This window comes from Microvirga sp. 3-52 (assembly GCF_018383585.1).
GTDB lineage: Bacteria > Pseudomonadota > Alphaproteobacteria > Rhizobiales > Beijerinckiaceae > Microvirga.
Window position 1 is genome coordinate 57,672 of sequence record NZ_JAHAMK010000006.1, and the last position, 210,398, is coordinate 268,069.

Sequence of the window (210,398 nt, forward strand, 5' to 3'; positions counted from 1 at the left end):
TGTCGAAACTGACGCCTCTCGGGCATCCGGTGCCGAATATACGGAGGCCCGGGCTCCGCCGCAAGTTTGCGGCCGGCGCCGGGCCTCTCCATAGAAGGAAGGCGGCGCATCGTGCGGACGCGAAGGGCCGCGTCCGCACGATGCGCCGGTTGGACATGAGCATCAGATGAAACCCAAAAGTGGAATCCCCTTTTGGGTCCGATGCTCTAAGCCGCCTTCTTCTGATAATCCTTCACGTCCGAGAACTGGATCGCCTTGTAGCGGTCGACCTCGTACTGAAGGTTGAACATGTTCGGCGCCATGAACACGGGCGCATCGTCGAGGTCGCGCGCCNTCCTTCACGTCCGAGAACTGGATCGCCTTGTAGCGGTCGACCTCGTACTGAAGGTTGAACATGTTCGGCGCCATGAACACGGGCGCATCGTCGAGGTCGCGCGCCATGGACGACAGGTGGCCCTCGATGAACTTGTCGAGCTCTCGCGGATCGTCCGCCGTGATCCAGCGGCAGATGGAGAAGCGCGTCGGCTCATAATCGATCGGCAGGCCGTATTCGGCCCCCAGACGTTCCTTGAGCACGTCGAGCTGCAGCGCGCCGACCACGCCCACGATGGCGCCGGAGCCGTCCTGCGGAACGAAGAGCTGCACGACGCCCTCCTCGGCCATCTGCTGCAGGGCCTCGCGCAGCTTCTTGGCCTTCATGGCGTCCTGCAGCTTGATGCGGCGCAGGATTTCCGGCGCGAAGCTCGGCACGCCGCGGAAGATGATGTCTTCGCCCTCCGTGAGCGTATCGCCGATGCGCAGAGTGCCGTGGTTCGGGATGCCGACCACGTCGCCCGCCCAGGCCTCGTCGGCGATCGCCCGGTCCTGGGCGAAGAAGAACTGCGGCGAGTTCAGGCTCATGGGCTTGCCCGTGCGCACGAGCTTCACCTTCATGCCGCGCTGGAGTTTTCCCGAGCAGATTCGCATGAAGGCGATGCGGTCGCGGTGGTTCGGATCCATGTTGGCCTGGATCTTGAACACGAAGCCGGTCATGCGGCCCTCGCCCGCCTCGACGAGGCGCTTGTCGGCCTCCTGGCCGCGCGGGGGCGGCGCATAGGAGGCGAGAGCGTCGATGAGGTCGCGCACGCCGAAATTGCGCAACGCGGAGCCGAAGAACACGGGTGTGAGGTGACCCTCGCGAAAGGCCTGAAGGTCGAAGGGCTTGCAGGCTTCCTGGGCGAGGGAGACCTCCTCCTGCCAGGCATCGGCCTCTTCCGGCGGCAGCAGGCTCAGGAGCTTCGGATCGTCCGACCCCGAGACCTCCGTCGGCTCCTCGTCCGTGTCGATGCGCCGGACCATGTTGCGGCGCAGATCGAAGGTGCCGGCGAAGCTCCTGCCCTGGCTGATCGGCCAGGTGACCGGAGACGTATCGAGAGCCAGCGTCTTCTCGATCTCGTCGAGCAGGTCGAAGGGATTGCGCGCCTCGCGGTCCATCTTGTTGATGAAGGTCACGATCGGGATGTCGCGCATGCGGCAGACTTCGAAGAGCTTGCGGGTGCGCGCCTCGATGCCCTTGGCCGCGTCGATCACCATGATGGCCGAGTCGACGGCGGTCAGCGTCCGGTAGGTGTCCTCCGAGAAGTCCTCGTGGCCCGGCGTGTCGAGCAGGTTGAAGACGCAGCCGCCGTACTCGAAGGTCATGACCGAGGTCACGACCGAGATGCCGCGCTCCTTCTCGATGCCCATCCAGTCGGACCGGGTGGAGACGCGGTTCTTCTTGGCCTTCACCTCGCCGGCGAGCTGGATCGCGCCCCCGAAGAGCAGGAGCTTTTCGGTGAGCGTGGTCTTGCCCGCGTCCGGGTGGGAGATGATCGCAAAGGTTCGGCGGCGACCCACGGGGGCCGGAAGATCGGTCATGGCGGTTTAAAATTTCTCTGGGAACGAAGGTTAAGGGACAGAACGCCGCAGCGCCCCGCCCTTCCGTTGTGCTCTTCTCAACCCATATGGGGGTTTCCCGTCAACAACGAAAGGAGGTGATCCAGTGTCTCATTGTCATACCCTACGGTCCCCGGTTGCCGTGACCTGGATCTTGGCCTCTGCCGAGATTGGTGCGTAAGCACAAAATGGCCGGCTCTCAACGGGCCGTGGAACCGACAATGGAAAGGCCGCCTCTCGGGGCGGCCTTTCTTTTTGTTTTCGGAGGGCTGGTCCTACCAAAAAGTCCGGACAGTCATTCCTCTCTCACGTCATGGCCGGGACAAGCCCGGTGATGACGAAGAGGTGAGCATACGTCAGGCGCTGACAGCTTCTACGCCCCGAGCAGCTTGCCCGTCCGCTTGGCGGTCGTGCCGGCAACCTTGGCGATCCGCATTCCTTTCGTGACGAAGCGCACGGCCACCCGGGCGAACATCACGCCGTCGGAGGGAGCCTTGGCGAGGACTACGGTGCCAGTCAGCGGATCGATCACCTCGGCGATCGCCTCGCCCTCCTTCACCTTTTCCCCCACCTCGACCTTGAACACCAGGATGCCGTAGGCCGGAGCCTGGACCGGCTCGGAGGCAGCCAGCGGGGTTGCCCGGCAGAGAGCCTCGGGCACCCGAGGGGCTTCACCGCCAACGGCACCGCGCAGGATCATGTAATCGATCAACGCGGCGGCATCGGCTCGCGCCGTCTCATGGTCCACGTCGCGCTCGCCGCGAAACTCCAAGGTCGTCGAATGGCAGCCGAACGGGATCGGATGATCGGGGAACCGGTCGGCGAGTTCGGCCCAGGGGCGGCTGCAGGCTTCGTCGAAGGGCTCGTCGCCCGAGACATCGGCGATGAGATAGGCGTGGGAGCCGATGAGCGCCGAGAGCGGGGCGAATTCCTCGGCCGAACGGGTGTGGGTGTAGAGATGCACCACGGCCTCGGAGTCGCAGTGCATGTCGAGCACGGTGTCGGCCTCCTGGGCCAGACCCAGCAGCGCTTTCTTCATGACATCCGCCGGATTGGACGGCTCCCAGGCATCGAGCTCGGCCCGCAGAGCCTCGCGGATCAGGCGGACATTCGCCTCACCATCCTTCGTGAGCTTGCCCTCGATCCGCTCCGCGACCTTCGGGACGAGGTAGGGATAGCCGCGGTTGAAATTGACCCCGTCGGCCAGATGGAAGCGGCCGATGGGGTCCCCCAGGACTCTCTGGGCAAGGCCGATGGGATTGGCGGACGGCACGAGGATGATCTCACCCTTGATCCTCCCCTCGGCCTCGAGCGCCGTCAGGCGCTCGCGCAGGTGATGGGCCGCGATCATGCCGGGGATCTCGTCGGCATGGAGCGAGGCCTGGATATAGACGCGGGGGCGAGCCCCTTCCGGACCGAAGCGCTGGACCGTCAACGACAGGTCCGCCCCGGGGGCGAGGGGCGAAAGGGCGATCTGTTCTGTTCTCATGACTCAACAATCGATGGCAGACATGGGAATGACACGGCTCCCATGTTTCAGGCGGGACCTGTCAGGTAGCCTGCCACCCTTGGGATTGGAAGACGAAGCGCTGCGGATTCGACACGATGGCGGCAAGTCCCTCCAGGGCCGGCTCCGGATTGACGATGGCGTAAACCGGCACCTTGCTCGCCCAGGCATCGTGCGGCGCCTTCCGGTCGAACGCCTCGCGGAAATCCCCGGCCTGGAGAATGTCGACCATGCGGGGCGCGATGCCGCCGGCGATGAAGACACCGCCGGAGGATTCGAAGGTCAGCGCCAGATCGCCGGCAAAACGGCCGAGGAAGCGCGAGAAGAGGGACAACGCATCCTTGGCCAGCGGATCACCCTCGCGGGCGGATGCCAGCACGTCGTTGGGGATCGTGAAGGGACAATCGACGCAGCGGTGCACAGCGAGCGCCTTGGCGATGCGGAACAGGCCGGGGCCGGACAGAACGACTTCCGCGGTGACCCGTCCGCCGACCCGTTCCAGATGGGGCCACAGGGCCGTCTCCTCGTCGGTCGTGGGGCCGAACTCCACGTGCCCGGCCTCCGTTGCCAGGATGGCGAAGCGGTCTTCCACGGGCATCAGCGCTCCTGCGCCCAGGCCCGTACCGGGACCCAGCACCACGCGCGGGCCGGGCTTGGGAGGAGCGAAGGTTCCGAGGGGCGCGAGATCGCCGCGCGCCTCGTCGAGCACATCCACCGATGAGGCCACGGGGGTGTAGTCGTTGACGAGACTCACGCGCTCGAGATCGAGTGCCCGACCGATGGCCTGCGCATCGATCACCCAATGGGCGTTGGTGAGACGGATCGCGGGGGCATCCACCCGCGTCGCCACCGCGATGATGGCCGAGCGGGGCGCAGGTCCCTCATAGGCTTCGAGCGCAATCCTGATCGCTCCGACCGGATCGGGCGTCTGCGCCGTCAGCGTGCGCGGCAACAGCTGAACGGACGCCCCGGGCGCAGGCAGAACGGCGAAGCGGGCATTGGTGCCGCCGATATCGCCGAGAAGAACAGGGAATGCGAACATCGAAGCCTATCGTCCTTTCCGCCTCTCGCCACAAGCCTCATGACACAAGGGTCAGAAGGCCTCTTCCCAGCTCCGGCTCAGCCGCACGGCGGAGTTGATGAGACCCACCATGGAATAGGTCTGGGGGAAGTTCCCCCACAGCTCTCCGGTCGTGAAGTCCGCATCCTCGGAGAAGAGTCCGAAGGAATTGCGCAAACTCAGGATGTGCTCGAAGAGTTCCTTGGCCTCGTCCTTGCGCCCGATGACATTCAGCGCATCGACGTACCAGAAGCCGCAGATCATGAAAGCCGTATGCATGAGGCCGAAATCGTCTTCCACATCATAACGCAGCAGAAGATCGCCGCGCCTCAGCTTCGCGCCCACCGCGTCCACGGTGGCGATGAAGCGCGGATCGTCGGGTTTCACGAAATCGAGTTCGGCCAGGAGGAGGAGCGTTGCGTCGAGATGCTCACCGTCGAAGGAGGACACGAAGGTGCCCGTGTCGGGGTTGTAAGCGCGCTCGTCGATAACCCGGTGCATATGCTCGGCGTTCTCGCGCCAGAAGGCGGCCCGGTCCTCGCGGCCCATGGCTTCGGCGACCTTCACAAGACGGTCGCAGGCCGCCCAGCACATCACGCTCGGAAAGGTGTGCACGGCCGCCTTGGTGCGCAGCTCCCACGGGCCGGCATCCGGCTGGTCGAAGACCTCGATGGCCCGGTGTCCCAGCTTCTCCAGATGGGCGAACAACGCGCGGTTGCCGGTGCGGATCAGGCGCTTGTCGAGGAAGGCGTGAACGGAGGCCAGGACGATGCTGCCATAGGCGTCGTTCTGGATCTGCGTATAGGCGGCGTTGCCGACGCGCACGGGACCCATGCCGCGGTAGCCGGCAAGAGCCGTCGCCTCCCGCTCGTCCAGGTCCGGCGAGCGCGTGATGCTGAAGAGCGGCGGCATGTCCTTCTGGTCGGGAACGGCCTCCATGTCGTCGACGATGTTGGTGATGTAGGTGAGGTATTCCTCCATCGTCTTGGTGGTGCCGAGCCGGTTGAGCGCCTGGATGACGAAATACGCATCCCGCAGCCAGCAATAGCGGTAATCCCAATTGCGCTTGGTGTGCGGCGCTTCCGGCACCGAGGTGGTCAGCGCCGCCACGATGGCGCCCGTTTCCTCGTAATTGCACAGCTTGAGCGTGATGGCGGCGCGGATGACCGCCTCCTGCCAGTCGAAGGGTATGGAGAGCGAGCGCACCCAGTCGCGCCAGAAGTCGACGGTGCTGTCGAGAAAGGCCCGGGCGGTGGAATCCGTTTCGGACCGGAGCGGTTCGTCCTCCCCGAAGAAGAAGGACAGGGGCCGGTCCACCACGAAAGGACGCTCGTCATGGATGTAGGACACGGAAGCGTCGGTGGTGAGCCGCAGCGAATAGGCCGGCCCCACGAAGCGCAGATGATTGCTGCCGCGGGTCAGGTTCGGCGGGCAGCCGCCCCAATCGTAATGGGGCCGCAGCCTGACCCGGATGCGCGGACGTCCCTTCACCGGATGAACCCGGCGGATCAGCATCGGCGGGCGGAAGGTGCGGTCGTAATGCTTGAAGCGGGGCGCGAAATCGGTGACTTCGAGAATGTTGCCGAAGGAATCCGTCATGCGCGAGACGAGAACTGCCGTGTTCTGGAGATAGGTCTGCTCGCAGCTGACCATGCCGACCATGTCGATGGCGAAGACGCCCTTCTGCTCCGCATCGGTCTGGCCCTCGGGGCTGTCGAGCAGAGCGGAAAAGACGGGATCGCCGTCGAAGCGGGGAAAGCAGCTCCAGACGATCTGCGCGCGGCGATCCACCAGGGCCGAAATCGTGCAATTGCCGATAACGGCAAGATCTAGCGAACTCATATCAGCAATCATCCCCTTTAAAAGGCAGAATCCCTTCGAAAGCCCACGTGGACAGGCAATGTCGCAAATCCGCAGGCGTTCCAAGGCGGACCTTGGCAATGGTGTCCCCCGCTCCGATGCGCACGGACAAGCCGCCATGTGCATTCACGGTCTTAAAGCCGTTCTCGTCGGTCAGGTCGTCGCCGACGAAGATCGGGCGCCGTCCCTTATAGGGAGATTCGTGGAGGAATCTCTCGATCACTTTGCCCTTTCCCGCCGCCGAGGGAAGGATTTCTGCCACAGCTTTTCCGTGTTGAACACGATAATCCGGGCCCAGCGCTTCGACGGCCGCGTGGGCGGTCGCCAAGGCGAAATCCTTCTCATGGGGGGCGAGGCGCCAGTGAATGGCGACCGAGCAGCCCTTGTCCTCGATCAGGATGCCCTCCTTGTCGGCAACAATCTTGCCCAGGCGCCCGACCAACTCACGCAAGGCCGGGTGCTCGTCGGGATCGCACATGGAGAGCCGCCCGGCAATGCGATGCTCGAGCCCATGAAGCCCCGCCATATCGAACACATGAGGCACGAGGCGTCCGTCGAGGAAATCGACGGGGCGGCCGCTGATGATCGCAAGCGCACCGCCGAGCCGCCTCTGCAGCCTGGTGAGGACATCGGGCAAGGCCGCGTCCACGGCAACCGCATCGGGGCGCTCGACGATATCGACGAGGGTCCCGTCGAAATCGAGAAACAGAGCATAATCCTCATTCACGTCAGGCATCGGACCTTGTCCTGCAGGAGCTTCACGCATTGACCGGCGCAAGCCTCCGCCCCCTGGCAATCAATCGTCTGATCCGCTGCTGCTTGCGCAGGCGGGAGGAGGCCAGCAGCATCTGGCCGGCCCAGCGATAGACGTTGCGTTCCTTGACCTGATCGCGCATCAGCCGCATCCGCTCGCGCTGCTCGTTCTGCGGCATGGTCAGCGCGCGGTTGATGGCCTCGCCCATGGCATGGGCATTGTAGGGATTGACGATCAGCGCCTCGGACAGCTCGCGGGACGCGCCCGCGAAGGCCGAGAGGATGAGCACGCCCTGCTCGTCGTCCCGTGCCGCCACGAACTCCTTGGCGACGAGATTCATGCCGTCGTGCAAGCTCGACACGATGCACAGGTCCGCGGCACGGAAGAGCTCGAAAACTTCGTCGGGCTCGTGATGACGGATGAGGAGCCTGATGGGCTCGTAGCCGTCACCGCCGTATTTTTCGTTTATGTCACGGGCCAGAGCCTCGGCCTCCTCCTGAAGCAGGCGGTAATTGGCGAGCTTGCTGCGCGTCGGAGCAGCCACCTGAACGAAGGTGAAATTCCCTCTCCATTCAGGATGCTCGCCGATCAGCGCGTCGATGGCCTGCATGCGGTCGAGAATGCCCTTCGTGTAATCGAAGCGCTCGATGCCGACGCCGATGCGCATGTCCGGCGACAGCCCCAAACGCTCGCGCACGATCCTGCGGCACTCCTCGACGGGCTTCTGGCCCTCCATGGCGGTGGGCGGCCATTCGATGGAGATCGGATATGGACGAATCAGGGTTTCCTCGCCGCCGAAGAACACCGAATCCTTCTCCCGGTCGATGCGGCTTTCCACGTAGGAATCGACCGAGTCCAGGAAATTGTTGCAATGGGCCTGGGTGTGGAAGCCGAGGATCGAGGAGCCCAGCAGCCCGTCGATGATCTCTTCCCGCCAGGGGCAGATCCCGAAGGTCTCGGCATTGGGCCAGGGGATGTGCCAGAAGGTGACGATGGTCGCCCGGGGGAGCCGGTCGCGGATCATGCGCGGCAGCAGCGCGAAATGGTAATCCTGCACGAGGATGATCGGGTCCTCGCGCTTGGCCTCCGCCACGATCGCGTCGGCGAACTTCTCGTTGACGGACCGGTAGAGCTGCCAGTCCGCCTCCCGGAAGATCGGCCGCACGAAGGCGATGTGGCACAGGGGCCAAAGGCCCTCGTTCGCGGCGCCGTAATAATATCCGTCCTGCTCCTCGTCCGTGAGCCAGACGCGGCGCAGGGTATAGGAGGGGTGATTCGGAGGCACGGGCACCCGGTCATTGGCATCGACCGTGTCCCGGTCCGCCGTGCCGCTACCATGGGCGACCCAGGTGCCGCCGCAGGCGCGCACCACCGGCTCCAGCGCCGAGACGAGGCCGCTGGCCGGGATCTGCAGGGAAATCTCGCCGCTGTCGGTGCGGTTGTGGATGTAGGGCTCGCGGTTCGAGACCACGATCACCTCCGAGCCCGACAGTTCGTTGGACAAGGCGGCCCTCAGGGTCTCCGGGCTCCAATCCGTATGCGCCGCATCGATGGTCCGGCGCGAGGCTTCGAGTTCCTGGAGGACGTCGCGGATTTCCTGACCCAACGGAATGATGTTCTCCTCCGCCGGCGGATTGGCATTGCCCTTGCGGGCGCTCTCGAGAGCCTGCCGGATGGACGCGAGCCACCGGCGCATGATGATGGCCGCGATCATGGCGGCAAGCGCCGCAGCCCCGAAGGCAACGCCCGCCAAGGCGAGGAAGAGATAGTTTCTCGCCTCCCCGCCGCGCTGGTCGGCATAGCTCAGGTCGTGCAGGACCACGAGATGCCCCACCCGCCCGCCGGCACTCAGGGGAAAGGAGCTGACCAGGACGTTGTGATCCTGGTTCCTGACGACCGAGAAGCTTTCCGCGTCGGACCGGGATGCCTCGGCACAGGAGAAGGACGGCGGCATATTGCTGGTGGGGAAGCGCAGTTCCTGCCCTTCGCAATAGCCGATGGCGAGCACCCGCTCGTCTGAGGCGATGCGCTCGAACAGGATCCCGGCCTGCTGGGCGTCGTTGCGGGCCAGGAGGCCGCTGACCTGATCCCGGACGGAGTTGAACACGAGGCGCGATCGCAACTCGACGTCACGGCGCGTCCATTGCTCCACGAAGGACGTAGCAAAGGGCAGCACGGCCAGGATGACGATGGCCGCCACGAGCATTGCGATACCGCCAAAGCGGAAGATGATCCTCAAAACGCTAAGTTCCTCAAGAAAACCAACACTGCGATCGAAGCGGGCCGGTCCAGCCTTGCAGCAGCACCTTGGGCTTTGTCTTCGATCGAGGGCTGCAGGAGAGCACAGCCTCCGCCCTGTTATGGGCTTGCGTGCGGAACTTTCCAGGCTTGACCGGACCTTGACCGCAGCCTTCGGGAGGATTCAAACAAAAACCGCGGCCGAGGCTCATTGCCCCGACCGCAGCTCATTGCAACCCAGAGAGGAAAGCCTAGTGCTCGCGGAACGCGCGGGCGATCTGCTCCTGCATGGGCTTGAAGAAATATTCGAACGGGGTGCGCTGGTTCACCTCGACGAACACCTCGGCCTGCATGCCGGCGATCAGGTGCAGGTTTTCCAGCTTCTTGATCTCGTCCTGGGGCAGCTCGACCCGGATCGTGTAGAAGGTCGCGCCGGTCTGCTGATCCCGCGACACGTCCGCCGAGATCCGGCTCACGGTGCCGTGCAGGTCCGGGACCATGCGTGCGTTGGCGGCATGGACTTTCACGGTCGCCTTCTGGCCGAACTTCACCTGATCGATCTCGTTGGGCAGAACCTTGGCCTCGAGCTCGAGCTTGTCGTTCACCGGAACGATGTTCATCACCGGCTCGGCCGGAGAGATCACGCCGCCGATCGTGTGGACGTTCAGCTGGTGGACATAGCCGTCGCTGGGAGCGCGGATGTCGATGCGCTTCAGCTGATCCTCGGCCGCCACGCGCCGCTCGGTATATTCCGCGATCTTGCCCTGGATCTCGCGCAGCTCCTGCATCGCTTCGGCGCGCATCTGCTCGTCGATCTGGATGATCTGGAACTGGGTCTCGGCAATGCGGCTCTCGGCCTGGGCGACGGATGCGATGAGCTGGCCGCGCTGGCCCTCGATGCTCGCGGCGTCGCGCTCGAGGGCGTTCAACCGCGTGATCGGCACCAGGTTGCGATCATAGAGGTCGCGGACGCCCTTCAGCTCCGCCACGATCAGCTCGGCCTCGCGGGCCTTCGCATTCTGCTGAGCCTTCAGTCCCACGATTTCGTCCTGGGACTGGGCGATGCGCTTCCGGAGCTGGTCCTTCTGCGCGTCGCGGGAGGCGTTGCGCGCCGTGAACAGCGTGCGCTCGGAGGACATGATCTTCGCCACGGCCGGTTCATTGAGCCGGCTGGCGAATTCCTCGGGCGTCTTGACCTCCGACGAACCGTCGCGCTCCGCCTCCAGGCGAGCCTGGCGGCCGATATACTCGTCGAGCTGCTTGGAGACGACCTGCATGTTGGCGCGCGTCATCGTCTCGTCCAGGCGGACCAGGAGATCGCCCTGGGAAACGCGATCGCCTTCCTTGACCTTCAGCTCGCCGACGATGCCGCCGGTCGAGTGCTGGATCTTCTTGACGCTGGTATCGACCACGAACTGACCGCCGGCCACGACGGCGCCGGACAGGGTCGAGGTCGCCGCCCAGAGGCCGATCGTTCCGCCGAAGAGGGCGATCATGGCCACGCCACCGATGGTCGACTGACGCAGGATCCGCTGGTGAACGGAAGGCTTTTGGGGAGCTTGAATGACCAACATTTAACCAACCTCTCGCAGGTTCGCAGCCTGAGCTGCCGGCGCCTGCTGCGGCCGCACCGGTGCCGGTGCCGGCGTCGCATTGCGTTTCATGACGGACTGCAGAACCTCGTCGCGCGGTCCCATGGCCTTGATCCGGCCCTCTTCCATGATGGCGACCTGATCGACCTGGCCGAGAGCGGCCGGACGGTGCGTGATGACGATGACGACGCCGCCGCGCTTGCGCACCGCCAGAATGGCCTGGTTCAGGGCCTCGTCGCCGGCGCCGTCGAGGCTGGCATTCGGCTCGTCGAGGACGACCAGGAACGGGTTGCCGTAGAGAGCGCGGGCGAGGGCCACGCGCTGGCGCTGACCACCCGACAGGGAAGCCCCGCCCTCGCCGATCCGGGTATCGTAGCCGTCGGGCAGGTTGAGGACGAGCTCATGCGCTCCGGCCGTCTGCGCCGCGCCGATCACGTCCTCGGGCTTGGCGTTCGGCTGGAAGCGGGAGATGTTCTCGGCGATCGTGCCTTCAAACAGCTCCACGTCCTGCGGCAGGTAACCCACGTGGCGGCCGAGCGAATCCGGCTCCCACTGGTCGAGAGCCGCGCCGTCGAGGCGGATTTCGCCGCGCAGGGTCGGCCACACGCCGACAAGGGCGCGGGCAAGGGTCGACTTGCCCGAGGCGCTGGGACCGATGAGCCCGAGGCCCTGGCCGGCCTGGAGCTGGAGCGAGGCGGCCTGGACGATCGGTAGGGAGGCGCCGGGAGCGCCGACATAGACCTCTTCCACCGACAGGGCGGATTTCGGCGCGGGCAGCGGCATGCGCTGGCCCTGAGCCGGCACGAGGTTCATGATGTGCTGGAGGCGGCGATAGGCCTGACGGGAGGCCGTGAAGCCCTTCCAGTGCGCGACGGCGATTTCGATCGGGGCGAGCGCACGGGACATCAGGATCGAGCCGGCGATCATCAGGCCGCCCGACATCTGGCCCTGGATCACATAATAGGCGCCGAGGCCCAGAATGGCCGACTGGAGCACCATGCGGAAGACCTTGGCGAAGGCGCTGATGCCGGCCGAGGACTCGCTGGCGACCAAGCCGTCGTTGACGTGACGGACATGCACCTCGTCGTAGCGCTTGGCCAGGAAGCCCAGCATGCCGTTCGCACGGATGGTCTCCGCATTGCGGCGGCTGGTCTCGGCCATGGCATGACGCTCGGCGCCGCTCTTGGTCACCTCATAGGAGGGGGCCTTGCTCTTGGCGTCCGTGTAGAGGGTCAGGATGATGATCACCACGCCGCCCACCACCGACATCACCCCGATGCCGGGATGGATCATGAAGCAGCCGATGAGGAAGATCGGCATGAAGGGCATGTCGAACAGGGCCGTGGGGCCCAGGCTCGAGAGGAAGCCGCGGATCGTATCCAGATCGCGGATCGGCTGCATGCTCTCTGCCTGCTTGGCGCCCTTGAGCGGCATCGTGGCCACGAGATCGAAGACCCGGTGCGAGAGCAGCTCGTCGAAGCGGGCGCCGATGCGCGCCAGCATGCGTCCCCGCAGCATGTCGAGGCCGCCGGAGAGCGCGAACGCCGCAAGCGTGATCAGGGAGAGGCCGATCAGGGTCGGGATGCTCCGGCTGGACAGCACCCGGTCATAGACCTGGAGCATGTAGATGGAGCCCGTGAGAGCCAGAAGGTTGACCACCGCGGAGAATACGGCGACCCCGGTAAAAGAGGGAAGGCAGGACTTCAGAGCGTCTTGGACCTCTGTGCTTTCTTCCCGATTTCTCGATGCCTGCTTCATGTCTTCTTTCCATAGACCGGCCAGTCACCCGGCGCCGTCGTGGTTGTGGAGCCACTGTGCAAGGTTATACCTTATCACAATGATTGCCATCTGGCGATGGCTGTGATGACGGGGTCGTGGCCCCACAAGAGTATCTCGTTATAGTTAGGCCCGGAAGGCCATGTTTCTCAGCACTCTTATGGGTATCGAGATGCCCCTAAGATGGTCGCTTTCCGTTACGCCACCTTTTGTAACCCTATTATATGTAACTATGTCAACAAAAAGTTCTAAATATCTGTGCGATTTTACGTTCCTCCCCATTCGGAGAGGGCATGTAACGTAAGCGCTCAACTCTAAAGATAACGCTTTGGTAAATTTTTACGGTTAATGGTCTCTGACCTGGAAATGAGGTCGGAATATGGACATCAACATACCTTCTCGGGATCGCGCCGAAGCGGCGAAACAGATCGCTGAATCGTCCAAAACCGCCGTCCAGATCGACCCGACGGCCAGCGCCGCTCTCGAGGAGGCCATCAAGAGCGCGAGGCCTGGCCTGAAGCCGGCGCCCTCTTCCGAAGTGGCCGCAGATGAGCGCATTGCAACCGGCCGCCGGGCTTTCCCCACCAAGTTCCTGAGCCAAGCCGCCGCGGCCCTGCTCCTCGTCGGGGCCGGCTGGTCCGCCTCCTACATGGGAACACTGGCCAACAAGGATGCCATCCATCGTCTGGAGGCCGAGACGGTCCGCAGCCGGGAGATCCTCGCCCGGCTGAGCACCGACCTTGATGCGCTCCGGGACACGGTGGCGGCGTCCAAGGACATCGAGCACACCGCGTCCACTTCTTCGGCCTCCGAACAGACGAGGCTGACGGAGAAGGTCGAACGCCTTGCGATCTCGCTGCAGGAGCCGGGCAAGAAGTTCTCCGCACTCGAGGGTCGACTCGACCGGATGGAGAGCCAGATCATGACCACCCTGGCCGGGCTGAGCACGAAGCCTGTATCTTCATCCGCCCCTGCAGCGCCTCCCGCGACCGAGGCTGCGACCCGCGCGGAGGCCCCTGTTCCCAAGCCGGTGAAGGGCGAACCTGTGGACGGGTGGGTACTGCGCGAGGTCTATGACGGCGCGGCTCTCGTCGAGAACCGCAACCGCCGCCTCTACGAGGTCATGCCCGGAGGCATTCTTCCCGGAGTGGGCCGCATCGAAGGCATCGAGCGCCGCGGCGCCCGCTGGGTCGTGGTGACCGACAAGGGCTTCATCGGCACCTACCGTTAATGGGGAATGATGCTCCGCAAGCCATAGACGAGCCCCGCGAAGGCCGCGAGGCTCGCAATATACAGGAACACGAACCAGAGCAGGCGTTTCGAGCGCCGTTCCGGCGGGCGACGCGTTTCAGCCTGCATCAGTGATACCCGTAGCCGCCGCCGGAGATCTCGTCGGCCACCTTGCCGCGGAAGACGTAATAGGAATAGGCCGTGTAGGCGAAGGTGATCGGCAGCACGATCGCGAAGCCCACCAGCGCGAAGAGCTGGGAACTGACGGTGTTCGCCGTGTCCCAGATCGTGAGGTTGGGAGGAACGATGTAGGGGAAGAGGCTGACCCCCAGGCCGAGATAGCCGAGCAGGAACAGGGCAATGGTCAGGAAGAACGGGCGGTAATGGCGCCCCTCCTCCAGGTCGCGGAAGAGCCTGTAGGCCACATAGGCCGTGACCAGAGGGATCGGCGCGAGGAAGACGATGTTGGGCCAGGAGAACCAGCGCGTTTCGATCTGCCTTTCCAGGAACGGCACCCACACCGATACGATGGCCATGGCCAGGATGGTGGCCAGGAGAAACCGCACCGCCATGCGGCGCGCCCAGATCTCCAGTTCACCTGTGGTCTTCATCACGCACCAGGTCGCACCGAGCAGCCCATAGCCGAAGATCAGGCTGATGCCGGTGAACACGCTGAACGGGGTCAGGAAATCGAAGGTGCCGCCGGTGAACTGGCGACCATCGGTGGCGAAGCCCTGTACGAAGGTGCCGAGCACCATGCCCTGGAAGAAGGTCGCCAGCAGAGAGCCGAAGAAGAAGGCGTTGTCCCACAAGAACTTCGAGCGCTCCGCCTTGAAGCGGAACTCGAAGGCGACGCCGCGAAAGATGAGGGCCACGAGCATGAAGATGATCGGCAGGTACAGGGCCGGCATCAGCACCGCATAGGCAATGTGGAAGACGGCGAAGAGGCCGCCGCCGCCGAGGATGAGCCATGTCTCGTTGCCGTCCCAGATCGGCGCGACCGAAAACATCATCCGGTCACGCCAGTTGTCGCTGCGGGCCGCCTTGAAAAGAATGCCGACGCCGAGATCGAAACCATCGGCGATCACGTACATGGCAACCGCCACGGCGATCAGCCCGGCCCAGATCAGCGGCAGCCAGAAGGCCAGTCCCTCGTATTCCATTCCGAAGCCGAACATGCTTGGCCCTCCTATTCCGCAGGCTGCGCGCGATGGCCCGGCCGCCCTTCGATCCCCTCATCCGGCACCGAGAACGGACGCTTCGGCTTTTTGCCGAGATCGTCCCCTCGGATATCCTCGATCGGATCGGGCCCGCGCCGCAGGAGCTTGGCGAGATAGTAGGAGCCGAACCCGAACACGAAGGCATAGACGACGATGAAGGTCAGGAGCGATGCGGTCACCGCTCCGGCTGCAACGGGAGACACGGCATCGGCTGTGCGCAGGTGCCCGTAGACCACCCAAGGCTGACGGCCGATCTCGGCGGTGAACCACCCGAAGAGCACGGCGCCGAATCCGGATGGCGTCATGATCATGGCGGCCGTCAGGAACAGCCTGTTGGTGAAGAGCGTGCCCTTCCAGCGCAGATAAAGGCTCCACAACCCGATGCCGAGCATCGCGAAGCCGATGCCGACCATGATGCGGAAGGAGAAGAAGACCGGCCAGACCGGAGGACGCTCGTCCGGAGGAACCTCCTTGAGACCGGGAACGACGCCGTCGAAGGCGTGTGTCAGAACCCAGCTCCCGATCTTCGGAATGGCGATTTCGTAATGGTTCGTCTCCGCCACCTCGTCGGGAATGGCGAAGAGGCGAAGCGGCATGTTCGCCATCCGGTCCCAGTTGCCTTCGATGGCCGCCAGTTTCGTCGGCTGATATTTGAGCACGCCGAGGCCATGCAGGTCGCCGATCACGATCTGAACCGGCACGAAGATGGTCGCGAACCACAGCGCCATGGACATGGAGCGTCGCGAGCCGGCGAGCTTCGCCGCCGGCGCATCATGAGGATGGCGAAGCAGCATCCAGGCGGACATGCCCGCCACCGCGAAGGCCGTCGTCAGGTAGCAGCCCATCACCATATGCGCATAGCGCAAGGGGAAGGACGGATTGAAGACGACCTTGAACCAGTCGACCGGCACCGCCTTGCCGTTCTCGATGGCGAATCCGTCCGGCGTCTGCATCCAGGAATTGGCGGAGAGAATCCAGAAGGCGGAAATCAGCGTGCCCAAGGCCACCATGCAGGTGGCGAAGAAATGCAGGCGGTCGCCGACCCTTTCCCAGCCGAAGAGCATGATGCCGAGGAAGGCCGCCTCCAGAAAGAAGGCGGTGATGACCTCGTAGGCGATGACGGGGCCGAGCACGTTGCCGGTGAATTCGGAGAAGCGCGACCAGTTCGTTCCGAACTGATAGCTCATGACGATGCCGGACACGACGCCCAGTCCGAAGGAGACCGCAAACACCTTCACCCAGAAGCGGAAGAGAGTGCGGTAGAGCGGGTTGCCCGTGCGCAGCCAGTTGAACTCCAGAGCCGCAAGCCAGCTGGCAAGACCGATGGTGAAAGCCGGAAAGATGATGTGGAAGGCGATCGTGAACGCGAACTGGATGCGCGAGAGCATCAGGGCATCGAGGTCCATTTCCGCTTCCCCTCATCGATCTACCTGCCTGCTTTTAGGGCGGCGGCAGGCAGGGACCAGAGGCTGGCGGCTCAATGAGCCCGCAGACTTGGACTATATTCCGCGAAAATCGGCCGCCACCCCGTACTGAGGCGCTGCAGGGCTTCGAGCTCGATCGGGTCATGACTGCAGAAGATCTTGACGTTGCTGCGATCGTCGTTGGCGAGATCCCGCAGCCGCTCCTGATTGTGGAGGCGCAGCGGCCGGTCCTCCTCCATCAACCGCTGATAGGCTCGAAGGCCAGGCGTGGAGGACGGATCTTCATCCATCTCATGCCGATGGAAATAGGCGTCGCCCGCATTGAGAAGCCATCCGTCAGGCGTGTCGATGGCAATGCCGGCATGTCCCATGGTGTGGCCGGGCAGCGGGATCATCAGGATTTCGGGCGGCAAGCCGTCGAGGTCGCGCACCGAGCCGAAGCCGAACCATCGCTCCCCGGTCGGATCGTAGAAGCGCCAGTCCCGCACCTCTTCCCATTGCCGAGGGCTGTAGCGCCGGCGATGGATGAACCCGTGTCTCACCTCGGCCTCCTCGACCTCCGCACGCAGGACATGAACGGTTGCGTCCGGAAAGTCCTCGAGTCCGCCGGCATGATCGAAATCGAGATGGGTCAGCACGATGTGGCGCACGTCGCGAGGCGAGAAGCCGAGGCTCTTCACCTGCTCCAACGCCGTATAGCGATGCTCCAGCCGGATCCGGTTGGTGTGGATGAAGAGCGGACTTATCCGCCCATAGGGATCCTCCACATCCCTGGAGCCGAAGCCAGTATCGACGAGAACGAGGCCGCTGCTGTCCGTCTCGACAAGCAGGCAGTGGCAGATCAATTGCCCGGTCAGGCCACTGCTGACACCATCCCAAAGTTTGCCCCCGACAGGGCACATGCAGCCGCAATTGAGATGATGAATGCGCATGGAAGAGCCTCGCTGAAATGAAGGTGGCGAAGCCCTAACGGGTGAGACAGGGAAAATGTTCGAGCGGCTAAGACGACGTCCCCGTCCCCGGCAGAATGCAGATTTCCCGCCACTTTCCCGTCACTTGCGGCAGGAGAAGGGAGGGAAGGTGCTCGCCGTTCCCGCATTCATGGCGGCGACCACCATCATGTTGGCAAGGTCGAGTTCCTCTGCCGAGCGCGGGCAGACATCGCCTCTGGCCGTGCAGTCCGAGGCCAGGAAAGCCTCATGACGCTCGATGAACTCCTGGCTCAGACCTCCCGTTCCCCGATGAGCGAGTGCATCCGACCATGCTTGCTTATAGCGAGCGCACTTCACCTCGGGCCAGCTTCGAGGCTCGGCGCTCTGCGCGACGCCAGGGGAAGCTGCGCTCGCCATGAGGCAAGGCAGGACGACTGCGATGGCGGCAATACGTTTCAATGGACGGTTCCTCTCACCCGGTCCCGGTTGATGCGGATGCGATGGACCATGGGAGGCGTGACGGGTCAAGCACCTGGATAGACGCTCCTTGTGCGCTCGTCATCATCCCGGACGGCGTAGCCGATCCAGGATCGGCACCCAGGATGACATGCCGCTTGCCGTCATCACCGGCCTCGTGCCGGTGATCCCGAATAGAAAAGCGCGATGCCCCCTATCAACGGGATAGCCTAGACTGATCCCGGATCGCCGGCAGTGTCCCGGAGAACGGCATGGCGGGAGTCAGGCCCGCAGCTCGGGCTGCGCCTTGTCCTGCTTTCTGCCCGATGAGGCACGACGCTTCCTCGGAGGCGTCTTCTCCGCCGGCTTTTCGATTTCTCTGGAGAGGCGCTGCTCCAACAGCGCCAGAACGGCTGCCTCTTCGGGCTTCAGACTGGAGAGATCCTCGCGCAGCTCCGTCTCGATCTCTTCCTTGATTTCCAGAAGCAGGCCTCCGTCGAGATAGGAGGCGAACACTTCCGGATGCACGTAGCATTTGCGGCAGATGGTCGGCGTGTTGCCGAGCCGCCCCGAGACCTTCTCGATCGCAGCCCGGATGTTCTTCTTGGCCTTGGCGTCGCTGTCGAATTCCTCGAACTCGGCAAGCGCCAGGGCCGCCAGCACGGTGCCGGCCCAGGTCCGAAAGTCCTTGGCCGTGATCTCGCTTCCCGTAATCTCCTTCAGGTAGGCGTTCACATCGGCCGAGGTGATCGATTGCTGCTCGCCATTCTCGTCGAGATATTGAAACAGATCCTGCCCCGGCAGGTCCTGGCAGGCCTTCACGATCTTGGCGACGCGCCGATCCTTGACCTGCAGGCGCCAGGTCTTGCCGCTCTTGCCCTTGAACTGGAAGCGCAGCTCGCCGCCTTCCACCTTCACATGCGGATCGCGCAGGGTGGTGAGGCCATAGCTCTTGTTCTGCTTGACGTAATCGGAATTGCCGACGCGGATGAGCGTATTTTCGAGCAGATGCACCACCGTCGCCAGCACCTTTTCACGCGGCAGCCCGCGAAGACTCATGTGCTCGTCGATGGTCTTGCGGATCGCCGGCAGGCCCTTGGCGAATTCGAGCATGTGCTCGTATTTCGTACTCTCGCGAACCTCTCGGAAGGCCGGATGATAGCGATACTGCTTGCGGCCCTTGGCATCGCGGCCCGTCGCCTGGATGTGGCCGTTGGCCTTGGCGCAGATCCACACATCCGTATAGGCGGGCGGGATCGCGAGGGACTTGATGCGCTCGAGGGTCGACCCGTCCTCGACCGTCTTGCCGTCCGGTCTCGTGTAGGTGAAGCCCTTACCGGATTTCCTGCGCCGGATGCCGGGCTCCTCGTCGGAGACGTAGAGCAGTCCCGCCGTCTCGGCGGCGTCGCGAGGGTCGACGACATTCTCAGAGGTGACGTTCGATTCCGCCATGGGAAGCCTTGTTTGAAGAGCAAGACGTCAACCGGACCGCGCCAGTCCGGGTTCCCTGTGCGACATCACCGCCGAAGATTTGCGCCGGTCGTTGCGGATCTTGAGGACCAGGATGGTGGCGCTCAGGATCAGGCTCAGAACGTTGAAGACCATCATGGGCCAGCTGCCGATCAGGAATCCGTAGGCGGACCAGAGGACGAAAGCCGTCACCGTGACCATGTACATGTGCTTCGAGATGGCTCTCGTGTCCCGCTCCCGCCAAGCCTTGACCACCTGGGGAACGAAGCTCGAAGTCGAGAGGATGCCCGCAATCGTCGCCAGGACGCTTGGCAGCCAATCCGGCATGTCTGTTGTCTCCTGTGTTTCAAGATGACGGCAACGGGCGTTGATCGAGGGAGTTCCCATTTGCCCTCTGCGGAGGTTAGAAGGGCACAACCGTTTCACCCGGATCATCCCTTGTCTTCCTTGTCCCTGCCTGACGTCCAAGGCCGCAAGCTCGTTTTCGTCATCACCGAAGACTGGTTCTTCGCCTCCCATTTCCTGCCCATGGCCAGGGCCGCGCGCGAGCTCGGTCTCGCGGTCACGGTCGTGACCCGGGTGCGCTCGCATCGGGAAGCGATCGAGGCCACGGGCGCCAAGGTGATCCCGCTCGAGGCCGAGCGGCGCAGCCTGAACCCCATGGCGGCGGGCTATGCCGCCGGGCAGCTGGCCGCGATCCTCAAGTCCGAGAAGGCCGATCTCGTCCATTGCATCGCTCTCAAGGGGATCCTGGTCGGGGGCTTCGCGGCCGCCATGGCGGGCGTCGGGCGCCGGGTCTATGCGCTGACCGGCTCCGGCTTCCTGGGGGCTCGTACGGACATGGTCGCGCGCCTCTCGCAGCGCGCCGTGCGCCTGCTCGTGCGAGGCCTGGAGACCCGCCAGACCCGCTATGTCTTCGAGAACACGGACGATCCCAAGCTCCTCGGCCTCGATCCCACGAGCGCCCGGGTCACCATACTCGGCGGAGCCGGCATCGATCCGGACCTCCTCAAACCCGCCCCCCTGCCGCACCAGCCGCCGCTGAAGGTGGCCGTTGTCGCGCGCATGCTCTGGTCCAAGGGCATCGACGTGGCGGTGGAGGCGGTCCGGATCGCCGGAGCCCGAGGCGCTGCCATCGAGCTGTCTCTCTATGGCGCCCCCGATCCCTCGAACCCGAAGGCGATTCCGGAAGAGACCCTGAAGGTCTGGAGCACCGAATCCGGGATCTCCTGGCATGGACCGACCCGGGACGTTGCCGCCGTGTGGCGCGCGCATCACGTCGCCTGCCTGCCTTCGCGCGGTGGCGAAGGCCTGCCGCGGACGCTTTTGGAAGCCGCTGCCTGCGGCCGCGCCATGGTCACGACGGACGTTCCCGGCTGCCGCACCCTGGTGCGGGATGGCATCGAGGGGCGTCTCGTTCCTGCCAGCGACGCGGCAAGCCTGGCCGAAGCGCTCGTCGCCTTGTCCCACCGGCCGGATGAAGTGGCCCGCATGGGCGAAGCCGCCCGCGCCCGCGTTCTCGACGGGTTTACGGAACGGGATGTGATCGAGAGCGTCAAAGAGCTTTATCGCTCTATGCTGGCCCCATGATCCCCTTGGCCCATGATCCCCTTGGCCCATGATCCCCTTGGCCCCATGATCCCAGATCCCGTCGCCTTCATCCGATCCGAGACCCGGCTTCGCCCCGTACCCCATGCGCCGGAGATTTCCCTGCATGTGGCCGACGAAGCGACGGAGCTCTGGCAGAAGACCGAGGAGGAACTGGGCGAGATCGGTCTGCCGCCTCCCTTCTGGGCCTTCGCCTGGGCGGGCGGTCAGGCGCTCGCCCGCTACATTCTCGATCATCCGGAAACCGTGCGCGGGCGGCGCGTGCTGGACTTCGCCTCGGGCTCCGGCCTCGTAGCCATCGCGGCCATGAAGGCCGGCGCCGCCGAGGCGACCGCCTGTGACATCGATTCTTTCGCCGTCGCGGCCATGGACCTCAACGCCAAGGCCAATGGCGTTTCGATCAGTCCGCTTCAGGCCGACATCGTCGGGCAGGATCAGGGCTGGGATACGGTGCTGGCGGGCGATATCTGCTACGAGCGCGATCTGGCGGACCGGGTCGTCGCCTGGTTGTTCGGCCTGAGCCGGAGAGGTGCCACGGTCCTGATCGGCGACCCGGGCCGCAGCTATCTTCCCAAGGACCGGCTGGAGAACCTTGCCGCCTACGAGGTGCCGGTGACCCGGACGCTCGAGGATTCGGACATCAAGAGGTCCAGCGTCTGGCGCTTCCTTTAGCCGCGAGCCCGGATTCTGCGCAAATCTGCATCGACCTCTTGCAAATTTCCCACTTCAAAATCGAAGCGTTATAACCTATACAGATGAAGTGGATTCGCGCCGAGTATGCCGGTGGCGGAGACGATGGGGGCTGAAAACTCTAGCGATTGAACAAGGGTGATCCGATGGCTCATACATCGTCTCTTCAACATAGGCTTCCCCATGACGGCGCTTCGACCCGCACTCTCCGGGCTTCCGAGAAGACGGAACAGACCGTTGCCCGATCGGAGGCTCTCTGCCGGGACAGAGGGGTGCGGCTGACCCCCATCCGCCGCCGCGTGCTCGAAGTGCTCCACGGATTCGACAAGCCGCTCGGCGCCTACGATCTGGTGGATCTGCTCAGTTCGCAAGGACGGCGCATGGCGCCGATCACCATTTATCGCGCCTTGGAGTTCCTCATCGACCAGGGTCTGGTGCATCGGCTCGCGAGCCGGAACGCCTATATCACCAGTTCCGGCACCCCCCATGACCGCAGGGCGACAACCTTTCTGATCTGCGAAGGATGCGGGGATGTGAATGAAATCACGTCCCCGGACGTGGCCGATACCGTGCTCAAGGTCCTGCAGGAGCAGGGTTACCAGCCCCGCACGAAGATTCTGGAGATCACGGGACGCTGCGCCCGTTGCCAGGACGTTCACTGAGGCCGGCCGGCCGGTTCCATTAAGCCGCGCTTGACGAAGAGGGCTTTTGGCATCAGCTAAACGACGGCAGCTTTGATCTGCCGTCGTGGATTGCAGCATGTCGTTCCTTTCGTCCCCTGAGACCGCTCTCGCCCCAGAGAGCCTCGCCGGCCCCGCTCCGCGCCATCGCACCGTGGGCGTGCGCGTCGGGTCCGTCATGGTCGGCGGCGGCGCGCCGATCGTGGTCCAATCGATGACCAACACGGACACGGCGGATGTGGACGCGACGGTGAAGCAGGTCGCGGCGCTCGCCCGCGCGGGCTCCGAGATCGTGCGCATCACCGTCGACCGCGACGAGGCCGCCGCCGCCGTACCCAAGATCCGCGAGCGGCTCGACAGGCTCGGCGTGACCGTACCCCTCGTCGGCGACTTCCACTATATCGGCCATCAGCTTCTCGCCGATCACCCGGCCTGCGCCGAGGCGCTCGCCAAGTACCGCATCAATCCCGGCAATGTGGGCTTCAAGGAAAAGAAGGACCGGCAGTTCGGGGCCATCGTCGAGCAGGCGATCCGCCACGGCAAGGCCGTCCGGATCGGGGCCAACTGGGGCTCGCTCGACCAGGAGCTTCTGACCCACCTGATGAACGAGAACGCCACCTCGGCGAATCCCCGCGACATGCGCTGGGTCACGCGCGAGGCCATGATCCAATCGGCCCTGCTCTCCGCCGCCCGCGCCGAGGAGATCGGATTGGGTCGCGACCGGATCATCCTCTCGGCAAAGGTCTCTGCAGTGCAGGACCTGATCGCCGTCTACCAGGATCTCGCCCGCCGTTCTGACTATGCCATCCATCTCGGCCTCACCGAGGCGGGCATGGGCACGAAGGGCATCGTGGCCTCGTCCGCCGCCATGGGTATCCTGCTCCAGCAGGGCATCGGTGATACGATCCGCTATTCCCTGACCCCGGAGCCCGGCGGTGACCGGACCGTTGAGGTCAAGACGGCCCAGGAACTGCTCCAGACCATGGGCTTTCGCACTTTCGTGCCGCTTGTCGCCGCCTGCCCCGGCTGCGGACGCACCACCTCCTCCGTCTTCCAGGAATTGGCGCGGGACATCCAGAACTGGATCTCCACCTCCATGCCGGAGTGGCGCCGGACCTACCCGGGCGTCGAGAACCTGAACGTGGCCGTGATGGGCTGCATCGTGAACGGGCCCGGTGAATCGAAGCATGCGAATATCGGCATCTCACTGCCTGGAACCGGTGAGCAGCCGGCGGCTCCGGTGTTCATCGACGGCCGCAAGGCCATGACCTTGCGCGGTCCGACGCTTGCTCAGGATTTTCAGAAGATCGTCCTTGAATATATCGAGAAGAACTACGGCCAGCTCGGACGCGATGCCGCCGAATGAGGCAACAAGCGTGGCCATGGAACCTCCTGCGAAATTCCGTTTTAAGCCAAGGCGCGATGTGTTAGAGAGCCGCCGCGCCGGCAATGACGGCCGCTGCGCTCTTTGGAGAAGGGGCCGCCCTTCGTCGACTGCAGGGTAATTCAACAAAGGCCGTCCGCGGGCACGTCCGCAAAGAAAAGCACACATGGCAGAACAGCACGCCGTTGCCTCGGGACATGCAGATTCCGCAGCCCCTGAGGCCACCTTACCGGACAGCCATTTCAAGGCGAAATTCTGGACCCTGACCCTTGGCGCCATCGGCGTCGTCTATGGCGATATCGGCACCAGCCCACTCTATGCCATGCGGGAAACGGTGATGGCCGCCACAGGCGGTCACCATGGGACTCCCGTTCCCCTGACCCGTGAACTGGTGATCAGCATCCTGTCGCTCCTGCTCTGGGCGCTGATCCTCACCGTGTCCGTCAAATACGTGTTTCTGCTGCTGCGGGCCGACAACAAGGGCGAAGGCGGCTCGCTGACTCTGGTCGCACTGGCGCAGCGCGCCCTCGGGCGGCGTAGCCTCCCGGTGCTCATGATGGGCATGGCGGGCGCGGCCCTCTTCTATGGCGATGCCGCCATCACGCCGGCCATCTCCGTGCTCTCGGCCCTGGAAGGTCTGAAGCTCGTCGCGCCTTCCTTCGAGGCCTATGTGCTGCCGGGCGCCCTGGCGATCCTGATCGGCCTTTTCGCTGTGCAGAGCCGCGGCACCGGCAAGGTCGCGGCCTTCTTCGGCCCGCTCACGCTCCTGTGGTTCATCACCATGGCGGGCCTCGGCCTCCTCCATATCGCCGATGATTGGGAGGTTCTGCTCGCGTTCAACCCCTATTACGGCGTTTCCTTCCTGGTCACGCATCCGGGAACGGCCTTCGCGATCCTCGGCAGCGTCTGCCTGGCCGTGACGGGCGCCGAGGCCCTCTATGCGGACCTCGGCCATTTCGGCCGCAACCCGATTCGCGTAGCCTGGGGCACCGTGGTCTTTCCGGCTCTCGCCCTGAACTATCTCGGGCAGGGTGCCCTCGTTCTGTCGAATCCCGAGTCCATCACCAACCCCTTCTTCCTTTTGGCTCCGCCCTGGCTGCTCCTGCCCCTCGTGATCCTCGCCACCTTGGCGACCATCGTGGCCAGTCAGGCGGTGATCACCGGCGCCTATTCCCTGACCCGGCAGGCGGTGCAGCTCGGGATCCTGCCGCGCCTTGAAGTCCGCTTCACCTCGGAAACGCATCAAGGGCAGATCTATCTGCCCCGCGTGAACTGGCTGCTGCTGGCGGCTGTGGTCAGCCTGGTGCTGCTCTTCGGCTCATCCAGCAGCCTGGCCAGCGCCTACGGCATCGCGGTCTTCGGCACCATGGTCGTCACGACCCTGCTCGCCTGCCTGGTCATGAGCCGGAGCTGGGGTTGGGGGCCGCTGAAAACCGGACTCATCATGATTCCGCTGCTGCTGATCGACCTCACCTTCCTGTCCTCGAACCTGGTGAAGCTTCTCGACGGTGGCTATGTCCCGCTGGTGATCGCCGGCGTTTTCTTCGTGCTCATGTGGACCTGGGTGAAGGGAACCAGGATCCTGTTCGAGAAGACCCGCAAGATCGACGTGCCCTTCCTCGAGCTGGTGCAGATGCTGGAGAAGAGCCCTCCGCACCGGGTGAAGGGCACCGCCGTCTTCCTGACGAGCGATCCGGACACGGCACCGGCGGCCCTCCTGCACAACCTCAAGCACAACAAGGTGCTGCACGAGAAGAACGTGATCCTGACCGTCAACAGCGAGGACGTCCCCCGCGTGGAGGACGAGGACCGCGTCGCCATCGAGCACGTGGGCGATTCGTTCTGGCGCATCCGCCTGAGCTACGGCTACATGGAAACGCCCAACATTCCGCGTGGCCTCGCGATCCTGCGCAAGCAGGGCTTCAAGTTCGACATCATGGCGACGTCGTTCTTCCTGTCGCGCCGCTCGATCCGTCCCGCCAGCCAATCGGGCATGCCGCTCTGGCAGGACAAGCTGTTCATCGGCCTGGCGAAATCCGCGAGCGACGCCACGGACTTCTTCCAGATCCCGACCGGACGCGTGGTGGAGGTCGGCACCCAGGTGACCGTGTAAGCCTGTTGCTCTTCGCCTGACTCGATGTCAGTTTTGGAGATCCATGACTGACATCACCCTCATCCGCCCGAGCCTGGATTGGCTTCCCTTCTACGCCCGCGCCCTCGAACAGGGCTGGTCGCCCAACACGGACCAGGATGTCAGCCGCGAGCAGCTCCTGCAGCTCCGGCGCGACCCTAAGCGCTTTCTCCACGACCTCTACAACAGCCCCATGGTCCGGCTGCCGGACGGCCGCGAGGTGCCGCGTCTGCCCGCGCACGATTTCTGGATCAGCGACGGCGAGTTCTGCGGGCGCATCGGCTTTCGCTTCCAAAGGGGGACGGAAGATCTGCCGGTCCTCATCTACGGGCATATCGGTTACACCATCGTGCCCTGGAAGCAGCGTCGCGGCTACGCCACGCAGGCGCTCCGCATGATCCTGCCGGTCTGTCGCTCGGAGGGCTTCTCACGGGTGCTGATCACCTGCGACGACGACAACGAGGCTTCGCGCAAGGTGATCCTCGCCAATGGCGGCGAGCCCGCGGGCTCTCTTCCGCACAACCGACGCCCCGGTCATGTCAAGCTGACGTTCTGGGTCCCGACGGCTTGAGCCAAAACCGCATGGGGCGGTGGCGCCGACGAGGCTGAACGCGCGGGATTCAAACCTGCCGCTCCACAACGAAGCGCACGGCCTCGCGCAGGGTTTGCGCCCGCGGCCCGAAGCCGTCGAGAGCGGCTTGCGCCTGTTCGACGAGCTGCCGGCACTCGCGGCGGGCGCCGTCCATTCCGAGCAGGTCGACCAGGGTGGCCTTGCCCTTCTCCTGGTCCTTGCCCGTGCGCTTGCCGAGCGCCTCTGCGGACGCCTCCCGGTCGAGGATGTCGTCCGCCACCTGGAAGGCTGCGCCGAGCGAACGTCCGTATTCGACCAGCGTCCGGCGTGCCGCGGCATCGGCCTCTCCCAAAATGGCCCCCGCCTCGACCGAGAAGGTGAGGATCGCGCCGGTCTTCATCATCTGGAGCAGCCGCACATCGGCTTCGCCTATGTGGGCGGCCCCGTAACGCCCCTCCGCCGTCAGGTCGAGCAGTTGCCCCCCGACCATGCCGCCGAGGCCCGAGGCGCGGGCAAGGCCGAGAACGAGATCGGACCGGATGGCAGGATCGGACGCGGTCGCCGGATCGGCGAGAACCTCGAAGGCGAGCGTCTGGAGCGCGTCTCCTGCGAGGATGGCCGTGGCCTCGTCATAGGCCTTGTGCACGGTGGGGCGCCCCCGGCGCAGGTCGTCGTCATCCATGGACGGCAGATCGTCATGGACCAGGGAATAGCAATGCAGGAGTTCGACGGCGCAGCCTGTCCGCAGGGGCCCCTGCCCCTCCACGCCGAAGAGGCGCGCTGCCTCGATGGCCAGGAATGGACGCAGGCGCTTGCCTCCCCCTAGGGCGGCATGACGCATGGCGGCCATGAGGCGCGGCGGCCGGGCAATCTCGCCGGGAGCGGCTTTGTCTGATAGCAAGGCTTCGAGACTTGTTTCGATAACCTTCGCGGCGTCAGAGAGCCGCGTCGTGAAAGTGCTGGTGGATGGCGTCATGACGAGCCTGAATACGGATGGGGCCGCCGCTCCGCCCGAGGGGAGCGCTGATGAGCGATTGAAGTCGAGATGGACGCTGCGGACGGGACGGCCGCGGGCGCCGATGACGGCGGCCCGCTTTCTCCGCCGCCTCGTTCAGATCGGCTTCGGTCTCATCCTCTTATGGGTCGGCGCGGTCTTTTGGCTAGGCCTTTTGTATTGGGCTGTGCCGCCGGTCTCCACCCTGATGCTCGGCCGCTGGCTCACCCTGCAGCCCGTGGAGAGGGACTTCGTCAGGCTCGACGAGATTTCGTCCAACCTGCCGCTCGCCGTGATGACCGCCGAGGACAGCCGCTTCTGCGAGCACAACGGCGTCGACTGGGATGCCCTCTGGGATGTGGTGGAGGCCGCCGACGACGACGGGCCGTCCCGCGGAGCCTCGACCATCCCCATGCAGGTGGCAAAGAACCTCTTCCTGTGGCCGAGCCGCTCCTATGTCCGCAAGGGCCTCGAGATCCCGGTGGCGCTCTATCTCGACCTGATCTGGTCGAAGCGCCAGATGATGGAGGTCTATCTCAACGTCGCCGAATGGGGCGAAGGGATCTTCGGGGCCGAGGCGGCCGCCCGGAAGTATTTCCGCAAGTCGGCCAGGAATTTGACGCGACAGGAGGCAGCCCTTCTGGCGCGGGCCCTGCCCAACCCCCTGGTCCGCAATCCGGCTCGCCCGCGCCCCGGCCACCGGGCGCTTGCGGGACAGCTGCAGGTCCGCATGGAAAGAGCGGCCCCCTTCAGCGACTGCCTGAGGTCCTAAGCCCCTCCCTGCGGCAATGAAAATCCCTCAGATTGCGTCAAAGGGCTAGATATTTGCCCGAAGACCTTGTATGAGGCGCAACCTCATCAAGATTGAGATGTGAGCGTTCCCCGGTTAAGCGGGCGCTCCGCTATTTTAACCGGAGACGAGATATGGCCGTTCCAAAAAGAAAAACGTCGCCTTCGCGGCGCGGAATGCGTCGCTCCGCCGATGCCTTGAAGGCCCCGACCTACATCGAGGACAAGGATTCCGGCGAGCTGCGCCGTCCTCACCATGTTGACCTGAAGACCGGCATGTACCGTGGCCGTCAGGTTCTGAAGGTGAAGACCGACGCGTGATCCTACGCGGCATGCGATGATCCGAACCGGCGCCTCGAGCGCCGGTTTTTTTATGCCCCAGAGCACCGGACCCACTTTTCCGCACGATGCGCCCCAAACGCTCTGATTTACCAGGACTTTTTACCCTTCATTAAGCCTGAAGGCCGATCCTGCATCCCTTGGTTTTCAGGGGTTTCGGTCAGGCTTGCGAAGAGTGCCTCCAGCCGCCCCAATCCGTGCGTATTCGATGGTGAGTGTGATGGCGACGAAGCGGCAGGGCCGGACGGGACTTTTCACGGGCATATCCCGGTCGCCGCGCCAACGCGAAGCCTCGTCGGCGTCCCGCTCCCCCGTTGCAGGGGTCATCTATTCCTGGGACATGGTGTCCGACACCCTGGCCTGGGGCCCCGGTGCAGCCGATGCACTCGGTCTTCCGTCGAAAGATCTGCCCAAGACCGGCCAAGCCTTCTCGTACCTCGTCGAGCCCGGCTGCGGTCTGTCCCGCCAGGATGCCATCGGGACAGCGGAGGGTTCGGGCCGCTCCTACGAGACCCGGTACGCCCTGCGGTTCGAACCGGACCGGGTCGTGATGGTCGAGGATGCGGGCCGCTGGCAGCCGAATGTTCAGGGACGCCCGGCCTTTGCCCGCGGTCAGCTGCGTCTCGACCCGGTCTCGGGCGCAAGGGATCTGCTGCCCGCGATGCTGAAACAGCGCTCGGAGCTTCTGTGCAGCATCCAGAACGGCATCAATGAGGCTCTGAGGGTACCTCAAACCTGCACGCTGATCGTCGGCGCGCTCGACGACGGAGAGGCCGACGCCATGGCGGCGATCGCCCGTAGGCTGCGCCCGATGATGCGCCGCCACGATCTCTTCACCGCTCTCGGGCCTCACCGCTTTGCCCTGACCCTGACCTGCTGCCCGGCCACGGATGCTCCAAGCGCCATGAAGCGGCTCATCGGGCTCATGAAGGATCACCCGGCTGCAGCCTCTCTTCACCTGGGAGCGGCCTGCGCGCCGGATCACACCTTCAAGGCCACCAAGCTCCTTCGCTTCGCCGAGCAGGCCCTGGCCTCGGGTCTTGAGCGTGGGGAGGCCTGCAAGCTTTACGACGCACGCCCCAAGGCCCCATCGCCGTCTGCCGAGCAGGCACCGTTCGATTGGGTCGCCGCCCTCAACAGCCGCAGCCTGACCCTCGCCTGCAAGCCGATACTGGAAGCTCACAGCCGCACCCCTGCCCTGGTGCAGGCCTGTGCCTCGCTCTCGCGCTCCGACGGCAGCCCGATCCCTCTCGGCCCGGTGCCGAGGCTGAAGGAGGCGAACCTCGCTCTTCTCGTGGACGGACGCATGCTGGAACTAGCGGCCGATCATCTGAAAGATCATCCCGGCGCACGCCTGGCGCTGCCGGTCTCAACCAGAACCCTGCAGGATGCCGAATGGCTGCCCATGCTGGCGGCCCATCTCGGCGCGCGTCCCGGCATCGAGTCGCGGCTCGTCATCGAGGTCCCCGAGGCTGCCCTGGCCGAGTGCCGGAAGATCCTGGGCCGTCTCCATGCCATGAAGGCCTTAGGCGTCGGGCTTTCCCTCACGGGCTTCGGAGCAGGCCATGTTTCGCCGGGCCAGTTGCGGATGCTGCCCGTCGACCTTCTCAAGATCGACGGCGTCTTCATCCAGCCGCTCAAGCGCTCGACCGACGACCGGCTCACCGTCAGAACCCTGATCGACAGGGCCCAGCACCTTGGCATCGCCACAGTCGCGGAATGGGTGGACGACGAGGCCACCGCCCGCCTGCTGACAGCCTGGGGCGTGGATTATCTTCAGGGCGGATTGTTCGGCGAGCCTGAAGCCGTGCTGCAGTCGTCGACCCTGCATCGGTTGGTGAAGAAGGCGCGCGGCTAGCACATCGTGCGGAAAGTGGATCCGGTATTCCGAGAAGGACGATACGCTGACGATCCGGACTCCCTGCGGAGCTACTTGCTCGCCAGCTTGTCGAGCTTGGCCTGCATGGCGGCCATCTGCTGTTTCAGGCTGTCGAGATCGTTCGTCTCGTCCCCCTTCACAGCTGGCTTCGCGTCGGGCGCGCCCGGGCCCGATTGCGGGAAGGGCGAGAACATTCGCATGGCCTCGGTAAAAAAGCCCATGTTCTTGCGCACCTGCTCCTCCATGGCCTGGAAGGCTCCTGGACCGAAGGCCTGCGCCATCTGGTCCCGGAGCTTCTGCTGCTCCTGGGACAGGTTGTTCATGGAGAATTCCAGATAGCTCGGCACCAGGGCCTGCATGCTGTCGCCGTAGAAGCGGATCAATTGACGGAGCACGGTGACGGGGAGGAGATTCGGCCCCTCCTTGTTTTCCTGCTCGAAGATGATCTGTGCCAGGACCGAGCGGGTGATCTCCTCGCCCGACTTCGCGTCATAGACCACGAAATCCTCACCCTTGCGCACCATGCCGGCCAGATCTTCCAGCGTCACGTAGGTGGAAGTGCCGGTGTGATAGAGGCGGCGGTTGGCATATTTCTTGATGACCGTCGGTTGCTTGTCCGTCGCCATAATGCCCGATACGCTCCCAGGAAATCCACCATGCCGGCATCCCTCATCCCGGTCCGTCGGGATGCCAGCCGTTAATGATTATAAGTCTTATGCCGAACGATCAAAGCGCCAAAAGTCTAAGGCGTCTCGGGGCAGGGTTGCACGATGCGATCCTTGACATCCCGGCCTCTGGGGATTTGATCGGGTCAGCCCTACATTCATTCCAACGTCAAATCATCAGCACAGGAGAGAGGCATGGCCCGAGACAGCATCGTCATCGTCGGCGCGGCACGTACCCCCGTCGGCTCGTTCAACGGGGCCTTCGCCAACACGCCAGCCCATGAGCTGGGCGCGATCGCCATCAAGGCGGCTCTCGAGCGCGCCAAGGTCGACGGCTCGGAAGTGGACGAGGTGATCCTGGGCCAGATCCTCACCGCGGCCCAAGGCCAGAACCCGGCCCGCCAGGCCGCCATGGCCGCGGGCGTGCCGCAGGAAAAGACCGCCTGGGGCCTCAATCAGCTCTGCGGCTCGGGCCTGCGCACGGTCGCCATCGGCATGCAGCAGATCGCCAACGGCGATGCCAGCATCATCGTGGCGGGCGGCCAGGAATCCATGTCGCTCGCCCCGCACGCGGCGTATATGCGCTCCGGCACCAAGATGGGCGACTTCAAGCTCATGGACACCATGCTCAAGGACGGCCTGATGGATGCTTTCAACGGCTACCACATGGGCAATACCGCCGAGAACGTGGCCCAGCGCTGGCAGCTCACCCGCGAGGAGCAGGACCAGTTCGCGACCGCCTCGCAGAACAAGGCCGAGGCCGCCCAGAAGGAAGGCCGCTTCAAGGACGAGATCACGCCTGTGACGATCGCGTCCCGCAAGGGCGACATCGTGGTGGATCAGGACGAGTACATCCGCCCCGGCACCACCGTCGAGGCGCTCGCCAAGCTGCGCCCCGCCTTCTCGAAGGAGGGCACGGTCACCGCCGGCAACGCCTCGGGCATCAATGACGGCGCTGCCGCCATCGTGCTGATGACGGAAGCCGAGGCCGAGAAGCGCGGTCTGACCCCGCTCGCCCGCATCGCCTCCTGGGCGACCGCCGGTGTCGACCCGGCCATCATGGGCACGGGTCCGATCCCGTCCTCGCGCAAAGCGCTGGAAAAGGCCGGCTGGAAAGTGTCCGATCTCGACCTCGTCGAGGCCAACGAGGCCTTCGCGGCCCAGGCGCTCGCGGTCAACAAGGACATGGGCTGGGATCCGTCCATCGTGAACGTGAACGGCGGCGCCATCGCCATCGGCCATCCCATCGGCGCATCGGGCGGACGGGTGCTCGTGACCCTGTTGCACGAGATGGGCCGTCGGAACGCCAAGAAGGGTCTTGCCACTCTCTGCATCGGCGGCGGCATGGGCGTCGCCATGTGCCTCGAGCGCTGAAAGCCGCCGGGAGCCCTAAAAACTTGAAGAGGCGCCAGGAAATTCCGGCGCCTCGCCCTTCCCCGCTCTGCCAAATATCCTAAGCTATGTTGTGAGGCGGTCCGAATCCGAACGTCTCACAATGAATGGATCCTTTAGAGATCCACACGGAAACGGTGTTGGGAAGGAAACAGCATGGCACGCGTCGCATTGGTTACGGGCGGCACCCGCGGCATCGGTGCCGCGATCTCAAAAGGCTTGAAGGACGCAGGCTACAAGGTTGCCGCGAATTACGGCGGCAATGACGAAGCCGCCAATCAGTTCAAGGCAGAGACCGGCATCCCGGTCTTCAAGTTCGATGTTTCCGATGCGGCATCCAGCGAGAGCGGCATTCGAGCGGTCGAAGCCGAGCTGGGCCCGGTCGACATCCTGGTCAACAACGCGGGCATCACCCGTGACGGCATGTTCCACAAGATGACCTACGATCAATGGTCGGCCGTCATCCGCACCAATCTCGATTCCATGTTCACCTGCACGCGCCCCGTGATCGAGGGCATGCGCGAGCGCGGCTTCGGGCGCATCGTCATCATCTCCTCCANGACGGCATGTTCCACAAGATGACCTACGATCAATGGTCGGCCGTCATCCGCACCAATCTCGATTCCATGTTCACCTGCACGCGCCCCGTGATCGAGGGCATGCGCGAGCGCGGCTTCGGGCGCATCGTCATCATCTCCTCCATCAACGGCCAGAAGGGCCAGATGGGACAGGCGAACTATTCCGCTGCGAAAGCGGGCGTGGTCGGCTTTGCCAAGGCCCTGGCGCAGGAGAACGCCAACAAGGGCGTCACCGTCAACGTGATCGCGCCGGGCTACATTGCCACCGAAATGGTGAAGGCGGTTCCCGAGGAGGTTCTGAAATCCAAGATCCTGCCGCTGATCCCCGTCGGCCGTCTCGGAGAAGCCGAGGAGATCGCCCGCAGCGTGCTCTTCCTGACCGCCGATGAGGCCGGCTTCGTCACCGGCTCGACCCTGTCCGTCAACGGCGGCCAGTACATGGCATAGAATAAAGCACCGAGCTTGCTGTCATCAGGCCCAAAATGAGGTCTGGGATCAGCTTATTCCTCAGGCCAGTCGCAGGCGCCGTGCATTGGCTTGCACGCGCTTTCGGTAATCCTCTACGATCGTATGGGCCGACCCTCNTCTGAAATCCAAGATCCTGCCGCTGATCCCCGTCGGCCGTCTCGGAGAAGCCGAGGAGATCGCCCGCAGCGTGCTCTTCCTGACCGCCGATGAGGCCGGCTTCGTCACCGGCTCGACCCTGTCCGTCAACGGCGGCCAGTACATGGCCTGACGCGGAGTCATCGTCCCGGACGCGGGTCTACGCTGCGCTCCGGGACCGAAGCCCTGCATCCTGCCTGCGACACGGAGAACCTAGGCATGAACCGCATCGACATGGCGGGCAAAACCGTCGTGATTACCGGTGGAGCCCGTGGAATCGGCTATGCGATCGGCGAGCGCCTCGTGCAATCGGGCGCGAGGGTTGCCATCTGGGACCTTCGCCTCGAAGAATCCGAAGCGAGCGCCGCTGCGCTCTCGAAGGATTGCATCGGGCTGAGCGTCGACGTATCGGACGACCTGTCGGTCGAACATGCCACCCAGCAGACCCGCGGCGCCTTCGGGCGCATCGACGGATTGGTGAACGGAGCCGGAATCACCGGCCCGGTCAAGCCACTGGCCGAGTACTCCGTCGACGAGTGGCGCAGTGTCGTCGAGGTCAACCTGACGGGCACCTTCAACTGCTGCCGGTCCATCGTGCCGATCATGCAGGAGAACGACTACGGCCGCATCGTCAACATCTCGTCGGTCGCCGGCAAGGAGGGCAATCCGAATCTCGCCGCCTACAGCGCCGCGAAGGCCGGCATCATCGGGCTCACCAAGTCCTTAGGAAAAGAGCTGGCCAAGACCGGGATCGCGGTGAACTGCATCACGCCGACCACCGCCAAGACGAAGATCCTCGATTCCCTCACGCCGGACTTCATCGAGTACATGCGGGTGCGCATCCCGAGAGACCGGTTCGCGGAACTGCACGAGATTGCCGCCATGGTGGTCTGGATGCTCTCCGAAGAGAACTCCTTCACAACGGCTGCCACGTTCGATCTCAGCGGCGGGCGTACGACGTATTGAGGCGTTTCACACCCTCATTCTGACACTGGCTGGAGATTTACTCTCCGTCGTCACCGGCCTTGTGCCGGTGATCTCGACCCGAAAGGCTTGACGCTTCACAGCATCGGGATGGCCGGGACAGGCCCGGCCATGACGAGGGGAGTGTCGATTGCTGCCGGCTTTTCAGGATGAGCTCGGCGTGTTTTGCAGATGGCCCCGATTCATTAAGCTCCCGCTTCGCTTTCGCGGGCGGCTCGTGCTAGGTGGCGGCCACCATGACGACTCGCACCGCCACCGCCATCGGCCTCATCGCCATCCTGCTCTGGTCCATGCTCGCCCTGTTGACGGCGGCCACGGGCACGATTCCTCCTTTCCAGCTCAATGCCATGACCTTCCTCGTCGGCGGGCTGGTCGGCGTGGCAAGCTGGATCGTCCGGCCGCAGGGCCTCAAAGCCCTGCGCCAGAAGCCAGTCGTCTGGGCTTTGGGGATCGGCGGCCTGTTCGGCTATCACGCCCTGTATTTCGCCGCCCTGCGCTGGGCGCCGCCGGCGGAATCCGGCCTGATCAACTATCTCTGGCCGCTCCTGATCGTGCTGTTCTCCTCGCTTCTCCCGGGCGAGCGTCTGCGGCGGGCGCATATCGTGGGAGCACTGCTCGGTTTTGCCGGCGTGGTGGTGCTGATCGCCGGGCGCGGCGCCTTCGATGCACGCGCCGAATACATGCCAGGCTACCTCTGCGCCTTCGTGGCGGCCTTCGTCTGGGCCGGATACTCGGTTCTCTCCCGCCGCTTCGGCCAGGTACCGACCGACGCAGTGGCGGGCTTCTGCCTGGCGACGTCGTTCCTGAGCCTCATCTGCCACCTGGCCTTCGAGACCACTGTCTGGCCCGAGACGACGACGCAATGGCTCGCCCTTCTGGGGCTCGGCCTCGGCCCCGTGGGCGCGGCCTTCTATGTGTGGGACATCGGCATGAAGCGCGGCGACATCCGCTTTCTCGGCGTCGCATCCTACGCGACGCCGGTCCTGTCGACCCTGCTTCTGGTGGTTGCCGGCTATGCGGAGCCGACCTTGACCCTCGCCCTTGCCTGCGGCCTCATCGTAGCCGGCGCGCTGGTCGCCACCCTCATGGCGAAGAAGACCGTCCCGGCATGACCCGGTGGGTATAGCGGTAGGCGGTCTCGAATCCGAGCGCACCATAGAGCGAGCGGGCGATCTCGTTCTCCTCGCGCACCTGCAGGTAGGCGGTGTGCGCCCCATGTCCGCAGCCCCAGGCCATGAGGCTCGCGACCACGCGCCGGCCCAGGCCGATGCCGCGCAGGTCTGGTGCGACCACGATGTCATAAAGACCGACATAGCCGCGCTCCACCACGCCAAGCCCCCAGGCCACCGGCCGGTCGTCAAGGCTGAGCGTCGCGAATGCCGCTTTCTGGCGGATGCGGGAGACGATCTTCATCAGCGTCTCGTCATCCGCCTTGTCGCCGCCATAGGATTCCGCCGCTGCCCGCACCCAACGCTTTGAGACCTGCGGATCAAGATTGACTTCAGGGTCGATCTCGCAATCGCCGTTCGTGATGGGAGCGGTGAGGACGTGCGTCGGCTCGATCTCCTTGAAGCCGCGCTGCTTCAGCAGTTCATCGGCCTCGCGTGCCTCCACGCCGTTGAGACGGAAGGTGGGGCGCACATTGGCCTCCACGAAGCGCACGACCATGTAATCGAGCAGTTCGTCGTCGAGCCCGATCTCAGGCCGGAACGGCGTCGCGGAATTTGCGCGCTTCGAGTAGCCGTTCGCGAGGCGGAGCACCCAGCCGTCATAGAGCTGATAATCGAACGAGGGCCAGGCGTTCAGGAGGCGGCTCTCGAGCCCGATGATGAGGCTGTGGTCGTTCATGAGGCAGTCAGCTCCCGCAAGGTCACGCCATCATCAGAACCTGTTCTTCCATTCGCGCAAGGCCTGAAACACCTCCACGGACGCCGCTCCCTCCTTATGAACGGATTTCGCAAGCGCAGGCTCCCCGGCCCGCAGGAAGGGATTGGTCGCCTTCTCCTGACCGATGGTGGTCGGCACGAGGAAGCGGCCCTCCGTCTTGGCCCTTTCGGCTTCGGCCGCCCGCGCCTTCAGCACCTCGTTGTCGGGATCGGCAGCGAGCGCGAAGCGCGCATTCGCGAGCGTGTAATCGTGCCCACAATAGACCCGGGCCTCGTCCGGCAGGGCAGCGAGACGCTGGAGGGAGGACCAGAACTCGGCGTAGGTTCCTTCGAGCATCCGCCCGCAGCCGAGGGTGAAGAGGGTGTCGCCGGCAAACAGCGCCCGGTCTGCCGCGAACCAGTAGGACACATGATCCAGGCAATGCCCCGGCGTTTCCCACACATGGGCCTGGAGACCGCCGACGTGCACCGTATCGCCCTCGCGCACATAGGCATCCGCATGCGGCACGGCCTCCCGCGCCTTGACGGGCGCCACCACCCGGCAGCCGGTGCGGCGCTTGAGGGGTTCGATCGCCTGCACATGATCGGAATGGCGGTGGGTGACGAGGATGTCGGTGAGCTGCCAGCCGGTCGTGGCGAGGGCTGCCATGATCGGTCCCTCCTCCGGCGCATCGATGGCCGCGCAGGCTCCCGTATTGGGATCGTGGACCAGAACACCGATATTGTCCTGAAGGCAGAGAAAGGCGTGGATCTGGGCGGACATCGGGGCACCTTGTCTTGATGTGCTCTGAGCTATCATGGAACAGTCTGCGCGTGAAACCAGACCCGGATCCCTGCAATGCGCTTGCGGGACCGGATCGAGAGGCATCCTGTTGAGGCCATGAGCATCGACATCACCGATCTGCGCGGCTTCTACGCCAGCCCGTTGGGGGCTGTGACGCGCCGCTTCGTCGGACGCGCCATCAGCCGGTTCTGGGGGCCGCTCACGGGCCTGCGCGTGCTTGGTCTCGGCTATGCGCCGCCCTATCTCTCGGCGGTCAAGGATGAAAGCGAGCGGACCCTAGCCTTCATGCCGGCGAACCAGGGCGTGGTGAACTGGCCCCGCTCCGGCGCCTCGGCCTCGGCGCTCGTCGACCCGCTGATGATGCCCCTGCCCGATGCCTCCATCGACCGGGTCCTCGTGGTCCATGCCCTGGAAACCGTGGAGAGCCCGAGCGAGCTCCTGCACGAGATCTGGCGCATTCTCACCCCCGGCGGGCGGATCATCCTGGTGGCCCCGAACCGGCGCGGCCTGTGGGCGCGCATGGATACGACGCCCTTCGGCTATGGGCAGCCCTACAGCCGCTCCCAGCTCAAAAGCCTCATGCGCCAGACCTGGTTCTCACCGGAAGGCTGGGCGGAAACCCTTTACGTGCCTCCCCTGCGCAACCGCCTCCTGCTTCAGAGCGCCCAGGCCTGGGAGCAGGTCGGCGCCGGGTTTTCGCTGCCGTTCGCGGGCCTCCACATCGTGGAGGCGACGAAGCAACTCTACCGGCCGGGAGCCGTGCATGCGGTGCGGCGCTCAAGGCGCCTGTCCCCGGTTTTCGTTCCGGCTCCGGCGGCTCCCGCTTCGCGGATGACTTCATCCTCCTTGATTCCGCCGGGTTTTACGGGAGTAAGGCAGGGCTCAACTTGACTTGAGTCCTCCAAAACGCCAGTGTCCGCCCCGCTTCGGCAGGGCTATCCGGTCACGCCGGCCTTCATATTTCACAGAGTCTGATGCGCAGTTATCTCGATTTCGAAAAGCCCGTCGCCGAACTGGAAGCCAAGGTCGAGGAGCTTCGGGCGCTCGGTGAGAACCGGGACGCCGTCTCCATCACCGACGACATCTCCCGCCTGGAGGTCAAGGCCGCGGACGCCCTCAAGGAACTCTATGCCAAGCTCACGCCCTGGCAGAAGACCCTGGTCGCGCGCCATCCCCAGCGGCCGCATTTCGTCGATTACTGCGCCGGGCTCATCACCGAGTTCACTCCGCTGGCCGGCGACCGCAAGTTCGCCGAGGACGAGGCCATCGTTGGCGGCTTCGGACGCTTCCGCGGCCAGCCCGTCTGCGTGATGGGCCAGGAGAAGGGCCACAACACCGAGACCCGCATCCGACACAATTTCGGCATGGCCCGCCCCGAGGGCTACCGCAAGGCCGTGCGCCTCATGGAGATGGCAGACCGTTTCGGCTTGCCGGTGATCTCCTTCGTGGATACCGCTGGCGCCTATCCGGGCATCGAGGCGGAGGAGCGCGGACAGGCCGAGGCCATCGCCCGCTCAACCGAGATGCAATTGTCCCTGGGCGTGCCCAATGTCTCCGTCGTGATCGGCGAAGGCGGCTCGGGTGGTGCCATCGCCATCGCCACCGCCAACAAGGTGCTGATGCTGGAGCATGCCATCTACAGCGTGATCTCCCCGGAAGGCGCGGCATCGATCCTCTGGCGCGATGCCGCCCGCGCACAGGATGCGGCCACCAACATGAAGATCACGGCCCAGGACCTCCTGCGGCTCGGGATCATCGATGGAATCGTCACGGAGCCCGTGGGCGGCGCCCACCGGGAGCCTCAGTCGGCCATTGAGGCCACCGGCAATGCCATCGAGGAAGCCTTGCACGATCTCGGCAACATGGGCCCGGCCGAGATCCGCGATCACCGTGCCGACAAGTTCCTCAATATCGGCCGCAAGCTCTAGGATTCGCCCTGCCGATTTCGCGGCTCGCCCGGCTCGGGCGGGTTCCTCCTGTCGCACGGGACCCGCTTTTACCTCGGAAGAGATACGTTTTCCTCCGATGAGCGCCGCCAAAGCCCTTCGCAGGCGGATTTTTTACCTTCCCTTAATCATAACTTCATCACGGCTGCGCTTGCAGTAATGACCAGTTAAGGCTAACGATTTAGGGGTTAAAGGGGAACTGCTCGGCACAAAGTTGGGCAGATCAAGAATTGCGGGGTCCCCCATGATGAAGCGTTTCGCATTGGCCGCGAGCCTGGTGCTCGCGCTCGCAGCCTGCCAGGACGACAACCTCTCGAGAGGCTCCACACGCCACCTGACGCCGATCCCGTCGGCCACCATGGCGTTGATGTCGACCAAGGGCATGTCTAAGGATGACCCGATCCTGGTCCGAGCCTACAAGAAGGAATCGGAGCTGGAGGTCTGGAAGCGCGGCTCCAATGGCAAGTACGCGCTCCTCAAGACCTATCCGATCTGCCGCTGGTCGGGCCAGCTCGGCCCCAAGACCCGGGAAGGCGACCGCCAGGTGCCGGAAGGCTTCTACACGGTCACCCCGGCGCAGATGAACCCGAACTCGGCCTATTACCTGTCGTTCGATACCGGCTATCCGAACGCCCTGGATCGGTCCTTCGGCCGCAACGGCGGCGACATCATGGTTCATGGTGCGTGCTCCTCGCGCGGCTGCTTCGCCATGACGGACCAGAACATCGCCGAGATCTACGCCATCGCTCGCGAGGCCCTGAGCGCCGGTCAGCGCGGCTTCCAGTTCCAGTCCTATCCGTTCCGGATGACGGCCGAGAACCTGGCCAAGCACCGTCTTGACCAGAACATCGGCTTCTGGAAGAACCTGAAGGAAGGCTCCGACACCTTCGAGGTCACGAAGGACGAGTTGCGCGTGGCGGTTGCCGACAGGCGCTACGTCTTCAATGCCGACGAGAGCGTCGCCTCCGCCGTGGCGCAGAAGCAGCGGCAGGACGAGCAGGAGGTGGCCGATCTGGTCGCCAAGGGCGAAAAGCCGATCAAGCTCGTCTACAACGATGGCGACACGCACGAGTCCTTCCGCACGGCATTGGCCAACGTGACGGGCGTGACTGATAGCAAGCTCGGTTTCGTGAGCCGCACCGAGGGCATCTCCTCGGGCCCGCAGCAGATCGCGCTCGACGACAGCGGCCGCGAGAAGATCGAGACGCCGTCGACCGCGCTCGCCTTCGCTTCGATGAAGGAGGCTCCCGCCTCGCAGCCTGAGGCCCGACAGGCCGAGAGCCGTGCGGCGGTTACGCAGCAGACCGCCCCGGTGGCCGCTGCCGCGACAGGGTCCTCATCGCAGGAGACGCCGTTCTACAAGAAGATGTTCACCGGCGTGACGGATCTGTTCAGCACCTCAGCTTCACAGCCTGTGGCCGAGACGGTCCAGATCGCCCCGGCTCCCGCCAAAGCGGCGCCGACCGCGAAGGCCGTACCCCAGAAGCGTGCTCAGGCTCCTGCGAAGGTGAGTGTGGCGGCTGCCAACTGAACGACCGCTCATGCAGATTGAAACAGAAGCCCGCCTCACCGGCGGGCTTTTCGTTCATGCTGTCGCGTTTTCATGGCGCGATGCGGATGGTTCGAACCGACGGTCGGCAACTTGTCAGCACACTGACCCATCTTGAGGAACCGGAGATCCGCGTCAGTGAAAGGTATCCGGTTTTCCGCTCCGAACCATATACGAGCCAAGACAGGCAGCATCGGATGGTGCAGAAGCGCGGCATATCGGTTTAAAATAACGGGCCTTATCCTCGGTTGATGCCTCAGATGCGACAGTTGCAGGCCCGATCCGGCCGACACGACACCCCAGGGAGGCATCCGTGAACCGCCTTTCGCACTGGCTGACCTACGGGGTCATTCTCCTGCTCTATGGCGTGACTGGGAGCGCAGGCGCTGCGCCGGCTGTCTTCGACCTCTACGCCGGCTCCTTCTCCGGATCCGGAACCATCGTGGAGGGGCCGGATGCCGATTCCCACCAAGTTCGCTGTCGCTTCACCATCCTGCAGCAGGGAGCTGCCGGCCTGTCTCTCCAGGGCACATGCTGGGCTTATCTGATCGTCGCGAGATCGGTCAGCGCTCGTTTGTCCTGGGACCCCCGTTCGGGCCAGGTCACCGGCACGTATACGGGCTCGCGGGTCGGGATGGCTCAACTCACCGGCCGTCAAGTCGGGACCGACTTCGACCTGGCGATCGAATGGCCGAAGCCCCTTTATGGCGATACGACGGCCCGGATGAGAGTCACGAGCCTCGATCCGAATCGCTTTCGAATCGTCGTCACGGATCGCATCGGCCTGAATGGTCCTGTTCGAGCGACAACCGATCTGACCCTGCTGCGGCAGTGACGGACAGCGAAAAGCCCGGCTCAGCGGCCGGGCTTTCGTTTCGTTTGTAGCGCAGGTCTCGCGCCGGTCCGATCAGTCGAACAAGGCGTCGATGGCATCCTGGGAGGTGCGTGTCGGATCGCCGTCCAGAGCCGGCCCGTTCAGCAGGGCCTCATCCCCTTCTCTCTCCGGCACCTTGAAGGATTCCACGTCGTTGAAGCTCTCCAGGCCACCCCAGATATGCGCCATTTGGGTCACGCGCTCCTCGATGAACTTCATCGAGCTGACGACCTTGCTGATGCGCTGGCCAGTAATGTCCTGGAAGTTGCATGCCTCGAAGATCGTGATCACCCGGTCGGAGATCCGCTGAGTCATCGCGGCGTCTTCTCCGGACAGGCGTGCGGAAAGCGCTCCGGTGATCTCGTCGATCTCCTCGGCCGCCGCCAGGATGCTGTTGGTGGCCGCTTCCGTGCCGGACACCACGGCTCCAAGCTCATCGGTGACGCTGGTCACCTGCCCCCCCGGGGTGTGGGAGTGCAGGGTTGCGATCTCCCGCTTCGTGCGCTGGATCGATTCCGTGATGGCGTCGAGTTCGTCCTTGAGCCTGAGCGCTTCGCGCAGATCGGTCCGGATCTGGTCCAGGAGAGCCTTCGAAGCCCCGCTGTTCGGCTCCAGCGCCGCATGAATAGCCGCCATGCCCCGCATGAGCTCGGCATGCCTTCGGGCAGCGATGCTCTCGCGGGACTGAGCCAGGAGGTCCAGGCTCAATGGGTCAAAAGAGACAGGTGGCGGAAGACGCATTGCGACTACTCACCCAGCACGGCGGCGATCTTCGAGCGCAGGGTTTCCGCGTTGAAGGGCTTGACGATGTAGTTGTTCACGCCGGCCTGCTTGGCGGCGACCACGTTCTCGGTCTTGGCCTCGGCGGTGATCATGATGAAGGGAAGCGCACTCAGCTCCGCATCGGCGCGGACCTTCTGGAGAAGCTCGAAACCGGTCATCGGCGCCATGTTCCAGTCGGAGATCACGAGGCCGTACTTCTTCTCCTTGAGCTTGCCCAGGGCTTCCGAGCCGTCCTTGGCTTCGTCGACATCGTTGAAGCCGATCTGCTTCAGAAGGTTGCGGATGATGCGCAGCATCGTTTGGTAATCGTCGACGATGAGCACCGGAAGGGACGTATTCAATGCCATGATGTTTCGGCCTGGAAATTGAAAGGTTGCGAAGCAGGCCCTTTGACAGGACCTCCCTCAAAAATGGTTGTGGTGGTCCCTGGCTTATCGACGATGATGCTTGCCTAAAGCTGACGTCGCGATGAGTGCAGCAAAAAGCCCGGCGCGGTGCCGGGCCTTCGGTCGGACCTCGGGCTGATCTGCTCAGTGCCGCAGGCCCGGAGCCTCCTGGCCGGTGCGGGCCACATACTCGGTGTAGCCGCCGCCGTACTGATGGATGCCGTCGGGCGTGAGTTCGAGAACCCGGTTGGACAGGGCGGCCAGGAAGTGGCGGTCGTGCGAGACGAAGAGCATGGTGCCCTCGTATTTCGACAACGCCTCGATCAGCATCTCCTTCGTGGCCATGTCCAGATGGTTGGTGGGCTCGTCGAGCACCAGGAAGTTCGGCGGGTCGTAAAGCATCTTGGCCATCACGAGACGCGCCTTCTCGCCGCCCGAGAGCACGCGGCACTTCTTCTCCGCATCGTCGCCGGAAAAGCCGAAGCAGCCGGCGAGCGTGCGCAGGGAGCCCTGCCCGGCCTGAGGAAAGGAATCCTCCAGAAACTCGAACACCGTGCGGTCACCCTCCAGCACTTCCATGGCGTGCTGGGCGAAATAGCCCATCTTCACGCTGCTGCCGATCGTGATCGTCCCGTCGTCGGGCGTTGCGGAACCCGTCACCAGCTTCAGCAGGGTCGACTTGCCGGCACCGTTGACGCCCATGACGCACCAGCGCTCCTTCCGGCGCACTCCGAAGTCCAGCCCCTCGTAGATGCTGCGGCTGCCATAGCGCTTGTGAACGTTCTTCAGGACGGCCACGTCGTCGCCCGAGCGCGGCGCGGGCAGGAAATCGAAGGTTACCGACTGACGGCGCTTCGGCGGCTCCACCCGGTCGATCTTCTCCAGCTTCTTGACCCGGCTCTGCACCTGGGCGGCATGGGAGGCCCGCGCCTTGAAGCGTTCGATGAACTTGATCTCCTTGGCGAGCATGGCCTGCTGGCGCTCGAACTGGGCCTGCTGCTGCTTCTCGTTGAGCGCGCGCTGCTGTTCGTAAAATTCGTAATCGCCGGAATAGGTGGTGAGTGAACCGCCGTCGATCTCCATGATCTTGTTGACGATGCGGTTCATGAAGGCGCGGTCGTGCGAGGTCATGAGCAGCGCCCCCTCGTAGCCCTTCAGAAACTCCTCCAGCCAGATGATGCTCTCGAGATCCAGGTGGTTGCTCGGCTCGTCGAGGAGCATGACGTCCGGTCGCATCAGGAGGATGCGGCCGAGCGCGACGCGCATCTTCCAGCCGCCGGACAGGGCGCCCACATCGCCGTCCATCATTTCCTGGCTGAAGCCCAGGCCCGCTAGAACCTCACGCGCGCGGCCCTCGAGGGAATAACCGTCCAGCTCTTCGTAGCGCGCCTGCACCTCGCCGTAGCGCTCGATGATACGGTCGAGGTCGTCGGCCTTGTCCGGATCGACCATCGCGGCTTCCAGTTCCCGCAGCTCGGCCGCGACCGCGCTCACGGGACCGGCGCCTTCCATCACTTCGGCCACGGCGCTGCGGCCTGCCATTTCGCCGACATCCTGGCTGAAATAGCCGATGGTCACACCGCGATCGATGGCGACCTGGCCCTCGTCGGGCTGCTCCTCCTTGTTGATCATCCGGAAGAGCGTCGTCTTGCCCGCGCCGTTCGGCCCCACCAATCCGACCTTCTCCCCCTTCTGGAGGCTCCCGGAGGCCTCGATGAAGAGGATGCGGTGACTGTTCTGCTTACTGACATTCTCGACGCGAATCATGGGTCCCAAGGCCTGAAGGAGTTGCGGCGGCCTTATGGCATGGCTTGCGCCCGCCTGCGAGCGTCCGAGGTCGGGCAAAATGTCAGAGGCCCAGGACAAAACACCTCGGCCGAGTAGCCGGCCCTAATCCTCATTTCCTATGGTCCGATCAGGAGCGAAGGGACATTCTGTGACGGGGGAGAAAGGATGGCCGTCATGAGAAAGACCGTCATTGCTGCACTCGCCGTGTCGATCGCAAGCGGGCTCGGAGTGCTGGCTCAATCGAGCGATCCGATTACCCAACGTCAGAACCTTATGAAGAACAATCAGGAGCAGGTACGCTCGCTCACCGGCATGTCCCGGGGACAGGTTCCGTTCAACGCTGCGACCGCTCAGGCGGCCCTCCAGCGGATCGCGCAGAACGCTCAGCAGATCCCTGCCCTCTTCCCGGCAGGCTCTCATCAGGGCAAGACCGCCGCACTCCCGGCCATCTGGGAGCGCAAAGCAGACTTCGACGCTCGTGCAGCCAAACTCGAACAGGATGCCACGGCGGCCCAGGCCGCGATCACCGATCAGGCCAGCCTGCAGGCAGCGATCCAGCGAGTCGGCCAGAACTGCGGCGGCTGTCACGAGCCCTATCGCCGCAAGGAAAGCTGACGTAACATCCGGGGATCCGAGAAGACCAATGGTCTTCGACCGGCGCATCGTGCGGACCCGAAGCGCCACGCCAGTGAAAAGTGGACCCAGTTTTGGCTGACGCGGACCTCCGGTTCCGCCCCGGGCAATGCACCGTCTAAGAGATCGAGCGTCGGATCGATCGCTTACGCGGTCTCCGCTTTTGGGTCTGATGCTCTAAGGGAGATCGCGATGCGGTATCCCAAGGCTCCATGGCTGCTCTCCGCTCTCGTGGCGGGGCTCCTGACCGTCGCGCCGGCTTGGCAACGGGCGCCTGACGAGGTCGATCTCGCCCTCGTGCTCGCCGTCGACGTCTCAACGTCCATGGATCCGGACGAGCAGGATCTGCAACGGCGGGGTTATGTGGAAGCCTTCCGGTCGCCATCGGTGCATCAGGCCATTCACAGCGGCATACTGGGACGCATCGCGGTCACTTACGTGGAATGGGCCGGGGCGCACCCGCATGTCCAGAATGTCGTCGTGCCCTGGACTGTTCTGGAAAGTGCAAAGGACAGCCTCTCCTTTGCCGAGCGGCTGGCCCGCGCTCCCATCCGCCGCGGGGCTGGCACCTCGATCTCTGAAGCCATCGACTTCAGCCTAGCGCTCTTCTCCTCCGGCCCCCTCCTGCCCACGCGACGCGTGATCGACATCTCGGGCGATGGCGCGAACAATCAGGGGGATCTGGTCACGGAGGCGCGCGACAAGGCGGTTGTCCGCGGCGTCACGATCAACGGCCTTCCCATCATGCTCAGGCGGCCGGACAGGCGCGAGGACACGACGCTGGATGCCTATTACCGCGACTGCGTCATAGGAGGCTCGAATGCGTTCATGATCCCTGTGCGGGAGCCCAGGCAGTTCCTGACCGAGACGAGGACCAAGATCGTCAACGAGATCGCAGAGATGCCGGGAGTCGCCGGACTGATTCGGCCTGCAGGAAATTCGCCGGGAACGGATTGCGACACCAGCGAGAGCTTGTGGGACAATGTCACCCCCGCACCGCACGCCCCGAAAATGCATGCCGGACAGGAACTTTAGACGATCGGGCTGAATGCGCGGCTTCGCCGTACCGGATAGGGCCGCATTGCGGTGAAATTCATGCCTCACGTCCAGGCGCGCGGCAGGAAACCTCGCACCAGCCCGACGACCTCAGCAAGGTTTGTTTCCAACAGCCAATGACCGCCATCGAGCAGGTGCAGTTCGGCATCGGGAAGATCGCGCAGATAAGCGCGGGCCGAGCCCTCGGGCATGTACCCGTCCTGCGGTCCCCAGACGATCAAGGTCGGCGGCTGGTGCTCGCGCAGATAAGCCTGATATCGCGGGAACCAGGCGATATTGTCCTTCAGCCCGGCCATCACCTCGATGGAGATTTCCCGGCGCCGTTCCGTCATCAGCGACCAATGCAGCTTCCAAAGGTCGGGAGGGATCCGCTCGGTGAGTTCCGGACGAACGTCGTTCAAGAACTCATCGCGAAATCCCTCTTCGGTCACTGCCTCACCCAGCTTGGCGCGCATCCCCGGCGTCGGATTGCGGAAATACTCCTGAAGCGGCGCGTATTTCGGACCCAGTTGGTCCTCGTAGATATCGCCATTCTGGATGATCAGGGCTGCAATGCTGTCCGGGCGCATGATCGCCAGCCGCAGCCCGATCTGCGATCCGAAATCATGCAGATACAGCGCGAAGCGGTCGATCCCGAGCCTGTCCAGAAATCGATCGAGAAATGCGGCATAGCCGTCGAAATCATAGGCGAAGCCTTCGGGAGTGTCGCTGTATCCACACCCCGGAAAATCCGGTGCAAGGAGCCGCCAGTTATCCGCAAGAAGAGGCATGAAGTTGCGGAACTCATAGGAAGAACAGGGATAGCCGTGAGGCAGGAGGATGGCGGGCGCATCGGCCAAACCTGCCTCACGATAAAAGATGCCGACGCCATCCACATCGATCCATCGATGCTTCACGATGTTCGTATCGTCCATGTCGGTGCTCCCTCGCGCACGACCGATCAGGAGCGTGAACGCTGCCGTACGGCAATCGGTTCATGAATCCCGCGGTTCATGAATCCCGCGGTTCATGAATCCCGCGACCAGTCCGGAGCAGCCTCGGCCCGCTGCGGCACGGGCTTCGACGGTGCATGCGCCAGTCCCTCTTCTGCCCCAGGTTTAGCGTGCAAGCCGGTGAGAACCGATCCCCGTGCTGAACGACACTCCAAGCCGTCACTCGGCCATCATCTCACCGGTTCCCCCGGCCTCGACGGGAAAGTCCTTCAGTTTTGGCAGACCGTCCCGCATGGGCAGCACCGTCTCCGTATAGTTGAAGTGGACCGCGGGAATGAAGTTGAGGGTGGGAATGGTCGCGGCGAACACATCGACGAGGCCTAGCGTCGGATGGTTGTTCATCAGGTGTCCACCGCATTTCGAGCAATATTGCCGCTGGCTGAACTTCGTCTTCTGGAACGTCGCGAGATGTTCGGCGCCCGATGTGACCCGCACCGCCTCGGGCTTCCACAGGCTGAAGGCGTTCACCGGCCCGCCGGACCACGAGCGGCAGGACTGGCAATGACAGTAGCCCATGACCTCCGGCGATCCACTGACCTCGATCTGGACGGCACCGCAAAAGCAGCTTCCGATGTGGGACATGGCTCTCTCCTTCGCCTCACTCTTCAGCGATCGCGCCAGCCAAGCGCGACCGGGGCATCGCCGAACGCGGAAAACCGGATCCATGTTTTCGCTACCGCGGCCCTTCGGGTCCGTACGATGCGCTACGCACCGCCCGGAGCGGCGGGAGCCGTGGTGGAACGTATCTTACCCCCTGCAGCCCCGGAGATCTGCAGGTGCAACGGAGGTAGAGAGCGAGATCGACGCCGAGCGGGGCATCACAGCAAAAAGCCCGGCGGGATGGCCGGGCCTTTCATTGTTCGGGTGTCTTCGGCTTTTTAGGCCACGAACTGTCCGTGGCAGTGCTTGAACTTCTTGCCTGAGCCGCAGGGGCAAGGCTCGTTGCGGCTGACCCGACCCCAGGTGGAGGGGTCGTTCGGGTCGCGGGACGAGGACGGATCCATTTCGGCGGCAGCGGCGGCAAAGCCGAGGGCCGAAGTGGCTCCGAGGGAGTTGCCCTGGGCCAGATCGAACTCGTTCTCGCCGGTGGCAGGATCGAGATGCTGGGCGAACATGGGCGGCAGACTCTGCGGCTCCGGCTGCTGGAATACCACCTGGATGCGCATGAGCTGGCCCGTCACCTGCTCGCGCAGGTGGCCGATCAGGGCATTGAACAGCTCGAACGCCTCGGACTTGTACTCGTTCAGCGGATCGCGCTGGGCAAGGCCGCGCCAGCCGATGACCTGCCGCAGGTGGTCGAGGGTCACGAGGTGCTCGCGCCAGAGGTGATCCAGGCTTTGAAGCAGAACCTGCTTCTCCACGTAGTTCATGACCTCGGACGTGTTGGCCTCGACGCGCTGGGCGTAAGCCTCGTCGGCCGCCTTGGTGATGCGCTCGCGGATCTCATCGTCGGCGATGCCCTCCTCCTTCGCCCATTCCTCGACCGGCAGATCGAGGTTGAGGAAGTTGACGACGTTCTCCTTCAGGCCGGCCACGTCCCATTGCTCGGCATAGGCGTTTTCCGGAATGGCGCGGGAGACGATATCCTCGATGACGCCGTGGCGCATGTCGTCGATGGTCTCGCGCACGCTCTCTTCCGCCATGAACTCCTTGCGCTGCTCGAAGACGACCTTGCGCTGGTCGTTCATGACGTTGTCGTATTTCAGGATGTTCTTGCGGATGTCGAAATTGCGCGCCTCGACCTTCGCCTGCGCCCGCTCGATGGCCTTGTTGATCCACGGGTGGATGATGGCCTCGCCTTCCTTCAGGCCGAGCTTCTGCAGCATGCCGTCCATGCGGTCGGAGCCGAAGATGCGCATCAAGTCGTCCTGGAGCGACAGGTAGAACTTGGAGCGGCCCGGATCGCCCTGGCGGCCCGAGCGGCCGCGCAGCTGGTTGTCGATGCGGCGGGATTCGTGCCGTTCGGTCCCGAGCACGTAGAGGCCGCCGGCAGCCAGAGCCTTCTCCTTGAAGGAGGCGACCTCGTCGAGGATCTCCTTTTCGCGGCGCGCGCGCTCCTCGCCCTCGACGCCGGCAAGCTCGCGCTCGATGCGCATCTTGGCGTTACCGCCGAGCTGGATGTCAGTGCCGCGGCCGGCCATGTTGGTGGCGATGGTGATCGCGCCCGGCACGCCGGCCTGGGCGACGATGAAGGCTTCCTGCTCGTGGAAGCGGGCGTTCAGCACGGCGAAATGCCTGGTGCCCCGGCCTGCCCGGGCGTCCCGGTAGAGCGGCTCGAGCGCCTGCGGGTTCTCGAAGTCGATGAGGGTGTAGCCATCCTTGATCAAGAGGTCGGCCAGATGCTCCGACTTCTCGATGGAGGTGGTGCCGACCAGGATCGGCTGACCCTTGGCGGAGGCTTCCTCGATATCGCGAATGACCGCCTGGTAGCGCTCCTCCATGGTCCGGTAGACCTCGTCGTCGTCGTCGATGCGGGCGACGGGGCGGTTGGTCGGAATCTCGACCACCTCGAGGTTGTAGATCTCCATGAACTCGTCGGCTTCCGTCGCCGCCGTGCCGGTCATGCCGCCGAGCTTGGCGTAGAGGCGGAAGTAATTCTGGAAGGTGATCGACGCGAGGGTCTGGTTCTCGGGCTGGACCTGAACCTTCTCCTTGGCCTCGAGCGCTTGGTGCAGACCTTCCGAGTAGCGCCGGCCCTGCATCATGCGGCCGGTGAACTCGTCGATGATGACCACCTCGCCGTTGCGGACGATGTAGTCCTTGTCGCGCTGGAAGAGGGTGTGGGCGCGCAGCGCCTGGTTCATATGGTGGACGAGAGTGGCGTTCTGGGCGTCGTAGAGGTCACCCTCCTTGAGCAGGCCGATCTCCCGCAGCAGCGTCTCGATCTTCTCGGTACCCTCTTCGGTAAGCGCCACGGAACGCTGCTTCTCATCGAGCTCGTAATCGCTCTTGTTGAGGCGTGGGATCACCACGTCGATAGCATTGTAGAGCTCGGACCGGTCGTCGAGGGGACCGGAGATGATGAGCGGGGTGCGCGCCTCGTCGACCAGGATCGAGTCCACCTCGTCCACGATGGCGAAGTTGTGCCCCCGCTGGACCATCTGCGCCATCTCGTACTTCATGTTGTCGCGCAGATAGTCGAAGCCGTATTCGTTGTTGGTACCGTAGGTGATGTCGGCGGCATAGGCCTCGGCGCGCTCGGCATCGTCGAGGCCATGGACGATCACGCCGACGGAGAGACCCAGGAAGCGGTAGATCTGGCCCATCCACTCGCTGTCGCGGCGGGCGAGGTAGTCATTGACCGTCACCACGTGGACGCCCTTGCCGGCCAGGGCGTTGAGGTAGACCGGCAGCGTCGCCACCAGGGTCTTGCCTTCACCGGTACGCATTTCGGCGATCGAGCCCTCGTGGAGCACCATGCCGCCGATGAGCTGCACGTCGAAGTGGCGCTGGCCCAATGTGCGCTTGGCCGCCTCACGGACGGTAGCGAAAGCGGGGACCAGGATATCGTCCAGGGTCTTGCCGGCGGCGAGCTGGGCCCTGAAGTCCTCGGTGCGGGCACGGAGCTGCTCGTCGGACAGGGCCTCCAGCTCGGCCTCCATCGCGTTGATGGCCGCAACCTTCGGCCGGTAGGACTTCAGACGGCGATCATTGACCGAGCCGAAGATTTTCTTCGCGAGAGAACCGAACATCGAGAGCCTTCAGAATTCCAGAATGCACGAGAAAGGGGCGTTTGCGCCGCCTTATAGACCTAATTACGCCAGAACGCATCTTAAAGACTGTGCCCGAGTGGCGCAGCCTTAAGCCGGCCCGGAGGACCGTTCAAGACCCCGCGAGCGGCGATGCTGTGACATAAATATGCCATCACTTGCAAACGTAAACACATTCGGCCATCTGATCGTCGCTGTCCGTGGGCGATCACGCTCACCAGAGGAAACCACATGTCCCGCTCACTCACGTTCCGGAAGAGCCTTCTGACCCTCAGCGTCGCCCTGCCGTTCATGGCCGGGGCTGCCCTCGCCCAGACCCCTCCCGCGCCAGCGACATCCCCTGCGGTCGTTCCCGCCGTCGATCCGGCCAAGGTGATCGCCCGTGTCAACGGCGTCGACATCACGGAAGGGGATCTTGCCTTGGCCGCCGAGGACCCGGCCCTGCAGATGCCGAACGTTCCGGAAGCCCAGAAGCGCGATCTGCTGACCGGCTACATGATCGATCTGAAGCTCGGCGCCAAGGCGGCCGAGGCGGCCAAGGTCGGCAGCGGCGCCGAATTCGCCCGCAAGCTCGCCTACAACCGGGACAAGACCCTGCTCGACGAGTACCTCGACCAGGAGGCCAAGAAGGCCGTGACTCCGGAGGCCGCCCGCAAGCTCTATGATGAGACCGTCAAGAGCGTGCCCGCCGAACAGGAGGTCCGCGCCCGCCACATCCTGGTCGAGAACGAGGATGAGGCCAAGACGATCGCCACCCGCGTCAAGGGCGGCGAGGACTTCGCCAAGGTGGCCGGCGAGGCCTCGAAGGATCCCGGCTCCAAGACCGACGGCGGCGACCTGGGCTTCTTCACCAAAGACCGCATGGTCGAGCCCTTTGCCGAGGCCGCTTTCAAGCTCGAACCTGGCCAGATTTCCGATCCGGTGAAGAGTCAGTTCGGCTGGCACGTGATCAAGGTCGAGGAGAAGCGCGCCAAACCTGCTCCGACCTTTGACGAGACCAAGGACCAGGTCGAGACCTACCTTGCCCGCAAGGCGCAGCAGGATCTGATCATGGGTCTGCGCAAGAACGCCAAGATCGAGCGCTTGGACGACAAGGGCGACCTCGTCGAGCAGAAGCAGCAGTAAGGTCTTGGAGTTATGACATGGACGGGGCGGCCCTTGAGGCCGCCCTTTTCGTTTCCAGTGTCATTCCCCCTTGCGGGAAGGGATTGAGGGCAGGGGTCGTAAAGTCAAAGCGCTGCGCTGAAACAAGTCTGGCGAAACAATACCGACCACGTCATCACCGGCCCTGTGCCGGTGATCCCGATGGATTGAAGCGCTGAGCCCCACCATATCGGGATCGCCGGGACAGGCCCGGCCATGACGGGAAGGGCTCACCCAGCCGGACCACCCCACCCCTCCTCGCAAGGGGGAGGGAAAAACCCGTCACTTGTTCTTCCGCCCCATCCGGTTCGGATCGACGCCGCCCTGGCGATTGGTCTGGTTTTCCACATCGCCTTGGAAAGTGGAGCCGCCATCGAGGTCGCGCGGGTCTTCGCCGGCCATGGTGGTGCCCTTCGAACGTCCGATGCCGGGATCGACCTCGAGGTCGCTGCGAGGACGTTCTTGCGGTTGCGTCTTAGGATGCTTGCCGGTCACAGGATGTCTCCATTGTTCTCGGATCGGGTCAACGACGGTATAGAACGGTCGTTCCGATGTTTTCGGCTCCTTCGCGGTGAAGCTTTGACTTGACAAAAAGCCTTAAAAAACCGCAGGTCGCGGCTCGCAACGTCGTATCCCAGCAGCTCTTTTCGAGTTCGTCCATGTCCAAGACCGTGTCTCCGCTCGCGCCCAAGTCTTTTCCGACGCTTCCCGCTATCGAGGGCGTCCGGATCGCAACGGCGGAGGCGGGCATCCGATACAAGAATCGAACCGACGTTCTCTACGTGACCCTTCCCAAGGACACGACCGTGGCGGGCGTGTTCACCCGTTCCAAATGTCCCTCGGCCCCGGTCGACTGGTGCCGCAAGAACCTCGCCAAGGGCGCGGCCCGGGCTCTGGTGGTCAATTCCGGCAATGCCAACGCCTTCACGGGTAAAAGGGGCGCGGAAGCCGTCAAGCTCACGGCCGACATTGCCGCCGAGGCGGCAGGCTGCCGGGCATCGCAGGTCTTCATCGCCTCCACCGGCGTGATCGGCGAGCCTCTCGATGCGACGAAGTTCGAGAACGTGCTCGCAGCCTGCGAGAAGAAGGCGAAGCCCACCGCCTGGCTCGATGCCGCCAAGGCGATCATGACCACCGACACCTTTCCGAAGGTGGCGACCCGCACCGTCAACCTCGGCGGCGTCGAGGTGACGATCAACGGCATCGCCAAGGGCGCGGGCATGATCGCCCCCGACATGGCGACCATGCTCTCCTTCATCTTCACCGATGCGCCCATCGCCGCGCCGGTGCTTCAGACCCTCCTGAAGAAGGGCGCCGACAAGAGCTTCAACTGCGTGACAGTGGACAGCGACACCTCCACGTCCGACACGCTGCTCTTCTTCGCGACCGGCGCGGCCGCCGCCAAGGGCGCGCCAGCGATCTCCCTGCCGAGCGACCGGCGCCTGAAGGAGTTCCGCGGCGCCTTGGAAGCGCTGTTGTGCGATCTTGCCCAGCAGGTCGCCCGCGACGGTGAGGGCGCACGCAAGTTCGTGACCGTGAAGGTGACCGGCGCTACCGGCGCGACCTCGGCCAAACGGATCGCCATGGCGATTGCCAATTCGCCGCTGGTGAAGACGGCGGTGGCCGGCGAGGATGCCAATTGGGGCCGCGTGGTCATGGCCGTCGGCAAGGCCGGCGAGCCGGCCGAGCGCGACAAGCTCGCAATCTGGTTCGGCGACATTCGCGTCGCCGTCAAAGGCGCCCGCGATCCGGAATACGATGAGGCCAAGACCTCCGCCTACATGAAGGGCGACGAGATCACGATCCGCGTCGATCTAGGATTGGGACGAGGCGAAGCCACCGCGTGGACCTGCGACCTGACCAAAGCCTATGTGGAGATCAACGGCGACTACCGGAGCTGATCGAGCTACGGTCAGGGAACGACGGTGATCTTGCGCTTGATCTTTATCCGCATCGGGCCGCCATACTGGTTCATGCCGACGAACGTGTACGCAAACTCATCCGGTCCCTGATAGCCGGGCTTGGCCATATAATAGGGCTTGAGGCCATCGACTCCTGCCCTGCCGATCTTGGGCTTCTGTGAGATGACCGTTTCGTTGAGCGCACCGGGAATCCCGTTGATGCTGAAAGCACAACCTTTGCCGGCCTTAACCGTCAGCTCGCCTTCAACCTCGACGATCTCGCCGTTGAAGTAAACCGGAGGACCTGAGCAGTCCTGCGCTGAAGCCAATCCTGTCCAAAGACTACAAGCGAGTGCGGCAGAAGTCGCGACAGGTATTCTTCGGATCATGAAAGCCCCTGATGATGTTGTAAGAGCAGGCTGCCCTTACGCCCCCAGGTTGCGTTTCAATGTTACAATTGTCAAGCTGCGCGAAATTGGTTCGCATTGGGGGTGAAGCAGGATATGAGAGCGGCCTCGCTCCATCCTAACAAGCGGCTCGATTACCCGTGTCTGCCATAAAGCTCACTCTCGTCGTAGCCGTCGCACTGATCGACACGGACAACCGCATACTTCTGGCCCAGCGGCCGGAGGGCAAGCAGCTCGCCGGCCTGTGGGAGTTTCCCGGCGGCAAGGTGGAGCCGGGCGAGCGGCCGGAGGAGACCCTGATCCGCGAGCTCCATGAGGAACTCGGCATCACCGTGAAGGAGCCGTGCCTCGCACCGCTGACCTTCGCGAGCCACCCTTACGAGACCTTCCACCTGCTCATGCCGCTCTATGTCTGCCGCCGCTGGGACGGCTTCGTGCAGCCGCTCGAGGGGCAGGCCCTGAAATGGGTCAAGGCGCAGGAACTGCGTTCCTATCCCATGCCGCCCGCTGACGAACCCCTGATCCCGTTCCTCGTCGATCTCCTGGTTTGAGGTCGCTCATGTCTGCCGCACCTGGAGAAGCCGTCGCGCTTCCCGCAGCTCCGACCCCGGGCTTCATGGCGGCGAACCTCCTCGCCTGCTCGATGCTGTGGTCCACCTCCTTCCTGTTCATCAAGCTGAGCGGAGACGTGAACCCCTTCGTACTGGCCGCCATGCGCGGCCTTGTAGGCGCGTCCGCTCTCATCTTGTGGTTCGCCACGCAGGCCAAGAGCATCCGCCCTGACAATGGCCAGTGGCACCATTGGGTGGTTCTCGGCGCCCTCAATGGCTGGATCCCGAACGTCCTCGTGGCTCATGCACTGACCCAGATCGGAACCGCTCCGGCGGCCATGATCCAGGCCTCGGGGCCGCTCATTGTCGCGGTTCTGTCGCATCTGCTCTTCACCGATGAGCGGCTGACCCCGCGGCGCTTCGCAGGCGTCCTCGTCGGCTTCGCGGGCATGGGTATTCTCATCGGGCCTGCGGCCCTGCCGGACAGCGGCGTCGGTGCCTGGGGGGCGCTGACCATGGTGGCGACCGCCCTCAGCTATGCCACCGCGAACCTGTACGTCCGCTCGATCAGGCATGCGGACCCGGCCCGCCTCGCTCTCGGTCAGCAGATCTGCTCCGGCATTCCGGCGACCGCACTGGCACTCGTGGTTGCAGGCCCTTCCGCCTTCGCAGCAGTGCCGGACAGCGCAGCTTCGCTGCTGGCGCTCGGCATCGTCTCGACCGCCTTGCCGATCCTGCTGTTCATGCGGCTCATCCGCCGCGCCGGTCCGACCAGGGCGTCGATGGTCGGGTATCTCCAGCCGGTCTGGACGGCGGTCCTTGCCGTCCTCTTCCTCAACGAGAGCATCGGCCTGCGCGAACTCGCCGGCGGCGCCGTGGTGCTGACGGGTGTGGCGCTGGTCTCTTTGAGCGGAAGACTCAAAGCAACTCGCTGAGCATGGCCCGCGTCTTAGGCGGGATCTCCACCGGCCGCTGGGTGCCCCGGTCCACATAGACATGAACGAAATGGCCCTGGGCCGAGGCCTGCTCGGCACCGCTTTTGAAGATCCCGATCCGGTAACGCACCGAGGAGCGCCCGAGATGGGCGATGGCGATCCCGGCTTCCAGCGCATCCGGAAAGGCGACGCTCTCGAAATAGGTGCAGGCCGATTCCACCACGAGGCCGATGACGGGGCTCTCGGCGATGGCGAGCAGGCCTTTTTCGATGAGCCATCCGTTCACGACGCTGTCGAAATACGAGTAATAATGGACGTTGTTCACATGCCCATAGGCATCGTTGTCCATCCAGCGGGTCGCGATGGGACGAAAGAGCCTGAAGGCGGAGCGGTCGGGACGCATGGGGCGATCTGACATGAGAGTTGTCACCAGGCCGCTTCGTAGATGGCGCGTGCATCCTCCAGGGTGAGCGGGCGCGGGTTGTTCACGAGAAGACGCGTCTGCTTCATGGCGTCTTCGGCCATCATCGGCATGGCATCCTGCGGAATGCCCACGTCACGCAGGCGCGGCTGAAGGCCGACCTTGGTGCACAGGATGGCGAGCGCCTCGACGAAGGCCGATCCCGTTGCGCGGCCTTCGAGCTCGGGAAAGGCATGAGGTGCAAGCTCCGCATAGGCCGCCTCGCAGGCGCTGGCGTTGAAGCGCAGCACGTGCGGCAGCACGAGCGCATTGGAGAGCCCGTGCGGAATGCCGAAATGGCCGCCGATGGGATAGGCCAGGGCGTGAACGGCGGCGACCGGCGAATTGGCGAAGGCCTGGCCCGCGAGCATGGAGCCGAGCAGCATGGCCGAGCGGGCCTCGATGTCGTGGCCGTGATGCACGGCGCGCTCGATGTTGCGGCCGAGCAGCCGCAGGGCTTCCTTCGCCAGCGCCTGCGAGACCGGATTGTTGTTGGGGCTCGTCGAGGTATAGGCCTCGATGGCATGAACCATCGCATCGATGCCGGTCGCAGCCGTCACATGCGGCGGCAGATTCACGGTGAGGTCCGGATCGAGCAACGCGATGTCGGGAATAATGATGGCCGAGACGACGCCCTTCTTCTCATGGGAGCCGGTGGTGACGATGGAGATCGGCGTGACCTCAGATCCGGTGCCGGCGGTTGTGGGAATGGCCAGCAGAGGCAGCCGCGGCCCCTTGGCGATGCCGACGCCGTAGATCTCGGGAAGTCTCTCATTGCTCGCAGCGAGAAGCGCCACGAGCTTCGCCACATCGATGGACGAGCCGCCGCCGAAGCCGATGACGGCCCGCGCCTCGAAGTCCCTCGCCTTCGCGACGCCCGCCAGAACCACGTCCTCGGGCGGATCGGCCACGACCGCATCGAACACGTCGACCGCGATGCCCGCCTCCTCCAGCACATGGAGAGCAGGCGCAATCAGCCCGGCCTTCACAAGTCCCGCATCGGTGACCAGGAGCACGCGAGGGCCGAGGCGCTGGGCCGCGATCTCACCCAGGCGCGCCATGCTGCCGGAACCGAAGATGAGCGAGGGGGCCGTGTTGAACGTGAAGGGCGACATGGGCTGTCCCAGGATGGGGGGGTTCCTCTGCGCCGGAGATTGCCTCGGGCTTGGCGGGCGAGCAACCCGCCTCCGCTTCAGCCATTAGGACAAGAGGCTAGTCCTCGAATTCCTCGATCGCATCCATCTTCTCCGGATAGAAGGCCAGATGCTGCTTGATGGCGGCAACGGAGGGAGCAGGCTGCTCGTAGCTCCAGGCCGCATTCTCCCGCACGAGCCCGCCGCCGTTGACGGTGAAATACGACGCGTCGCCTTTATAGGGGCAATGGGTGCTGTGATCGGTGGAATCCAGCAGATCCATGTGCACGTCCTCACGGGGGATGTAGTACACGGGCGGGAGGGTCGCCTCCTGCAGGGTCAGGGACTGAGTCGTCTCGGCGACAATGAAGCCACCGAGCATGACCCGGATGCGATGCGGGTTCTTCGTGATGGTGATCGGATGATCCGGGCCGGGCTCTTTCATGGGTCTACAGCTTTCCAGAGAGATCTCTGGAGAATGAAGATAGGGCGATCCGGGTGCAGCCCAAGGCAGGATGAGAATCACTTCTTGTCGAGCCGGGGCGCAGGCGCCCCTTCCTTGACACCCAGTGCATCGGCCAGGCGTGTCTTGGCGGAGCCGGGACGCAGGGGCTTCTGCTGGCTCTCGTGCGGCGACCAGCCGGACAGCCAGACGATCTCGAAGGTCGCCGGAATGCGGCCATCCGCATCGCCGAACCGCTCCGCATAAATCTCCGCCGTCCGCATCAGAATCGCGCGCCGCAGCGGGGTTTTGCGCCGGTCATGCAGGGCGTTGGTCAGTCCCATCCGGCGCAGGTCCTGCATGAGCGCGAAGGCATTGGCATAGCGGACTCTGACGACGTCCGAATCGGTGACCGGCAGGGCAAAACCCGCGCGCTGCAGGAGGCCGCCGATGTCGCGAAGGTCGGCAAAAGGCGCCACGCGGGGGCTCACGCCGCCCTCGATCTCGGCTTCCGCCTGCGTCAGGGACTGGCGCAGCTCGGTCAGGGTCGAGCTGCCCAGAAGTGCCCCGATGAACAGGCCGTCGGGCTTGAGCGCGTGCCGAATCTGGATGAGCGACCCCGGCAGATCGTTGACACTGTGCAGGGCCAAAAGCGACACCGCGAGATCGAAGCGCCCGCCGGAAAACGGCAAGAGTTCCTCGTCTCCGACAATGCTCCCTGCCTCCGGCACCGGCGACAGGCGGATGACCGTCTCGACGCGTGCGCTCCGGTGCAGCACCTCGGCGGCAATCGACGTGGGAGTGCCCACATCGAGCGCAAGCGAAAAGGTCCGCAGGACCGTAGAGAGCCGCTCCTCCAGATCCTCGACGGCGCGGACCAGGAGAAAATCGGCATAGCCTTGGCTCAGCGCACGGGCCAGCCGGCGGCGGACGAGGGGGCGGTCGAAGACGAGAGGCGTGTTCATGAGGCGCTGGATATGGCGTGAGCCAGGCCGAGAACCAAGAGTTTTTTGACCGGGACGCTTCTTCCCCACCCCCGCTCGTGAGGGGTTAAGGGCGGGAGACGCAAGGTCGGAGCACCGTGCTTCATCGATGACCCAAGCCACCCTTCCACGTCGCCACCGACCTTGTGCCGGTGATCTCGACCCGAAAGGCTTGACGCTTCATAGAATCGGGATGGTCGGGATAAGCCCGGCCATGACGGGAAGGTTTCACCCAATCGCATCCCTCTTCCAGCAATGGGAAGAATAAGCGCTTCGTCCTTCGAGCCTCCTTCGGCTAAGCTTCGCCCATGAGCGAGCCCGTCGAAGTTGAGTCAGCCTCCTTGAGCCCTCGCTTCCGCTCGGGCACACGGGAGGCATGGCGCTTGGCCCTCGGCCTGCTCTATCCGCCGACCTGCATCGCGTGCCAGGCCGCCACTGGGGAGCCCCATGCCCTGTGCGCCGCCTGCTGGTCGAGCATCCGTCTGATCGAGCGGCCCTTCTGCGAGCGGTTGGGATTACCCTTTGCCGTTGATCTCGGCCAGCCGCTCCTCTCGCCCGCCGCCATCGCAGATCCGCCGGTCTTCGGGCGTGCCCGGGCCGTGGCGGAATATGACGGGACCGCGAGCCTGCTCGTGCATCGCCTCAAATATAACGATCGTCTGGAGCTCGCCCGTGCCATGGGCAGCATGATGGCCCGAGCCGGCGCGGAGCTGCTGGCCGATGCCGACGTGATCGTGCCGGTGCCCCTGCATCGCTGGCGGTTGTGGTGGCGGCGTTTCAATCAGGCGATGGCCCTCGCCAAGGTGGTCTCGTGCGAAAGCTGCGTGCCCTGCGATCCCTTCCTGCTCGCCCGTATCAAGCGCACTCGCCGTCAGGTCGGGCTCACCAAGGCGCAGCGGCAGGACAACCTCCAGGGTGCCTTCCGCGTCCCCATCGAGGCGAAGGCAAGGCTCGAGGGCAAGCGGGTGCTTCTCATCGACGACGTGCTGACGACAGGCTCAACGGCCAATGCGGCTTCGCGGGCCCTCCTGCGCGGAGGCGCCGCCTCGGTGGATATTCTGGCCTTTGCCAGAGTTGTCCAGGAGTTGTGATGGGAGCCTGAGGCTTCCTATATCCTGGCCATCAAAGGAGAACTCTCTGTCATGCCGTCCGTCACGATCTATACCAAGGGCTGGTGCCCCTATTGCTCGGCCGCCAAGAAGCTTCTCGGCGACAAAGGTGTCGCCTTCACCGAGATCGATATCGAAAAGAAGCCGGAAGCCCGGGCGGAGATGATCCAGAAGGCCAAGGGCCGCTCCACCGTTCCGCAGATTTTCATCGGCGAAAAGCATGTCGGTGGCTGCGACGACCTGTATGCTCTTGATGACAGGGGCCAGCTTGAGCCTTTATTGCAGGCCTGACGGAGACCAGAATTCATGACCTCGACCCGCTTCACCGCCGCGTGCGTCCAGATGCGCTCCGGGCGCGACGTCCTCAAGAACCGCGATGATGCGGTCGCCCTCGTGCGAGAGGCCGCGTCGCAGGGTGCGCATTTCGCCCAGACGCCGGAGATGACCTCCCTCGTGTGCCGGGACCGGGCGGAGCTGTTCGAGAAGGTCGGGCCTCAGGCGCAGGACCCTGTTCTCGCGGCCCTGCGCGAGGTGGCGCGGGAGCGGGGCATCATGGTCCAGATCGGCTCCATCGCCGTCAAAGAGGGCGACAAGGTCGCCAACCGCGCCTTTCTCATCGGCCAGGATGGCGAGGTCATCGCCTCCTACGACAAGGTCCACCTCTATGACGTGGACCTGCCGAACGGCGAGAGCTGGCGCGAATCGGCCACCTATACCGGCGGTGCCTCAGCCGTGGCCGCCGAGACGCCCTGGGGCTATCTCGGCATGACGATCTGCTATGACGTGCGCTTTGCCGCCCTCTACAAGGCGCTGGCCGAGAACGGCGCCTCGTTCCTCTCCGCGCCGGCCGCCTTCACCAAGCAGACCGGCGAGGCGCATTGGCACGTGCTGCATCGGGCGCGGGCCATCGAGACCGGCTCCTTCATGATCTCCGCCGCCCAAGGCGGGCTGCATGAGGACGGTCGCGAGACCTTCGGCCACTCCGTGATCATCGATCCCTGGGGCCGGGTGCTGGCGGAAGGCAGCACGGAGCCCGGCGTGTTCCTGGCCGAGATCGACACCGGCCTCGTCGCAGAGGTGCGAGGCCGCATCCCCACCCTCAAGAACGCCCGCCCCTTCAAGGTCGAGGTCGTTCCCACCATCGAGACGGATCGGGCGGCCAGCGCCTGATCCCCTTCCCTTTCCGAACCTGAATCCTTAAGTCTCACCGGGACATGATCAAGTATGCCCTGGCCTGCGAGCAGGCCCATGAGTTCGAGAGCTGGTTTCCGTCGAGTGAGGCGTTCGAGACGCAGCGCAAGCGCGGTTTCGTGACCTGCCCGTTCTGCAACTCGGCCAAGATCGAGAAGCAGATCATGGCCCCCTCCGTGGCACGTACGGACAAGGTCCCGATGACACCCGCGCCGGAGGCCCAGCCCGTCGCGGTTCTTTCCGAGCGGGAACAGGAGTTGCGCGCCGCGCTGCGGGCCCTGCGTGAGCACGTGTTGAAGAATGCCGAGGATGTCGGCAAAGGCTTCGTCGAGGAAGCGCGCAAGATGCATTACGGTGAGACGGAAGAGCGCTCGATTTATGGCAAGGCGGATCTCGCCGAAGCGCAAGCGTTGCTCGAAGAAGGCATCGACGTGCTTCCCCTGCCTATCGTCCCGGACGACCGGAACTAGAGCAGTTCAGCCCTCCAGATCCGTCTTCAGCCGGTCGAGCACCTCCACCGCCCGGCCGGCATAAGCGCCGATCCAGCGGTCGTAGATATGCTTGATCGGGAGCGGATTGAGATGGTTCCATCGCTCACGCCCCTCTCGCTTGACGATCACGAGATCCGCACCTTCCAGAACCCTCAGATGCTGCATCACGGTGCAGCGGTCGAGCGCCGGGAATCGGGCGCACAATTCGCCCGTGGTCTGCGGCCTGTCTTTCAATGCATCGAGAATGTCGCGGCGGATCGCGGCCGACAAGGCCTTGAAGACTCGATCACTTTCGTCGCCGCTTGACATGTTATGTTTTTATAACATGATGGCGTGACATGCAAGGAGACCGGCCATGGAGCTGACGTTCAAAGTGTCTGCCCGGATTGCGAAACCGGTGGCCGAAGTGTTCGAGGCCATCGCCAACCCCTCCGAGCTGTCGCGTTACTTCACGACGGGGGGCGCCAAGGGCCGTCTGGAGACCGGAGCAACCGTCATCTGGGATTTCCATGATTTTCCAGGAGCGTTCCCGGTCTGGGTCGTCGAGGTGGTGCCCGAGAAGCGGATCGTCCTGCAATGGGAGGCCGGCGACGAGCCTTCGAATGAAGCAAACGCCTCGGGCCGGTACAAGACGACCGTGACGATCACCTTCGAACCGCTCGACGGTGGACAGCGGACCCTGGTCTCGATTGCGGAGGAAGGCTGGCGCGAGACGGAGGCCGGTCTGAAATCATCCTATGGCAATTGCCAGGGCTGGATGCAGATGCTCTGCGCGCTCAAGGCCTACAAGGAACACGGCATCAACCTGCGGGACGGCATGTTCAAATAGGCGCCATCGGAACGAGACCTCGCCGTTCCGGCTTATGCCTGCTCTGACACGGCAAAACAGGGCAGGCCTCTTGGCGGTTTTCTTCACCAGCGACACCCATTTCGGGGATCCCCGGGTGCTGCGGATCGACAAGCGTCCGTTCAAGACGGTTCCCGAGCACGATGCCGCCCTCATCTCGAGATGGAACGAGGTCGTCTCGACCGAGGACGAAATCTGGCATCTGGGCGACTTCGCCCTGCATGTGCGGCCCGAGCGTGTCGATGAATTGCTCGGCCTTCTCAACGGCCGGAAGCACCTGATCACCGGCAACAACGATGGTCCGGGAACGCTTGCGGCGAAAGGCTGGGAGAGCGTTCAGGCCTATGCCGAACTCATGCTCGACGGCCATGCCCTGGTGATGTGCCATTACGCCTTCCGAACCTGGAAGAACATGGGCCGTGGCTGGATCGACCTGCACGGCCATTCCCACGCCAAGCTGAAGCCGCAGACGCGCCAGTTCGATGTGGGCGTGGATGCCTTCGACTACCGTCCTGTCACCCTTGAAACGATCTTGGCCTCCCGGACGCGACGCCGGAAGGCCAGTGCTGACATGGCATCTGACTGAAAGAAGCTGTCAGATAGACGCTTTCACAGGCTTCCATTCCATCGCTGCCTCGGCACGATCGAGCCTGCGGCTCCACAGCGCCAGGAGAAGGCCGGAGGCGGGCAGCACGGCCGCGATCCAGGTGACGGATCCCAGACCGGGGCCGTGATCGATCACGAAGCCGCCGAGCCAGGCCCCGAGAGCGTTGCCGAGATTGAACGCCGCGATGTTGAGGCTGGATGCGAGGCTCTGGCCGGCACCATCGGCCTTTTCCAGAACCCACATCTGCAGCGGCGGCACGGTCGCGAAGGCGGCGGCGCCGAGCACGCCCACGAAGGCGACGGCAGCGACCTTGTTGTGGATGCCGAGGGTCATCGCGGCGAGGACCACGGCCAGCAGGCCGAGGGATCCCAGCAGGGTTACCATCAGCTGGCGGTCGGCGAGCTTGCCGCCCAGAAGATTGCCCAGCACCAATCCGCCGCCGAAGACCAGCAGGATCGGCGAGACGGCGTTCTCCGAGAAGCCGGTGATCTGCGTCAGGATCGGCGCGATATAGGTGAAGACCGCGAAGACGCCGGCATAGCCGAGCACCGTGGTGAGAAGCCCGAGCAGCACGGGCCGGCGCGTCAGCACCTTCAACTCATCGGCGAGGCTGCCGCCTTCGACGGTCTCCTGGCGGTCTTTCGGGACGAAGAGCGCGATCACGGCGAGCGCCGCCACGCCGACCAGAGTCACGGCCCAGAAGGTGGCGCGCCAGCCATAGGCTTGGCCGAGCCAGGTTCCGAAAGGAACGCCGAGGATGTTAGCGACCGTCAGGCCCGTGAACATGATGGCGATGGCCGAGGCCTTCTTGTCGGCGGGCACGAGGTTCGTGGCCACGACGGAGCCGACACCAAAGAACGTGCCGTGGGCGAAGGCCGTCAGCACGCGGGCCGCCATCAGCGTCGCGTAATCCGGCGCAACGGCACAGGCGAGATTGCCGAGGGTGAAGACGACCATGAGCGCGAGAAGCACGGTCTTGCGCGACCAGCGGCCCGTAAGCGTGGTAAGCAGCGGCGCACCGACCACGACCCCGAGCGCATAGCCGGAAATGAGCAGGCCCGCCGCCGAGATCGAGACGCCGAGATCGGCGCTGACCTGCAGCAGCAGGCCCATGATGACGAATTCCGTAACGCCGATACCGAAGGCACCGGCCGTCAGCGCATAGAGAGCAAGAGGCATGAGAGACGTCCTTGAAAGAGCGGCATCGGCCGCGCTGGTGGCCGCAAGATGGACGCCAACTCGCTTATGAACTAGCCTGCCGGCAGGAACAGAATTTATGAATTGAACTCACAATGGCCCGGATGGACATCAACCGGTCCGGCGAGATGGAGGTCTTCGTCCGGGCCGTCGATCTCGGCGGCTTTTCCGCGGCCGCGCGCGCCTTGCGCATGACGCCCTCGGCGGTCAGCAAGCTGATCGCACGGCTGGAGGCTCGTCTCGGCGCCCGCCTCGTCAACCGCTCGACCCGCAAGCTCCAGCTCACTCCCGAGGGCGCAGCCTTCTACGACCGGGCGGTGAGCATCCTGGCCGATCTCGACGAGACCGAGCGCAGCGCCGCATCAGGCGCCGCACCGCGCGGGCGCCTCCGGGTGAACACGAACGTTCCGTTCGGCACCCATTACCTCATCCCACTCCTGCCGGATTTTCTCGAGAGGCATCCCGAGGTGAGCGTGGACGTCACGCTGACGGACACCGTGGTCGATCTGCTCGAGGATCGTGCCGACGTAGCCATCCGCGTCGGTCCGTTGAAGTCTTCGCAGCTTGTGGCGCGCAAGCTCGGCGAGAGCCAGATGATGCTGGTGGCCGCGCCCTCCTATCTGGACAGGCACGGCACGCCGCAAAGCCCCGAGGACCTGGCCCGCCACAACCTTCTCGGCTTCAGCTTCGCCCGCCAGAGCAACGGCTGGCCGTTCAAGGATCGCAGGGACAATGTCAGCGCCGTCGTGCCGACCGGCAATGCGCAGGTCAGCGACGGCGAATCGATGAGGCTCCTCGTGCTCACCGGCCTCGGCATCAGCCGCCTGTCCCGGTTTCACGTCGGGCCCGACGTGGACGCCGGACGGCTGGTTCCGGTGCTGGAGGCCTATAATCCCGGTGACACGGAAAGCATCCATGCGGTCTATGTCGGCGGCGGCCACCTGCCCGCCCGGGTTCGCGCCTTTCTCGATTATCTGGTCGAGACCGTCCGCCTCGATTGAGCAGAGTTGCTCCTGGTTTTGTCATTGGACGAACGCAGCGGCGGCCGCTTTACCCGAACCATTCGCCTCACACCCGGTTGAGGTCGCAGGGAGCCCTTCATGGATCAGCCGACAACCGACCTGAAGCCTCGACGGCGCATCTCGTTGATGCGCCGGTTCTTCGACAGCGAGGCCTCCGCCGGCATGATCCTCATGGGCGTGACGGTGATCGCCCTTGCGGTTGCAAATTCGCCTCTCGCCGACACCTATTTCGCCGTCCTGAAAACCTATGTCCTGGGCCTGAGCGTCCTGCACTGGATCAACGACGCGCTCATGGCGGTGTTCTTCCTGCTCGTGGGGCTCGAAATCAAGCGCGAGATGCTGGACGGCCAGCTCTCCACCTGGCCGCGCCGCATCCTCCCGGGCATCGCCGCTCTCGGCGGCATGATCGCGCCGGCCTTGATCTATCTCGCCATCACCCGGAACGAGCCGCAGCTCCATCACGGTTGGGCGATCCCGACCGCGACCGACATCGCCTTTGCCCTGGGCATGCTGGCGATCCTCGGCTCGAGGGTCCCGAAATCCCTCACCATTTTCCTGACCGCGCTCGCCATTCTCGACGATCTCGGGGCGATCATCATCATCGCGTTCTTCTACACCAGCGACCTCTCGCTTGCGATGCTGGGCGCGGCGGCCTTGTGCCTTCTGGTGCTGGTGGCCTTCAACCGGCTCGGGATCGTGTCACTGCTGCCCTATCTCGCTGTCGGCGCAATCCTGTGGTTCTTCGTGCTGAAATCCGGCATCCACGCCACCCTCGCGGGTGTCGCCCTCGCCCTCACGATCCCGCTTCATGCGAACCCGAAAAAGACCCGGGCGGAGGATGCGCCCCTCCACCGCCTGGAGCACGCTCTTCATGGCTGGGTCGCCTATGCGGTCATTCCGATCTTCGGCTTCGCCAATGCGGGCGTGTCCCTCTCCGGCCTCTCTCTGGATGCTGTCCTGAGCCCCCTGCCGCTGGGCATCGCCATGGGCCTCTTCATCGGCAAGCAGCTCGGCGTCTACGCCCTTTCCTATGGCGCGATCCACCTCGGCTTTGCCGACGTCCCCGCAGGAGCGACGCGCGCCCAATGCTATGGCGTCGCCCTGTTGTGCGGCATCGGCTTCACCATGAGCCTGTTCATCGGGGCGCTCGCCTTTCCGGATCAGCCGGAACTGAGCGACGCGACCAAGATCGGCGTGCTCATGGGCTCCGCCCTCTCGGCGCTCGCAGGCTATATCGTGCTCAGCCTCGCGCCGCGGGAAAAGCCTCACACCCGTGCGGCGAGAAGCATGTAGTTGACGCCCGTGTCGGACGAGAGCGACCACGTATCCCGCAGCGGGTTGTAGGTCACGCCCTTGAGATCATGGACGGCAAACCCCGCAGCCCGGATGGCATCCGTCAGCTCGTCGGGAGTGACGAACCGGTCCCATTCGTGTGTGCCCTTGGGCAGCCAGCCGAGGATGTACTCGGCTCCCACGATGGCGGACGCGAAGGAGCGCAGGGTCCGGTTGATCGTCGCCATGGCGAGGCACCCGCCTGGGTTCACCGCCTGAACGCAGGCGTTCACGAAGGCCTGCCGGTCCGCCACGTGCTCGACCACCTCCATGGCGAGCACCATGTCGAAAGTCTCGCCCCTGGCGACCACGGCCTCCACCGTCTCGTTGCGGTAATCGACCACGACCCCTGCCCGCTCCGCATGGAGCCGGGCGACGGAGATGTTGGTGGGGGCCGGATCGAGCCCGGTGACCTTGGCGCCCAGCCGCGCGAGCGGCTCCGACAGCACGCCGCCGCCGCAGCCCACGTCGAGGATCGTGATGCCTTCCAGGGAGCGGGCCGAACGCGGATCGCGCCCGAAGCGTCGGCAGGCCTCGTCCCGGATATAGGCCAGCCGCACCGGGTTGAACTTGTGCAGGACCTTCATGGCTCCCTTCGGGTCCCACCAGGTCTCGGCGATCTTCTCGAAGCGGGCGACCTCGGTCGGGTCGATGGTGGTCATGGGATCCTCCGCAAGAATGCCCTCCGCCTTGCGGGAGGGGTAGGGGTAGGGCCGGTCGGGTGAGACCTGCCCGTCATGGCCGGTCTTAGACCGGCCAACCCGATCCTATGAGGCTCAGCGCTTTAGGCAATCGGGATCACCGGCACAAGGCCGGCGATGACGTGGAGGGAGCATTGCCAAGTGCGGCGCTCCGACTTTTTGTCCCTATCCATCTGGGCAAGCCCAAGGCAGGCGGCGGAGAGAAATCGCGCGTTGACAGGGCGCAGCCCTACCGTCATGTAGGGGCGCCTTTCGGCCTGCGAAGGGCAAAATCTCATCTTCCTCACCGAGTACGGCCTTCCTCGCCCATGCCCCGTCTTGTCATGAAGTTCGGCGGAACATCCGTCGCCACCGTAGAGCGCATCCGCAACGTGGCGCGGCATGTCAAACGCGAAGTCGAGGCCGGCTATGACGTCGCCGTCGTCGTCTCCGCCATGGCGGGCAAGACCAACGAGCTCGTCGGCTGGGTGAAGGACGCCTCGGGCCTCTACGATTCAAAAGAATACGACGTGGTCGTCGCCTCCGGCGAACAGGTAACGTCCGGCCTCCTCGCCATCGCCCTGCAGGAGATGGGCCTGAAGGCGCGTTCCTGGCAGGGCTGGCAGATCCCGATCATGACCTCGGACGCCCATGGCTCGGCGCGAATCGCCGCCATCGACGGCACCGGGATTCTCAAAGGCTTCACGGACAACAGGGAAGTCGCCGTGGTCTCCGGCTTCCAGGGCGTGCACCAGCCCACCGGCCGCGTGACGACGCTGGGCCGCGGCGGCTCGGATACCAGCGCCGTGGCGCTCGCCGCCGCCGTTCAGGCCGAGCGCTGCGACATCTACACGGACGTGGACGGCGTCTACACCACCGATCCGCGCATCGTGCCCAAGGCCCGGCGCCTGGATAAGGTTTCCTACGAGGAAATGCTGGAAATGGCCTCGCTGGGGGCCAAGGTGCTTCAGGTGCGCTCGGTCGAGCTCGCCATGATGCATCGCGTGCCGACCTATGTGCGCTCCAGCTTCGACGATCCCGCCGATCCCAAGCTCGGCACCCTCATCTGCGACGAGGAAGACATCATGGAACAGCAGGTTGTCACGGGCATCGCCTATTCGCGCGACGAAGCCCAGATCACGCTGCGGGACATTGCGGACAAGCCGGGCATCGCCGCTTCGATCTTCGTGCCCCTGGCGGACGCCAACATCAACGTCGACATGATCATCCAGGTCGTGTCCGACAACGCCGCCACCACGGACCTGACCTTCACGGTGCCCACCGCCGATTACGAGCGGGCCTGCGCGATCCTCAACACCCATCGGGACGAGATCGCCTTCAAGGAGCTCCAAGGCGCGACCGACGTGGTGAAGGTCTCGGCCATCGGCGTGGGCATGCGCAGTCATGCGGGCGTTGCGGCACGCGCGTTCAAGGCCCTGGCCGACAAGGGCATCAACATCCGGGCGATCACCACCTCTGAGATTAAATTCTCGGTGCTGATCGAATCGGCCTACACGGAGCTTGCGGTGCGCACGCTCCACTCGCTATACGGCCTTGATCAAGCCTGATTGACGAGGGAACTGTCGGGCTGCGACACTCGTAGGTAGGTAGCCGCCGGTTCGCCTTGCCGGCTCTTGAAGGACGGGAACTGATAAGCTCATGCCAAGCGCTCCCGGCGGTCCGCGCCTTCTGCTGCGCCGCCTCCGCGAGATCATGGCGGAGCCGGTCGGGGCGCAGGACCGTCTCGACAAGATCGTCACCCAGATCGCCGCCAACATGGTGGCGGAGGTGTGCTCCGTCTATGTGATGCGCGGCGACGGCGTCCTCGAGCTCTTCGCCACCGAAGGCCTGAACCGGGAAGCCGTCCACCTCACCATCATGCGCTCGGGCGAAGGCCTCGTCGGCCTCATCGCCTCGACGGCCGAGCCCCTGGCGCTGTCCGACGCGCAGAGCCACCCGGCCTTCTCCTACAAGCCGGAGACGGGCGAAGAGATCTACCACGCGTTTCTCGGCGTGCCGCTGCTGCGCGCCGGCAACACGCTCGGCGTTCTGGTCGTCCAGAACCGCACCTACCGGGTCTATACCGAGGAAGAGGTCGAGGCGCTCCAGACCACCGCCATGGTGGTGGCCGAGATGCTCGCGACCGGCGAGCTGCAGGCCCTGGCGCCGGTGGATACGGGCATCGCGCTCCGCCGACCCGTCTACCAGAAGGGCGTCGCCCTCGCCGATGGGGTGGGCTTGGGTCACGTGGTGCTCCATGAACCCCGCGTCGTCGTCAAGAACCTCATCGCCGAGAACATCGAGGCCGACCTCCAGCGCCTGGATTCGGCCATCGCCGAGGTGCGCCTGTCCATCGACGAGCTGATCGAGCGCGGCGACGTGGCCCATCACGGCGAGCACCGGGAAGTCCTGGAGACCTTCCGCATGTTCGCCCACGACCAGGGCTGGCTCCGGCGCATGCGCGAGGCCGTAACCTCGGGCCTGACCGCGGAGGCGGCCGTCGAGCGCGTGCAGTCGGACAACCGCGCCCGCATGCTGCGCCAGACCGATCCCTACCTGCGCGAACGCCTGCACGATCTCGACGATCTCGCCAACCGCCTGCTGCACCGCCTCGTCGGACGCAATCTTGTGGCGGAGCGGGCGCATCTGCCGGAAAACGCCATCCTGGTGGCCCGCTCCATGGGCCCGGCGGCGCTTCTCGACTACGACCGGTCGCGCCTTCGCGGCCTCGTGCTCGAGGAGGGCGGGCCGACGAGCCACATCGCCATCGTGGCCCGCGCCCTGGGCATTCCTGCCGTGGGCGAGGTGTCGAACGCGACCTCCCTGACGGAGCCGGGCGATGCCATCATCGTCGACGGCGCGGCCGGCGAGGTGCAGATCAGGCCCAATCCCGACGTGGAGGCAGCCTATGCCGAGAAGGCGCGCCTTCGCGCCCGCCGACAGGAGCAGTACCTCAAGCTCCGCGACGTGCCCTCCATCACCAGGGACGGCGTGGAAGTCACCCTGCAGATCAATGCCGGCCTCGTGGTGGACCTGCCGCATCTGGCCGAGACCGGGGCCGCGGGCGTCGGCCTGTTCCGCACCGAGCTTCAGTTCATGATCGCCGAGCGGATGCCCTCGGCCTCCGAGCAGCAGGCGCTCTACAGCACCGTCTTCGCCGAGGCCGGCGACAGGCCCGTCACCTTCCGCACCCTCGATATCGGGGGCGACAAGATCCTGCCCTACATGCAGTCGGTCGAGGAGGAGAACCCGGCCCTGGGCTGGCGTGCCATCCGCATCGGGCTCGACCGGCCGGGCCTGCTGCGCGCCCAGGTCCGGGCCCTTCTCAAGGCCGCGGCCGGGCGCCCTCTCAAGATCATGTTCCCGATGGTGGCGACCTGCGACGAGTTCGAGCGCGCCAAGCAGATCGTCGAGCGGGAGAAGGCGCATCTGGCCAATCACGGCCATCCGCTGCCGTCGGACCTGAAGCTCGGCGTCATGCTGGAGGTGCCGTCGCTGCTGTTCCAGCTCAAGGAAATCTGCGAAAGCGCCGATTTCATCTCGCTCGGCACGAACGACCTGATGCAGTTCTTCTTCGCCATCGACCGCGAGAACCGGCGCGTGTCAGACCGCTTCGACCCTTTGAGCGCGCCCATGCTGCGCGCCTTGAACATGGTCGCTGAGCATGCGCAGGCCGCCGGCTGCCTGGCGACCATCTGTGGCGAAATCGGCGGGCGCCCCCTCGAGGCCATGGCCCTGATCGGCCTCGGCTTCCGTTCGCTCTCCATGTCCCCGGCGGCCATCGGCCCGGTCAAGGCCATGCTGCTGGAGATGAACGTCGCGGAGCTCAGCGTCCTGATCCGCGAGGAGCTGAAGAACGCCGGGGGCGGCGAAACGCTGCGTCCGAAACTCGCCCATTTTGCGGAAACCCATGGTATTCCGGTCTGATGTCGATTGCCCCTCCCTCCGATCGCCTGAACGCCATTCTGGCCCGCCATGACATCATCACGGCGACGCTCAATGCCGGCCCCGATCCCGAGACCTTCGTGGCCCTGTCCCGCGAGCTGTCCGAGCTCGACGGCGTGGTGGACGCCATCCGCGCCTATCGCGCGATGGAGGACAACCTGCACGGCCTTCAGGCCCTGATCGACGACGCCTCGACCGATGCCGAGATGCGTTCGCTGGCCGAGGACGAGCTTCCCCAGGCCAGGGAGGATCTGGAAAAGGCCGCGCAGGACCTGCGCATCATGCTCCTGCCCCGCGACGAGGCGGACGAGAAGAGCGCCATCCTCGAGATCCGCGCCGGCACGGGCGGCGACGAGGCCGCCCTCTTCGCCGGCGACCTGCTGCGCATGTACACCCGCTATGCCGACCTGAAGGGCTGGAAGGTCGAGATCGTATCCGAGAGCGAGGGCACCGCCGGCGGCTACAAGGAAGTGGTGGCCGAGATCAAGGGACGCGGGGTGTTCGCCCGGCTCAAGTTCGAGAGCGGCGTGCACCGGGTCCAGCGCGTGCCGGACACGGAAACGCAGGGCCGCATCCACACCTCCGCCGCCACCGTGGCCGTGCTGCCCGAGGCCGAGGACGTGGACATCGTGATCAACGATGCGGACTTGAAGATCGACACCATGCGGGCGCAGGGCGCCGGCGGCCAGCACGTGAACAAGACCGAATCGGCGATCCGCATCACCCATCTGCCGACCGGCATGGTGGTGTTCGTCCAGGACGAGCGCTCCCAGCACAAGAACCGCGCCCGCGCCATGGCCCTGCTGCGCGCCCGCCTCTACGATGCCGAGCGTACCGCCAAGGACGCGGCCCGCGCGGCCGACCGCAAGGCGCAGGTGGGCTCCGGCGACCGCTCCGAGCGCATCCGTACCTACAACTTCCCGCAGGGGCGCGTGACCGACCACCGGATCAACCTGACGCTCTACAAGCTGGAAGAGGTCATCGGCGGCAATGCCCTGGACGAGCTGATCGACGCCATCGTGACCGAGCATCAGGCGGCCCAGCTCGCCGCCCAGGACCAGGCGGCATGATCGAGGGCAGGGTTGAAGGACTGAGCCACATCACGCTCATCACCCACGATCTCGCCCGCATGACCTCCATCGTCGAAGGGGCGCTCGGCGGCCGTGAGATCTACTCCTCCGGCGAGGACACCTTCTCCCTGTCGCGGGAAAAGTTCTTCGATGTGGGCGGGCTCTGGATCGCCGTGATGGAGGGCGAGAGCCTTCCCACCCGCACCTACAATCACATCGCCTTCAAGATCCCGACATCGGCCATGGATGACTACCGGGCCAGGATCGAGGCCCTGGGGCTGGAGATCCGTGAATCCCGCCCGCGGGTCGAAGGCGAGGGCCACTCCCTCTATTTCTACGACGACGACAACCACCTGTTCGAGCTGCATACCGGCACCCTGGAGGAGCGGCTCGAACGCTATCGGCAGGGCCGAAGCCGTGAAGACTCGCGCTGAAGCGCTGACGGACCTGCGCCGGACCCTCGGCGAGGCCGGGTTCGAGACTGCGGCCCTGGACGCGCGGCTCCTCTTGCTGACGGCCCTTGGTATTTCGGCGACAGATCTTATCACCCGGCCCGATACTCTCCTGTCACCGGACGAGGCCGAGACCCTTGCCTCCTTTACCCGAAGACGTCTCGGCCACGAGCCAGTCGCCCGGATCGTCGGGGTCCGGGAGTTCTGGGGCCTGCCGTTTCGCCTCTCTCCCGAGACCCTGGTGCCCCGCCCCGACACGGAGACGGTCGTCGAGACCGCCCTCGACCTCCTTCCGGACCGGCAAGCGCCCCTCAGGGTCGTCGATTTCGGCACCGGATCGGGCTGCATCCTGGTCGCGCTCCTCCACGAGCTGCCCCAGGCGACGGGCCTCGGGGTCGACCTGTCCTTCGGCGCCCTTGTGACAGCCCGTACCAATGCCATCGGCAACCGGGTTGGCGGGCGCTGCCACTTCGCTCTCTCGCGCTGGGCCGATGCGGTTTCGGGCACCTTCGACCTGATGGTCTCGAACCCACCCTACATCGCCTCCGGGGTGATCCCGACCCTCGACGAGGAGGTGCGGGAGCACGACCCCAGGCTTGCCCTCGACGGCGGCCCGGACGGTCTGGAGCCCTACCGGATCCTTTTGAGCGAAGCCGGGCGGCTCCTCGCCCCCCAGGGCCTGCTCGTGGTCGAGATCGGCTACGATCAGGCCGAGGATTTAATAAGCTTGGCAAGGGTTTACGGCCTTGAAATCGTGCGGATCGCCCACGATCTATCGGACACCCCCCGCAGCATCGCCATGAAGCGATCGTGATGAACGGGGTGCGGCATTCTTGTCCCAGGGCGGGATAAAGTCTGAAATAGCCCTTGTTGGACCGAGCGGAACCCGCTAGATTCGTATCTAGAGATCGTCCTCGGTCTAAACAAATCGGCAGCCCCTCGGGGGAATGCCGGAAGACCAAACGATATCAATCGCGCAGGCAGGGGCTTTTGAAACGGAACAGCCTGGCGCGATTACCTGAACCCGACACTGAAGGATGGCCAAGCCTGTAAGAGGCTATGGCCGAATGTCAGACGGTTGCCACGCGAACGGTGGGCGCTGAGCCCGTTCGGTGAATATTGGCTTGCATATCGCGTGGGCATGAAGAACCAGCGAGGCTCATAGAGCGAACAATGAGACCAGGACAGAACAGGCGTATGCGCGGTCGTAACAACAACAACCGCAACAACAACAAGGGGCCCAATCCCCTGACGAAGAGCTATGAGTCGAACGGCCCGGACGTGAAGATCCGCGGCACGGCTCAGCATATCGCCGAGAAATACAGCCAGCTCGCCCGCGACGCGCAGTCGAGCGGCGACCCGGTGGCGGCCGAGAACTATTTTCAGCACGCCGAGCATTATTTCCGCATCATCGCGGCCGCCCAGGAGCAGCTGCGCGAGCAGTACGGCTACCAGCAGCGTCCCTTCGACGAGGAAGGCGGCGACGAGGAGGGCTTCGGCCCGGGCGAGCGCTCGAACTTCGAGCGCGCCGGAGGCCAGGATTTCGGCAATGGCGACGAGCAGGATTTCGGCTCCCAGCCGCAGCCTTACGAGAACCGGGCCGAGCGTCAGCCGCGCTTCGACCGCAACGATCGTCAGGATCGTGGCGACCGGAACGACCGCCAGGATCGGAATGATCGCCAGGATCGGCCGGATCGGAACGATCGCGGCGACCGTCGTGAGCGCTTCCAGCGCGACCGTGGCCCGCGCCAGGATTTCCCGCGTCAGGATTCCCAGCGCCAGGATTCCCAGCGCCAGGACTTCCAGCGCGACGAGCAGCCCTATGAGGCCCGCTCCGAGGGGAGCGAGCGCAACGAGCGCAGTGAACGCCCTGCCCGCTTCGACCGCCCCGAGCGCAACGATCGTCAGGACCGGGGTGACCGTCCCGAGCGCGCCGACCGGCCGGAACGCAGCGACCGCTTCGAGCGGAATGACCGTCCGGAGCGTGGCGAGCGTCGTGAGCGCTTCCAGCGCGACCGCCGCCGCGACGACGCCGATGCACCCGAGCAGGGTACCCTGCCGGCCTTCCTGACGAACCCGGTCCGCACGCCGGCTCCGGTTGCCGTCGACGAGGCTCCTCCGGCCGCCCCGGTGGTGCAGGAAGCGGCCAACGACGCGGAAGCCCCGCGTCCGCGCCGCCGCCGCCGTACCCGTCAGGAGATGATCGATGCGGCCAATGCCGAGAACGCCGGCTTCACGCCGGATCCGGCCGAGACCCCGGCGGCTGAATAAGATTCCATTGCGGAACAAGATGAAAAGGGAGAGCCTTGCTCTCCCTTTTTTGTTGTCCGGCGGCCTGCTGGGAAAGACGAGGAATGGGAAAGACACGGAAGTGTCATTCCCGGCCGAAGCGAAGCGGAGGGGAAGGAAAACCACTTGCGGCGCGGCTCTATGGATCCCCTTCCCGGTCCTGCGGACCGCCGGGGATGACACAGAGCCTTCATCACCGCTCCCACACGGGAGGGAGAGAATTAAAGCGCCAGCGTCGCCTGCTCGGCCTCGAGATCCTCGCCGGCTTCGAGGGTGCCTCCCTGCAGCACCTCGGCATAGATGCCGCAATCGAAGTGGCCGTAGGCCTTCATGAGGCTCTTGGGGATTTCCAGGTCACGGATGCCCGTATCCGGATCCACGTTGGTGGCGGCGCAGCGCTCGATGCGCTTGGTCACCTTGAGACGTATCCCCGAGGGGGTGGTCAGCACCTGGCCGACGAGGTCGAACTCGGCGAAGGGAGCAAGACCCTCGAGGTGAATGTTGCCGCGAAAGCGCAACGGATCGACGGCGGATCCGATCATGGTCTCCAGCTGGCGCACGCTCGCCAAGTTGATGAGCGAGACGAAACCGCGCCGGGAATCGGTGAACCGGAAGCCCTCGGGGGCGGTCAGCACCTTCGGCGGACCGCGCAGCTCCTTGGGCATGAACTTGCGAAAGAAGGCCTCGATGGCAAGCCGCCCTTCCCGCGTGGAGAGATCGCCGCGCGCCACCTCGCGCCCGCCCTCCTCGATGAACAGGGTCGTGATCGAATCGAGATAGCGGGTCTTGAGCCGCGCCAGGCTCTCGTTGCGCATCAGCATCAGGAACTTGATCTTGGGCTGATGCTGCGGATGGTCCGGATCGAACCCGGCCGGGCCGTTCTCGATGGCGAAGAGGCGGTCGCCGGGGAAGTAATCGCCCTTCGTGAGAACGGCCTGGGTCAGCGGCTCGGGCGACAGGCCCTTGACCGGATAGCGCTGGAGGGAGGCGATGCGGATGCTCATGGCCTATCGATAGAAGGCGGCTGCCGCGGGGGCAAGAGCTCCCGATCCATGCGCCAGCCCTCCCACGTCATGGCCGGGCTTGTCCCGGCCAGCCCGATGATGAAAAGCGCCGCGCCCTTCCGATCGGGATCACCGGCACAGGGCCGGTGATGACCCGAGGACGAGGTCAAAAGAAAAAGCCCCGCCGATGGGCGGGGCTGTCTCTCAGGCGCAAGCGCAGCTCTTACGAAGCGTCGCCCGAGCGGGCCACCTTCGTGCGCTTGAGTTCGGGCTCGAAATAGCCCTCGCGTGCCGGGATGTGATCCTCGTTCGTGGTCTTGGGGTTCATGCCCTCATTGGCCGTCTGGTGCGGCGGGATGTGGGCGGAGGGGCCGGCCTCCTGCTTCATGCGCAGGGCCTTCTCGGCATTGGCCTTGAGCTCATCGCGCGCCTTCTCGGCTTTTTCCGCGCGGCGCCGGCTTGGGCTTAGACGGGAGAAAAGATCGGACAGGGCCATCATTGATCACTCCTTGGCGCGCGAAAGGACGCCGTCGCTCTCGTCGCTGCGATGGGTTGGAGGGGTTTGAACGGTCTTCGGGGAGACGGGGATGTCGCGGGAGGTGGCCATGGTGCCGGTGGAATCGCCGATATCCCGATCCGCCTCGGCCCGCTCGCGCGTCTGACCGGGCCGGGGTGGCACCTGCCCGTTCTCGGTCGTGTCGCCGAAGGTTTCCGGCGTGACCGAAGGCCCCTCCTCGAGCGGGCTTTCCGGAACGGCCAGGCCGAGCTCCGCATTGCGGGCAAGGTCGGCGCGGGCCTTCTCGGCGTCTGAGCGCGGATCGCGCGTCATGGGAACCTCCTCGAATTGTTGCAGGGTCAATGCCAGCGCCGCGAGCGGGTTCCCCCTCTTGTTGTGACGAATTGGACACACCACCTTAAACTCGCGGATGCTCCAGGAGGAGGTCCGACATCGCAGGATTGGCCCGTGCCTCCAGAAGGGCGGGCGGATCTGAGGAGGGATGAGAATGAATTTTGAAAAGTACACCGAGCGTGCCCGGGGCTTCGTTCAGGCGGCGCAGAACCTCGCCGTGCGCGAAGGCCACCCGCAGCTCGCTCCCGGTCACGTCCTAAAGGTTCTGCTCGACGATCCGGAAGGCCTGTGCGCCGGTCTCATCGACCGTGCCGGCGGGCGCTCCCGCGACGCCCATGCGGCCGTCGAGCAATGGCTCGCCAAACAGCCAAAGGTCTCCGGCTCGGCCTCGCAGCCGCAGGCCACGCGCGAGCTGATGCGCTTCTTCGACACCGCCGAGAAGGCGGCCGAGAAGGCGGGCGATTCCTTCGTCACCGTCGAGCGCATGTTGCTGGCGCTCGCGGTCGAGAAGGACACGGAAGCCGGAAAGATCCTGGCCCAGGCCGGCGTGACCGCGCAGGGCCTGAACACCGCCATCAATGCCCTGCGCAAGGGCCGCACCGCCGACAACGCGACGGCGGAGAACGCCTACGACGCGCTGAAAAAATATGCGCGCGATCTCACCGAGGCCGCGCGTGACGGCAAGCTCGATCCGGTGATCGGCCGCGACGAGGAAATCCGCCGCACGATCCAGGTTCTCTCGCGCCGCACCAAGAACAACCCGGTGCTCATCGGCGAGCCCGGCGTCGGCAAGACCGCCATCGTCGAAGGCCTCGCATTGCGCATCGTCAACGGCGACGTGCCGGAGAGCTTGAAGGACAAGCAGCTGCTCGCGCTGGACATGGGCGCGCTGATTGCGGGTGCGAAATATCGCGGCGAGTTCGAGGAGCGGCTGAAGGCCGTGCTCAGCGAAGTGACCTCGGCCGAAGGCGGCATCATCCTGTTCATCGACGAGATGCACACGCTGGTCGGCGCCGGCAAGGCCGACGGCGCCATGGACGCCTCGAACCTCCTGAAGCCCGCGCTCGCCCGCGGCGAGCTGCACTGCGTCGGCGCAACGACCCTCGACGAGTACCGCAAGCACGTGGAGAAGGACGCGGCGCTGGCCCGCCGATTCCAGCCGGTCTTCGTGAGCGAGCCCACGGTGGAGGACACCGTGTCGATCCTGCGCGGCCTGAAGGAAAAGTACGAGCAGCATCACGGCGTGCGCATCACCGATAGCGCGCTGGTCGCAGCCGCAACGCTCTCGAACCGCTACATCACCGACCGTTTCCTGCCCGACAAGGCCATCGACCTCGTCGACGAGGCGTCGTCGCGCCTGCGCATGCAGGTCGATTCGAAGCCCGAGGAGCTCGACAACATCGACCGCGAAATCGTGCGTCTCAAGATCGAGCAGGAGGCTCTTAAGAAAGAGACGGACACGGCCTCCAAGGACCGCCTCGAGCGCCTCACCAAGGAGCTTGCGGACCTGGAAGAGCAGTCGGCTTCCATTACGGCCCGCTGGAAGGCCGAGAAGGACAAGCTCGGCACCGCGGCCGATCTCAAGAAGAAGCTCGAGGAAACGCGCAACCAGCTCGCTTCCGCGCAGCGCAACGGCGATTGGGCGAAAGCGGGCGAGCTCTCCTACGGGGTCATCCCGGGGCTCGAGAAGCAGCTCTCCGACGTCGAGGCGAAAGCCGATGGCGGCGGCCTGATGGAAGAGGCGGTGACGCCCGATCACGTGGCGGGAGTCGTCTCACGCTGGACCGGCGTGCCCGTCGACAAGATGCTCGAAGGCGAGCGCGAGAAGCTGCTGCACATGGAGCAGGATCTGGCCAAGCGCGTCGTCGGACAGGCCGAGGCCGTGACGGCGGTCTCGACCGCCGTGCGCCGCGCCCGCGCGGGCCTGCAGGATCCGAACCGGCCCATCGGCTCGTTCATGTTCCTCGGCCCCACAGGTGTGGGCAAGACGGAGCTGACGAAGGCGCTGGCAAGCTTCCTGTTCGACGACGAGACGGCGCTCGTGCGCATCGACATGTCGGAATACATGGAGAAGCACTCGGTCGCCCGCCTCATCGGCGCGCCTCCCGGCTATGTCGGCTACGAGGAGGGCGGCGCGCTCACCGAGGCGGTCCGCCGCAGGCCCTATCAGGTGGTGCTGTTCGACGAGATCGAGAAGGCGCATCCGGACGTGTTCAACGTCCTGCTGCAGGTGCTCGACGACGGGCGCCTCACGGACGGGCAAGGCCGCACCGTGGACTTCCGCAACACGCTGATCATCATGACGTCGAATCTCGGCGCCGAATATCTGGTGAACCAGCCAGAGGGCCAGGACACGGATGCGGTGCGCGACGAGGTCATGGGCGTGGTACGCTCGCACTTCCGGCCCGAGTTCCTCAACCGCGTGGACGAGATCATCCTGTTCCACCGGCTGAAGCGCAGCGAGATGGGCGCGATCGTCGACATCCAGATGCGCCGCCTGCAGAAGCTGCTGGAGGATCGCAAGATCGTGCTGCAGCTCGACGAGGAGGCGCGCAACTGGCTCGCCGACAAGGGCTACGATCCGGCCTACGGGGCACGTCCCCTGAAGCGCGTGATCCAGAAGCACGTGCAGGATCCGATGGCGGAGCTCATTCTCTCCGGCGAGATCAGGGACGGCGAGACCGTGCCGGTGCATGCGGGCCCCATGGGCCTGATGATCGGTGACGTCACGGTGAGCGGCACGGAGCGTCCGCCGGAAGGCGTGCGGTTGAACTGAGCCGCACTCCTGTTGATGTTCATGACAATGGCCGGGCGCCTGCCCGGCCATTTTTTGTTGCTCTCGCTCACATCCTTTAGTCATGGCCGGGCTCGTCCCGGCCATCCCGATCGGACGAGCGCCGCGCTCGAAACCATCGGGATCACCGGCACGAGGCCGGTGATGACTTGAGAGGTGTCATTCCCGACAGGACGCGAAGCGGACGGAAAGCGACACGCCGTCAGCGCTACGGATCGCCTTCCCGGTTCTTCGAACCGCCGGGAACGACGGAAAACGACAATGTCGGATTATTCGGCGGCGACGCGGTAGTCGCCCTCGTCATTGGCTGCCGGGACGGCATCCTCACGGAGCCGTTGCGCGCGGCGCGGCGACGTCCCTTCACGCAGGAGCATGTCCTTGTCGATGCGCTCGGCCTTGTCCTCGCGCAGCTCGCGCTTCGAACGGCGAAGCTGCTTGGCGGTCTTCTGCAGCGCGGCGCGGAAGGCGGCGTAGAGGTCCTTGTTCTTGGCCTCGCCGCTCATCATCTTGAGCGCGCCCATCTGCATGTTCACCGTGCAGCGATAGGTGATGCCTTCTCGCGTAACGTGAACGGACGCCGAGCTCAGGTGGCCGAAATACTTTCCGGCGACCTGACGGATGTTCGTTTTCGCATATTCGGGAAACATATCGCCCAGATCGACTGCCGAGCTTTGCACCAGGATGTTGGTATCGGTGCTATCAGGTGTCATTCGCTCCTCCGTTGGTGAAGGTTCGATGGCTAACGGCGAGACCGCATGAAAGTTTCGCCCCCGAGGAAACGAATCGGACCCTGCCGAGGTTGTGTTCTCTTTATGGCCTGCGCGCCCGCGGCCCCTGTTCGCCCACATCGACGACCGCCACATCGACCCTCTCGCGCCGGTTGTCCCGGAGGATGGTGAGCGAGACCGTCTCGCCGACGCCGGTGCGCTCCAGTCTGTCCGTGAGGTCGGAAAGCCGCCGCACTGGCGTGTCCTCCACGGCAACGATGATGTCGCCGATCACGCCGGCGCGCGCATCGACGCCACGCAGCCCGGCCCGGTCCGCCGGCGAGCCGGGCACGATGCCGGCCACGATCACTCCGTTCACGCCGAGCTGCGCCGCGAGCGTCTCGTCGCCGGCCAGGATGCCGATCCCCGGCGTCGGCACGCGGCCGCTGCGGATCAGCTCCGGCACCACCCGGTTGACCACGTCGACCGGAATGGCGAAGCCGATGCCCGCATTGGTACCGGAGGGCGAGAAGATCGCCGTGTTGACGCCGATGAGCCTGCCGGCGGAATCGAGCAGCGGGCCGCCGGAATTGCCCGGGTTGATCGCCGCGTCGGTCTGGATCACGTCGGCGACTTCGCGCCCGCCGCTGGTGGGCAGGCGGCGCTTGAGGGCGCTGATGATGCCGGTGGTGAGCGACTGGTCGAGACCGAACGGATTGCCGATGGCATAGGCCGTCTGGCCCACCTTGAGATCGGCCGAGCTTCCCACTGCGACCGGCGCCGGCAATCCGCCCTGGCGCTGGACCCGCAGCACGGCGAGATCGTAGTTGGGCGCCCGGCCCACGACCTCGGCCGGAAGAACCTCCCCGGAGGCCAGCCGCACCACGAAGGAGGCGCCGTTTTCGACCACGTGGTTGTTCGTCACCACATGGCCCACCGCGTCCCAGAGGAAGCCCGTGCCCGAACCGGAGGGCTCGCCGCCCGCGGGCCCGCGGCCCGACAGCCCGACCACCTGGACGACGGAAGGCGCCACGGTCTCGAAGATGCGGATCGTCGAACGCTCGAAGTCCGAAAGGTCTCCGCGCGCCGCGACCGGTCGCGGCTCCCTGGCCGAAAAGAGATAGCCGGTCACATAGGGCTGGAGCACGAAGAACGCGAGCAGCACCGCGACCACCACCATGAGGATTCTTGCCGCCCGATCCCGCATCTCGCCTCCTTCGTTCAAGCGCTCTGTCTCACAACGGACGCCCCTGGACGAAGTTCGATCGCCGACGCTGAAGGTGGAGACGCCCGAACAAAACGGTCCCGCAAGCGTTCGCTCTCACAACCCGTTCGCAGGAGACACTTGATGTCACGCCGTCTCGTGATTGCCGGCCTCGTGGCCGCCATCAGCCTTCCCGCCCTCGCTCAGCAGGTCCAGCAGAATCAGGCCATCCCCCAATCGACCACACCGCAGCCGGCGGAAACGCAGACCGATCCGGCCCTCGGCCGGAATGCGCAGGAGCGCCAGCAGCGGACGCAGCAGGGTGGTGCGCCGCAGGATACGCAGACTCCCGCGCGCCAGGGCCAGGCCAGCGCGCCGGCCGCCATGGGCCAGCAGCAGTCGCAGGCCGACCGGCAGTACATTCAGCAGATGCTGGCGCTCAGCACCGTGTCGCTGCAGCAATCGAACTTCGCGCACAGCAAGGCTCAGAATCCGCGCGTGAAGCAGTTCGCGGATTTCGAGATCGCCGAGCAGAACCTGCTCACCGACATCATGCACTCCTTCGCCGATCCGAACGCGACGGCCTCCACCACGCAGGGCGCGCAGCAATCCGCCGCGACGGCGCCCGAGCTGCCGCAGAAGGACGCCCAGGCCATGGAGCGCCTGTCGAAGGCGCAGCCGGGCGCGGCCTTCGACAAGGACTATGTCGCCCTGCAGATCGAAGGGCACCAGCAGTTGCTGAAGCTTCAGGAGAGCCATCTCCAGCAGGCCTCGGGCAACCGCGAGATGGCGAACCTCGCCAAGCTCGCGCGCGGACAGATCAAGGAGCATCTCGCGCTGCTGCAGGACATGCAGAAAGAGCTTGGCCAGTAAGGAAAGCCGGCCCCGCCTTTTCACGGCCGCGGGGCCGGAACACCCGTCCTCGAAAGGACGTTGCCTTTGCGCATCATGCGGACCCAGAGGGCCGCGTCAGCGAAAACCGGATCCCCCTTCCCGCACGATGCGCAAGTTGAACGATGAGCATCGGGTTGATCCCAAAAGTCTACTTTGGGTCCGCTGCTCGGAGGCGCAGGCCGAAGGGCCTGTTTGAAACCCAAGAAGAGGAATAACCCATGGCGCAAGACAAACGTGGCCGCCCCCCGGAGCCACCTGTCGACGAGGTGCTGAACGAAGTCACCCAGGAAGAGACCGGCGACGATTTCGTTGCGGGCCCGACCCAGCGCAACGATGTCGGCAACACCAAGCGCGCGGCCGCGAAAGCCACCGGCATCATGGGTGCTTCGAAGAAGCTCGATCCCGATCTCGACATCGACCATGTGGACGACAATCGGCCGACGAGCGGCTCAAAGGCCGGCATCCACTCCTTCAAGGAAGTGCCGGAAGAGGAAGACGACGATGCCGGCTTCCAGATGTCGAACGAGGAGATCGCCGAGGGCGTGAACACGACCGCCGCCAAGAGCCCGGCGCCCCGCGCCGCGCAGACCGAAGGCACGACGGGTCCCACCGGCATGAGCGGCGGCGCTGCCTCCCGCGCCCGGGTGCCGGCGCCCGGCAATGCGGTGGACGTGCCCAAGGGCACCCTGGTGCGCGGCCATCCCACGGCGAGCCAGTCCGGCGGACGCTCGACCTCCTCCACGGGCGACGAGAAGCCGCCCAAGCGCTCCGCCCGCGCCCATAGCGGCCAGCAGCAGCGCCCGTTGTCCAAGGGCGGCTCGGAGGAGCGATAATCTACATTCGTCATTCCGGGTGGTTCTCGCCACCCGGAATGACGCTACTGCATGGCTTCGTCGACCCTGCCGCATATCTGCCGCTACGGAAGGCGGAGTGACAGCGGCCCTCCTCCCGCTTTATGGAATGTTCAGCCAAACCGGCAGTGACGACATAAATCGGTCGAGGAAATGCTCATGGACAGAAGAAAAGTTCTCAAAGGCGCGGGCTTGGCCGCTGCGGCAGGCGCCGTCGCCTCTCCGGCCATCGCGCAGGCGCAGCCGGAAATCCGCTGGCGCATGGCCTCGGCCTATCCGAAGAGCCTCGATACGCTCTTCGGCGCGGGCGAGATGATTGCCAAGCGCGTGGCTCAAGCCACCGACAACAAATTCCAGCTGCAGACCTTCGCGGCGGGCGAAATCGTCGGCGCTCTCCAGACCCTGGATGCCACGCAGAACGGCGCGGTCGAATGCTCCTACACCCTGTCGAGCTTCTTCATCGGCAAGGACCCGACCTTCATGTTCGACACCTCGGTGCCGTGGGGCATGAACGTGCGCCAGCACAATGCCTGGATGCATTACGGCGGCGGCCTCGAGCTGATGCGCGAGTTCATGAAGGACTACAACATCTTCCCGATCCCGGCCGGACAGACGGGCGCACAGATGGGCGGCTGGTTCCGCAAGGAAATCAAGTCCATCGCCGACCTGCAGGGCCTGAAGATGCGCATCGCCGGCATGGGCGGCCAGATCATGCAGAAGCTCGGCGTGGTGCCCCAGGTGCTGGGCGCCGGCGACATCTATCCGGCGCTGGAGCGCGGCACGCTCGATGCGGTGGAGTTCTCCGGTCCCCACGACGACGAGAAGCTCGGCTTCGTGAAGGTGGCCCAGTACTACTACTATCCGGGCTTCTGGGAGGGCGGCGCGCAGCCCTCGCTCTACGTGAACATGAACAAGTGGAACGAGTTGCCCTCCAACTACAAGGCCATCCTGGAAGCGGCCTGCGCGGAAGCCAACGCCATGTGCGTGGCCAAATACGATGCGCAGAACGCCGATGCGATCCGCCGCCTCGTGGGCCAGGGCGTGCAGTTGCGCCCGTTCCCGCGCGACGTCATGGAGCAGAGCTACAAGGAAGCCTACAAGCTCTACGGCGAGATCGCAGCCTCGAACGCCAAGTTCAAGAAGGTGTACGATTCCTGGAACGCCTTCCGCGAGAAGGAGCTGACCTGGTTCCGCATCGCCGAGCTGCCCTTCGACTATTTCGTCAACCAGCAGCAGGGCCAGCCCCGCTGATAGGATCGAAACCGACACAAGCGGCGCCGAAAGGCGCCGTTTTCGTTTGGGAATTGGGAAAGCGGATCGAAGCTTGGCCCGATGCGTTGTCCTCTCAACAGGCGTTTGCAATCCAACGGTGGAGACAGGACATGACGGACAAGAACCGCGATCAGGACACCACGCAGGGCAAGGACGATCCTAAGGACACGCGCGACCGCAAGGACGAGAAGCGACCGGAGAACAACCGCAAGCACCAGGAGGACCTGCTCGACGAAGGCGTCGAGGAAACCTTCCCTGCGAGCGATCCGGTTTCTGTAAAAATATCGAAGTAGGTCCGGCGTCAGGCGAAAAGCCCCGGAGCGCGAGTTCCGGGGCTTTTCGCGTTTCAGTTCCGGCTCGCCACGGCAACGCCCAGGGCGGCGAGCGCCATGCCGGCGAGCTGGATCGGGCTCAAGGTCTCGCCGAAGAGCGCGAAGGCCATCAGCGCCGCGACCGGCGGCACGAGATAAAGCAGCGTCGCCACGCCCACGACCGCGCCCCGGCGGATGAGGAAGAGCAGCAGGCCGATGGCCCCGATGGACAATCCCAGCACGGCCCAGGCCAGCGCGCCCAGAAGCGGCAGGGTCAGGTCCATATGGCCTTCCTCCGTCAGGAGCACGAGAGGCAGGGTGACGGCGGCCGCGCCGATATACTGGATGGCCGCATTGACGCGCAGATCGAGGGTGCTGCCGGTACGCTTCTGCCAGATCGTCCCGAAGGTGATGGAGAGCATCCCGAGCAGGCAAATGCCAAGCGCCAGAGGCGGCACGCCCCCTGCCCCGAGCTTCGGCGCCACCACGAGCGCTGCGCCCAGGAACCCGATGCCGATCCCGAGCCAGCGCCGTCGCGAGACACGCTCCCCGAGGAGAGACCCGGCCAAGAGTCCGGTCGCAAGCGGCTGAAGCCCGGCCACCAGGGCGGAGATCCCGGCGGGCAATCCATGTTTCACCGACCAGAACACACCGCCGAGATAGAGCCCATGCAGGAGGATTCCGGCGATGAGGCTGTTGCGCCAATCGTGCCAGTTGCGCGGCCAGGACATCCGCGCGACGGTGACGATCCCGACGAGGACGAGGGTCGCCAGCACATAGCGGACGAACAGAAAGGTCAGCGGCTCGGCATAGGGCGCCACGAACCGCGCCACGATGAACCCGGTCGCCCAGATGAGCACGAAGAGCGGCGGCGCGAGGCGAGCGAAGAGGGTCGGGTTCATGGCGATGATGCTGGGAAGAGATGGCGAGATGGGTCACGGGCCTTGTAGGCCCGTTCCCTCGCCTTTGTCGATTACGAAGCCTTAGTCCAAACGTCGATAGGATGAAGCGGGAGGCAAGGGAGCTTCCTTGCCCTTGGCTCCTGGCGCACCATCTCCTGCAGCCTGGAGACCCATCTTTTGAATCGCCTTCGCCTTTCGCTCGAACTCCTGGCCATCGCGTCTACCCGCTTCGTGCTGCACGACGCCTGGGCGATTGCGAGCCATATCGCCCTCTCGGTCCTGACCTCGCTGTTTCCGTTCCTGATCCTGGTCACGGCCCTGGCGAGCCTGTTCGGGACCGGCACCCTGGCGGATGAGGTGGCGGACATCGTCCTCGAGGCCTGGCCGCAGGAAGTCGCAGGGCCGATTGCAGGCGAGGTGCACAACATCCTCTCGACCCGGCGCAGCGACGTGCTCACCCTGGGCCTCGTGCTGGCGCTCTATTTCGCATCGAGCGGGGTGGAGAGCCTCCGGGTCGGCCTCAACCGCGCCTATGGCGTGCGCGAGACCCGCGCATGGTGGCTGACGCGGCTCGAATCCATCGCGTTCGTCATCGCCGGCGCCTTCATGCTGATCGCCCTGGCGTTTCTCGTCGTGCTCGGCCCCTTCGTGTGGCGCATCGTTCTCTCCTGGGTGCCGGCGCTGAAGCCCTTCGACGGCCTGATCGCCTTCCTGCGAATCGGCGTGGCGACGATCGTGATCGTGGCGGGGCTGCTCCTCGCCCACAAGCTCGTGCCTGCGGGGCGCCGCCGCTTCCGCGCGGTGCTGCCGGGAGTGGGCGTGACGCTGGCCCTGTGGCTTTTCGGCGGCTTCGCCTTCAGCTGGTATCTTGAATTCTATCCCGGCGCCTATGCCTCGACCTATGGGGGCCTCGCCACCGCCATGGTGGCCCTGATCTTCCTCTACACGCTCGGCGCCATCTTCCTCTTCGGCGGGGAACTCAACGGCACCATCATCCTGGCCAAGCGCCGGCGCCTCGGCGCGGAGCCGAAGCCGGAAAGCATGAGCGATCTGATCCCGCTGCCTTAGAGCATCGGAGCGATGCCGAGAGTGCAAATCCGCTTATGGGCCCGATGCTTCAGGTCAGGGGCACGAGACCAAGCTTGTAAACCCACAGGAGCAAGCCGATCACGACCGCGACCGCGAGCCAGTTCAAGGACCGGTCCAGCATCAGGTTGAACGTCGTCTCGGCGGACAGGGCAGGCTTTTTGTTCGGGGGCAGATCGACTGGCATGAGTCATTCTCCAAAGCCCGGGAAGCTTCGAGACGCCCATGCGCCCAAAAGGGCAGCGGCCGACTAGGGAGCCGCTGATCGATCGAGCATACAGCCACAACGAGACATTTGTAAGAGCCACGGGACCAAAGGGCGAAAGCCTTAGCCGGCCTGCTTTGTCATCCGGTTCGACAGGGGCGGGAATGATCCGACGAGCTGGGCATTGTGCCACAGTTCCACCCGGCACGATTGGGCGAGGCAACGGGCCCATTCGTTGGCGAGCTCGTGATCTTCGCTGTTCAGATGATGGGTTACGAGGACCCCTGTCAATCGGTTGACGACAAGAGCCTGATAACCGGCTGCCGAATGCATTTGTCTCGTCATGGGTCACCTCGAAATTGACAATGCTTCGAGGGCAGAATCGCGCCTGAAAGGGCAGCAGCCGATCTGTCGGCTGCCGACATCCTGGACCTAGAACGACAATACGGCTTTTGAGAGGAGACCTGTGGCGTCGATGACCGTCGCCCCGAAGCGCTTGGGAAGGAAGCCGAGACAGACGGTGAACATCGGGACCTAGATGATCGTCGACCCGTCCGATCGCATGCGGGCGTCTCCGATCTGGCGGACGAGTTTCGCCGCCTCCGCGTCGCTCACATGAATTCGGACCAGGGTCCAGGCATTCTCCGACTTCCAGAGGCGGAATGAGATCATGAATCCATCGCCATCCTTTTGCGCGTCGGCATGGGTCGCATCGGGCAGATCATACGGCCCGAGGCCATCGAAGGTCAGCTGTCCCACTTTTCTCTCCGGTCACGAACACCATCGTCAACGGACAAGGGCCAGACAGGTTCGGAAGCCCATGGGGAGCGATGGATCGCAGTGCCGCTGCATCGGCTCCTGTTCAGAGGTTCGGCGCGATCCTCAGCTCGAGCCGCGCGGAAGCGACGGGCCGGGTGTTGGGAGCAAGCCCATAGCCCAATCTGACATTGAGTTCGGACCGGAATCGATCCGCGGGAGTGGTCAGCCGGGTCTGGCCGATGATTTCCGATAGCAGGCCGGTGCTGATGTCCCCGTTCAGGCCATCCAGATTCATGCTGGGAGACAGCCGCAGCTCCGTGCTCCACGTGTGAAGAGACAAGTCGAGTGGAATATCCATGGTGCCGCTGACGGATTGCGAATAGCCGCTCTGGATGCTGTCGACGAAGCCTGCCGTCGACAGGCCGAACCTGACGCCGCCGAGACGCTCCCAATCCCGCGTCAGGAAGGCCTCCCAGGTGGCTTTCGACGACAGGAGGCTCACCTCGCCGCTGCCGCGGATCAGTTCGGTACCGACCAGAAAATTGTAGTCGTGAAAGGGCTGCATCTTGGCGCCGACCGCCCGGTCGAAATCCGTCGGCACGAAAGCCTGCATGTCGGAGCGTGCGATGTTGTTCGCCCAGATCTGTGTGCGGTTCAGGCGCGGCGATGAGCGCGGACGGCCCGCACGCCGTGCGGCCACGTGGTTGTCCAGCCATGCGGAAGTGATGTTTTCGCTCCAGATCTTCATCTCGTCGGCGACGGACGCAACGGGCATCGCCATCAATGCGAGCAGAGGAAAGATCAATCTGCGAATGAGAAGAATCATTGAGGAAACCAGAATAAAATCGTGATCGAAGAGGCAGCAATGCCGTCATTCGAACTGCCGGTGGTTAACGCGACGTTAAATTCACTTCAATTGCCAGAAGTGGCGATTCTTTAGTCAGATCGAGAGCAAAATTTGCTGGCGATTCCGGCCGCGACATCAGTCGCATGGCGGAAATCGATGCCTGCTTTATCATCAATAACAAAGTGTCGCAGGCGTCGTCGTGCGGCCTCAGAATCATCTTTTCATTGCGGCACGATCGAAAACGGCCGGGGGATGCCCGGCCGTTTAGCATCTCAACAAGGGAAAGAATCAGCCCACGATGCGGTACTTCACGAAACCCTCCGGGGCATCGCCCATCTTCTCGATCTTGATGCCGGCCGGCTGGTAGTTGGCGGCGTTCGGGCCGGTGGTGAAGGTCATGGTGACGCCGGCGGGCGCAATGAGCGACCAGGAGCCGTCCGCCTTGGGCGCCACCTCCTTTTTCTCGACGATGTAGCGCATGATCGCATCGCGGGTCAGGTCCGGCGCTTCGAACACGATGGTGGTGCCGTCGGCGCCGGGGAAGTTGCCGCCGCCGCCCGCGCGGTAGTTGTTGGTCACGACGATGAACTGCTGATCGTCCGTCACGGGCTTGCCGTTATAGGTCAGGTCCTTGATGCGATGGGCATCGGCGTTCACGACCTTGCCGTTGTCGTCGTAGCGGGAGGCCTGGCTGGGATCGATCTTGTACTGCACGCCGGCGATGACGTCGAAGTTGTAGGCCGGGAACTTTTGGTTGATGAGATCCTGCTCGCCGCCCTTGGCCACATCGATCTGGTTGTAGATGCCGGCCGAACGCTCGAGCCATTCGCGCACCTGCGCGCCGGTGATCTTCACCACGCGGATCGTGTTCGGGTAGATGTAGATGTCGGCCATGTCCTTGATGGCGAGCGGACCCGGCTTGATCTCGGTGAAGTAGTTCGGGCCGCCGCGGCCGCCGGCCTTGAAGGGAGCCGCCGCCGAGAGGATCGGCAGGTCCTTGAAGGGCGAGGCCTTGAGCTGATCGGCCACGTACCAGGCCTGCGCTTCTGCCACCAGTTTCACGGAGGCATCGTCCGCCACGAGCGAGTAATAGGAATGGATCGGCACCGCCGTCGTGCCGACGGGCTCGCGCACGTATTTCAGCGTCGCGTCATGGCCGGCCTGCGCGGCCGCCATCACGGCCGTGTCGGAATCGACCTTCGCCACGACCTTGCGGTCGACGCGGTCGTAGATCGGGCGCGCCTCGGTGCGGAAATTCGCCACCTTCCAGGCATTGCCGTCCTTGGCCAGTTCGAGATCGATGAGGCCGAGATGGCTGCCCCAGAAGCCGGCCATGACGGCAGGCTTGCCGTGCAGTGTGCCGGCCTTCACGTCGACGCCCGGAATGTTGGCGAATTCCTTGCCGCCCGGGAACGTGAAATGCTGGTGGCCGGTGAGGATCACGTCGATGCCCTCGACCTTCGCGAGATGCAGCGCCGCGTTCTCCTCGCCGCCCTTGCGCTCCCCGCCGGCGATGCCGGAATGGCAGAGCGCCACGACGATGTCGGCGCCGGCCTTCTTCAGGTCCGGCACATGCTTGTTCGCCGCATCGACGATGTCGATCGTGGTGGCCTTGCCGTCGAGATGCGACTTGTCCCACTGGACGATCTGCGGCGGCACGAATCCGATCACGCCGACCTTGATCGTCTGCTTCGCGCCGCTCTCATCGGTGAACTGCCGGTCGAGCACGAGCCAGGGCTTGAGCAGGGTCTCGCCGTTCGCCTTGATGACATTGGCGCAGACCAGCGGGAATTTCGCCGCGCCGAGCGAGTTCTGCAGGAACTCGAGTCCGTAGTTGAACTCGTGATTGCCGAGCGTGCCGCAATCGTAGTTGAGCTCGTTCATGGCGGCGACCATGGGATGCACGTCGCCCGCCTTCATACCTTTGCGATAGGCGACGAAATCGCCGAGCGGCGAGCCCTGAATCAGGTCGCCGTTGTCGAAGAGCAGGCTGTTCCTGGCCTCGGCCCGCGCCCCCTTCACGAGGGTCGCGGTGCGCGCCAGGCCCACCGTGTCGTCGGCCGCGTCGCGGTAATAGTCATAAGGGAAGATGTTCACGTGAAGGTCGGTGGTCTCCAGGATGCGGAGCTTCACGACCGGACCGGCCGCCCAGGCGAACCGTTGCGTTCCGGCGACCGCGGCAGCGGCCACGCCGGTCTGCAGGACGCGGCGGCGGGTGATGGAGTGTGTCATGGTCTTCCCTCGGCTTGTCTTTTTGCGAAACAGCGCTCGCCTGTAGCCGAGAGAAGCACAGGTTTTGTGACAAGATCAATATAGCTGGCTAAGGGGCGCCCGTAATTCACTCCCTCGTTCATCCGTCATCACCGGCCTTGTGCCGGCGATCCCGCTCTCAACACCCTCTCACCTCATCCTGAGGAGCAAACAAAGTTTGCGTCTCGAAGGAGCGTCCGGAGAGCACTGGATCCTCCTTCGAGACGGTCGCTTCGCGACCTCCTCAGGATGAGGGCGTAGGATTGGAGAAGGACGGCCATGACGTGAGCGGGCGTCAGCCCTGCAGCGCCGTATCGAGATCCCGATAAAGGTCCTCCACGTCCTCGATCCCGGTGGAGAGGCGCAGGAGGTCCGGCGGGCACGGGGTGCCCGGGCCCTCGATGGAGGCGCGGTGCTCGATCAGGCTCTCGACGCCGCCGAGCGAGGTCGCCCGCTTCCACAGGCCGACCCGCGCGGCGGTGCGGATCGCCGCGGCCTCGCCGTCCGAGACCTGGATCGAGAGCATGTAGCCGAAGCCGTTCTCCATCTGCCGGGCGGCGATGTCATGGCCCGGATGCTGCGGCAGGCCGGGATAGAGCACGCGGGCCACTTTCGGGTGAGCGGAGAACCGCTGCGCCAGATCGAGCGCGCTTTTCGCCTGCGCGGCAGTCCTGACGTGGAGCGTGCGCATGCCGCGCATGAGGAGATAGGCCTCAAAGGGGCCGAGGATGGCGCCCTGCATCTTGCGGATGGAGGCGATCCGCGTCCAGAACGCGTCGGCCTTCGCGCCCGCGAGCGCGCCCGCCACCACGTCGGAGTGGCCGTTCAACACCTTGGTGGCCGCATGCATGACGATGTCAGCGCCGAGGTTAAGCGGCCGCGTGTGGATCGGCGACGCGGTGGTGGAATCGACCGCGAGGCGCGCACCGGCCGCGTGGGCGATGTCGGCGGCCGCCGCGATATCGGTGATGGTCCAGAGCGGGTTCGAGGGCGTCTCGACCCAGACCAGCTTGGTCTCGCCGGGCTTCACGGCGGCCCTTAAGGAATCGAGGTTGTCGGTCTCGACGAAATCGACCTTGAGGCCCCAGCGCACGGCCTCCGTCATCAGCCAGCTGCGCAGGGCCCAGTACATCACCTTGGAGGCCACGATATGATCGCCGGGATCGAGCGCCTGGAACACGGCGGTCGCCGCCGCCATGCCGGACGAGAACAGCAGCGCGCCGGCCTCGGCCTCCTCCAGCATGGCCAGGACCTCTTCCGCCTCGCGGATGGTGGCGTTGTCGGGCCGGCCATAAACGAAGCCGGACGAATAGGCATTGTCCTCGTCGCGGATATAGGTGGTCGCCACATGGATCGGCGGCACGACCGCTTTCGTGATCGGATCCACATGGCCCATGGCCTGAGCGGTCAGGCTGCGCTTCGACCATGGGGAACGCGATGACGACATGAGGGAACCTCCGAAGAGCGTGACAGGTTTCGTCACGGGATAAATCGACGCGCATCTCATAAAGGGATTTCGAGCATGCATACAGATCAAACTTCGCCGGACAGCCATGCAATGCCGCGGCTGCCGCGCTTCCTCACGGCCGTGCTGCCGGTGGTCGCGGTGGCCGTGTCGGCGAGCCTGATCACGCAGCCGAACATCCCGACCTGGTATGCGAACCTGCAGAAGCCGGGCTTCACGCCCCCGAACTGGGCCTTCCCGGTCGCCTGGACGCTGCTCTATACCATGATGGCCTATGCGCTCTGGCGCATTCTCGCCCTGCCGGAGAACCGGCCCGGCCGCGCGGCGGCCATCGTGGCCTTTTTCGTGCAGCTCGTCCTGAACGGGACGTGGTCCTTCGCCTTCTTCGGCGGCCGGAGCCCGCTTGCGGGCCTCGTCGTCATCGCGGCCCTGATCGTGGCGATCCTCGTCACGATCCGCGCCTTCTGGAGGCTCGACCGCCCGGCAGGCCTTCTGCTCGTGCCCTATCTCGCGTGGGTCTGCTACGCGACCCTGCTCAACGGGACGATCTGGCAGCTGAACGGTTAGTCTGGGATTTCCCCGAACAGCCTCCTCAGAGACATACTAAGATCGCCTTGGGGCTTGCTCATCACGCGCTTTTTTCACCGTCATGGCCGGCTCGTCCCGGCCGTCCCGTTCCTGTGGAGCGCCGCGCTTCAATCAATCGGGATCACCGGCACAAGGCCGGTGATGACCTGGGAGGGTAAGATGCCCCTCGACGAGCCAGCCTCTCAGATTGACGGCGGCGTCTTTGGGAAATGCGCCTTATTCCGGCTTGTCGAACAGATCCGGGCTGTTGTCGAGGTGATCGACCACGCCGACGAAGGGAAGCTGGCGATAGGAATGGGCCACGTCCATGCCGTAGCCGACGACGAAGACGTCGGGGCAGGTGAAGCCCACGTAATCCGGGTGAATCGATACAGCGCGCTTGCCGGGCTTTTCCAGCAGCACGGCAGTCCTCACGCTCTTGGCGCCGCGTGCCATGAGGAGGTCCTTGGCGAAGGTGACCGTGCGGCCGGACTCAAGGATGTCGTCCACGAGCAGCACGTCGCGTCCGCGCACGTCGCTTTCCACGTCGCGCAGAATCGTCACGTTGCCGGTGGAAACCGTGCCGTCGAGATAGCTCGACAGGTGCACGAACTCGACCTGTGGCGCCAGCCCGCTGCGATGCAAGGCGCGGATCAGGTCCGCGGCGAACATGAAGCTGCCCTTGAGCACGGCGACGACGAGGAGGTTCTCGGGCTTGGCGGCCGCGATCTCCTGAGCCAGCGCCTCGTTGCGCCTGGCGATCGTGTCTTCGTCGAAGAGAACCCGGATACGGGGAGCAGCGGCCATCGTCATTCATCCAGCAAAGAAGTCAAAAGCCCTTGGGCTTACCTCTTCACGACCATGCCTGAACGAGGATGTCAAACGGACTTGATGACTTTTGCGGCTGATCGAGGCTCCAGTGTCATCCCCGGCCGCTGCGCTGCGGCCGGGAAGGGAATCCATCAGCCCGGCGCTTGTCGTTGAATCTCTTTTCCGCGCTTCGCTCGCCGGGATGCCAGCCACGGTCGTCATGGCCGGCCCTGTGCCGGCCATCCCGATCGGACGAGCGCCGTGCTTTTCCGCATCGGGATCACCGGGACGAGCCCGGTGATGACGGGGAGAGTGTCAGAGGAACGCCCTCGCCCTTCCCTCCTGCGGCAATGTCCCGCGAAACGCTCGCTTCCCGTCGCGGTCCGGCAAGTTTATGGCTTGCTAACCATGCAGGGGCGATAAGGAAGCGAATCGCGGTCTTCATCCGCCACAAGAACCGACAACCTCCAAGGATGGCTTGAGCACGCGTGAGGGCGCTTTACGACGAGGACTACGATGAGGGCGCGGCTCCGTCCGTGCACTTCGAGAACGTGGGCGTACGCTACGGCATGGGGCCCGAGGTCCTGCGCGACCTGACCTTCTCCATCGAGCCCAATTCCTTCCAGTTCCTCACCGGCCCCTCCGGCGCCGGCAAGACGACGCTTCTGCGGCTGATCCTCATGTCGGTGAAGCCGACCCGCGGCCTGATCTCCCTGTTCGGCGAGGACGTGTCGCGGATTTCCAAGGACGACCTGACCGGTGTCCGCCGCCGCATGGGCGTGGTCTTCCAGGATTTCCGCCTCCTCGACCACCTCACCACCTACGAGAACGTGGCGCTGCCGCTCCGGGCGCAGGGCAAGGACGAGTCGAGCTACCGGGCCGAGGTGGTGGAGCTTCTGCGCTGGGTGGGTCTTGGCGATCGCATGCACATGCTGCCGCCCGTGCTCTCCGGCGGCGAGAAGCAGCGCGCCGCCATCGCCCGCGCGCTGATCGTGCGCCCCGACCTACTGCTTGCGGACGAGCCCACCGGCAACGTGGACCCGTCGCTCGCCCGCCGCCTGCTGCGTCTCTTCATCGAGCTCAACCGGCTCGGAACCTCGGTGGTCATCGCGACCCACGACTTCAGCCTCATGGATCAGCTCGACGTGCGCCGCCTCGTGCTCGGCGACGGCCGGCTGCATATCGACGAGTGAGCTAAGATGAGCGGCGCGCCCCAACCCCGCCTGAGGAAGGCTGCAGCTTCCGACGGGCAGAAGCGCTCCCTGCCGGCCTCCCTGAGCCGGAACGCCCCGCTCGTCCCGGTGGATTCGGCGGGCGGACAGGCGCTCGCCGCGGTCATCGCCATCCTGACCTTCCTGGCCGCCCTCTGCGCCGGCGGCGCCGAACTGGTCTCGGCCTCCTCCGCCCAGTGGCGCTCCGAGATCGCCCGGGAAGTCACCATCCAGATCCGCCCCAACGCCCAGCGCTCCATCGACCAGGACGTGGAGCGCGCCGTGGCCCTGGCCCGGCAGGCGCCGGGCGTGGAGCAGGCCCAGGCCTTCTCTAGGGAAGAATCCGAGCGCCTGCTCGAGCCCTGGCTCGGCACCGGCCTGGATTTCAAGGACCTGCCGGTGCCGCGCCTGATCGTGATCAAGATCAGGCAGGACGCGAAGCCCGATTTCGGCCCGTTGCGGCAATCCCTGCAGCGCGACGTGCCCGGCGCGACCCTCGACGATCATGCCCTCTGGGTCTCGCGGCTCTCGACCATGGCCAACACCATCATCGGCGTCGGGGTGTTTCTGGTGGCCCTGGTGCTCGTGGCCGCCGGCCTTGCCGTGATCTTTGCCACGAGAGGCGCCATGGCCGGCAACCGGGAGGTGGTGGAGGTGCTTCATTTCGTCGGCGCGAACGACGATTTCATCGCCAAGGAATTCCAACGCCGCTTCTTCCGCCTTGGCCTGCGCGGCAGCGCCATCGGGGCTGCCGCCGCCCTGATCCTCACCCTGATCCTGGGATTCGTGACCCGCTCCTGGCGGGCGAGCCCCACGGGCGACCAGCTCGAGGCGCTCTTCGGCGCCTTCACCATCAGCTGGACCGGCTATGCGGTGGTCGTCCTCATAGCGCTGCTCGTCGCGCTCATCACCGGCATCGTCTCGCGCCTGACCGTGAGACGCTTTCTTAACGAAAATGGTTGATGGTGACAGTTGACCGGGAAAAAGCGGGTTGCCTCTCCGTTGCCGCATTCTCCATTATTGTCGTCCAAGATGACCTCGCGAACGCAGAGTTGGGGTGCGACGGGCGCCATGGATTCCACAGAGGCCGTAGGCTGGGGCTGGACGATGTCGGAATCGGCTAGGCACCCCGTGCGACGGTCTCTGCTGAGCCGCCTGCTCACCCTCGGATTCTGGAGCTGCGTCGCGGCTCTGGTCGTCGGGTTCCTCGGCTTCCTGGGCTTCGTCTATCATCTCGACCGGTTCGAGCAGACTCCCGAGACCCGGGCGGACGGCATCGTCGCCATGACCGGCGGCGCGCAGCGGATCGGCGACGCCATCGACCTTCTCGCCAAGGGATACGCCAAGAGGCTCCTGATCTCCGGAGTCAACGAGAAGACCAGCCGGGATCAGATCGCCAATCTCAATCCGGGGCAGCGGCGGCTGTTCGATTGCTGCGTGGACCTGGATTACCGGGCCCGCAACACCATCGGCAACGCGATCGAGACGAGGCGCTGGGCCGAAGCGAATGGGTTCGACGCCATCATCGTGGTGACCTCGAACTACCACATGCCGCGCACCCTGGTGGAGCTCGACCACGCCCTGCCGAACCTCCAGAAGATCCCCTATCCGGTCGCGGCGACCATCGATCCGCACGATTGGTGGCACAATCCGGCCGTTGCCCGGGTGATCTTCACCGAATACCTGAAGTTCCTGGCCGTCTGGGTTCGGACCCGCTTCGAGGGCGACCCGGAGCGCTCCTCGGTGGCGAACATCATCAGCGGCGGGGCTCCCATCAGGGCGCAGGTCATCGCCGAGCCGCTCTGGCGCTAGAGCGCCAGGAAAAAACCCTCTATGGTGTCTCACCCGCGGAGCCTCATGCTCCGCTTTTCGTTTTCATGAAGCCATGCTGATCGTCCGCTCCCTGCTGTTCAACGTCGCCTTCTACGCCAACCTGATCCTGTGGCTGATCATCCTGATCCCGGGCTTCCTGATGCCGCGCCGGGTGTTCATGGAACTGGTCAAGATGTGGGGCCGCACCTCCCTCTGGCTTCTGCGCGTGATCGCCGGAACCCGGGTCGTGATCACCGGCCGCGAGAAGATTCCGCCGGGCGGAGCCCTGGTGGCGGCCAAGCACCAGTCGTTCCTGGAAACCTTCGCCCTGGTGACGATCCTCGAGGACCCGACCTACATCCTGAAGCGCGAGCTGATGTGGATCCCTTTCTTCGGCTGGTATCTGGCCAAGGCGCGCTGCGTGCCTGTCGACCGCAAGGCGGGATCCCTGGCGCTGGTGCAGATGACGGCACGGGCGAAGGACGAGGCGCAGCACGGCCGCCAGATCATCATCTTTCCCGAGGGCACCCGCCGCGCGCCGGGCGCTCCCCCGGCGTACAAGTACGGCGTGGCGCATCTCTACCAGAATCTCGGCTTTCCGTGCATTCCGGTCGGCATGAATTCGGGCCTCTACTGGCCGCGCCGCCGGTTCATCCGCCGCCCGGGCACGGTGCGGATCGAGGTGCTCGACCCCATCGCCCCGGGCCTGCCGCGCGAGGCGTTCTTCGAGCGACTGCAGGAGCAAGTGGAGGGGTCCTCCAACCGGCTGCTGGAAGAGGGCCGAAAGGAACTCGGCCTCGGGCCCACGTCATCGTCGGAGGCCTCGCTGTCGAAGGCGTGACGGGATTCCCCACTCCACGACATGGCCGTCCCCGGACGTGATCCGGGGATCAGTCCCGATCTCGATCCTGTGGAGCGCTGCACTTTTCTTCATCGGGATCACCGGCACAGGGCCGGTGATGACGGGATTGGCACGAATACGGCTAAAAACCTCTCAAACCCAAGTCCAGCCAAGCTTTCAACTGCCTTGACGACTCACCCGGCGATTCCTACATATAAGAACATATGGCGAACAAACGAACCATATCCTGGAATGCGGCCATGCGGGATCTCCGCAACGACCGAATGCGGAGGGCTGGCGTGCGTGAGGAAAGGCTACGGGCGACCGCTGGGCTTCGCTCCTCTTCGACCTTGAGTTCCTGGCGCGGCCGTTCGGGACGCCGCTACATCGTCGGCGTGCATCCGCTGAACGAGACCGAGCTTCTCGAGGTCACCGACGCGGTCATTCTTGCCGTGAAGCGGGACCGGACCGGCAACGGCATCGTTGTCGATGCCGCCATGGCGGCATCCGATCCGAGCGAGCAGACCCGGATGCGCTGGCTCGCCAAGGTTCAGGGCCTGGGCGCCACCGAACTCCACATCCATCGCCTTGCCGCAACAGAAGACGACCGCCGGGCGATCTTCGAGGACCTACGCGAGAACGAAACTCAGGATTCCTGATCGAGCGCGTCGACGACCCGATGCAGCAGGGGATCGACCACGTGCATGCCGATGAGATGCTCGTAGGTCGAACGCACGTAATCGGGATTGCGCCCGGAGATGCCCTGCCCCTGGCGCACCAGCCTCAGGACCTCTTTATAGGACAGCCTGCCCGCATATTGCCCATGGTTGCGATCGACCACATAGGCGAGCGCGCGGATCCGGCGCGCATCGGCCAGTCGCACGGGCAGATGCCTTTCCAGATAGACCGATGTGATCTGCTCGCGCTCGCGCAGATACTGGATTGTGGCCTCGGCTTCCTCGGGCGCAACCCGGAAGGCCACCCCGTGGCAGCGCCCGCCCCGGTCGAGCCCCAGGACCAGGCCCGGATGCTCCGGCGTTCCGCGATGAACGTGGGAGAAGACGCACAAGGACCGGTGATAGCCGTAGAGATGGGCGTGGACCCGTTCGACAAAGGGAAAGCCCGGTCGCCACATGAGCGAGCCGTAGCCGAAAACCCATAAATCCTCCGTCAGGTCCCTCATGCCGCCCCCGCCCGAACCTTGCCCGCATCGGGCCTATAGCATCGAACCCAAAACTGGGAACCACTTTTGGGACTGAATTCGATACTTGTCTTTCGATGAGCCCATCGTCTCGCGGAAAAGTGGGGTCCCCCTTTTCCGCACGAGGCGCTAAGCAGTTAGAAAGCACCAGCACAACAGGAGATCGCGCATGGATCAGGCCGCCCCGACGGGGAATGTTCGCCGCAGTCGTTTCTGGCTCTACACGCCCTTCGTTCTGCTGCTCCTCCTCGCCATCGCCTGGAGCATCGCCTGGTTCGTGATCCGCAGCCGCACGACGGAGGCGCTCGACGGCTGGATCGCCGCGGAGGCGAGAAGCGGACGGCAATGGACATGCGGCGACCGCACCATCGTCGGCTATCCGTTCCGCATCGAGGTGATCTGCAACACCCTCGACCTGAAGCGAGGAGCGGTGTCCGCCTCCTTCGGGCGCACCGAGGCGGTCGCTCAGGTCTATCAGCCCCGCCGCATCATCACGGAGGTGGCCGGCCCCTTGCGCGTCACGGACGGGACCGTGACCGTCGATGGCGGCTGGGATCTCCTGCAGGCCAGCATCCATGTCTCGCAGAGCGGGCTGCAGCGCCTGTCGCTGGCCGCCGATGCGCCCAAGGTCACGATCACCGGCCTTGGCGGCGGCGAGATTTTCGGATCGGGCAAGCACCTGGAGCTTCATGTGCGGCCGAACCCTTCGAGGCGGGCCGAACTCGCGGGCGACGTGGCGGCCTCGGTGACGGAGGCGCGGATTCCCATCCTCGATGCCCTGGTCGGCGGCGCGGAGCCCACCAACCTGAACATGGATGTCACCGTGACCCAGGCCGACGGCTTCAAGGGCGGCACCATCGCCGAGGAGCTGGAGCTGTGGCGCAAGGCGAACGGCAAGCTCGAGATCCTCATGCTCTCGGCCGCCAAGGGCCCCCGCCAGATCGAGACCAAGGGCGAGCTGCGCATCGACGATCAGCACCGGCCCGCAGGGCAGCTCACGATCGCGGCCGCAGGCCTCGACGGCCTTCTGGGCAACCTGACCGGCGGGCGTGTCGGCGGCAACCTTTTAGGGATGCTGCTGGGACAGGGACCACGCTCCAATGCGGCTCAGCCCAATGCGAAGCCTCAGCTCGCGTTCCTGCCGCCGCTGCGCCTCGAGAACGGCTTTCTCGCCATGGGCCCCTTCGTGATCCCGAACGTGAGGCTGCAGCCGCTCTATTGATGCCCTCCCGCCTCGTCATGACCGGCCTTGTGCCGGTGATCTCGCGTCGGTAAAGCGCGGCGATTCAAGCAATCGGGATGGCCGGGACAGGCCCGGCCATGACGAGGGCGGATGTCATTCCCGTCCGGAGCGTCAGCGGAGGGGAAGGGAACTCATCAATTTAGCGCCTGATCGTGGATCCCCTTCCCGGTCCTGCGGACCGCCGGGGATGACAAGGGTTCCAACTAAGCCTTGTCGTCCCTCCGGCGGCCGAAATCCGGCTCGGGGGTTTCCTGGCCCGACGAGATGATGCCGCGCCGGATGGCCCGGGTGCGGGTGAAGAGATCGAAGAGCTTGTCACCCTCGCCCCAGCGGATGGCACGGGCCAGAAGCGCGATGTCCTCGTTGAGGCGACCCAGCATCTCCAGCACGGCTTCCCGGTTGTGCAGGAAGACGTCGCGCCACATGGTCGGGTCGGACGCCGCGATGCGGGTGAAATCGCGGAAGCCGCCGGCGGAGAACTTGATCACTTCGCCCTGCGTGACGGTCTCCAGATCCGCCGCCGTTCCGACGATGTTGTAGGCGATCAGGTGCGGCACATGGCTGGTGATGGCAAGCACCAGGTCATGATGGTGCGCGCTCATCACCTCCACGTTGGAGCCCATGGCCTCCCAGAAGGCGCGCACGCGCTCGACGGCCGTCTCGTCCGTGCCCTCCGGCGGCGTGAGAATGCACCAGCGATTGTGGAAGAGGATCGCAAAGCCGGCATCCGGCCCCGAATGCTCCGTGCCCGCCACCGGATGGGCCGGGACGAAGGCCACGCCTTCGGGCAGATGCGGCTGCACCTGACCCACGACGGAGGCCTTCACCGAGCCCACGTCCGACACGATGCAGCCGGGCTTCAGACCCGGCCTCATGGCCTCGGCCACGGCTCCGCAGACCCCGACCGGCACGCATAGGATCACGAGATCCGCATCCCGCACGCCCGCAGCCGCGTCGGTGGTGGCCTCGTCGACAATCCCGAGTTCCCGCACCCGTTGGACCACCGCCTCGCTCGCATCGACGGCCACGACGGTGCACGCGAGATTGAGATGCCGGCTAGCGCGGGCGATCGACGAGCCGATCAGGCCGAGACCGATGAGGGCGACGCGCTCGAAGAGCGGCGTCTCACGGGGAGGACCGAGACGCTCAGGCATTTTTCTCACCCATGAAATCACGCAACGCCGCCACCACGAGACCGTTCGCCTCCTCGTCGCCCACGGTCAGGCGCAGGGCGTCGGGCAGGCCGTAAGCATCGATCCGGCGCAGGATCAGGCCGCGGCCGGAAAGGAAGGCATCCGCGTCCTTGGCCGTTTTGCCGGGCACTTGCGGGAAATGGATCAGCAGGAAGTTGCCGACGCTCGGCGTGACCTTCAGGCCCAGGGCCCCGATCTCGCGGGTGAGCCAGGCGAGCCATGTCTCGTTGTGCTCGACCGCCTTGGCGATATGGGCCTCGTCCTGGATTGCCGCGATGCCGGCCGCCATGGCCGGGCCGCTGACATTGAACGGGCCCCGAATGCGATTGACCGCGTCGGTGATATGGGGGGGCGCTACCATCCAGCCGAGACGCAGATTGGCGAGGCCGTAGATCTTCGAGAAGGTGCGGGTCATCACCACGTTCTCGGAGGTGGCGACGAGTTCGAGGCCCGACTCGTAGTCGTTGCGGCGGACATATTCCGCGTAGGCCGCGTCCAGCACCAGCACCACATGGGGCGGCAGCCCCGCGTGCAGGCGCTTCACCTCGTCGAACGGGATATAGGTGCCGGTCGGGTTGTTGGGGTTGGCGAGGAAGACGATCCTGGTCTTGTCCGTCACGCGGCTGAGGATCGCGTCCACATCGGTGCGGAGATCCTTCTCGGGTGCCACGACGGGCGTACCGCCGGCGGCCAGGATGGCGATGCGGTAGACCAGGAAGCCATGCTCGGTGAAGATGCCCTCGTCGCCCGGACCCACATAGGCATGGGTGATCAGAGCCAGCAACTCGTCCGAGCCCGCGCCGCAGATGATCCGGTTGGGATCGAGCCCGTACCGGGCCGCGATCGCCTCGCGCAGCCGGGTGGCCGCTCCGTCCGGGTAGAGCTCGAGATGATCGAAGGTCCGGATCGCCTCGGCGGCCTTCGGCGAGGGGCCGAGCGGGGTCTCGTTCGAGGAGAGCTTGTAGACCTTGGCAACCCCTGCGGCCTTGCTCTTGCCGGGCACATAGGCGTCGATCTGCATCACGCCGGGACGGGGTTGGGGACGAGCGGACATCTTGACTTCCTAGCAATCAACCAATGAGAGAGGCTCTAGCGCAGGTCGGATTTCATTTCACGCGGAAACGTTCGGCATGGCTGCCGATCTCGACCAGCTGGGCGAGGCTGGCGCCCGCCTTGGTCAGGGCCTGGCGCAGCTGAGTGGGCTCGACCGTGCCGGGCACGGCGATGAGCTCGGAGAGGCCGTTGGTGTCGGCCGCGCTCGCCACCACCTCTCCGCCGAGCTGCGTCAACGCCTCGTTGGCACCCCTGTGCCAGCGCTCGAACTGGGCGGCATAGAGCACCACGTCGCGCACGGCCGCATCGGTCAGGGGCTTCGACATGACGAAGACCGGGGTGCCGGCCGGATGGTCGGGCCGCTCGATGAACGGCAGGCGTGCGATGATCTTCGGGCGGCGCTTGTCGGCCAGCGTGCGCCACCAGGCCCCGCTCGTCGCCCCCTGGTCGAGCCGGAAGATGCCGAGATCGCCGCGGGAGGAAGCGACCGCCTCGATCACCGCCGCCGCGCTCGGATGGGTGATGTAGGGCACCGTGAAGCCGAAATGGAACCGGGCCGAGTCGCGCATGGGCGCATCACCCGCCGAGACATCGGCATGAACGGAATAATTGGACTGGACATAGGTGAAGGTGCCGATGATCACCCTCCAGATGCTCTCCACCGTGTCGAGCGGGAGCAGCCCCTCGTGGCGCTCGGCCAGGGCCTTCATCATCGAGGCCTCGCGTCCGGGGCGGAACGCGGAGCTCAGGCCCGCCTGGGAGGCCTTCTTCGAAGCGATCAGCCGGTCGATGATGGTGCCGCGCTCCATGAGCAGCCGGTGCATGGCCTCGTCGATACGGTCGATCTCCTGGCGCAGATCGGCAAGGGACGGAGCGGGCTTCTCGGCGGACATGGGCTAAAATCCTCGGGTCGGGCTCATCATTGGCACACACCTAGCCCTCATCCTGAGGAGGACCGCAAGGTCCGTCTCGAAGGATCGGGGCGTCTCGCGAGAGCCCTGGATCCTCCTTCGAGACGGCGCTCCGCGCCTCCTCAGGATGAGGGAGAGATTGATGAGCCAGCCTCTCAAGTCGGGGGCCCTTCTTTGACGGTTTTGGCTCGGCTTGTCATCACCGATTGCGCAACGGGTTCGCGGGCAGGTCCGCGCATGCGGGAGCGTTCACGCCCGTTCGGAGCGAGTGGCTTCCGGCCGGTCCTGGCTTGGTCTCGGAAGTCGAGGGAAGCGCGGGACGTGGATGTGCCTCGCCGCTCCAGCGGAGCGCGCGAAGGGAGTCGGGACGGGAGATCCGCCCGGACGGGAAGCCAACCCGCCTCCCGCGCACGGCTTTTCGGCCCTGAGCCTCGCGCTCCAGCCCGTCAGGGACGAACCCTCAGAGGGCGCTACGGCGCGGCTTGTCGCGCAGCCCCAGGTGCGCCGGTGCCGGCGAGGCTTGGAAGGCCAGAGACAGGCGCCTGCCCGAACAGGTCGTCTGCCCTGCATCCTCCACTCAGGCCCCTGACTGCCAGAGGGTGCGACTCCCCTGACCTGTCAGAACCGTATCCGGTCTCCTTCGACCGACGCCTCGGGCGCGTCCCTCGTGAGACCAGACCTCCAACCCATAGCCAAGCTTAGGACGATTGTCAAGAACAAAGCGAGAACATAACATCTCACCTGATCACACACTCCCCGTCATCGCCGGCCTCGTGCGGGTGATCCCGATCGGACGAGCGCTGCGCCTCACCGCATCGGGATGGCCGGGTCAAGCCCGGCCATGACGGCAGGAGCGGGGGTGCGAGTGGATGATGGGCAACGCCGGATGAGCCGCGGCCTTCCGCTTCTCCCTCCGACGTCATCACCGGGCTTGTCTCGGTGATCCCGATTAGGAAAAGCGCCGCGCTCCACAGCGTCGGGATGGCCGGGTCAAGCCCCGCCATGACGGGGAGCGTGTGGCCAAGGTAGTTGACCGAGGAGCGTGTAACCAGGGCCAGCGTCATGGCTGGAAGGATGCTCAGCGGACGGGATGGGAAATCCATCGTCCTGGGACATGAAAGCGAGTCCCCTTTTCCGCCCTTCGTGCACCGGCGACGACTCGCTCCGCCTTCCCGAGGTGACACTTGGGCTCCTTCCCCCTCCCGTCTCGGACAAGGAGCAGGGGACCTGGGGAGGCGTTATGCTCGTTGACGCGACCGCCACCGCGCAGTACCGATTGTTCGAAAGAACGAACATTTCCGCTAAAACCATGTCCTTTGCCCCCCTGTCCTCCGAACCGCGAAGCCAGGTCGACGACCCGTCGAGCCTGGTCATGCGCTTTGGCGCGGACGAGCCCCTGATGATGGATGCGGGCGTTGCGCTCGCTCCCTGGCAGATCGCCTACCAGACCTACGGCACGCTCAATGCGGACAGGTCCAACGCGGTCCTGATCTGCCATGCGCTCACCGGCGACCAGCACGTGGCGAACGACAATCCCGTCACGGGCAAGCCCGGATGGTGGCTGACCATGGTCGGGCCCGGCCGGCCGGTGGACACGAACCGGTTCTTCGTGATCTGCGCCAACGTGATCGGCGGCTGCATGGGCACCACCGGTCCCGCCTCGATCAATCCGGCGACGGGCCAGCCCTACGCGCTGGATTTCCCGGTCGTGACCGTTCGCGACATGGTGCGGGCGCAGGCCGCTCTCATCGACCGGCTCGGCATCGAAAGCCTGTTCTGCGTCGTCGGCGGCTCCATGGGCGGCATGCAGGTGCTGCAATGGGCCGTGAGCTACCCCGACCGGGTCTTCTCCGCCCTTCCCATCGCCGCCGCCGCCCGGCACTCCGCCCAGAACATCGCCTTCCACGAAGTCGGCCGCCAGGCCGTGATGGCCGATCCGGAGTGGCGCGGCGGGCGCTACCTGACCGAGGGCACGCGTCCCTCCAAGGGCCTCGCGGTGGCACGGATGGGCGCCCACATCACCTATCTCTCCGAGATGGCCCTGCACCGGAAGTTCGGGCGCAATTTCCAGGACCGGGTCGCGCCGACCTTCTCCTTCGATGCCGATTTCCAGATCGAGAGCTACCTGCGCTACCAGGGCATCTCCTTCGTCGAGCGGTTCGACGCGAATTCCTACCTCTATGTCACGCGGGCGATGGATTACTTCGACATCGCGGCGGAGCTTGGCGGCTCGCTCGCCAAGGCCTTCAAGGGATCGGCCACGCGCTTCTGCGTGATCTCGTTCACCTCCGACTGGCTGTTCCCCACCTCCGATTCGCGGGCCATCGTCCACGCCCTGAATGCGGCCGCGGCCTCGGTCGCCTTCGTCGAGGTGGAGAGCGACAAGGGCCACGACGCCTTCCTGCTCGAAGAGCCTGAGATGTTTGCGGCGGCAGCCGGCTTCATCGACGCGGCCGCGCGGGTGCGGGGAATCGCATGACGTTCGCCACCCTTCCCGCCACCGACCTCGAGACCGGCCACCGCCTCGATTTCCTTCTCGTGGCCGACATGGTCGAGCCGGGCTCCCGCGTTCTCGATGTCGGCTGCGGCGACGGCTCCCTGCTGGCGATCCTGCGCGATGGCAAGGGCGTCGACGGGCGCGGCATCGAGATTTCCCGCGAGGGCGTGAATGCCTGCCTGGCCAAGGGCCTGCCGGTGATCCAGGGCGATGCGGACACGGACCTCGCCGATTACCCGGACGATGCCTTCGACTACGTGATCCTCTCGCAGACGATCCAGGCGACGCGACAGCCCAGAGTGGTGCTGGAGCATCTCCTGCGCATCGGCCGCCGGGCCATCGTGTCCTTCCCCAATTTCGGCCATTGGCGCGTGCGCATCGACCTCGGCCTTCGGGGCCGGATGCCGGTGACCGAGAACATGCCCTATTCCTGGTACGACACGCCCAACATCCATTTCTGCACCATCCGCGATTTCGTGGAACTGTGCCGCGAGGTCGGTGCGCAGATGGAGAAGGCCGTGGCCCTCAATGCCGGCGGCCATCCCATGCGCGTGACCCTGCCCTGGTGGGTGTGGAACCTGCTCGGCGACCAGGGGGTGTTTCTGCTGAAGCGGCGGTAATTCACTTTCTGTCATTCCCGGCCGGAGATGGCGAAGCCATCGCAGGGGAAGGGAACCCATCGGCTCAGAAGGGGATGACACTCTCCACGTCATGACCGTCCCCGGACTTGATCCGGGGATCAGTCCAGGCCATCCACGTCTTAAGAACCGCGACGCATCAGAGACGTGGATCACCGGCACGAGGCCGGTGATGACGTGACCGCGCGATTACCCCTCCGTCTCCGCCAGCGGGTGCAGGTCGCGCACCATGCTCTTCAAACGCTCGTCGAGAACATGGGTGTAGATCTGCGTGGTCGAGATATCGGAATGGCCCAATAGCTCCTGAACGATGCGCAGATCCGCGCCGTTCTGGAGGAGGTGGCTGGCAAAGGCGTGGCGGAGCACGTGGGGGCTGATCCTGTCGGCGCGCAGGCCCGCCGCGCCGGCCACCGCCTTCAGGTCGCGGGCAAACGCCTGGCGGGTCAGATGGCCGCTCTCACTGTCGGCCGGGAACAGCCAGGGGCCGACGGCTTTCTTCTGCTCTTCCAGCAGCGACAGGTAGGCGCGCGCCGCATCCCGCGCCGCATCGGTGAGCGGAACGAGCCGCTCCTTCGCGCCCTTGCCGCGCACCACGAGAAAGCGGTCGCGGGTCTTGGCGGCGCTGCGCGGCAGGGCGATCAGCTCCGAGACGCGCAGGCCCGTGGCGTAGAGGAGCTCCAGCAGGCAGGCCATGCGCGCGGCGCGCAGGCGCTCGGCCGGGGCGGCTTCCGGGTGCTGGATCCCCTCATACGCCACCTGCAGCAGGCGGTCGACCTCGCCGACGGAGAGAACCTTCGGCAGCACCCTGCCCCGTTTCGGCGCCGAGACCGCCGCCGTCGGGTCGGCGGAGGCATAGCCTTCCACGTAGAGGAACTTGTGGAACTGGCGCACCGCCGAGAGCCTGCGGGCGGCCGAGGAAGCCTTCAGGCCCCTCTCCTCCAGGCTCGCCATGAAGCCCCGGACGGTGGCGGAGGTCGCATTGTCGGGCTGACCGCCGGCCTCTTTCAGGTAGGCGAGGTAATCATCGAGGTCGCGTCGGTAGGCATCGAGCGTATTCTTGGAGGCGCCGCGCTCGGCGGCCAGCATGTCGAGAAAGAGGCTTGCGTGGCGCGCGCCGCTCATGAGGACGAGGGCGTCCGGCTGGTGGGAACTGGGACCGTGATCTCGCGCGGATCGGGCTTGACGAAGGTCGCCAGGGCGAACATGGCGGCAAAGCCAAGGCCTGCGAGAACGGCGACGACGAGGAGAAACCGGAACAGGGTGGGCACGGGAGCCTCTTGGAACGTTGAATCGCTAGAACCATGCCACGGCCTCGAAGGCAAGCCCCTCACATCGGTTAAGTTTGGCCGGGACAGGGGAATAACGCCCTTGTGACAGGCCGCCGCGCCCGTGCCGACGCATGGTGCGGACCGAGGGCACACGCCATGAAAAGTCGCCCCGGTTTTCGCCGACGCGGCCCTCCGGTTCCGCCCCGAACGCCGCGTCGGCCTGGACAATTGAGCATCGGATACATCCCAAAAGTGCATTCCACTTTTGGGCCCGATGCTCTACGACATGGAACCATGAACAATATCAGCCGCTTCAATTCGCTCGATGAAGTCGGCGGGCAAGACCAGGCAAGCCAGCGCGGCCATCCCGTCAGCCGCCAGCTCGGCACGCGATCGCTCGTGCTCGTCGGGCTCATGGGCGCCGGAAAGAGCACCGTGGGCCGCAGGCTCGCGCAGACGCTCAAGCTGCCGTTCCGGGATGCCGATCACGAGATCGAGGCCGCGGCCGGCATGACGATCCCCGAGATCTTCGCCATCCACGGCGAGGACCATTTCCGCGACGGCGAGCGCCGCGTGATCGCCCGCCTCCTGCAGGAGGGACCGATCGTGCTCGCCACCGGCGGCGGCGCCTTCATGAACGAGGAGACCCGCCGGCGCATCGCCGAGCACGGCATCTCGCTCTGGCTCAAGGCCGATCTCGACATTCTCATGCGCCGTGTCCGCAAGCGGTCGACCCGCCCTCTTCTGCAGAATCCCGATCCGGAAGGAACCATGCGCCGCCTGATGGAGCTGCGCCATCCGGTCTATGCCACGGCGGACATCACCATCGATTCCCACGAGGCGCCGCATGACCGGGTGGTTGCCGACGCCATCAAGGCTCTCACGGAGTGGTTCGCCCGCGAAAAGCAAGGGAGCGCCGAGCCATGACGCGCTTGGCTGCCCCGATGGAGAGCCGGTCCTTCATCACGGTTCCGGTTCCGCTCGGCGACCGGGCCTATGACATCCTGGTCGGGCGCGGCCTGATCGAGACGGCCGGATTGCGGATCGCGGCGCTTGGCGCCCGCGCGGCCGCCATCGTCACGGACGCCCATGTGGGCCCTCTATACGCCGAGGCTCTTGCGAATTCCCTGGAAGCGCAGGGGTTGCGCACCTCTCTGGTCACGCTTCCTCCGGGCGAGGCCACCAAATCCTATGCGAGCCTGGAACAGGTCTGCGATGCGGTGCTGGCCGCCCGGATCGAGCGCGGGGATCTCGTCGTGGCGCTCGGCGGCGGCGTGATCGGGGATCTCGCGGGCTTTGCGGCCGCCGTGGTGCGCCGGGGCGTGCGCTTCGTCCAGGTGCCGACGACCCTGCTCTCCCAGGTCGATTCCTCGGTCGGCGGCAAGACCGGCATCAATTCGCGCCATGGCAAGAATCTCGTCGGCGCCTTCCATCAGCCGAGCCTGGTCCTCGCCGACACGGCCCTTCTCGACACGCTGCCCATCCGCGAGATGCGCGCAGGATACGCGGAGGTGGCGAAGTACGGCCTCATCGACGATGCGCGTTTCTTTGCCTGGTGCGAGGCGAACTGGCAGGGCGTCTTCGTCGGGGGCCCCGAGCGCGACGAGGCCGTGGCGCAGAGCTGCCGGGCCAAGGCCGACGTGGTGGTGCGCGACGAGCACGAGAACGGCGACCGCGCGCTCCTCAATCTCGGCCACACCTTCGGCCATGCGCTCGAGCGGATCACCCGTTACGATTCCACGCGCCTCGTCCACGGGGAAGGTGTCGCCATCGGCCTGGCCCTCGCCTTCCGCTTCTCCGCCTCGCTCGGATTGTGCCCGGCGGCGGATGCGCAGCGCGTCGAAGCCCATCTGTCGGCCGCTGGACTTCCCACGCGCCTCTCCCATGTTCCCGGTGGCTGCGGCACGGTCGATGAGCTTCTCGACGCCATGGCCCAGGACAAGAAGGTGAAAGGCGGCGCCCTGACCTTCATCCTGGCCCGGGGCATCGGGCAGAGCTTCATCGCTCCCGGCATCGAGGCCGACAAGGTCCGCATCTTCCTGGACAGCGAACTCAACCCGTCACGGTCATGATCGAAGAATCCTCCGGCGATCTCTGGTTTGCGGCCCTGGTCGTCATCTTCTGCCTTCTGCTCTCGGCCTTCTTCTCGGCCGGCGAGACGGCCTTCACCGGCGCATCGCGTTCCCGCATGCTTGTTCTGGAGAGGAGCGGCGACAGGCGCGCCAAGCTGGTGAACCGCCTGCTCGAGATCCGCGAACGCTTCATCGGCACGGTGCTGATCGGCAACAACATCGTCAATATCGGCGTCTCGGCCTTCGCCACCAGCGTGCTCGTCGCGATCTTCGGCGACGGGGGCGCCATCTACGCCACCGTCATCATGTCAATCCTGGTGATCGTCTTCGCCGAGGTTCTGCCGAAGACCCTTGCGATCTCGTCTCCCGAGACCGTGTCGCTCGCCCTCTCCCGGCCCATGTCCTGGGCCGTGGCGCTGCTGGGACCGCTTGCCATCGCCATCGAGCGGATCGTGCGGCTCATGCTGCTGCCCTTCGGCATTCGCATTGGAGAGAACACGCCCATCCTCTCGGCCAGCGAGGAGATCCGCGGCCAGGTGGCCTTGCTGCACAAGGAGGGCGGCGTCGCGAAGGTGGAGCGCGACATGCTCGGCGGCCTCCTCGATCTCGAGGACCTGACCGTTTCGGAAGTCATGGTTCACCGCACCAAGATGCGCACCATCAACGCGGATCTCTCATCCGAAGAGATCGTGCGCGAGGTGCTCTCCTCCCCCTATACCCGCATGCCGCTGTGGCGCGACAGCCAGGAGAACATCGTCGGCGTTCTTCACGCCAAGGACCTGCTGCGGGCACTCGATGCGGTCGGCGGCGATGCGAGCAGGCTCAAGGTCGAGGCGATCGCGCTTGAGACCTGGTTCGTGCCGGACACCACATCCCTGCGCGATCAGCTGAAAGCCTTCCTCGCCAAGAAGACGCACTTCGCGCTCGTGGTGGACGAATACGGCGAGGTGATGGGTCTGGTGACGCTTGAGGACATCCTCGAGGAGATCGTCGGCGACATCAAGGACGAGCACGATCTCTCGGTCCAGGGCGTGCGGCCACAACCGAACGGTTCGGTCAATGTCGACGGCTCCGTGCCGATCCGCGACCTCAACCGCGCCATGGACTGGCGCCTGCCGGACGAGGAGGCGACAACCATCGCGGGTCTCGTCATCCACGAGGCGCAGACCATCCCCGATACGGGTCAGATCTTCACCTTCCACGGCTTCCGCTTCCAGGTGCTGCGCAAATCGCGCAACCGGATCATGGCGGTGAGGATTACGCCGCTCACGTCGGTCCGGGCCAGAGCCGAGTGATTCTCACTGCTTTAAAGTGCGACCGACATTCATTTCTGACGTCATCACCGGCCTTGTGCCGGTGATCCCGATTGAGAAAAGCGCATCGCTTCAGACAATCGAGATGGCCGGGACAAGCCCGGCCATGACGTGATGAATTGTGTCCACGGACGACTGGCAAGTGCCTGTGCCTATTACCGGCCGGACTCTCAGGATGAGGACAGAGTTTGATCGGTCAGGACTTCAAAAACCCCACCATCGCCGCGTTGACGGCTTCCGGCTCCTCATGCTGGACCCAGTGGGTGGCGCTCTCGATCCAGCGAATGTCCCCGGTCGCACAAAGGGCTAGACTCGCCTCCGCCAGTCCCTTCTCGAGGAAACGATCGCGACTTCCCCAGATCACGAGGGCTGGAGACCGCACCGTGGGGTCCTCCATGTCCGGCCTGAACGGCAGCGCCCGATACCAGTTCAGCATGGCGGTGAGCGCGCCGGGCTGCGACCAGGCCTGTTCGTATCGGGCGATATCCTCGTCCGAAAACGTGCCGGAGCGACTTGATCGCACGAGAGCGTCCTTGAGGCTGCGATAACCCTTGGCCGAGAGCATGGCCTCGGGCAGGCGTGGGACCTGGAAAAAGCCCACATAGAGGCTTCTCAGCATCTGGCTCGGGTGCGAGCGCATATACGGCCCGGCCACGCTCGGATGGGGCGCATTGAGAACGACAAGCTTCGCGACGCGATCCGGATAGCGGGAGGCCGTCCACCAGGCGACGAGCCCGCCCCAATCGTGGCCGACCACGGCAAACGTCCTGCGCCCGAGCGCATCCGCCAGTCCGACCACATCCTTCGCCAGCGTGTCGAGGTCGTAGGCGCGCCGGCCCTCGGGCTTGTCGCTGAGATGGTAGCCGCGCTGATCCGGCACGAGCACGCGAAAGCCGGCCTCCGCCAGCGGTCCGATCTGATAACGCCAGCCCCACCAGAATTCGGGAAAGCCGTGGAGCAGGATCACGAGCGGCCCGTCTTCCGGCCCGGCCTCGATGGCATGCAGCGTCACGCCGTTGACCCGATGGCGGACGCCTGGTGTTCGAGGATCGAAGGTCTGGATCATGCGTGCGCCGACACCTTCACGCGCTTCGGAGGCTCCTCGGCAGCCATGAACTGGGCCTTCGCAAGCTCCGCGAAGCGGCCTCCCTTCGCCACGAGCTCCTCGAAGGTCCCGGTCTCGATCACGCGTCCCTGATCGAAGACGAGAATGCGGTTGGCGTTGCGGATGGTGGCGAGACGATGGGCGATGACGAAGGTCGTGCGCCCCTTCATCACTTCGTCCAAGGCCCTCTGCAGCTTCTGCTCCGTGGCGGCATCGAGCGCGCTTGTCGCCTCGTCGAGGATCAGGATCGGCGGGTTCTTCAACAACGCGCGGGCGATCGACAGGCGCTGGCGCTCGCCGCCGGACAGGGAGCGCCCGCGTTCGCCGATGACGGTGTCGAGCCCTTCCGCCTGGCGCGTGATGAACTCGATGGCCTGCGCCCGCTCCAAGGCCTCGATCATCTCCGCGTCGGTCGCGTCGGGCCGCCCGACCTGCAGGTTCTCGCGGATGGTGCGGGCAAACAGCATCGGCTCCTGGAACACCACGCCGATGTTGCGCCGCAGGGACGAGAGCGTGACATCCCGGATGTCGAGACCATCGATGCGGATGCTGCCCGATTGCGGATCGAAGGCCCGGTGCAGAAGCCCCAGGGTGGTGGACTTTCCGGAGCCGGTAGCACCCACCAGCGCCACGTTCTCCCCCGCCTGAACGGCAAAGGAGACATCCCGCACGGCCGAGCGCTTCCCGTCATACGAGAAGCTCACATTGTCGAAGACGACCTCGCCCTGGTAGCGTTCCACATTCCTGGCATTGGCGCGGTCGCGAACGACGGGCGCGGTGTCCAGGATCTCGAAGAATTCCTGCAGCTTCGGCGCCTGCATGAAGAGCTGGTTGATGAAGCTCACCGCCTGCTCCAGCCGTCCGATCAGCATGGTGGCCATGCTCATGAACATGACGATCTCGCCGATGGTGGCCAACCCGTTCAGATGCAGCCAGGTGCCGAGGAGGAAGACCGCCGTGACCGTGATCGTGGCCGAGGCCCGGGAGGCGACGGAGGCCAGCGCCCACCAGGACAAAACCGGATTCTGCGCCTGAAGCAGCTGCTGGATGATGGTCCGCAGCGACCGGCTCTCGGCCTCGACCCGGGTGAAAGACTGGATCACCGGCACGTTGCCGAGCGCGTCGGAGGCGTGCTCGGCAAGGCTCGAATGGTAGCGCTCGACTGTCCCCTGCAGGGTTTCGGTCTTGCGCAGCACGATGGCGGTGAGAAACGCAAACACCGCCACGAGCCCGACGAGGAGCAGGCCCAGGCGCCAGTTCAGGAAAACGGTCAGGGGCAGGAGGACGACGAGCGCGATGATCGCCGAGAGATGCTCACGGAAGAAGCCGAGCCAGAGCCAGGACATGGCGCCCGAGCCCTCCAGCATCACCTTCAGCACGCGGCCCGAATGGGTCGAGGTGTGGAACGCGAGCGGCAGCTCGAGCACATGCTCGAAGTAGTTCGCCACCACGGCCAGCCGGCGGCGATGCGCGAGTCGGTCCGCATGCAGCGCCACGAGCGCGCCGGCACCGATGGAGAACAATCCGAAAGCCACCCAGGCGAGAATGAGCGGCGTGAGAACGCCGAACGTCACGGGAGTAGATCCCGGCATCTGGGCGCGGGTGAGCACGTCGATGATACGCCCGAACAGGATGGGCTCCGCGAAGGCCGAGATCGCGAGGGCGATGTTGGCCAGGGCCAGCAATGCCCCGACCCTCATATCGGACCCGAGCTGGCCCAGAACACGGATATATAGCCTGATCAGCCGCATGGGGATCTACCTGCGAGGACGTTGGACTTCCCAGCGGGAACTCCGCCTTCGATCAAGAGTTGCGCACTTCACTCCGCTTGAGAAGCCAGGGCGTTGCGGAACGTGTCTCATCCTGCCCTGCCCCGGGCCGGCTTCAGGCTCCGGCGAAAGCGCCCGATCCATTTTGGTCCGAGCTTCGATTGCGCGCGCCCGTTCCGCAGCGACCGGGACCGGGCCAGGAGAATGGCTCCTTCCCTGGTCTTGCGGATATGAAGCGTGCGGGTGTGGAATTCCTCGAGGCCGGGCCGGTGCCCGATCGACAGGACGCTGGCGCCCTTCAGCTCATTCTCGAACAGCGCCAGCATGGAGGCCTGATTCTCCTCATCGAGCGCGGAGGTCGCCTCGTCCATGAATACCCATTTTGGCCGGTGCAGCAGCACACGGGCGAAGGCCACCCGCTGCTGCTGGCCGAGAGACAGGCTCTTGTCCCAGCGCTCGTGCCTGTCGAGCATCTCGACGAATTCGCCCAGGCCGCAACGTTCGAGAGCCTCCCGCACCCGGGCATCGTCGAAGGTCTCGGGCGCGGCCGGATAGCTGATGGCGGCCCGCAGCGTTCCCAAAGGAAGATAGGGCCGCTGCGGCAGGAACATCATCTCTTCCGGCTTGGGGATGCGGATCCTGCCCGATCCCCAGGGCCAGAGGCCGGAAATGGCCCGAAACAGCGTGCTCTTGCCGGCGCCGGATTCGCCCATGATCAGCACCCGCTCGCCGGGCCGGATCTCCGCCGTCGCGTCCTCGATGAGGATGCTGCCGTCGTTGAGCGCGATCGAGACGCCCTCGAAGCTGAGCCACCCCTTGGGATGGGGGCCGGTCTCGATCTTGCGGCTCTCGGCCGTGACCTCTTCGAGATCGATGGCGGCCTGCCGGAACGTGGCGACGCGCAGGACGGCGGAGCGCCAATCGGCGATCTTCGGGAAGTTGTCAACGAAATACCGCAGGGCCGCCTGCACCTGGTTGAAGGCGCCGACCACCATCATCATCTCGCCGAACGACAGGCGGCCGCTGAAATAATCCGGTGCGGCCGCGAGAATCGGCACCACGATGGCAAGCCAGCCATAGCCCGAGGTGATCCAGGTCAGCCGGGCGAGGCCGCCGGACAGACGCCGCGAGGCCTTGAGAACCGCGTCGACGAATTCATCGAGGTTGCGGCGCTCGTCCGGCTCTCCGTTGTAGAGGGCGACGCTCTCGGCGCTCTCGTTCACGCGCACGAGCGCGAAGCGCAGCTCGGCCTCGCGGGCGTAGCGGAGCGTGTTGAGGCGGATCATGGGGCGGCCGACGAGCCAAGTGAGCCCTGAACCGATCCCGGCATAGCCGACCGCGACCCAGACCATGTAGCCGGAAATCGTGATCTCACGGCCGCCCAGGGACAGGCTCACGGGGCCCGACAGCGCCCAAAGGACGCCGATGAAGCTCACGAGGAGGAGGAAGGCCTGGAGCATGCCGACCCCGAGCTCCGTGGAAAGCTCGGAAAAGAGGCGACAATCCTCCTGCATGCGCTGATCCGGCTGGGCGCTGTTCTCGCCCATGAAGCCCATCTGGTAGGCCCGGTTCGGCTTGAGCCAGATGTCGAGCAGCACCTGCGTCAGGCGCTGCCGCAAGCGGATCTTGAGACGCTCCTGCAGCCATGTTTGCGCCACCACGAGAGCCAGGAGCACGGTGACGATGACCAGGAAAACCAGGAGCTGGTCGAAGAAGGCGGAGGTGTCGCGCTTCTCGACCGCATCGAAGAAAGCGCCGTTCCATTGATTGAGCCGCACCTGGCCGAACATGTTGCCGACGAGAATGACGAGAATGGCCGCCGACAGCCGCAGCATGGGCCAGCCCCTGCGGTTCCTGAGCATGTCGCGGAAGAGGAGGAACAGCTCCCGCAGGATGCTTGGGGGCATTTCGTGAGGATGCGGCGGTTCCGGATGATGGGCGGCCGCGGTGGCCGCCTCCTTGGCCAATGTCTGGCCCTGACCGGGACCGACTTCCTGTTCGCTTCCCGCCGCAGGGGGTGAGGGCAGCTGTCTGCCCAGTTTGGGATCGAAATCCGGCATAGGTTCGTAACGCGCACTCGTTCGGCTTGGGAGCTCCTCAAGCTAAAGCGCGTTTACATAGGTTAAGTTCCGGAATGGTTCCCTTCCGGGTCGCCGCCTGCGATCAGCGCTTGTCGGCTGCGACGGCCAGGACCCAATAGACCTTGTATTTGGAGTTCGGCGCATAGGCCGTGGCAATGCCGATGCGGGTCGCCTTGGTGTCGAGCAGGACCCGGTTGTGCTGCGCACTCTCCCGCCAGCCGGAGAAAGCCTCGGCCAGGGTATGGTAGCCGGCGGACAGATTTGCCGCCGGTGCGGCAAAGCCGGTCGAGGCCAGGCGGGCTTTGAAGGCCTCGGCGGAGCTCGGCTTGTCGGCCCTTGCCATGGCATCGGCTTCCGCCTGAGCGGCAGCCTGCAGATCCGGATCGAGCGTCAGGGGCCGCAGGCCGTTGTTGCCGCGATAGGCGCCGATCATGTCGCGTGCCATGGCGGCATCGACCTCGGCACCGGCCCTGGCCATGGAGACGTAGAAGCTCGGGGTCTGGCTGCGCTGGACGGGCTTCTCGGCCTGGCAGGCGGCAAGAGCGACGGCGGGAAGGATCAAGGGGATGAGACGCTTCATGCGGGCGTCTTATCCTTGAGAAGGGTTAAGGTTTCGTCCTCCTTCTCCTCGACCTTTGGAGCCTTGCCCTGCGGCTCTTCGTCCGGTTCGGGAGCCGGTGCCGGCGCGGGAACGCCTATGCCCGCCTTCCGCAGGCCGCGGAAGATCTCGAAATAGATGTCGCTCGAAACACGACCGGCCGCATCGATATCGTCGACGAAGCTGATGAGATCGAAATCGATGGTGTTTTCCGTCACCTTCTTGAACAGCACCCGGGGCGCGGGCTCGCTCATCACCTCCCGGTGGGCGAGCGCTGCCTTGCGCATGATCTCTGCGACCTGATCCGGATCGGAGGCCCGGGGAACCGGGATCGAGACGAGCACGCGGCCCACGCGATCGTTGCGCACGCGGTTGCGCACGATGCCGGAGATCAGGTTCGAGTTCGGCACGATAATCATCGAGCGGTCGAAGGCCTGGATCTCCGTCGAGCGCACATTGATCCGGCGCACATAGCCTTCCCCGTCGCCGACGACCACCAGATCGCCGACGCGGATCGGGCGCTCCCAGAGCAGGATCAGGCCGGAGATGAAATTGTTGACGATGGATTGCAGGCCGAAACCGATACCGACCGAGAGCGCACCGGCCACGATGGTCACCCGCTCCAGGCTGAGGCCCAGATAGGTGAAGGCGATCACGCCCGCCGTAATGATCCCGACGTAGCCCGCCGCCGTGCTGATCGAATTGCGCAGGCCCGCATCGAGATCGGTCGCCGGCAGGAAGGTGTTGTTGAGCCAGCGCTGAATCATGCGCGTGACGGCGAAGCCCGCGCCGAACAGCAGGGCGGCAAGAAGGATCGACGACAGGGAGATCGTAACGTCGCCGACGTTGAACCCGAAGAACGCGGCCCGCAGGGAGCCCGTCACATCGGTGGACTCGATGCCCCAGGGAGCCAGCACCAGCAGGATGCCGACGATGATGAGAGCCAGCCGCGCAACGCCGCTGCCCAGAACGCCGATCTGCTCCAGGGAGCGGCGGCGCAGGCCCGTATTGGCCTGCAGGGTCGTGGCAAGCCTGGTCTGACCGCGCAGGGAGCCGCCGATGAACTCGTCGGCGAGCGCGACGCACAGGACCAGCAGCGCGACCACGATGGAGATCCAGACCGCCTGATCGATCACGAAGGAGGCCAGCGCCACGTAGCCGCCGAGCACGCTGCCGACCACGAGGGCAACGAGGAACCAGCCAAAGCTGCGCAGGGGGCCGCCGATGTCGACATCTGGTGCCACGTAGGGCCCGAGGCAGGCTTCATCCTGATTTTCGCGGGCTGCGAAACGCCGCAGGAGTTCGGCGAAGACGAGAGCGGCCGCCAGGGCGAAGATCGCCCGGGTGATGACGGTGACAGGCAGGGCAGCGGCAATGGCGGTGTTGAAGGCCTCGATCACCTTGCCCACGACCATGACGGTCGCCAAGGTCACGGAGAAGCTCATGATCCGGGTGGCGGAGGCGTCGCGAACCGGGATCAGCCGCCAGGAGGTATGATCCGGCGCCAGGATCGCATCGATCAGGGCGCGCACGAAGGCAATGAAGGCCAGACCGCTCAGAATGGCCCTGCCGACCTGCTCGAGTCGCGGCGGCACGATATCGGAGGAGTCGAACGCGACCCAGACGATCCAGCTGCCGGCAATGGCCGGGGCCGCTCCCAGAATGAGGACGCCCAACGCCGCCAGGAGGCGGCTGCGGCGCGAAGGATCCGTGATGGCCGGGTTGCGCCTGACGAGTCGCGGGGCGATCGAGCGCCGTCCCACATAAAGGGCGATCGCCGCACCGACGGCCAATCCGAGAAGGAGCAGGATGCCGAGCGAGGTGCTGCGCCGGAGCTGTTCCAGGGCATCGTCCAGGACGATCCCCAATGCCCGCAGCTCCCGCGGGACAGCCTGCACCACGTTCATCCACAGGCTGGGGCTGAAAAGGCCGTCGCTCTGCTCGAACAGGGCGCGGGCGAAGCCGGCCCGGCGCAGGTCGCCGATCTGGGTATTCAGCTGCTCGGCCTGAACGAGCAGGGCACGTCCGAGCCGCTGGGTCTCGTCGAGCTCCGCCACGGCGGCCTCGCGCTCGGCGCGATCCCGGGCGACATCGGCGCTCTCCTCGGGCTGGCCTTTGTCCGGCTTGGGCCCGAGCTGGGTCAGGCGCTGCTTGCTGGCCTCGAGCTTCGGAGCCTGCTCCTCGACGACCGTGCGGATCTCGGCGATGATCGGCTCGATCTGCAGGCGGATGTTCTGCAGATCCGCGTCGGACATGGTCCGGCCCTGGATGGCGGCTTCCTTCTGGTCGAGATCGGCTTTGAAGCCGTCGAGCTTGGCGCGAGCCGCCTTCGTCTCGGCCGAAATCGAGGTGGCCGGCGCTGCCGCAGCCGGCGCGGCCTGAGCCGAGGCCGGGGGTTGAGCCTGAGGCTGGGTGGTATTGGGAGAGGTCTGAGCCTGTTGCGCATAGGACGCGCCGCCCGCTGCAAGGCTCAACGCCATCGCGGCAGCCCGAAGGAGCCGCTTCATGCCAATACTCGTCATTCAGTCTACCCTATCGCATTCCCTGGAGCGCCGGATCGACCCGATGCCCCTCGTCTCGAACAGCGCATCGTTCGCTGCAAACCGGAGGTCCGCGCCAGCGAAATCCGTCTCCATAGGTGCAGCACGATGCGCCAGCGGGCCGGTTCTTTGCGAATCATTACGGCGAAAAGTCGCCGCCCGACGGACGAAGCGCAACAAAAAAGCCGGGAGGGGTGCTCGCCCTCTCCCGGCTTCCGTAAGGGAAATCGACTATTGCTTCGGCGCTTCGTTGGCCGAGGGTTGAGCGCCAGGCGCAGGATAGGCCGGATTTGCCGGGGTGATCCGGTTGGTGGGGTTGGCATCGGAAGAGCCGGCCGTGGACCCCGTCACGTTGGCGCGGGCCGCATCGGTGGCCGGATCGTCGGGGGATGTCGAGCCCGCCCAGATCATGTAACCTGAAACAGCAACGGCAAGGAGCAGAAGCGAGCCGATCAAAACGCCCAGAACGGGGCGTCCGGATGCTCCCTGTCTGGCACGATCGTCGGGAATCTGTTGAGCCATCTGTAGCCTCTTTGAAGAATGCGGTTTGTCGGGCGAGCAGCAAGGCTCGGTATCATCAGGGCAACGCGAGATGAAAGAGCCGGTTCCTGGCTGCCTTGCCTCCCGGCCGGACAGGGCCCGCGGCCCGTCCCGCCGCCGGGATCAAATGAAGCGTTTCTCCGTTGTTCGAGACGGGTCACCAATCATAGTCAGAGACGAGGGGCCAATGGTTCGGGCGCAGTTCGGGGGCACGCGATGTCGCAGGTGGGACGCCTTCCCGCACCGCGCGCTTTCAGCCATGTTTTCGCCGCTTTCGAAACCCTTGGGTAATCTCTGATTCAAGGAGATGTCATGCAGGACAATCGCATCAGTCTGGACGGGACTTGGGAATTTTTGCACGTGGCCGACGACCGTCTGTCGGGCCCGGCGGAGGTTCGCCAGATCACGGTGCCAAGTCCGTGGCAGGCCCAGTTTTCAGATTTGCGCATGCGGGCCGGCATCGGCATCTATCGCAGGACCGTCGAGATCGACGAATCTTGGCTGCACGACAGCATCTGGATCCGCTTCGGCGCGGTCTTCCACAACACGAAGGTCTTCATCAACGGAGAAGCGGTGGGCCACAACGAGGGCGGGTTCCTGCCCTTCTCGTTCGATGTGACCTCTCACCTCAAGCCGGGTGCGAACGAGATCAAGGTCCGCGTCGACAGCCCCACCGACAACCCGGCCGAGTTCCCGGATTCGCCCTTCGCCGAAATCCCGTTCGGCAAGCAGAGCTGGTATGGCCCTCTCTCGGGCATCTGGCAGCCGGTCTATCTCGAGCGCCGGATCTCCGATCACATGAACCGGGTTCGCCTCGTGCCCAATCTGACGACGGGGCGCGTGACCTCGGGCGTGTTCTTCGCACGCCCGCTCACGGACGCGACCCAGATCCGCATCGCGGTCACGGATCCTTCCGGCGACGTCGTGCTCGACGAGATGCACGAGACCCAGGTGGGCGTCACCTCCATGCCGTTCGAGTTCACCCTCGATGACGTACGCGCCTGGTCGCCGGACCATCCCAACCTCTATGGCATCCGCCTCGAACTCATCCGCAACGGTGAGGTGAAGGATGAGATCACGGATCATTTCGGCTTCCGCTCCATCGAGACGCGCAACGGCAAGTTCTATCTCAACGGCGAGCCGCTCTATCTGCGCTCCGCTCTCGATCAGGATTACTACCCGGATACGATCTGCACCGTTCCGTCGGTGGAATTTCTGGAGGATCAGTTCCGCAAGGCCAAGGAGCTGGGTCTCAACTGCCTGCGCTGCCACATCAAGGCGGCCGATCCGCGCTATTACGAAGTGGCCGACCGGATGGGGATCCTCATATGGACCGAGCTGCCCAACGGTGGCATGGCCACCGACCGCTCCCGCGGGCGCAAGGAAAAACTGCTGAAGGGCATCGTCGACCGCGACGGGAACCATCCCTCGATCGTCATCTGGACGATCATCAACGAGAACTGGGGTGTCGATCTCGTCAACGACGCCGATCACCGCGATTGGCTCAAGCGCACTTTCGCCTGGCTGAAGGCCTACGATCCAACGCGCCTCGTGGTCGACAATTCGCCGCTCGCACCGAGCTTCCACGTGGAATCCGACATCGCGGATTATCATTTCTACGCGGCCTATCCCGACCATCGGACCCAGTGGGACCAGTTCGTCGACGAGTTGTCGAGCCGCGCTTCCTGGCTCTACTCGCCTCATGGCGACGCGGTGATCACCGGGCGCGAGCCGCTGATGTGCTCCGAGTTCGGCAACTGGGGCCTGCCCTATCCGAAGGACCTGCGCGACGCCAAGGGCGAGGAGCCCTGGTGGTTCGAGACCGGGCACGACTGGGGCGAGGGCGTGATGTATGCCCACGGCGTCGAGAACCGCTTCTCGGACTGGAGCCTTGACCGGGTCTTCGGCGATCTGCGCCGCTTCGTCATTGCAGCCCAGTGGCAGCAGTTCCGCGCCTTGAAATATGAGATCGAGTCCATGCGCCGGAAGCCGAATCTCGCCGGCTACGTGATCACCGAGCTGCACGATTGCCACTGGGAATCCAACGGCCTTCTCGACATGCGCCGAAATCCGCGTGTGTTCCACGAACTGTTCCCCATCATCAATTCGGACACGGTGATCGTGCCCAAGTGGGAGCGGGCGTCCTATTGGTCTGGCGAGACCGCCACCCTCGACCTGGCGATTGCCCATGGAGCCGGGCCGGTCCTGGACGACTGCACGCTGGAGATCTCCATCTCCGGCGAAAGCCAGGCCCTGTCCCTGCCGCGTCTTGAGGCGCCGAACCTGCTCGATCTCGGCCGCGTCGAGGTCCGCCTGCCCGAGATGGACGAGCCCTCGCTACGGCGCATCAGCTTCGATCTGCGTACTGCGGACGGCCGTGTCGTCGCGCACAATCACCACGATATCGCCATTCATCCCAAGCGCACACGGCCCGTTCATGCGCGCGAATTGATGTGGTCACCGGATGAGGACATCCGCGAGCGCTTCCGGGCCCTGGGCTACAACCTCGCCCGCGCTTTCGAGGAATCGACCCTGATCGTCTCCCGCACGCACAACAAGGCCATTGCGGATCATGTGCGCGCTGGCGCCAAGCTTCTGCTCCTGCCGGAAGAGGATATGACGCTTTATCCGTTCTTCCCGCACTGGCAGGCGGTGAAGGTGCAGGCCCGTGCCGGCACGCTCTGGTCCGGCGACTGGGCGTCGTCGTTCGGCTGGTTGCGGCGTTCAGGCCATTTCGCCCGCTTCCCCTCGGGTCCCCTGCTCGACGAGACCATGGACCGGGTGCTGCCGGATTACGTGATCGCGAACTGCAACCTGCTCGACTTCCAGGCGCGCGTCTTCGCCGGTCTCGTGGTCGGCTGGATCCACAAGCCGGTGGCCCTCGGCGTCGAGCGCTCCTATGGGCGCGGTCGCTTGGTCGCCTCGACCCTGCGCCTGTTCCGGGACGAGCCCCTGGCCGATCCGACAGCCACGATCCTGACGGATGCTCTGGTGGAGCTGGCCATAGAATCTCGGGCCGCACGCCTGGAGGAAGCCGTTCGGGCCGCGGAGGCAGCCGCGTAAGGGCTTTCCACCGCGAACGCCAAAAGGCGGCCAGAACAATTCTGGCCGCCTTTTCTTTTGATCTCAGGAAACATGGCTGACGCCGTGCCAGACTGCCGGGTACGGCTTCACCAGGAAGGTCTTACTCCGCAGCCACCTTCATCGCTCCGTCCGACCACTCCACTTCACTATCGGAGAAGAACCGGTCGAGGGCACTCTCGAGACGTGGCATGAGAATGCCTCGTTCCGTGGACAGGGCCGTATTGAGAACGGGGAGATCGCCGGCATCCGTCACGAGTTCCGGATCGAAACCTGCACGCTCCGCCGCCATGGCAGCCAGAACGCGCCAGGAGGCCTCGCCAATATTGGCCATGTGCCAGATGCCTGTGCCGCCGTCGATCAGGAGATCGAGCGAAGTGTTCACGAGATCGGGCACATATGTGGGAGACACCACATCGATGCTGGCTTTCACGCCCTCGCCCTTGCTGAGCGTATTCAGGATCGACCAGACGAAGTTGTAGCGGTCCCATGGGCCGAAGAAGGCGCTGGTGCGCAAGACCAGAGCCTTGTCGTACGCCTCGAGAACCCGGCGCTCGGCCTCGGCCTTGCTCTCGCCGTAGACCGTCGTGGGATTGACCTCGTCGCTTTCCACATAAGGCCGTCCGAGCGTTCCGTCGAAGACGAGATCGGACGAGAAGGTGACGAGAGGAATATCAAGATCGGCGCAGGCCTTGGCCAGCGCCTCTGCTCCCGCGACGTTCTCTCGGAAGCACGCCTGCCTGTCGCTCTCGGCCTCCGCCACGCGGACATAACCTGCCGTATTGATCACGGCCCAGGGCCTGTAGCACTCGAGGGCTTTGGCGACGCTCCTGGGGTTGGCGATGTCCATATCCTGGCGCGCGAGCAGCACGTGGTTGAGTCCGCGGAAGTCGCATAGCCGGGAATAGGCGCGGCCAAGGGTTCCCGTCGCCCCCGTGATCAGAAGCTGTCGCGGCTCGTCGGCCAGCCAGCAGGATTTCGACCGCTTCGCCGGCGGCTTGTAGAAGCGGATGTCCCGCTTCCACCAGCCTGCGCGATCAAGCACCGGATGATCGAAGGTGCCGGTCTTGGCGAGCGCTTCCGCCGCATGGGCAAGCGCCGTGCGCCGCGGCTCGGAAGCCCGCACGTCGAAGGGTCCCGGCTCGTAGAAGCCGTTGCGGCGGGTCAGCAGGCTGTTCCAGTCCACGGCGCCATAAAGAGACCATACAGTGACGGCCCGGATGTCGGCTCCTTCGTCACGCAGCCTGTTGACGTCCTTCCATACTTCCATCAGCCAGCGCAGCTGGTCGTCACGGGTGCTGCCGTGATGCACCTCGGTCACGGCGATCGGACGCTTGTAGCGTTCCCACACCTCCCGAAGCCGCGCCGCGGGTCCGAGGTCGGCGGATGGCAGGGGCATGCGAACGGCTTCCGCATCCGCATATTGATGCCGGCCATTGCCGCCCCAATGGTGTTCGGGGTAGCGCGCCCTGCGCTCGTCGAGGTAGCGCTCGCTCGTCAAATAATGATTGATGCCGATGATGTCCGGTGCGGCATCCGCCTCGAGAAAGAGCTCGAGATCGGCCTGCGCGACACCGCTGTCGATGAATATACCCCACCAGGGATGATCCCGATCGACCATGCCGCAGAGGAGATCGAAGCTCAAGAAGCGCCGCTGGTTCTCGTGCTCGGCCTGATAGGCGAGCGCGGGCGTCGAGAACGTCTTGCCCATGTCGTCCGTCTGCACGAGCTGCGCATCCGGCCGAACCTTGCGGATGGCGCGCATGGACAGAACGGTCGCCTTGCACTCGTTCACGAGGATCTTGAGGAAAGCCTCGTAGCTCGTCCCATGAGGATACCAATGGCCATAAAGCCCCGAGAACCGCGCCGTCGTGAGCGGCTCGTTGACCGGGGTGTAAAGATCGAGATGCGGATGACGCTCCGCCACATTGGCGGCATGGCGCGCCAGAAGCTCGGGCCAGGCCGGATCGAGCATATGGGTGTAACGCGGGCCGCTGCCGTGATGACACAAGCCCGCAATGGCACGAATGCCAAGCGTCTGGAGGCGTTTCAGGCGCGGATCATGCCAGGAGAAGTCCGTACGGTCCGGGCTCTCGGGAGAGATTGTCTCCCAGAGCACCGGATGCCGCAGCGTGCGGATCCCGAGCTCGGCAATGCGGTCGAGATCCTCGATTCGATCATGATGACCGGTCTCTGAGCTTTGATCGCGGTAATCGTCGCCAACTCTCGCGACGGTGCATTCCAGACCGCCCCAAAGCTCCAGTGGTCGTTTCATCATGCAACTCCGAGCTGTTACAACAGATCTTCCACAACTATTCTTAGCGCGGAAGGTTCAATGCTCTTTGTCGATTACGAAACCAAAGCCGCCGAGGGCGATACGACTTTGACGGACGATGTATCTGCTCCAACGGGCAGGGACTCATTGATGCGCCGGAAGGTGGCGAGCGCCTGGCCGACGATCTGGTCCATGTTGTAGTAGCGATAGGTGGCCAGACGGCCGACGAACCACACGTCGGGCGTTGCCAGGGCAAGCCGCTCGTACTTCTTGAACAGTTCCTGGTTCTCCGCCTTCGGGATCGGGTAATAGGGGTCCCCTTCGGCGGATGGGTATTCGTATGTCAGCGCCGTCTTGACATGCTCCTGACCGGTCAGGTGCTTGTATTCGGTGACGCGGGTGTAGTCCTTGGTTTGCGGGTAGTTCACGACGCCCACCGGCTGGTGCCACGCCTTGTCGAGGGTGACATGTTCGAAGCGCAGCGAACGATAGGGCAACTTGCCGAACTGGAAGCCGAAGTACTCGTCGATGGGCCCGCAATAGATGACGCGCCGATGGGGGACGATGTTCTTCACGTCGTCATATTCGGTCTGCGTCATCACATGGATGTTGGGATGTCCGACCATCTTCTCGAACATCCGCGTGTAGCCGTTCTTCGGCATGAACTGGAATTCGTCCGTGAAGTAGCGGTCGTCCCGGTTCGTGCGCGTCGGCACGCGTGAGGTCACCGACTTGTCGAGTTCGGACGGATCGAGCCCCCATTGCTTGCGCGTATAGCCGCGGAAGAACTTTTCGTAGAGCTCGCGCCCGACGACGGAGACCACCACGTCTTCCGACGTCTTGATCTCGCCGATGCTTTCCGCCCGCTCGGCAAACCAGTCCTGCAGCTGCTCGGACGTAAGATTCAGCCCATAGAGCTTGTTGACCGTATCGAGATTGATCGGGATCGGCACGAGCATCCCATCCACGTCCGCCAGTACCCGGTGCTCGTAGAAGCGCCATTCCGTGAAGCGGGAAAGGTAATCGAAGATCTGCTTCGAATTGGTGTGGAAGATATGGGGGCCATATTGGTGAATGAGCAGGCCGTCATCGTCGTATCGGTCGTAGGCATTGCCGCCGATATGAGGACGGCGGTCGATGAGAAGAACACGCTCGTTGCGCTCGGTGGCCAAGCGTTCCGCCAGAACGCTGCCTGCGAAACCAGCGCCGACAATCAACCAATCATACATTCCAGATCACTCCGCAGGCGTGGTGGCATAAACGGGAAGAGAGGGGGCAGGACGATCAGCTGTCGTGTCGCCGGTGACATCCAGCATGAGCTTGTGCATGGAAGCCCAGGTCTTGTCCCAGGATCCTGCCGCCAGGTGACGGTCGACCTTGGCAAGCCATGCCTCCTTTGGTCGGGCGAGGATAAGCTCGACCTTGGCAACGACATCCTTCGCGTCCTTCGCAATCTCGACGAGACCTTTCTCGCCGTAGGGCCGCACCACATCGGTGATCGGCGTCGAGACGACCGGCACGCCGGCCGCCAGGAATTCAGGCGTTTTCGTCGGGCTGATGAACTTCGTCGCCTCGTTCAGGGCGAAATTCATGAAGCCGACGTCCCAGCCGGACAGGTAATGCGGCAGCTCATTGTAGGATTTGCCGCCAAGCCAATGAATGTTGGGCCGCTGTGGCAGGGTCGAAGGGTCGATCTTCACCACAGGGCCGATCATGACGAACTGCCAGTCGGGACGCAGATCGGCGACCTCGGCCAGAAGGTCGATGTCCATCCGCTCGTCGACGACACCGAAAAAGCCAAGACGGACATGTGGGATCTGCGCCTGATCGTCGGGATCCTTGTCGATCGAGCGCGCCTGGGAGAAGTGATGGAAGTCGATCGACGACGGGAAGCCGTGGACGCTGCGGTGGCGATGGCGCTTGGCCTCATAGAGGCTCATGCCGCCCGTGAAGACCAGATCACAGCGGGCGAAAAGGGCACTCTCCAGGTCGAGCAATTCCTGTGATGCGCCGCGGAACAGCGAGAGTTCGTCCATGTTGTCGTAGACACACAGGTCGCACTCGAGATCGCTGGTAAAGGCCATGGCCATCGGAGTGTAGTACCAGAAAACGCGCGGGCTCTTGGCCTCGCGTCCGATCAATTCCTCGATCAGATCGTGCTGCTCGGCGAGAATATCTTCATGCGAAAGGCCTTCGGGAAGAACCGGCACGGCAATGGTGACACCCTGAGGCCGATCGCTCACATCCATATGAGGCGTCGCGCCCGCCTTGAACATGGGCTCTTCGATGATCATCACGTCGTAATGCTTGACCGCACGGCTGAGGAGATGCTGAGGCCGTTGCCAGACGAAATCCCAGCGAAGGTGGGAGAAACAGACGAGGAGTGGTTTTTCTGATCCGGCTTTGACAGGCGAACGAAGGGCATAGGACTGCGGCATCAAACGCTCATGCATAGCGCCATCCTCAAATACAGGTGTGTTGTCGCGATCGGACGGAAGAACACGGCCCGGGGTGAATAAAGTGATGTCTTAAGTGAAGCGCACCAACGAAGGGTCGTGGTCGCAATCGATTATATAACGCAGACGGAGCCGTTTGGTTCCATCTGCGTTCATCTTCATGAACGGCTATTCATGGCTATAGCCAGCGTCACTTCTTCTCGAGCATCAGTGTTCCTTGCTTTTGGATGAAGGTCTTCGCCTTCTCTGCAATCATTGCAAGGATCCACGGCAACTGCACTTCCACACGCACTTGATCTTGCATCACCTCAAGGTGGCCGTTGACGCTCTGCCCCATGGCCCCGACGCGAAAATCCATGCGATTCCCGCTCCAGGTTTCATCGATGGACGCGACCTTGTCCCCGAACTGGGATTTCAGCCCTGTCATGCCGCCGTGCAAACGGCGCATGGCTTCGGCCTGGCCGAGGCTGTGGGGGATGGAAACGATCAGTGGCTTGGCCATTGGAATGCTCCGCTTATCAACGACAAGCGAAGCAGTGCTGCTCAGGTTCCCTGGCCGGAGATCGTTGGGAGCGACGGTCCGGGGGCACTTCTCGCTGGTACGGACCTGCGGTTCCGCACGACGCGCTACAGCATTTCGACCTTGATCGCGCGAATCACGATGGTTTCCTGCTCGAACCGGCGCTCCAGTTCCGCGCGGTAGCGCTCCCACCAAGGATGATCAAGTTCTCTGGTCATGACTTCAAACACGACGATATCGTCGTGGGAAGTATGGCCGCCCTCTTTCCAGACGCCATGCGCCGGGGCGCGGGTAAAGCTCGTAATGCCGCCGAATCGCTCGGACAATTCCGTGCGAACCCGGCCATAGGCTGCGCCGTCGAAACGGCGGCCGGCGTTGTCGGCGAGCGGGAGAAGAATCTGAACCAGATGCATCGACATCCCCTGAAGCGCCATAAGCTGGCGTGGGAAAATAGTTCAGAGGAGGGAAAAGACGAGGCCACCTGAGCATCGAACCCAAAAGTGGTATGCACTTTTGAGATTCACCCCATGTCATTGGCTCACTGGCACATCGTCGGTCAGCCTGGATCAGGCCAGCAGAGCAGCAAACAACTCGCGCTCCGCGTCTGGCCATTGCTCATCGATTCGATAGCGGCCCGACGGCTTGGAGATGCGCCACGGGCGAACCGTAGATGCATGGAACGCCTCGGAAGGCCGGAGCCGGCGCATCGTGCCATCCGTCTGCAGCTCATCGATGACGACGAAGCCGAAGATCGTGAGCCGCGTCGCCATGACCTTGGTCGCGTGGTCGCTCGCCGCGATCGACAACGAGCCCGCGGCATAAACCGCATCCATCAGGCTTCGTTGATCGCGGCTCGGATTGGCCGACGAGCGTGCGCCCGGAAAGCGTATGACGTTCGTCGACGGAGACGATCTCGATTCCATGTAAGCAACCCTTGGTCCCGAATCGCGCCAAGAATCGCCGGAAGGGATTAAGAAGCGCCTAATCGAGCCTGTGCAGGGAAACATAACCCGTGCCGGAGGACGTCAGGCCCAGCGCCAAGGCAGGACCTTTGGCGAGATCGATGATTCGCCGATGAGCAAAAGGACCGCGATCGTTCACCCGGACGACGACCGAGCGGCCATTGGTCTCGTTCACGACCTTGAGTCGCGTGCCGAACGGCAGAGAGCGATGGGCGGCTGTCATGTCGGAGGAATTGAAGCGCTCGCCGCTGGCGGTTTTGCGACCATGAAATCCCGGTCCGTACCAGGAGGCGGTGCCGCGCTGAAAGGCTTTGCCGGTCTCGATATTCGCTTGTGAGATGGACCCGGTGATGTCGGGGTCGGTTGAGGTGGTTGTATTGCAAGCTGCAACAAGAAGAAGAGGCACCATTGCAGATGCCCGGGTGAGGATGTTCTTCAAAGACAGTCTCCCCTTCCATTTCGGTTGGAAGTGAAACTGAGCCTTAAAAAGGCAAGAATAAGGCGCTAAGAAATTTTTCTACGCTCCCTCATCCTTCAGGATTATAAGAATGTTCGCAACAATAGCCTGGATAGGGCCTCCACTCAATTTCCTATAGCCTGGATAACGTTACTTCTTTGCAGAGGAAAAGTTTCACCTTTCCGTGATCCTGCGTCAGTGCCTCTGGTCGAGAGGCTAGTCCGGTCTAATTCAGACGGCCATTGTTTCACGACCACTGAGGGCTGCCGGCTCATGCTCAAATCCGCCCGATCGCCCCAGGTCGCCATCGTGGGCGCCGGCCCGGGAGGCTTGGCCTCCGCCATGCTGCTGGCGCGGGAGGGCATACCCGTCACCATATTCGAGCGGGAACCCGCCGTTGGCGGACGCACCCGCACGATTCATGCACCCGGCGGCCACAAATTCGATATCGGCCCGACCTTCTTCCTGTATCCGCGCGTCCTGAAGGACATCTTCGAGGCCTGCGGCGAGCGGTTGGAGGATCATGTCGAACTCAAGCGTCTCGACCCGCAATATCATCTCGTCTTCGAGGGCGGCGGCTCCATTCGCGCCACTTACGATCTCAACCGGCTCGAACAGGAGATCGCACGTCTCGCGCCGGCCGATGCGCGCAACGTGCGCCGATTTCTCGATGACAACCGCGACAAGCTCGAAGCCTTTCGGCCGGTCCTGGAACAGGCCTTCTCGAGCCCAGCGGATCTCTTCTCGCCGGCGATGCTGGCAGCCCTGCCGAAACTGAGGCCTTTCTCCAGCGTCGACAGCGATCTCAAGCGCTACTTCGCCGATCCACGCGTGCGCCTCGCCTTTTCGTTTCAGACGAAATATCTCGGCATGTCGCCGTTCCAGTGTCCGAGCCTGTTCACGATTCTCTCGTTTCTCGAATACGAGCACGGCGTCTTCCATCCCATGGGCGGCTGCGGTGCGGTCTCGGAGGCGATGGCAAACGTCGCACGCAAGATCGGCGTCGACATTCGCCTGAACGCGCCGGTGGACCGCATTCTCTATGAAGACGGCGAGGCCGTCGGCCTTGAGGTCGGCGGGGAAACGTTCGCCGCAGGCTCGATCGTCGTGAACGGCGATTTCGGACATGCCATGCGCCGTCTCGTGCCGGAAGCCATGCGCCCACGCTGGAAAAACAAGAAGCTCGACCGCGCGAAAATTTCCTGCTCGACCTTCATGCTTTATCTCGGCATCGAGGGTGATGCCGGCGATCTGGCGCATCACACGATCCTGCTGTCGCGGGACTATGAGCGCAATATTCACGAGATCACCAACGGCATCCTGCCCGAAGAGCCTTCGGTCTATGTGCATCATGCCGGCGTGACCGACCCGTCGCTCGCGCCGAAGGGCCATACGAGTCTCTATGTGCTTGTCCCTGTACCGAACCTACGTTGCGGGATCGATTGGGCCAGCGAGGCACCACGTTATCGCAGGCTCGCGCTCGAGCGGCTGAAGCTGCTCGGGCTTCGCGATATCGAAGACCGCATCCGCTTCGAGCATGTGGTGACGCCGCGAGGCTGGCAGGACGATTTCGCCGTGTTCGAAGGCGCCACCTTCAACCTCGCGCACAATCTCACCCAGATGCTCTACTTCCGGCCGCATAACCGCTTCGGTCGCAATGTCTACCTGGTCGGCGGCGGCACGCATCCCGGCAGCGGGCTGCCCGTGATCTATGAAGGCGCACGCATCACGACACGCCTGCTGCTGGAGGATCGTGAGCGCCGCAGAGCGGGCCGCGGAGAATCGGACCCCGCAGTCTCACCGCTCGGCGAAGCGACCATTTGAGGGATGACCAGATGAGACCTGTCGGACTGGCTGTCGTCCTTTTCCTTTCTGTCTCATCCACTCAAGCGGCAACGCTCACGATCCGCGCGCAGGGTGTCCAAGCGGATCGGAACATGGTCTATGCCGGGATCTGCGACACGAGCTTCGACGAGGCTACCTGCCCCTACAAGGATCGTGGCCAGGCCACGGCGGGAACGGTGGAGCTGCGGATCAGGAACGTGAAACCCGGCACCTATGCGATCGCCGTCTTTCATGACGTAAATGGCAACGGCAAGCTCGATCGCAGCTTCATCGGGCTGCCCAACGAGCCTTATGGCTTCTCGAACGATGTGGGCCGCCGCGGCCCTCCGAATTTCGAGGCTGCCCGAATCCTCGTCAAGGAACCCACGACCACGGTCGTGATTCCGATCCGATAGGGCTGTCATGCTGTGGCGCGCCTATGCTCTCCTTTCACACGGAGGAGAGCGCATGGGGCTCGGCTCCATGGGTCTCGCCTCCTGGCATCGACCGGTCGCCCCGACGTTGCGGCGTCCAGCCGGTGTGCTGAAAGTTCTCGAAGAGGCCGATCGGGCCATCTGGTCGGCAAGTGCGCTCTCCGCCTGTGCCGAGAGCGGCCTTCTCGGTCATCTCGGCAAGCCGGCCACGATCGACGAATTGGCACGCGTGGCCTCCCTCTCGCCCGTGCTCGTCCGAGCCCTGATCGACCTTCTCGCAAGCTACGGATTTGTTGCGTGGAATCAGGAGCGCGTTCAAGCGGCCCCTGCTCTCATGCCGTTTACGACACCTGACGGAGTGACGACCTTCCGCGCCTCCCTCAGGGCTCCTCTCCTGCAGACCGACAGCTTCCGGCGCAGGCTCGCGGATGGTACCCTGTCCCTGGACGGCTGGACCCATACGGATGAAGCCATCATCGAGGCCCAAGGCGCCCTGACCCAGCTGTGGACCACCCGGGCTCTGCCGAAACTGAAGTTCCTGCCTGGTCTCGTCCCTCGTCTTGAGAAGCCCGGTGCCGGCCTTCTCGATGTGGGCGCGGGAGCCGCGGGCCTTTCGATTGCGCTCTGCAGACACTTTCCTCATCTGTCGGCAGTGGCGCTCGAACCCGCCCCGCATCCTGCCGCCATCGGTACGAGGTCCGTGCAGGAGGCCGGTCTCGCCGACCGCATCGCCATGCGGCGAGAGCGCGTGGAAGATCTGAGGGACAAAGAGGCTTTCGACCTCGCCTTCCTGCCCCAGATGTTCCTGCCCGACGACGTCATCCAGCGATCGATCGAGCGAATCTTTCACGCCTTGAGACCCGGCGGCTGGCTTCTCGTCGCCGTTCTGCCCCAGGAGGGACATGCTACGATCTCAACGATCAACCGACTGAAGAACCTGCTCTGGGGCGGGAGCATGCGCGACGTAAGCCACCTAAGGCCACGCTTGGCAGCCGCAGGGTTCGACCCGGTGATCCGCGCGCCGGGCAGGCATTCGCTTCGCATGATCTGCGCCCGCCGCCCAAACCTTCGTGAGCCGACTTGAACTGGCCCATGCCCTTCCTAGAACCAACACGACTGGACGCGGGCCCTTGATGGACAGGTTCGTGCCTTGCGGGAGGAATGCGTGAAGGCTCAAGGGACTTCGGTTGCGGTCATCGGCGGGGGATTGGGCGGATTGGCGGCGGCCTGCGTCGCGGCGGCCCGCGGGCATAAGGTCACTCTCTACGACAAGAACGCTTGGATCGGCGGCAAGGCGGCGGTTTTGCATGAAGACGGATTTCGCTTCGACATGGGGCCGACGATCCTGACCGTGCCGCGGGTTCTGGAACGCATCTTCGCGGAGGCCGGTCGCGACCTCTCGGATTATCTAGAGCTCGTCCGACTCGATCCGCAATGGCGCTGCTTCTTCGATGACGGAACGCGGATCGATCTGCAGGAAAACATCGAGACCATGGCCGAGGCCATGGATCGCTTCGCTCCCGGAAGGAACGCCGGCGACGGGTACAAGCGCTTCCAGGAAATCTCCGCCCACCTCCACGATATTTCGAACCGGTTCTTCTTTTGGAAGCCGGTGGAAGATCTCTTCGACACCATCAACATCCGCGCCAACATGAATCCCGCAACCTTGAGGGATGTTTTGTCCCTGCGCATGGGTTCCTCCGTTGCAGGAACCATCCGCTCGAAGGTGAAAGACGAACGCCTGGCGCAGATGCTCGACCACTTCACGCAATATGTCGGCTCCTCGCCGTATGGCTCGCCCGCCGTGCTCTGCGCCATCGCCCACATGCAGGCAGCCGATGGCGTCTGGTATCCCATGGGCGGGACCCGCGCAGTGGCGGAGGCTCTGGCGAAACTTGCCACCGAACTTGGCGCCACGATCAAGACCGACAGTGATGTGGCTTCTCTCAGGATCGAAAACGGAGAAGTGACGGGGCTCGCGCTCGCAAGCGGCGACGTCGTGGCCTACGACAACGTCATTTCCAACATGGATTCCATCCGCACCTATCGCGAACTCGTCGGCGGAGAGGTGGGCGAGCACTATGCGCGAAAGGACTTCGAGCCCGCCTGCTCCGGCGTGGTGCTCTATCTCGGTCTCAACAAGCGCTATGACCACATCCTCCATCATGATTTCGTGTTCTCCCGTGACCCGGAGGAGGAGTTCGATTTCATTTATCGCCGCGGCGAGCCCGCACCCGATCCCACCTGCTATCTCGCGGCTCCCGCTGCCACCGATCCGAGCGTCGCGCCCGACGGCGGCGAGGCGCTCTATGTTCTCGTCCACACGCCTTACCTGCGCCCGCACCACGACTGGTCGCAGATGTTCCCCGCCTATCGCCAGGTGATTCTCGACAAGTTGAAACGCACGGCCGGCATGGGTGATATCGAAGAGCGCATCGTGGTCGAGCGCCACCTGACGCCGCAGGACATTCACGACCGCTACAAGGTGCTCAACGGCGCCATCTACGGTTTGGCGAGCCACGGCAAGTTCATGGGCGCGTTCAAGCCGGGCAACCGCAGCCGGCAGGTGCGCGGTCTCTATCTCGCGGGCGGCGCGGCGCATCCCGGCCCCGGCATGCCGATGGTCATGATGTCAGGCTGGATCGCCGCCGACGCCCTCGATGCGGATTGCAAAGTCGAGAATCTACGGAACGTGTCTTGAGGCAGGAATCCGACCAGGCAGAGACGGAGCGCTCCTCTCCCCGTCACGCGGGAGGTTCTGCCGTCGCGCGTCGCTCAGCCCTGCTTCATCGCTTCGTGGTCCCGACCTTCCGGCGCTATTTCACGCGTCACATGAATGCCCTGCGGATCGCCTCGTGGGGGATACCGGCCGTGCCGCAGCAGGGCCCAGTCATTGTTTATTCCAATCATCCGGCGTGGTGGGATGCAGCGGTCTACATCCTGGCGGCCGACCACTTCTTTCCCGCTTACGAGAGCTATGCGCCGATCGATGCTGCGATGCTGAAGCAATACGGCATCTTCGGTCGCATCGGCGCCTTCGGCGTCGACCTTGAAAGCCCACGTGGAGCAGCGAATTTTCTCAGCGCCGGCTCGGAAATCCTTTCCGCCCGCAACCGCGCTCTCTGGATCACGGCTCAGGGACGCTTCGGCGATGCGCGCGAGCGTCCTCTCGGACTCAAGCCCGGCGTGGCCCGCCTCGTCGAACGCGCCCCCGGTTGCACCATCCTGCCGCTCGCTATCGAGTACAGCTTCTGGCTCGAGCGCGGGGCGGAAGCCTTCATGGCCTTCGGCGAGCCCCTGCGCGGGTCGGAACTTTTGAACCTCGAACGCCCTGCCCGCCTGCAAAAGCTCGAAGACGAACTCACCGCAACACTTGACCATCTGAGCGCCGATGTGCGGAGCCGCGATCCGGCCCGTTTCCGTGCCGTGCTCGAAGGCCGCGCCGGCGTAGGCGGGTTCTATGACGGCTGGCGGAGAATGGCGGCAGCCTTGCGCGGGCGCAGCTTCGATCCGTCCCATGAGGGGCGTCACTCATGATGGTGTTGGGCTTGATCCTGCTTGCCCTCGCGACCATCCCGTTCGTGCTCGCGCTCATGAACCTGAGCACCTTAAACGCAACGCCGCGCCACGCGCCGCAAGGAGACGTCCTCGTCTCGATCCTCATCCCCACTCGCAACGAGGCGAAGAATATAGGGCCTGCTCTCGATGCGGCTCTCGGCAGCATCGGCGTGCCGGTCGAAATCCTCGTCATGGACGACGGGTCCACGGATGCGACCGCCGATATCGTCCGCGCCTATGCGGCTCGCGACGCCCGTGTGCAGCTCCTCACCGCACCGGCTCTCGAGGAAGGATGGACCGGCAAGGTCCATGCCTGCCACCATCTCTCGAAGGCCGCACGCGGCACGCATTTTCTGTTCGTGGATGCCGACGTGCGATTGGGCTCCCACGCCGCGGCTTTGCTGGCAGGCCATGCGCAGGCCACCGATTCTGGACTCGTCAGCGCCGTGCCGCGCCAGATCATGATCAGTCTCGGCGAATTATTGACGGTGCCGACGATCAACTTGCTTCTGCTCGGCTATCTGCCCATGGGCTTCATGCGCCTGTCGCGGGATCCAGGTCTGGGGGCCGCCTGCGGGCAGCTCATGCTCGTCGAGCGTAATGCCTATCGAGCGAGCGGCGGCCACGCGGCAATCCGCTCACGCATCCATGACGGCATCCAGCTGGCTCGGCTCTTTCGCCGCAAGGGAATGATGACGGATCTGGTATCCGGAGAGCGCCTCGCCACCTGCCGCATGTATGCAGGCTTCGACGAGGCCTGGGCCGGCTTCGCCAAGAACGCGCACGAAGGGATGGCAACGCCGGTCGCCCTGCCGATCTGGACTGCGCTTCTGCTCGGCGGCCATGTTCTGCCGTTCCTGCTGCTGCCGTTTGCTCCGGTCCTCCCCCTCGCCTGCGCGGCCCTGCTCTCGCTTGTCACGCGCGCGCTCGTGACCGTCGCGACTCGGGAAAATCCTTGGTCGATCCCCCTGCATCCTTTCACGACCCTTGTCGGCCTCGCGATCCAATGGAGCGTACTCCTGAGGATCGGCGATGCACGCCGCGCCGGGTGGAAAGGCAGGCTTTATCCCCTGGAGGAAAAGCCATGAGCGCTGGCGCTGAGCGATCTTCGAAGCGGCCGCGGGACGAGAACTTTCCCGTTGCCTCCCTGGTGCTCTCTCCCGAGCACCAGGGTGCAGTTCTCGCCTTTTATGATTTTGCCCGCATGGCGGATGATATCGCCGATGCACCCGACCTTGGGGCGGCCGAGAAGCTGACGCGTCTCGATGCTCTTGAACAGGCGCTCGTCTCGGGCGATCCGGCGGTTCCCCAGGCCGCGCGCCTGCATGCCACCGACAGACGGCACAAGGCCGGCCTGATCCAGGCCCGCGACCTGCTGCGCGCCTTTCATCAGGATGTGGTCAAGGCCCGCTACAACGACTGGGCGGAACTGATCGATTACTGCCGCTTCTCCGCCAATCCGGTCGGCCGTTTCCTTCTTATCCTTCACGGTGAGCGCGGTTCGGCTCAGGTGCCGGCGGATGCTCTCTGCACGGCGCTTCAGATCCTCAACCATCTGCAGGATTGTGGCACGGATCGTGAGAATATGGGGCGGATCTACATCCCGATCCGGTGGATGCTGGCAGCAGGCTCCGAGGCAGCTTTCTTCGATCCGTCGCGTACAGCATTCCGCCGCGATGTCTTCAACGCCATGCTCGACCGGGTCGATGCGCTGATCGATCAGGCGCAATCCCTGCCGGAGCATCTACAGAACAGGCGCCTGCGGGCACAGAGCATCGCGACCATCGGCCTCGCCCAACGCCTGAGTCAGCGCCTGCGACATGCCGATCCGGTGCTGGAGCGCGTGCAGGTGAGCAAAGCCGATGCCTGCATGGCGTTCCTGCGTGGCCTCCGCGGCGCAGTTCGCCCCCCCTCTCCCAGCGATCATCACGTGACGGCGGCAGTGGTGCGGCGTTCGGGCTCGTCCTTCCGCCTCGGCATGCAGAGTCTCGGGTCCGAGCGCCGCCGCGCCATTCATGCAGTCTATGCCTTCTGCCGCGCGGTAGACGATATCGCCGATGGCGCGGCGCCTGCTTCCGAGAAGCGTGCTTTCCTGCGCGATTGGCGGCGCGAGCTCGACCGGCTTCACCGCGCGCCGGAAACGCCCATCGGACGGGAGCTCGCCCGCGCGTCGACCCTCTTCAAGCTGCCTCTGGAGGAATGCCATGCCCTGCTCGACGGCATGGAAACCGACAGCGCAGACAGGGTACGCCTGGCCGACGATTATGAACTCGGTCTCTATGGACGCCGTGTCGCCGGCTCGGTCGGCGCCCTGTCGATCCGCATCTTCGGTGCGCCCTCGGCCCATGACTTCGCGCTCCATCTCGGACGCACCCTGCAGCTCGTGAACATCCTGCGCGACGTGGACGAGGATGCTTCCTGCGAGCGCGTCTACGTTCCCCTCTCACGGCTCGCGCAGCTGGGATTGCGTGATGCACCGGCCGCGGCCCTCGTGGCCGATCCGCGCTTTGCACGCGTCTGCGAAAGCCTTGCCGATGAAGCGCGCTCAGGTTTTGAGGTGGCGGATGCAGCCCTGATGCATCTCGACCGCAAGGCCCTGAAACCGGCGATCCTGATGATGGAGAGTTATCGCTGCGTGCTCGACCGGCTGCAGGCGCGCGGCTGGGGCATGCGCCAGGGCAAATTGCGCTTGAGCACGGCCGACCGGCTCCATCTCATCACCCGCGCCATGAGGCCCGCATGACAAGGCGCACTCATATCATCGGGGCCGGCATTGCAGGCCTGAGTGCGGCCCTCGCCGTGACGGCCGATGGTGACGACGCTGTCGTCTACGAAGCCGCACCGCAACCGGGCGGACGCTGCCGGACGCTCCAGCCGTCCGATGGCTTCACCCATGACAACGGCACCCATGTGCTGTTCACGGCCAATGGGCATGCCATCAATCTCCTCAAAACCATCGGCGCCCGCAGTCAATGGTTCGAGCCTGAACCTAAGGGGCTTCCGCTCTATGACGGGCGAACGGGAGAGATGCAGCACGTGGGCCTCTCCCCCTGGTCGTGGCTTTTCTCCTCGCGCCGCCCGCAGGGCCTGACCCTGCCCGATCTCGCGCGCATTCTGCGACTTGTGTTGACCGCGAAGGATTGCCCGGTCGCTTCCATCATCGGCAAGCGTCCGATCATGGACAGCCTGATCGAGCCCTTGACGGTGGCGGTGCTCAATACCCCTGCCGCGCAGGCTTCCTCGCAGCGGCTCGCCTGCGCCCTCCGGCAACTCCTCCGGCCCGGTGCCGGACGGCTCCTGGTGGCGAGAAACGGCTTGAGCGAAGACCTGATCGAGCCAGCGGTTGCGACCCTTGAGGCGAGAGGCGCGTCCATCCTGACCGGACAGCGCCTGCGCACGCTTCTGACGAGCCATGAGCGCGCCATCGGACTGGCGCTGACGGACCGCACCGTGATGCTCGGTCCCGACGACCGGGTCGTCCTGGCGCTTCCGCCCTTTGAGGTGGCGCGGCTCTTGCCGGCGCTCCCCGTGCCGACCATTTTCGAGCCCATCCTCAACGTTCATTATCGCCTGCGGGGTTTGGCGCACCCGCGATTCATCGGATTCACCGGCATGCTCGCGCAGTGGGCGCTGATCCGCCCAACTCATGTGAGCGTCACGGTCTCGGCCGCCGATGCGGTGATCGATCAGAACGCCGCCGAAGTGGCAGTCAGGATCTGGCGCGACATCATACCGGCGCTGCGCGGCCTTGGACTCGAAGTGGCAAGCGATCGCCAGCCGGAAACCCGGGTGGTGAAGGAGAAACGCGCTACGATCCGCCAAGCGGCTGAGATTCTCCCGCAGCCTCCCCTGCGGCCTCTCGCCAATCTTGCTTTGGCGGGTGACTGGCTCGGCTCCTTGCCCGCTACCATCGAAAGCGCCGTCATGGCCGGTGAGCACGCCGCATCCATCCTGCGCCATGTCCGCGGCACCCGCTCTCCCGTTCCGCGCAACCGCCCTATGACGACGGAGGATGCGGCATGATCCAGGATCACCCGCCGCTCACCGTGCTGCTCGCGGCGCCCCGCAGCTTCTGTGCCGGCGTCGAGCGCGCCATCCGCGCCGTCGAGGACGCCCTCGAGCGAACCGGCAAGCCCGTCTATGTGCGCCACGAGATCGTCCATAACGGCCGCGTGGTGGAAGAGCTCAAGCGCAAGGGCGCGGTCTTCGTCGAGGACATCGCCGAGATTCCGGACGGCGCCGTGGCCATCTTCAGCGCGCACGGCGTTCCACGCGCGGTCGAAAGGGAAGCGGCAGGGCGCCGGCTCTCCGTGCTCGATGCCACCTGTCCGCTCGTGCGCCGCGTTCACCTCGAAGGGCAGCGCCATGCCAAGGCGGGGCGCGAGGTCATCGTCATCGGCCATCGTGGCCATGTGGAGATCGAAGGAACGACCGGACAGATCGACGGCACCGTGCATGTGATCGAGAGCGTCGCGGAAGCGCTCAGCGTGCCGGTCGGCAGCCCGGAGCGCATCGCCTACATTACCCAGACCACACTCTCCGTCGACGATACGCGAGACATCATTGCAGCCTTGAAGAAGCGCTTTCCGGCGATCCAGGGGCCCGACATCAAGACGATCTGCTACGCCACGCAGAATCGGCAGATGGCGGTCCGCGTGATCGCGAAGCGCGCGGAGCGGATCATCGTGTGCGGCGCACGCAATTCATCGAACACGAACCGCCTGTGCGAAGTCGCCGTCAACGAAGGCCGCCAAGCCCTTCTCATGCAGGATCCGACGGATCTGACGCTCTCCTTCATCGACGGCGCCGCCGTGATCGGCCTCACCGCAGGCGCCTCCGCGCCTGAAGATCTGGTGCAGGAGGCCTTGGCCCAACTCGCACAATGGCGGCGGCTCACCGTGGAAGAGCTGCGCGTGACCCATGAGGACGCGCAGTTCGCCCCCGTGGATCTCTCGCGTCTCGTCAATCAGCTCGCGAACGCTTCCTGAACGTCCGGCGGCACGGCCGTGACCAGACCCAGCCGGTCGCGGCGCAGCCAGCGCCACAGCATCAAGCAGGCCACCACGGCGAGCCCGCTGGCAAGCCCGATCCAGATGCCGACGCCCCGCAGCGACGTGCCGAAGGCCAGGATGGTGCCGAGCGGCAGGCCCACACCCCAATAGCCGAGCGCCGCATAGATCATCGGCACGCGGGTATCCTGCAACCCGCGCAGCATTCCGGCGCCGACCGCCTGCGCGCCGTCCACCAGCTGGAAGATGGCTGCCACCACCAGGAAGGTGCGTGCCAGATCGATGACGAGCGCATTCCTGGGATCATTCGCGTCGAGGAAGACACCGAGCAGCAGGTGGGGCGCAAACAGCATCAGGGAGGCGGTGATGACCATGAAGCCGGTGCCGAGGGCAAAGGATGTCCAGCCGGCACGGGTGACGCCACCTGCGTCCTGCGCCCCATAGGCCCGGCCCACGCGCACCGTCACAGCCTGTCCGATGCCGAGGGGCACGGAGAAGCAGAAGGATGCGATCTGCAGCGCCACCGCGTGAGCCGCCAGCTCGCTTGCGCCGATGCGGCCCATCAGCATGGCGGCGGCATTGAAGATCGTGACCTCGAACATCAGCGTGAGGCCGATGGGCAGGCCGATCCGCCAGAGGGTGCGATAGCGCGGCCAGTCGGCCCGCCAGAAGCGCCCGAAGACGTGATAGCGCCTGAACCTCGGATGGAGGACGATCACCAGGGCGAGTCCAAGGAACATGAAGGTGCTCGAGATGATCGTGCCGATACCCACGCCGATCAGCCCCAGGGCCGGAAGGCCGAAGGAGCCCACCATCAGGGCATAGGCCGCGCCGAAATTGACCGGGATGGCGAGGAGGCCGATGAACAAAGCCCAGCCGGGGCGCTCCAGCGCCGCCAGGAACGAGCGCAGCACCAGAAACAACAGAAATGGCAGAAGGCTCCACTGCAGCGCGCGAATATACTGGCCAGCACTATGGGCAAGCCCCGGCTCCTGTCCGATGGCCAGAAGGATCCTCTCCCCATTCCAGGCCACGATCCAGATCGGCACGGCGACCGTCACGCAGGCCCAGAGGCCCTGGCGCACCGTACGCCGCACCTCGCGCACGGAATGCCGCTTGCGGCCAAGCTCCTCGGCGATCATTGGCGAGGTCGCGTTGATCAGGCCGATCCCGAAGATCAGGAAGGCGAAATAGAGGTTGGTGCCGAGCGCACCCGCCGCCAGCGCCTCCGATCCCATCCAGCCCATCAGGATGACGTCGGACGTGATCAAGGCGTTCTGTGCAATGGTTGCAAGAACCAGGGGCCAGCCGAGGGCCAGAGTTGCACGCAGCTCCGCTAGCCAAGCAGCGCGCTCGAAGGTCGATTCTCTCGAAATCATGATAGGCGGCTTGTAGCCAACCCGAAGCCGGAAAGCCACACCCGCATGGACACGAGGAATCCTCTTTGGGGCGTCGGCCCCAAAAGCAGGCCCCACATTGGGATCCGTCCGATGCTCTCTTCCTGTGATGAACGCATCACTGAGAGCGGAAAACCGGGGCCACTTTCCGCCCGATGCGCTGGACCAAGGAACCTGAGCGGAAGCGCACCCGTTCACCCCATTGCTCACGTTTAGGTGTTGTTCTTCCGGAGTTTTCGATGGCGCAGCCTGCGCTTTCAACCGAGATCGAGTTTGCCGTGCCGCCGATCCTGCACAACGAGCAGGGGCAGATGCGCACGGTCGGAGTCGAAATCGAGTTCGTTGGCCCCTCCGCCGAGAGGACCGTGCAGGCTTTGCAGGAAGCGCTCGGCGGCCGGCTCCTCGAGGAAGACCCGCATGCCTTCGCGTTGAAGGAATCAGCCATCGGCGATCTGACGGTCGAGCTCGACAGCCGGATTCTGCATCCGGGCAAGCAGGCCGGAACGCAAAGAGGCGTCCTGCCCAAGATCGCCGCCCTTTTCGGCTTCGCGGCCCGCTATCTCGTTCCGTGCGAACTGGTGACGGCACCGATCCCCATGGATCGGCTCCAGGAACTCAATCGCATCCTGACGATCCTGCGCGGGGCTGGCGCCAAGGGCACGCAGGATGCCCCCTTCTATGCCTTCGGCCTGCATTTCAACCCGGAGATCCCGCGCCAGGATGCGGCGACACTCACAGCCTTCATGAAGAGCTTCGCCCTGCTCAATCCATGGCTTCGTCGTGAGGCCTCGCCGGATGCCACCCGCAATCTTCTGGGCTTTGCCGATCCATTTCCGGCCGAGTATGTCCGCACGATCGCCGATCCGGATTACTGGCCGGACATTCCCACCTTCACCGACGATTACCTCGCCTTCAATGCGACCCGGAACCGGGATCTCGATCTCCTGCCGCTCCTGCATCATTTCGATGCGAAGCAGGTGCGTGCCATTCTGCCGAACGAGAAGATCAACGGCCGCCCCACCTTCCATTATCGCCTGCCCGATGCGCGGGTGAGCGATCCCGGCTGGAGCATCGCACCGGACTGGAACCGCTGGGTCTGCGTCGAGCGGCTGGCAAGCGACCGCGAGAAATTGGAGGCCGTCGGATCCGCCTATCTGTCATTCGAGGGGGAGGACAAGAGCTGGGCCAACGTGGTGGAGCAGATCGTACGGTCATGACGAGCCCCCTGATCGGCGTCACCACTTCCCGGCATGGTGGATGGCGCAGCTACCTCATGCACCGGCTGGCGCTTTATCGGGCGGGTGCGCGTTCCGTTCGCCTCATGCCCGGCCATCCGCTGCCGACAGAGCCGCTGCAGGGTCTCGTGATCGGCGGCGGCGACGATATCGGCGCGGAAATCTATGGCGGAAAGGTCCTGCCCGATGTGCGCATCGATCCCGAACGCGACAAGCTGGAGCTCGGCCTTCTCAAGGCGGCCCTCCCGGCGGGACTGCCGATCCTCGGCATCTGCCGGGGATCGCAGATGATCAACGTGGCGCTCGGCGGCACACTGCACACGGACATCTACGAGGTCTACGTTCAGGCGCCGAAGATGCGCACGGTCCTGCCGCGCAAGACCGTGACCATCGAGTATGGCTCCAGGCTGGATCGCATCCTGAGCTGCAATCCCTGCCAGGTGAATGCCCTGCATCACCAATCCGTCGACCGGCTCGGCCAGGGATTGAAGATTGCCGCCCATGACGAGAGCGGCATCGTGCAGGCCATCGAGAGCGAGAGCGCGCCGTTCCTGCTCGGCGTTCAATGGCATCCGGAGCTTCTGGTCTGGAAGAAGCCGCAGCAGCGGCTGTTTGCAGCTCTGGCCGATGCGGCATGCGAGGCTGCAGCCCCGCTCTCGGCAACAGCGCATGCCGGATAGATCAGTGCATCGTGCGGAAAGTGGATCCGGCTTTAACGAGCCCGCCTCGATGCGCGCGGAAACAGCGGGATGACCTTATTGTCGCTCTGCGTGTTCAGGTGCCGCTGGATCGCGATGTGCAGGTCACGGCTGACGATGGGTTTCTGGAGCAGCGGGAATTCGCTGTCTTCGCCGGTGACGACGGGATTGCCGGTGATCAGCAGCACGGGCAGGCTCGGGAAGACCTGCCGCACTTCGCGCGCCAGCATGACCCCGTTCATCGTCCCGGGCATGGCGACGTCGGCGAGGACGAGTGCGGGTCTGCGCGCGCTCAGGGCTCTTACGGCCTGTGCCGCGTCGGTCGCGATGGTGGTCACGTAGCCGAATTCTTCCAGAGTCGATTGCAGCGCGAGCGCGACTTCGAGCTCGTCATCAACCACAAGGATTTCCGTGTGGTTCTGCACGCTCCCGTCCAGCCCGTCATCCTCGCTCGAAGGACCGGATGGCAACAGGGTCGCCGCGTCGGTACGCGGGATATAGAGGATGATGGAGGTCCCATTGCCATCCCGCCGCACCTCCGAGGCGCCTCCGACACCCTGCAGAAAGTGCAGGCCCTGGCGCAGGGACAGCCAAGACGACAGATCGATATCCCGCAAGGCGAAGTCCTGTTCCAGTTCGGCCTCAGGCGCAGGGCGCCCTTCGACCTCTGGACCGGCGCTGCGGATCGTCAGCTGCACGAAGTCCCCCTCGCGTGTCAGATCGGGCAGCGAGCCTTTTTCGACCTGCACGTTGCGGGCCTCGAGCGTGATGGTGCCTCCCTGAGGCAGCGCATCCCGGACATGGCCGCTCAGGGTCACGATGGCCGTTTGGATGTCGTCGGGGTTCGCCTCGATGGACCAGAGATCCTCCGCGAGAGAGACGCGCAGTTCGACCGTGTCGCGCAAAAGCGAGCGGCTCATCAGCTCGGCCACCGAGCTCACCTGCTCTGCAATGTTCACATATTGCAGCTTGGACTCGCCGTGCCGGGCGAAGGCCGTCGAGTGGGCGATGAGCTTGGCGGCCTGATCGGAGGCCACGAGGGCCGAGAGTAGCTTGCGCTGCAGGGTCGGCTGATCCTTCAGCTGACGTGCTGCCGCATCGATATTGGCGCTGATCACCATGAGCCGGTTATTGAGGTCATGAGTGATGCCGTCCCGCAGCCGGTCGACGGCCTCTGCCTTCTGAACGCGGCGCAGGGCATCGTCCTCGTCAGGTGCAGGCGTGTCCTCGAATGCGGAGAATTCAGCGAAGGAGAGGGAGGCATCGGAAGACGGCTCGAAGGGAGCAGCCGTCACGTCCTCGAACACGGACAACTCGTCGGATGCGTCGTCGTCCCTGTGCCGCAGAGCCTGCGTGATCTGCCGTCCGATCAGCAAGGGAGCCCCGGCGGTGAGAAGCAGAAAAAGCCCTGATGCCGCAGCCACGAGAGCCGGATTCCTGACATAGGCGGCCACCGCCAGCGCGAAACCCGACATGATCAGGACGCCGGACAGGCTCAGCAGAGACAGCTTCAACGAGACAGGGAGCAGATGCATAGGCTTTCTAAAATATGATTTGACCTGACGGCCCCCAGACGCCACTTGCACAACTTATCTTGTGTAGCACGAGCGGGCGGCAAGCGAGGGCGACCTCGCGATAAAGTGTTATTGTTCCATAAAGGAGATAATTGTGCGGCTTTCTGATGTCCCTGGCTTGACGCAACTGATGCTTGCACTGACTCTGACGGCCTCGGCTCTCCCGGCAGCAAGTGCCCAGGAGGCGGGTGCACAAGCCATCGAGCGCCGGCTGAGCGAGCTTCTCGGGCAGATGACCCTCGAAGAGAAGATCGGCCAGCTGAATCTTGTCTCCCATGGTCCGCCGCTGCGTTGGGAAGATATCTCCGAGGGGAAGGCTGGGGCCCTGCTGAACTTCAACAGCGCCCAGGATGTAGCCCGTGCTCAGGCTCTGGCACGCCAGAGCCGTCTCAAGATCCCGCCGCTCTTCGGGCTCGACGTCCTGCACGGCTTCCGCACTCAGTTTCCTTTGCCGCTGGGCGAGGCTGCCGCCTTCAGCCCACGCGTCTCCCGGCTCGCTTCCGAATGGGCCGCGAAGGAAGCGGCCTATGTCGGCGTGAACTGGACCTTCGCGCCTATGGCCGACCTGTCGCGCGACAGCCGCTGGGGCCGCATCGTCGAGGGCTTCGGCGAAGATCCGACGCTCGGTGCCGCGCTCACGGCGGCCCGCGTGGAAGGCTTCCGCAAGGGCGGCCTCGCCGCAGCCGCCAAGCATTTCGCCGGCTATGGCGCTCCGCAGGGCGGACGCGATTACGACACCACCTACATCCCGCGTGCGGAGATGTACGACACCTACCTGCCGCCGTTCCGGGCAGCGGTGGAAGCGGGCACGGCCAGCTTCATGGCTGCCTTCAATGCCTTGAACGGCGAGCCCTCGACGGCAAACCCGTGGCTGCTGACGGATGTGCTGCGCACCCAATGGGGCTTCGACGGCTTCGTCACCTCCGACTGGGTCGGCATCGGCGAGCTCATCAATCACGGCATCGCGGCGGATGGTGCAGAAGCGGCCCGCAAGGCGATCCTCGCCGGCGTCGACATGGACATGATGGGCCAGCTCTACATCAAGCACTTGCCTGACGAAGTGCGGGCAGGCCGGGTGCCGGAGAGCGTGATTGACGAATCCGTGCGGCGCGTGCTGCGCACCAAATTCCGCATGGGTCTCTTCGACCGCCCGGACATCGACCCCTCCCGTCTCGATTCGGCATTCCCTTCGGCGGAATCGCGCCAGGCTGCCCGCGAAGTCGCCCGCGAAACCTTCGTGCTGCTGCAGAACCGGGACAACGTGCTGCCGGTGCCGTCGAGCGTCCGATCGATCGCGGTCGTCGGCCCCCTGGCCGATGCGCCTCACGACCAAATGGGCCCTCACGCGGCCCGCGGCCACAAGGAGGACAGCGTCACGATTCTCGAAGGCATCCGTCGCCGCGCCGAGCAGGCGGGACTTTCGGTGCGCCATGCCCCGGCCTGCGACCTGTTCTGCCGCAACACGGACGGGCTGCCCGCGGCGCTTGAGGCGGCCAGGGAGTCGGACTTCGTCATCGCCGTCTTCGGCGAGCCGCAGGAACTGTCAGGAGAGGCCGCCTCCCGCGCCCATTTGGAGCTCAACGGCAAGCAGATCGAGGTGCTGGAGGAGCTCGCCAAGACCGGCAAGCCCGTCGCCCTCGTCATCATGGGCGGGCGTCCGCAGGTGCTGGGCCCGGTCGCGGAGCGCATCCCGTCGATCCTGATGGCCTGGTACCCGGGCACCGAGGCAGGCCCCGCGGTGGCCGATGTCCTGTTCGGCGACGTGAGCCCGAGCGGCAAGCTCCCGGTCACATGGCCCCGCGCCACGGGCCAGCTGCCGCTCTATTACAACCGGCTTCCCACGGGACGCCCCACCCTGCCCGACAACCGTTTCACCCTGCACTACATCGACGAGGCGATCGCGCCGCTCTACCCCTTCGGCTGGGGACTGAGTTACACGCAATTCGCCTACTCGGACGCGAAGATCAGCCAGACGCAGCTCGACGAAAGCCGGACTCTGGAGGTCTCGCTCAATGTGAAGAACACGGGCGCGCGGGAGGGCCAGGAGGTCATTCAGCTCTATACCCGCGACCCGGTGGCAAGCCGCAGCCGCCCCCTGCGCGAGCTGAAGGCCTTCGAGAAGATCGCACTCAAGCCCGGCGAGACGAAGCAGGTCACCCTGCGCGTGCCCGTCGAGTCCCTCGGCTTCCACTTGGATGACGGCTCCTATCTCGTGGAGGCAGGGACCATCCAGGTCTTCGTCGGCGGCTCTTCGCTCGCCGAGCCCGTGGGCGAGGCCGAGATCCTCAAGACCTTGCGCATTCCGCCCATGGAGCGCCGCGCCTCCGCCTCCACCAGCGTTGCGCAGTAATCCGGAAGACTGCCGGAAACGAATTTCCGGCAGTCTTTTTGGCTTATTGGATTCGTGAAGGGATCGGCGTTAGGCTCGTGCCTATGAACGCTCATTCGACAAATCCTGAGCATCGTGACTTCACGATCCGGTCGGTGAAGTCCATCGCGGCATCCGAACGAACTGGGGCGGCCGATACGCTCCTGGGCATGGCCCTCACTTTCGTTGCAGGTGCCATCAATGCCGGCGGCTTTCTGGCGATCGGCCATTATACCTCGCACATGTCGGGTATCGTCTCTGCCATGGCCGACCATTTGGCGCTGGGCTCCCTCGGCATCGTGGGGATCGGCCTTGCGGCCTTCCTGCCCTTCGTCTTCGGGGCAGCCTGTTCGGCCATGCTGATCAACTGGGGCCGGCGCCATCACCTGGGCAGCCGTTACGCCATGCCGCTGATGCTCGAGGCGTTCCTTCTTCTGGGATTCGGCATTCTGGGCTGGCTCACCCATCCATCTCCGGTCTTTGTCGCAATCGCCGTGCCTCTCCTGTGCTTCATCATGGGCCTGCAGAACGCCACGGTGACGAAGATCTCGGGCGCACGCATGCGCACGACCCATGTGACCGGTATCGTGACGGATATCGGCATCGAGCTCGGCAAGCTGCTCTACTGGAATCGCAATCCGCACAATCCGGACCGGATCCTGGCGGACCGTGACAAGCTGCGCCTGCTCGTCCTTCTACTGGCATCCTTCTTCATCGGCGGCGTGACGGGCGCCATCGGATTCAGCCAGATCGGCTTTCTGTTCTCATTTCCCTTCGCGCTTCTGCTGCTTCTGCTCGCTGGACCTCCCCTGGCTGAGGATGCCTCCAGCCTCGTCCGCCAGATCGAGAGGCGCTGACACCTTGCCGGCGAACTAGACCTCACACGCAGCGGAACACTGCAGAGGCTTGACGGTTCTCTCGTGACAGAACGGAGCCGCCAGCCATGCCCACGATCCGCCATAACCCCATCGAGACTCTAGCCCGTCTCGGCTATGGTGCACGGGGCATCGTTTATGGTCTCGTCGGGGGCATGGCTCTTCTCGCTGCCATCGGATCGGGCGGACAGACGGGAGGGAGCCGCAGCGCGCTGCAGACGCTCCTGTCGCAGCCCTTCGGCAAGGTCTGGCTCATCCTGATCGCCCTCGGCCTGTTCGGCTTTTGCGCCTGGCGCGTTCTGGAAGCGCTGACCGATGCCGACCGACGAGGCTCCGACATGAAGGGCCTGGGCATCAGGGCCGCGCATCTGATCAGCGGCTTTATCTATGCCGGTCTTGCCCTCTCGGCCCTGAACCTCGCCCTCGGCCGGGGCTCCGGCGGCGGCGAGGACCAGGCGGCGCAGGACTGGACGGCCTGGCTCATGAGCCAGCCTTTCGGTCAATGGCTGGTCGGCCTCGTCGGCCTTGCCGTGGCGGGGGTAGGCCTCGCTTTCATCTGGAAGGCCTGGCGCGGCGATGTGGCGGAGCGTCTTTCTCTGCCTGCCGATAAGCGAGAATGGATCGTCACCCTCGGCCGTATGGGCTTTGCCGCCCGCGGCGTCGTCTTCCTGATGATCGGCGGCTTCCTGATTCTCGCCGCCCTTCACGCCTCGTCCTCGGAAGTGCATGGCCTGGGCGGAGCGCTCCAGGCTCTTCAGCAGCAGCCCTATGGCTGGGCCCTGCTGGCGCTGACCGCGCTGGGCCTCTTCGCCTTCGGCCTCTTCGGCCTCGTCCAGGCCCGCTACCGCCACATCGATGCCCCCGATCTCGACGACGCCAAAGCCGCCGTTGCGCCGATGGGACGATGAATCTCAACAATCGTGGGGAAAACTGGCGATCCCGGGAAGACTCGAACTTCCGACCTTCGGTTTAGGAAACCGCTGCTCTGTCCGGCTGAGCTACGGGACCGCTTGAGATCACGGGATGTAGCATGGTCGGCATGGTCATTCCAGAGGGTTGCGGCCCTGGATGGTCTCACTGGCAAGCGATCGCCCCGTACACCGCTGAATGTGCGAAGGAACTCCGCATGGCCGGCCCGGTTTGTTGAGGGCAATCGGAGGCAAATCATGGCGCAGACGCTTCGAGACTTTCTGAAACAGGTGGAGAACCTTCCTCCCGATACCCTGCTCTGCGTGGCTGAAGTGGATGAAGCCTTTGCCGCTCACGTGGAAGAAATCGAGATCATCGAAGACGCGAAGGCGCAGAACCGGAAAGCGGAAGGCACAGAGGCCGTCGAGCTCGGAAACGGCAATCAGAGGGTCTTGGTGATCCGCTGGTAGGGGCCTGACCCGCCTGCTTCTCTGAAGCAGAAACCTACCGATCTTGGCCGCAACAATTTGCGCCCTCTGCGATTGAACTCCCAGGAAGCAGCTCTCGCCAGCATGCGGTTTTCTCCTAAGGAGTGGAGATCCTGCGTCGCGCCGTTATTCCATCACCACACGACAGCCAATCAGGATCTCACCATGACGAAGAACATCCCGGGCTCTCGCACGAACCCCGAGGGCATTCCGCAGGAAGGCCACGGCGGCTCGAATGTACGCGGCACCCAGCATCAGCAGGGCAAGGACGGCAACGGCGCCCAGAAGCGGCAGCAAGAGAAGAAATCATGAGCAGCACCGGCAATCGCAGCAATCCGAACGAGACCCGCATCGCGGGCCACCCGGAGAGCGACCGGGCCCAGGTCGATGCGAGCGGCAAGCCCGAAACCGGCAAGCAGGGTGGCGCGACACATCAGGAGAGCCGCAACCACAACAAGCACAACAATGCAGGGCAGAGCGGTCACAAGCCGCAGCAGCACAGCCCGGCGCAGGAAAAGCACTGACCCGATCGTTTCAAGCGTAGCCGTTCGCGGCCAAATGGGTATGATCCCGTCCGATGACGGGATCAACCCTGCGAATTTTCTTGAGCGCGAGCATCGGGGTCGTCCTGACGGTCTCGGCTGGCCGGGCGCAGCCCGTTGCCTCGACGCGCGAGAGAGCAGGCTGCACGGCTGAGGCGCAGCCTGATCGACTGAAGAGCCTTTCCCAGGAGGGAGACCTGATCCTGGCGTCAGGCCGACTTGCCAAACTCGCCGGCGTCCGGCTTCCCGACGGGGCGCCTTACCGGGAGCAGGCCCTGTCCTGGCTGCAGATCCGCAGGGGGGACGCCATCCTTGTCCAGGCAGCGGCCGCCCCTGACCGCTGGAACCGTATCGCGGTTCGCATCCGATCCCTCGACAGAACCGCTCCGCTTGATTGGAGCCATGGTTTGATCGAGGCAGGCCTCGCGATCACCGACGCGGGCCTCGATGAAACCTTCTGCCAGCCGGAATTGCTCGCCCTCGAGTCCACGGCCCGCGAACGACGCCTTGGTCTTTGGAGCGATGACCGCTATAAGCCCATGGACGTCGATCGACCCGAGCCTCTGCAGGACCGAATCGGCAGCTTCGTGCTGGTCGAGGGTCGCGTCAGAAGCATCGGTGAGCGCAAGCAACGCACCTATTTGAACTTCGGGGGGCTCTGGGCAGAAGACTTCACGATCATCATTCCCCGGAAGACCTGGAAACAGATGTCGGACCGCGGTATGGGCGCCGAGGCGCTCAAAGGCCAGCGGATCAGAGCCCGAGGCATTTTGCAGCCTTGGCAAGGGACAGCCTTCTCCATTGTCATACCGGACATGATCGAGCGTCTTGAAGGCGGCCGCCTGCCACGATGAACGAGCATGAGCACAACACGTCAGACAGGTAGCCTCAGGATTTTCGGCAGCGCAATGCTCGCGGCATTCCTTGCCGGCTGCTCCGGCTTCGGCGGGGACATTTCGCTGCCTGCCAACGCGCCGCGGGTGATCGGCCCTGACCGGGACCGCGACCACATTCGGCTTGTGAGAGCCTTCGGTGGCGAAGGCCGGGCTCCGCAGCTCCAGCAGATGCTGACCGATGTGACGAACCGGCTGGTCATGGCCACCGACAGGCCTGACGAGGCCTTCCAGGTGACGATCCTCAACTCGCCCGTGATCAATGCCTTCGCCCTGCCGAACGGGCGCCTTTACGTCACGCGCGGGCTCCTGGCGCTCGCCAACGACACCTCCGAAGTGGCGGCCGTGCTGTCGCACGAAATCGCCCACGTCACCCTCCGTCACGCCACGCAGCGCAGCGAATTGCAGGCGCGCTCGGACCTGATCAAGCGCGTGGCCGAGAATGTGCTGAACGATGCCGAGGAGGCCGCCGTGGCGCAGAGCCAGGCCCGTTCGACGCTGGCAAGCTTCTCGCGTGCGCAGGAACTCGAGGCGGACCAGACAGGGGTTAAGGTTCTGGCCCGGGCGGGCTTCGATCCTTTCGGCGCTCCCCGTTTCCTCACAGCCCTGGGACGCTCGGGCACGAGTTCGGATGCCTCGACAGCCGAGCGGAACGCTTCGCATCCACGCACCGACGACCGGGTGGCGCGGGCGCTGCAGGCGGCGCGGCGCACAGGCATGCAGGGAACCGGCGAAACGGGACGCCTCGCCTATCTGGCGGCCCTCGACGGCCTCTCCTATGGCGACGATCCGGCCGATGGTGTCGTGAAAGGCCGCCGCTTCATCCATTCGAGACTGGGCGTCGCCTTCGAGGCACCGGAGGGCTTCACCCTGGAGAACACCTCACAGGCCGTGCTGGGTGCCTCGGGCGATGGCGAGCGCCGCCTCCTGTTCGATGCGGCCGACACGCCGGAGGGACAGAGCCTGGAGGATGTGCTGCGCTCCACCTGGACGGATACGCTCGAGCCCGGAACCCTGACGACCGGAACCGTAAACGGCCTGCCCATGGTCACCGCTCTGTCCAACGGCAAGGAGTGGACCTTCCGCCTCTCGGCCATCCGGATTGGCAACACCACCTACCGGCTCATCATGGCGACCCGCGGGAACAGGGGGGACCTGGAAGGGATCTTCCAGCAGACCCTGAACAGCGTCCGCCAGGTGCAGTCCGATGAAGCCCGTCGGATCAGGCCCCTGAAGCTACAGGTCGTCACCGCCCAGCGGGGCGATACGGCACAGACGCTTGCCGCCCGGATGCCCGTCGACCGGGCGCTCGAGAAGTTCGTGCTGCTCAACGGCCTCGACAGGAACGCCGCGCTCAAAGTGGGCGAACGCTACAAGATCGTCGTGGAATAACCGTTCACCGTTCCCGAAATAGAATCGGCGAGACGGTGACCCGCCTCGCCGAACGAACAGCCGGAACCAAGGGCTCGAAAGAGCCTGGGCGCCTTACACGAAGGCGCCGGAGGCCTGGGGGTACTTTTCGACCAGGGCGCGCTTGAGCTTTTCGAGTGCCCGGTTCTCGATCTGACGCACGCGCTCCTTGGAGATCCCGAGCCTGTCTCCCAGGAACTCCAGGGTCACCTGCTCGTCGTCGAGGCGACGGGCGCGCAGGATCCGCAATTCGCGCTCGTTGAGAACTTCGAGCGCCTGCTGCAGCCAGCGCACGCGGCGCTCGGTATCGATCACGTCGCTGACGCTCTCATCCGGCAGCGGGCTGTTGTCGACGAGGAATTCGACGCGCTCGGCGGAATTGGACGGATCGGCGTCCAGAACCGGCGCATTGAGGGAGGTATCGGGCGCCGACAGACGGGCATCCATGAGCGCCACATCGGCCTTCGACACGCCGATTGCCTCGGCGATCTTCGCATGAACGTCCGAGGAGATGCGCTCCTCGCCGCCGCGGGTCAGGCGGGCGCGCAGGCGGCGCAGGTTGAAGAAAAGTGCCTTCTGGGCGGAACTCGTTCCGCCACGAACGATTGACCAATTGCGAAGGATGTAATCTTGCACGGAGGCACGGATCCACCAAGTCGCATAGGTTGAAAAGCGGACTTCGCGCTCAGGCTCGAACCGGGCCGCCGCCTCGAGAAGGCCCACATGGCCCTCTTGGACGAGATCGGCCATCGGCAGGCCGTAGTGACGGAAACGGGCCGCCAGCGCGATCACGAGGCGCATGTGGGCAGCGGTCAATTGATGAAGTGCCGCCTCATCACGGTTCTCTTTCCAGCGCACGGCAAGAAGATGCTCCTCTTCTCTTTCGAGAAAAGGCGCATTCATGGCAGCGCGGACGAACCGGCGGCGAACCCCTGAGATTTCTCCCATTGTGTGCTCTCCCTTGGCAGAGACACAACGAGCGAGGCCGCAAAAAGTTCACTTCTTACAGCCGAGTTCTTCAAAATAGATTCCGACCTTTGAAAAACAAGGCTTTGGCCACAAAAAAGCCCGGCCTGAAGCCGGGCTTTCTGAATGATCCTTCGACCCTCTGATCAGGCGGCCTCTTCCTGAAGGTCGTCGCCTTCGCCGTCGCCTTCCGCATCGGCGCCCTTCGCGCGGCGGGGAGACTTGGCGAGGCTCTGCTCGATGAGCTTCAGAGCTTCCGTGTCCGTGATCTTGTTCACGGCGGAGATTTCGCGAACCACGCGGTCGAGGGCGGATTCGTAGAGCTGACGCTCGCTGTAGGACTGCTCGGGCTGGGCCTCGGAGCGGTACAGATCGCGCACGACTTCGGTTACAGCAATCAGATCGCCGGAATTGATCTTGGCCTCATATTCCTGCGCGCGGCGCGACCACATGGTGCGCTTCACGCGAGCACGACCCGTCAGCACGTCCAGGGCCTTTTGAACCAGGGCCGGTTCGGCAAGCTTGCGCATGCCCACGCTGGAAGCTTTACCGGTCGGAACGCGAAGGACCATCTTGTCCTTGTCGAAGGAGACCACGTACAGCTCCAGTTTGAAACCCGCGATTTCCTGCTCTTCGATGGCCGTGATGCGACCGACACCGTGAGCGGGATAAACGATCGCTTCACCGGACTTGAACCCAAGGCGCTGGGCGGACTTCTTGGCGGTTGTCATGCGAGAGAGGCCTCCTTGCATGGCCCTCACCGAGGGTGAGGGAGCTGTGGTTCCACTGGGCAGGGCCCCAAGGGAACGAGGATAGGATGTGAGTGTCGCGGAACTTGACTATTCCGCTCGTCTCCCTGATGTAAGCCAGCGGCTACAAACGCTCATGCCCTTGACCAAGGCAGCGATGCTCCCTTAAGTCAAAGGACGCGAATCTTTGCTTCATTATGTGAACCGCCGGTCGGCAGAGACGGTGCACGGCTTGAGCGCAAGCGACGGCATTTGCGGACCCTATCACAGTCCGGCCGAAAAAGCAAAAATATTTCAAGGGATAGCGTAAGGGATAGCGTAAAGAGGGCCTGTTTCCGGCCGCGCTTGAGGCCTGACGTACCGTACCGTGAAGCGGCCCCGGTTTCTCGCTTCAGAGGACGCATTCTCTAAAGGAAGAGCACCGGATCGATCCCAAAAGTGGATCCAGTTTTTGGTCCGATGCTAGTCGCCGTCACCCGGATTGGGCGAGAAAAACGCCTCGAACTTGCCTGCCACGCCGTCGAATTCCTTCGCATCGGCGGGCGGATCCTTCTTGATGGTGATGTTCGGCCAGCCCTTCGCCATATCGGCATTGAGCTTCAGCCATTGCTCGAGACCGGGCTCCGCATCCGGCTTGATGGCCTCGGCGGGGCATTCCGGCTCGCAGACGCCGCAATCGATGCACTCGTCAGGATGAATGACGAGCATGTTCTCGCCCTCGTAGAAACAGTCGACCGGACACACCTCGACGCAGTCCATGTATTTGCACTTGATGCAATTTTCAGTGACGACGTAAGTCATGAACGGTCCTTCGCGGGTCTGTCCTAAAGTCAACGAAACGGCGATATGCCGCCGCTCTAGCCGGTGTCGCCGTCGCTGACAAGCGCCGCGTTGTCCTGGCTGAGATCCAGGTAGAGCTGCCTTGCTTCCGGTGCAGGACCACGCCGCTCGCCGAGACCTTCGACACGAACCACGAGCGTGGCTCTGGACAACGCGATGGTGATCACGTCACCCACGGCGACCGCTTTCGCGGCATTGTCGGTGCGTTGACCATTGAGCCGGACGAAGCCGCTGGCGACCAGCTTGGCCGCCAGGGACCGGGTCTTCGCGAAGCGCGCGAACCACAGCCACTTGTCGAGCCGCTGTCGGTCCTCGCGCATGCGCTTCACATCCTCACTTCTTGTTGTCCTCAAGCTGAGCCTTGAGAGCCATCAGCTTGGCGAAGGGCGAGTTCGGATCCGGCTGCTTCTCGCGGCGCTCAGGCCCGCCCTCGCGCCGGCTGTCGGCACGCTTGTCGGGTCGGGGACCACGACGCTCCTCCCCGCGGCCGGGACCACGCGGCGGACGGTTCTGCGGACGCCCGCCCTCCCCTTGGGCCTCACGCCGATCCTGAGGCCGATCCTGGCGCGGGCGGCGCTCGCCGGCGGGCTGCTCGCCCTGGGTCTCGCCGTGGCGCGGGCGCCGGTCACCCCGTTCCTGCCGTCCGCCACGCTCCTGATGGCGGCCGCCACGGGCATCACGGCCATGACGGGCCTGACCGCCCTCGTGATGGCGGCGCCCCTGTCGCCACACCTCGATCATCTCGGGCTCGGCAGGGGTTTCAGCGGCGCTTGTCTCTTCGGGAGCCTCCTCGGCGGGAGCCAGAGCCTGGCTCTCGGGCGAAGCCACGGCCTCGGCGGCGCTCGCTGCCACGTCCCCCTCGGAGACGGCTGCCTCGGGAGCCTCCGCGGCGACGGCGCCGATCTCCTCCGTACCGACAGCCGTCTCGGGCACCTGCGCCGGGGCCTCTTGCGAAGGTGTCTCTTGCACTGGAGCCTCTTGCAACGGGGCCTCCTGCGCCGGAGCGGGAGTCTCTCCCTCGGCGGCAGCGCCCTGCGGCTCGATAACCCTCGGGGCCTCGACCAGCGGCACCGTGATGGCAGGGCCGGGGCGGCGCTCCATCACATAGCCGAGGGACTTCAGGATCGTGGCGAAATCCTCGCCGGCGCAGCCCACGAGCGATGTCATAGCGACGGTCGGAACGAAGCTTTCGCCATCCGCGGCACCGGCCGGCGGCTCGCCGGGAGTGATCCCGGGACGATAGGCCATGGCGGGACGGATGAGGTCGGCCAGACGCTCCAGGATATCGACGCGCACGGCGCGACCGCCCAGAACGCGGAAGCCCGCGGCGCGGTAGAGCCCCTGTCCGATCTCGGGATCGACCGGGATCGAGGTGCGGCCCGATTGGGCAAGATGGGCGATCTCGTCGATGCCCTTCTGCTCGAGGCCGCCGTTCTGCAGGGCCCAGAGCTGGGTCGCCAGAACGCGAGGCGCCGGCTTCAGGAGAGCCGGCAGGTAAAGGTGGTAGGCGCCGAACCGAATACCCGCCTTGCGCAGGGCGCCCCTGGCCTCCTGGTCGAGGCTCCGGACGTCGTTGAGAACCTTCGCGCGCTCCAGCACGCCCAAGGCCTCGCCGATCTGGAACCCGATGCCACGGGCAAGCCCCGTCAGCTCGGCGCTGTCCTCCAGTTGCAGCAGCGGCCCGAGCAGGCGCACCACATAGGCCTTCAGCCAGGCGCGCAGGCGGTTGTCCACCTTGTCCCGGGCCGGACCCGTGAGATGCTCGTCCGAAAGGATGCGGACCTTAGGCTCGAACAGCTTGTCGCCGGCCTCCAGCTTGGCGACCGGGTCGCCCATCCAGCGGACGGTGCCGTCGTTCGACAGCACGAGCATGGCGTCGGGCGTTTCCGCAAAACGGTCCGCCCGCGCCTCGATCTCTCCGGCCAGCGCCTTGCTGGCCGCGTTGCGCAGGGTCTTGGCCTCCGTGGTGTCGGCCTGGGGATCAGGCACGAAATGGAAGCCGTGCAGGTGACCGATGTGCTGACCCTCGACGGTGACGTCGCCGGTGGTCGTAATTTCCGCTTCGAGCATCGTTTTCTCTCTCAAGCGCCGCATGAGAACGCTCGTCCTCCGGTCGATGAACCTTTGGGCGAGGCGTTCATGGAGCGCATCCGATAGCTTGTCCTCTACCTGACGCGCAACATCCTGCCAATGCTCTGGATCCTTCAACCAGTCGGGACGGTTAGCAACGAAGGACCAGGTTCGGACCTGGGCGATGCGGTTGGAGAGGGTGTCGATATCCCCATCGGTCCGGTCCATGGCGGACAGATGGCGGGCAAACCAGTCGGCCGGAACGGCCCCATCCTTCATGAGGAAACGATAGAGCTGGCCGACAAGATCCGCATGGGTCTGCGGAGAAACTTTCCGGTAATCCGGCACCTGACAGATCTGCCAGAGCCGTTCCACGGCATATTGGGAGCGGGCGAAAGCCTGGATGTCGTCGTCCCGCGCCAGCACCTCGAGGGCCGCCACATCCTCGCCCGTGGGCGCCCGCACGAGACCGCGCTCCCTCGGCTGCTGGCCAAGGGAATCGCGCAACCGGGCCAGCGACGAGAAATCCAGGTCGGGGCTGCGCCATTGCAGGATGCGCACCGGATCGAAGGTGTGGTTTTCGAGCGCCTCGACGGTTTCCGCGTCGAAAGGCGGGCAGCGGCCGGTGGAACCGAAGGTGCCGTCGCGCATGTAGCGGCCGGCACGGCCGGCGATCTGAGCGAGTTCCGGGTTGTTGAGCTTGCGGAACTGGAATCCGTCGAACTTCTTGTCGGATGCGAACGCCACATGGTCCACATCGAGATTGAGCCCCATGCCGATGGCGTCGGTGGCGATCAGGTAATCCACGTCCCCGTTCTGGTAGAGCTCGACCTGGGCGTTGCGGGTCCGAGGCGAAAGGGCTCCCAGCACCACCGCCGCACCTCCGCTCTGGCGGCGGATCAGCTCGGCGATGCCGTAGACCTCCTCAGCCGAGAAGGCCACGATGGCCGAGCGGCGGGGCAGGCGCGACACCTTCTTTTCGCCCGCGAAGGACAATTTCGACAGGCGCGGCCGCGTCACCACGTGAACGCCGGGGATCAGCGCCTCGATCAGCGGTCGCATGGTGGCCGAGCCGATGAGGAGCGTTTCCTCGCACCCGCGCTGGTTCAACAGGCGGTCGGTGAAGACGTGCCCCCGGTCGAGGTCGCTGGCGAGCTGGATCTCGTCCACGGCCACGAAGGCGAGATCGAGATCGCGCGGCATGGCCTCGACGGTCGAGATCCAGTAACGGGGCCGGTCCGGCTTGATTTTCTCCTCGCCCGTGATCAGGGCGACGTTGTGGTGCCCCGCCTTCTCCACCACGCGGTTGTAGACCTCGCGGGCGAGCAGACGCAGGGGCAGGCCGATCATGCCGCTGTCGTGGCCGAGCATGCGCTCGATGGCAAGGTGTGTCTTGCCCGTATTGGTAGGGCCGAGCACAGCGGTCACGCCGTGCGCGCGCACTTGCGGGGGAAGGGAACGACGGGCCATGCCTGGATGACGGATAATGCGGAAAGGTCCCGGATAAAGAGCCGAGAGGCTGCAGGACCGGAGACCGGCACGAGCAGACTTCTCTTCCAAGCAGCCTGAAGCCCCACCGGGTGGCTGCGGTTAGCCCCTTATATGGTGCCGCAGGCCGCTTTCGCTACCTGAAACGACATGAATGCCTAAGGATTTTCAGCACTTACGGAACGGCTCCGGCCTCGATGGCTTCGTCGGCCCTGACAGCCTTGCGAATCGGCAGTGACGCCTTGCCGTCTTCCTCAAGCGACCAGAGCGATGCCTGCATCTCCCCCATGCCGATCATGGTGCGCACGGAGACCTTGAGCGGAAAGAGCAGGCGCGGCCCCTCGACGGGGGCCAGCCACACGGCTATGTCCTTGTTCTCCTGCATGAACTTGGTGGCCGGACGCTCGCTGCGATGGCCGGAAATCGGCACATAGCGGGCGTTGCAGACGAGAACGGGCCCGGAATAGCCCGGCACCTCGACATTCTTCGTTTCCCCATAGGAGAGGACCACGTTCATCCGGGAGGCCCCGTCGAAGACCGGGATGGTGCGGTCGCAATTGGCCGGATCGGTGAGGTTCTTCGAGGCGACGGCCGGCATGAGCAGCGCGCTCATGGGATCGACCACGCCGCGCTTGTCGACCGCCTTGACCGGGACCCGGTCGGGCCTGGGCTCCAGGGGCGGGTCGATCTCCACCTTGGCCACCCGGCCGCTCTTCAATCCCATGCGGACGCTGCGTTGATTGTCGGAGGTCTTCGAGACCACGGCGAAGCTGCTTGAGCGGGGCGGGGCGTCGTCGGCAAGAGTGCCGGATGCACTGGCCTCGCCCTTGCCGCCGGTCAGGATCATGGCGAGCCCGGTCAGCTTCGCCCTTCCTTCCATCTCGTATTTCGATCCAGCGAAGGAGGACGACAGGTCCGCCTTGCCCAAGGGCAGGCCCGCAAGCGTGATGTCATAGCTCACCTTCAAGGTTCGAGTCTTGAGGAGCTGGGCTTGCGCGAGGGAGCCCGATCCGGCAAAGGCCAAGGTCAGGAGAGCTGAGGCGATGAGGCGCATAAGGCTTTTCCGTTAGTCTATTCTGTTGCATCGCACGAGATTCAGAATAAAACATGACCACGGTGCTTCAAAAAAACGAGGTGCGACGTCGCACTATTCTTGACGTCCTCCCCTTTTTTGGCCTATAGGCTCGCACCTTCCAAGGACTTCTGGTGTCCGGCCGCGCGGGATCTGCGATAAGGCAAACCCGCGAATTCGAGGTCGCGACCCTTTAATAGACGAATAGGATTGAACCCATGTCGCGCCGTTGCGAACTGACCGGCAAGGCCGTGCTGAGTGGCCACCTGGTGAGCCACTCGAACCGCAAGACGAAGCGGAAGTTCCTGCCGAACCTCTGCAACGTCACGCTCCAATCTGACGCCCTGCAGCGCTCCGTGCGCCTGCGCGTCTCCGCCAATGCGCTTCGCTCGGTCGAGCATCGCGGTGGCCTGGACGCGTTCCTGGCCAAGGCCAAGGCTGACGAGCTCTCCACCACCGCCCTGGCGGTGAAGCGCGAGATCGAGAAGAAGCTCGCCGCTGCGAGCTGATCTCGACCGCCGAAAAATCTGCTCTGCGGGCGGCCTCGATGCCGCCCGTTTTGCGTTGGTTTAAGGCTTAAGCATTTGCCGGGACGAGGACGCTCATGACCCGAATCGACCACCGCGACTTTGCCATCGCCCTGACGGCCATGACCCTGGTCGTCCTCTCGTCGAACATCCTGGTCCAATATCCCTTCCAGCATCTGGGTCTGGGCGACTATCTGACCTGGGGCGCCTTCAGCTATCCGTTCTCGTTCCTGGTCACCGACCTGTCGAACCGACGCTTCGGCACGCAAGGGGCACGCCGGGTGGTCTATGCCGGCTTCGTCCTGGCCGTTGTGCTCTCGATCATTCTGGCCACCCCACGGATCGCCATCGCATCGGGTGCGGCCTTCCTCGTGGCCCAGCTCCTCGACATCAGTATCTTCGCCCGCCTGCGCGACCGGGCCTGGTGGATGCCGCCCTTCATCTCGTCGGTGATCTCGTCGGGCCTCGATACGGCGATCTTCTTCTCGTTCGCCTTCTATTGCGGCGTGGTGCCGGGCTTCGGGCTGACGATCAGCGACATGCTGGGACAGGTTGGCATTGCGGACCAGTGCATCGCCCTGCCCTGGACCAACCTCGCCGCGGCCGATTACCTGGTGAAGCTCGCCCTCGCGGCGATCGCGATCGCTCCTTACGGCGCGGTCCTTGCCCTGATGCGTCCGAGGCTCCAGCGGGCGGCCTGATCAGGCCGCTCCCGCATTTCTCCTCAAAGCGCATCCTCCGCATAGGGAGGATGCGGAATGGCCTGGTGCGCCGCGCGTAAGGCCGCGGACCAGCGTTCGCGCAGGTCGCGGAAATAGGGCTCGTCCTCCTGGATCCGGTAGGTGATCCCGGCCTTCAGGGCATCGCGCTTGGCCACCACGATGTCGATGGGCAGGCCGACGCCGAGATTGGATTTCAGCGTCGAGTCCATCGAGATGAGGCCGAGCTTCAGGGCCTCCACGAGGCTGGTGCCGTGGGAGATCGCCCGGTCGAGGATCGGCTTGCCGTATTTCGGCTCGCCGATCTGCAGGAAGGGCGTATCGAGGGTGGCCTCGATAGCGTTGCCGGCCGAATAGATCTGATAGAGCCGCATCGGGGTCGTCCCGATCTGTCCGCCAAGCAGCATGGTGACGTCGAAGGTCATCTGGCGCTTTTCGATTTCGATCCCGTCCATTTCATAGACCTGGCGGATGGCACGGCCGACGAGTTGGGCCGCCTTGAACATGCTGGGCACCGTCAGAAGAGTCTCGATCGCACCCGTTTCGGGAGTCTCCAGTCCCTCGGTCAGCAGGGACAGGACGGATTGGCTCGCCGAAAGATTGCCGGCGGTCGCCAGCGTGACAATGCGCTCTCCCGGCTTCTCGAACAGGTGCAGCTTGCGGAAGGTCGCGATGTTGTCGACCCCGGCATTGGTGCGCGTGTCGGCAATCATGACGAGCCCATCCCGCACGAGGATGCCGACACAATACGTCATGGGGGTTCCTCCAGGGGCCTTCTGGTCGAGTTGCTGCGCTGTCGAGGCCATTCTCACGCCTGTGCTTGACGGGCGCTTTCGATCCTCAAACGAACGTCGAGCGCTTCACGGGTAACTCCGTAATAGCTGCCTCGAACCGGGGCCGCATCAAGATAATCGAGCCCGATGGCCAACCGCACGTAATGTTCCGTTGCGGAAACAGCATTGGTCGGGTCGAAACTCACCCAGCCGAGATCCGGAAGATAGGCCTCGGCCCAGGCGTGCCCCGCCTCCTGCTCGACCTCGCCGGGCTTGTGGAGATAGCCCGACACATAGCGCGCGGGGAGTCCCAGCGACCGTGCCGCGCCTATGAAGACATGGGTGAAATCCTGGCAGACTCCATGCCCCGCCGCAAAGGCGTCCGCTCCCACGGTCGTGGCACTTGTCGCCCCCGTGTCGAAGCGCAGGCGCTCCGGGATCGCGTTCAGGAGAGCATGGGTCTGATCCAGCGGGCTCGAAAAGCGCCCGGCGTTCGTCTCCGCGAACTCACGGATGGCGGCGTCGGGCTTGGTCAGGGGCGTTTCCCGCAAGTAGAAGACCTCCGGGAAGCGCTCCACCCCTCCCCTGACGAGCCCGGCCGTATCCGACGTCTCGATTTCGCCCACCACATGGAGGGTGATCTGGCTCACGGGTCCCGACACCGACAGGCTGTGGATAATGTTGCCGTACCAGTCCTCCCGGCGCATCAGGCGGGCGTCGCCGTCCATATCGATATTCCAGGACAGGACCGTCTGACCGTCATGGCCGCGCGGCGTGAGCCGCAGGAGCTGGATCGCGGACTTGGCGGGCTCGCTGTAGTGATAGACCGTCTCGTGGGTGATGTGGATGCGCATGGGTCAGCACAGATACTGGTTCGTGATGGCGTGCCCGAGCCGGTTGTTGTCGGCGACGAAGTCCTCCAGGAATTCGTGCAGGCCATGCTGGAAGATATCCTCGATATTCCGGTTCGTCAGCCGGGCATGGGTCGCCCGCGCCTGACGCTGAGCGGCTCCCGACGTACCGTAGCGGTGAGAAATATCGTCGAGGTGGCGCGAGAGGGCCGCATAGCAGGCTGCCAGCGAGCGCGGCATCTCCTCGCGCAGGATCAGGAGATCCGCCACGAGCCAGGGCCTCAGATTCTGGTGGTAGACCCACTGATAGCTCACGAGCGCGGAGACCGAGCGCAGGATGGCAGCCCATTGGTAATAATCGATGCCGCCGCCCACTGCCGCGTCCTGCGGCAGGAGCACATGGTATTTCACGTCCAGCACCCTGGCGGTGTTGTCGGCGCGTTCAAGGTAAAGGCCGAGGCGTGAGAACCAATAGGCATCGTTGCGCAGCATGGTGCGTATGGCGGAGCCGTCATAGCGGAGCGAGGCCTCCTTCACGAGGTTCAGGAAGCGGGGAAGGTCCTCGACCTTGATCTTCCTGGCCTTGTAGCGCCGCAGATCGAGCCAGGCGGAGTTGATCGCCTCCCACATCTCGGAGGTGAGCGCGGAGCGCACGGAGCGGGCGTTCTGCCGCGCCGTGTCGAAGCAGTTCTGGATGCTCGAGGGGTTCGCCTCGGAAAAAGCCAGGTACTCGATCACGTTCTCAGGGGTGGCATCCCCATAGACGGCACGGAACTGGTCGACGCCGCCGGCGGTGATGAGGGCGGATTCCCATTCATTGGTCTCGACGCCGTTGTAGGAGATCGGCATCGACGCCATGCGGTAGGCGACATCGAGAATGCGCGCCGTGTTCTCGGCCCGCTCCACGTAGCGGGAGAGCCAGTAGAGGCTGTCGGCATCACGACTCAGCACGCGAAACGCTCCCGCTCATTCACTCAACACCCAGGTATCTTTGGTTCCGCCGCCCTGGCTCGAATTGACCACGAGCGAGCCCTCCGTCAGCGCCACGCGGGTGAGGCCGCCCGGCACGAGCCTGACGCCATCCCGTCCCGTCAGCACGAAGGGGCGCAGATCCACATGGCGGGGCGCCAGCCCCTTCTCGGTGAAGATCGGGCTCGTCGACAGGGCCAGCGTCGGCTGGGCGATGTAATTGTCGGGCGCCGCCAAGATCCGCGCCTTGAAATGCTCGCAGGCCTCCGCCGTCGCATGGGGCCCTACGAGCATCCCGTAGCCGCCCGAGCCGTTGACCTCCTTCACGACGAGTTCGTGCAGATTGTCGACCACATAGGAGAGTGATTCCCGCTCGCGGCAGCGCCAGGTCGGCACGTTCTTCAGGATCGGCTCCTCGCCCATGTAGAAGCGCACGATGTCCGGCACGTAAGAGTACATGGCCTTGTCGTCGGCAATGCCTGTCCCGGGCGCATTGGCGATCGCGACATTGCCGGCGCGATAGGCGGCGATCAGGCCCGGTACGCCGAGGGCGGAATCGGGCCGGAAGACCAGCGGATCGAGGAAATCGTCGTCGATGCGGCTGTAGATCACGTCGACGCGCTTCGGCCCCTCGGTGGTGCGCATGTAGACCATGTCGTCCCGCACGAAGAGATCGCGCCCTTCGACCAGCTCCACGCCCATGCGGTCGGCCAGGAAGCTGTGTTCGTAATAGGCGGAGTTGAGAGAGCCAGGGGTCAGGAGAACGACGGTCGGATCCCAGGGGCTGCTCGCCGGGGCGACGGATTTGAGGGTGCCGAGAAGCTCGTCGACGTAGTTCTCGATCGGCCGGATGCGCTGCATGCCCACGAGTTCGGGGAAGAGCCTCATCATCACTTCCCGGTTCTCCAGCATGTAGGAGACACCGGAGGGTGTGCGCAGGTTGTCCTCGAGCACGTAGAAATCCTGGTCGTCGACCCGGACGATGTCGATACCCGCCACCTGCACGTAGATGTCGCTGTTCAAGGACAATCCGTGCATCTGCGGGCGGTAATAGGGATTGAGATAGACGAGCTCCGGCGGGATGATCCCGGCGCGCAGGATCTCACGCGCGCCATAGATGTCCTTGAGGAACATGTTGAGCGCCTTGACCCGCTGCTCGAGTCCGCGCGCGAGCCGGGCCCATTCCTTGCCCGACAGAATGCGCGGGATGATGTCGAAGGGAATCAGCCGCTCTTCGGCTTCCGTATTGCCATAGACCGCGAAGGTGATGCCGACCCGGCGGAAGAAAAGCTCCGCCTCCTCGCGGCGATGTTCCAGCAATTGCGGCGGGGCCGATTTCAGCCAGTCCTGGAGGATGCGGTACGCGTCCCTGCTTTCGCCGTCGTGGCCGCTCATTTCATCGAAGATCGCCTGCGCCGCCACCGGATCTCCTTAAGCCTCTCGAGGCGGACACCCGAGGCAAAGATTGGCACCGGGCCCGCAGGAAGGAAGCTTAGTTGCCTAAAACCTAGGGCTTCAAGCGAGACGAAGGAATAGGGGCAGGCAAAGGATGATGAGAAAAACGGCAGATGCCCATCCGGAAGGCAGAGCTCGCCGGCGGCTCAGCCTGGCAGCGCGAATTCGAGCAGCAAGGTTTTCTGCAGGGAGCTGAAATTGTCGTCGGAGATCAGGGAAAGAACGATGGCGTCCGCTTCCCGATGGACGGCAAGACCCTCCATGTTGTCGATCTGATGCGAGGCTTCGCTCTCATAGAGGATGTCGCCGTCGACGCGGGCTCCGGGCCTGAGCGCACTTGCCTCGATCCGGCGCAGCCGGCAGCCGAAGCCTCCGAAGAGCGAGAACCGGCGCTCCAGGATCACGGCGTCGCCATCGGGCAGGAAAGCGAGGTCGGTGACATCATAGCCGCCGGAGAGAACCATCTGGAAGGTGCCCTGCCGCGGACCCGTCAGGATGAAGCCGCTGCCGCCTTCCGCGAGGCCCACGAGAGCGCCGCCCAAGGGCGAGCGCTGGGGCGCGACGCCGAGAGCTTCCAGGCCGCCGTTGCTTGGCAGGTCTTTCATCTCCTTCGGCACGGGAATGGGAACGCCGCGGATGATGCTTCCCGTGCCGGAGCGCTCGAAGCGGATCACCGCATGGTTGCGCTCGATGCCGACGAAGGCGGCATTGCCTGCGAGCGCGAAGCTCTCCGTGTCGTAATAGCGCGATCGCCTCAACGGAACGCCGTTGCTCAGGATCAGAGGAGACAAAACCGGGCCGGACAGGCCGGAAAGCCGTCCGTCCGAGGTCTCGACCCGGGCTTTCAGCAGTTGCGCGTTATCGGCGAGCGCAATGATGTCCTGGCCATTGGCCGAGCGCCACAAACCGGAGAAGCCGCCGAAGGCCGGGATCCGCGAGCGCAGATCGACCCCGGAGCGAAACATCAGGGCGCCGAAGCGGGAACGGTCGGGATCCGTGGTGGAGAGGCGGCTGATCGGACGCGCCTCCACCTCGATGGAGGTCGCGCCCCTGAAGGCCTGCGGGCGCTGTGCCAAAGCAACCCCTGTGCAGGCCAGGGTCGCGGCCGCGGCACCGCCGCCGATCAGGAAGTTGCGCCGGGTGAGCCTCAAGCGACGGCTCTGCGACGGGGAGCTCCACGGGCCGGCGGCCCGGCATTCTCCTCAAACAGTTCTGCGAGCTTCTCGGTCATGACGCCGCCGAGTTCCTCCGCGTCGACGATGGTCACTGCGCGGCGGTAATAGCGCGTCACGTCGTGGCCGATGCCGATGGCGATGAGCTCCACGGGAGAACGGGTTTCGATCTCCTCAATAATGAAGCGCAGATGCCGCTCGAGATAGTTGCCGGGATTGACCGAGAGCGTCGAGTCGTCCACCGGCGCGCCGTCCGAGATCACCATCAGGATGCGCCGCTGTTCGGGCCGCCCGAGCAGGCGCTTGTGCGCCCAGTCGAGGGCCTCGCCGTCGATGTTTTCCTTCAGCAGGCCCTCGCGCATCATCAGGCCGAGATTCTTGCGCGCGCGCCGCCACGGCGCGTCCGCCGACTTGTAGATGATGTGGCGAAGATCGTTCAGGCGGCCGGGATTGGCGGGCTTGCCGTTCTGCAGCCATGTCTCGCGGGCCTGCCCGCCCTTCCAGGCGCGGGTGGTGAAGCCGAGGATTTCCACCTTCACGCCGCAGCGCTCCAGGGTGCGGGCGAGAATGTCCGCGCAGGTGGCGGCCACCGTGATCGGGCGCCCACGCATGGAACCGGAATTGTCGAGAAGCAGCGTCACCACCGTGTCGCGGAAGTTCGTGTCCTGCTCCTGCTTGAAGCTGAGGGGCTGGAACGGGTCCATGATGATGCGCGGCAGGCGCACGGGATCGAGCGTGCCCTCTTCGAGGTCGAACTCCCAGGACCTGTTCTGCTGCGCCATCAGGCGGCGCTGCAGGCGGTTGGCCAGACGCCCGACCACGCCCTGCAGATGGGCGAGCTGCTTGTCGAGATAGGCGCGAAGGCGCGTCAGCTCGTCCGCATCGCAGAGGTCTTCCGCGTGGATGATCTCGTCGAACTTGTTGGTATAGGCCTTGTAGTCGGGTCCGCGCGCCTCGTTGGAGCGCGAGGGCGGACGCCAGGATTCGCCGGCATCCTCGGAATCCGCTTCCTCGGATTCCTCGGGCAGCTCGCCGGAAGGGCCATCGGCTTCTTCCGAAGCGCCATCCTCCATCTCGTCGCTCGAATCCTCGCTGACTTCCACCTCGGCCCGGTCGCCTTGGCTCTCCTGCTCAGATTCGCCCTCGCCCTGCTGCTCCTGCTCCTCGGATTCGTTCTCGTCCTCGTTCTCCTCGTCCTCGGAATCCATCGACGCCTCATCGGCCATGTCGAGGGAGGAGAGCAGATCGCGGATGCTGCGGGCAAAGCTGCGCTGGTTCTCGATGTTCTTGAGCAGGCCATCGAGGTCGCGCCCGGCGCGGTCCTCGATGAAATCGCGCCAGAGATCGACGATCTTGGCAGCCGAGGCGGGCGGCTTCGCGCCGGTCAGGCGCTCGCGCACCATGAGAGCGAGGGCATCCTCCAGGGGAGCATCGGCGCGATCTGTGATCTCTTCGTATTTGCCGCCACGGTGGTAGCGATCCTCCAGCATGGCCGAGATGTTGGAGGAGATGCCGGCCATGCGCCGCGAACCGATGGATTCCACACGCGCCTGCTCGATCGCATCGAACACGGCGCGGGCGGCCTGGCCGTCCGGGGCGAGCCTCCGGTGAAGATTCGTGTCGTGACAGGCGAGGCGCAGAGCCATGGCATCGGCATTGCCGCGCAGGATCGCCACATCCTGCGCGGTCAGCCGACGGGGCGGCTCCGGCAGGCGCGCCTTCTCCTGGCCCATGAGCACCGGACGGTCGGACGCGAAGGCGACCTCGAGATCCGGCTTGCGGGCGATCGCCTTCATGGTGCCGGCGATGGAGCGCTTCAGCGGCTCCGCCGGCGCTTCCTTCTTCTCACCTGGCTTGCGGTTCGAGATGGACATTTTTGCCTGTCGCTTCCGATAAGCCCTCATCCTGAGGAGGCCAAAGGCCGTCTCGAAGGACGAGGGCGCTTCCAGAGAACTCTGGACCCGACATCCTCGTCCTTCGAGACGCTACGCTCCTCAGGATGAGGATACCTGATCGTTGATTAGCTCAGCACCATGTTCACGGCGCTCTCCGGCAGTTCCTTGCCGAAGGAGCGCTGGTAGAACTCGGCCACGAGGGCGCGCTCCAGCTCGTCGCACTTGTTCAGGAACGTGACGCGGAAGGCGAAGCCCGTATCGCCGAAGATCTCGGCGTTCTCGGCCCAGGTGATCACCGTGCGCGGGCTCATGACGGTCGAGAGATCGCCGTTCATGAAGGCCGAGCGGGTGAGATCGGCCACGCGCACCATCTTGTTGACGATGTCGCGACCGGACGCATCCTCCTGGTAGTGCTTCGCCTTGGAGAGGACGATGTCCACCTCCTTGTCGTGCGGCAGGTAGTTCAGCGTCGTGACGATGGACCAGCGGTCCATCTGACCTTGGTTGATCTGCTGCGTGCCGTGATACAGGCCCGAGGTGTCGCCCAGACCGACCGTGTTGGCGGTGGCGAACAGGCGGAAGGCCGGGTGAGGCCGGATCACGCGCTTCTGGTCGAGCAGCGTGAGCTTGCCCGACTGCTCCAGCACGCGCTGGATCACGAACATCACGTCCGGGCGGCCGGCGTCGTATTCGTCGAACACGAGAGCCACGTTGTTCTGCAGGGCCCAGGGCAGGATGCCGTCCTGGAAGGCGGTGACCTGCTTGCCCTCCTGCAGCACGATGGCATCCTTGCCGACGAGGTCGATACGGGAGACGTGGCTGTCCAGGTTCACGCGCACGCAGGGCCAGTTGAGGCGAGCGGCGACCTGCTCGATATGGGTCGACTTGCCGGTGCCGTGATAGCCCGTGATCATGACGCGGCGGTTGCGCGCGAAGCCCGCAAGGATCGCAAGGGTCGTGTCGCGGTCGAAGAGGTAGTCGGGATCGAGATCAGGCACATGCTGTTCGGCTTGCGAAAAGGCCGGGACTTCCAAATCCGAGTCAATGCCGAAGACCTGTCGCACGGACACCTTCATGTCAGGCTGAAGGGTCGCTGTCTCGGTATGTGCCGTCATAGGGGCCTCTTGGTCCTTGGAGTATCTCGAGAATGTCATGGGCTTCTTACCCCCCATGACGGAATGGCGCAATTTCCTAATGCGCCCAGCCGCCTTGCCTAAAAGGATACCGTTTCAGCAGAGGCCGGCACTTTTAAGCGCATCGTGCGCCTTGATGATGTCGCGCAGGCGCTCCTCGAAGGAGCGGTCGCCGCCGTTGGCGTCCGGATGGAAGCGCTTCACCAGGGCCTTGTACTGGGCCTTGATGGCAGGTCCGTCGGCGGTCTCGTCGAGGCCGAGGATGTCCAGGGCCCGGCGCACCGCCCCCGTATAGCGCGGGCGCTTCGGCTCGGGCCGGGCGCGGCTAGTTCGAGCCTGGGTGAAATCCTCGCCCTTGAGGATCCCGAGGGGATCGAAATAGCCCCAGTCCCGGGGCTCCGCCTTGGCGGTCTGCTCCTCGCCCTGGCCCGAGCCGTTCATGCCCATGGTCCAGGTCGGGCGGTGGCCGATGACGGAATCCTTCTGGAAGGCCGCGACGGCGGAATCGGACATGCCGGCGAAATAATTGTACGAGGCGTTGTACTCGCGCACGTGCTGAAGGCAGAAGCGCCAGTACTGGCCCTCCCGATCCCGCCCCTTGGGCGCACGAAATTCCCCTGCCGCCTGGCAGGAGGGATGCTCGCACACGGGTCCCTTGGCCTCCTGCGGCTCTTCGCAGGAAGGCTTGATCCGGATGCGGTCGAAAAGAGGCGAGTTGAGATCCATGATTCAGCGATTATGAGTGGCTTGGGGCCCTGAGCCAAGGCCTGAACGCATTTCGCCGCAGACCCGTTCAAAAAGGTTTTACAAAACAGCATGACCCTTCAGCACTGGATCACACAGACTTTGCAGGAAAGCCTGCAGCCGACCGACCTGACCGTCACGGACGAATCAGAAAAGCATCACGGCCATGCTGGATGGCGGGAAGGCGGGGAAACTCATTTCCAGGTTTATATCGTGTCGGGCGCCTTCTCCGGCAAGAGCCGGGTCGAGCGCCATCGCCTCGTCAACGACGTTTTGAAGGAGGCTTTCGACAAGGGCCTGCACGCCCTGGCCATTCAGGCCAAGGCGCCGGGGGAATGAGCGAAGGCCACATGTGACGTCATCACCGGCCTTGTGCCGGTGATCCCGATTGAGTGAAGCGCCACGCCTTTCGAAATCGGGATGGCCGGGACAAGCCCGGCCATGACAGCGGAGGGTGCCATGGCCGGAGCGCCAGCCGAATGGCCGAGCACCTAGTGCTTCGTCACTTGATTCGCTCGAGCACGCTCACATAGTTCGCTACCGCGGCGCCGCCCATGTTGAAGATGCCGCCGAGCACCGGGTTCTTCACCTGGATGCCGCCGGCCTCCTCGCAGAGCTGCATGGCCGAGAGCGCATGCATGGACACGCCGGTCGCCCCGATGGGATGGCCCTTGGCCTTGAGGCCGCCGGAGGGGTTCACCGGCAGCTTGCCGTCGCGATTCGTCCAGCCTTCCTTGATGGCGGTCGCGCCTTGGCCCCGGGGGGTCAGGCCCATCGCCTCGTACTCGATGAGTTCGGCGATGGTGAAGCAGTCGTGGGTCTCGACGAAGGAGAGATCGGTGAGCTGGATGCCGGCCTGGGACAGGGCCCGCCGCCAGGCTTCCGCGCAGCCCTCGAACTGGACGATGTCGCGCTTCGACATGGGCAGGAAATCTTGGGCGTGAGCCGTGGCCCGGAAGGCAACCGCGCGCTTCATCCGAAGCGCCGTTTCCGTATCGGCCAGGACCAGCGCCGCAGCGCCGTCGGACACGAGCGAGCAGTCGGTGCGCTTCAACGGGCCCGCGACGTAAGGGTTCTTCTCGCTCTCAGCGCGACAGAAGTCGAAGCCCAAGTCCTTCCGCATCTGAGCGTAAGGATTGTCGACCCCGTTCTTGTGGTTCTTGGCGGCAATCATCGCCAGCGCGTCGGACTGGTCGCCGTGACGCTGGAAATAGGTGCCCGCGATCTTGCCGAACACGCCCGCGAAGCCGCCCGGCGTATCGCCGTCCTCGGGCAGGTAGGAGGCCTTGAGGAGAATGTTGCCGATCTCCGGCCCCGGCGTCCTCGTCATCTGTTCCACGCCCACCACCAGCACCGTCTTGGCACGCCTGGCCTCGATGGTCTTGATCGCCTGATGCACCGCGGCCGAGCCCGTCGCACAGGCATTCTCGACCCGGGTCGCCGGCTTGAAGCGGAACTTGTCATTGGCCTGGAAGACCAGGGAGGCGGTGAAATCCTGAGCCGAGAAACCGCCGTTGAAATGGCCGAGCACCACCTCGTCCACATCCTCGACGGCCAAGCCCGCATGCTCCAGCGCCTCGTTGGCGACGCGGACGATCAGGCTCTCGACACTCTCGGTATCGAGCTTGCCGAAGGGGGTATGGGCCCAGCCGACGATGCAGGCGGTCATGGATGTCTCCTCGAGGATTGTGTTGTTGGAAGACAAGGTGGCCCTCCTTGGGGCTTTCAGCAAGCCGCCCGATCGCATGTCAGGTGTGTCCTGGCGTATCGTGCGTAAAAAATTTGGCGCGGTTCTCTGCGCCCGACGACGTGCCCTTCGAACAGTGTCTTGAGCTTGGCCTCGTCCTGTCGTTCATCGACGGATGACGCGAATCACGAAGGAAAGTCCCATGCGCCTGTGTGTCTTCTGCGGCTCCAGCAGCGGCCAGGATCCGGTTTATCGCGAGGCGGCGCGGTCGCTCGGCGAGACGATGGCCGCCCAGGGCATCGAGCTGGTCTATGGCGGCGCCTCGGTAGGGCTCATGGGAGCCGTGGCCGATGCGGCTCTCGCCAAGGGCGGCCATGTGATCGGCGTGATGCCGCAGGCGCTGGTGGACAAGGAGATCGCCCATGGCGGGTTGAGCGACCTGCGGGTGGTCGGTTCCATACATGAGCGCAAGGCGCTGATGGCGGAACTCGCGGACGGCTTCATCGCCCTGCCCGGCGGCCTCGGCACGTTCGAGGAACTGTTCGAGGTCTGGACTTGGGCGCAGCTCGGCTACCACCGCAAGCCCTGCGCGCTCCTGAATGCCGGCGGCTTCTACGACAAGCTGACGGATTTCCTCGACGACGTGGTCGAGCGTGGCTTCGTGAAGCCGATCCACCGGGCGATGCTGATCGTCGAGAACGAGCCTTCCGCCCTGATCGAGGCTGTCCGTGCCTACGAGCCGCCGAAGGTCGACAAATGGATCAAGGCAGGCGAGCGGTGATCGAGATCGTCACGGCCCTGGTTCGCGACCAGCGCGGTCATGTTCTGCTCGTGCGCAAGCGCGGCACGGAGAGCTTCATGCAGCCCGGTGGCAAGCGCGAGCCGGGTGAAAGCGATCTCGACGCCCTGGCACGGGAACTTCGCGAGGAGCTTGGCTGTGGCGTCGTTCCGGGGTCGACGAAGAAACTCGGCGTCTTCGAGGCTCCGGCGGCGAACGAACCGGGGCAAAGGGTGCAGGCCACCATCTATGCCGCCGAACTTTCAGGCGGCATCGCCTGTCAGGCCGAGATCGAAGACCATACCTGGATCGATCCGCGCGAACCGGGCGACACGCCGCTCGCTCCGCTCACGCGAGACACCATCCTGCCCCTGGCATTGTCACTGAACGACGGCGTTCAAGCCTTGTAGGCGCCAACGCCCTCGCCGAGATGGGCATTGTTCGCCTCGCGGATCTTGGCGGCTTCCTCGTCATAGAGGAAAGGCAGGAAGGCGAAGCGGCGCCCATGCGTGACGCGAGACACCGCATGAAGAAGCGGGCATGAGAACACCACGGCGCCCCCGGCCGGAGCCTTGTAGCTGCGCGGCCCGTATTCCGGAAAACTGACCTCGCCGCCCTCGAAATCGTCGTTGAGATTGATCGAGACCGCAAAGCGGCGATGAGCCGTGCCGCTCGTCGTGTTGTCCCGGTGCGCACGGAAATGCCCGCCGTCCTCGGCCGCGTAGCAGGAGACGATGTAGCGCTCCATGCGCGAGGGCTTGAAGAAATGCACCCGCTCGATCTCGGGATTGATGCGTCGGACGATGCGGTGCTGCACCTGCCGGACCAGATTCGGATCCGTGATCGTGTAATCCTTGCGCCGCTTGTGATTGGGATTGTGGACGGCGACGGTCTTGCCGTCGACCTAGCGCATGAAGCCCGATTCCTCGCCCCCGTGCTGCTCGTAGAGACCGATCAGGTGACGGCAGAATTCAGGTTCGAACACGTCCGGGATGATCAGCACGGGGGCGGGCACCTCGAAACCGGCGAACTGGCTCACAGGCGGCAGGGCGCGCAGGTAAGCCATCACCTTCTCGCGGTCGCTGCCATCCGGTTCGAAGGGGAAGAGCGCCCGCACGCGCAGAGTAGGGTTGAGCACCATCCAGAAGCGGCGGATCGGGATCTGGGACTAGGCCGGCAAGGCATTGCGCGGAAGAGCCCCGTAGAGGCGTCCGACCGCGCCGTCGAAATCCCAGAAATGACGGATGCCGGGGATGATCTGCTTCGCCCGCATGTCCGACTCGTCCGTCGGATCGACGCTCACGCCGAACAGGGCGATTCTGTCGTCGTCGAACAGATCGCGATGCTCCTCCTGGAACGAGGCCAGGGTCGCGCGCCCGGTCTCGTCGGAGCCCGTTCCGTAGAAGCACAGGACCACGTAGCGCCCGGCCGCCGTATCGAAGCTGTACTGCGGATTGCTGGTCGAGTTCTGCTTGAACCACGGAACCGGATCGCCGACCTGGAGGACGCGATAGGCGGGTTGAACTGTCTCAGGAGCAGCGGCATCGGTCATGGAAAACGGATCCGAACACGTTCATGCGATATGTAACGTTGTTCGTTATCACGCGCCTGCTGCAGGAACAAGCTAGCGTTGTGCCAGGAGAAGCAGTCCGACGCCGGCGAGGATCAGCAGCATTCCGGCGAGTTCCCGCCTGGTGGTCGTCTGCGCCAGGAAGCGATGGGACACCGCCTGTGCCATCAGGACCTCGACGAGAGCGAGCGTGCGTACATTCGCCGCCGTCGTGAGAGCGAAGCCGATGAACCAAAACTGGGAGGCGAGTGCCCCGAGGAAGCCTGCCCCCAGGGAGGGACGCCAAGCTTTGAAGCTTGCCACCAGGGCCTTGCGGTCGAAGAGCCCGAGCCAGACAAGGAGAATGGCCGTCTGCAGGCCCAGGCCCCAGACCAGGGTCGTGGAAGCCCGGATCAGGGGGGAGCCTCCATCAAGCGACAGGATGGCGCCGCGAAAGCCGATCGCCGCCAGAGCGAAGAAGGCTCCCGAGGCGAGGCCGAAGAGAATGGGCTTCACGCCCGACGACGTGAGACTCGTGCCCGGCTTCGCGGACATGAGCAGGACCCCTGACGTCGCCACCGCGATGGCCAGTCCCATGGCCGGCGTCAGATGATCCCCCAGCAGCACCAGCCCGAACAGGGCGACCTGGACCGGCTCGGTCTTGGTATAGGCCGTGACCACCGAGAAGGCACGCTCGCGCATGGCCGCGAGCATGAGGGCCGTGGCAAGGATCTGAGTGACGGCGCCGGTGAGGGCATAGGCCAAAAAGGTTGCATTGGGCCCTGGAACAACCTCTCCGGTCACAAGGTTCATCACAGCCAGGGCGAGAAGCGCGAAGGGAAATCCGTAGAGGAATCGGACCTGGGTCGCTCCGACGGTTCCGATGGTCTCGGTCAGGCGGCGCTGGGTGGCGTTGCGGCCGGTCTGCGCGGCAGCGGCGGCCAGGGTCACCGGAATCCAGAGAAGGGATGTGGTCATATCGATCTTCAAACCGCGCCGCTCTTGCCACTCTCTTGCCATGGATTTCGTTAAGAAGGGCGGTACAAACAAGCAAAAATCCGCCCAGCCTAGCCAAGGCCATGGTTTGGGACTAGAAATGGCCCAGCTGACAGGCGGGGCTTTGATCGATCCTCTCCTATCGTTGGACGAAGCCAAGGAGTCGTTCCGCATGAACGTTAGCCGAGCCCTCCGCGTGACAGCCTTTGCCCTTGCCGCCCTGATAAGCGGTTCGGCTCTGGCCGCCGGCGGCCCTGCTCTTGTCGTTGAACTCGAATCCGGCCGCGTCCTGCACGCGGAGCGGGCGACCGAACCCTGGTTTCCGGCCTCGATCACCAAGCTGATGACGGCCTATGTGGCCCTGGACAAGGTCCGCTCCGGCCAGATGAGCATGGAGACCCTGCTCACCGTGACCGATGGAGCGGCGGCCCTCCCCCCGTCCAAGATGGGCTTCAAGCCCGGCACGGAGATCCGTCTCGACAACGCTCTCAAGATCATGATGGTCAAGTCGGCGAACGATGTCGCCGCGACCATCGCCGAGAACATCGGCGGCTCGATCGATGGTTTTGCGGAATTGATGAACGCCCATGCCCAGCGCCTCGGCATGGCCAGCAGCCGCTTCGCCAATCCCCATGGTCTTCCGGACGAGCGCAACCAGACCTCGGCCCGCGACATGGCGATTCTGGCCCGTGCGCTGCTGCTGGAATTCCCCGATCATAAAGATCTGTTCGATATCGGCGCGGTCCAGTTCGGCCGGCGCATCATGCGCAACACCAACGGGCTCATCGGCCGCTACCCCGGCGCCGACGGCATGAAGACCGGCTTCATCTGCTCGGCCGGCTTCAACGTGGTGGCGAGCGCCACCCGCAACGGCCGCCATCTGATCACGGTCGTGCTCGGTGCCCCCTCGGCCAACGAGCGCACGATCAAGGCCGCCGAACTGTTCGACCGCGGCTTCAACAGCAAGGTGAACTTCACCAATCCCGAGCTCGCAGCCCTGCCGGCCTCGACCAACGCCACGCCGCCGGACATGCGCCCCGTCATCTGCGACCGGCGCGGGCCCATGCCGCAGGAGGAAGATACGCCGGCGGTCGCCGAGACCGACAGCAACATCCCGAACCTGTTCACCTCCGAAGTCATGGCCTTTGCCGGCGCCTCGGCCGAGAAGCCGGTGCGCACCGTGCTCGGCCCCCGCACCGCCGTTCAGCCGGAGCGCGTCTGGATCGGGCTGAATCCTCCCTCCGAGGCCGAGCTCGCCGCGCAAGCCGCAGCGGAAGAGGCCGCCGAGCAGGCCCGCAAGGCGAAGACCAAGAAGGCCACCGCCTCCAAGAAGACACCGGCCAAAAAGTCCGATGCCAAGGAGGCCGATGCCAAGGAGGCTGACGCCAAGGACGCTGATGCCAAGGGATCCGACGATAAGAAGGCTGCCGACAAGGAGCCCGTGAAGGCCACGGCGAAGGGCAAGGAGCAGCCGCGCGCCAGCGTCGCCGTCAAGCCGGTGAGCGGCAGCGCCAAGCCCGCCTCCAAGCCTGCCGCCAAGGCTCCGCAAAAGGCCGATGCCGCCGCGAAGCCCAAATCCGTCGCGAACTGATCAGCACGCCACGAAACGTCTGCAACGCCCGGTCATCGACCGGGCGTTTTGCTTGATCCCTTGCTTTCGCGGGCGATCCACGCGAACGGTGCGGCGTCCAAAACCAAAATGTCGCGATGACCCGCTCCTCCTCTGCCGCCAACGGCCTGTTCTTCGCCCTCGCCTCGGCCGGCCTCTACGGCTTCAACATCGTCTATGCGCGCATGGCTTCCTTCGCGGGAGCCAGCGGGTCGGCCATCGTGGTCTACCGGGTTCTTCTGATGCTGGTGCTGGTCGGCATCGTCGCGGCCGTCATGAGGAGCTCCCTGAGGGCCGCGCGGGAGGAGCGGGGAAAGCTCCTCCTCCTCGGTATCTCCAGTGCTCTCCAGGGCATCTGCTATCTTTCGTCCGTTGCCTTCATTCCGGTGACGGTCGCGGCAGTCGTGTTCTACACCTATCCCATCATCATCGTCCTCACGAATCCCTTCGTGGAGAAGACACCGCTGACGCAGTCCCTCGTCGGGATCGTCGTCATCGCGACCATCGGCGTCTGTCTGGTGGTAGGGCCGGCCTTTTCCGATCTCGACTGGCGCGGTCTGGCTCTTGCCCTCGGCGCCAGCATCACGACGGCCATCCAGTTCTTCACGGCCGCGCGCTGCACCAGGACAGGCGTGGTGGCAAAGGTGTTCTGGGTCCAACTGGTCATTCTGCCGACCGCAATCCTCATCAGCCTCGCCGCGGGACAGTTCGCGCCGCCGTCGATCCTGGCCCTGGCGCCTTTCGCCGTCGCGATGACAATCGCCGGCTATATCGGCGGATTCGTCCTGCAGTTCCTGGCGCTCGGGCGCATCACCGCGGTGGCGGCCGGGATCATCTACTGCGCAGAGCCGGTGGTGGCGGCTGTGTCCTCAGCCCTGATCCTGAACGAGACCCTGACTCCGCTGCAGATCGCTGGCGGGGGCCTTGTGCTGGCGGCCATCATTACCAACGTTCTGCTGGAACAGCGCCGCCCCAAGAGCGCCGCCCTTGTGCCGATTGCCGATTGATAGGATGACGATCATGACCCCTCCCGCGCCGATCCCGCTCACCATCCTCACCGGCTTCCTGGGCTCTGGGAAAACGACGCTGCTCAACCGGCTCCTGAAGGATCCGGCGCTGCAGGACACGGTGGTGATCATGAACGAGTTCGGCGAGATCGGCCTCGATCACCTGCTGGTGGAAACCGTCGACGAAGGAATGGTGCTGCTCTCGGCCGGCTGCCTCTGCTGCACCGTCCGCGGCGACCTCATCGCGACGCTCGAGGACCTGCTGCGCAAGCGCGACAACGACCGGATCCTGCCGTTCAAGCGCGTGATCATCGAGACCACGGGCCTCGCCGATCCGGCGCCCATCCTCCATGCCGTGCTCTACCATCCCTATCTTTCGATGCGCTACGCAGTCGAAGGCGTGGTGACGGTGGTCGACGCGGTCAACGGCTCCGCCACCCTGGACGGGCATCGCGAAGCCGTGAAGCAGGCGGCCGTCGCCGAGCGGATCGTCATCGCCAAGACCGATCTCGTTCAAGACCAGGACGGCCTCGCCCGTCTGCGCGAGAGATTGCACCAGCTCAATCCCGGCGCCGCTCTCCTGGAGGCGGATGCTCCGGCGGAGGCGGTCATCTCAGGCGGCCTCTTCGGCCTCGACGGCAAGATCGCCGACGTGTCCGAATGGCTGAAGACGGAGGCCGTGGAGGAGGCGGAGCGCGAGAGCCATGCGCACCAGCACGGACATCACCACCACCATCACGACGAGGGTCATCACCATCATCACGACGTGAACCGGCACGACGAGAGGATCCGCGCCTTCTGCCTCACGAGCGATCAGCCCATCCGCCTGGGCACGCTCGACATGTTCCTGGATCTCCTGCGTTCGTCTCAAGGATCGAAACTGCTGCGGGTGAAGGGGCTCGTGGCCCTGGCGGAGGATCCGGAGCATCCGGTCGTGATTCACGGCGTACAGCATGTCATCCACGTTCCCGCCGTGCTGCCGTCGTGGCCGAGCGAGGACCGGCGCAGCCGCATCGTCTTCATCGTGGACGATCTGGAGCGCGAGACGGTGGAAAAACTCTGGGACGCCTTTCTCGGGCGCCCCGCCGTCGATCAGCCCGATGCGACGGCATTGTCGGACAATCCGCTGTCGTTGAGGAGGTAAGACTTGGCTCTGGTCTTCGCAGAAGGCCGACCCTCTGCACGTCACCACCGGCCTCGTGCCGGTGATCCCGATTGCGAAAAGCCCAGCGCTCTTCCGATCGGGACGGCCGGGACAGACCCGGCCATGGCGTGAAGGCCTCAGCCGCTCAAGAGCTCTTTAAAAAGGCGAGAGCCTATCTCACGCCGCCATCTGCGAGCGCTGCGCCCAGCCGGTCATGGATCGCTCCGCATAGGCCGTGATCGCGTACATGACGACGCCGAGCACCGCGAGCACCACGAGGGCGGCCCAGACGAGGGGCACCTCGAAGGCCGCGGACGCGCGGGTGAGCAGATTGCCGATGCCGACATTCGAGGCATTCTGCTCGCCGATGACGGAGCCCACATAGGCGAGCGTGATCGCAACCTTCAGGGAGCCGAAGAAATACGGCATGGCGCGGGGCAGGCCGACCTTGAACACGATGTCACGCTTCGAGGCGCCGAGCGCCCGCAGCACGTCCTCCATTTCCGGCTCCACCGTGGAGATGCCGGTGGCGACGTTGACCACGATGGGAAAGAACGAGATCAGGAAGGCCGTCATGACGGGCGGCACCCAGCCGACGCCGAACCAGAACACGAGGATCGGCACCACGGCCACCTTCGGGATCGAGTTGAAGCCCACGAGCAGCGGGTAGGAGCCGGCATTGATGAGCCGCGAGGAGCCGAGCACCATCCCGAGCAGCAGCCCGAACCCGACCGCGAGGCCGAAGCCGGCCAGGGTCATCCACAGGGTGTGCATGGCATGGTAGGCGAGCTGGCTCCGGTACTCCCATACGGCGTGCAGGATCGTGGAAGGAGCCGGCAGGATGAAGCTCGAAATCTTCAGAACGTGACAGAGAAGCTCCCACAGGGCGAAGAAACCGATGGTGAAGACCCAGGGGGCAAGGGCGAGCTGATTCTTGGTTTTCATGGAACTCTCAAGCCGCCTTGCGCGCCTGCGCGATGTGGCCGCGCAATTCATGGACGAGGACGGAGAATTCCGGCGAGTAGGTGATTTCGAGTTCCCGCGGCCGCGGGAACTCCACCGCCCGCTCGGCAACGATCCGGCCGGGCCGCGCGCTCATGCAGAAGATCCGGTCCGCCAGGAAGGCGGCCTCGCGCAGATCGTGGGTGACGAGGATGATCGTGACCTTCTGCGCCGCGTGGAGATCACGCATCACGCACCACAATTCCTCGCGGGTGAAGCTGTCGAGCGCACCGAAGGGCTCGTCGAGCATCAGGAGCTTCGGTTCATGGATCAGTGCGCGGCAGAGGGAGGCTCGCTGCTGCATGCCGCCCGAGAGCTGCCAGGGAAACTTGTCTCCCTGCCCCTTCAGCCCCACCTGGGCAAGAAGGCTCTCGGCCTTGGCGACATACTCCGCCTTGTGACGGCGCAGCCGTGAGCGGTGCGGTTCCACGATCTCGAGCGGCAGGAGAATGTTGGCGAGAGTCGTGCGCCAGGGCAGCATGGTAGGGTTCTGGAAGGCCATGCCGGCGAGTTTGACAGGAGCTCCCACTTGCCTGCCATCCACGATCACGCTGCCCTCGCGGGGAAACTGCAACCCGGTGGCGAGCTTCATGAGCGTGGACTTGCCGCAGCCCGACGGGCCGACGATGGCGGCGAACTCACCCTCGTTCACCTTCAGGTTCAGGTTTCTGACGGCCGGAAGACCGTCCTCCGCCCGCGCATAGACGTGGGTGACATCGTGAATGTCGACGAAGGGTTTCATGACACGAAGCCTGTGAGCCCAAAATGAAGAGCCCGGCTGCAGCCGGGCTCGCGATATCAGTTCACTTTGCGCTGGTCGGCAGCGGGCAAGAATTCCTCCGTGAACACGGCACCGACCTCAGGCTTCGCCTTGTAGGTGAAGGTCAGGCCGATCTGATCAAGGGCCTTGGCGAAGCGGTCCTTGTCGATGCCGCCGAAGCCGTTCTCCTTGACCCATGGGGTGATCATGTTCTGCTCCAGCACCATCTTGAGGCGCTCGAGCTCCACGTCCTTCTTGGCCACGTCGTTGCGCTTGATCACCGAATCGACCGCGCTCGAGGGGTCCTTCACCGTATCCTGCACGCCCTTCATGATCGCGCGCAGCAGGCCTTTCACGGCCTCCGGCTTCTCCTGGGCGAATTTCTGGGAAACGATGATGGTGTTCCCGTAGAGATCGACCCCGTAATCGCTCATGAGCATCACGACGATGTCGTCCGCCGGCACGCCGCGGGATTTCAGGTTGACGTAGGAGGACATGGAAAAGCCGAACACCGCATCCACCTCGCCCTGCGCCAGCATGGGCTCGCGGACCGGGAAGCCCACATTCTCGAACTTCATGGTGGAATCATCGATCTTGTTGACGGCCTTGAAGATCGGCCATTGCGCAAAGGCGCCATCGGCCGCGGGAGCGCCGAGCTTCTTGCCCTGAAGGCTCGACACCTCCTTGGAAATGCCGCGGCTCTTGCGTCCGATGATGGCGAAGGGCGGACGGTCGTAGATCACCATCACGGCCTTGATGTCGGTGCCCGGGTTCTCGTCGCGGAAGCGCACGAGAGAGTTCACGTCGCCGAAGCCCACATCGTAGGTTCCGGAGGCCACGCGGGAGATCGGCTCGCGGGAGCCCGCCGCCGGATCGATCGTCACATCGAGCCCCTCGGCCTTGAAGTAGCCTTTGTCGATCGCAACGGCGAAGGGGGCCGCCGGCCCTTCCCAGCGCCAGTCCAGGGAGAACCGCACCGGTGTCTGAGCCTGGGCGGAAGCGGACCCGAGAAGCACGGCGGCGCCCGCCAGCATCCCCTTGATCCATTTCGCCTTCGATCGATCCGCAAACATCACCGTCACCTCTGATTTTATGGTCTGGAGCCCCGTGGCACTCTTTTCGGCCGCCTGACCGGTCCTTGACCATGCAATCAGATCGGCTCTCCGGGTCAAGTCTCTTGCCCGGGCATTCCTGCTCCCGGAGCAGGCACATGACGCAAAATTGAGCAGGCGTTCTCAGCCTCAAGCCCCTTGACGGTTGCGGGAGGGCTTCCCACGTCGGTCCCATCGGCGCCCGGGCCCCTCTGGCAGGACGTAAGCACGCGACTGTGATGTCGGAGCCGATGCTTGAACAGAAGCAATCAAAGGTCCGGTTATGCCAGAATTCCTGCTTATGGAATGGCTGGGGAAGCCCGTCTGGATGTGGACGGCTTTCCTGAGCCTTGTCGTTTTTCTCCTCGCTTTCGATCTCGGTGTCCTCAACAGGAAGGACAAGGAACTCGGCGTGAAGGAGAGCCTTCTCCTGTCCGCTTTCTATATCGGCATCTCGGTGCTCTTCGGCGCCTATATCTGGTGGTCGTTCGAGACCGGGCTCCTGGTAACCCAGGATGGCAGCCATGCGGGCATCGCCTACTTCACGGGCTTCTTCATCGAGAAGTCCCTGTCCATCGACAACGTTTTCGTGATCTCGCTGATCTTCAGCTATTTCGCGATCCCCCGAAAATACCAGTACCGCGCCCTTGTGTGGGGCATCATCGGCGTCATCATCCTGCGCGGCATCATGATCGCCCTGGGCGCCGCCTTGGTGCAGGAATATTCCTGGATTCTCTATGTTTTCGGCGCCTTCCTCATCGCGACGGGCATCAAGATGCTGGTCGTTCAGGAGAGCGATCCCGACATCGAGAAGAACCCGCTCGTTCGGTTCCTGCGCAAGCACATGCGGGTGACGAACCGTCTTCACGACCAGCGTTTCTTCGTGCGCGAGCCCGATCCGAAAACAGGGAGGATCGTCACCTGGGCGACGCCGCTGTTCCTCGCTCTCGTGGTGATCAACGTCGCCGACCTGATCTTCGCGGTGGACTCGGTGCCGGCGATCTTCGCCATCACCACGGACACCTTCGTGGTCTACACGGCCAACATCATGGCGATCCTCGGCCTCCGGGCGCTCTATTTCGCGTTGGCCGCCATGGTGCACCGGTTCCACTACCTGAAATACGCCCTGGCGCTGGTGCTCGTCTTCATCGGCGGCAAGATCTTCTGGAACCAGATCGTGGGCAAGCTCGATCCCACCATCTCGCTCGGCGTCACACTCGCCCTGATCGCCGGGGGTGTCGTGTTCTCCCTCTGGAAGACGAAGAACGAGCCGGAAGCGATTTCCAGCTGAGGCACCTTCTTTGATCGTCATCACCGGCCTTGCGCCGGTGATTCCCATCTGCATTTCCAACCCCTCCGCCCTCATCCTGAGGAGGTCACGGAGTGACCGTCTCGAAGGAACTTCCAGAGTGCACCGGATCCTCCTTCGAGACGCAGCCTCACGGCTGCTCCTCAGGATGAGGTAAGAGGACGGAAAAGCGGCAAGGCGAAGATGGCAGGGCAACTCCCCGGATCGAGTCCGGGGACGGCCAGGACATGGTGCGGAGGTCACACAGGCAGCATGCCGTCGCTCTTCACCTCCTCCATCACCGCATAGGTGCGGGTCTCCTTCACGCCCGGGAGGGTGAGGAGGATCTCGCCGAGGAAGCGGCGATAGGCGGCCATGTCGGCCACGCGGGTCTTCACCAGGTAGTCGAAGCCGCCGGCCACCATGTGGCATTCCAGAACCTCGGGCGCCCGTTTCACGGCGGCGGCGAATTTCTCGAAAACGTCCGGAGTCGTCTTGTCGAGGGAGACTTCGACGAACACCAAAAGTTCGAGGCCGAGCCGGTGCGGATCGAGCCTCGCGCCATACCCGGCAATGACACCGTCCCGCTGCAGGCGCTTCACGCGCTCACCCGTGGAGGTGGGCGACAGCCCCACCTTTTCGGCAAGCTCCACGGTGGCGATGCGGCCATCGGCCTGGAGAGCTTTGAGGATCTTGCGATCGATCCGGTCCAAATCCGTCATTTTCACGGTCTTCCTGCATTCTTGCCACCGCTATTAAGGCAAAATCGGCAATTTCGCCATCGAAACGCGGCCGCCGGCCTCATATATTCCATGAAACATCCAGAGGATTTACCATGAGCCCTGCCCCCGGCACCGCCCTGCCCTTCAACCCGCCCTTCGCGGAAGACGACAGGGCTCTCGCTGCCCGCCTTCTTGCCGGCGCGCGGCTCTCGCCGGAGCGGGAGACACGCGTGGACGAGCAGGCCACCCGCCTAATCGAGGCGATCCGCGCCAAGGGCGGCGGGCTCGGCGGCGTCGAGGAGATGCTGCGGGAATATGCGCTTTCCACCGAGGAAGGCCTCGCCCTGATGGTTCTCGCCGAGGCTCTGCTACGGGTGCCGGATGGGGCCACCGCCGACCGGTTGATCGAGGACAAGCTGGGTCAGGCCGATTTCGCCGGTCACGAGTCGAAGTCGGATGCCTTCCTCGTGTCGGCCTCCGCCTGGGCGCTCGGCATCACGGCGCGCATCATCCAGCCCGGCGAGACGCCGGAGAGCATTCTCGGCCAGCTCACCAAGCGCCTCGGCCTTCCCGCTGTGCGAACGGCCACCCGTCAGGCCATGCGGGTGATGGGCAACCACTTCGTGCTCGGCCAGACCATCGAGGAGGCGTTGAAGCGCGCCACGTCGTCCAAGGGCCGCCTCTACCGCTATTCCTTCGACATGCTGGGCGAAGGCGCCCGCACCGCCGATGATGCCCGCCGCTATTTCGAGTCCTACGCCTCCGCCATCGACGCCATCGGCCGCTCCGCCGGGAACGAGCCGCTGCCGAATCGGCCCGGGATCTCGGTGAAGCTCTCGGCCCTTCATCCGCGCTACGAGGCCACAAGCCGTGAGCGGGTCATGCGCGAGCTGGTACCGCTCGTGATCGAACTGGCGCGACAAGCGAAGTCCTACGATCTCAACTTCACCGTCGATGCCGAGGAGGCCGACCGGCTCGAACTCTCGCTCGAGGTGATCGAAGCCGTGCTCGCCGATCCTTCGCTCGCCGACTGGAAGGGCTTCGGCCTCGCCATCCAGGCCTATCAGAAGCGGGCCGGATCGGTGGTCGACGCCATCGCGGCCATGGCGGAGCGCTATGACCGTCAGCTCATGGTGCGCCTCGTGAAGGGCGCCTATTGGGACACGGAGGTGAAGCGTGCCCAGGAGCGCGGCCTCGACGATTATCCGGTCTTCACCCGGAAGGCGATGACGGATCTGCACTACATAGCCTGTGCCGAGAAGATGCTGTCCTTGCGCCCGCGCATCTATCCGCAATTCGCCACGCACAATGCACTGACCGTCGCGTCCATCATCGAGCGCGCCGGCGGCACGGAGGGCTATGAGTTCCAGCGCCTGCACGGCATGGGCGAGGCGCTCTACGCGCGCCTGCTGGAGGACAATCCGGGCCTCGCCTGCCGCGCCTACGCGCCGGTGGGCGGCCATCGCGATCTTCTCGCCTATCTCGTGCGTCGTCTGTTGGAGAACGGCGCGAATTCCTCCTTCGTGTCGGTCGCGGCCGATACCAACGTCCCGGTCCAGTCCCTCTTGAAGCGTCCGGCCGACATCATCGTGTCCGCCGACAAGGCGCGTCATCCCAAGCTTCCCCTGCCGCGCGATCTCTATGGCCCCGAGCGCGCCAATTCGAAGGGCGTGGAGTTCGGCCACCAGGCCTCGCTCGACGCGCTCCTCGCCGAGATCAAGCGCAGCGCGCAGAGCTTCAAGGCCGAGCCGCTGATCGACGGCAAAGCGGCATCCGGTACCTCCCGGCCTGTCGTCAGTCCCATCGACGGCACGACGGTGGCCGGCCACGTGACCGAAGCCTCACCGGAGGTGGCCGACCGCGCCATGGCGGCGGCGCAGGCGGGCTTCGCCCAGTGGAGCCGCACGGATGCGAATGCCCGCGCCAAGGCACTCCAGCGCGCCGCCGATCTGCTGGAGGAACGACGCGGTGCGCTGCTCTACCTGCTGCAGGTCGAAGCCGGCAAGACCCTCGACGATGCGCTCTCGGAAGTGCGCGAAGCGGTCGATTTCCTGCGCTACTATGCCGTTCAGGGCCGCACCTTGTTCGGCTCGGGCGAAGCGATGCCCGGGCCCACGGGCGAGAGCAACGTGCTCCGCCTGCGTGGGCGTGGCGTCTTCGTGGCGATCTCGCCCTGGAACTTTCCCCTCGCGATCTTCCTCGGCCAGGTCAGCGCCGCGCTGATGGCGGGCAACGCGGTGGTGGCGAAACCCGCCGAGCAGACGCCGCTGGTCGCCGATCTTGCCGTGCGCATCCTGCACGAGGCGGGCGTGCCGAAGACGGCGCTTCACCTCGTGCCGGGCGACGGCCGCGTGGGTGCGCGTCTCGTGGAGCACAAGGATGTCGCCGGCGTAGTCTTCACGGGCTCGACCGAGGTGGCGCGCATCATCAATCGAACGCTCGCCAACAAGGATGCGGCCATCGTGCCGCTGATCGCCGAGACCGGCGGCATCAACGCGATGATCGTGGATGCAACCGCTCTCCCTGAGCAGGTCGCCGACGATGTGGTGACCTCGGCGTTCCGATCGGCCGGGCAACGCTGCTCCGCCCTGCGGCTGCTCTGCGTGCAGGACGATGTGGCCGATCGCATGATCGAGATGATCGCCGGCAATGCGCGCGAATTGAAGATCGCCGATCCCCGTGAAATCTCGACCCATGTGGGCCCGGTGATCGACCGCGAGGCGAAGGAGAAGCTCGACGCGCATATCGACGCGATGAAGCGCTCGTCCAAAGTGCATTACGCCGGTGAGGCACCGGCCACCGGGACCTATGTCGGGCCGCACATCTTCGAGCTGGGCAAGCCCCATGATCTCGCGCAGGAAGTGTTCGGTCCAGTTTTGCACGTGGTGCGCTATAAAGCGGACCGCCTGGAAGGCGTGCTGCGGGCCATTGAGGGCACCGGTTATGGCCTGACCCTCGGCGTCCATTCGCGCATCGATGCGACCGTGGAGCGTGTGGTGCAGGCTCTGTCAGTGGGCAATGTCTATGTGAACCGCAACATGATCGGCGCGGTGGTCGGCGTCCAGCCCTTCGGCGGACATGGCCTTTCCGGCACGGGTCCGAAGGCCGGCGGTCCGCACTACCTCCTGCGCTTCGCCACCGAGCAGACGGTGACGATCAACACCGCGGCTGCCGGCGGCAACGCGAACCTGATCGCCATGGGGGAGTAGCGCGGCCACGCGCGGCCTCCATCGTCCGTACGGCGCCTCCTCCCCGTCATCACTGGCCTTGTGCCGGTGATCCCGATTATCTGAAACGCTGCGCTCTTCGGCTAGGGATGGCGGGGTCGAGCCCGGCCATGACGTGTTGCATATCAGCGGGCCGTAAAGCCGAATCTGCCGACCCTCTCCCATGGCCCGCCGCGATACCACCATAGCTCCAGCCCGACAGCCGCAACCTGGAACGGTTGGAAGCCGTCGCTCAATTCTTCCAGGAGAGCCCGCGCCTGTGTGGGATCGACCTTGTTCTGCACCGTTACATGCGGCTGGTGGTTCTGACGATCCTGCGGCTTGAGCCAGTCATTCCATCGCAAGGCCAAAGCCCGGCGCATGTCCGTCAGCTCGGCGGCTTCCAGCATGTAGGCGACGCCGCGCCCGAGGGAGCGCAGGCCTGTCACGTCGAGCATGAAAGGTTGCCGGCGTGAGGCGCACGCCTCGATGTCGTGCTGAATGGAAGCAAGGTGCTCGCCGGGCAAGTTGTGAAACAGCGTCAGATGGGCCGGGATGAAGTTCCGCTCAGTCGGAAAGTAGCGCCGTCTCTGCTCGTCGAAGAAGGCGAAGGAGCGTTCGTCGAGCTGGAGCGTCAGGATGAGCGGTGCGGCGTGGTCCATCAAAGAAAAACCCGGCTCGGGGCCGGGTTGTTTCAGACTTAGAAGTTCAGGGCAGCCTTGGCTTCGCGCAGCTGCGCGATGGCCGATTCGGCGGCGTGCTTGGCGGCCGGTTCGTTGGTGGCGTCGTAATGCATTTCGGCCGTCAGGATTTCCTGATCGAGGATATCCTGGGTCAGCTCTTCCTCAGGGAGAGCGCGCTCGGCCAAAACCGTGAGACCGTTCTGGTTCACGTCGGCAAAGCCGCCGCGCACAAGCACCCGCCGGCCGTTGCCGGGCGTGCTGGTGACGACGAGGAACCCGGTCTTGAGGGTGGTCATCACCGGCGAATGGCCGGCCAGAACCGTCATGTCGCCCTCGGTCGCCGGCAGCACGACGGCATCGACGTCGCCGGAGAACAGCACACGCTCGGGAGAGACCAGTTCGAAAGTGAAGGTAGCCATCTGAGCTCCTCGTCATCCCGTCTCCGGTGAGCGGGTCGGGAATCGTTTGGGAGATACGCTTGGACAAGAACATCCCGGAGCGTGCGGGCACGGCTCCGGGATGCTGCTGAGTTTGATTTAGGCCGCTTCGGCAGCCAGGCGCTGGGCCTTCTCGACGGCTTCCTCGATGGTGCCGACCATGTAGAAGGCAGCCTCGGGAAGGTGATCGTACTGACCGTCGACGAGACCCTTGAAGCCCTTGATGGTGTCTTCGAGCGCGACCAGCTTGCCCGGCGAGCCGGTGAACACTTCCGCCACGTGGAAGGGCTGCGACAGGAAGCGCTCGATCTTGCGGGCGCGGGCGACGGTGAGCTTGTCCTCTTCGGAAAGCTCGTCCATGCCCAGGATCGCGATGATATCCTGGAGCGCCTTGTAGCGCTGCAGCACCTGCTGGACCTGACGGGCGGTGTTGTAGTGCTCCTCGCCGACGATCGCGGCGGAGAGCATGCGCGAGGTCGAGTCGAGCGGGTCCACCGCCGGGTAGATGCCCTTCTCGGCGATCGAACGCGACAGCACGGTCGTGGCGTCGAGGTGGGCGAAGGACGTGGCCGGAGCCGGGTCGGTCAGGTCGTCGGCGGGCACGTAGATGGCCTGCACCGAGGTGATCGAGCCCTTGGTCGTGGTGGTGATGCGCTCCTGTAGGGCGCCCATGTCGGTGGACAGGGTCGGCTGGTAGCCCACGGCCGAAGGAATACGGCCGAGAAGCGCCGAAACCTCGGAGCCCGCCTGGGTGAAGCGGAAGATGTTGTCCACGAAGAACAGCACGTCCTGGCCCTGGTCACGGAAGTTCTCGGCGACGGTGAGGCCGGTGAGCGCGACGCGGGCGCGGGCGCCCGGAGGCTCGTTCATCTGGCCGTAGACGAGGGCGCACTTGGAACCGGCGGCCGATCCGGACTCGCGGGGATCCACGTTCACCTTCGACTCGATCATCTCGTGATAGAGGTCGTTGCCTTCACGGGTGCGCTCGCCGACACCGGCGAACACGGAGTAGCCGCCGTGCGCCTTCGCGACGTTGTTGATGAGCTCCATGATCAGCACGGTCTTGCCGACGCCGGCGCCACCGAAGAGGCCGATCTTACCGCCCTTGGCGTAGGGAGCGAGCAGGTCGACGACCTTGATGCCCGTCACGAGGATCTGACCCTCGGTGGACTGCTCGGCATAGGACGGAGCGGGCTGATGGATGGCGCGGGTGCCTTCGCCGACGATCGGGCCGGCTTCGTCCACCGGCTCGCCGATGACGTTCATGATGCGGCCGAGGGTGGCGGTGCCGACGGGAACCGAGATCGGAGCGCCGGTGTCGGTGACGGGCTGGCCGCGGACTAGGCCCTCGGAGGTGTCCATGGCGATGCAGCGCACGGTGCTCTCACCGAGCTGCTGGGCCACTTCGAGCACGAGGCGGTTGCCGCCGTTGGTGGTCTCGAGGGCGTTCAGGATCTCCGGCAGGTGGCCTTCGAACTGCACGTCGACGACGGCGCCGATGACCTGGGTGATGTGACCGGTCGCTGCGCGCGGGGTGGTGGCTGTGTTGGCCATGATTGGCTCCTCTCGGATGCTTGTCAGAGCGCCTCGGCGCCCGAAATGATTTCGATCAGTTCCTTGGTGATCATCGCCTGACGCGACCGGTTGTAGGTCATCGTCTGCTTCTTGATCATCTCGCCCGCGTTGCGGGTCGCATTGTCCATGGCGCTCATGCGGGCGCCCTGTTCGGAAGCGGCGTTCTCGAGCAGCGCACGGAAGATCTGCACGGTGAGGTTCCGCGGCAGGAGCGTCGTCAGGATCTCGCCTTCGTCGGGCTCGTAATCGTAGACCGCGTCGGACGAAGTGCCCGTGGCCTCGATCTGGGCCGGGATGATCTGCTGCGCCGTCGGGATCTGGGCGATCACCGAACGGAAGCGCGAGTAGAACAGCGTCGCCACGTCGAACTCTCCCGCGTCGAAGCGCGAGAGCACCTTCTGGGCGATCATGTCGCCCTGCTCGAAGCCGAGCTGGCGCACGGAGCGCAGGTCGACGAGCTCGATGATCTGCTCGGCGAACTGGCGACGCAGGATGTCGTAGCCCTTCTTGCCGACGCAGATGATCTTGACCGTCTTGCCCTCGGCGAGGAGCCGGTTGGCATGGTCGCGGGCAAGACGAGCGATTGAGGAGTTGAACGCGCCGCAGAGGCCACGCTCGGCGGTGCAGACGATCAGCAGGTGAACGCGGTCGGAGCCGGTGCCGGCCAGAAGACGCGGCGTCTCGGGTCCGACGGTGATGCCGGACGCGAGATTGCCGAGCACCACGGCCATGCGCTCTGCATAAGGACGCGCGGCTTCCGCCGCACTCTGCGCGCGGCGCAGCTTCGCGGCGGCCACCATCTGCATGGCCTTGGTGATCTTCTGCGTCGCCTTGACCGAGGCGATGCGGTTACGAAGGTCTTTTAAGCTCGGCATCGAGCGGCCCTACCCTCTCCGGAAAACCGGCTGGATCTTACGAGAAAGACTCTTACGAGAAAGACTTAGCGAAGTTCTGGACCACGTCCTTGAGCTTCGCTTCGGAGTCGCTCGACAGGTCCTTCGAAGCGCGGACGGCGTCGAGGATATCGGCGTGCTTGCTGCGCAGGAGCGAGAGCAGACCGTCCTCGAACGCACGCACCCGGTTGAGGGGCAGGTTGTCGAGGTAGCCGTTCACACCGGCATAGATCACGGCGACCTGCTCTTCCATCTTCAGCGGCGAGAATTGCGGCTGCTTCAGGAGTTCCGTCAGGCGCGAGCCGCGGTTCAGCAGGCGCTGGGTCGTCGCGTCGAGATCGGAGCCGAACTGGGCGAAGGCCGCCATCTCGCGGTACTGGGCCAGCTCGCCCTTGATCTTGCCTGCGACCTTCTTCATCGCCTTCGTCTGGGCCGAGGAGCCCACGCGCGACACCGAGAGGCCGACGTTCACCGCCGGGCGGATGCCCTGGTAGAACAGGTCCGTCTCGAGGAAGATCTGGCCGTCGGTGATCGAGATCACGTTGGTCGGGATGTAGGCCGACACGTCGTTGGCCTGCGTCTCGATGACCGGCAGAGCGGTGAGCGAGCCTGCGCCCTGGCTCTCGTTGAGCTTCGCAGCGCGCTCGAGCAGGCGGGAGTGCAGGTAGAACACATCGCCCGGATAAGCCTCGCGGCCCGGCGGGCGGCGCAGCAGCAGGGACATCTGACGGTAGGCGACGGCCTGCTTAGACAGGTCGTCATACACGATCACGGCATGCATGCCGTTGTCGCGGAAGAACTCGCCCATGGCGCAGCCGGAGAAGGGCGCCAAGAACTGCATCGGAGCCGGGTCCGAAGCGGTGGCCGCGATGATGATGGAGTACTCGAGAGCGCCCTGCTCTTCGAGAACCTTCACGAACTGGGCAACCGTGGAGCGCTTCTGACCGACGGCGACATAGACGCAGTAGAGCTTCTGGCTCTCGTCGTCGCCCTGGTTCAGCGGCTTCTGGTTCAGAATCGTGTCGAGCACGACGGCGGTCTTGCCGGTCTGGCGGTCGCCGATGATCAGCTCGCGCTGGCCGCGGCCAACCGGGATCAGGGCGTCGATGGCCTTGAGGCCCGTCGCCATCGGCTCGTGCACCGACTTGCGCGGAATGATGCCGGGAGCCTTCACGTCCACGCGGCGGCGCTCGGTGGCCTCGATCGGGCCCTTGCCGTCGATGGGGTTGCCGAGCGCGTCGACGACGCGGCCGAGCAGGCCCTTGCCGACCGGCACGTCCACGATGGCGCCGGTGCGCTTCACGGTCTGGCCTTCGGCGATCTCGCGGTCGGAGCCGAACACCACGACGCCGACGTTGTCGGTCTCGAGGTTGAGGGCCATGCCGCGCACGCCGCTCTCGAATTCGACCATCTCACCGGCCTGGACCTTGTCGAGGCCGTAGCAACGGGCAATGCCGTCACCGACGGACAGAACCTGTCCGACTTCGGTGACTTCAGCCTCGGTACCGAAGTTCTTGATCTGCTCTTTGAGGATCGCGGAGATCTCAGCGGCTCGAATGTCCATCAGCGGACCTCTTTCATCGCTAGACGAATGGAATTGAGTTTGGTGCGCACCGAGGCATCCACCATGCGGGACCCCATCTTCACGATGAGACCGCCGATGAGGCTCGGGTCGATTTTGACGTCGACGGAGACGTCAGCCTTGGCGACGTCGCGCAGCGCCGCCTTGATTTCGTTCAGGATCGTGTCGGTCGGCGCTTCCGCCAGGGTGACCTGCGCCCGGACGATGCCCTTCGCGTCGGACACCAGATTCTGGTAGGCGCGGATCATGTCGGGCAGTGCGAAGAGCCGGCGCTTGGACGCCACGAGGCGGATGAAATTGCCCGCAAGACCCGAAATGCCGGCCTTGTCGAGAAGGGCTCCGATCGCGTTCGACTGCTCTTCAGCCGTGAAGATGGGGTTCTGGATCAGGCGCTGCAAGTCGGCGCTGCCGCGGATCATCTGATCGAAGCGGGCGAGGTCGCCGGCAACGGCGTCCACGGCATTCGCTTCCCGAGCGACCTCGAACAGCGCCGAAGCATAGCGCAATGCTACGCCCGACAGGAGGGGTCCTTCATGCGAACCGCTTTGCGCCACGTAACCGTCTCTCTCGTGTCTTAACGGGCCTCGGACCGGGGCAGCCTGCAAACGAGGCCCTCGGGAAACCCGTCAGGTGTGGAAATGAGCCCGGAGCGAAAGCCTTCTCCGCCCGTCAGGCGAGGGTGCACTAGCATGGGTTTTTCTGAGGCGCAAGGCGAGCTGGGCCCTGTCTTGCCGGGAAAAACCGGCCCCCGGTGCAGGGAAAGGTCCGGAGCCGCTTCCTCTTGAGTGAAAGCAGCTCTTTTCCTTGCTGTGCGGCATTTCTTGACGGCGAGCCGGAACCGCCTCGCGAAGAATGCTCTACAGTTCCAAGGTGGCAACTTCGCAGTTGGCAAGGGACCGTCCGGTCAGACGGCCGAAGAAGGTGCCATGGCCGACGACGGCGATCATGGTCTCCGGCCGCTCGGCAAGCCATGAGCGGAACCGCTCGACCCGCTCCTCGAATACGTGGGTCGGCTCGTAGACGAAGCCCCGCTCGTTCACCTCGCCCTCGTTGTGCCACCACACTTCGTCCAGATGCCCGAAGGACAGATGGGGGAACTCCCGCGACAGATGGGAGACGGCCCGCCCCACGTCGCAGCTGCTCTCCAGATACTCGCGGTGGAGGCATTCCACGAGGATCGACGGAGAGGCGGGATGGTCCCCGAAGAGACCCATGGTGGTCTGGATCGCCCGGGTCAGCGGCGAGGTCACGACGAGCTCATAGGGATGCCGGCGCAGCTCGGGCGCCCGCTCGGCCACCTGCCGCCGGCCCAGCTCGGTCAGGGGCGCATCGATGTGGAGCGGATCCTCGCCGGTCTCGGCGAAATGGGCATTGAAGGTGGATTGGCCGTGGCGGATGCAGTGGACGATCTTGGTCATGGTGCCTTGTCTTGATGATGCTCTTGCTTGATCACAAAAAGCTCTGCGGATCCACGTCGATGGACACGCGGGTGTTGCCGCGGATCTTCGGGCAGCGGGCCATCCAGCCGCGCAGGTAAGCCTGAAGATCCACCTCCCGCTCGGTCTTCACCAGGAGCCGGAAGCGGTAGCGGCCACGGATCAGGGCGAGCGGCGCCTCGGCGGGACCGAGCACCGTGACGCCGGGCGGAGGCTCCGCCACGAGTGCCATGGCACGGGCATGGACCTCCGCCGCCTCGCGTTCGGCGGCTGAGACAATAAGGGATGCGAGGCGCCCGAACGGGGGCAGGCCCGCCATTTCGCGGACGCGGGTCTCCTCCTCGTAGAACCTCTCCGCATCGCCGGAAATCAGCGCCGCGATCACCGGATGGTCTGGCTGCCAGGTCTGGACCAGCGCCCGCCCGGGCTTCTCGCCGCGCCCGGCGCGGCCTGTGACCTGCTGGAGCATCTGGAACGTGCGCTCGGCGGCGCGCGGGTCGCCCGAGGTGAGGCCGATATCGGCATCGAGCACGCCCACCAGCGTCATGAGCGGAAAGTTGTGTCCCTTGGCCACGAGCTGCGTGCCGATGACGATATCGAACTCGCCCGCAGCGATGGCGGCGAGCTCCGCCCGCAATCGCTCCGTGCCGCCGGGAAAGTCGCTGGAGAGCACGATGCAGCGCTTATCCGGAAACAGCGCCGCCGCCTCCTCGGCGATCCGCTCGACGCCGGGGCCGCAGGGCACCAGCGAATCGACGCTGCCGCATTCGACGCAGGCCTGCGGCGTGCGCTCCACGTGACCGCAATGGTGGCACACGAGGGAGCGACGGAACCGGTGCTCCACCAGCCAGGAGGAGCAGTTCGGGCATTCGTAGCGATGGGCGCAGGCCCGGCAGAGGGTCAGCGGCGCATAGCCGCGCCGGTTGAGGAAGAGCAGCGCCTGCTCGCCGCGGGCGACCGTGCCCTCCACCGCCGACACCAGGGTCGGCGAGAGCCAGCGCCCTTTCGGAATGGGCTCCTTGCGCAGGTCCACGGCCCGGATCTGCGGCATGGAGCGCCCGCCGAATCGTTCGGGCAACTTCACATGGCGGTAGCGCCCGCGCTCCACGTTGACCCGGCTCTCGATGGAGGGCGTGGCGGAGGCCAGCACCACGGGAGCATTCTCGATCTTGCCGCGCACCACCGCCATGTCGCGGGCGTGGTAATGCACCCCGTCGTCCTGTTTGTAGGCCGTCTCGTGCTCCTCATCGACGATGACGAGGCCGAGATCCGCGTAAGGCAGGAACAGGGCCGACCGGGCGCCCGCCACCACCTTCACCTCGCCCGACGCGATGGCCGTATAAAGCCGTTCGCGTCTGCGGCCCGTGACGCCGGAATGCCAGGTTGCCGGCTTGACGCCGAAGCGGGCCGTGAACCGGTCGAGGAACTGAGCCGTGAGGGCGATTTCCGGCATGAGGATCAGAGCCTGACGCCCGGTCCCCAAGGCTTGAGCCACCGCCTCGAAATAGACCTCGGTCTTGCCGGAACCCGTCACGCCCTCGAGAAGGATCACGGGGGGATGCTCCTCGCCCATGGCGGCGACGATCTCATCCGCCGCCTCGCGCTGGCCGTCGGAGAGGGCCGTGTGGCCGAAGGCGGGATCGGGCATCTCGGCGACGGGCTCGGCCAGGAGCGCCACGGTTTCCAGAGTGCCCTCGTCGATGAGGCCGTCGACGACGCCGTTGCTCACGCCGGCCGCATGGGCCAGCTCGCTCTTGAGCCGCACGACCCCGTCCTGGGCAACGTCGACCACCTTCTGCCGCGCGGGCGTCATGCGCTTCGGCAGGGCGCCGGCCAGCTTCACGCCGACGCGGGCTACCTCCTGCCGGTCCGGATCGGGGATCTTGAGCCCCATGGCCAGCGCCGAGCCCTTGGGCGCCAGGGTGTACCAGGCGATCCAGTCCAGGAACTTGCGCATCTTCGGCGACAGGTTCGGCGCCTCGATGACCCCCGTCACCTTCTTGAGGTTCCCGCCCTGCCCCTCACGAAGCCCCCAGACGACGCCCGCCACCTCGCGGTTGGCGAGCGGCACCTGCACCACATCGCCCTCCTCCAGGGCGATGTGGTCCGGCACGGCATAGGAATAGGCCGTGTCGAGCGCCAGCGGGATGAGGACGTCGGCGATCTTGGCAGCCATCAGCGGAGGAGCATGAGCAACGGGGACATGGATGACAGCTTAGACCCGATTTTCCTTCTCGAAAGCAAGCATGGTCCAGCTCACGTCCCTGCGGCCGAGCATGTCGGCAAATTCATACTGCCGAAGAAGCATCAGCCCCCTTGATCGGGCCTGTGCGACCAGCGAATCGATGGGCACCTCGAACATCCGCCGCCCGGCGGGCACCGGCCCCTTGCGAACGGTCATGAACAGCCTCCCTCCGGGGACGATCAGCTCCGCAATCCGGGGCAAGGCGTGGCTTCGCTCGCGTTCGTCGAGATGCATCCACACGGCGGTCATCAGAATGAGATCGAACCGCTCGCCGCCGGCATGGACATGCGCCAGATCCGGCAGGCCATCGTCGATCCAGACGATGTGCGGGTCGGGATGGAGGCTCTGCGCACGGTTCCGCAATTCCGGCGTCGGCTCGACCGCATGAACCTCGAAGCCGCGCCGCGCCAGGGCCGCGGCATCGCGGCCGGTCCCAGCACCGATGTCGAGGGCCCTGCCCGTCTCCGGCAACAGCTCCAGCAGGGGGCGATACAGGTCGTCGAAGACGATGCTTTCATATGAATCGACGAGGCTGTCGGCCTGTTCGCCGTACCCGTCCGTTCCCGGAACGCTCTTTCCGTCTCGACTCACGCACCTTCTCCCCTGTCGGTCCCGTTTGACCAGGACATTACCTCATCAGGTCGCAACCGGTCTTCCGGACTTCACACTTTGGCAACATGGTGAGGGGATAGTGGGCCGTGGCCAATGCAAAGACCTTCTCTTCGATGCTCGATCTCGTCCTCCCCGGCGCGGACGACACCCGCCGCGAGGCGATGGCGTGGCTCGCCTCGCTCGCCAAGGAGCGGCGGCTCTCGGCGAAGACCGTCGAGGCCTATGCCCGGGATCTGCGTCAGTTCCTGGCTTTTCTGACCCATCATCTCGGCGAGCCGCCGAGCGTGAAAGGGATCCTTGGCCTGAAACCCCTCGACATCCGGGCGTTTCTCGCCGCCCGGCGGATGGATTCGGTCGGCAGCCGCTCGCTCATGCGCCAGCTCGCGGCCCTGCGCTCCTTTGCCCGCCATCTGGAGCGGGAGGGCCATGGCACGGCCTCGGCCTTTGCGGCGATCCGCACCCCGAAGGTGGACAAGAACCTGCCGCGCCCCCTCTCCGCCGCCTCGGCCGTCGCAGTGACGGATGCCGGGACGCGGGCGTCGGAGAACCGCAAGCCGTGGATCCTGGCGCGCGACGCCGCCGTGCTCTCCCTGCTCTACGGCGCGGGCCTGCGCATTTCGGAAGCGCTCGGGCTGCAGCGGCGCGATGCGCCGGTCGACGGGATCGATACGATCACGGTTACCGGCAAGGGCGGCAAGATGCGCAGCGTGCCGGTGATCTCAGCCATCCAGCGCGCCGTGGAGGAGTATCTGCAGCTCTGCCCGTATGCGACCCCGCCGGAGGGTCCGCTCTTCGTCGGGGCGCGGGGCGGTCCGCTCTCGCCGCGCATCATCCAGCTCGCCGTCGAGGAGTTGCGCGGCGCATTGGGTCTGCCGGACAGTGCCACGCCTCATGCCCTGCGCCACTCCTTCGCGACCCATCTCCTCGCCAAAGGCGGAGACCTGCGCGGCATCCAGGAGCTCCTGGGCCACGCCTCGCTCTCGACCACGCAGCTTTACACGAAGGTCGATGCGGCCCGTCTGATGGATGCGTTCAACGCGGCGCATCCGCGGGCAAGGGTGAAATGAACGGTCAGGCGCCATTCCGGGGCTGCGCGGCAGAACCCGGGATCGCCGGACGAATGTTTCGCTGAAATCCCTCCCCGTGCGGGAGAGGGCACATCGCAGGCGCCGGTGAGGACTGCACTCGACGCGGATGGCTCCGCAATCCTTCGCGCTATCCCGTCTCGGGAAGAGGGAGTCCTGGGAAGAGGGAGTTCAAAGTCTTGTTCTGCCTGCCGTCCGGATCGGATTGCGCCGTCCAGGATAGCAGCCCCCGATGATCCCAGTCTTTGCCTGCCTTGCCCTCATCCTGAGAGGATGGCCGCTCTCCTGCGCTCCCCATGTCCTCATCCTGAGAGGATGGCTTATCAATGGCCCGCACCCTTCGACGTCATCACCGGGCTTGTGCCGGTATCCCGATCCTATGGGGCGTGGCGCCTCACGGGCAGTATGGCCGGCATGACGCCGGATCAGCCGCAGCCTTCCACCCCCTCCAACGTCATCACCGGGCTTGTGCCGGTGATCCCGATCGGAAAGGCACAGCGCTCTTCACATCGGGATGGCCGGGTCAAGCCCGGCCATGACGGGGGAGAGCTGGCCATGACGGCAGAGGGAGTGTCATGCCCGGTCGAGGAGGACAAAGCCACGGAAAAGGAAGGGGATCCGCAGGTCGAGATGCGGGTGAATCCCCTGGCCAGCCTGCGGCCGCCGGGGATGGCACGCACCCGATGACGCGCAGGATGACCGTGTCCTGCTCGCTCAGAGCGAAGGCGGCCCTTACTCGGCCGCCAGGGGCTGGGCGAGCAGCTGCCGAGCGGCGGGGCCGATGTCGCCTCGCGTCCAATGGGGGCGGCAGACGGAGACGTAGCGGCCCTCGCCGCCGATCTCGACGACTTCGCCCGAGCGCACGGCCTCGCCGTTGCGGTCGTATTTCAGGATCATCGTGGCCTTGCGGCCGCAATGGCAGAGCTGCTTGATCTCCTGAAAATCGTCGGCGAGGGCCATCAACGCGACGATCGCGTCGCTGAACAGCGTGCCGTAGACATTGTTCTTGAGCCCATAGGCCATCACCGGAACTTTCAGCTCGTCGACGATCCAGGCCAGCTGGCGGATCTGGTCCGCCGTCATGAACTGGACCTCGTCGATGAGCACCGCCGTGACCGGCTTCTTCTCATGCTCCGCCGCCACGATGGCGCCGATGGCGTCTTCCTTCCGCAGCGGGATGGCCTCGGCTTCGAGGCCGAGGCGCGACTTGACCTTGCCGATCCCGAAGCGGTCGTCGATCACACTCGTGAATAGCAGCACGTGGCCGCCGTTCTCGATGTAATTGTAGCGAACCTGCAGGAGATGGGTGGTCTTGCCTGCATTCATCACCGAGTAGAGGAAGTGGAGCTTTGCCATCCGGCGATCCTACATGTGGATCGCGCGCTTTTCGACCGCGAGCGCCGCCTCCTTCACAGCTTCCGCGAGCGTCGGATGCGCGTGGCAGGTGCGGGCCATGTCCTCGGAGGATCCGCCGAACTCCATGGTGATCGCCGCCTCGTGGATCAGGTTGCCGGCTTCCGGGCCGATGATGTGGACGCCCAGGACCTTGTCGGTCGTCGCATCGGCCAGGATCTTCACGAAGCCGTCCGTGGTGCGGTTGACCTTGGCGCGACCGTTGGCCGTGAAGGGGAACTTGCCGACGTTGTAGGCGACGCCCGCGCTCTTGAGCTCCTCCTCGGTCCTGCCGATGGAGGCGACCTCCGGGAACGTGTAGACCACGCTCGGGATCACGTCGTAATTCACGTGGCCCGCCTTGCCGGCAATGATTTCCGCAACGGCAACACCCTCGTCCTCGGCCTTGTGGGCGAGCATGGGGCCGGCGATCACATCGCCGATGGCGTAGATGCCGGTGACATTGGTGGAGAAATGCGCGTCCGTCTGGATGCGGCCGCGATTGTCGAGCTGGACGCCCACGTGATCGAGGCCGAGGCCCTGCGTGTAAGGCACCCGGCCGATGGCAACCAGCACCACATCGGCCTCGATGGTCTCAGGGTTGCCGCCGGCGGCGGGCTCGAAGGTGAGCGTCGCGCCCGTGGCCGTCTTTTCCACCTTGGTGACCTTGGAGCCGAGCTTGAACTGGAAGCCCTGCTTCCCCAGGATGCGCTGGAAGTTCTTGGCGACCTCGCCATCCATGCCGGGCAGGATGCGGTCGAGATATTCCACCACCGTCACCTCGGAGCCGAGGCGGCGCCACACGGAGCCGAGCTCCAGGCCGATGACGCCGGCGCCGATAACCACGAGGCGCTTCGGCACGCTCTCGAGTTCGAGCGCGCCCGTGGAGGACACCACGACCTTTTCGTCGATCTCGATGCCGGGAAGGCGCGTCACGTCGGAGCCTGTGGCGATGACGATGTTCTTCGTCTCGAGCATCTGGTTCGAGCCGTCCTCGCCCGTCACCTCGACCTGGCCGACGGCCGCGATGCGGGCGGTGCCGATGAAGGCGTCGATCTTGTTCTTCTTGAGCAGGAACTCGACGCCCTTGGTGTTGCCGTCGACGCCTTCCTGCTTGAAGGCCTGCATGGTCTTGAGGTCGAGCGTCGGCGCGCTGACACCGATGCCGAGGCCGGCGAAATGATCGCGCGCATCCTCGAACATGTGCGAGGCATGCAGCAGCGCCTTCGACGGGATGCAGCCCACGTTGAGGCAGGTGCCGCCATGGGTCTTGCGCTTTTCGACGACGGCGGTCTTCAGGCCGAGCTGGGCGGCCCGGATGGCGGCCACATAGCCGCCGGGGCCGGTGCCGATGACGATGACATCGTAGGACATTGCTTGTCTCCACTTAACGGCATGCCCGGAGGTGATCCGGGCATCCACGTCTTTAGCGTTGCGTTTGAAGGCGTGGATGCCCGGGAGAACCCGGCCATGACGCTGAAGGGATTGTTGCTCTTAGAGATCGAGAACGAGGCGGGCCGGATCTTCCAGCGCCTCCTTGACCCGCACGAGGAAGGTCACGGCTTCCTTGCCGTCGACGATGCGGTGATCGTAGGAGAGCGCGAGGTACATCATCGGGCGCACCACGACCTGGCCGTTGCGGACGACCGGACGGTCCTCGATGCGGTGCATGCCGAGAATGCCCGATTGAGGCGCGTTGAGGATCGGCGTCGACATCAGCGAACCGTAGATGCCGCCGTTGGTGATGGTGAAGGTGCCGCCCTGCATCTCGTCGATGGTGAGCTTGCCGTCGCGGGCGCGGCGGCCGAAATCGGCGATCGTCTTCTCGATGCCGGCAACCGAGAGCTGGTCCGCGTCGCGCACCACGGGAACCACGAGGCCCTTCTCAGTGCCGACCGCGATGCCGATGTGGTAGTAGTTCTTGTAGACGAGGTCCTGCCCGTCGATCTCGGCGTTCACGGCCGGAACGTCCTTGAGAGCCTGGATCACGGCCTTGGTGAAGAAGCCCATGAAGCCGAGCTTGGTGCCGTGCTTCTTCTCGAACACGTCCTTGTACTGGCTGCGGAGCTGCATCACCGCGCCCATGTCCACGTCGTTGAACGTGGTGAGCATGGCGGCGGTGTTCTGCGCATCCTTCAGGCGGCGCGCGATGGTCTGGCGCAGCTTGGTCATCTTCACGCGCTCTTCGCGCTCGGCGTCGACCGGTGCGGAGGGCGCGCGCACCTGAACCGGGGCAGAAGGCGCGGGAGCCGCAGCGCCGCCCGTGGCGATGGCGGCAAGCATGTCGCCCTTGGTGACGCGGCCGTCCTTGCCGGAACCAGCGACACCGGTCGGACTCACACCGCTCTCGGCCGCAAGGCGGGCCACCGCCGGGCCGTGATCCTTGGCCGCGCCGGGAGCCGCCTGTGCGGGCGCCGCAGCAGCAGGGGCCGGAGCGGGAGCCGGGGCCGGAGCGGGAGCCGGGGCCGGAGCGGGAGCCGGGGCCGGAGCCGCCTTGGGGGCCTCGGCCTTCGCAGCGGGAGCCGGAGTTGCCGCCGCCGCGCCGCCCTCGACGATGGAGCCGAGCACCGCGCCGGGGCTGACCGTCTCGCCGTCCTTGGCGACGATGTCGCCGAGCGTGCCGCTCGCGGGAGCGTTGACCTCGAGCGTCACCTTGTCGGTCTCGAGCTCCAGCACGGGCTCGTCGGCCTTCACGGGATCGCCGGGCTTCTTGAACCAGCGGCCGATGGTGGCCTCTGACACGGATTCGCCAAGGGTGGGTACGCGGATTTCGGTTGCCATGGTCGTCTTTGGGTCTTGCGGGACTCTGTCGAGCCCCTCGGAGTCGGGTGAGAGCTGTCGCGGTTTTTAAGCCGCGAAAGCCTCGTCGAGGAAGGCCTGCAATTGGGCCGTGTGCTTGGACATGAGGCCGGTGGCGGTAGCGGCGGAGGCGGGGCGGCCCACATAGCGCGGGCGATCCACCTTCGAACCGGCGGTCTTGAGCACCCATTCGAGATAGGGCTCGACGAAGGTCCAGGAACCCATGTTCTTGGGCTCTTCCTGGCACCACACCACGTCGGCCTTCTTGAAACGGGAGAGCTCGGCGGCCACCGACTTCGCCGGGAACGGATAGAGCTGCTCGACGCGCAGCAGGTAGACATCGTCGATGCCCCGCTTTTCACGCTCCTCGAGAAGGTCGTAATAGACCTTGCCCGTGCAGATCACCACGCGCCGGATCTTCTCGTCCTTCACCAGCTTGAAGCCCTCGCGCCCGGCTTGAGCATCGTCCTGCAGCACGCGATGGAAATGCGTACCCTCTGCGATGTCGGCGATGGTGGAGGTGCAGCGCTTGTGGCGCAGCAAGGACTTCGGTGTCATCAGGATCAGCGGCTTGCGGAAGTCGCGCTTGAGCTGACGGCGCAGGATGTGGAAGTAGTTCGACGGCGTCGAGCAGTAACCAACCTGCATGTTGTCCTCGGCGCACATCTGCAGCCAGCGCTCCAGGCGAGCGGAGGAGTGCTCCGGACCCTGGCCCTCGTAGCCGTGCGGCAGCAGGCAGACGAGACCCGACATGCGCAGCCACTTGCGCTCGCCCGACGAGATGAACTGGTCGAACACCACCTGCGCGCCGTTGGCGAAGTCGCCGAACTGCGCCTCCCACAGGGTCAGCGCGTTGGGCTCGGAGAGGGTGTAGCCGTATTCGAAGCCGAGCACCGCCTCTTCCGACAGCATCGAGTTGATGACCTCGTAGCGGGCCTGATTTTCCGAAATGTGGTTGAGGTTGGTGTAGCGCTCCTCGTTCTCCTGGTCGATGAGCACGGAGTGGCGCGACGAGAAGGTGCCGCGCTCCACGTCCTGACCGGAGAGGCGCACGCGATGGCCTTCGAGCAGGAGCGAACCGAAGGCGAGCGCCTCGGCCATGGCCCAGTCGAACCCCTCGCCCGTCTCCAGCATCTTCTTGCGGTTGTCGAGGAAGCGCTGGATCGTGCGGTGGAGGTGGAAGCCCTCCGGGATCGTGGTGAGCGCCTTGCCGATCTGCTGCAGGGTCTCGACCGACACGCCGGTCTGGCCGCGACGCGGATCGTCCTGATCCTCGCGCACCGCCTTGAGGCCGGACCAGCGCCCGTCGAGCCAGTCCGCCTTGTTGGGCTTGTAGTTGGCCGCGATGTCGAACTCGGCGTCGAGCTTCGAGCGCCAGCTCGACTTCATCTCCTCGACCTCGGCCTCGGTGACGACGCCCTCAGTGACGAGCTTCTTGGAGTAGAGCTCCACAATGGCCGGATGGGACCGGATCTTGCGGTACATGAGCGGCTGGGTGAACGCCGGCTCGTCGCCCTCGTTGTGGCCGAAGCGGCGGTAGCAGAACATGTCGATGACGACGGGCTTCTGGAAGCGCTGGCGGTATTCCGCCGCCACCTTCGCGGCGAACACGACGGCTTCCGGATCGTCGCCGTTCACGTGGAAGATCGGCGCCTCGACCATCTTGGCCACGTCCGACGGATAAGGCGAGGAGCGGGAGAAGCGCGGATCGGTGGTGAAGCCGATCTGGTTGTTGATGATGAAGTGGATCGAGCCGCCGGTGCGGTGACCGCGTAGACCCGACAACCCAAGGCACTCCGCCACCACGCCCTGGCCCGCGAAGGCCGCGTCGCCGTGGATGAGAAGCGGCATGACGGCGCCGCGGTTCTCGGGCGTGCAGCCGTGCTGGTCCTGCTTGGCGCGGACCTTGCCGAGCACCACCGGATCGACGATCTCGAGATGCGACGGGTTCGCGGTCAGCGACAGGTGGACGTTGTTGCCGTCGAAGGTGCGGTCGGAGGATGCGCCGAGGTGGTACTTCACGTCCCCCGAGCCTTCCACGTCGTCGGGCGCGAAGGAGCCGCCCTTGAACTCGTGGAACAGCGCCCGGTGCGGCTTGCCCATCACCTGGGTGAGCACGTTGAGGCGGCCGCGATGGGCCATGCCGAGCACGATCTCCTTCACGCCGAGATTGCCGCCGCGCTTGATGATCTGCTCGAGCGCCGGGATGAGCGACTCGCCGCCGTCGAGGCCGAAGCGCTTGGTGCCGGTGTAGCGGACATCCAGGAACTTCTCGAAGCCTTCTGCCTCGACGAGCTTGTTGAGGATCGCGCGCTTGCCTTCCTTGGTGAAGGTGATCTCCTTGTCCGGCCCCTCGATGCGCTCCTGGATCCAGGCCTTCTCGACCGGATCGGAGATGTGCATGAACTCGACGCCGAGGGTCTGGCAATAGGTACGCTCGAGGATCGCGACGATTTCGCGGATCGTGCCGAACTCGAGGCCGAGCACGTTGTCGAGGAAGACCTTGCGGTCCCAGTCGGCTTCCGTGAAGCCGTAATGGGACGGATGCAGCTCCTGGTCGTTCGGGCGCGGATTGATGTCGAGCGGATCGAGTTTCGCATGCAGGTGGCCGCGCACGCGGTAGGCGCGGATCAGCATGATGGCGCGAATGGAGTCGCGGGTCGCCTGCTGCACGTCGATCTGGCTGATCTCCACGCCCTTGGCTTCGGCTTTCGCCTTGATCTTGTCGCCGACGGCCTTCTCGACCTGGGCCCAGTTGCCGTCCAGCGCCGAGACGAGCTCGCCGTTGGCATGGATCGGCCAGTTCGGCTTTTCCCAGGACGGACCGTTGGCCGCCTTCTCGACAGCCTGCTTGTCGTCCTTCAGGGCGCCGAAGAATGCCTGCCACTCGGCATCGACCGAGGCGGGATCCTTCTCATAGCGGGCCTGAAGATCCTCGATATAGGATGCGTTCGCCCCATACAGGAAAGCCGTGTTCAGGAAGTTCTGGTTGGCGTCTTGGCGTGCCATGGCAATCTACAATCCAAAAGCTGTTTGGCCGCTCCGACAATCGGGGCGGCCGTTTCTCGTTATTGACCCTTGAGGACCTCGACGAGGGTCTTGCCGAGGCGCGCCGGCGACGGCGACACGCGGATTCCCGCGGCCTCCATGGCGGCGATCTTGTCCTCGGCACCGCCCTTGCCGCCGGAGATGATGGCGCCGGCATGGCCCATGCGGCGTCCGGGAGGAGCCGTGCGGCCGGCGATGAAGCCGACCATCGGCTTCTTGCGGCCCTTCTTGGCCTCGCGGGCGATGAACTCAGCCGCCTCTTCCTCGGCCGAGCCGCCGATCTCGCCGATCATGACGATCGACTCGGTCTTGGGATCGGAGAGGAACATGTCGAGCATCTCGATGAACTCGGTGCCCTTCACGGGGTCGCCGCCGATGCCGACCGCCGTGGTCTGGCCGAGGCCTTCATTGGTGGTCTGGAACACGGCCTCGTAGGTGAGCGTGCCGGAGCGCGACACGATGCCGACGGAGCCGGGCTTGAAGATGTTGGCCGGCATGATGCCGATCTTCGACTCGCCCGCCGTGACGATGCCGGGGCAGTTCGGGCCGATGAGGCGCGACTTCGAGCCTTCGAGGGCCCGCTTCACGCGCACCATATCGAGCACCGGAATGCCTTCCGTGATGCAGACGATGAGCGGGATCTCGGCCTGGATCGCCTCGCAGATGGCGTCGGCTGCGCCCGGAGGCGGAACGTACACGACCGAGGCATCGGCGCCGGTCTTCTCGCGCGCTTCCATGACCGTGTCGAAGACGGGCAGGTTCAGGTGCGTGGAGCCGCCTTTGCCGGGCGAGGTGCCGCCGACCATCTTGGTCCCGTAGGCGATGGCCTGCTCGGAATGGAAGGTCCCGTTCTTGCCGGTGAAGCCCTGGCAGATGACCTTGGTGTTCTTGTCGATGAGGATGGACATCAGCTCGAAACCTTACTTTCCGCCGCGCACGGCGTTCACGATCTTCTGGGCGGCGTCGTCGAGGTCGTCCGCCGGGATCACGTTGAGGCCGGATTCGCGGATGATCTGCTTGCCCTCTTCCACGTTGGTGCCCTCGAGGCGCACCACCAGCGGAACCTGCAGGCCGACCGTCTTCACCGCGGCGATCACGCCGCGGGCGATGACGTCGCACTTCATGATGCCGCCGAAGATGTTGACGAGGATGCCCTTCACGTTCGGGTCGGCGGTGATGATCTTGAACGCCGCCGTCACCTTCTCCTCGGACGCGCCGCCGCCGACATCCAAAAAGTTCGCCGGCTCCTCGCCGTAGAGCTTGATGATGTCGAGCGTCGCCATGGCGAGGCCGGCGCCGTTCACCATGCAGCCGATGGTGCCGTCGAGCGCGATATAGGCGAGGTCGTACTTGGAGGCCTCGATTTCCTTCTCGTCCTCCTCGGTGATGTCACGCAGGGCGATCACGTCGGGGTGACGGTAGAGGGCGTTGCCGTCGAAGGAGATCTTGGCGTCGAGACACTTGAGGTGCTGGTCCTTGGTGATGATCAGCGGGTTGATCTCCAGCATCTCCATGTCCTTCGCGATGAAGGCCGTGTAGAGCTTGGTCACCAGGTCCTCGGCTTCCTTGGCGAGCGCACCTTTAAGTCCCAGCGCCTTGGCGACCGTGCGGCCGTGGTGAGGCATCACGCCGGTGGCCGGATCGACGGAGAACGTCAGGATCTTCTCAGGGGTGTCGTGAGCGACCTGCTCGATGTCCATGCCGCCTTCCGTCGAGACGACGAACGCGACCTGGCCGGTGGCGCGGTCGACGAGCATGGAGAGATAGAGCTCGGTGTCGATGTCGGAGCCGTCCTCGATATAAAGACGGTTCACCTGCTTGCCGGCCTCCCCGGTCTGGATCGTCACCAGGGTGTTGCCGAGCATCTGCTGAGCAAACTGCTTCACCTCGTCGATGGACTTGGCGAGACGCACGCCGCCCTTCTCGCCGGCGGCGGCTTCCTTGAACTTGCCCTTGCCGCGGCCGCCCGCATGGATCTGGGACTTCACGACCCAGAGCGGGCCGCCGAGTTCCTTGGCCGCAGCCTCCGCCTCGTCGGCGGAGAAGATGGCCTTGCCGCGGGAGACAGGCAGGCCGAATTCCTTCAGGACTGCTTTGCCTTGATATTCATGGATGTTCATTCGTTTCTCTCCGCATCAGCGGTTGAAGGCGTCGTGCCCGGGCCGAGCCCGGCCATGACGCCTTTGAGGAATCTTTAGGCGAGAGCCGAGTTGATCTGCTTGCAGGCGTCGACGAGGCCCTGCACCGAAGCGACGGACTTCTCAAACATGGCCTTCTCGTCGGCGGAGAACTCGACCTCGACGATGCGCTCGACGCCGTTCTCTCCGATCACGATTGGAACGCCCACGAACATGTCCTTCACGCCGTATTGGCCGTTCAGGTAGGCCGCGCAGGGGAGAACGCGCTTCTTGTCCTTGAGGTAGCTCTCGGCCATCGCGATCGCCGACGCGGCGGGTGCGTAGAAGGCGGAGCCGGTCTTGAGCAGGTTGACGATCTCGCCGCCGCCCTTGCGGGTGCGCTCGACCATGGCGTCGAGCTTCTCCTGGGAGGTCCAGCCCATCTTCACGAGGTCGGGCAGCGGAACGCCGGCAACCGTGGAATAGCGCACCAGCGGCACCATGTCGTCGCCGTGGCCGCCGAGCACGAAGGCGGTCACGTCCTCGACCGACACGTTGAACTCCTCCGCCAGGAAGTGACGGAATCGGGCCGAGTCCAGCACGCCAGCCATGCCGACGATCTTTTCCGGCTTCAGGCCGGAGAACTTCTGGAGCGCCCACACCATGGCGTCGAGCGGGTTGGTGATGCAGATGACGAAGGCGTTCGGGGCATATTGCTTGATGCCATTGCCGACCGCTTCCATGACCTTCAGGTTGATGCCGATCAGGTCGTCGCGGCTCATGCCGGGCTTGCGCGGCACGCCGGCGGTGACGATGATCACGTCGGCACCTTCGATGGCGGAGTAGTCGTTCGCACCCTTGTACTTCGCGTCGAACCCGTCGACCGGCGCGGATTCCGCGATGTCGAGACCTTTGCCCTGGGGGATGCCTTCCGCGATGTCGAAGAGAACGACGTCGCCGAGTTCCTTCAAGCCGACGAGATGGGCGAGGGTTCCGCCGATCTGGCCTGCACCGATGAGCGCGATCTTTTTCCGGGCCATGGTCTGTCCTTGGTTTTTGGCATGAGCCTTTTTGAGGTGGCGCTGTTTGCCATGAGAGATGGGCCGTCATCAAGCGACCAAAAGGTTAACAGGCGGGGCTTTGCGCCTTCACAAAAGACTCGACAAGCTTAACGGTTCGAAAATACTTCGCTTTTACAGCAGCTTGATCCACCAGGACGGTTCTGAATTTTTCCGTTACATTTTTCTGATTTTGTAACTGACGTTACACGCTACCGTTCGCCAGTGCCCGAAGAATGACCCGGATCATAGTGGCGAGACGCTGGTCGAGGATGTCCTGGGGCACCTCCGCATCGAGCCGAACGGTGAGCGGGTTGATGAAGCGATACACGGAATCCGTGATGAAGGCATGGGCCTTCTCCCGGTCCCGGGGATCGAACTTGCCCGTCGTGATCCCTTCGTCCAGCACCCGCTCGATCAGCAGGCGCATCCGGGAACGGTGCTTGCGGATGAGAGGACGTGCCGTCTCGGTGGCCGTGCAATAGACGTCGAAGAGGTGCCGGTCCGCTTTCAGGAGGTCCCGATGGACCCGTGCCCAGGCCTGAATCAGCCGTTCCAGCTTGTCGTCGGCCGGATCAGGGGAATCCGCGATGTCTGCAATGGTCGCTTCCATCCGGCGCAGCCATTGCCCGGCGACCGCATCGATGAGGGCCGCCTTGTTGGCGAAATAGCGATAGACATTGGCGTGGGTCATGCCGGCCGCGTCGGCAATGCCGACGACCGTGACGTGCTTGGGCCCGAATTCCTTGAGCTGATCGGCCGCGATGGCGAGAAGCCGGGTATCGGCTGGAGCGGTCTCCGCCATCCTCAGCGATCCCCCGGATGGCCGCTTCATGTCTCGGCGAGCCCCGTCGTGCTGCCCGAGGCTTCTGAGTCCGAGCGGCCGTGCGGCAGGGACAAGTACTCCTCGGAGCGCATCTCGATGAGGCGGGACACGGTACGGTCGAACTCGAAGGCCTCACGGCCGGTATCGGCGTGATAGAGTTCCGGCGCCTCGGCCTCGGCAGAGGCCAGGAGCTTCACATGGGCATCGTAGAGGGCATCGATGAGCATGATGAAGCGCTTCGCCTCGTTGCGACGCTCGAACGACATCGTCGGGATGTTCTCCAGGACGATCGTATGAAACTCCTCGGCGACGGCGAGGTAATCGGCGGCCCCAAGCGGTTTGGAGCAGAGATCCTCGAAGGAGAACCGCGCCACGCCGCCCGCGGCCTGCGGCACCTCGACCGGATGCCCCTTGACGGTCAGGGTCAGGGGCTTGCCCTGCTCGCGGCCTGTCAGGCTCTTGAAGGCGCGGGTGAGCGCCGCACGGGAGTGCTCGTCGGCCGGCGTATGGAAGACCGGGCTACCCGCCAGCTTCTCGAGCCGGAAATCGGTGCGGGACTCGAGCTTCACCACCGCCATCCGCTCCTGCAGCAGCCCGATGAAGGGCAGGAAGAGCGAGCGGTTGAGGCCGCCTTCATAGAGCCGGTCGGGTTCCACGTTGGAGGTGGCGACCACCACCACGCCACGGGCGAAGAGAGCCGTGAACAGGCGCCCCAGGATCATCGCATCCGCGATGTCCGTGACGGTGAACTCGTCGAAGCACAGGACCCAGGCTTGGTCGGCCAGCGCTTCTGCCACGGGACCGATGGGGTCGTCGCCGGAGACCTCTCCGATTTTCAGCCTCTGCCGGTACTCGTGGATGCGCTCGTGCACATCGACCATGAAAGCGTGGAAATGGACCCGGCGCTTGCGCCGCACCGGCAGCGCCTCGAAGAACAGGTCCATCAGCATGGTCTTGCCGCGTCCAACCGAGCCCCAGACATAGAGGCCTTTCGGGGGCGCAGCGCTCTTCTTGCCGAAGAGCCAGCCGAGCGCGCTTGGCTTTCGGGCCAGGCGGTGGTTGGCCAGGCTCCCTGCGAGTGCCTCGAGTCGCTTGAGCAGGGCCACCTGCGCCGGATCGCGTTCGATGGCGCCCGACGCGACCAGGGCGTTGTAGCGGGCCGTGATGGATTGAGGCGAGGAAAAGGAGGTGTCGTTCACCGGATGACCGATACCGCCCCCCGCCCTGGAGCGCAAACGTCTTCGGGCCGGTTGCCGTGAAAAACAGCCTGTCCTAAGCTCGACTTTGGCCAATCAGGCTGCTCGGCAGAGTGCGTAGACCAGGCATTGCTGAAGTGCCCGCGAGGGTTTTGGTGTTTTGTTCCGATGTTGGGACGTGAGGAAACCCGTTTCACGCCAGATATCCCGCCGCACGGCGGCTAGCGCA

The 210,398-nt window shown here is 64.7% G+C and carries 196 protein-coding genes, 1 tRNA gene and 4 pseudogenes; 90 read left to right on the forward strand and 111 right to left on the reverse strand.

The genetic code is table 11. From position 1 onward, the window contains the following. Nucleotides 1-336: 336 nt before the first annotated feature. The 8 genes and pseudogenes from KHP60_RS06830 to KHP60_RS06865 form a co-directional block, all read right to left on the reverse strand. Nucleotides 337-1,896: pseudogene (locus tag KHP60_RS06830) on the reverse strand (peptide chain release factor 3); the annotation flags it as partial. A gap of 391 nt (nucleotides 1,897-2,287) precedes the next feature. Continuing rightward, complete coding sequence (locus KHP60_RS06835; RefSeq protein WP_213562944.1) at nucleotides 2,288-3,403, reverse strand: succinylglutamate desuccinylase/aspartoacylase family protein; 1,116 nt, start codon at nucleotides 3,401-3,403, stop codon at nucleotides 2,288-2,290. A 61-nt stretch (nucleotides 3,404-3,464) separates the two neighbouring features. Next, complete coding sequence (locus tag KHP60_RS06840; RefSeq protein ID WP_409366262.1) at nucleotides 3,465-4,433, reverse strand: glucokinase; 969 nt, start codon at nucleotides 4,431-4,433, stop codon at nucleotides 3,465-3,467. 81 nt (nucleotides 4,434-4,514) lie between these two features. Next, nucleotides 4,515-6,323: a glycoside hydrolase family 15 protein gene (locus tag KHP60_RS06845; RefSeq protein WP_213562947.1), complete on the reverse strand. Its 1,809-nt coding sequence runs from the start codon at nucleotides 6,321-6,323 to the stop codon at nucleotides 4,515-4,517. A 1-nt stretch (nucleotide 6,324) separates the two neighbouring features. After that, nucleotides 6,325-7,077, reverse strand: coding sequence for a trehalose-phosphatase (otsB, locus tag KHP60_RS06850; RefSeq protein WP_213562949.1), 753 nt, complete (start codon nucleotides 7,075-7,077; stop codon nucleotides 6,325-6,327). Nucleotides 7,078-7,099: 22 nt separating this feature from the next. Continuing rightward, nucleotides 7,100-9,301 (reverse strand): trehalose-6-phosphate synthase, encoded by a 2,202-nt coding sequence (locus KHP60_RS06855; protein WP_249688597.1) that lies wholly within the window; start codon nucleotides 9,299-9,301, stop codon nucleotides 7,100-7,102. A 283-nt stretch (nucleotides 9,302-9,584) separates the two neighbouring features. Further along, nucleotides 9,585-10,907 (reverse strand): HlyD family type I secretion periplasmic adaptor subunit, encoded by a 1,323-nt coding sequence (locus KHP60_RS06860; protein ID WP_213562953.1) that lies wholly within the window; start codon nucleotides 10,905-10,907, stop codon nucleotides 9,585-9,587. Further along, entirely contained in the window at nucleotides 10,908-12,683 is a 1,776-nt protein-coding gene (locus KHP60_RS06865; RefSeq protein ID WP_213562955.1) for a type I secretion system permease/ATPase, read from the reverse strand. A 397-nt stretch (nucleotides 12,684-13,080) separates the two neighbouring features. On the opposite strand from KHP60_RS06865, the gene KHP60_RS06870 reads away from it, so the two are divergent. Continuing rightward, nucleotides 13,081-13,932 carry a hypothetical protein gene (locus KHP60_RS06870; RefSeq protein WP_213562957.1) on the forward strand — a complete coding sequence of 284 codons (852 nt, stop codon included), beginning with the start codon at nucleotides 13,081-13,083 and terminating at the stop codon, nucleotides 13,930-13,932. Here KHP60_RS06870 and KHP60_RS25445 read toward each other — a convergent pair. The 7 genes from KHP60_RS25445 to KHP60_RS06900 all read right to left on the reverse strand — a co-directional run bounded on the left by KHP60_RS25445 (nucleotide 13,929) and on the right by KHP60_RS06900 (nucleotide 19,760). Next, nucleotides 13,929-14,060: a hypothetical protein gene (locus KHP60_RS25445; RefSeq protein ID WP_283770680.1), complete on the reverse strand. Its 132-nt coding sequence runs from the start codon at nucleotides 14,058-14,060 to the stop codon at nucleotides 13,929-13,931. The two genes, KHP60_RS06870 and KHP60_RS25445, sit on opposite strands and share 4 nt — an antisense overlap. Then, on the reverse strand, nucleotides 14,060-15,109 hold the full coding sequence (gene cydB, locus KHP60_RS06875; protein WP_213562959.1) for a cytochrome d ubiquinol oxidase subunit II: 1,050 nt from the start codon (nucleotides 15,107-15,109) through the stop codon (nucleotides 14,060-14,062). The genes KHP60_RS25445 and cydB overlap by 1 nt, the downstream gene beginning before the upstream one ends. A gap of 11 nt (nucleotides 15,110-15,120) precedes the next feature. Beyond that, nucleotides 15,121-16,557, reverse strand: a complete 1,437-nt coding sequence (locus KHP60_RS06880) for a cytochrome ubiquinol oxidase subunit I (protein ID WP_213562961.1) — start codon at nucleotides 16,555-16,557, stop codon at nucleotides 15,121-15,123. 71 nt (nucleotides 16,558-16,628) lie between these two features. Beyond that, nucleotides 16,629-17,507 (reverse strand): MBL fold metallo-hydrolase, encoded by an 879-nt coding sequence (locus KHP60_RS06885; RefSeq protein WP_213562963.1) that lies wholly within the window; start codon nucleotides 17,505-17,507, stop codon nucleotides 16,629-16,631. Between the two features lie 120 nt (nucleotides 17,508-17,627). Beyond that, complete coding sequence (locus tag KHP60_RS06890; RefSeq protein WP_213562965.1) at nucleotides 17,628-17,966, reverse strand: hypothetical protein; 339 nt, start codon at nucleotides 17,964-17,966, stop codon at nucleotides 17,628-17,630. Between the two features lie 279 nt (nucleotides 17,967-18,245). Then, a complete protein-coding gene (locus KHP60_RS06895; RefSeq protein WP_213562966.1) occupies nucleotides 18,246-19,415 on the reverse strand; it encodes a DNA topoisomerase IB in 1,170 nt (389 codons plus the stop codon). A gap of 27 nt (nucleotides 19,416-19,442) precedes the next feature. Next, a complete protein-coding gene (locus KHP60_RS06900; protein ID WP_213562968.1) occupies nucleotides 19,443-19,760 on the reverse strand; it encodes a SemiSWEET family sugar transporter in 318 nt (105 codons plus the stop codon). A gap of 111 nt (nucleotides 19,761-19,871) precedes the next feature. Here KHP60_RS06900 and KHP60_RS06905 point away from each other — a divergent pair, with 111 nt between their 5' ends. The 6 genes from KHP60_RS06905 to KHP60_RS06930 all read left to right on the forward strand — a co-directional run bounded on the left by KHP60_RS06905 (nucleotide 19,872) and on the right by KHP60_RS06930 (nucleotide 26,497). Continuing rightward, a complete protein-coding gene (locus KHP60_RS06905; protein WP_249688582.1) occupies nucleotides 19,872-21,023 on the forward strand; it encodes a glycosyltransferase family 4 protein in 1,152 nt (383 codons plus the stop codon). Between the two features lie 45 nt (nucleotides 21,024-21,068). Next, nucleotides 21,069-21,713 carry a methyltransferase gene (locus tag KHP60_RS06910; protein ID WP_213562972.1) on the forward strand — a complete coding sequence of 215 codons (645 nt, stop codon included), beginning with the start codon at nucleotides 21,069-21,071 and terminating at the stop codon, nucleotides 21,711-21,713. 164 nt (nucleotides 21,714-21,877) lie between these two features. Continuing rightward, complete coding sequence (locus tag KHP60_RS06915; protein ID WP_213562975.1) at nucleotides 21,878-22,393, forward strand: Fur family transcriptional regulator; 516 nt, start codon at nucleotides 21,878-21,880, stop codon at nucleotides 22,391-22,393. Nucleotides 22,394-22,490: 97 nt separating this feature from the next. Further along, nucleotides 22,491-23,777 carry a flavodoxin-dependent (E)-4-hydroxy-3-methylbut-2-enyl-diphosphate synthase gene (ispG, locus tag KHP60_RS06920; protein WP_213562977.1) on the forward strand — a complete coding sequence of 429 codons (1,287 nt, stop codon included), beginning with the start codon at nucleotides 22,491-22,493 and terminating at the stop codon, nucleotides 23,775-23,777. Nucleotides 23,778-23,961: 184 nt separating this feature from the next. Beyond that, nucleotides 23,962-25,908 (forward strand): potassium transporter Kup, encoded by a 1,947-nt coding sequence (locus KHP60_RS06925; RefSeq protein ID WP_213562979.1) that lies wholly within the window; start codon nucleotides 23,962-23,964, stop codon nucleotides 25,906-25,908. Nucleotides 25,909-25,951: 43 nt separating this feature from the next. Beyond that, complete coding sequence (locus KHP60_RS06930; RefSeq protein WP_213562981.1) at nucleotides 25,952-26,497, forward strand: GNAT family N-acetyltransferase; 546 nt, start codon at nucleotides 25,952-25,954, stop codon at nucleotides 26,495-26,497. Between the two features lie 49 nt (nucleotides 26,498-26,546). Here KHP60_RS06930 and KHP60_RS06935 read toward each other — a convergent pair whose 3' ends face one another. Then, the gene (locus tag KHP60_RS06935; protein WP_213562983.1) at nucleotides 26,547-27,473 is read right to left on the reverse strand and encodes a polyprenyl synthetase family protein; all 927 of its coding nucleotides are present in this window, start codon (nucleotides 27,471-27,473) and stop codon (nucleotides 26,547-26,549) included. Between the two features lie 103 nt (nucleotides 27,474-27,576). Between KHP60_RS06935 and mtgA the strand changes: the two genes are divergently transcribed. The 3 genes from mtgA (at nucleotide 27,577) to KHP60_RS06950 (ending at nucleotide 30,477) form a co-directional block, all read left to right on the forward strand. Beyond that, the gene (gene mtgA, locus KHP60_RS06940) at nucleotides 27,577-28,263 is read left to right on the forward strand and encodes a monofunctional biosynthetic peptidoglycan transglycosylase (RefSeq protein WP_213563349.1); all 687 of its coding nucleotides are present in this window, start codon (nucleotides 27,577-27,579) and stop codon (nucleotides 28,261-28,263) included. A gap of 152 nt (nucleotides 28,264-28,415) precedes the next feature. Next, the gene (gene rpmF, locus KHP60_RS06945; protein ID WP_152712060.1) at nucleotides 28,416-28,601 is read left to right on the forward strand and encodes a 50S ribosomal protein L32; all 186 of its coding nucleotides are present in this window, start codon (nucleotides 28,416-28,418) and stop codon (nucleotides 28,599-28,601) included. A gap of 238 nt (nucleotides 28,602-28,839) precedes the next feature. Further along, nucleotides 28,840-30,477, forward strand: a complete 1,638-nt coding sequence (locus KHP60_RS06950) for an EAL domain-containing protein (RefSeq protein WP_213562985.1) — start codon at nucleotides 28,840-28,842, stop codon at nucleotides 30,475-30,477. Nucleotides 30,478-30,548: 71 nt separating this feature from the next. Here the strand turns inward: KHP60_RS06950 and phaR are convergent, their stop codons facing one another. Beyond that, entirely contained in the window at nucleotides 30,549-31,124 is a 576-nt protein-coding gene (gene phaR, locus KHP60_RS06955; RefSeq protein WP_213562987.1) for a polyhydroxyalkanoate synthesis repressor PhaR, read from the reverse strand. A gap of 234 nt (nucleotides 31,125-31,358) precedes the next feature. Here phaR and KHP60_RS06960 point away from each other — a divergent pair, with 234 nt between their 5' ends. From KHP60_RS06960 to KHP60_RS06985, 6 genes and pseudogenes are all read left to right on the forward strand, one after another. Continuing rightward, nucleotides 31,359-32,537 (forward strand): acetyl-CoA C-acetyltransferase, encoded by a 1,179-nt coding sequence (locus tag KHP60_RS06960; protein ID WP_213562989.1) that lies wholly within the window; start codon nucleotides 31,359-31,361, stop codon nucleotides 32,535-32,537. Nucleotides 32,538-32,711: 174 nt separating this feature from the next. Then, nucleotides 32,712-33,101 (forward strand): annotated as a pseudogene (locus KHP60_RS25635) (SDR family NAD(P)-dependent oxidoreductase); the annotation flags it as partial. Nucleotides 33,102-33,115: 14 nt separating this feature from the next. Continuing rightward, nucleotides 33,116-33,580, forward strand: a pseudogene (locus KHP60_RS25640) (SDR family oxidoreductase); the annotation flags it as partial. 139 nt (nucleotides 33,581-33,719) lie between these two features. Then, nucleotides 33,720-33,869 (forward strand): annotated as a pseudogene (locus KHP60_RS06975) (SDR family oxidoreductase); the annotation flags it as partial. A gap of 86 nt (nucleotides 33,870-33,955) precedes the next feature. After that, on the forward strand, nucleotides 33,956-34,702 hold the full coding sequence (locus KHP60_RS06980; RefSeq protein WP_213562991.1) for an SDR family NAD(P)-dependent oxidoreductase: 747 nt from the start codon (nucleotides 33,956-33,958) through the stop codon (nucleotides 34,700-34,702). A gap of 254 nt (nucleotides 34,703-34,956) precedes the next feature. Further along, nucleotides 34,957-35,832 carry a DMT family transporter gene (locus KHP60_RS06985; protein WP_213562993.1) on the forward strand — a complete coding sequence of 292 codons (876 nt, stop codon included), beginning with the start codon at nucleotides 34,957-34,959 and terminating at the stop codon, nucleotides 35,830-35,832. Here the strand turns inward: KHP60_RS06985 and KHP60_RS06990 are convergent. Both KHP60_RS06990 and gloB read right to left on the reverse strand, forming a co-directional pair. Continuing rightward, nucleotides 35,804-36,568 (reverse strand): GNAT family N-acetyltransferase, encoded by a 765-nt coding sequence (locus KHP60_RS06990; RefSeq protein ID WP_213562995.1) that lies wholly within the window; start codon nucleotides 36,566-36,568, stop codon nucleotides 35,804-35,806. The genes KHP60_RS06985 and KHP60_RS06990 overlap by 29 nt on opposite strands. A 33-nt stretch (nucleotides 36,569-36,601) precedes the next feature. Continuing rightward, nucleotides 36,602-37,369, reverse strand: coding sequence for a hydroxyacylglutathione hydrolase (gloB, locus tag KHP60_RS06995; RefSeq protein ID WP_213562997.1), 768 nt, complete (start codon nucleotides 37,367-37,369; stop codon nucleotides 36,602-36,604). A 117-nt stretch (nucleotides 37,370-37,486) separates the two neighbouring features. Between gloB and KHP60_RS07000 the strand changes: the two genes are divergently transcribed. From KHP60_RS07000 to KHP60_RS07015, 4 genes are all read left to right on the forward strand, one after another. Continuing rightward, nucleotides 37,487-38,281 carry a class I SAM-dependent methyltransferase gene (locus KHP60_RS07000; protein WP_213562999.1) on the forward strand — a complete coding sequence of 265 codons (795 nt, stop codon included), beginning with the start codon at nucleotides 37,487-37,489 and terminating at the stop codon, nucleotides 38,279-38,281. 83 nt (nucleotides 38,282-38,364) lie between these two features. After that, complete coding sequence (locus KHP60_RS07005) at nucleotides 38,365-39,318, forward strand: acetyl-CoA carboxylase carboxyltransferase subunit alpha (RefSeq protein WP_213563001.1); 954 nt, start codon at nucleotides 38,365-38,367, stop codon at nucleotides 39,316-39,318. Between the two features lie 262 nt (nucleotides 39,319-39,580). Continuing rightward, nucleotides 39,581-40,867 (forward strand): murein L,D-transpeptidase family protein, encoded by a 1,287-nt coding sequence (locus KHP60_RS07010; RefSeq protein WP_213563004.1) that lies wholly within the window; start codon nucleotides 39,581-39,583, stop codon nucleotides 40,865-40,867. A gap of 331 nt (nucleotides 40,868-41,198) precedes the next feature. Next, a complete protein-coding gene (locus tag KHP60_RS07015; RefSeq protein WP_213563006.1) occupies nucleotides 41,199-41,720 on the forward strand; it encodes a hypothetical protein in 522 nt (173 codons plus the stop codon). 72 nt (nucleotides 41,721-41,792) lie between these two features. Here KHP60_RS07015 and KHP60_RS07020 read toward each other — a convergent pair whose 3' ends face one another. The 3 genes from KHP60_RS07020 to KHP60_RS07030 all read right to left on the reverse strand — a co-directional run bounded on the left by KHP60_RS07020 (nucleotide 41,793) and on the right by KHP60_RS07030 (nucleotide 44,695). After that, on the reverse strand, nucleotides 41,793-42,395 hold the full coding sequence (locus KHP60_RS07020; protein WP_249688583.1) for a protein phosphatase CheZ: 603 nt from the start codon (nucleotides 42,393-42,395) through the stop codon (nucleotides 41,793-41,795). A gap of 110 nt (nucleotides 42,396-42,505) precedes the next feature. After that, nucleotides 42,506-42,889, reverse strand: coding sequence for a response regulator (locus KHP60_RS07025; protein WP_213563010.1), 384 nt, complete (start codon nucleotides 42,887-42,889; stop codon nucleotides 42,506-42,508). A 183-nt stretch (nucleotides 42,890-43,072) separates the two neighbouring features. Next, nucleotides 43,073-44,695: an ABC-F family ATP-binding cassette domain-containing protein gene (locus KHP60_RS07030; protein ID WP_213563013.1), complete on the reverse strand. Its 1,623-nt coding sequence runs from the start codon at nucleotides 44,693-44,695 to the stop codon at nucleotides 43,073-43,075. A gap of 195 nt (nucleotides 44,696-44,890) precedes the next feature. Here KHP60_RS07030 and KHP60_RS07035 point away from each other — a divergent pair, with 195 nt between their 5' ends. After that, nucleotides 44,891-45,331: a cytochrome c gene (locus KHP60_RS07035; RefSeq protein ID WP_213563015.1), complete on the forward strand. Its 441-nt coding sequence runs from the start codon at nucleotides 44,891-44,893 to the stop codon at nucleotides 45,329-45,331. Between the two features lie 210 nt (nucleotides 45,332-45,541). Next, complete coding sequence (locus KHP60_RS07040; protein ID WP_213563017.1) at nucleotides 45,542-46,384, forward strand: DUF1194 domain-containing protein; 843 nt, start codon at nucleotides 45,542-45,544, stop codon at nucleotides 46,382-46,384. Between the two features lie 65 nt (nucleotides 46,385-46,449). Here KHP60_RS07040 and KHP60_RS07045 read toward each other — a convergent pair whose 3' ends face one another. The 3 genes from KHP60_RS07045 to secA form a co-directional block, all read right to left on the reverse strand. Then, entirely contained in the window at nucleotides 46,450-47,319 is an 870-nt protein-coding gene (locus KHP60_RS07045) for an alpha/beta fold hydrolase (RefSeq protein ID WP_213563026.1), read from the reverse strand. A gap of 237 nt (nucleotides 47,320-47,556) precedes the next feature. Continuing rightward, nucleotides 47,557-47,979, reverse strand: coding sequence for a GFA family protein (locus tag KHP60_RS07050; RefSeq protein WP_213563033.1), 423 nt, complete (start codon nucleotides 47,977-47,979; stop codon nucleotides 47,557-47,559). 296 nt (nucleotides 47,980-48,275) lie between these two features. Then, nucleotides 48,276-51,089, reverse strand: a complete 2,814-nt coding sequence (gene secA, locus KHP60_RS07055; RefSeq protein WP_213563035.1) for a preprotein translocase subunit SecA — start codon at nucleotides 51,087-51,089, stop codon at nucleotides 48,276-48,278. A gap of 249 nt (nucleotides 51,090-51,338) precedes the next feature. Between secA and KHP60_RS07060 the strand changes: the two genes are divergently transcribed. Next, a complete protein-coding gene (locus KHP60_RS07060) occupies nucleotides 51,339-52,232 on the forward strand; it encodes a peptidylprolyl isomerase (RefSeq protein WP_213563037.1) in 894 nt (297 codons plus the stop codon). 300 nt (nucleotides 52,233-52,532) lie between these two features. Here the strand turns inward: KHP60_RS07060 and KHP60_RS07065 are convergent, their stop codons facing one another. Then, nucleotides 52,533-52,745 carry a hypothetical protein gene (locus tag KHP60_RS07065; RefSeq protein WP_213563039.1) on the reverse strand — a complete coding sequence of 71 codons (213 nt, stop codon included), beginning with the start codon at nucleotides 52,743-52,745 and terminating at the stop codon, nucleotides 52,533-52,535. Nucleotides 52,746-52,909: 164 nt separating this feature from the next. Between KHP60_RS07065 and argJ the strand changes: the two genes are divergently transcribed. Then, nucleotides 52,910-54,151, forward strand: a complete 1,242-nt coding sequence (argJ, locus tag KHP60_RS07070; RefSeq protein WP_213563041.1) for a bifunctional glutamate N-acetyltransferase/amino-acid acetyltransferase ArgJ — start codon at nucleotides 52,910-52,912, stop codon at nucleotides 54,149-54,151. A gap of 11 nt (nucleotides 54,152-54,162) precedes the next feature. On the opposite strand, the gene KHP60_RS07075 is transcribed toward argJ, so the two are convergent. Beyond that, entirely contained in the window at nucleotides 54,163-54,540 is a 378-nt protein-coding gene (locus tag KHP60_RS07075; protein WP_213563042.1) for a hypothetical protein, read from the reverse strand. 158 nt (nucleotides 54,541-54,698) lie between these two features. On the opposite strand from KHP60_RS07075, the gene KHP60_RS07080 reads away from it, so the two are divergent. Next, nucleotides 54,699-55,109: a (deoxy)nucleoside triphosphate pyrophosphohydrolase gene (locus KHP60_RS07080; protein ID WP_213563044.1), complete on the forward strand. Its 411-nt coding sequence runs from the start codon at nucleotides 54,699-54,701 to the stop codon at nucleotides 55,107-55,109. Between the two features lie 8 nt (nucleotides 55,110-55,117). After that, nucleotides 55,118-56,044 carry a DMT family transporter gene (locus KHP60_RS07085; protein ID WP_213563046.1) on the forward strand — a complete coding sequence of 309 codons (927 nt, stop codon included), beginning with the start codon at nucleotides 55,118-55,120 and terminating at the stop codon, nucleotides 56,042-56,044. Here KHP60_RS07085 and KHP60_RS07090 read toward each other — a convergent pair. The 4 genes from KHP60_RS07090 to KHP60_RS07105 form a co-directional block, all read right to left on the reverse strand. Further along, a complete protein-coding gene (locus KHP60_RS07090) occupies nucleotides 56,028-56,462 on the reverse strand; it encodes a thioesterase family protein (RefSeq protein WP_213563048.1) in 435 nt (144 codons plus the stop codon). The two genes, KHP60_RS07085 and KHP60_RS07090, sit on opposite strands and share 17 nt — an antisense overlap. Nucleotides 56,463-56,470: 8 nt before the next feature. Beyond that, nucleotides 56,471-57,619, reverse strand: a complete 1,149-nt coding sequence (locus tag KHP60_RS07095; RefSeq protein ID WP_213563050.1) for an iron-containing alcohol dehydrogenase — start codon at nucleotides 57,617-57,619, stop codon at nucleotides 56,471-56,473. A gap of 97 nt (nucleotides 57,620-57,716) precedes the next feature. Further along, entirely contained in the window at nucleotides 57,717-58,082 is a 366-nt protein-coding gene (locus KHP60_RS07100; RefSeq protein ID WP_213563052.1) for a DUF427 domain-containing protein, read from the reverse strand. A gap of 77 nt (nucleotides 58,083-58,159) precedes the next feature. Then, nucleotides 58,160-59,044 carry a methyltransferase domain-containing protein gene (locus KHP60_RS07105; protein ID WP_213563054.1) on the reverse strand — a complete coding sequence of 295 codons (885 nt, stop codon included), beginning with the start codon at nucleotides 59,042-59,044 and terminating at the stop codon, nucleotides 58,160-58,162. 326 nt (nucleotides 59,045-59,370) lie between these two features. On the opposite strand from KHP60_RS07105, the gene KHP60_RS07110 reads away from it, so the two are divergent. From KHP60_RS07110 to KHP60_RS07125, 4 genes are read left to right on the forward strand one after another with little or no spacing between them, the layout of a single operon-like run. Continuing rightward, nucleotides 59,371-60,153: a ComF family protein gene (locus tag KHP60_RS07110; RefSeq protein ID WP_213563056.1), complete on the forward strand. Its 783-nt coding sequence runs from the start codon at nucleotides 59,371-59,373 to the stop codon at nucleotides 60,151-60,153. Between the two features lie 51 nt (nucleotides 60,154-60,204). Further along, nucleotides 60,205-60,462, forward strand: a complete 258-nt coding sequence (grxC, locus tag KHP60_RS07115; RefSeq protein WP_213563058.1) for a glutaredoxin 3 — start codon at nucleotides 60,205-60,207, stop codon at nucleotides 60,460-60,462. Between the two features lie 15 nt (nucleotides 60,463-60,477). Beyond that, the gene (locus tag KHP60_RS07120) at nucleotides 60,478-61,341 is read left to right on the forward strand and encodes a carbon-nitrogen hydrolase family protein (protein WP_213563060.1); all 864 of its coding nucleotides are present in this window, start codon (nucleotides 60,478-60,480) and stop codon (nucleotides 61,339-61,341) included. Between the two features lie 44 nt (nucleotides 61,342-61,385). Further along, nucleotides 61,386-61,832, forward strand: a complete 447-nt coding sequence (locus KHP60_RS07125; protein ID WP_213563062.1) for a DUF1178 family protein — start codon at nucleotides 61,386-61,388, stop codon at nucleotides 61,830-61,832. Between the two features lie 6 nt (nucleotides 61,833-61,838). On the opposite strand, the gene KHP60_RS07130 is transcribed toward KHP60_RS07125, so the two are convergent. Next, nucleotides 61,839-62,162 (reverse strand): helix-turn-helix transcriptional regulator, encoded by a 324-nt coding sequence (locus tag KHP60_RS07130; protein ID WP_213563064.1) that lies wholly within the window; start codon nucleotides 62,160-62,162, stop codon nucleotides 61,839-61,841. Between the two features lie 46 nt (nucleotides 62,163-62,208). Between KHP60_RS07130 and KHP60_RS07135 the strand changes: the two genes are divergently transcribed. After that, the gene (locus tag KHP60_RS07135; RefSeq protein WP_213563066.1) at nucleotides 62,209-62,682 is read left to right on the forward strand and encodes an SRPBCC domain-containing protein; all 474 of its coding nucleotides are present in this window, start codon (nucleotides 62,209-62,211) and stop codon (nucleotides 62,680-62,682) included. A 70-nt stretch (nucleotides 62,683-62,752) separates the two neighbouring features. Then, a complete protein-coding gene (locus KHP60_RS07140) occupies nucleotides 62,753-63,286 on the forward strand; it encodes a metallophosphoesterase family protein (RefSeq protein WP_213563073.1) in 534 nt (177 codons plus the stop codon). Nucleotides 63,287-63,295: 9 nt separating this feature from the next. Here KHP60_RS07140 and KHP60_RS07145 read toward each other — a convergent pair whose 3' ends face one another. Continuing rightward, nucleotides 63,296-64,486 carry an MFS transporter gene (locus KHP60_RS07145; protein WP_213563076.1) on the reverse strand — a complete coding sequence of 397 codons (1,191 nt, stop codon included), beginning with the start codon at nucleotides 64,484-64,486 and terminating at the stop codon, nucleotides 63,296-63,298. A 113-nt stretch (nucleotides 64,487-64,599) separates the two neighbouring features. On the opposite strand from KHP60_RS07145, the gene KHP60_RS07150 reads away from it, so the two are divergent. Continuing rightward, nucleotides 64,600-65,505 (forward strand): LysR family transcriptional regulator, encoded by a 906-nt coding sequence (locus KHP60_RS07150; protein ID WP_213563078.1) that lies wholly within the window; start codon nucleotides 64,600-64,602, stop codon nucleotides 65,503-65,505. 99 nt (nucleotides 65,506-65,604) lie between these two features. Next, nucleotides 65,605-66,819, forward strand: coding sequence for a Na+/H+ antiporter NhaA (gene nhaA, locus KHP60_RS07155; protein WP_213563081.1), 1,215 nt, complete (start codon nucleotides 65,605-65,607; stop codon nucleotides 66,817-66,819). On the opposite strand, the gene ubiG is transcribed toward nhaA, so the two are convergent. After that, nucleotides 66,792-67,520 carry a bifunctional 2-polyprenyl-6-hydroxyphenol methylase/3-demethylubiquinol 3-O-methyltransferase UbiG gene (gene ubiG, locus KHP60_RS07160; protein WP_213563083.1) on the reverse strand — a complete coding sequence of 243 codons (729 nt, stop codon included), beginning with the start codon at nucleotides 67,518-67,520 and terminating at the stop codon, nucleotides 66,792-66,794. The genes nhaA and ubiG overlap by 28 nt on opposite strands. Nucleotides 67,521-67,867: 347 nt before the next feature. Here ubiG and KHP60_RS07165 point away from each other — a divergent pair, with 347 nt between their 5' ends. The 6 genes from KHP60_RS07165 (at nucleotide 67,868) to KHP60_RS07190 (ending at nucleotide 75,276) form a co-directional block, all read left to right on the forward strand. Continuing rightward, complete coding sequence (locus KHP60_RS07165) at nucleotides 67,868-69,106, forward strand: aspartate kinase (RefSeq protein ID WP_213563085.1); 1,239 nt, start codon at nucleotides 67,868-67,870, stop codon at nucleotides 69,104-69,106. Between the two features lie 91 nt (nucleotides 69,107-69,197). Then, on the forward strand, nucleotides 69,198-71,465 hold the full coding sequence (gene ptsP, locus KHP60_RS07170) for a phosphoenolpyruvate--protein phosphotransferase (RefSeq protein WP_213563086.1): 2,268 nt from the start codon (nucleotides 69,198-69,200) through the stop codon (nucleotides 71,463-71,465). After that, a complete protein-coding gene (gene prfA / locus KHP60_RS07175; RefSeq protein WP_213563088.1) occupies nucleotides 71,465-72,553 on the forward strand; it encodes a peptide chain release factor 1 in 1,089 nt (362 codons plus the stop codon). Before ptsP ends, prfA begins: the two co-directional genes overlap by 1 nt. Beyond that, entirely contained in the window at nucleotides 72,550-72,987 is a 438-nt protein-coding gene (gene fosX / locus KHP60_RS07180) for a FosX/FosE/FosI family fosfomycin resistance hydrolase (protein ID WP_213563095.1), read from the forward strand. Before prfA ends, fosX begins: the two co-directional genes overlap by 4 nt. Further along, on the forward strand, nucleotides 72,971-73,819 hold the full coding sequence (prmC, locus tag KHP60_RS07185; RefSeq protein WP_213563097.1) for a peptide chain release factor N(5)-glutamine methyltransferase: 849 nt from the start codon (nucleotides 72,971-72,973) through the stop codon (nucleotides 73,817-73,819). Before fosX ends, prmC begins: the two co-directional genes overlap by 17 nt. Nucleotides 73,820-74,202: 383 nt before the next feature. Further along, nucleotides 74,203-75,276 (forward strand): DUF4167 domain-containing protein, encoded by a 1,074-nt coding sequence (locus KHP60_RS07190; RefSeq protein ID WP_213563099.1) that lies wholly within the window; start codon nucleotides 74,203-74,205, stop codon nucleotides 75,274-75,276. Between the two features lie 239 nt (nucleotides 75,277-75,515). On the opposite strand, the gene KHP60_RS07195 is transcribed toward KHP60_RS07190, so the two are convergent. From KHP60_RS07195 to KHP60_RS07205, 3 genes are all read right to left on the reverse strand, one after another. Beyond that, entirely contained in the window at nucleotides 75,516-76,298 is a 783-nt protein-coding gene (locus tag KHP60_RS07195; RefSeq protein WP_213563100.1) for an MOSC domain-containing protein, read from the reverse strand. Nucleotides 76,299-76,521: 223 nt separating this feature from the next. Beyond that, nucleotides 76,522-76,797, reverse strand: a complete 276-nt coding sequence (locus tag KHP60_RS07200) for a hypothetical protein (protein WP_213563102.1) — start codon at nucleotides 76,795-76,797, stop codon at nucleotides 76,522-76,524. A 3-nt stretch (nucleotides 76,798-76,800) separates the two neighbouring features. Next, nucleotides 76,801-77,127, reverse strand: a complete 327-nt coding sequence (locus tag KHP60_RS07205) for a hypothetical protein (RefSeq protein ID WP_213563104.1) — start codon at nucleotides 77,125-77,127, stop codon at nucleotides 76,801-76,803. A 175-nt stretch (nucleotides 77,128-77,302) separates the two neighbouring features. Here KHP60_RS07205 and clpB point away from each other — a divergent pair, with 175 nt between their 5' ends. After that, nucleotides 77,303-79,924: an ATP-dependent chaperone ClpB gene (gene clpB / locus KHP60_RS07210; RefSeq protein ID WP_213563106.1), complete on the forward strand. Its 2,622-nt coding sequence runs from the start codon at nucleotides 77,303-77,305 to the stop codon at nucleotides 79,922-79,924. 287 nt (nucleotides 79,925-80,211) lie between these two features. Here the strand turns inward: clpB and hpf are convergent, their stop codons facing one another. Together hpf and KHP60_RS07220 are read right to left on the reverse strand one after the other, a co-directional pair. Continuing rightward, nucleotides 80,212-80,652: a ribosome hibernation-promoting factor, HPF/YfiA family gene (gene hpf / locus KHP60_RS07215; RefSeq protein ID WP_213563114.1), complete on the reverse strand. Its 441-nt coding sequence runs from the start codon at nucleotides 80,650-80,652 to the stop codon at nucleotides 80,212-80,214. Nucleotides 80,653-80,752: 100 nt separating this feature from the next. Further along, nucleotides 80,753-81,856, reverse strand: a complete 1,104-nt coding sequence (locus KHP60_RS07220; protein WP_213563350.1) for a S1C family serine protease — start codon at nucleotides 81,854-81,856, stop codon at nucleotides 80,753-80,755. A gap of 141 nt (nucleotides 81,857-81,997) precedes the next feature. Here KHP60_RS07220 and KHP60_RS07225 point away from each other — a divergent pair, with 141 nt between their 5' ends. The 4 genes from KHP60_RS07225 to KHP60_RS07240 all read left to right on the forward strand — a co-directional run bounded on the left by KHP60_RS07225 (nucleotide 81,998) and on the right by KHP60_RS07240 (nucleotide 85,163). Next, nucleotides 81,998-82,726, forward strand: coding sequence for a DUF4142 domain-containing protein (locus KHP60_RS07225; RefSeq protein ID WP_213563116.1), 729 nt, complete (start codon nucleotides 81,998-82,000; stop codon nucleotides 82,724-82,726). A gap of 239 nt (nucleotides 82,727-82,965) precedes the next feature. Beyond that, nucleotides 82,966-83,580, forward strand: a complete 615-nt coding sequence (locus KHP60_RS07230) for a hypothetical protein (protein WP_213563118.1) — start codon at nucleotides 82,966-82,968, stop codon at nucleotides 83,578-83,580. Nucleotides 83,581-83,757: 177 nt separating this feature from the next. Next, nucleotides 83,758-84,849 (forward strand): TRAP transporter substrate-binding protein, encoded by a 1,092-nt coding sequence (locus tag KHP60_RS07235; protein ID WP_213563120.1) that lies wholly within the window; start codon nucleotides 83,758-83,760, stop codon nucleotides 84,847-84,849. A gap of 131 nt (nucleotides 84,850-84,980) precedes the next feature. After that, nucleotides 84,981-85,163 (forward strand): hypothetical protein, encoded by a 183-nt coding sequence (locus KHP60_RS07240; protein ID WP_213563122.1) that lies wholly within the window; start codon nucleotides 84,981-84,983, stop codon nucleotides 85,161-85,163. A 53-nt stretch (nucleotides 85,164-85,216) separates the two neighbouring features. Here the strand turns inward: KHP60_RS07240 and KHP60_RS07245 are convergent, their stop codons facing one another. After that, nucleotides 85,217-86,083, reverse strand: coding sequence for a DMT family transporter (locus KHP60_RS07245; protein WP_213563130.1), 867 nt, complete (start codon nucleotides 86,081-86,083; stop codon nucleotides 85,217-85,219). Between the two features lie 177 nt (nucleotides 86,084-86,260). Here KHP60_RS07245 and KHP60_RS07250 point away from each other — a divergent pair, with 177 nt between their 5' ends. Beyond that, a complete protein-coding gene (locus tag KHP60_RS07250) occupies nucleotides 86,261-87,151 on the forward strand; it encodes a YihY/virulence factor BrkB family protein (protein WP_213563132.1) in 891 nt (296 codons plus the stop codon). A 49-nt stretch (nucleotides 87,152-87,200) separates the two neighbouring features. Here the strand turns inward: KHP60_RS07250 and KHP60_RS07255 are convergent, their stop codons facing one another. The 6 genes from KHP60_RS07255 to KHP60_RS07280 all read right to left on the reverse strand — a co-directional run bounded on the left by KHP60_RS07255 (nucleotide 87,201) and on the right by KHP60_RS07280 (nucleotide 92,677). Next, a complete protein-coding gene (locus tag KHP60_RS07255) occupies nucleotides 87,201-87,356 on the reverse strand; it encodes a hypothetical protein (RefSeq protein WP_213563133.1) in 156 nt (51 codons plus the stop codon). Nucleotides 87,357-87,497: 141 nt separating this feature from the next. Then, complete coding sequence (locus KHP60_RS07260) at nucleotides 87,498-87,719, reverse strand: hypothetical protein (protein WP_213563135.1); 222 nt, start codon at nucleotides 87,717-87,719, stop codon at nucleotides 87,498-87,500. Nucleotides 87,720-87,908: 189 nt separating this feature from the next. Then, a complete protein-coding gene (locus KHP60_RS07265) occupies nucleotides 87,909-88,133 on the reverse strand; it encodes a hypothetical protein (RefSeq protein ID WP_213563137.1) in 225 nt (74 codons plus the stop codon). A gap of 103 nt (nucleotides 88,134-88,236) precedes the next feature. After that, nucleotides 88,237-88,908: a hypothetical protein gene (locus tag KHP60_RS07270; protein WP_213563139.1), complete on the reverse strand. Its 672-nt coding sequence runs from the start codon at nucleotides 88,906-88,908 to the stop codon at nucleotides 88,237-88,239. 360 nt (nucleotides 88,909-89,268) lie between these two features. Beyond that, nucleotides 89,269-91,212 (reverse strand): bifunctional 2',3'-cyclic-nucleotide 2'-phosphodiesterase/3'-nucleotidase, encoded by a 1,944-nt coding sequence (locus KHP60_RS07275; protein ID WP_213563141.1) that lies wholly within the window; start codon nucleotides 91,210-91,212, stop codon nucleotides 89,269-89,271. 313 nt (nucleotides 91,213-91,525) lie between these two features. Then, the gene (locus KHP60_RS07280) at nucleotides 91,526-92,677 is read right to left on the reverse strand and encodes a PLP-dependent aspartate aminotransferase family protein (RefSeq protein WP_213563142.1); all 1,152 of its coding nucleotides are present in this window, start codon (nucleotides 92,675-92,677) and stop codon (nucleotides 91,526-91,528) included. 75 nt (nucleotides 92,678-92,752) lie between these two features. Between KHP60_RS07280 and KHP60_RS07285 the strand changes: the two genes are divergently transcribed. Then, nucleotides 92,753-93,262 (forward strand): TspO/MBR family protein, encoded by a 510-nt coding sequence (locus tag KHP60_RS07285; protein ID WP_213563144.1) that lies wholly within the window; start codon nucleotides 92,753-92,755, stop codon nucleotides 93,260-93,262. A gap of 237 nt (nucleotides 93,263-93,499) precedes the next feature. On the opposite strand, the gene hpt is transcribed toward KHP60_RS07285, so the two are convergent. After that, nucleotides 93,500-94,069, reverse strand: a complete 570-nt coding sequence (gene hpt / locus KHP60_RS07290) for a hypoxanthine phosphoribosyltransferase (protein WP_213563146.1) — start codon at nucleotides 94,067-94,069, stop codon at nucleotides 93,500-93,502. 491 nt (nucleotides 94,070-94,560) lie between these two features. On the opposite strand from hpt, the gene ftsE reads away from it, so the two are divergent. The 5 genes from ftsE to KHP60_RS07315 all read left to right on the forward strand — a co-directional run bounded on the left by ftsE (nucleotide 94,561) and on the right by KHP60_RS07315 (nucleotide 98,595). Further along, a complete protein-coding gene (gene ftsE, locus KHP60_RS07295) occupies nucleotides 94,561-95,265 on the forward strand; it encodes a cell division ATP-binding protein FtsE (RefSeq protein WP_213563148.1) in 705 nt (234 codons plus the stop codon). A gap of 6 nt (nucleotides 95,266-95,271) precedes the next feature. Beyond that, entirely contained in the window at nucleotides 95,272-96,246 is a 975-nt protein-coding gene (locus KHP60_RS07300; RefSeq protein WP_213563150.1) for an ABC transporter permease, read from the forward strand. 69 nt (nucleotides 96,247-96,315) lie between these two features. Beyond that, complete coding sequence (locus KHP60_RS07305; RefSeq protein WP_213563152.1) at nucleotides 96,316-97,095, forward strand: YdcF family protein; 780 nt, start codon at nucleotides 96,316-96,318, stop codon at nucleotides 97,093-97,095. 73 nt (nucleotides 97,096-97,168) lie between these two features. Beyond that, a complete protein-coding gene (locus KHP60_RS07310) occupies nucleotides 97,169-97,936 on the forward strand; it encodes a 1-acyl-sn-glycerol-3-phosphate acyltransferase (RefSeq protein WP_213563153.1) in 768 nt (255 codons plus the stop codon). 299 nt (nucleotides 97,937-98,235) lie between these two features. Further along, the gene (locus KHP60_RS07315) at nucleotides 98,236-98,595 is read left to right on the forward strand and encodes a hypothetical protein (RefSeq protein WP_311924685.1); all 360 of its coding nucleotides are present in this window, start codon (nucleotides 98,236-98,238) and stop codon (nucleotides 98,593-98,595) included. Here KHP60_RS07315 and KHP60_RS07320 read toward each other — a convergent pair. After that, nucleotides 98,583-99,119 (reverse strand): gamma-glutamylcyclotransferase, encoded by a 537-nt coding sequence (locus KHP60_RS07320; protein ID WP_213563162.1) that lies wholly within the window; start codon nucleotides 99,117-99,119, stop codon nucleotides 98,583-98,585. The two genes, KHP60_RS07315 and KHP60_RS07320, sit on opposite strands and share 13 nt — an antisense overlap. Nucleotides 99,120-99,306: 187 nt before the next feature. On the opposite strand from KHP60_RS07320, the gene KHP60_RS07325 reads away from it, so the two are divergent. Then, nucleotides 99,307-100,359, forward strand: a complete 1,053-nt coding sequence (locus KHP60_RS07325) for a DUF2125 domain-containing protein (RefSeq protein ID WP_213563164.1) — start codon at nucleotides 99,307-99,309, stop codon at nucleotides 100,357-100,359. A 224-nt stretch (nucleotides 100,360-100,583) separates the two neighbouring features. Here KHP60_RS07325 and KHP60_RS07330 read toward each other — a convergent pair whose 3' ends face one another. The 4 genes from KHP60_RS07330 to KHP60_RS07345 all read right to left on the reverse strand — a co-directional run bounded on the left by KHP60_RS07330 (nucleotide 100,584) and on the right by KHP60_RS07345 (nucleotide 104,601). After that, nucleotides 100,584-101,534, reverse strand: a complete 951-nt coding sequence (locus KHP60_RS07330) for a prephenate/arogenate dehydrogenase family protein (RefSeq protein WP_213563165.1) — start codon at nucleotides 101,532-101,534, stop codon at nucleotides 100,584-100,586. Then, nucleotides 101,527-102,627, reverse strand: coding sequence for a histidinol-phosphate transaminase (gene hisC, locus KHP60_RS07335; RefSeq protein ID WP_213563167.1), 1,101 nt, complete (start codon nucleotides 102,625-102,627; stop codon nucleotides 101,527-101,529). The genes KHP60_RS07330 and hisC overlap by 8 nt, the downstream gene beginning before the upstream one ends. A gap of 52 nt (nucleotides 102,628-102,679) precedes the next feature. Then, nucleotides 102,680-103,519, reverse strand: coding sequence for a chorismate mutase (locus KHP60_RS07340; protein WP_213563176.1), 840 nt, complete (start codon nucleotides 103,517-103,519; stop codon nucleotides 102,680-102,682). A gap of 755 nt (nucleotides 103,520-104,274) precedes the next feature. Beyond that, nucleotides 104,275-104,601: a hypothetical protein gene (locus KHP60_RS07345; protein WP_213563178.1), complete on the reverse strand. Its 327-nt coding sequence runs from the start codon at nucleotides 104,599-104,601 to the stop codon at nucleotides 104,275-104,277. A gap of 245 nt (nucleotides 104,602-104,846) precedes the next feature. Between KHP60_RS07345 and KHP60_RS07350 the strand changes: the two genes are divergently transcribed. Both KHP60_RS07350 and metW read left to right on the forward strand, forming a co-directional pair. After that, a complete protein-coding gene (locus KHP60_RS07350; RefSeq protein WP_213563351.1) occupies nucleotides 104,847-106,016 on the forward strand; it encodes a homoserine O-acetyltransferase in 1,170 nt (389 codons plus the stop codon). Then, on the forward strand, nucleotides 106,013-106,654 hold the full coding sequence (metW, locus tag KHP60_RS07355; RefSeq protein ID WP_213563179.1) for a methionine biosynthesis protein MetW: 642 nt from the start codon (nucleotides 106,013-106,015) through the stop codon (nucleotides 106,652-106,654). Before KHP60_RS07350 ends, metW begins: the two co-directional genes overlap by 4 nt. Before the next feature lie 207 nt (nucleotides 106,655-106,861). On the opposite strand, the gene xerD is transcribed toward metW, so the two are convergent. Next, nucleotides 106,862-107,794: a site-specific tyrosine recombinase XerD gene (xerD, locus tag KHP60_RS07360; protein WP_213563181.1), complete on the reverse strand. Its 933-nt coding sequence runs from the start codon at nucleotides 107,792-107,794 to the stop codon at nucleotides 106,862-106,864. Then, complete coding sequence (locus tag KHP60_RS07365) at nucleotides 107,791-107,940, reverse strand: histidine kinase (RefSeq protein ID WP_213563183.1); 150 nt, start codon at nucleotides 107,938-107,940, stop codon at nucleotides 107,791-107,793. The genes xerD and KHP60_RS07365 overlap by 4 nt, the downstream gene beginning before the upstream one ends. Before the next feature lie 294 nt (nucleotides 107,941-108,234). Here KHP60_RS07365 and KHP60_RS07370 point away from each other — a divergent pair, with 294 nt between their 5' ends. Genes KHP60_RS07370 through KHP60_RS07380 form a run of 3 tightly spaced genes read left to right on the forward strand, consistent with a single transcriptional unit; the run spans nucleotide 108,235 to nucleotide 111,307 of the window. Further along, entirely contained in the window at nucleotides 108,235-108,867 is a 633-nt protein-coding gene (locus tag KHP60_RS07370) for a shikimate kinase (RefSeq protein ID WP_213563185.1), read from the forward strand. Further along, nucleotides 108,864-110,012, forward strand: a complete 1,149-nt coding sequence (gene aroB / locus KHP60_RS07375) for a 3-dehydroquinate synthase (RefSeq protein WP_213563187.1) — start codon at nucleotides 108,864-108,866, stop codon at nucleotides 110,010-110,012. The genes KHP60_RS07370 and aroB overlap by 4 nt, the downstream gene beginning before the upstream one ends. After that, nucleotides 110,009-111,307: an HlyC/CorC family transporter gene (locus KHP60_RS07380; protein ID WP_213563188.1), complete on the forward strand. Its 1,299-nt coding sequence runs from the start codon at nucleotides 110,009-110,011 to the stop codon at nucleotides 111,305-111,307. Before aroB ends, KHP60_RS07380 begins: the two co-directional genes overlap by 4 nt. A 214-nt stretch (nucleotides 111,308-111,521) precedes the next feature. Here KHP60_RS07380 and KHP60_RS07385 read toward each other — a convergent pair whose 3' ends face one another. The 6 genes from KHP60_RS07385 to KHP60_RS07410 form a co-directional block, all read right to left on the reverse strand. Further along, on the reverse strand, nucleotides 111,522-112,391 hold the full coding sequence (locus tag KHP60_RS07385) for an alpha/beta fold hydrolase (protein WP_213563190.1): 870 nt from the start codon (nucleotides 112,389-112,391) through the stop codon (nucleotides 111,522-111,524). Continuing rightward, entirely contained in the window at nucleotides 112,388-114,181 is a 1,794-nt protein-coding gene (locus KHP60_RS07390) for a glucan ABC transporter ATP-binding protein/ permease (protein WP_213563197.1), read from the reverse strand. The genes KHP60_RS07385 and KHP60_RS07390 overlap by 4 nt, the downstream gene beginning before the upstream one ends. Nucleotides 114,182-114,288: 107 nt before the next feature. After that, on the reverse strand, nucleotides 114,289-116,106 hold the full coding sequence (locus KHP60_RS07395; protein ID WP_213563199.1) for an ABC transporter ATP-binding protein/permease: 1,818 nt from the start codon (nucleotides 116,104-116,106) through the stop codon (nucleotides 114,289-114,291). A gap of 256 nt (nucleotides 116,107-116,362) precedes the next feature. Continuing rightward, nucleotides 116,363-116,860: a CAP domain-containing protein gene (locus KHP60_RS07400; RefSeq protein ID WP_213563200.1), complete on the reverse strand. Its 498-nt coding sequence runs from the start codon at nucleotides 116,858-116,860 to the stop codon at nucleotides 116,363-116,365. Next, nucleotides 116,857-119,385 carry a DUF3772 domain-containing protein gene (locus KHP60_RS07405; protein WP_213563202.1) on the reverse strand — a complete coding sequence of 843 codons (2,529 nt, stop codon included), beginning with the start codon at nucleotides 119,383-119,385 and terminating at the stop codon, nucleotides 116,857-116,859. The genes KHP60_RS07400 and KHP60_RS07405 overlap by 4 nt, the downstream gene beginning before the upstream one ends. A 264-nt stretch (nucleotides 119,386-119,649) precedes the next feature. After that, nucleotides 119,650-119,940, reverse strand: coding sequence for a hypothetical protein (locus KHP60_RS07410; RefSeq protein ID WP_213563204.1), 291 nt, complete (start codon nucleotides 119,938-119,940; stop codon nucleotides 119,650-119,652). Between the two features lie 330 nt (nucleotides 119,941-120,270). Between KHP60_RS07410 and KHP60_RS07415 the strand changes: the two genes are divergently transcribed. After that, entirely contained in the window at nucleotides 120,271-123,021 is a 2,751-nt protein-coding gene (locus tag KHP60_RS07415) for a glycoside hydrolase family 2 protein (protein WP_213563206.1), read from the forward strand. Between the two features lie 121 nt (nucleotides 123,022-123,142). On the opposite strand, the gene KHP60_RS07420 is transcribed toward KHP60_RS07415, so the two are convergent. The 7 genes from KHP60_RS07420 to KHP60_RS07450 all read right to left on the reverse strand — a co-directional run bounded on the left by KHP60_RS07420 (nucleotide 123,143) and on the right by KHP60_RS07450 (nucleotide 129,691). Further along, on the reverse strand, nucleotides 123,143-125,317 hold the full coding sequence (locus KHP60_RS07420) for a family 1 glycosylhydrolase (protein ID WP_249688584.1): 2,175 nt from the start codon (nucleotides 125,315-125,317) through the stop codon (nucleotides 123,143-123,145). Nucleotides 125,318-125,388: 71 nt separating this feature from the next. Further along, a complete protein-coding gene (gene glf / locus KHP60_RS07425; protein WP_213563208.1) occupies nucleotides 125,389-126,543 on the reverse strand; it encodes a UDP-galactopyranose mutase in 1,155 nt (384 codons plus the stop codon). Between the two features lie 6 nt (nucleotides 126,544-126,549). Next, complete coding sequence (locus KHP60_RS07430; RefSeq protein WP_249688585.1) at nucleotides 126,550-127,767, reverse strand: glycosyltransferase; 1,218 nt, start codon at nucleotides 127,765-127,767, stop codon at nucleotides 126,550-126,552. Between the two features lie 193 nt (nucleotides 127,768-127,960). Further along, complete coding sequence (locus KHP60_RS07435; RefSeq protein ID WP_213563209.1) at nucleotides 127,961-128,272, reverse strand: polyhydroxyalkanoic acid system family protein; 312 nt, start codon at nucleotides 128,270-128,272, stop codon at nucleotides 127,961-127,963. 125 nt (nucleotides 128,273-128,397) lie between these two features. After that, entirely contained in the window at nucleotides 128,398-128,703 is a 306-nt protein-coding gene (locus KHP60_RS07440) for a hypothetical protein (protein ID WP_213563211.1), read from the reverse strand. Between the two features lie 153 nt (nucleotides 128,704-128,856). Then, nucleotides 128,857-129,213, reverse strand: coding sequence for a hypothetical protein (locus KHP60_RS07445; protein WP_213563213.1), 357 nt, complete (start codon nucleotides 129,211-129,213; stop codon nucleotides 128,857-128,859). A gap of 58 nt (nucleotides 129,214-129,271) precedes the next feature. Then, the gene (locus KHP60_RS07450) at nucleotides 129,272-129,691 is read right to left on the reverse strand and encodes a septal ring lytic transglycosylase RlpA family protein (RefSeq protein ID WP_249688586.1); all 420 of its coding nucleotides are present in this window, start codon (nucleotides 129,689-129,691) and stop codon (nucleotides 129,272-129,274) included. A 291-nt stretch (nucleotides 129,692-129,982) separates the two neighbouring features. Between KHP60_RS07450 and crtI the strand changes: the two genes are divergently transcribed. The 9 genes from crtI to ispH all read left to right on the forward strand — a co-directional run bounded on the left by crtI (nucleotide 129,983) and on the right by ispH (nucleotide 140,513). Further along, a complete protein-coding gene (gene crtI / locus KHP60_RS07455; RefSeq protein WP_213563214.1) occupies nucleotides 129,983-131,533 on the forward strand; it encodes a phytoene desaturase family protein in 1,551 nt (516 codons plus the stop codon). A gap of 11 nt (nucleotides 131,534-131,544) precedes the next feature. Continuing rightward, complete coding sequence (locus tag KHP60_RS07460; RefSeq protein WP_213563216.1) at nucleotides 131,545-131,949, forward strand: DUF2141 domain-containing protein; 405 nt, start codon at nucleotides 131,545-131,547, stop codon at nucleotides 131,947-131,949. A gap of 52 nt (nucleotides 131,950-132,001) precedes the next feature. Beyond that, complete coding sequence (locus KHP60_RS07465; protein ID WP_213563218.1) at nucleotides 132,002-133,051, forward strand: cyclopropane-fatty-acyl-phospholipid synthase family protein; 1,050 nt, start codon at nucleotides 132,002-132,004, stop codon at nucleotides 133,049-133,051. A gap of 81 nt (nucleotides 133,052-133,132) precedes the next feature. Beyond that, nucleotides 133,133-134,668 carry an NAD(P)/FAD-dependent oxidoreductase gene (locus KHP60_RS07470; RefSeq protein ID WP_213563220.1) on the forward strand — a complete coding sequence of 512 codons (1,536 nt, stop codon included), beginning with the start codon at nucleotides 133,133-133,135 and terminating at the stop codon, nucleotides 134,666-134,668. Nucleotides 134,669-134,799: 131 nt separating this feature from the next. Next, nucleotides 134,800-135,504: a lysophospholipid acyltransferase family protein gene (locus KHP60_RS07475; protein WP_213563355.1), complete on the forward strand. Its 705-nt coding sequence runs from the start codon at nucleotides 134,800-134,802 to the stop codon at nucleotides 135,502-135,504. Continuing rightward, entirely contained in the window at nucleotides 135,501-136,613 is a 1,113-nt protein-coding gene (locus KHP60_RS07480; RefSeq protein ID WP_213563222.1) for a glycosyltransferase family 2 protein, read from the forward strand. The genes KHP60_RS07475 and KHP60_RS07480 overlap by 4 nt, the downstream gene beginning before the upstream one ends. Next, nucleotides 136,610-138,268 carry a squalene/phytoene synthase family protein gene (locus KHP60_RS07485; RefSeq protein WP_213563224.1) on the forward strand — a complete coding sequence of 553 codons (1,659 nt, stop codon included), beginning with the start codon at nucleotides 136,610-136,612 and terminating at the stop codon, nucleotides 138,266-138,268. Before KHP60_RS07480 ends, KHP60_RS07485 begins: the two co-directional genes overlap by 4 nt. Beyond that, the gene (locus KHP60_RS07490) at nucleotides 138,265-139,548 is read left to right on the forward strand and encodes an FAD-dependent oxidoreductase (protein ID WP_213563231.1); all 1,284 of its coding nucleotides are present in this window, start codon (nucleotides 138,265-138,267) and stop codon (nucleotides 139,546-139,548) included. Before KHP60_RS07485 ends, KHP60_RS07490 begins: the two co-directional genes overlap by 4 nt. Beyond that, nucleotides 139,545-140,513, forward strand: a complete 969-nt coding sequence (gene ispH, locus KHP60_RS07495; RefSeq protein WP_213563239.1) for a 4-hydroxy-3-methylbut-2-enyl diphosphate reductase — start codon at nucleotides 139,545-139,547, stop codon at nucleotides 140,511-140,513. Before KHP60_RS07490 ends, ispH begins: the two co-directional genes overlap by 4 nt. On the opposite strand, the gene KHP60_RS07500 is transcribed toward ispH, so the two are convergent. Next, complete coding sequence (locus KHP60_RS07500) at nucleotides 140,492-141,913, reverse strand: MATE family efflux transporter (protein ID WP_213563241.1); 1,422 nt, start codon at nucleotides 141,911-141,913, stop codon at nucleotides 140,492-140,494. The genes ispH and KHP60_RS07500 overlap by 22 nt on opposite strands. 257 nt (nucleotides 141,914-142,170) lie before the next feature. Here KHP60_RS07500 and KHP60_RS07505 point away from each other — a divergent pair, with 257 nt between their 5' ends. Together KHP60_RS07505 and KHP60_RS07510 are read left to right on the forward strand one after the other, a co-directional pair. After that, complete coding sequence (locus KHP60_RS07505; protein ID WP_213563248.1) at nucleotides 142,171-143,148, forward strand: amidoligase family protein; 978 nt, start codon at nucleotides 142,171-142,173, stop codon at nucleotides 143,146-143,148. Then, nucleotides 143,145-143,846, forward strand: coding sequence for a gamma-glutamyl-gamma-aminobutyrate hydrolase family protein (locus tag KHP60_RS07510; protein WP_213563256.1), 702 nt, complete (start codon nucleotides 143,145-143,147; stop codon nucleotides 143,844-143,846). Before KHP60_RS07505 ends, KHP60_RS07510 begins: the two co-directional genes overlap by 4 nt. A gap of 32 nt (nucleotides 143,847-143,878) precedes the next feature. Here the strand turns inward: KHP60_RS07510 and KHP60_RS07515 are convergent, their stop codons facing one another. After that, nucleotides 143,879-145,399 (reverse strand): response regulator, encoded by a 1,521-nt coding sequence (locus tag KHP60_RS07515; RefSeq protein ID WP_213563258.1) that lies wholly within the window; start codon nucleotides 145,397-145,399, stop codon nucleotides 143,879-143,881. Nucleotides 145,400-145,568: 169 nt separating this feature from the next. Here KHP60_RS07515 and KHP60_RS07520 point away from each other — a divergent pair, with 169 nt between their 5' ends. From KHP60_RS07520 to KHP60_RS07530, 3 genes are all read left to right on the forward strand, one after another. Next, nucleotides 145,569-147,788 (forward strand): glycoside hydrolase family 3 N-terminal domain-containing protein, encoded by a 2,220-nt coding sequence (locus KHP60_RS07520; protein WP_249688589.1) that lies wholly within the window; start codon nucleotides 145,569-145,571, stop codon nucleotides 147,786-147,788. A gap of 83 nt (nucleotides 147,789-147,871) precedes the next feature. Continuing rightward, on the forward strand, nucleotides 147,872-148,663 hold the full coding sequence (locus KHP60_RS07525; RefSeq protein WP_213563262.1) for a YoaK family protein: 792 nt from the start codon (nucleotides 147,872-147,874) through the stop codon (nucleotides 148,661-148,663). An 86-nt stretch (nucleotides 148,664-148,749) separates the two neighbouring features. Next, entirely contained in the window at nucleotides 148,750-149,589 is an 840-nt protein-coding gene (locus tag KHP60_RS07530) for a DUF1206 domain-containing protein (RefSeq protein WP_213563264.1), read from the forward strand. A 23-nt stretch (nucleotides 149,590-149,612) separates the two neighbouring features. On the opposite strand, the gene KHP60_RS07535 is transcribed toward KHP60_RS07530, so the two are convergent. Next, nucleotides 149,613-149,689: transfer RNA gene (locus KHP60_RS07535), tRNA-Arg, on the reverse strand. A gap of 158 nt (nucleotides 149,690-149,847) precedes the next feature. Between KHP60_RS07535 and KHP60_RS07540 the strand changes: the two genes are divergently transcribed. From KHP60_RS07540 to KHP60_RS07560, 5 genes are all read left to right on the forward strand, one after another. Continuing rightward, complete coding sequence (locus KHP60_RS07540; protein WP_213563266.1) at nucleotides 149,848-150,060, forward strand: sugar phosphorylase; 213 nt, start codon at nucleotides 149,848-149,850, stop codon at nucleotides 150,058-150,060. Between the two features lie 183 nt (nucleotides 150,061-150,243). Further along, nucleotides 150,244-150,390: a hypothetical protein gene (locus KHP60_RS07545; protein ID WP_213563268.1), complete on the forward strand. Its 147-nt coding sequence runs from the start codon at nucleotides 150,244-150,246 to the stop codon at nucleotides 150,388-150,390. Beyond that, the gene (locus tag KHP60_RS07550; RefSeq protein WP_213563360.1) at nucleotides 150,387-150,602 is read left to right on the forward strand and encodes a hypothetical protein; all 216 of its coding nucleotides are present in this window, start codon (nucleotides 150,387-150,389) and stop codon (nucleotides 150,600-150,602) included. The genes KHP60_RS07545 and KHP60_RS07550 overlap by 4 nt, the downstream gene beginning before the upstream one ends. Nucleotides 150,603-150,682: 80 nt before the next feature. Beyond that, nucleotides 150,683-151,474 carry a hypothetical protein gene (locus KHP60_RS07555; protein WP_213563270.1) on the forward strand — a complete coding sequence of 264 codons (792 nt, stop codon included), beginning with the start codon at nucleotides 150,683-150,685 and terminating at the stop codon, nucleotides 151,472-151,474. Between the two features lie 6 nt (nucleotides 151,475-151,480). Beyond that, nucleotides 151,481-152,905, forward strand: coding sequence for a M48 family metalloprotease (locus KHP60_RS07560; RefSeq protein ID WP_213563279.1), 1,425 nt, complete (start codon nucleotides 151,481-151,483; stop codon nucleotides 152,903-152,905). Between the two features lie 93 nt (nucleotides 152,906-152,998). Here the strand turns inward: KHP60_RS07560 and KHP60_RS07565 are convergent, their stop codons facing one another. From KHP60_RS07565 to KHP60_RS07590, 6 genes are all read right to left on the reverse strand, one after another. Then, a complete protein-coding gene (locus tag KHP60_RS07565) occupies nucleotides 152,999-153,871 on the reverse strand; it encodes an RNA polymerase factor sigma-32 (RefSeq protein WP_213563287.1) in 873 nt (290 codons plus the stop codon). A gap of 164 nt (nucleotides 153,872-154,035) precedes the next feature. Next, nucleotides 154,036-154,620: a CarD family transcriptional regulator gene (locus KHP60_RS07570; protein ID WP_213563289.1), complete on the reverse strand. Its 585-nt coding sequence runs from the start codon at nucleotides 154,618-154,620 to the stop codon at nucleotides 154,036-154,038. Between the two features lie 480 nt (nucleotides 154,621-155,100). Then, nucleotides 155,101-155,439, reverse strand: a complete 339-nt coding sequence (gene fdxA, locus KHP60_RS07575) for a ferredoxin FdxA (protein ID WP_213563292.1) — start codon at nucleotides 155,437-155,439, stop codon at nucleotides 155,101-155,103. A gap of 56 nt (nucleotides 155,440-155,495) precedes the next feature. Then, on the reverse strand, nucleotides 155,496-155,798 hold the full coding sequence (locus KHP60_RS07580; protein ID WP_213563294.1) for an RNA-binding S4 domain-containing protein: 303 nt from the start codon (nucleotides 155,796-155,798) through the stop codon (nucleotides 155,496-155,498). Nucleotides 155,799-155,811: 13 nt separating this feature from the next. Continuing rightward, a complete protein-coding gene (locus tag KHP60_RS07585; RefSeq protein ID WP_213563296.1) occupies nucleotides 155,812-159,018 on the reverse strand; it encodes a helicase-related protein in 3,207 nt (1,068 codons plus the stop codon). 193 nt (nucleotides 159,019-159,211) lie between these two features. After that, on the reverse strand, nucleotides 159,212-160,090 hold the full coding sequence (locus tag KHP60_RS07590) for a DUF3108 domain-containing protein (protein ID WP_213563298.1): 879 nt from the start codon (nucleotides 160,088-160,090) through the stop codon (nucleotides 159,212-159,214). Nucleotides 160,091-160,326: 236 nt separating this feature from the next. Between KHP60_RS07590 and rpmB the strand changes: the two genes are divergently transcribed. Both rpmB and KHP60_RS07600 read left to right on the forward strand, forming a co-directional pair. Continuing rightward, nucleotides 160,327-160,617: a 50S ribosomal protein L28 gene (gene rpmB / locus KHP60_RS07595; RefSeq protein ID WP_213563300.1), complete on the forward strand. Its 291-nt coding sequence runs from the start codon at nucleotides 160,327-160,329 to the stop codon at nucleotides 160,615-160,617. Nucleotides 160,618-160,712: 95 nt separating this feature from the next. Continuing rightward, entirely contained in the window at nucleotides 160,713-161,336 is a 624-nt protein-coding gene (locus KHP60_RS07600; protein WP_213563301.1) for a queuosine precursor transporter, read from the forward strand. A gap of 23 nt (nucleotides 161,337-161,359) precedes the next feature. On the opposite strand, the gene KHP60_RS07605 is transcribed toward KHP60_RS07600, so the two are convergent. From KHP60_RS07605 to KHP60_RS07640, 8 genes are all read right to left on the reverse strand, one after another. Then, the gene (locus KHP60_RS07605) at nucleotides 161,360-162,109 is read right to left on the reverse strand and encodes a peptidase (protein WP_213563303.1); all 750 of its coding nucleotides are present in this window, start codon (nucleotides 162,107-162,109) and stop codon (nucleotides 161,360-161,362) included. Between the two features lie 53 nt (nucleotides 162,110-162,162). Next, the gene (locus KHP60_RS07610; protein WP_213563305.1) at nucleotides 162,163-162,981 is read right to left on the reverse strand and encodes a transglutaminase family protein; all 819 of its coding nucleotides are present in this window, start codon (nucleotides 162,979-162,981) and stop codon (nucleotides 162,163-162,165) included. A 3-nt stretch (nucleotides 162,982-162,984) separates the two neighbouring features. After that, the gene (locus KHP60_RS07615) at nucleotides 162,985-163,929 is read right to left on the reverse strand and encodes an alpha-E domain-containing protein (RefSeq protein WP_213563311.1); all 945 of its coding nucleotides are present in this window, start codon (nucleotides 163,927-163,929) and stop codon (nucleotides 162,985-162,987) included. A 15-nt stretch (nucleotides 163,930-163,944) separates the two neighbouring features. Next, nucleotides 163,945-165,342 carry a circularly permuted type 2 ATP-grasp protein gene (locus KHP60_RS07620; RefSeq protein WP_213563356.1) on the reverse strand — a complete coding sequence of 466 codons (1,398 nt, stop codon included), beginning with the start codon at nucleotides 165,340-165,342 and terminating at the stop codon, nucleotides 163,945-163,947. 206 nt (nucleotides 165,343-165,548) lie between these two features. After that, nucleotides 165,549-166,553, reverse strand: coding sequence for an esterase-like activity of phytase family protein (locus KHP60_RS07625; RefSeq protein ID WP_213563312.1), 1,005 nt, complete (start codon nucleotides 166,551-166,553; stop codon nucleotides 165,549-165,551). Continuing rightward, entirely contained in the window at nucleotides 166,550-168,448 is a 1,899-nt protein-coding gene (cobT, locus tag KHP60_RS07630) for a cobaltochelatase subunit CobT (protein ID WP_213563313.1), read from the reverse strand. Before cobT ends, KHP60_RS07625 begins: the two co-directional genes overlap by 4 nt. A 146-nt stretch (nucleotides 168,449-168,594) precedes the next feature. After that, nucleotides 168,595-169,584, reverse strand: coding sequence for a cobaltochelatase subunit CobS (gene cobS / locus KHP60_RS07635; protein WP_213563314.1), 990 nt, complete (start codon nucleotides 169,582-169,584; stop codon nucleotides 168,595-168,597). 114 nt (nucleotides 169,585-169,698) lie between these two features. Further along, nucleotides 169,699-170,328 (reverse strand): J domain-containing protein, encoded by a 630-nt coding sequence (locus KHP60_RS07640; protein ID WP_213563315.1) that lies wholly within the window; start codon nucleotides 170,326-170,328, stop codon nucleotides 169,699-169,701. Between the two features lie 90 nt (nucleotides 170,329-170,418). Here KHP60_RS07640 and KHP60_RS07645 point away from each other — a divergent pair, with 90 nt between their 5' ends. Continuing rightward, on the forward strand, nucleotides 170,419-170,685 hold the full coding sequence (locus KHP60_RS07645) for a BolA family transcriptional regulator (RefSeq protein WP_213563316.1): 267 nt from the start codon (nucleotides 170,419-170,421) through the stop codon (nucleotides 170,683-170,685). A 163-nt stretch (nucleotides 170,686-170,848) separates the two neighbouring features. Here KHP60_RS07645 and KHP60_RS07650 read toward each other — a convergent pair whose 3' ends face one another. Further along, the gene (locus KHP60_RS07650; RefSeq protein ID WP_213563357.1) at nucleotides 170,849-172,015 is read right to left on the reverse strand and encodes an acetyl-CoA acetyltransferase; all 1,167 of its coding nucleotides are present in this window, start codon (nucleotides 172,013-172,015) and stop codon (nucleotides 170,849-170,851) included. Between the two features lie 220 nt (nucleotides 172,016-172,235). Here KHP60_RS07650 and KHP60_RS07655 point away from each other — a divergent pair, with 220 nt between their 5' ends. Together KHP60_RS07655 and KHP60_RS07660 are read left to right on the forward strand one after the other, a co-directional pair. After that, complete coding sequence (locus KHP60_RS07655) at nucleotides 172,236-172,814, forward strand: TIGR00730 family Rossman fold protein (protein ID WP_213563317.1); 579 nt, start codon at nucleotides 172,236-172,238, stop codon at nucleotides 172,812-172,814. After that, the gene (locus KHP60_RS07660) at nucleotides 172,811-173,221 is read left to right on the forward strand and encodes an NUDIX domain-containing protein (RefSeq protein ID WP_311924686.1); all 411 of its coding nucleotides are present in this window, start codon (nucleotides 172,811-172,813) and stop codon (nucleotides 173,219-173,221) included. The genes KHP60_RS07655 and KHP60_RS07660 overlap by 4 nt, the downstream gene beginning before the upstream one ends. Here the strand turns inward: KHP60_RS07660 and KHP60_RS25080 are convergent. The 4 genes from KHP60_RS25080 to KHP60_RS07670 all read right to left on the reverse strand — a co-directional run bounded on the left by KHP60_RS25080 (nucleotide 173,209) and on the right by KHP60_RS07670 (nucleotide 175,338). Further along, on the reverse strand, nucleotides 173,209-173,628 hold the full coding sequence (locus KHP60_RS25080; protein ID WP_311924687.1) for a 2OG-Fe(II) oxygenase: 420 nt from the start codon (nucleotides 173,626-173,628) through the stop codon (nucleotides 173,209-173,211). The genes KHP60_RS07660 and KHP60_RS25080 overlap by 13 nt on opposite strands. Nucleotides 173,629-173,715: 87 nt before the next feature. Continuing rightward, nucleotides 173,716-173,952 (reverse strand): hypothetical protein, encoded by a 237-nt coding sequence (locus tag KHP60_RS25085; protein WP_249688590.1) that lies wholly within the window; start codon nucleotides 173,950-173,952, stop codon nucleotides 173,716-173,718. 27 nt (nucleotides 173,953-173,979) lie between these two features. Then, nucleotides 173,980-174,363: a redoxin domain-containing protein gene (locus KHP60_RS25090; RefSeq protein ID WP_249688592.1), complete on the reverse strand. Its 384-nt coding sequence runs from the start codon at nucleotides 174,361-174,363 to the stop codon at nucleotides 173,980-173,982. Nucleotides 174,364-174,435: 72 nt separating this feature from the next. Next, entirely contained in the window at nucleotides 174,436-175,338 is a 903-nt protein-coding gene (locus KHP60_RS07670; RefSeq protein ID WP_213563319.1) for an EamA family transporter, read from the reverse strand. A 190-nt stretch (nucleotides 175,339-175,528) separates the two neighbouring features. On the opposite strand from KHP60_RS07670, the gene KHP60_RS07675 reads away from it, so the two are divergent. From KHP60_RS07675 to KHP60_RS07685, 3 genes are all read left to right on the forward strand, one after another. Then, nucleotides 175,529-176,947 carry a D-alanyl-D-alanine carboxypeptidase family protein gene (locus KHP60_RS07675; protein WP_213563320.1) on the forward strand — a complete coding sequence of 473 codons (1,419 nt, stop codon included), beginning with the start codon at nucleotides 175,529-175,531 and terminating at the stop codon, nucleotides 176,945-176,947. A 116-nt stretch (nucleotides 176,948-177,063) separates the two neighbouring features. Continuing rightward, on the forward strand, nucleotides 177,064-177,972 hold the full coding sequence (locus KHP60_RS07680) for a DMT family transporter (protein ID WP_213563321.1): 909 nt from the start codon (nucleotides 177,064-177,066) through the stop codon (nucleotides 177,970-177,972). A gap of 4 nt (nucleotides 177,973-177,976) precedes the next feature. Then, nucleotides 177,977-179,116 carry a GTP-binding protein gene (locus KHP60_RS07685; RefSeq protein WP_213563322.1) on the forward strand — a complete coding sequence of 380 codons (1,140 nt, stop codon included), beginning with the start codon at nucleotides 177,977-177,979 and terminating at the stop codon, nucleotides 179,114-179,116. 177 nt (nucleotides 179,117-179,293) lie between these two features. Here the strand turns inward: KHP60_RS07685 and KHP60_RS07690 are convergent, their stop codons facing one another. The 3 genes from KHP60_RS07690 to KHP60_RS07700 are packed head-to-tail and all read right to left on the reverse strand — an operon-like array spanning nucleotide 179,294 to nucleotide 181,951. After that, the gene (locus KHP60_RS07690) at nucleotides 179,294-180,061 is read right to left on the reverse strand and encodes an ABC transporter permease (protein WP_213563323.1); all 768 of its coding nucleotides are present in this window, start codon (nucleotides 180,059-180,061) and stop codon (nucleotides 179,294-179,296) included. A 7-nt stretch (nucleotides 180,062-180,068) separates the two neighbouring features. Then, entirely contained in the window at nucleotides 180,069-180,860 is a 792-nt protein-coding gene (locus tag KHP60_RS07695; protein ID WP_213563324.1) for an ABC transporter ATP-binding protein, read from the reverse strand. Nucleotides 180,861-180,916: 56 nt separating this feature from the next. Continuing rightward, a complete protein-coding gene (locus tag KHP60_RS07700) occupies nucleotides 180,917-181,951 on the reverse strand; it encodes an ABC transporter substrate-binding protein (protein ID WP_213563325.1) in 1,035 nt (344 codons plus the stop codon). A 301-nt stretch (nucleotides 181,952-182,252) separates the two neighbouring features. Between KHP60_RS07700 and KHP60_RS07705 the strand changes: the two genes are divergently transcribed. Then, complete coding sequence (locus KHP60_RS07705) at nucleotides 182,253-183,260, forward strand: TerC family protein (protein ID WP_213563326.1); 1,008 nt, start codon at nucleotides 182,253-182,255, stop codon at nucleotides 183,258-183,260. A gap of 257 nt (nucleotides 183,261-183,517) precedes the next feature. On the opposite strand, the gene KHP60_RS07710 is transcribed toward KHP60_RS07705, so the two are convergent. After that, nucleotides 183,518-183,979: an Lrp/AsnC ligand binding domain-containing protein gene (locus KHP60_RS07710; protein WP_213563327.1), complete on the reverse strand. Its 462-nt coding sequence runs from the start codon at nucleotides 183,977-183,979 to the stop codon at nucleotides 183,518-183,520. A 113-nt stretch (nucleotides 183,980-184,092) separates the two neighbouring features. Between KHP60_RS07710 and putA the strand changes: the two genes are divergently transcribed. After that, nucleotides 184,093-187,188 carry a bifunctional proline dehydrogenase/L-glutamate gamma-semialdehyde dehydrogenase PutA gene (putA, locus tag KHP60_RS07715; RefSeq protein WP_213563328.1) on the forward strand — a complete coding sequence of 1,032 codons (3,096 nt, stop codon included), beginning with the start codon at nucleotides 184,093-184,095 and terminating at the stop codon, nucleotides 187,186-187,188. 143 nt (nucleotides 187,189-187,331) lie between these two features. Here putA and KHP60_RS07720 read toward each other — a convergent pair whose 3' ends face one another. From KHP60_RS07720 to KHP60_RS07760, 9 genes are all read right to left on the reverse strand, one after another. Continuing rightward, nucleotides 187,332-187,847: a 2'-5' RNA ligase family protein gene (locus KHP60_RS07720; RefSeq protein ID WP_213563329.1), complete on the reverse strand. Its 516-nt coding sequence runs from the start codon at nucleotides 187,845-187,847 to the stop codon at nucleotides 187,332-187,334. A 38-nt stretch (nucleotides 187,848-187,885) separates the two neighbouring features. Next, entirely contained in the window at nucleotides 187,886-188,287 is a 402-nt protein-coding gene (locus KHP60_RS07725; RefSeq protein WP_213563330.1) for a F0F1 ATP synthase subunit epsilon, read from the reverse strand. A gap of 117 nt (nucleotides 188,288-188,404) precedes the next feature. After that, complete coding sequence (atpD, locus tag KHP60_RS07730; protein WP_213563331.1) at nucleotides 188,405-189,859, reverse strand: F0F1 ATP synthase subunit beta; 1,455 nt, start codon at nucleotides 189,857-189,859, stop codon at nucleotides 188,405-188,407. Nucleotides 189,860-189,882: 23 nt separating this feature from the next. Then, the gene (locus tag KHP60_RS07735; RefSeq protein ID WP_213563332.1) at nucleotides 189,883-190,755 is read right to left on the reverse strand and encodes a F0F1 ATP synthase subunit gamma; all 873 of its coding nucleotides are present in this window, start codon (nucleotides 190,753-190,755) and stop codon (nucleotides 189,883-189,885) included. A gap of 52 nt (nucleotides 190,756-190,807) precedes the next feature. Further along, nucleotides 190,808-192,337, reverse strand: coding sequence for a F0F1 ATP synthase subunit alpha (atpA, locus tag KHP60_RS07740; protein WP_213563333.1), 1,530 nt, complete (start codon nucleotides 192,335-192,337; stop codon nucleotides 190,808-190,810). Next, on the reverse strand, nucleotides 192,337-192,909 hold the full coding sequence (locus KHP60_RS07745) for a F0F1 ATP synthase subunit delta (protein WP_213563334.1): 573 nt from the start codon (nucleotides 192,907-192,909) through the stop codon (nucleotides 192,337-192,339). The genes atpA and KHP60_RS07745 overlap by 1 nt, the downstream gene beginning before the upstream one ends. Nucleotides 192,910-193,212: 303 nt before the next feature. Beyond that, nucleotides 193,213-193,773, reverse strand: coding sequence for a histidine phosphatase family protein (locus KHP60_RS07750; RefSeq protein ID WP_213563335.1), 561 nt, complete (start codon nucleotides 193,771-193,773; stop codon nucleotides 193,213-193,215). A 31-nt stretch (nucleotides 193,774-193,804) separates the two neighbouring features. Then, nucleotides 193,805-195,967: a primosomal protein N' gene (locus KHP60_RS07755; protein WP_213563336.1), complete on the reverse strand. Its 2,163-nt coding sequence runs from the start codon at nucleotides 195,965-195,967 to the stop codon at nucleotides 193,805-193,807. Nucleotides 195,968-196,006: 39 nt separating this feature from the next. After that, the gene (locus KHP60_RS07760) at nucleotides 196,007-196,627 is read right to left on the reverse strand and encodes a bifunctional 2-polyprenyl-6-hydroxyphenol methylase/3-demethylubiquinol 3-O-methyltransferase UbiG (protein ID WP_213563337.1); all 621 of its coding nucleotides are present in this window, start codon (nucleotides 196,625-196,627) and stop codon (nucleotides 196,007-196,009) included. A gap of 134 nt (nucleotides 196,628-196,761) precedes the next feature. Between KHP60_RS07760 and KHP60_RS07765 the strand changes: the two genes are divergently transcribed. Both KHP60_RS07765 and KHP60_RS07770 read left to right on the forward strand, forming a co-directional pair. Then, nucleotides 196,762-197,715, forward strand: coding sequence for a tyrosine recombinase XerC (locus tag KHP60_RS07765; RefSeq protein WP_213563358.1), 954 nt, complete (start codon nucleotides 196,762-196,764; stop codon nucleotides 197,713-197,715). A 333-nt stretch (nucleotides 197,716-198,048) separates the two neighbouring features. Continuing rightward, nucleotides 198,049-198,420: a hypothetical protein gene (locus KHP60_RS07770; RefSeq protein ID WP_213563338.1), complete on the forward strand. Its 372-nt coding sequence runs from the start codon at nucleotides 198,049-198,051 to the stop codon at nucleotides 198,418-198,420. Between the two features lie 45 nt (nucleotides 198,421-198,465). Here the strand turns inward: KHP60_RS07770 and KHP60_RS07775 are convergent, their stop codons facing one another. From KHP60_RS07775 to zapE, 9 genes are all read right to left on the reverse strand, one after another. Then, complete coding sequence (locus tag KHP60_RS07775; protein WP_213563339.1) at nucleotides 198,466-199,089, reverse strand: thymidine kinase; 624 nt, start codon at nucleotides 199,087-199,089, stop codon at nucleotides 198,466-198,468. A gap of 9 nt (nucleotides 199,090-199,098) precedes the next feature. Further along, a complete protein-coding gene (gene lpdA / locus KHP60_RS07780) occupies nucleotides 199,099-200,499 on the reverse strand; it encodes a dihydrolipoyl dehydrogenase (RefSeq protein WP_213563340.1) in 1,401 nt (466 codons plus the stop codon). A 120-nt stretch (nucleotides 200,500-200,619) separates the two neighbouring features. Further along, nucleotides 200,620-201,906 (reverse strand): 2-oxoglutarate dehydrogenase complex dihydrolipoyllysine-residue succinyltransferase, encoded by a 1,287-nt coding sequence (odhB, locus tag KHP60_RS07785; RefSeq protein WP_213563341.1) that lies wholly within the window; start codon nucleotides 201,904-201,906, stop codon nucleotides 200,620-200,622. 66 nt (nucleotides 201,907-201,972) lie between these two features. After that, nucleotides 201,973-204,933, reverse strand: a complete 2,961-nt coding sequence (locus tag KHP60_RS07790; protein ID WP_213563342.1) for a 2-oxoglutarate dehydrogenase E1 component — start codon at nucleotides 204,931-204,933, stop codon at nucleotides 201,973-201,975. A 59-nt stretch (nucleotides 204,934-204,992) separates the two neighbouring features. Next, on the reverse strand, nucleotides 204,993-205,880 hold the full coding sequence (sucD, locus tag KHP60_RS07795; RefSeq protein WP_114768157.1) for a succinate--CoA ligase subunit alpha: 888 nt from the start codon (nucleotides 205,878-205,880) through the stop codon (nucleotides 204,993-204,995). A 12-nt stretch (nucleotides 205,881-205,892) separates the two neighbouring features. Beyond that, nucleotides 205,893-207,092, reverse strand: a complete 1,200-nt coding sequence (gene sucC / locus KHP60_RS07800; protein WP_213563343.1) for an ADP-forming succinate--CoA ligase subunit beta — start codon at nucleotides 207,090-207,092, stop codon at nucleotides 205,893-205,895. Nucleotides 207,093-207,166: 74 nt separating this feature from the next. Beyond that, nucleotides 207,167-208,129 carry a malate dehydrogenase gene (gene mdh / locus KHP60_RS07805; RefSeq protein WP_213563344.1) on the reverse strand — a complete coding sequence of 321 codons (963 nt, stop codon included), beginning with the start codon at nucleotides 208,127-208,129 and terminating at the stop codon, nucleotides 207,167-207,169. A 223-nt stretch (nucleotides 208,130-208,352) separates the two neighbouring features. Beyond that, nucleotides 208,353-208,952, reverse strand: coding sequence for a TetR/AcrR family transcriptional regulator (locus KHP60_RS07810; protein WP_213563345.1), 600 nt, complete (start codon nucleotides 208,950-208,952; stop codon nucleotides 208,353-208,355). Between the two features lie 26 nt (nucleotides 208,953-208,978). Continuing rightward, entirely contained in the window at nucleotides 208,979-210,172 is a 1,194-nt protein-coding gene (gene zapE / locus KHP60_RS07815; RefSeq protein ID WP_311924688.1) for a cell division protein ZapE, read from the reverse strand. Nucleotides 210,173-210,398: the final 226 nt, after the last annotated feature.

Coding starts and splice junctions, on each gene's coding strand:
- KHP60_RS06835 (WP_213562944.1), bottom strand. CDS start 3,403: ATGAGAACAGAACAGATCGCCCTTTCGCCCCTCGCCCCCGGGGCGGAC.
- KHP60_RS06845 (WP_213562947.1), bottom strand. CDS start 6,323: ATGAGTTCGCTAGATCTTGCCGTTATCGGCAATTGCACGATTTCGGCC.
- otsB (WP_213562949.1), bottom strand. CDS start 7,077: ATGCCTGACGTGAATGAGGATTATGCTCTGTTTCTCGATTTCGACGGG.
- KHP60_RS06855 (WP_249688597.1), bottom strand. CDS start 9,301: ATGCTCGTGGCGGCCATCGTCATCCTGGCCGTGCTGCCCTTTGCTACG.
- KHP60_RS06860 (WP_213562953.1), bottom strand. CDS start 10,907: ATGTTGGTCATTCAAGCTCCCCAAAAGCCTTCCGTTCACCAGCGGATC.
- KHP60_RS06865 (WP_213562955.1), bottom strand. CDS start 12,683: ATGAAGCAGGCATCGAGAAATCGGGAAGAAAGCACAGAGGTCCAAGAC.
- KHP60_RS06870 (WP_213562957.1), top strand. CDS start 13,081: ATGGACATCAACATACCTTCTCGGGATCGCGCCGAAGCGGCGAAACAG.
- KHP60_RS25445 (WP_283770680.1), bottom strand. CDS start 14,060: ATGCAGGCTGAAACGCGTCGCCCGCCGGAACGGCGCTCGAAACGCCTG.
- cydB (WP_213562959.1), bottom strand. CDS start 15,109: ATGTTCGGCTTCGGAATGGAATACGAGGGACTGGCCTTCTGGCTGCCG.
- KHP60_RS06880 (WP_213562961.1), bottom strand. CDS start 16,557: ATGGACCTCGATGCCCTGATGCTCTCGCGCATCCAGTTCGCGTTCACG.
- KHP60_RS06885 (WP_213562963.1), bottom strand. CDS start 17,507: ATGCGCATTCATCATCTCAATTGCGGCTGCATGTGCCCTGTCGGGGGC.
- KHP60_RS06895 (WP_213562966.1), bottom strand. CDS start 19,415: ATGGCGGAATCGAACGTCACCTCTGAGAATGTCGTCGACCCTCGCGAC.
- KHP60_RS06900 (WP_213562968.1), bottom strand. CDS start 19,760: ATGCCGGATTGGCTGCCAAGCGTCCTGGCGACGATTGCGGGCATCCTC.
- KHP60_RS06910 (WP_213562972.1), top strand. CDS start 21,069: ATGATCCCAGATCCCGTCGCCTTCATCCGATCCGAGACCCGGCTTCGC.
- KHP60_RS06915 (WP_213562975.1), top strand. CDS start 21,878: ATGGCTCATACATCGTCTCTTCAACATAGGCTTCCCCATGACGGCGCT.
- ispG (WP_213562977.1), top strand. CDS start 22,491: ATGTCGTTCCTTTCGTCCCCTGAGACCGCTCTCGCCCCAGAGAGCCTC.
- KHP60_RS06925 (WP_213562979.1), top strand. CDS start 23,962: ATGGCAGAACAGCACGCCGTTGCCTCGGGACATGCAGATTCCGCAGCC.
- KHP60_RS06930 (WP_213562981.1), top strand. CDS start 25,952: ATGACTGACATCACCCTCATCCGCCCGAGCCTGGATTGGCTTCCCTTC.
- KHP60_RS06935 (WP_213562983.1), bottom strand. CDS start 27,473: ATGACGCCATCCACCAGCACTTTCACGACGCGGCTCTCTGACGCCGCG.
- mtgA (WP_213563349.1), top strand. CDS start 27,577: ATGACGGCGGCCCGCTTTCTCCGCCGCCTCGTTCAGATCGGCTTCGGT.
- rpmF (WP_152712060.1), top strand. CDS start 28,416: ATGGCCGTTCCAAAAAGAAAAACGTCGCCTTCGCGGCGCGGAATGCGT.
- KHP60_RS06950 (WP_213562985.1), top strand. CDS start 28,840: ATGGCGACGAAGCGGCAGGGCCGGACGGGACTTTTCACGGGCATATCC.
- phaR (WP_213562987.1), bottom strand. CDS start 31,124: ATGGCGACGGACAAGCAACCGACGGTCATCAAGAAATATGCCAACCGC.
- KHP60_RS06960 (WP_213562989.1), top strand. CDS start 31,359: ATGGCCCGAGACAGCATCGTCATCGTCGGCGCGGCACGTACCCCCGTC.
- KHP60_RS06980 (WP_213562991.1), top strand. CDS start 33,956: ATGAACCGCATCGACATGGCGGGCAAAACCGTCGTGATTACCGGTGGA.
- KHP60_RS06985 (WP_213562993.1), top strand. CDS start 34,957: ATGACGACTCGCACCGCCACCGCCATCGGCCTCATCGCCATCCTGCTC.
- KHP60_RS06990 (WP_213562995.1), bottom strand. CDS start 36,568: ATGAACGACCACAGCCTCATCATCGGGCTCGAGAGCCGCCTCCTGAAC.
- gloB (WP_213562997.1), bottom strand. CDS start 37,369: ATGTCCGCCCAGATCCACGCCTTTCTCTGCCTTCAGGACAATATCGGT.
- KHP60_RS07000 (WP_213562999.1), top strand. CDS start 37,487: ATGAGCATCGACATCACCGATCTGCGCGGCTTCTACGCCAGCCCGTTG.
- KHP60_RS07005 (WP_213563001.1), top strand. CDS start 38,365: ATGCGCAGTTATCTCGATTTCGAAAAGCCCGTCGCCGAACTGGAAGCC.
- KHP60_RS07010 (WP_213563004.1), top strand. CDS start 39,581: ATGATGAAGCGTTTCGCATTGGCCGCGAGCCTGGTGCTCGCGCTCGCA.
- KHP60_RS07020 (WP_249688583.1), bottom strand. CDS start 42,395: ATGGCGGCTATTCATGCGGCGCTGGAGCCGAACAGCGGGGCTTCGAAG.
- KHP60_RS07025 (WP_213563010.1), bottom strand. CDS start 42,889: ATGGCATTGAATACGTCCCTTCCGGTGCTCATCGTCGACGATTACCAA.
- KHP60_RS07030 (WP_213563013.1), bottom strand. CDS start 44,695: ATGATTCGCGTCGAGAATGTCAGTAAGCAGAACAGTCACCGCATCCTC.
- KHP60_RS07035 (WP_213563015.1), top strand. CDS start 44,891: ATGAGAAAGACCGTCATTGCTGCACTCGCCGTGTCGATCGCAAGCGGG.
- KHP60_RS07040 (WP_213563017.1), top strand. CDS start 45,542: ATGCGGTATCCCAAGGCTCCATGGCTGCTCTCCGCTCTCGTGGCGGGG.
- KHP60_RS07045 (WP_213563026.1), bottom strand. CDS start 47,319: ATGGACGATACGAACATCGTGAAGCATCGATGGATCGATGTGGATGGC.
- KHP60_RS07050 (WP_213563033.1), bottom strand. CDS start 47,979: ATGTCCCACATCGGAAGCTGCTTTTGCGGTGCCGTCCAGATCGAGGTC.
- secA (WP_213563035.1), bottom strand. CDS start 51,089: ATGTTCGGTTCTCTCGCGAAGAAAATCTTCGGCTCGGTCAATGATCGC.
- KHP60_RS07060 (WP_213563037.1), top strand. CDS start 51,339: ATGTCCCGCTCACTCACGTTCCGGAAGAGCCTTCTGACCCTCAGCGTC.
- argJ (WP_213563041.1), top strand. CDS start 52,910: ATGTCCAAGACCGTGTCTCCGCTCGCGCCCAAGTCTTTTCCGACGCTT.
- KHP60_RS07075 (WP_213563042.1), bottom strand. CDS start 54,540: ATGATCCGAAGAATACCTGTCGCGACTTCTGCCGCACTCGCTTGTAGT.
- KHP60_RS07085 (WP_213563046.1), top strand. CDS start 55,118: ATGTCTGCCGCACCTGGAGAAGCCGTCGCGCTTCCCGCAGCTCCGACC.
- KHP60_RS07090 (WP_213563048.1), bottom strand. CDS start 56,462: ATGTCAGATCGCCCCATGCGTCCCGACCGCTCCGCCTTCAGGCTCTTT.
- KHP60_RS07095 (WP_213563050.1), bottom strand. CDS start 57,619: ATGTCGCCCTTCACGTTCAACACGGCCCCCTCGCTCATCTTCGGTTCC.
- KHP60_RS07100 (WP_213563052.1), bottom strand. CDS start 58,082: ATGAAAGAGCCCGGCCCGGATCATCCGATCACCATCACGAAGAACCCG.
- KHP60_RS07105 (WP_213563054.1), bottom strand. CDS start 59,044: ATGAACACGCCTCTCGTCTTCGACCGCCCCCTCGTCCGCCGCCGGCTG.
- KHP60_RS07110 (WP_213563056.1), top strand. CDS start 59,371: ATGAGCGAGCCCGTCGAAGTTGAGTCAGCCTCCTTGAGCCCTCGCTTC.
- grxC (WP_213563058.1), top strand. CDS start 60,205: ATGCCGTCCGTCACGATCTATACCAAGGGCTGGTGCCCCTATTGCTCG.
- KHP60_RS07120 (WP_213563060.1), top strand. CDS start 60,478: ATGACCTCGACCCGCTTCACCGCCGCGTGCGTCCAGATGCGCTCCGGG.
- KHP60_RS07125 (WP_213563062.1), top strand. CDS start 61,386: ATGATCAAGTATGCCCTGGCCTGCGAGCAGGCCCATGAGTTCGAGAGC.
- KHP60_RS07130 (WP_213563064.1), bottom strand. CDS start 62,162: ATGTCAAGCGGCGACGAAAGTGATCGAGTCTTCAAGGCCTTGTCGGCC.
- KHP60_RS07135 (WP_213563066.1), top strand. CDS start 62,209: ATGGAGCTGACGTTCAAAGTGTCTGCCCGGATTGCGAAACCGGTGGCC.
- KHP60_RS07145 (WP_213563076.1), bottom strand. CDS start 64,486: ATGCCTCTTGCTCTCTATGCGCTGACGGCCGGTGCCTTCGGTATCGGC.
- KHP60_RS07150 (WP_213563078.1), top strand. CDS start 64,600: ATGGCCCGGATGGACATCAACCGGTCCGGCGAGATGGAGGTCTTCGTC.
- nhaA (WP_213563081.1), top strand. CDS start 65,605: ATGGATCAGCCGACAACCGACCTGAAGCCTCGACGGCGCATCTCGTTG.
- ubiG (WP_213563083.1), bottom strand. CDS start 67,520: ATGACCACCATCGACCCGACCGAGGTCGCCCGCTTCGAGAAGATCGCC.
- KHP60_RS07165 (WP_213563085.1), top strand. CDS start 67,868: ATGCCCCGTCTTGTCATGAAGTTCGGCGGAACATCCGTCGCCACCGTA.
- ptsP (WP_213563086.1), top strand. CDS start 69,198: ATGCCAAGCGCTCCCGGCGGTCCGCGCCTTCTGCTGCGCCGCCTCCGC.
- prfA (WP_213563088.1), top strand. CDS start 71,465: ATGTCGATTGCCCCTCCCTCCGATCGCCTGAACGCCATTCTGGCCCGC.
- fosX (WP_213563095.1), top strand. CDS start 72,550: ATGATCGAGGGCAGGGTTGAAGGACTGAGCCACATCACGCTCATCACC.
- KHP60_RS07190 (WP_213563099.1), top strand. CDS start 74,203: ATGCGCGGTCGTAACAACAACAACCGCAACAACAACAAGGGGCCCAAT.
- KHP60_RS07195 (WP_213563100.1), bottom strand. CDS start 76,298: ATGAGCATCCGCATCGCCTCCCTCCAGCGCTATCCGGTCAAGGGCCTG.
- KHP60_RS07200 (WP_213563102.1), bottom strand. CDS start 76,797: ATGATGGCCCTGTCCGATCTTTTCTCCCGTCTAAGCCCAAGCCGGCGC.
- KHP60_RS07205 (WP_213563104.1), bottom strand. CDS start 77,127: ATGACGCGCGATCCGCGCTCAGACGCCGAGAAGGCCCGCGCCGACCTT.
- clpB (WP_213563106.1), top strand. CDS start 77,303: ATGAATTTTGAAAAGTACACCGAGCGTGCCCGGGGCTTCGTTCAGGCG.
- hpf (WP_213563114.1), bottom strand. CDS start 80,652: ATGACACCTGATAGCACCGATACCAACATCCTGGTGCAAAGCTCGGCA.
- KHP60_RS07220 (WP_213563350.1), bottom strand. CDS start 81,856: ATGCGGGATCGGGCGGCAAGAATCCTCATGGTGGTGGTCGCGGTGCTG.
- KHP60_RS07225 (WP_213563116.1), top strand. CDS start 81,998: ATGTCACGCCGTCTCGTGATTGCCGGCCTCGTGGCCGCCATCAGCCTT.
- KHP60_RS07230 (WP_213563118.1), top strand. CDS start 82,966: ATGGCGCAAGACAAACGTGGCCGCCCCCCGGAGCCACCTGTCGACGAG.
- KHP60_RS07235 (WP_213563120.1), top strand. CDS start 83,758: ATGGACAGAAGAAAAGTTCTCAAAGGCGCGGGCTTGGCCGCTGCGGCA.
- KHP60_RS07240 (WP_213563122.1), top strand. CDS start 84,981: ATGACGGACAAGAACCGCGATCAGGACACCACGCAGGGCAAGGACGAT.
- KHP60_RS07245 (WP_213563130.1), bottom strand. CDS start 86,083: ATGAACCCGACCCTCTTCGCTCGCCTCGCGCCGCCGCTCTTCGTGCTC.
- KHP60_RS07255 (WP_213563133.1), bottom strand. CDS start 87,356: ATGCCAGTCGATCTGCCCCCGAACAAAAAGCCTGCCCTGTCCGCCGAG.
- KHP60_RS07260 (WP_213563135.1), bottom strand. CDS start 87,719: ATGACGAGACAAATGCATTCGGCAGCCGGTTATCAGGCTCTTGTCGTC.
- KHP60_RS07270 (WP_213563139.1), bottom strand. CDS start 88,908: ATGCCCGTTGCGTCCGTCGCCGACGAGATGAAGATCTGGAGCGAAAAC.
- KHP60_RS07275 (WP_213563141.1), bottom strand. CDS start 91,212: ATGACACACTCCATCACCCGCCGCCGCGTCCTGCAGACCGGCGTGGCC.
- KHP60_RS07280 (WP_213563142.1), bottom strand. CDS start 92,677: ATGTCGTCATCGCGTTCCCCATGGTCGAAGCGCAGCCTGACCGCTCAG.
- KHP60_RS07285 (WP_213563144.1), top strand. CDS start 92,753: ATGCATACAGATCAAACTTCGCCGGACAGCCATGCAATGCCGCGGCTG.
- hpt (WP_213563146.1), bottom strand. CDS start 94,069: ATGGCCGCTGCTCCCCGTATCCGGGTTCTCTTCGACGAAGACACGATC.
- KHP60_RS07300 (WP_213563150.1), top strand. CDS start 95,272: ATGAGCGGCGCGCCCCAACCCCGCCTGAGGAAGGCTGCAGCTTCCGAC.
- KHP60_RS07305 (WP_213563152.1), top strand. CDS start 96,316: ATGACCTCGCGAACGCAGAGTTGGGGTGCGACGGGCGCCATGGATTCC.
- KHP60_RS07310 (WP_213563153.1), top strand. CDS start 97,169: ATGCTGATCGTCCGCTCCCTGCTGTTCAACGTCGCCTTCTACGCCAAC.
- KHP60_RS07320 (WP_213563162.1), bottom strand. CDS start 99,119: ATGAGGGACCTGACGGAGGATTTATGGGTTTTCGGCTACGGCTCGCTC.
- KHP60_RS07325 (WP_213563164.1), top strand. CDS start 99,307: ATGGATCAGGCCGCCCCGACGGGGAATGTTCGCCGCAGTCGTTTCTGG.
- KHP60_RS07330 (WP_213563165.1), bottom strand. CDS start 101,534: ATGCCTGAGCGTCTCGGTCCTCCCCGTGAGACGCCGCTCTTCGAGCGC.
- hisC (WP_213563167.1), bottom strand. CDS start 102,627: ATGTCCGCTCGTCCCCAACCCCGTCCCGGCGTGATGCAGATCGACGCC.
- KHP60_RS07340 (WP_213563176.1), bottom strand. CDS start 103,519: ATGTCCGCCGAGAAGCCCGCTCCGTCCCTTGCCGATCTGCGCCAGGAG.
- KHP60_RS07345 (WP_213563178.1), bottom strand. CDS start 104,601: ATGACGCTGGCCCTGGTTACACGCTCCTCGGTCAACTACCTTGGCCAC.
- KHP60_RS07350 (WP_213563351.1), top strand. CDS start 104,847: ATGTCCTTTGCCCCCCTGTCCTCCGAACCGCGAAGCCAGGTCGACGAC.
- metW (WP_213563179.1), top strand. CDS start 106,013: ATGACGTTCGCCACCCTTCCCGCCACCGACCTCGAGACCGGCCACCGC.
- xerD (WP_213563181.1), bottom strand. CDS start 107,794: ATGAGCGGCGCGCGCCACGCAAGCCTCTTTCTCGACATGCTGGCCGCC.
- KHP60_RS07370 (WP_213563185.1), top strand. CDS start 108,235: ATGAACAATATCAGCCGCTTCAATTCGCTCGATGAAGTCGGCGGGCAA.
- aroB (WP_213563187.1), top strand. CDS start 108,864: ATGACGCGCTTGGCTGCCCCGATGGAGAGCCGGTCCTTCATCACGGTT.
- KHP60_RS07380 (WP_213563188.1), top strand. CDS start 110,009: ATGATCGAAGAATCCTCCGGCGATCTCTGGTTTGCGGCCCTGGTCGTC.
- KHP60_RS07385 (WP_213563190.1), bottom strand. CDS start 112,391: ATGATCCAGACCTTCGATCCTCGAACACCAGGCGTCCGCCATCGGGTC.
- KHP60_RS07390 (WP_213563197.1), bottom strand. CDS start 114,181: ATGCGGCTGATCAGGCTATATATCCGTGTTCTGGGCCAGCTCGGGTCC.
- KHP60_RS07395 (WP_213563199.1), bottom strand. CDS start 116,106: ATGCCCCCAAGCATCCTGCGGGAGCTGTTCCTCCTCTTCCGCGACATG.
- KHP60_RS07400 (WP_213563200.1), bottom strand. CDS start 116,860: ATGAAGCGTCTCATCCCCTTGATCCTTCCCGCCGTCGCTCTTGCCGCC.
- KHP60_RS07405 (WP_213563202.1), bottom strand. CDS start 119,385: ATGAAGCGGCTCCTTCGGGCTGCCGCGATGGCGTTGAGCCTTGCAGCG.
- KHP60_RS07410 (WP_213563204.1), bottom strand. CDS start 119,940: ATGGCTCAACAGATTCCCGACGATCGTGCCAGACAGGGAGCATCCGGA.
- KHP60_RS07415 (WP_213563206.1), top strand. CDS start 120,271: ATGCAGGACAATCGCATCAGTCTGGACGGGACTTGGGAATTTTTGCAC.
- KHP60_RS07420 (WP_249688584.1), bottom strand. CDS start 125,317: ATGATGAAACGACCACTGGAGCTTTGGGGCGGTCTGGAATGCACCGTC.
- glf (WP_213563208.1), bottom strand. CDS start 126,543: ATGTATGATTGGTTGATTGTCGGCGCTGGTTTCGCAGGCAGCGTTCTG.
- KHP60_RS07430 (WP_249688585.1), bottom strand. CDS start 127,767: ATGCATGAGCGTTTGATGCCGCAGTCCTATGCCCTTCGTTCGCCTGTC.
- KHP60_RS07435 (WP_213563209.1), bottom strand. CDS start 128,272: ATGGCCAAGCCACTGATCGTTTCCATCCCCCACAGCCTCGGCCAGGCC.
- KHP60_RS07440 (WP_213563211.1), bottom strand. CDS start 128,703: ATGCATCTGGTTCAGATTCTTCTCCCGCTCGCCGACAACGCCGGCCGC.
- KHP60_RS07445 (WP_213563213.1), bottom strand. CDS start 129,213: ATGGAATCGAGATCGTCTCCGTCGACGAACGTCATACGCTTTCCGGGC.
- crtI (WP_213563214.1), top strand. CDS start 129,983: ATGCTCAAATCCGCCCGATCGCCCCAGGTCGCCATCGTGGGCGCCGGC.
- KHP60_RS07460 (WP_213563216.1), top strand. CDS start 131,545: ATGAGACCTGTCGGACTGGCTGTCGTCCTTTTCCTTTCTGTCTCATCC.
- KHP60_RS07465 (WP_213563218.1), top strand. CDS start 132,002: ATGGGGCTCGGCTCCATGGGTCTCGCCTCCTGGCATCGACCGGTCGCC.
- KHP60_RS07475 (WP_213563355.1), top strand. CDS start 134,800: ATGAATGCCCTGCGGATCGCCTCGTGGGGGATACCGGCCGTGCCGCAG.
- KHP60_RS07480 (WP_213563222.1), top strand. CDS start 135,501: ATGATGGTGTTGGGCTTGATCCTGCTTGCCCTCGCGACCATCCCGTTC.
- KHP60_RS07485 (WP_213563224.1), top strand. CDS start 136,610: ATGAGCGCTGGCGCTGAGCGATCTTCGAAGCGGCCGCGGGACGAGAAC.
- KHP60_RS07490 (WP_213563231.1), top strand. CDS start 138,265: ATGACAAGGCGCACTCATATCATCGGGGCCGGCATTGCAGGCCTGAGT.
- ispH (WP_213563239.1), top strand. CDS start 139,545: ATGATCCAGGATCACCCGCCGCTCACCGTGCTGCTCGCGGCGCCCCGC.
- KHP60_RS07500 (WP_213563241.1), bottom strand. CDS start 141,913: ATGATTTCGAGAGAATCGACCTTCGAGCGCGCTGCTTGGCTAGCGGAG.
- KHP60_RS07505 (WP_213563248.1), top strand. CDS start 142,171: ATGGCGCAGCCTGCGCTTTCAACCGAGATCGAGTTTGCCGTGCCGCCG.
- KHP60_RS07510 (WP_213563256.1), top strand. CDS start 143,145: ATGACGAGCCCCCTGATCGGCGTCACCACTTCCCGGCATGGTGGATGG.
- KHP60_RS07515 (WP_213563258.1), bottom strand. CDS start 145,399: ATGCATCTGCTCCCTGTCTCGTTGAAGCTGTCTCTGCTGAGCCTGTCC.
- KHP60_RS07520 (WP_249688589.1), top strand. CDS start 145,569: ATGCTTGCACTGACTCTGACGGCCTCGGCTCTCCCGGCAGCAAGTGCC.
- KHP60_RS07525 (WP_213563262.1), top strand. CDS start 147,872: ATGAACGCTCATTCGACAAATCCTGAGCATCGTGACTTCACGATCCGG.
- KHP60_RS07530 (WP_213563264.1), top strand. CDS start 148,750: ATGCCCACGATCCGCCATAACCCCATCGAGACTCTAGCCCGTCTCGGC.
- KHP60_RS07540 (WP_213563266.1), top strand. CDS start 149,848: ATGGCGCAGACGCTTCGAGACTTTCTGAAACAGGTGGAGAACCTTCCT.
- KHP60_RS07545 (WP_213563268.1), top strand. CDS start 150,244: ATGACGAAGAACATCCCGGGCTCTCGCACGAACCCCGAGGGCATTCCG.
- KHP60_RS07550 (WP_213563360.1), top strand. CDS start 150,387: ATGAGCAGCACCGGCAATCGCAGCAATCCGAACGAGACCCGCATCGCG.
- KHP60_RS07560 (WP_213563279.1), top strand. CDS start 151,481: ATGAGCACAACACGTCAGACAGGTAGCCTCAGGATTTTCGGCAGCGCA.
- KHP60_RS07565 (WP_213563287.1), bottom strand. CDS start 153,871: ATGGGAGAAATCTCAGGGGTTCGCCGCCGGTTCGTCCGCGCTGCCATG.
- KHP60_RS07570 (WP_213563289.1), bottom strand. CDS start 154,620: ATGACAACCGCCAAGAAGTCCGCCCAGCGCCTTGGGTTCAAGTCCGGT.
- fdxA (WP_213563292.1), bottom strand. CDS start 155,439: ATGACTTACGTCGTCACTGAAAATTGCATCAAGTGCAAATACATGGAC.
- KHP60_RS07580 (WP_213563294.1), bottom strand. CDS start 155,798: ATGCGCGAGGACCGACAGCGGCTCGACAAGTGGCTGTGGTTCGCGCGC.
- KHP60_RS07585 (WP_213563296.1), bottom strand. CDS start 159,018: ATGGCCCGTCGTTCCCTTCCCCCGCAAGTGCGCGCGCACGGCGTGACC.
- KHP60_RS07590 (WP_213563298.1), bottom strand. CDS start 160,090: ATGCGCCTCATCGCCTCAGCTCTCCTGACCTTGGCCTTTGCCGGATCG.
- rpmB (WP_213563300.1), top strand. CDS start 160,327: ATGTCGCGCCGTTGCGAACTGACCGGCAAGGCCGTGCTGAGTGGCCAC.
- KHP60_RS07600 (WP_213563301.1), top strand. CDS start 160,713: ATGACCCGAATCGACCACCGCGACTTTGCCATCGCCCTGACGGCCATG.
- KHP60_RS07605 (WP_213563303.1), bottom strand. CDS start 162,109: ATGACGTATTGTGTCGGCATCCTCGTGCGGGATGGGCTCGTCATGATT.
- KHP60_RS07610 (WP_213563305.1), bottom strand. CDS start 162,981: ATGCGCATCCACATCACCCACGAGACGGTCTATCACTACAGCGAGCCC.
- KHP60_RS07620 (WP_213563356.1), bottom strand. CDS start 165,342: ATGAGCGGCCACGACGGCGAAAGCAGGGACGCGTACCGCATCCTCCAG.
- cobT (WP_213563313.1), bottom strand. CDS start 168,448: ATGTCCATCTCGAACCGCAAGCCAGGTGAGAAGAAGGAAGCGCCGGCG.
- cobS (WP_213563314.1), bottom strand. CDS start 169,584: ATGACGGCACATACCGAGACAGCGACCCTTCAGCCTGACATGAAGGTG.
- KHP60_RS07640 (WP_213563315.1), bottom strand. CDS start 170,328: ATGGATCTCAACTCGCCTCTTTTCGACCGCATCCGGATCAAGCCTTCC.
- KHP60_RS07645 (WP_213563316.1), top strand. CDS start 170,419: ATGACCCTTCAGCACTGGATCACACAGACTTTGCAGGAAAGCCTGCAG.
- KHP60_RS07650 (WP_213563357.1), bottom strand. CDS start 172,015: ATGACCGCCTGCATCGTCGGCTGGGCCCATACCCCCTTCGGCAAGCTC.
- KHP60_RS07655 (WP_213563317.1), top strand. CDS start 172,236: ATGCGCCTGTGTGTCTTCTGCGGCTCCAGCAGCGGCCAGGATCCGGTT.
- KHP60_RS25085 (WP_249688590.1), bottom strand. CDS start 173,952: ATGGTGCTCAACCCTACTCTGCGCGTGCGGGCGCTCTTCCCCTTCGAA.
- KHP60_RS25090 (WP_249688592.1), bottom strand. CDS start 174,363: ATGACCGATGCCGCTGCTCCTGAGACAGTTCAACCCGCCTATCGCGTC.
- KHP60_RS07670 (WP_213563319.1), bottom strand. CDS start 175,338: ATGACCACATCCCTTCTCTGGATTCCGGTGACCCTGGCCGCCGCTGCC.
- KHP60_RS07675 (WP_213563320.1), top strand. CDS start 175,529: ATGAACGTTAGCCGAGCCCTCCGCGTGACAGCCTTTGCCCTTGCCGCC.
- KHP60_RS07680 (WP_213563321.1), top strand. CDS start 177,064: ATGACCCGCTCCTCCTCTGCCGCCAACGGCCTGTTCTTCGCCCTCGCC.
- KHP60_RS07685 (WP_213563322.1), top strand. CDS start 177,977: ATGACGATCATGACCCCTCCCGCGCCGATCCCGCTCACCATCCTCACC.
- KHP60_RS07690 (WP_213563323.1), bottom strand. CDS start 180,061: ATGAAAACCAAGAATCAGCTCGCCCTTGCCCCCTGGGTCTTCACCATC.
- KHP60_RS07695 (WP_213563324.1), bottom strand. CDS start 180,860: ATGAAACCCTTCGTCGACATTCACGATGTCACCCACGTCTATGCGCGG.
- KHP60_RS07700 (WP_213563325.1), bottom strand. CDS start 181,951: ATGTTTGCGGATCGATCGAAGGCGAAATGGATCAAGGGGATGCTGGCG.
- KHP60_RS07705 (WP_213563326.1), top strand. CDS start 182,253: ATGCCAGAATTCCTGCTTATGGAATGGCTGGGGAAGCCCGTCTGGATG.
- KHP60_RS07710 (WP_213563327.1), bottom strand. CDS start 183,979: ATGACGGATTTGGACCGGATCGATCGCAAGATCCTCAAAGCTCTCCAG.
- putA (WP_213563328.1), top strand. CDS start 184,093: ATGAGCCCTGCCCCCGGCACCGCCCTGCCCTTCAACCCGCCCTTCGCG.
- KHP60_RS07720 (WP_213563329.1), bottom strand. CDS start 187,847: ATGGACCACGCCGCACCGCTCATCCTGACGCTCCAGCTCGACGAACGC.
- KHP60_RS07725 (WP_213563330.1), bottom strand. CDS start 188,287: ATGGCTACCTTCACTTTCGAACTGGTCTCTCCCGAGCGTGTGCTGTTC.
- atpD (WP_213563331.1), bottom strand. CDS start 189,859: ATGGCCAACACAGCCACCACCCCGCGCGCAGCGACCGGTCACATCACC.
- KHP60_RS07735 (WP_213563332.1), bottom strand. CDS start 190,755: ATGCCGAGCTTAAAAGACCTTCGTAACCGCATCGCCTCGGTCAAGGCG.
- atpA (WP_213563333.1), bottom strand. CDS start 192,337: ATGGACATTCGAGCCGCTGAGATCTCCGCGATCCTCAAAGAGCAGATC.
- KHP60_RS07750 (WP_213563335.1), bottom strand. CDS start 193,773: ATGACCAAGATCGTCCACTGCATCCGCCACGGCCAATCCACCTTCAAT.
- KHP60_RS07755 (WP_213563336.1), bottom strand. CDS start 195,967: ATGGCTGCCAAGATCGCCGACGTCCTCATCCCGCTGGCGCTCGACACG.
- KHP60_RS07765 (WP_213563358.1), top strand. CDS start 196,762: ATGCTCGATCTCGTCCTCCCCGGCGCGGACGACACCCGCCGCGAGGCG.
- KHP60_RS07770 (WP_213563338.1), top strand. CDS start 198,049: ATGGCTTATCAATGGCCCGCACCCTTCGACGTCATCACCGGGCTTGTG.
- KHP60_RS07775 (WP_213563339.1), bottom strand. CDS start 199,089: ATGGCAAAGCTCCACTTCCTCTACTCGGTGATGAATGCAGGCAAGACC.
- lpdA (WP_213563340.1), bottom strand. CDS start 200,499: ATGTCCTACGATGTCATCGTCATCGGCACCGGCCCCGGCGGCTATGTG.
- odhB (WP_213563341.1), bottom strand. CDS start 201,906: ATGGCAACCGAAATCCGCGTACCCACCCTTGGCGAATCCGTGTCAGAG.
- KHP60_RS07790 (WP_213563342.1), bottom strand. CDS start 204,933: ATGGCACGCCAAGACGCCAACCAGAACTTCCTGAACACGGCTTTCCTG.
- sucD (WP_114768157.1), bottom strand. CDS start 205,880: ATGTCCATCCTCATCGACAAGAACACCAAGGTCATCTGCCAGGGCTTC.
- sucC (WP_213563343.1), bottom strand. CDS start 207,092: ATGAACATCCATGAATATCAAGGCAAAGCAGTCCTGAAGGAATTCGGC.
- mdh (WP_213563344.1), bottom strand. CDS start 208,129: ATGGCCCGGAAAAAGATCGCGCTCATCGGTGCAGGCCAGATCGGCGGA.
- KHP60_RS07810 (WP_213563345.1), bottom strand. CDS start 208,952: ATGGCGGAGACCGCTCCAGCCGATACCCGGCTTCTCGCCATCGCGGCC.